The organism is Pseudalkalibacillus sp. Hm43 (assembly GCF_054170705.1).
Window position 1 is genome coordinate 1,835,329 of record NZ_CM135129.1, and the last position, 230,686, is coordinate 2,066,014.

226 protein-coding genes, 16 tRNA genes, 3 rRNA genes, 3 riboswitches and 1 other annotated feature (1 of these 249 cut by a window edge) are annotated in these 230,686 nt (G+C 44.3%); of the genes, 61 read left to right on the forward strand and 184 right to left on the reverse strand.

Features of this window, described 5'->3' with window-relative positions; all coding sequences use genetic code 11:
* The first annotated feature begins 45 nt into the window (after positions 1–45).
* Positions 46–900 (forward strand): archaetidylserine decarboxylase, encoded by an 855-nt coding sequence (gene asd, locus ACXQIQ_RS09725; RefSeq protein ID WP_439298964.1) that lies wholly within the window; start codon positions 46–48, stop codon positions 898–900.
* Between the two features lie 23 nt (positions 901–923).
* Here asd and ACXQIQ_RS09730 read toward each other — a convergent pair whose 3' ends face one another.
* The gene (locus ACXQIQ_RS09730) at positions 924–2,015 is read right to left on the reverse strand and encodes an SDR family oxidoreductase (protein WP_439298963.1); all 1,092 of its coding nucleotides are present in this window, start codon (positions 2,013–2,015) and stop codon (positions 924–926) included.
* A 60-nt stretch (positions 2,016–2,075) separates the two neighbouring features.
* On the opposite strand from ACXQIQ_RS09730, the gene ACXQIQ_RS09735 reads away from it, so the two are divergent.
* Complete coding sequence (locus ACXQIQ_RS09735; protein WP_439298962.1) at positions 2,076–2,999, forward strand: zinc dependent phospholipase C family protein; 924 nt, start codon at positions 2,076–2,078, stop codon at positions 2,997–2,999.
* Between the two features lie 38 nt (positions 3,000–3,037).
* Here ACXQIQ_RS09735 and ACXQIQ_RS09740 read toward each other — a convergent pair whose 3' ends face one another.
* The 5 genes from ACXQIQ_RS09740 to ACXQIQ_RS09760 all read right to left on the reverse strand — a co-directional run bounded on the left by ACXQIQ_RS09740 (position 3,038) and on the right by ACXQIQ_RS09760 (position 11,587).
* Complete coding sequence (locus ACXQIQ_RS09740) at positions 3,038–4,315, reverse strand: MFS transporter (protein WP_439298961.1); 1,278 nt, start codon at positions 4,313–4,315, stop codon at positions 3,038–3,040.
* A gap of 193 nt (positions 4,316–4,508) precedes the next feature.
* A complete protein-coding gene (locus ACXQIQ_RS09745) occupies positions 4,509–6,530 on the reverse strand; it encodes an ABC transporter ATP-binding protein (RefSeq protein ID WP_439298960.1) in 2,022 nt (673 codons plus the stop codon).
* 2 nt (positions 6,531–6,532) lie between these two features.
* Positions 6,533–8,287: an ABC transporter ATP-binding protein gene (locus ACXQIQ_RS09750; RefSeq protein ID WP_439298959.1), complete on the reverse strand. Its 1,755-nt coding sequence runs from the start codon at positions 8,285–8,287 to the stop codon at positions 6,533–6,535.
* 809 nt (positions 8,288–9,096) lie between these two features.
* Positions 9,097–9,858, reverse strand: a complete 762-nt coding sequence (locus ACXQIQ_RS09755) for a DUF2087 domain-containing protein (RefSeq protein ID WP_439298958.1) — start codon at positions 9,856–9,858, stop codon at positions 9,097–9,099.
* A gap of 316 nt (positions 9,859–10,174) precedes the next feature.
* The gene (locus ACXQIQ_RS09760) at positions 10,175–11,587 is read right to left on the reverse strand and encodes a SpoVR family protein (protein ID WP_439298957.1); all 1,413 of its coding nucleotides are present in this window, start codon (positions 11,585–11,587) and stop codon (positions 10,175–10,177) included.
* Between the two features lie 421 nt (positions 11,588–12,008).
* On the opposite strand from ACXQIQ_RS09760, the gene proC reads away from it, so the two are divergent.
* From proC to ACXQIQ_RS09780, 4 genes are all read left to right on the forward strand, one after another.
* Positions 12,009–12,809, forward strand: a complete 801-nt coding sequence (gene proC / locus ACXQIQ_RS09765; RefSeq protein ID WP_458026104.1) for a pyrroline-5-carboxylate reductase — start codon at positions 12,009–12,011, stop codon at positions 12,807–12,809.
* A 185-nt stretch (positions 12,810–12,994) separates the two neighbouring features.
* Complete coding sequence (gene proB, locus ACXQIQ_RS09770) at positions 12,995–14,116, forward strand: glutamate 5-kinase (protein WP_439298955.1); 1,122 nt, start codon at positions 12,995–12,997, stop codon at positions 14,114–14,116.
* A gap of 366 nt (positions 14,117–14,482) precedes the next feature.
* Positions 14,483–15,745: a glutamate-5-semialdehyde dehydrogenase gene (locus ACXQIQ_RS09775; protein ID WP_439298954.1), complete on the forward strand. Its 1,263-nt coding sequence runs from the start codon at positions 14,483–14,485 to the stop codon at positions 15,743–15,745.
* A 220-nt stretch (positions 15,746–15,965) separates the two neighbouring features.
* Positions 15,966–16,430 (forward strand): hypothetical protein, encoded by a 465-nt coding sequence (locus ACXQIQ_RS09780; RefSeq protein ID WP_439298953.1) that lies wholly within the window; start codon positions 15,966–15,968, stop codon positions 16,428–16,430.
* A gap of 171 nt (positions 16,431–16,601) precedes the next feature.
* Here the strand turns inward: ACXQIQ_RS09780 and ACXQIQ_RS09785 are convergent, their stop codons facing one another.
* Entirely contained in the window at positions 16,602–17,099 is a 498-nt protein-coding gene (locus tag ACXQIQ_RS09785; RefSeq protein ID WP_439298952.1) for a GNAT family N-acetyltransferase, read from the reverse strand.
* A 75-nt stretch (positions 17,100–17,174) separates the two neighbouring features.
* Between ACXQIQ_RS09785 and ACXQIQ_RS09790 the strand changes: the two genes are divergently transcribed.
* Positions 17,175–17,753, forward strand: a complete 579-nt coding sequence (locus tag ACXQIQ_RS09790; protein ID WP_439298951.1) for a YitT family protein — start codon at positions 17,175–17,177, stop codon at positions 17,751–17,753.
* Here ACXQIQ_RS09790 and ACXQIQ_RS09795 read toward each other — a convergent pair.
* From ACXQIQ_RS09795 to ACXQIQ_RS09820, 6 genes are all read right to left on the reverse strand, one after another.
* Positions 17,750–18,079, reverse strand: coding sequence for a YnfA family protein (locus ACXQIQ_RS09795; protein WP_439298950.1), 330 nt, complete (start codon positions 18,077–18,079; stop codon positions 17,750–17,752). The two genes, ACXQIQ_RS09790 and ACXQIQ_RS09795, sit on opposite strands and share 4 nt — an antisense overlap.
* 415 nt (positions 18,080–18,494) lie before the next feature.
* Positions 18,495–20,231, reverse strand: a complete 1,737-nt coding sequence (locus tag ACXQIQ_RS09800) for a phospho-sugar mutase (protein ID WP_439298949.1) — start codon at positions 20,229–20,231, stop codon at positions 18,495–18,497.
* A 460-nt stretch (positions 20,232–20,691) separates the two neighbouring features.
* A complete protein-coding gene (locus ACXQIQ_RS09805) occupies positions 20,692–22,239 on the reverse strand; it encodes a GNAT family N-acetyltransferase (RefSeq protein WP_226548518.1) in 1,548 nt (515 codons plus the stop codon).
* 19 nt (positions 22,240–22,258) lie between these two features.
* The gene (locus tag ACXQIQ_RS09810) at positions 22,259–22,666 is read right to left on the reverse strand and encodes a VOC family protein (protein WP_439301902.1); all 408 of its coding nucleotides are present in this window, start codon (positions 22,664–22,666) and stop codon (positions 22,259–22,261) included.
* Positions 22,666–23,328, reverse strand: coding sequence for an HAD family hydrolase (locus ACXQIQ_RS09815; protein ID WP_439298948.1), 663 nt, complete (start codon positions 23,326–23,328; stop codon positions 22,666–22,668). Before ACXQIQ_RS09815 ends, ACXQIQ_RS09810 begins: the two co-directional genes overlap by 1 nt.
* 940 nt (positions 23,329–24,268) lie before the next feature.
* Positions 24,269–24,718: a CBS domain-containing protein gene (locus tag ACXQIQ_RS09820; RefSeq protein WP_439298947.1), complete on the reverse strand. Its 450-nt coding sequence runs from the start codon at positions 24,716–24,718 to the stop codon at positions 24,269–24,271.
* Positions 24,719–24,876: 158 nt separating this feature from the next.
* Between ACXQIQ_RS09820 and ACXQIQ_RS09825 the strand changes: the two genes are divergently transcribed.
* Positions 24,877–25,155: a late competence development ComFB family protein gene (locus tag ACXQIQ_RS09825; RefSeq protein WP_439298946.1), complete on the forward strand. Its 279-nt coding sequence runs from the start codon at positions 24,877–24,879 to the stop codon at positions 25,153–25,155.
* Here the strand turns inward: ACXQIQ_RS09825 and ACXQIQ_RS09830 are convergent.
* The 6 genes from ACXQIQ_RS09830 to ACXQIQ_RS09855 all read right to left on the reverse strand — a co-directional run bounded on the left by ACXQIQ_RS09830 (position 25,146) and on the right by ACXQIQ_RS09855 (position 31,148).
* The gene (locus ACXQIQ_RS09830; protein WP_439298945.1) at positions 25,146–25,988 is read right to left on the reverse strand and encodes a ComEC/Rec2 family competence protein; all 843 of its coding nucleotides are present in this window, start codon (positions 25,986–25,988) and stop codon (positions 25,146–25,148) included. The two genes, ACXQIQ_RS09825 and ACXQIQ_RS09830, sit on opposite strands and share 10 nt — an antisense overlap.
* A 113-nt stretch (positions 25,989–26,101) precedes the next feature.
* Complete coding sequence (gene yhbH, locus ACXQIQ_RS09835; protein WP_439298944.1) at positions 26,102–27,271, reverse strand: sporulation protein YhbH; 1,170 nt, start codon at positions 27,269–27,271, stop codon at positions 26,102–26,104.
* Positions 27,272–27,526: 255 nt separating this feature from the next.
* Positions 27,527–28,060 (reverse strand): hypothetical protein, encoded by a 534-nt coding sequence (locus tag ACXQIQ_RS09840; protein WP_439298943.1) that lies wholly within the window; start codon positions 28,058–28,060, stop codon positions 27,527–27,529.
* A gap of 107 nt (positions 28,061–28,167) precedes the next feature.
* Entirely contained in the window at positions 28,168–28,341 is a 174-nt protein-coding gene (locus ACXQIQ_RS09845; protein WP_439298942.1) for a hypothetical protein, read from the reverse strand.
* Positions 28,342–28,393: 52 nt separating this feature from the next.
* Positions 28,394–28,948 carry a signal peptidase I gene (lepB, locus tag ACXQIQ_RS09850; RefSeq protein WP_439298941.1) on the reverse strand — a complete coding sequence of 185 codons (555 nt, stop codon included), beginning with the start codon at positions 28,946–28,948 and terminating at the stop codon, positions 28,394–28,396.
* A gap of 304 nt (positions 28,949–29,252) precedes the next feature.
* A complete protein-coding gene (locus tag ACXQIQ_RS09855) occupies positions 29,253–31,148 on the reverse strand; it encodes a PrkA family serine protein kinase (RefSeq protein ID WP_439298940.1) in 1,896 nt (631 codons plus the stop codon).
* Between the two features lie 140 nt (positions 31,149–31,288).
* Between ACXQIQ_RS09855 and ACXQIQ_RS09860 the strand changes: the two genes are divergently transcribed.
* The gene (locus ACXQIQ_RS09860) at positions 31,289–33,163 is read left to right on the forward strand and encodes a transglycosylase domain-containing protein (protein WP_439298939.1); all 1,875 of its coding nucleotides are present in this window, start codon (positions 31,289–31,291) and stop codon (positions 33,161–33,163) included.
* A gap of 20 nt (positions 33,164–33,183) precedes the next feature.
* Here the strand turns inward: ACXQIQ_RS09860 and ACXQIQ_RS09865 are convergent, their stop codons facing one another.
* The 6 genes from ACXQIQ_RS09865 to ACXQIQ_RS09890 form a co-directional block, all read right to left on the reverse strand.
* On the reverse strand, positions 33,184–33,750 hold the full coding sequence (locus ACXQIQ_RS09865; protein WP_439298938.1) for a DUF5366 family protein: 567 nt from the start codon (positions 33,748–33,750) through the stop codon (positions 33,184–33,186).
* A gap of 341 nt (positions 33,751–34,091) precedes the next feature.
* The gene (gene trmL, locus ACXQIQ_RS09870) at positions 34,092–34,562 is read right to left on the reverse strand and encodes a tRNA (uridine(34)/cytosine(34)/5-carboxymethylaminomethyluridine(34)-2'-O)-methyltransferase TrmL (RefSeq protein ID WP_439298937.1); all 471 of its coding nucleotides are present in this window, start codon (positions 34,560–34,562) and stop codon (positions 34,092–34,094) included.
* 209 nt (positions 34,563–34,771) lie between these two features.
* Positions 34,772–35,662, reverse strand: coding sequence for an amidase domain-containing protein (locus tag ACXQIQ_RS09875; protein WP_439298936.1), 891 nt, complete (start codon positions 35,660–35,662; stop codon positions 34,772–34,774).
* Positions 35,663–35,903: 241 nt separating this feature from the next.
* Positions 35,904–36,437 (reverse strand): methylated-DNA--[protein]-cysteine S-methyltransferase, encoded by a 534-nt coding sequence (locus ACXQIQ_RS09880; RefSeq protein ID WP_439298935.1) that lies wholly within the window; start codon positions 36,435–36,437, stop codon positions 35,904–35,906.
* Positions 36,438–36,494: 57 nt separating this feature from the next.
* Positions 36,495–37,640, reverse strand: a complete 1,146-nt coding sequence (gene queG / locus ACXQIQ_RS09885; protein WP_439298934.1) for a tRNA epoxyqueuosine(34) reductase QueG — start codon at positions 37,638–37,640, stop codon at positions 36,495–36,497.
* Positions 37,641–37,691: 51 nt separating this feature from the next.
* A complete protein-coding gene (locus tag ACXQIQ_RS09890) occupies positions 37,692–39,398 on the reverse strand; it encodes an ABC-ATPase domain-containing protein (RefSeq protein ID WP_439298933.1) in 1,707 nt (568 codons plus the stop codon).
* A 79-nt stretch (positions 39,399–39,477) separates the two neighbouring features.
* Here ACXQIQ_RS09890 and ACXQIQ_RS09895 point away from each other — a divergent pair, with 79 nt between their 5' ends.
* Positions 39,478–40,143, forward strand: coding sequence for a B3/B4 domain-containing protein (locus ACXQIQ_RS09895; RefSeq protein WP_439298932.1), 666 nt, complete (start codon positions 39,478–39,480; stop codon positions 40,141–40,143).
* Positions 40,144–40,271: 128 nt separating this feature from the next.
* Here the strand turns inward: ACXQIQ_RS09895 and ACXQIQ_RS09900 are convergent, their stop codons facing one another.
* The 22 genes from ACXQIQ_RS09900 to ACXQIQ_RS10005 form a co-directional block, all read right to left on the reverse strand.
* Positions 40,272–40,445 (reverse strand): YqaE/Pmp3 family membrane protein, encoded by a 174-nt coding sequence (locus ACXQIQ_RS09900; RefSeq protein ID WP_226548549.1) that lies wholly within the window; start codon positions 40,443–40,445, stop codon positions 40,272–40,274.
* A 71-nt stretch (positions 40,446–40,516) separates the two neighbouring features.
* Positions 40,517–41,239 (reverse strand): DUF421 domain-containing protein, encoded by a 723-nt coding sequence (locus ACXQIQ_RS09905; protein WP_439298931.1) that lies wholly within the window; start codon positions 41,237–41,239, stop codon positions 40,517–40,519.
* A gap of 156 nt (positions 41,240–41,395) precedes the next feature.
* Positions 41,396–41,480 (reverse strand) — tRNA-Leu (locus ACXQIQ_RS09910).
* Between the two features lie 33 nt (positions 41,481–41,513).
* Positions 41,514–41,602 (reverse strand) — tRNA-Leu (locus tag ACXQIQ_RS09915).
* A gap of 10 nt (positions 41,603–41,612) precedes the next feature.
* Positions 41,613–41,687 (reverse strand) — tRNA-Cys (locus tag ACXQIQ_RS09920).
* Positions 41,688–41,753: 66 nt separating this feature from the next.
* Positions 41,754–41,828, reverse strand: a tRNA-Gly gene (locus tag ACXQIQ_RS09925).
* Positions 41,829–41,834: 6 nt separating this feature from the next.
* Positions 41,835–41,909, reverse strand: a tRNA-Gln gene (locus ACXQIQ_RS09930).
* 6 nt (positions 41,910–41,915) lie between these two features.
* Positions 41,916–41,991 (reverse strand) — tRNA-His (locus ACXQIQ_RS09935).
* Positions 41,992–42,014: 23 nt separating this feature from the next.
* Positions 42,015–42,088: transfer RNA gene (locus ACXQIQ_RS09940), tRNA-Trp, on the reverse strand.
* A 3-nt stretch (positions 42,089–42,091) separates the two neighbouring features.
* Positions 42,092–42,176: transfer RNA gene (locus ACXQIQ_RS09945), tRNA-Tyr, on the reverse strand.
* An 89-nt stretch (positions 42,177–42,265) separates the two neighbouring features.
* Positions 42,266–42,341 (reverse strand) — tRNA-Thr (locus tag ACXQIQ_RS09950).
* Positions 42,342–42,348: 7 nt separating this feature from the next.
* Positions 42,349–42,424 (reverse strand) — tRNA-Phe (locus tag ACXQIQ_RS09955).
* A gap of 4 nt (positions 42,425–42,428) precedes the next feature.
* Positions 42,429–42,504, reverse strand: a tRNA-Asp gene (locus ACXQIQ_RS09960).
* A gap of 163 nt (positions 42,505–42,667) precedes the next feature.
* Positions 42,668–42,744, reverse strand: a tRNA-Met gene (locus ACXQIQ_RS09965).
* 15 nt (positions 42,745–42,759) lie between these two features.
* Positions 42,760–42,835, reverse strand: a tRNA-Val gene (locus ACXQIQ_RS09970).
* 8 nt (positions 42,836–42,843) lie between these two features.
* Positions 42,844–42,918 (reverse strand) — tRNA-Glu (locus ACXQIQ_RS09975).
* 31 nt (positions 42,919–42,949) lie between these two features.
* Positions 42,950–43,042: transfer RNA gene (locus ACXQIQ_RS09980), tRNA-Ser, on the reverse strand.
* A gap of 1 nt (position 43,043) precedes the next feature.
* Positions 43,044–43,118: transfer RNA gene (locus tag ACXQIQ_RS09985), tRNA-Asn, on the reverse strand.
* 13 nt (positions 43,119–43,131) lie between these two features.
* A 5S ribosomal RNA gene (gene rrf / locus ACXQIQ_RS09990) occupies positions 43,132–43,247 on the reverse strand.
* 62 nt (positions 43,248–43,309) lie between these two features.
* Positions 43,310–46,246, reverse strand: a 23S ribosomal RNA gene (locus ACXQIQ_RS09995).
* A gap of 186 nt (positions 46,247–46,432) precedes the next feature.
* Positions 46,433–47,983 (reverse strand): 16S ribosomal RNA (locus tag ACXQIQ_RS10000).
* Together the 16S, 23S and 5S rRNA genes with 16 tRNA genes alongside form the textbook arrangement of a ribosomal RNA operon.
* A gap of 411 nt (positions 47,984–48,394) precedes the next feature.
* Positions 48,395–49,264 (reverse strand): nucleotidyltransferase-like protein, encoded by an 870-nt coding sequence (locus ACXQIQ_RS10005; protein ID WP_439302034.1) that lies wholly within the window; start codon positions 49,262–49,264, stop codon positions 48,395–48,397.
* A 156-nt stretch (positions 49,265–49,420) separates the two neighbouring features.
* Here ACXQIQ_RS10005 and ACXQIQ_RS10010 point away from each other — a divergent pair, with 156 nt between their 5' ends.
* Entirely contained in the window at positions 49,421–49,786 is a 366-nt protein-coding gene (locus ACXQIQ_RS10010) for a YgzB family protein (protein WP_439302035.1), read from the forward strand.
* Between the two features lie 20 nt (positions 49,787–49,806).
* On the opposite strand, the gene perR is transcribed toward ACXQIQ_RS10010, so the two are convergent.
* From perR to ACXQIQ_RS10055, 9 genes are all read right to left on the reverse strand, one after another.
* Positions 49,807–50,244: a peroxide-responsive transcriptional repressor PerR gene (perR, locus tag ACXQIQ_RS10015; protein ID WP_439302257.1), complete on the reverse strand. Its 438-nt coding sequence runs from the start codon at positions 50,242–50,244 to the stop codon at positions 49,807–49,809.
* A gap of 106 nt (positions 50,245–50,350) precedes the next feature.
* Positions 50,351–50,902: a cob(I)yrinic acid a,c-diamide adenosyltransferase gene (locus ACXQIQ_RS10020; RefSeq protein ID WP_439302036.1), complete on the reverse strand. Its 552-nt coding sequence runs from the start codon at positions 50,900–50,902 to the stop codon at positions 50,351–50,353.
* A 2-nt stretch (positions 50,903–50,904) separates the two neighbouring features.
* Positions 50,905–51,855 carry a D-2-hydroxyacid dehydrogenase gene (locus ACXQIQ_RS10025; RefSeq protein WP_439302037.1) on the reverse strand — a complete coding sequence of 317 codons (951 nt, stop codon included), beginning with the start codon at positions 51,853–51,855 and terminating at the stop codon, positions 50,905–50,907.
* A gap of 230 nt (positions 51,856–52,085) precedes the next feature.
* Positions 52,086–52,553, reverse strand: coding sequence for a thioredoxin-dependent thiol peroxidase (bcp, locus tag ACXQIQ_RS10030; protein ID WP_439302038.1), 468 nt, complete (start codon positions 52,551–52,553; stop codon positions 52,086–52,088).
* Positions 52,554–52,650: 97 nt separating this feature from the next.
* Positions 52,651–53,073, reverse strand: a complete 423-nt coding sequence (locus ACXQIQ_RS10035; RefSeq protein WP_439302039.1) for an ion channel — start codon at positions 53,071–53,073, stop codon at positions 52,651–52,653.
* A gap of 96 nt (positions 53,074–53,169) precedes the next feature.
* The gene (locus tag ACXQIQ_RS10040; protein WP_439302040.1) at positions 53,170–54,453 is read right to left on the reverse strand and encodes a hemolysin family protein; all 1,284 of its coding nucleotides are present in this window, start codon (positions 54,451–54,453) and stop codon (positions 53,170–53,172) included.
* A 91-nt stretch (positions 54,454–54,544) separates the two neighbouring features.
* Entirely contained in the window at positions 54,545–55,330 is a 786-nt protein-coding gene (locus ACXQIQ_RS10045) for an ABC transporter permease (protein ID WP_439302041.1), read from the reverse strand.
* A gap of 6 nt (positions 55,331–55,336) precedes the next feature.
* Positions 55,337–56,128 (reverse strand): ABC transporter permease, encoded by a 792-nt coding sequence (locus ACXQIQ_RS10050; protein ID WP_226551708.1) that lies wholly within the window; start codon positions 56,126–56,128, stop codon positions 55,337–55,339.
* Complete coding sequence (locus ACXQIQ_RS10055; RefSeq protein ID WP_439302042.1) at positions 56,121–57,134, reverse strand: ABC transporter ATP-binding protein; 1,014 nt, start codon at positions 57,132–57,134, stop codon at positions 56,121–56,123. Before ACXQIQ_RS10055 ends, ACXQIQ_RS10050 begins: the two co-directional genes overlap by 8 nt.
* A gap of 268 nt (positions 57,135–57,402) precedes the next feature.
* Between ACXQIQ_RS10055 and ACXQIQ_RS10060 the strand changes: the two genes are divergently transcribed.
* Positions 57,403–58,692: a glutamate-1-semialdehyde 2,1-aminomutase gene (locus tag ACXQIQ_RS10060; protein ID WP_439302043.1), complete on the forward strand. Its 1,290-nt coding sequence runs from the start codon at positions 57,403–57,405 to the stop codon at positions 58,690–58,692.
* A gap of 196 nt (positions 58,693–58,888) precedes the next feature.
* Here the strand turns inward: ACXQIQ_RS10060 and ACXQIQ_RS10065 are convergent, their stop codons facing one another.
* Positions 58,889–59,701, reverse strand: coding sequence for a TerC family protein (locus ACXQIQ_RS10065; RefSeq protein ID WP_439302044.1), 813 nt, complete (start codon positions 59,699–59,701; stop codon positions 58,889–58,891).
* Between the two features lie 359 nt (positions 59,702–60,060).
* Between ACXQIQ_RS10065 and ACXQIQ_RS10070 the strand changes: the two genes are divergently transcribed.
* A complete protein-coding gene (locus ACXQIQ_RS10070; protein ID WP_439302045.1) occupies positions 60,061–61,149 on the forward strand; it encodes an FUSC family protein in 1,089 nt (362 codons plus the stop codon).
* Positions 61,150–61,195: 46 nt separating this feature from the next.
* Here ACXQIQ_RS10070 and ACXQIQ_RS10075 read toward each other — a convergent pair whose 3' ends face one another.
* From ACXQIQ_RS10075 to ACXQIQ_RS10115, 9 genes are all read right to left on the reverse strand, one after another.
* Entirely contained in the window at positions 61,196–62,107 is a 912-nt protein-coding gene (locus tag ACXQIQ_RS10075; protein WP_439302046.1) for an ABC transporter permease, read from the reverse strand.
* 47 nt (positions 62,108–62,154) lie between these two features.
* Positions 62,155–63,129, reverse strand: coding sequence for an ABC transporter permease (locus tag ACXQIQ_RS10080; RefSeq protein ID WP_458026106.1), 975 nt, complete (start codon positions 63,127–63,129; stop codon positions 62,155–62,157).
* A 234-nt stretch (positions 63,130–63,363) separates the two neighbouring features.
* A complete protein-coding gene (locus ACXQIQ_RS10085) occupies positions 63,364–64,947 on the reverse strand; it encodes an ABC transporter substrate-binding protein (protein ID WP_439302048.1) in 1,584 nt (527 codons plus the stop codon).
* Between the two features lie 25 nt (positions 64,948–64,972).
* Positions 64,973–65,959 (reverse strand): ABC transporter ATP-binding protein, encoded by a 987-nt coding sequence (locus tag ACXQIQ_RS10090; RefSeq protein WP_439302049.1) that lies wholly within the window; start codon positions 65,957–65,959, stop codon positions 64,973–64,975.
* 14 nt (positions 65,960–65,973) lie between these two features.
* Positions 65,974–66,945, reverse strand: a complete 972-nt coding sequence (locus ACXQIQ_RS10095) for an ABC transporter ATP-binding protein (RefSeq protein WP_439302050.1) — start codon at positions 66,943–66,945, stop codon at positions 65,974–65,976.
* Between the two features lie 273 nt (positions 66,946–67,218).
* Positions 67,219–69,009: an ABC transporter ATP-binding protein gene (locus tag ACXQIQ_RS10100; protein WP_439302051.1), complete on the reverse strand. Its 1,791-nt coding sequence runs from the start codon at positions 69,007–69,009 to the stop codon at positions 67,219–67,221.
* Positions 69,010–69,075: 66 nt separating this feature from the next.
* Positions 69,076–69,603 carry a nucleoside tri-diphosphate phosphatase gene (gene ntdP / locus ACXQIQ_RS10105; RefSeq protein ID WP_439302052.1) on the reverse strand — a complete coding sequence of 176 codons (528 nt, stop codon included), beginning with the start codon at positions 69,601–69,603 and terminating at the stop codon, positions 69,076–69,078.
* An 84-nt stretch (positions 69,604–69,687) separates the two neighbouring features.
* Complete coding sequence (locus ACXQIQ_RS10110; RefSeq protein ID WP_439302053.1) at positions 69,688–70,365, reverse strand: SOS response-associated peptidase; 678 nt, start codon at positions 70,363–70,365, stop codon at positions 69,688–69,690.
* A 280-nt stretch (positions 70,366–70,645) separates the two neighbouring features.
* Entirely contained in the window at positions 70,646–70,876 is a 231-nt protein-coding gene (locus ACXQIQ_RS10115) for a gamma-type small acid-soluble spore protein (RefSeq protein ID WP_439302054.1), read from the reverse strand.
* 177 nt (positions 70,877–71,053) lie between these two features.
* On the opposite strand from ACXQIQ_RS10115, the gene ACXQIQ_RS10120 reads away from it, so the two are divergent.
* On the forward strand, positions 71,054–71,278 hold the full coding sequence (locus tag ACXQIQ_RS10120; RefSeq protein WP_439302055.1) for a hypothetical protein: 225 nt from the start codon (positions 71,054–71,056) through the stop codon (positions 71,276–71,278).
* Positions 71,279–71,490: 212 nt separating this feature from the next.
* On the opposite strand, the gene ACXQIQ_RS10125 is transcribed toward ACXQIQ_RS10120, so the two are convergent.
* Entirely contained in the window at positions 71,491–72,249 is a 759-nt protein-coding gene (locus ACXQIQ_RS10125) for an SDR family NAD(P)-dependent oxidoreductase (RefSeq protein ID WP_439302056.1), read from the reverse strand.
* A 2-nt stretch (positions 72,250–72,251) separates the two neighbouring features.
* On the reverse strand, positions 72,252–73,343 hold the full coding sequence (gene mutY / locus ACXQIQ_RS10130) for an A/G-specific adenine glycosylase (protein WP_439302057.1): 1,092 nt from the start codon (positions 73,341–73,343) through the stop codon (positions 72,252–72,254).
* A 202-nt stretch (positions 73,344–73,545) separates the two neighbouring features.
* Here mutY and ACXQIQ_RS10135 point away from each other — a divergent pair, with 202 nt between their 5' ends.
* Positions 73,546–74,529 (forward strand): metal-dependent hydrolase, encoded by a 984-nt coding sequence (locus ACXQIQ_RS10135; RefSeq protein WP_439302058.1) that lies wholly within the window; start codon positions 73,546–73,548, stop codon positions 74,527–74,529.
* Between the two features lie 195 nt (positions 74,530–74,724).
* On the opposite strand, the gene ACXQIQ_RS10140 is transcribed toward ACXQIQ_RS10135, so the two are convergent.
* On the reverse strand, positions 74,725–74,988 hold the full coding sequence (locus tag ACXQIQ_RS10140; RefSeq protein ID WP_439302059.1) for a YfhJ family protein: 264 nt from the start codon (positions 74,986–74,988) through the stop codon (positions 74,725–74,727).
* A 95-nt stretch (positions 74,989–75,083) separates the two neighbouring features.
* Between ACXQIQ_RS10140 and sspK the strand changes: the two genes are divergently transcribed.
* The gene (sspK, locus tag ACXQIQ_RS10145) at positions 75,084–75,233 is read left to right on the forward strand and encodes a small, acid-soluble spore protein K (protein WP_439302060.1); all 150 of its coding nucleotides are present in this window, start codon (positions 75,084–75,086) and stop codon (positions 75,231–75,233) included.
* A gap of 22 nt (positions 75,234–75,255) precedes the next feature.
* Complete coding sequence (locus ACXQIQ_RS10150; RefSeq protein ID WP_226551677.1) at positions 75,256–75,414, forward strand: YpzG family protein; 159 nt, start codon at positions 75,256–75,258, stop codon at positions 75,412–75,414.
* A gap of 76 nt (positions 75,415–75,490) precedes the next feature.
* Here the strand turns inward: ACXQIQ_RS10150 and ACXQIQ_RS10155 are convergent, their stop codons facing one another.
* The gene (locus ACXQIQ_RS10155) at positions 75,491–75,805 is read right to left on the reverse strand and encodes a YfhH family protein (protein WP_439302061.1); all 315 of its coding nucleotides are present in this window, start codon (positions 75,803–75,805) and stop codon (positions 75,491–75,493) included.
* A gap of 90 nt (positions 75,806–75,895) precedes the next feature.
* Between ACXQIQ_RS10155 and ACXQIQ_RS10160 the strand changes: the two genes are divergently transcribed.
* On the forward strand, positions 75,896–76,567 hold the full coding sequence (locus ACXQIQ_RS10160; RefSeq protein WP_439302062.1) for an SDR family NAD(P)-dependent oxidoreductase: 672 nt from the start codon (positions 75,896–75,898) through the stop codon (positions 76,565–76,567).
* Here ACXQIQ_RS10160 and recX read toward each other — a convergent pair.
* On the reverse strand, positions 76,554–77,369 hold the full coding sequence (gene recX, locus ACXQIQ_RS10165; protein WP_439302063.1) for a recombination regulator RecX: 816 nt from the start codon (positions 77,367–77,369) through the stop codon (positions 76,554–76,556). The two genes, ACXQIQ_RS10160 and recX, sit on opposite strands and share 14 nt — an antisense overlap.
* A 110-nt stretch (positions 77,370–77,479) precedes the next feature.
* On the opposite strand from recX, the gene ACXQIQ_RS10170 reads away from it, so the two are divergent.
* The 4 genes from ACXQIQ_RS10170 to ACXQIQ_RS10185 all read left to right on the forward strand — a co-directional run bounded on the left by ACXQIQ_RS10170 (position 77,480) and on the right by ACXQIQ_RS10185 (position 80,839).
* Complete coding sequence (locus tag ACXQIQ_RS10170; protein ID WP_439302064.1) at positions 77,480–78,388, forward strand: TIGR01777 family oxidoreductase; 909 nt, start codon at positions 77,480–77,482, stop codon at positions 78,386–78,388.
* 76 nt (positions 78,389–78,464) lie between these two features.
* Entirely contained in the window at positions 78,465–79,589 is a 1,125-nt protein-coding gene (locus tag ACXQIQ_RS10175) for an amidohydrolase (RefSeq protein ID WP_439302065.1), read from the forward strand.
* A gap of 284 nt (positions 79,590–79,873) precedes the next feature.
* On the forward strand, positions 79,874–80,434 hold the full coding sequence (locus ACXQIQ_RS10180) for a GNAT family N-acetyltransferase (RefSeq protein ID WP_439302066.1): 561 nt from the start codon (positions 79,874–79,876) through the stop codon (positions 80,432–80,434).
* A 294-nt stretch (positions 80,435–80,728) separates the two neighbouring features.
* Entirely contained in the window at positions 80,729–80,839 is a 111-nt protein-coding gene (locus ACXQIQ_RS10185) for a YfhD family protein (RefSeq protein WP_458026108.1), read from the forward strand.
* Between the two features lie 253 nt (positions 80,840–81,092).
* Here the strand turns inward: ACXQIQ_RS10185 and rlmD (ACXQIQ_RS10190) are convergent, their stop codons facing one another.
* From rlmD (ACXQIQ_RS10190) to ACXQIQ_RS10205, 4 genes are all read right to left on the reverse strand, one after another.
* Entirely contained in the window at positions 81,093–82,472 is a 1,380-nt protein-coding gene (gene rlmD / locus ACXQIQ_RS10190; protein ID WP_439302068.1) for a 23S rRNA (uracil(1939)-C(5))-methyltransferase RlmD, read from the reverse strand.
* A gap of 80 nt (positions 82,473–82,552) precedes the next feature.
* Positions 82,553–83,356: a delta-lactam-biosynthetic de-N-acetylase gene (gene pdaA / locus ACXQIQ_RS10195; RefSeq protein ID WP_439302258.1), complete on the reverse strand. Its 804-nt coding sequence runs from the start codon at positions 83,354–83,356 to the stop codon at positions 82,553–82,555.
* A gap of 275 nt (positions 83,357–83,631) precedes the next feature.
* Complete coding sequence (locus tag ACXQIQ_RS10200) at positions 83,632–85,182, reverse strand: fumarate hydratase (protein ID WP_439302069.1); 1,551 nt, start codon at positions 85,180–85,182, stop codon at positions 83,632–83,634.
* A 151-nt stretch (positions 85,183–85,333) separates the two neighbouring features.
* Positions 85,334–85,522 carry an SE1561 family protein gene (locus tag ACXQIQ_RS10205; protein ID WP_226551664.1) on the reverse strand — a complete coding sequence of 63 codons (189 nt, stop codon included), beginning with the start codon at positions 85,520–85,522 and terminating at the stop codon, positions 85,334–85,336.
* 390 nt (positions 85,523–85,912) lie between these two features.
* On the opposite strand from ACXQIQ_RS10205, the gene ACXQIQ_RS10210 reads away from it, so the two are divergent.
* On the forward strand, positions 85,913–86,254 hold the full coding sequence (locus ACXQIQ_RS10210; protein ID WP_439302070.1) for a winged helix-turn-helix transcriptional regulator: 342 nt from the start codon (positions 85,913–85,915) through the stop codon (positions 86,252–86,254).
* 94 nt (positions 86,255–86,348) lie between these two features.
* On the opposite strand, the gene ACXQIQ_RS10215 is transcribed toward ACXQIQ_RS10210, so the two are convergent.
* From ACXQIQ_RS10215 to ACXQIQ_RS10235, 5 genes are all read right to left on the reverse strand, one after another.
* Positions 86,349–87,149, reverse strand: a complete 801-nt coding sequence (locus ACXQIQ_RS10215) for a YfkD family protein (RefSeq protein ID WP_439302071.1) — start codon at positions 87,147–87,149, stop codon at positions 86,349–86,351.
* Positions 87,150–87,332: 183 nt separating this feature from the next.
* A complete protein-coding gene (locus ACXQIQ_RS10220) occupies positions 87,333–87,935 on the reverse strand; it encodes an abortive infection system antitoxin AbiGi family protein (protein WP_439302072.1) in 603 nt (200 codons plus the stop codon).
* A gap of 57 nt (positions 87,936–87,992) precedes the next feature.
* A complete protein-coding gene (locus ACXQIQ_RS10225; protein WP_439302073.1) occupies positions 87,993–89,348 on the reverse strand; it encodes an MATE family efflux transporter in 1,356 nt (451 codons plus the stop codon).
* Between the two features lie 43 nt (positions 89,349–89,391).
* Positions 89,392–90,003 (reverse strand): YitT family protein, encoded by a 612-nt coding sequence (locus ACXQIQ_RS10230; protein ID WP_439302074.1) that lies wholly within the window; start codon positions 90,001–90,003, stop codon positions 89,392–89,394.
* Positions 89,988–90,374 carry an OsmC family protein gene (locus ACXQIQ_RS10235; protein ID WP_439302075.1) on the reverse strand — a complete coding sequence of 129 codons (387 nt, stop codon included), beginning with the start codon at positions 90,372–90,374 and terminating at the stop codon, positions 89,988–89,990. Before ACXQIQ_RS10235 ends, ACXQIQ_RS10230 begins: the two co-directional genes overlap by 16 nt.
* Before the next feature lie 136 nt (positions 90,375–90,510).
* Here ACXQIQ_RS10235 and ACXQIQ_RS10240 point away from each other — a divergent pair, with 136 nt between their 5' ends.
* The 3 genes from ACXQIQ_RS10240 to ACXQIQ_RS10250 all read left to right on the forward strand — a co-directional run bounded on the left by ACXQIQ_RS10240 (position 90,511) and on the right by ACXQIQ_RS10250 (position 93,023).
* Positions 90,511–91,677: an MFS transporter gene (locus ACXQIQ_RS10240; RefSeq protein ID WP_439302076.1), complete on the forward strand. Its 1,167-nt coding sequence runs from the start codon at positions 90,511–90,513 to the stop codon at positions 91,675–91,677.
* 16 nt (positions 91,678–91,693) lie between these two features.
* Positions 91,694–92,455 (forward strand): alpha/beta hydrolase, encoded by a 762-nt coding sequence (locus ACXQIQ_RS10245; RefSeq protein WP_439302077.1) that lies wholly within the window; start codon positions 91,694–91,696, stop codon positions 92,453–92,455.
* Between the two features lie 127 nt (positions 92,456–92,582).
* A complete protein-coding gene (locus ACXQIQ_RS10250) occupies positions 92,583–93,023 on the forward strand; it encodes a redoxin domain-containing protein (RefSeq protein WP_439302078.1) in 441 nt (146 codons plus the stop codon).
* A gap of 52 nt (positions 93,024–93,075) precedes the next feature.
* Here ACXQIQ_RS10250 and ACXQIQ_RS10255 read toward each other — a convergent pair whose 3' ends face one another.
* The 4 genes from ACXQIQ_RS10255 to ACXQIQ_RS10270 form a co-directional block, all read right to left on the reverse strand.
* Positions 93,076–93,558 (reverse strand): VanZ family protein, encoded by a 483-nt coding sequence (locus ACXQIQ_RS10255; protein ID WP_439302079.1) that lies wholly within the window; start codon positions 93,556–93,558, stop codon positions 93,076–93,078.
* A gap of 473 nt (positions 93,559–94,031) precedes the next feature.
* Positions 94,032–95,675 (reverse strand): acetolactate synthase large subunit, encoded by a 1,644-nt coding sequence (locus ACXQIQ_RS10260; protein ID WP_439302080.1) that lies wholly within the window; start codon positions 95,673–95,675, stop codon positions 94,032–94,034.
* A 317-nt stretch (positions 95,676–95,992) separates the two neighbouring features.
* The gene (locus ACXQIQ_RS10265; protein WP_439302081.1) at positions 95,993–96,826 is read right to left on the reverse strand and encodes a YihY/virulence factor BrkB family protein; all 834 of its coding nucleotides are present in this window, start codon (positions 96,824–96,826) and stop codon (positions 95,993–95,995) included.
* A gap of 38 nt (positions 96,827–96,864) precedes the next feature.
* Entirely contained in the window at positions 96,865–97,332 is a 468-nt protein-coding gene (locus ACXQIQ_RS10270; RefSeq protein WP_439302082.1) for a YtxH domain-containing protein, read from the reverse strand.
* A gap of 160 nt (positions 97,333–97,492) precedes the next feature.
* Between ACXQIQ_RS10270 and ACXQIQ_RS10275 the strand changes: the two genes are divergently transcribed.
* On the forward strand, positions 97,493–97,750 hold the full coding sequence (locus ACXQIQ_RS10275) for a GlsB/YeaQ/YmgE family stress response membrane protein (RefSeq protein WP_439302083.1): 258 nt from the start codon (positions 97,493–97,495) through the stop codon (positions 97,748–97,750).
* Positions 97,751–97,789: 39 nt separating this feature from the next.
* Here the strand turns inward: ACXQIQ_RS10275 and ACXQIQ_RS10280 are convergent, their stop codons facing one another.
* Positions 97,790–98,251 (reverse strand): arsenate reductase/protein-tyrosine-phosphatase family protein, encoded by a 462-nt coding sequence (locus ACXQIQ_RS10280; protein ID WP_439302084.1) that lies wholly within the window; start codon positions 98,249–98,251, stop codon positions 97,790–97,792.
* A gap of 146 nt (positions 98,252–98,397) precedes the next feature.
* Between ACXQIQ_RS10280 and ACXQIQ_RS10285 the strand changes: the two genes are divergently transcribed.
* Positions 98,398–99,759 (forward strand): alanine/glycine:cation symporter family protein, encoded by a 1,362-nt coding sequence (locus ACXQIQ_RS10285; RefSeq protein WP_439302085.1) that lies wholly within the window; start codon positions 98,398–98,400, stop codon positions 99,757–99,759.
* 72 nt (positions 99,760–99,831) lie between these two features.
* On the opposite strand, the gene ACXQIQ_RS10290 is transcribed toward ACXQIQ_RS10285, so the two are convergent.
* The 16 genes from ACXQIQ_RS10290 to ACXQIQ_RS10365 form a co-directional block, all read right to left on the reverse strand.
* Entirely contained in the window at positions 99,832–100,233 is a 402-nt protein-coding gene (locus ACXQIQ_RS10290; RefSeq protein WP_439302086.1) for a secondary thiamine-phosphate synthase enzyme YjbQ, read from the reverse strand.
* A 2-nt stretch (positions 100,234–100,235) separates the two neighbouring features.
* Positions 100,236–101,282, reverse strand: a complete 1,047-nt coding sequence (gene rsgA / locus ACXQIQ_RS10295; protein WP_439302087.1) for a ribosome small subunit-dependent GTPase A — start codon at positions 101,280–101,282, stop codon at positions 100,236–100,238.
* A 288-nt stretch (positions 101,283–101,570) separates the two neighbouring features.
* Positions 101,571–102,488 (reverse strand): type II secretion system F family protein, encoded by a 918-nt coding sequence (locus tag ACXQIQ_RS10300; protein ID WP_439302088.1) that lies wholly within the window; start codon positions 102,486–102,488, stop codon positions 101,571–101,573.
* 4 nt (positions 102,489–102,492) lie between these two features.
* Complete coding sequence (locus ACXQIQ_RS10305; protein ID WP_439302089.1) at positions 102,493–103,452, reverse strand: type II secretion system F family protein; 960 nt, start codon at positions 103,450–103,452, stop codon at positions 102,493–102,495.
* Positions 103,452–104,885 carry a CpaF family protein gene (locus tag ACXQIQ_RS10310; RefSeq protein ID WP_439302090.1) on the reverse strand — a complete coding sequence of 478 codons (1,434 nt, stop codon included), beginning with the start codon at positions 104,883–104,885 and terminating at the stop codon, positions 103,452–103,454. Before ACXQIQ_RS10310 ends, ACXQIQ_RS10305 begins: the two co-directional genes overlap by 1 nt.
* Positions 104,882–105,742: an AAA family ATPase gene (locus ACXQIQ_RS10315; RefSeq protein WP_439302091.1), complete on the reverse strand. Its 861-nt coding sequence runs from the start codon at positions 105,740–105,742 to the stop codon at positions 104,882–104,884. The genes ACXQIQ_RS10310 and ACXQIQ_RS10315 overlap by 4 nt, the downstream gene beginning before the upstream one ends.
* Positions 105,732–106,412 carry a Flp pilus assembly protein CpaB gene (gene cpaB, locus ACXQIQ_RS10320; RefSeq protein ID WP_439302092.1) on the reverse strand — a complete coding sequence of 227 codons (681 nt, stop codon included), beginning with the start codon at positions 106,410–106,412 and terminating at the stop codon, positions 105,732–105,734. Before cpaB ends, ACXQIQ_RS10315 begins: the two co-directional genes overlap by 11 nt.
* A 9-nt stretch (positions 106,413–106,421) precedes the next feature.
* Entirely contained in the window at positions 106,422–107,348 is a 927-nt protein-coding gene (locus ACXQIQ_RS10325; RefSeq protein ID WP_439302093.1) for a pilus assembly protein TadG-related protein, read from the reverse strand.
* Positions 107,349–107,364: 16 nt separating this feature from the next.
* The gene (locus tag ACXQIQ_RS10330; RefSeq protein ID WP_439302094.1) at positions 107,365–107,748 is read right to left on the reverse strand and encodes a TadE/TadG family type IV pilus assembly protein; all 384 of its coding nucleotides are present in this window, start codon (positions 107,746–107,748) and stop codon (positions 107,365–107,367) included.
* Positions 107,745–108,260: an A24 family peptidase gene (locus ACXQIQ_RS10335; RefSeq protein ID WP_439302095.1), complete on the reverse strand. Its 516-nt coding sequence runs from the start codon at positions 108,258–108,260 to the stop codon at positions 107,745–107,747. The genes ACXQIQ_RS10330 and ACXQIQ_RS10335 overlap by 4 nt, the downstream gene beginning before the upstream one ends.
* Positions 108,261–108,336: 76 nt before the next feature.
* A complete protein-coding gene (locus ACXQIQ_RS10340; RefSeq protein ID WP_439302096.1) occupies positions 108,337–108,534 on the reverse strand; it encodes a Flp family type IVb pilin in 198 nt (65 codons plus the stop codon).
* Positions 108,531–108,893, reverse strand: coding sequence for a DUF192 domain-containing protein (locus ACXQIQ_RS10345; protein WP_439302097.1), 363 nt, complete (start codon positions 108,891–108,893; stop codon positions 108,531–108,533). The genes ACXQIQ_RS10340 and ACXQIQ_RS10345 overlap by 4 nt, the downstream gene beginning before the upstream one ends.
* Before the next feature lie 83 nt (positions 108,894–108,976).
* Positions 108,977–109,063, reverse strand: a riboswitch (cyclic di-GMP riboswitch).
* Between the two features lie 466 nt (positions 109,064–109,529).
* On the reverse strand, positions 109,530–110,036 hold the full coding sequence (locus tag ACXQIQ_RS10350; protein WP_439302098.1) for a GNAT family N-acetyltransferase: 507 nt from the start codon (positions 110,034–110,036) through the stop codon (positions 109,530–109,532).
* A gap of 14 nt (positions 110,037–110,050) precedes the next feature.
* On the reverse strand, positions 110,051–110,368 hold the full coding sequence (locus ACXQIQ_RS10355) for a YbjQ family protein (RefSeq protein ID WP_439302099.1): 318 nt from the start codon (positions 110,366–110,368) through the stop codon (positions 110,051–110,053).
* A complete protein-coding gene (locus ACXQIQ_RS10360) occupies positions 110,349–110,552 on the reverse strand; it encodes a hypothetical protein (protein WP_458025457.1) in 204 nt (67 codons plus the stop codon). The genes ACXQIQ_RS10355 and ACXQIQ_RS10360 overlap by 20 nt, the downstream gene beginning before the upstream one ends.
* Before the next feature lies 1 nt (position 110,553).
* The gene (locus tag ACXQIQ_RS10365; RefSeq protein WP_439302100.1) at positions 110,554–111,108 is read right to left on the reverse strand and encodes a nucleotidyltransferase family protein; all 555 of its coding nucleotides are present in this window, start codon (positions 111,106–111,108) and stop codon (positions 110,554–110,556) included.
* 121 nt (positions 111,109–111,229) lie between these two features.
* On the opposite strand from ACXQIQ_RS10365, the gene ACXQIQ_RS10370 reads away from it, so the two are divergent.
* From ACXQIQ_RS10370 to ACXQIQ_RS10385, 4 genes are all read left to right on the forward strand, one after another.
* Positions 111,230–113,008, forward strand: a complete 1,779-nt coding sequence (locus ACXQIQ_RS10370; protein WP_439302101.1) for a metallophosphoesterase family protein — start codon at positions 111,230–111,232, stop codon at positions 113,006–113,008.
* 361 nt (positions 113,009–113,369) lie between these two features.
* Entirely contained in the window at positions 113,370–114,116 is a 747-nt protein-coding gene (locus ACXQIQ_RS10375) for a metal ABC transporter ATP-binding protein (protein ID WP_439302102.1), read from the forward strand.
* Positions 114,113–114,970: a metal ABC transporter permease gene (locus ACXQIQ_RS10380; RefSeq protein ID WP_439302103.1), complete on the forward strand. Its 858-nt coding sequence runs from the start codon at positions 114,113–114,115 to the stop codon at positions 114,968–114,970. Before ACXQIQ_RS10375 ends, ACXQIQ_RS10380 begins: the two co-directional genes overlap by 4 nt.
* Positions 114,971–114,987: 17 nt before the next feature.
* A complete protein-coding gene (locus ACXQIQ_RS10385) occupies positions 114,988–115,941 on the forward strand; it encodes a metal ABC transporter solute-binding protein, Zn/Mn family (protein WP_439302104.1) in 954 nt (317 codons plus the stop codon).
* 57 nt (positions 115,942–115,998) lie between these two features.
* Here ACXQIQ_RS10385 and ACXQIQ_RS10390 read toward each other — a convergent pair whose 3' ends face one another.
* Positions 115,999–116,589, reverse strand: coding sequence for an HD domain-containing protein (locus ACXQIQ_RS10390; RefSeq protein ID WP_439302105.1), 591 nt, complete (start codon positions 116,587–116,589; stop codon positions 115,999–116,001).
* Positions 116,590–116,628: 39 nt separating this feature from the next.
* Positions 116,629–117,099, reverse strand: coding sequence for a redoxin domain-containing protein (locus tag ACXQIQ_RS10395; protein WP_439302106.1), 471 nt, complete (start codon positions 117,097–117,099; stop codon positions 116,629–116,631).
* A gap of 175 nt (positions 117,100–117,274) precedes the next feature.
* On the opposite strand from ACXQIQ_RS10395, the gene ACXQIQ_RS10400 reads away from it, so the two are divergent.
* A complete protein-coding gene (locus tag ACXQIQ_RS10400; protein ID WP_439302107.1) occupies positions 117,275–117,646 on the forward strand; it encodes a cytochrome-c oxidase in 372 nt (123 codons plus the stop codon).
* Between the two features lie 43 nt (positions 117,647–117,689).
* Here ACXQIQ_RS10400 and ACXQIQ_RS10405 read toward each other — a convergent pair whose 3' ends face one another.
* The 7 genes from ACXQIQ_RS10405 to ACXQIQ_RS10435 all read right to left on the reverse strand — a co-directional run bounded on the left by ACXQIQ_RS10405 (position 117,690) and on the right by ACXQIQ_RS10435 (position 127,465).
* Positions 117,690–119,000, reverse strand: coding sequence for a lysine N(6)-hydroxylase/L-ornithine N(5)-oxygenase family protein (locus tag ACXQIQ_RS10405; RefSeq protein ID WP_439302108.1), 1,311 nt, complete (start codon positions 118,998–119,000; stop codon positions 117,690–117,692).
* A 233-nt stretch (positions 119,001–119,233) separates the two neighbouring features.
* Positions 119,234–121,372: a peptidoglycan D,D-transpeptidase FtsI family protein gene (locus ACXQIQ_RS10410; RefSeq protein WP_439302109.1), complete on the reverse strand. Its 2,139-nt coding sequence runs from the start codon at positions 121,370–121,372 to the stop codon at positions 119,234–119,236.
* A gap of 125 nt (positions 121,373–121,497) precedes the next feature.
* The gene (locus ACXQIQ_RS10415; protein ID WP_439302110.1) at positions 121,498–122,634 is read right to left on the reverse strand and encodes a hypothetical protein; all 1,137 of its coding nucleotides are present in this window, start codon (positions 122,632–122,634) and stop codon (positions 121,498–121,500) included.
* A 93-nt stretch (positions 122,635–122,727) separates the two neighbouring features.
* Positions 122,728–123,450, reverse strand: coding sequence for a M15 family metallopeptidase (locus ACXQIQ_RS10420; RefSeq protein WP_439302111.1), 723 nt, complete (start codon positions 123,448–123,450; stop codon positions 122,728–122,730).
* Between the two features lie 429 nt (positions 123,451–123,879).
* Entirely contained in the window at positions 123,880–125,094 is a 1,215-nt protein-coding gene (locus tag ACXQIQ_RS10425; protein ID WP_439302112.1) for a D-alanine--D-alanine ligase family protein, read from the reverse strand.
* A 12-nt stretch (positions 125,095–125,106) separates the two neighbouring features.
* Positions 125,107–126,696 carry a Mur ligase family protein gene (locus ACXQIQ_RS10430; protein WP_439302113.1) on the reverse strand — a complete coding sequence of 530 codons (1,590 nt, stop codon included), beginning with the start codon at positions 126,694–126,696 and terminating at the stop codon, positions 125,107–125,109.
* Positions 126,689–127,465, reverse strand: a complete 777-nt coding sequence (locus ACXQIQ_RS10435) for an alpha/beta fold hydrolase (protein WP_439302114.1) — start codon at positions 127,463–127,465, stop codon at positions 126,689–126,691. The genes ACXQIQ_RS10430 and ACXQIQ_RS10435 overlap by 8 nt, the downstream gene beginning before the upstream one ends.
* Positions 127,466–128,049: 584 nt before the next feature.
* Between ACXQIQ_RS10435 and ACXQIQ_RS10440 the strand changes: the two genes are divergently transcribed.
* Positions 128,050–128,280 (forward strand): hypothetical protein, encoded by a 231-nt coding sequence (locus ACXQIQ_RS10440; RefSeq protein WP_439302115.1) that lies wholly within the window; start codon positions 128,050–128,052, stop codon positions 128,278–128,280.
* On the opposite strand, the gene ACXQIQ_RS10445 is transcribed toward ACXQIQ_RS10440, so the two are convergent.
* From ACXQIQ_RS10445 to ACXQIQ_RS10455, 3 genes are all read right to left on the reverse strand, one after another.
* Complete coding sequence (locus ACXQIQ_RS10445) at positions 128,264–128,551, reverse strand: hypothetical protein (protein WP_439302116.1); 288 nt, start codon at positions 128,549–128,551, stop codon at positions 128,264–128,266. The two genes, ACXQIQ_RS10440 and ACXQIQ_RS10445, sit on opposite strands and share 17 nt — an antisense overlap.
* Positions 128,552–128,569: 18 nt before the next feature.
* Positions 128,570–128,803: a helix-turn-helix transcriptional regulator gene (locus tag ACXQIQ_RS10450; protein ID WP_439302117.1), complete on the reverse strand. Its 234-nt coding sequence runs from the start codon at positions 128,801–128,803 to the stop codon at positions 128,570–128,572.
* 125 nt (positions 128,804–128,928) lie between these two features.
* On the reverse strand, positions 128,929–129,177 hold the full coding sequence (locus tag ACXQIQ_RS10455; RefSeq protein ID WP_439302118.1) for a hypothetical protein: 249 nt from the start codon (positions 129,175–129,177) through the stop codon (positions 128,929–128,931).
* A gap of 115 nt (positions 129,178–129,292) precedes the next feature.
* Between ACXQIQ_RS10455 and ACXQIQ_RS10460 the strand changes: the two genes are divergently transcribed.
* Together ACXQIQ_RS10460 and ACXQIQ_RS10465 are read left to right on the forward strand one after the other, a co-directional pair.
* Positions 129,293–130,204, forward strand: coding sequence for a helix-turn-helix transcriptional regulator (locus tag ACXQIQ_RS10460; RefSeq protein ID WP_439302119.1), 912 nt, complete (start codon positions 129,293–129,295; stop codon positions 130,202–130,204).
* 70 nt (positions 130,205–130,274) lie between these two features.
* Positions 130,275–130,526, forward strand: a complete 252-nt coding sequence (locus tag ACXQIQ_RS10465; protein WP_439302120.1) for a zinc ribbon domain-containing protein — start codon at positions 130,275–130,277, stop codon at positions 130,524–130,526.
* A 327-nt stretch (positions 130,527–130,853) separates the two neighbouring features.
* Here the strand turns inward: ACXQIQ_RS10465 and metG are convergent, their stop codons facing one another.
* The 8 genes from metG to ACXQIQ_RS10505 all read right to left on the reverse strand — a co-directional run bounded on the left by metG (position 130,854) and on the right by ACXQIQ_RS10505 (position 136,644).
* Positions 130,854–132,479, reverse strand: a complete 1,626-nt coding sequence (metG, locus tag ACXQIQ_RS10470; protein ID WP_439302121.1) for a methionine--tRNA ligase — start codon at positions 132,477–132,479, stop codon at positions 130,854–130,856.
* 50 nt (positions 132,480–132,529) lie between these two features.
* Positions 132,530–132,806: a binding site (T-box leader), on the reverse strand.
* A gap of 25 nt (positions 132,807–132,831) precedes the next feature.
* On the reverse strand, positions 132,832–133,077 hold the full coding sequence (locus tag ACXQIQ_RS10475) for a hypothetical protein (RefSeq protein ID WP_439302122.1): 246 nt from the start codon (positions 133,075–133,077) through the stop codon (positions 132,832–132,834).
* 110 nt (positions 133,078–133,187) lie between these two features.
* Positions 133,188–133,976, reverse strand: a complete 789-nt coding sequence (locus tag ACXQIQ_RS10480; RefSeq protein ID WP_439302123.1) for a carbon-nitrogen hydrolase family protein — start codon at positions 133,974–133,976, stop codon at positions 133,188–133,190.
* A 1-nt stretch (position 133,977) separates the two neighbouring features.
* Positions 133,978–134,349 carry a DnaJ family domain-containing protein gene (locus ACXQIQ_RS10485; protein ID WP_439302124.1) on the reverse strand — a complete coding sequence of 124 codons (372 nt, stop codon included), beginning with the start codon at positions 134,347–134,349 and terminating at the stop codon, positions 133,978–133,980.
* A 106-nt stretch (positions 134,350–134,455) separates the two neighbouring features.
* Positions 134,456–134,905: a pyridoxamine 5'-phosphate oxidase family protein gene (locus ACXQIQ_RS10490; RefSeq protein WP_439302125.1), complete on the reverse strand. Its 450-nt coding sequence runs from the start codon at positions 134,903–134,905 to the stop codon at positions 134,456–134,458.
* 47 nt (positions 134,906–134,952) lie between these two features.
* Positions 134,953–135,453 (reverse strand): LURP-one-related/scramblase family protein, encoded by a 501-nt coding sequence (locus tag ACXQIQ_RS10495; RefSeq protein ID WP_439302126.1) that lies wholly within the window; start codon positions 135,451–135,453, stop codon positions 134,953–134,955.
* Between the two features lie 51 nt (positions 135,454–135,504).
* The gene (locus ACXQIQ_RS10500) at positions 135,505–136,218 is read right to left on the reverse strand and encodes a 5-formyltetrahydrofolate cyclo-ligase (RefSeq protein WP_439302127.1); all 714 of its coding nucleotides are present in this window, start codon (positions 136,216–136,218) and stop codon (positions 135,505–135,507) included.
* A 15-nt stretch (positions 136,219–136,233) separates the two neighbouring features.
* The gene (locus ACXQIQ_RS10505) at positions 136,234–136,644 is read right to left on the reverse strand and encodes a hypothetical protein (protein ID WP_439302128.1); all 411 of its coding nucleotides are present in this window, start codon (positions 136,642–136,644) and stop codon (positions 136,234–136,236) included.
* 102 nt (positions 136,645–136,746) lie between these two features.
* Between ACXQIQ_RS10505 and ACXQIQ_RS10510 the strand changes: the two genes are divergently transcribed.
* Together ACXQIQ_RS10510 and rarD are read left to right on the forward strand one after the other, a co-directional pair.
* A complete protein-coding gene (locus ACXQIQ_RS10510; RefSeq protein WP_439302129.1) occupies positions 136,747–137,463 on the forward strand; it encodes a YwaF family protein in 717 nt (238 codons plus the stop codon).
* A gap of 157 nt (positions 137,464–137,620) precedes the next feature.
* Positions 137,621–138,580: an EamA family transporter RarD gene (gene rarD, locus ACXQIQ_RS10515; protein ID WP_439302130.1), complete on the forward strand. Its 960-nt coding sequence runs from the start codon at positions 137,621–137,623 to the stop codon at positions 138,578–138,580.
* Positions 138,581–138,590: 10 nt separating this feature from the next.
* Here rarD and ACXQIQ_RS10520 read toward each other — a convergent pair whose 3' ends face one another.
* The 21 genes from ACXQIQ_RS10520 to ACXQIQ_RS10620 form a co-directional block, all read right to left on the reverse strand.
* Positions 138,591–139,244 (reverse strand): hypothetical protein, encoded by a 654-nt coding sequence (locus ACXQIQ_RS10520; protein WP_439302131.1) that lies wholly within the window; start codon positions 139,242–139,244, stop codon positions 138,591–138,593.
* Positions 139,245–139,356: 112 nt separating this feature from the next.
* A complete protein-coding gene (locus ACXQIQ_RS10525) occupies positions 139,357–140,250 on the reverse strand; it encodes a manganese catalase family protein (protein ID WP_439302132.1) in 894 nt (297 codons plus the stop codon).
* 18 nt (positions 140,251–140,268) lie between these two features.
* A complete protein-coding gene (locus ACXQIQ_RS10530; RefSeq protein WP_439302259.1) occupies positions 140,269–140,472 on the reverse strand; it encodes a YuzF family protein in 204 nt (67 codons plus the stop codon).
* 461 nt (positions 140,473–140,933) lie between these two features.
* A complete protein-coding gene (gene thiE, locus ACXQIQ_RS10535; RefSeq protein ID WP_439302133.1) occupies positions 140,934–141,590 on the reverse strand; it encodes a thiamine phosphate synthase in 657 nt (218 codons plus the stop codon).
* Positions 141,587–142,396, reverse strand: coding sequence for a bifunctional hydroxymethylpyrimidine kinase/phosphomethylpyrimidine kinase (thiD, locus tag ACXQIQ_RS10540; protein ID WP_439302260.1), 810 nt, complete (start codon positions 142,394–142,396; stop codon positions 141,587–141,589). The genes thiE and thiD overlap by 4 nt, the downstream gene beginning before the upstream one ends.
* Before the next feature lie 18 nt (positions 142,397–142,414).
* A complete protein-coding gene (locus tag ACXQIQ_RS10545) occupies positions 142,415–143,434 on the reverse strand; it encodes a thiazole biosynthesis adenylyltransferase ThiF (RefSeq protein ID WP_439302134.1) in 1,020 nt (339 codons plus the stop codon).
* On the reverse strand, positions 143,431–144,198 hold the full coding sequence (locus tag ACXQIQ_RS10550; protein ID WP_439302135.1) for a thiazole synthase: 768 nt from the start codon (positions 144,196–144,198) through the stop codon (positions 143,431–143,433). The genes ACXQIQ_RS10545 and ACXQIQ_RS10550 overlap by 4 nt, the downstream gene beginning before the upstream one ends.
* Positions 144,199–144,200: 2 nt before the next feature.
* Entirely contained in the window at positions 144,201–144,404 is a 204-nt protein-coding gene (thiS, locus tag ACXQIQ_RS10555) for a sulfur carrier protein ThiS (protein ID WP_439302136.1), read from the reverse strand.
* 14 nt (positions 144,405–144,418) lie between these two features.
* The gene (thiO, locus tag ACXQIQ_RS10560; protein ID WP_439302137.1) at positions 144,419–145,543 is read right to left on the reverse strand and encodes a glycine oxidase ThiO; all 1,125 of its coding nucleotides are present in this window, start codon (positions 145,541–145,543) and stop codon (positions 144,419–144,421) included.
* On the reverse strand, positions 145,527–146,153 hold the full coding sequence (gene tenI / locus ACXQIQ_RS10565; protein ID WP_439302138.1) for a thiazole tautomerase TenI: 627 nt from the start codon (positions 146,151–146,153) through the stop codon (positions 145,527–145,529). The genes thiO and tenI overlap by 17 nt, the downstream gene beginning before the upstream one ends.
* A gap of 86 nt (positions 146,154–146,239) precedes the next feature.
* A riboswitch (TPP riboswitch) is annotated at positions 146,240–146,343 on the reverse strand.
* 50 nt (positions 146,344–146,393) lie between these two features.
* Complete coding sequence (locus tag ACXQIQ_RS10570; protein WP_439302139.1) at positions 146,394–147,191, reverse strand: energy-coupling factor transporter transmembrane component T family protein; 798 nt, start codon at positions 147,189–147,191, stop codon at positions 146,394–146,396.
* Positions 147,192–148,619: an ABC transporter ATP-binding protein gene (locus ACXQIQ_RS10575; protein ID WP_439302140.1), complete on the reverse strand. Its 1,428-nt coding sequence runs from the start codon at positions 148,617–148,619 to the stop codon at positions 147,192–147,194. It lies immediately after the preceding gene.
* Complete coding sequence (locus ACXQIQ_RS10580; protein ID WP_439302141.1) at positions 148,612–149,205, reverse strand: ECF transporter S component; 594 nt, start codon at positions 149,203–149,205, stop codon at positions 148,612–148,614. The genes ACXQIQ_RS10575 and ACXQIQ_RS10580 overlap by 8 nt, the downstream gene beginning before the upstream one ends.
* 2 nt (positions 149,206–149,207) lie before the next feature.
* Positions 149,208–149,906: a thiaminase II gene (gene tenA / locus ACXQIQ_RS10585; protein WP_439302142.1), complete on the reverse strand. Its 699-nt coding sequence runs from the start codon at positions 149,904–149,906 to the stop codon at positions 149,208–149,210.
* A 104-nt stretch (positions 149,907–150,010) separates the two neighbouring features.
* Positions 150,011–150,120: riboswitch (TPP riboswitch) on the reverse strand.
* Positions 150,121–150,408: 288 nt separating this feature from the next.
* Positions 150,409–151,041, reverse strand: coding sequence for a response regulator (locus tag ACXQIQ_RS10590; RefSeq protein WP_439302143.1), 633 nt, complete (start codon positions 151,039–151,041; stop codon positions 150,409–150,411).
* Positions 151,034–152,083: a sensor histidine kinase gene (locus tag ACXQIQ_RS10595; RefSeq protein ID WP_439302144.1), complete on the reverse strand. Its 1,050-nt coding sequence runs from the start codon at positions 152,081–152,083 to the stop codon at positions 151,034–151,036. The genes ACXQIQ_RS10590 and ACXQIQ_RS10595 overlap by 8 nt, the downstream gene beginning before the upstream one ends.
* Complete coding sequence (gene liaF, locus ACXQIQ_RS10600; protein ID WP_439302145.1) at positions 152,080–152,811, reverse strand: cell wall-active antibiotics response protein LiaF; 732 nt, start codon at positions 152,809–152,811, stop codon at positions 152,080–152,082. The genes ACXQIQ_RS10595 and liaF overlap by 4 nt, the downstream gene beginning before the upstream one ends.
* A 127-nt stretch (positions 152,812–152,938) precedes the next feature.
* Positions 152,939–153,586 carry a PspA/IM30 family protein gene (locus ACXQIQ_RS10605; protein ID WP_439302146.1) on the reverse strand — a complete coding sequence of 216 codons (648 nt, stop codon included), beginning with the start codon at positions 153,584–153,586 and terminating at the stop codon, positions 152,939–152,941.
* Positions 153,587–153,613: 27 nt separating this feature from the next.
* Positions 153,614–153,964: a lmo0954 family membrane protein gene (locus ACXQIQ_RS10610; protein ID WP_439302147.1), complete on the reverse strand. Its 351-nt coding sequence runs from the start codon at positions 153,962–153,964 to the stop codon at positions 153,614–153,616.
* Between the two features lie 493 nt (positions 153,965–154,457).
* Entirely contained in the window at positions 154,458–155,216 is a 759-nt protein-coding gene (locus ACXQIQ_RS10615) for a C40 family peptidase (RefSeq protein WP_439302148.1), read from the reverse strand.
* 242 nt (positions 155,217–155,458) lie between these two features.
* Positions 155,459–156,535, reverse strand: coding sequence for a nitric oxide synthase oxygenase (locus ACXQIQ_RS10620; RefSeq protein WP_439302261.1), 1,077 nt, complete (start codon positions 156,533–156,535; stop codon positions 155,459–155,461).
* Between the two features lie 170 nt (positions 156,536–156,705).
* Here ACXQIQ_RS10620 and ACXQIQ_RS10625 point away from each other — a divergent pair, with 170 nt between their 5' ends.
* Entirely contained in the window at positions 156,706–157,083 is a 378-nt protein-coding gene (locus tag ACXQIQ_RS10625; protein ID WP_439302149.1) for a nuclear transport factor 2 family protein, read from the forward strand.
* Positions 157,084–157,133: 50 nt separating this feature from the next.
* Positions 157,134–157,340 carry a YwbE family protein gene (locus ACXQIQ_RS10630; RefSeq protein WP_439302150.1) on the forward strand — a complete coding sequence of 69 codons (207 nt, stop codon included), beginning with the start codon at positions 157,134–157,136 and terminating at the stop codon, positions 157,338–157,340.
* A 222-nt stretch (positions 157,341–157,562) separates the two neighbouring features.
* Here the strand turns inward: ACXQIQ_RS10630 and ACXQIQ_RS10635 are convergent, their stop codons facing one another.
* Complete coding sequence (locus ACXQIQ_RS10635; RefSeq protein ID WP_439302151.1) at positions 157,563–158,306, reverse strand: SAM-dependent methyltransferase; 744 nt, start codon at positions 158,304–158,306, stop codon at positions 157,563–157,565.
* An 18-nt stretch (positions 158,307–158,324) separates the two neighbouring features.
* Positions 158,325–159,464 carry a DEAD/DEAH box helicase gene (locus ACXQIQ_RS10640; protein WP_439302152.1) on the reverse strand — a complete coding sequence of 380 codons (1,140 nt, stop codon included), beginning with the start codon at positions 159,462–159,464 and terminating at the stop codon, positions 158,325–158,327.
* Positions 159,465–159,638: 174 nt separating this feature from the next.
* Between ACXQIQ_RS10640 and ACXQIQ_RS10645 the strand changes: the two genes are divergently transcribed.
* The 3 genes from ACXQIQ_RS10645 to ACXQIQ_RS10655 all read left to right on the forward strand — a co-directional run bounded on the left by ACXQIQ_RS10645 (position 159,639) and on the right by ACXQIQ_RS10655 (position 162,528).
* Positions 159,639–160,880, forward strand: coding sequence for a cytochrome P450 (locus ACXQIQ_RS10645; RefSeq protein ID WP_439302153.1), 1,242 nt, complete (start codon positions 159,639–159,641; stop codon positions 160,878–160,880).
* A gap of 53 nt (positions 160,881–160,933) precedes the next feature.
* Positions 160,934–161,857, forward strand: a complete 924-nt coding sequence (locus ACXQIQ_RS10650; protein ID WP_439302154.1) for a ketopantoate reductase family protein — start codon at positions 160,934–160,936, stop codon at positions 161,855–161,857.
* Between the two features lie 92 nt (positions 161,858–161,949).
* Positions 161,950–162,528: an MEDS domain-containing protein gene (locus ACXQIQ_RS10655; RefSeq protein WP_439302155.1), complete on the forward strand. Its 579-nt coding sequence runs from the start codon at positions 161,950–161,952 to the stop codon at positions 162,526–162,528.
* A gap of 116 nt (positions 162,529–162,644) precedes the next feature.
* Here the strand turns inward: ACXQIQ_RS10655 and ACXQIQ_RS10660 are convergent, their stop codons facing one another.
* Entirely contained in the window at positions 162,645–162,776 is a 132-nt protein-coding gene (locus ACXQIQ_RS10660; protein ID WP_318290009.1) for a hypothetical protein, read from the reverse strand.
* A 359-nt stretch (positions 162,777–163,135) separates the two neighbouring features.
* Between ACXQIQ_RS10660 and ACXQIQ_RS10665 the strand changes: the two genes are divergently transcribed.
* Entirely contained in the window at positions 163,136–164,539 is a 1,404-nt protein-coding gene (locus ACXQIQ_RS10665; RefSeq protein WP_439302262.1) for an alanine/glycine:cation symporter family protein, read from the forward strand.
* A 32-nt stretch (positions 164,540–164,571) separates the two neighbouring features.
* Here ACXQIQ_RS10665 and ACXQIQ_RS10670 read toward each other — a convergent pair whose 3' ends face one another.
* The 8 genes from ACXQIQ_RS10670 to ACXQIQ_RS10705 all read right to left on the reverse strand — a co-directional run bounded on the left by ACXQIQ_RS10670 (position 164,572) and on the right by ACXQIQ_RS10705 (position 171,682).
* Positions 164,572–164,739 (reverse strand): hypothetical protein, encoded by a 168-nt coding sequence (locus ACXQIQ_RS10670; RefSeq protein WP_439302156.1) that lies wholly within the window; start codon positions 164,737–164,739, stop codon positions 164,572–164,574.
* 65 nt (positions 164,740–164,804) lie between these two features.
* Complete coding sequence (locus ACXQIQ_RS10675) at positions 164,805–167,096, reverse strand: ATP-dependent DNA helicase (protein WP_439302157.1); 2,292 nt, start codon at positions 167,094–167,096, stop codon at positions 164,805–164,807.
* Positions 167,097–167,388: 292 nt separating this feature from the next.
* Complete coding sequence (locus ACXQIQ_RS10680; RefSeq protein WP_439302158.1) at positions 167,389–167,586, reverse strand: hypothetical protein; 198 nt, start codon at positions 167,584–167,586, stop codon at positions 167,389–167,391.
* Positions 167,587–167,769: 183 nt separating this feature from the next.
* Positions 167,770–168,468 carry a Na-translocating system protein MpsC family protein gene (locus ACXQIQ_RS10685; protein WP_439302159.1) on the reverse strand — a complete coding sequence of 233 codons (699 nt, stop codon included), beginning with the start codon at positions 168,466–168,468 and terminating at the stop codon, positions 167,770–167,772.
* A gap of 115 nt (positions 168,469–168,583) precedes the next feature.
* Positions 168,584–169,861 carry an ATP-binding protein gene (locus ACXQIQ_RS10690; RefSeq protein WP_439302160.1) on the reverse strand — a complete coding sequence of 426 codons (1,278 nt, stop codon included), beginning with the start codon at positions 169,859–169,861 and terminating at the stop codon, positions 168,584–168,586.
* A 93-nt stretch (positions 169,862–169,954) separates the two neighbouring features.
* Positions 169,955–170,851: a lipase family alpha/beta hydrolase gene (locus ACXQIQ_RS10695; RefSeq protein ID WP_458026112.1), complete on the reverse strand. Its 897-nt coding sequence runs from the start codon at positions 170,849–170,851 to the stop codon at positions 169,955–169,957.
* Positions 170,852–171,031: 180 nt separating this feature from the next.
* The gene (locus ACXQIQ_RS10700) at positions 171,032–171,337 is read right to left on the reverse strand and encodes a hypothetical protein (protein ID WP_439302162.1); all 306 of its coding nucleotides are present in this window, start codon (positions 171,335–171,337) and stop codon (positions 171,032–171,034) included.
* A gap of 93 nt (positions 171,338–171,430) precedes the next feature.
* On the reverse strand, positions 171,431–171,682 hold the full coding sequence (locus ACXQIQ_RS10705; protein WP_439302163.1) for a hypothetical protein: 252 nt from the start codon (positions 171,680–171,682) through the stop codon (positions 171,431–171,433).
* 488 nt (positions 171,683–172,170) lie between these two features.
* Here ACXQIQ_RS10705 and ACXQIQ_RS10710 point away from each other — a divergent pair, with 488 nt between their 5' ends.
* The 5 genes from ACXQIQ_RS10710 to ACXQIQ_RS10730 all read left to right on the forward strand — a co-directional run bounded on the left by ACXQIQ_RS10710 (position 172,171) and on the right by ACXQIQ_RS10730 (position 176,964).
* On the forward strand, positions 172,171–172,869 hold the full coding sequence (locus ACXQIQ_RS10710; protein WP_439302164.1) for a DUF1287 domain-containing protein: 699 nt from the start codon (positions 172,171–172,173) through the stop codon (positions 172,867–172,869).
* Between the two features lie 187 nt (positions 172,870–173,056).
* On the forward strand, positions 173,057–173,902 hold the full coding sequence (locus tag ACXQIQ_RS10715) for an ABC transporter ATP-binding protein (protein WP_439302165.1): 846 nt from the start codon (positions 173,057–173,059) through the stop codon (positions 173,900–173,902).
* Positions 173,853–174,779 (forward strand): iron-hydroxamate ABC transporter substrate-binding protein, encoded by a 927-nt coding sequence (locus tag ACXQIQ_RS10720; RefSeq protein ID WP_439302166.1) that lies wholly within the window; start codon positions 173,853–173,855, stop codon positions 174,777–174,779. The genes ACXQIQ_RS10715 and ACXQIQ_RS10720 overlap by 50 nt, the downstream gene beginning before the upstream one ends.
* Before the next feature lie 173 nt (positions 174,780–174,952).
* Complete coding sequence (locus tag ACXQIQ_RS10725) at positions 174,953–175,960, forward strand: FecCD family ABC transporter permease (protein WP_439302167.1); 1,008 nt, start codon at positions 174,953–174,955, stop codon at positions 175,958–175,960.
* Complete coding sequence (locus ACXQIQ_RS10730) at positions 175,957–176,964, forward strand: FecCD family ABC transporter permease (RefSeq protein ID WP_439302168.1); 1,008 nt, start codon at positions 175,957–175,959, stop codon at positions 176,962–176,964. Before ACXQIQ_RS10725 ends, ACXQIQ_RS10730 begins: the two co-directional genes overlap by 4 nt.
* Positions 176,965–177,141: 177 nt before the next feature.
* Here ACXQIQ_RS10730 and ACXQIQ_RS10735 read toward each other — a convergent pair whose 3' ends face one another.
* Together ACXQIQ_RS10735 and ACXQIQ_RS10740 are read right to left on the reverse strand one after the other, a co-directional pair.
* Complete coding sequence (locus tag ACXQIQ_RS10735) at positions 177,142–180,198, reverse strand: efflux RND transporter permease subunit (protein ID WP_439302169.1); 3,057 nt, start codon at positions 180,196–180,198, stop codon at positions 177,142–177,144.
* 190 nt (positions 180,199–180,388) lie between these two features.
* Positions 180,389–181,597, reverse strand: a complete 1,209-nt coding sequence (locus ACXQIQ_RS10740) for a S8 family peptidase (protein WP_439302170.1) — start codon at positions 181,595–181,597, stop codon at positions 180,389–180,391.
* Positions 181,598–182,060: 463 nt separating this feature from the next.
* Between ACXQIQ_RS10740 and ACXQIQ_RS10745 the strand changes: the two genes are divergently transcribed.
* Both ACXQIQ_RS10745 and ACXQIQ_RS10750 read left to right on the forward strand, forming a co-directional pair.
* Entirely contained in the window at positions 182,061–183,593 is a 1,533-nt protein-coding gene (locus ACXQIQ_RS10745) for a flavin monoamine oxidase family protein (RefSeq protein ID WP_439302171.1), read from the forward strand.
* Positions 183,594–183,728: 135 nt separating this feature from the next.
* A complete protein-coding gene (locus ACXQIQ_RS10750; RefSeq protein ID WP_439302172.1) occupies positions 183,729–184,652 on the forward strand; it encodes a zinc-dependent metalloprotease in 924 nt (307 codons plus the stop codon).
* 229 nt (positions 184,653–184,881) lie between these two features.
* On the opposite strand, the gene ACXQIQ_RS10755 is transcribed toward ACXQIQ_RS10750, so the two are convergent.
* Positions 184,882–185,436: a hypothetical protein gene (locus tag ACXQIQ_RS10755; RefSeq protein WP_439302173.1), complete on the reverse strand. Its 555-nt coding sequence runs from the start codon at positions 185,434–185,436 to the stop codon at positions 184,882–184,884.
* 94 nt (positions 185,437–185,530) lie between these two features.
* Positions 185,531–186,334 carry a peptidoglycan-binding protein gene (locus tag ACXQIQ_RS10760; protein WP_439302174.1) on the reverse strand — a complete coding sequence of 268 codons (804 nt, stop codon included), beginning with the start codon at positions 186,332–186,334 and terminating at the stop codon, positions 185,531–185,533.
* Positions 186,335–186,557: 223 nt separating this feature from the next.
* On the opposite strand from ACXQIQ_RS10760, the gene ACXQIQ_RS10765 reads away from it, so the two are divergent.
* The 3 genes from ACXQIQ_RS10765 to ACXQIQ_RS10775 all read left to right on the forward strand — a co-directional run bounded on the left by ACXQIQ_RS10765 (position 186,558) and on the right by ACXQIQ_RS10775 (position 190,169).
* Positions 186,558–187,829: an ATP-grasp domain-containing protein gene (locus tag ACXQIQ_RS10765; RefSeq protein WP_439302175.1), complete on the forward strand. Its 1,272-nt coding sequence runs from the start codon at positions 186,558–186,560 to the stop codon at positions 187,827–187,829.
* A gap of 37 nt (positions 187,830–187,866) precedes the next feature.
* Positions 187,867–189,846: a hypothetical protein gene (locus ACXQIQ_RS10770; RefSeq protein ID WP_439302176.1), complete on the forward strand. Its 1,980-nt coding sequence runs from the start codon at positions 187,867–187,869 to the stop codon at positions 189,844–189,846.
* A gap of 134 nt (positions 189,847–189,980) precedes the next feature.
* Entirely contained in the window at positions 189,981–190,169 is a 189-nt protein-coding gene (locus ACXQIQ_RS10775) for a hypothetical protein (protein ID WP_439302177.1), read from the forward strand.
* A gap of 275 nt (positions 190,170–190,444) precedes the next feature.
* On the opposite strand, the gene ACXQIQ_RS10780 is transcribed toward ACXQIQ_RS10775, so the two are convergent.
* From ACXQIQ_RS10780 to ACXQIQ_RS10805, 6 genes are all read right to left on the reverse strand, one after another.
* The gene (locus ACXQIQ_RS10780; RefSeq protein ID WP_439302178.1) at positions 190,445–191,080 is read right to left on the reverse strand and encodes a YczE/YyaS/YitT family protein; all 636 of its coding nucleotides are present in this window, start codon (positions 191,078–191,080) and stop codon (positions 190,445–190,447) included.
* Between the two features lie 365 nt (positions 191,081–191,445).
* Positions 191,446–192,216 carry a DUF1385 domain-containing protein gene (locus tag ACXQIQ_RS10785; protein WP_439302179.1) on the reverse strand — a complete coding sequence of 257 codons (771 nt, stop codon included), beginning with the start codon at positions 192,214–192,216 and terminating at the stop codon, positions 191,446–191,448.
* 98 nt (positions 192,217–192,314) lie between these two features.
* Positions 192,315–192,836, reverse strand: coding sequence for a dihydrofolate reductase family protein (locus ACXQIQ_RS10790; protein ID WP_439302180.1), 522 nt, complete (start codon positions 192,834–192,836; stop codon positions 192,315–192,317).
* Positions 192,837–192,910: 74 nt separating this feature from the next.
* On the reverse strand, positions 192,911–194,011 hold the full coding sequence (locus ACXQIQ_RS10795; RefSeq protein WP_439302181.1) for a threonine aldolase family protein: 1,101 nt from the start codon (positions 194,009–194,011) through the stop codon (positions 192,911–192,913).
* 15 nt (positions 194,012–194,026) lie between these two features.
* A complete protein-coding gene (locus tag ACXQIQ_RS10800) occupies positions 194,027–194,944 on the reverse strand; it encodes an aldo/keto reductase (RefSeq protein WP_439302182.1) in 918 nt (305 codons plus the stop codon).
* Between the two features lie 343 nt (positions 194,945–195,287).
* A complete protein-coding gene (locus ACXQIQ_RS10805; protein ID WP_439302183.1) occupies positions 195,288–195,755 on the reverse strand; it encodes a hypothetical protein in 468 nt (155 codons plus the stop codon).
* Positions 195,756–195,915: 160 nt separating this feature from the next.
* Between ACXQIQ_RS10805 and ACXQIQ_RS10810 the strand changes: the two genes are divergently transcribed.
* The gene (locus ACXQIQ_RS10810) at positions 195,916–196,350 is read left to right on the forward strand and encodes a CHRD domain-containing protein (protein WP_439302184.1); all 435 of its coding nucleotides are present in this window, start codon (positions 195,916–195,918) and stop codon (positions 196,348–196,350) included.
* Between the two features lie 183 nt (positions 196,351–196,533).
* Here the strand turns inward: ACXQIQ_RS10810 and ACXQIQ_RS10815 are convergent, their stop codons facing one another.
* The 8 genes from ACXQIQ_RS10815 to ACXQIQ_RS10850 all read right to left on the reverse strand — a co-directional run bounded on the left by ACXQIQ_RS10815 (position 196,534) and on the right by ACXQIQ_RS10850 (position 204,514).
* Positions 196,534–197,043: a hypothetical protein gene (locus ACXQIQ_RS10815; protein ID WP_439302185.1), complete on the reverse strand. Its 510-nt coding sequence runs from the start codon at positions 197,041–197,043 to the stop codon at positions 196,534–196,536.
* A gap of 91 nt (positions 197,044–197,134) precedes the next feature.
* Positions 197,135–198,295 (reverse strand): MFS transporter, encoded by a 1,161-nt coding sequence (locus tag ACXQIQ_RS10820; RefSeq protein WP_439302186.1) that lies wholly within the window; start codon positions 198,293–198,295, stop codon positions 197,135–197,137.
* Positions 198,296–198,375: 80 nt separating this feature from the next.
* Entirely contained in the window at positions 198,376–199,011 is a 636-nt protein-coding gene (locus tag ACXQIQ_RS10825) for a hypothetical protein (RefSeq protein WP_439302187.1), read from the reverse strand.
* A 15-nt stretch (positions 199,012–199,026) separates the two neighbouring features.
* Positions 199,027–200,250, reverse strand: coding sequence for a YHYH domain-containing protein (locus ACXQIQ_RS10830; protein ID WP_439302188.1), 1,224 nt, complete (start codon positions 200,248–200,250; stop codon positions 199,027–199,029).
* 160 nt (positions 200,251–200,410) lie between these two features.
* Positions 200,411–201,883: a protein adenylyltransferase SelO gene (locus ACXQIQ_RS10835; protein ID WP_439302189.1), complete on the reverse strand. Its 1,473-nt coding sequence runs from the start codon at positions 201,881–201,883 to the stop codon at positions 200,411–200,413.
* 119 nt (positions 201,884–202,002) lie between these two features.
* Positions 202,003–203,094, reverse strand: coding sequence for an ABC transporter permease (locus tag ACXQIQ_RS10840; protein ID WP_439302190.1), 1,092 nt, complete (start codon positions 203,092–203,094; stop codon positions 202,003–202,005).
* A complete protein-coding gene (locus ACXQIQ_RS10845) occupies positions 203,091–204,017 on the reverse strand; it encodes an ABC transporter ATP-binding protein (RefSeq protein ID WP_439302191.1) in 927 nt (308 codons plus the stop codon). Before ACXQIQ_RS10845 ends, ACXQIQ_RS10840 begins: the two co-directional genes overlap by 4 nt.
* 68 nt (positions 204,018–204,085) lie before the next feature.
* Entirely contained in the window at positions 204,086–204,514 is a 429-nt protein-coding gene (locus ACXQIQ_RS10850) for a DUF6526 family protein (RefSeq protein ID WP_439302192.1), read from the reverse strand.
* Between the two features lie 192 nt (positions 204,515–204,706).
* On the opposite strand from ACXQIQ_RS10850, the gene ACXQIQ_RS10855 reads away from it, so the two are divergent.
* Positions 204,707–206,068 (forward strand): sodium-dependent transporter, encoded by a 1,362-nt coding sequence (locus ACXQIQ_RS10855; protein WP_439302193.1) that lies wholly within the window; start codon positions 204,707–204,709, stop codon positions 206,066–206,068.
* A 45-nt stretch (positions 206,069–206,113) separates the two neighbouring features.
* Here the strand turns inward: ACXQIQ_RS10855 and ACXQIQ_RS10860 are convergent, their stop codons facing one another.
* The 3 genes from ACXQIQ_RS10860 to ACXQIQ_RS10870 form a co-directional block, all read right to left on the reverse strand.
* Complete coding sequence (locus ACXQIQ_RS10860; protein ID WP_439302194.1) at positions 206,114–206,821, reverse strand: YwaF family protein; 708 nt, start codon at positions 206,819–206,821, stop codon at positions 206,114–206,116.
* 120 nt (positions 206,822–206,941) lie between these two features.
* Entirely contained in the window at positions 206,942–207,703 is a 762-nt protein-coding gene (locus ACXQIQ_RS10865) for an ABC transporter permease (protein WP_439302195.1), read from the reverse strand.
* On the reverse strand, positions 207,700–208,620 hold the full coding sequence (locus tag ACXQIQ_RS10870; protein WP_439302196.1) for an ABC transporter ATP-binding protein: 921 nt from the start codon (positions 208,618–208,620) through the stop codon (positions 207,700–207,702). Before ACXQIQ_RS10870 ends, ACXQIQ_RS10865 begins: the two co-directional genes overlap by 4 nt.
* 118 nt (positions 208,621–208,738) lie before the next feature.
* Between ACXQIQ_RS10870 and ACXQIQ_RS10875 the strand changes: the two genes are divergently transcribed.
* Positions 208,739–209,416, forward strand: coding sequence for a DUF4386 domain-containing protein (locus tag ACXQIQ_RS10875; RefSeq protein ID WP_439302197.1), 678 nt, complete (start codon positions 208,739–208,741; stop codon positions 209,414–209,416).
* Here ACXQIQ_RS10875 and ACXQIQ_RS10880 read toward each other — a convergent pair.
* Entirely contained in the window at positions 209,413–209,994 is a 582-nt protein-coding gene (locus ACXQIQ_RS10880) for a Crp/Fnr family transcriptional regulator (protein WP_439302198.1), read from the reverse strand. The genes ACXQIQ_RS10875 and ACXQIQ_RS10880 overlap by 4 nt on opposite strands.
* 123 nt (positions 209,995–210,117) lie before the next feature.
* Here ACXQIQ_RS10880 and ACXQIQ_RS10885 point away from each other — a divergent pair, with 123 nt between their 5' ends.
* The 3 genes from ACXQIQ_RS10885 (at position 210,118) to katG (ending at position 215,075) form a co-directional block, all read left to right on the forward strand.
* Entirely contained in the window at positions 210,118–211,281 is a 1,164-nt protein-coding gene (locus ACXQIQ_RS10885) for a DUF4317 domain-containing protein (protein WP_439302199.1), read from the forward strand.
* 36 nt (positions 211,282–211,317) lie between these two features.
* On the forward strand, positions 211,318–212,595 hold the full coding sequence (locus ACXQIQ_RS10890; RefSeq protein WP_439302200.1) for a hypothetical protein: 1,278 nt from the start codon (positions 211,318–211,320) through the stop codon (positions 212,593–212,595).
* Positions 212,596–212,837: 242 nt separating this feature from the next.
* Positions 212,838–215,075 (forward strand): catalase/peroxidase HPI, encoded by a 2,238-nt coding sequence (gene katG / locus ACXQIQ_RS10895; protein ID WP_439302201.1) that lies wholly within the window; start codon positions 212,838–212,840, stop codon positions 215,073–215,075.
* 118 nt (positions 215,076–215,193) lie between these two features.
* On the opposite strand, the gene ACXQIQ_RS10900 is transcribed toward katG, so the two are convergent.
* The 3 genes from ACXQIQ_RS10900 to rlmD (ACXQIQ_RS10910) all read right to left on the reverse strand — a co-directional run bounded on the left by ACXQIQ_RS10900 (position 215,194) and on the right by rlmD (ACXQIQ_RS10910) (position 220,301).
* Entirely contained in the window at positions 215,194–215,949 is a 756-nt protein-coding gene (locus tag ACXQIQ_RS10900; RefSeq protein WP_439302202.1) for a DUF2290 domain-containing protein, read from the reverse strand.
* On the reverse strand, positions 215,942–218,113 hold the full coding sequence (locus ACXQIQ_RS10905) for a DEAD/DEAH box helicase (RefSeq protein ID WP_439302203.1): 2,172 nt from the start codon (positions 218,111–218,113) through the stop codon (positions 215,942–215,944). Before ACXQIQ_RS10905 ends, ACXQIQ_RS10900 begins: the two co-directional genes overlap by 8 nt.
* 817 nt (positions 218,114–218,930) lie before the next feature.
* The gene (gene rlmD / locus ACXQIQ_RS10910) at positions 218,931–220,301 is read right to left on the reverse strand and encodes a 23S rRNA (uracil(1939)-C(5))-methyltransferase RlmD (RefSeq protein ID WP_439302204.1); all 1,371 of its coding nucleotides are present in this window, start codon (positions 220,299–220,301) and stop codon (positions 218,931–218,933) included.
* Between the two features lie 118 nt (positions 220,302–220,419).
* Here rlmD (ACXQIQ_RS10910) and ACXQIQ_RS10915 point away from each other — a divergent pair, with 118 nt between their 5' ends.
* Positions 220,420–220,599: a hypothetical protein gene (locus ACXQIQ_RS10915; RefSeq protein WP_226551467.1), complete on the forward strand. Its 180-nt coding sequence runs from the start codon at positions 220,420–220,422 to the stop codon at positions 220,597–220,599.
* Between the two features lie 68 nt (positions 220,600–220,667).
* Here the strand turns inward: ACXQIQ_RS10915 and ACXQIQ_RS10920 are convergent, their stop codons facing one another.
* From ACXQIQ_RS10920 to ACXQIQ_RS10945, 6 genes are all read right to left on the reverse strand, one after another.
* A complete protein-coding gene (locus tag ACXQIQ_RS10920) occupies positions 220,668–220,934 on the reverse strand; it encodes a hypothetical protein (protein WP_439302205.1) in 267 nt (88 codons plus the stop codon).
* A gap of 122 nt (positions 220,935–221,056) precedes the next feature.
* On the reverse strand, positions 221,057–221,467 hold the full coding sequence (locus tag ACXQIQ_RS10925; protein WP_439302206.1) for a hypothetical protein: 411 nt from the start codon (positions 221,465–221,467) through the stop codon (positions 221,057–221,059).
* A gap of 106 nt (positions 221,468–221,573) precedes the next feature.
* Entirely contained in the window at positions 221,574–222,158 is a 585-nt protein-coding gene (locus ACXQIQ_RS10930) for a hypothetical protein (protein WP_439302207.1), read from the reverse strand.
* 55 nt (positions 222,159–222,213) lie between these two features.
* Positions 222,214–223,044 carry an imm11 family protein gene (locus ACXQIQ_RS10935; RefSeq protein WP_439302208.1) on the reverse strand — a complete coding sequence of 277 codons (831 nt, stop codon included), beginning with the start codon at positions 223,042–223,044 and terminating at the stop codon, positions 222,214–222,216.
* Positions 223,045–223,122: 78 nt separating this feature from the next.
* Positions 223,123–227,400: a polymorphic toxin-type HINT domain-containing protein gene (locus tag ACXQIQ_RS10940; protein ID WP_439302209.1), complete on the reverse strand. Its 4,278-nt coding sequence runs from the start codon at positions 227,398–227,400 to the stop codon at positions 223,123–223,125.
* Between the two features lie 2 nt (positions 227,401–227,402).
* On the reverse strand, positions 227,403–230,686 hold the 3' portion of the coding sequence (locus tag ACXQIQ_RS10945) for a VWA domain-containing protein (protein WP_439302210.1). Its footprint extends 1,396 nt past the window's final position; only the last 3,284 of its 4,680 coding nucleotides appear in the window; the start codon falls outside the window, past its right edge — the gene reads right to left on this strand; it ends in the stop codon at positions 227,403–227,405.

A 230,686-nucleotide genomic window follows, 5' to 3' on the forward strand; every position in this document is an offset into this window, starting at 1 on the left:
AATAATCACCATCGCTTTATATCTGCATGGATTGGAATGAAGGAAATGAATGTTGTTTTGAAATATGTGTTGAAATCCCTGCCTCATCACGCGATTACGAATCTGGTGGGGACATTTATGAAATCCCGTCTCAGTAAATTTGCGATTCCTCTTTATATACGTTCATATCAGATCGATGTTTCAACAGTTGAGAAGCCTCTTTCTGAATTCGATAGCTTGAATGACTTTTTCAAAAGGAAATTGAAGTCGGATGCACGTCCGATTCATTCACATAAAGATGTATTCGTCAGTCCGGTCGATGGCGTCATCAGCCAGGTCGGTCGAATTGAAGACGGTGAATTGATCCAGGCGAAAGGCGTCTCTTATACGGTCGAGCAGCTGCTTGCTGATCCGTCCAAGGCAGAGATGTTCGAGAACGGTTCTTTCATGACGATCTATTTGAGCCCGAAGGATTATCACCGTATCCACGCACCTGTAGAAGGAACGATAACCGATTACAGCTATATTCCTGGACGGCTTTACCCGGTCAATAAAATCGGTGTCACCTCGATCGAAGGACTTTTCACAAAAAATGAACGCTTGTCCACCTACATGGATACTACTACTGGAAAAGTGGCGATTGTCAAAGTTGGAGCATTGATTGTAGGCAGTGTCCAGGTCGCTTACCAGGAGCAAGTTGAAAGGCTTCATCAAGGAAAACCGTATTCCGCGGTCCTTGAAACGATCCAGTCCGTCCACAAAGGGGATGAGATCGGGCACTTCGAATTCGGTTCCACCGTCATTCTATTATTTGAAGAAAATCAGATTGAAATGGCGGGGAGTGTCGCGGAGGGCTCATCCATCAAAATGGGTGAACCACTCGGCTATACAATGAAAAAGCTTGAACGGAAAGTCGATTAAAGGGTGATGAGATCACCCTTTTTTCATTTTACAAGAACAGCCTTCTCCTTATCATGTCTTGAAGCTTTATAGTATTTCACGATCGCTTCCCCGTATTCTTCAAAAGAAGGACAACGTATTCCTGAGCCATCCAAATCTTCGATCGTATTCGTCGCATCATAAATCGTTTCACAAAGGAAATAATCAAGCGTCTCCCTCTCTACCTGTACCCATCTTCTGAACTGAGGAATCCTCAGCATCCCGCTTACAACGGATGTCGGAAGGACCCAGGAAGGTTTCTTATGAAGGAGATGGCCGACAATCTGTTCATACAGATCTCTTGCGTCACTCGGGCGCGGATCGGTGAGATGATAGACCTTTCCTTCACTCTTATCATAATGCGCAAAATAATAGACGGCTTCCAAAATGTAATCGACGGGAACCAAATAGACCGGCACCTCTCCTCGTCCGATGTACGGAATCGGAAGACGTGCAAACTTATCGAGGAATCGCATGATGAAATAAGGACCGTCAAATTTCACGGTTTCACCTGTCTGAGAATGTCCGACAACGATGCCAGGACGAATGATTGTTGTCGGGACCTTGTCCATTCTTTCCTGAACGAGAACCTCCGCTTGATACTTTGTCGCTTCATAATGATTTTTGAAGCGTTGCCCCTTCACTAGCTCCTCTTCATAAACGATTCCAGTCCTGTCTCCAGATACATAGGCGGTGCTGAAGTAAATGAACCTCTTCAAATTAGGAAGTTGTTCTACGCAATCGATCACCATCCGAGTGCCTGTGACATTCACATTCTGTGCGAGCGTTTTCGGAACTGCGAGATCGTATATGGCAGCAAGGTGGAACACATGCGATACAGAATCCAGCTGCTGCTCCTCCTCCAAACCAAGTCCTTTTTGCGTGATATCTCCTTGTAAAAGAGTGTAGCGCTCCTGTGTCCCCAACATCCGAACGGTTGATTCCGCCTTTTCTATTTGGCTTGGATGGACCAACAGCTTGAACATCGCATCTGGTTCTTTTTCTGAAATGAATTCAACCAGCTTGGTAGCCAGAAAACCAGGGAAGCCTGTCATCAAATAAGTGTTGCGCATCGTCTTCACTCCAATCGTTTTCATTAAACTGGAAATCCTATATAATTTGAACTAACAGACCAAGTCGTGAGAGGTGACTAAGCAATGCCGAATGTATGGACACATATGTTTTTTGGGGAACGATTATTAGAAAAAACCAACATCATAAAGCTGGATGCGGACACGAAACCGTATTTCAATTTTGGTACCCAAGGTCCGGATCCCTTTTTCTATCACAATTTCTGGCCGTGGAAATCGAGTGCTGTTACGGAAGTCGGCGACCGGATCCACCATGAAATGTGCGGGGACTTCCTATTGAAACTGATCGACTTTACGAAAGACCGTTTGGATGATGAGAAACTCGTCGCCTTTACGACCGGCTTCATCACGCATCACATCCTGGACCGGAATGCACATCCGTACATCAATTACCGGTCAGGAACCGAAGGGAATCGACACCAAAAGCTTGAAATCATTATCGATACACTACTTATGAAAAAGTTCAAAAATATCGAAACGTGGAAAACGCCTGTATACAAAGAGTTGTCCATCGGAAAATCATTGCACGAGCCTGTTGAAAGGATGCTTAGAGAAACTGTCGATGCCACCTTCCCGGATCTTCACGCCAAAATGCCTGATGGCTATGTTCAGCAATCGTACCAACATATGCAGACGGCACTTCGGGTTCTATACGATCCGTTCGGTTGGAAAAACAAGCTGTTGAAAGAGCGTGTTCATCCTTTTTCCTATCAGAAAAACATTGCTCCGGCTGATTATTTGAATGAAGAAAGAACGCCATGGTTCCACCCTGCTCAACCCGATGAAAGACACGAAGAAACGTTCTTGGAATTGGTGGAGCAAGCAGAGCGTGAAGGGATCGATATTTTTACAGAGCTGAAATCCTATTGGTTTGAAGATGACATGAACGCTTATGAGTCTCTGAAACAAAAGCTCGGCAATATTTGCTATGACACAGGAAAAGATCTCTCACTGCAACTGGAAAACAGACACTTTGAACCGATTTTATAAGAAAGCCTGAGCGGAGCAACTCCTCCACTCAGGTTTTTTTACATTGTCACCTCATTGTTCAGCTGCGCTTCTTTTTTACCTTTTTCAATATCGACGCGGGAAAGTAGGAAGATTCCGAGCAGGAAGAAAATGATTAACGAGAAGATTCCCATGCGCGTAGATCCTGTCAGTTGACCGACGATCCCGAACACAAATGGTCCAAAAATCGCTGAGAACTTTGCTGATATCCCATAGAATCCGAAAAACTCTGCGTGCTTGTTCTCGGGCACCATGCTTCCGAATATCGAGCGGCTCAACGCCTGTGCCCCGCCTTGAACGAAACCGACCATGATGGCGAGCGCGTAAAAGTGTACGGCCGATGTCATGAAGTATCCGAGCATGACGATGACGACATATGTCCATAGCGCGATGTACAAGGCACGCTTCGCCTGGATCTTTTTCGCTAAAAAACCGAATAGGAAGGCAAACGGGATACCGACGAACTGGGTGATAAGGAGTGCAGCAATCAGATCTGTTGAACCGATTCCGATATCTCTCCCGTAAATGGTCGCCATTTTGATGATGGTCGAAATGCCGTCGTTGAACAACCAGAACGCGACTAAGAAGATCAGCAATTGCTTGAACTGGTTGATCTCCTTGAATGTCGTCTTCAAGCGTTTGAAGCCGATCGTGACATATGATCCTTTCAGGTCAGGTTGCTCGTGCTTGCGTTCCTGGATGTTGCGGAACAGCGGCAGTGAAAAGACGAACCACCAGACACCGACACTGGCGAATGAGAGTTGTGTTGCAATCAGTGAGTTCGGTAGGAAGAACCATGCCGGCTTCATGATCATCGTCAAGTTGAGGAGCAGGAGCAAACCTCCGCCAATGTATCCGAACGCATATCCTCTCGCAGAAATCCGGTCGATCTCCCCTTTTGGCGCAATTTCAGGTAAGAATGCATCGTAAAAGGCATTTCCCCCTGAAAAACCGATCGTACCGAATATGAGGAGAATCGAAGCGAGGATGTAGTCCCCTTCCCCGACAAAAGCGAGCAGGATACTCGCAAGGATCCCCATGTATGCGAAGAATCGTAGAAACTTTTTCTTAGAGTTCGAATGATCCGCGATCGCTCCGAGTATCGGGGCGAGTAGTGCGACAATCAAAACAGCGATGGATTGCGAATATCCCCAGTAAGCTGTTGCCGTCGTCTTATCGATGTTCTTTGCTGCAACATCGTAATAGAACACAGGTAAAACAGCTGCCATGATGGTCGTGGCAAAGGCGGAATTCGCCCAGTCGTACATCGTCCACGAATAGATTTCTTTCTTCTTCATATCGATCCCCCTCTTATCTGCACCAGATTATCGCTTTATATCATTGTATGTCCGATATTTTCCTTACAGTTCTATATTCGCTTCCATTAGGAGGTTCACCTTTTTGATTTTTGTAAAGCTTGGGAACGGTTAAGATGGACTTGAAGCCCATAAAGAAAGGACTGATCCACTAGGATCAGTCCTCCTCTCTCTTTCATACAGCCTGGGATTGTTTCGTTCCTTGCTGCATTTGATACATTTGATAGTATTTGCCTTGTACTTCCATCAGCTCATCGTGCGAGCCTCGCTCAACGATTCGCCCGCGATCGAGCACGAGAATCTGGTCTGCGCTCTTAATTGTAGAAAGTCGATGCGCGATGATGAACGTCGTTCGTCCTTTCTTCAATACATCCAGTGCCTCTTGGATGATCGCTTCCGTCTCAGTGTCGATGTTCGCTGTCGCTTCATCCAGAATCAAGATCGAAGGATTATAAGCCAACGCACGAGCGAATGAAATCAACTGACGCTGTCCAGCTGACAACGTACTTCCTTTTTCAATGACCGGCTCATCATAACCGTTCGGAAGATGCTGGATGAACGGCTCTGCACCGACATCGCGCAACGCTTTTTCAACCGTTTCACGAGAGATGTTCGGATCATCCAGGCTGACGTTCGAAGCAATCGTCCCTGTAAAAAGGAACGGATCCTGCAGCACGATTCCCATGTGCTTACGCAAGTCCTGCCTCGTCATCTTCTGGATGTCCTGCCCGTCAATCATGATTTTACCGTGTTCAATGTCATAGAAACGGAACAGCAGGTTCATGATGGAACTTTTACCTGAACCAGTGTGACCGACAAGCGCGACAGTCTCGCCTTGTTTCGCTTCAAAGGAAATGTTTTTCAACACGTAATCGTCCTCTTTATAGGCGAACGTCACGTCATCAAAGACGACATTTCCGTCATAACGAGGAAGTGTCGTATTGGACACGTCCTCCCCTTCACGATCCAACAAGCGGAACACTCGCTCACCAGAAACAAGTGCTTGCTCTAAGTTTGCGAGCTGCGTCACGATTCCCATGATTGGCTGGAACAAACGGTTCAAGTAATCGACGAATGCATACAGCACACCGACGGAAACAGCAGTTGTCGCCGTGAGGGATGCCCCACCGAAATACCAAATCAAGGTTACGAATGCGATGTTCCGCAGCAACCCGACTAGGTTGTGTGACATCAAGGCATCGAGACTGAGCAATTTGTTCCGATATTGGAAATACTCCTCGTTGATCGTTTCGAACTCTTTCGTCGTCTGCTTCTCTCTTCGGAATGCTTGGATGATCGTCATCCCTTGGATCGATTCGTTGATCATCGCATTCAAATCACTCAGCCGTTGACGGATCAAGTGGTTGTACTTGGACGCATACTTTCGATACATGATGATCCAGACGAACATGATCGGGATGATGACAGAACAGATCATCGCTAGTCGGACGTCCAGGAAGAAGAGCGCCGTCAGGATCCCGAGGATATAGATGATCCCTGTGAAAAATTGCGCCAACACCGTGACGTACAGTTCACGGATCGCTTCAGTATCGTTCGTGATTCTTGAAACGACTTTCCCGGCTGGCAAGTTATCAAAATAATTCACTGGCAATCGTTGAATCTGTCCGAATACATCCGTCCGCATATTTTGGATGATCCGATTGGCAGACTTCTGTAGCAAGTACTTTTGCCAGTAGGTGAAAAATGCAGAAATCACGAGCAACCCTAGGTAAAAGGCACTCAAATAGATGAGCCACTTCACTTCCGGTTGATAGAACGCGAGTAACTGATCGGTCGTCAGTTCGACCGCATCATACTCCGCTTGGTTTTCACCTTTTTCAATGACGATGCTGTCGCCTTCAATCGAGCGGTTCCCATCAAACTCAATCGGTTCGTCAATGAAATAGTAATCTCTTTTTACTTGTAGGATCCGGACTTCCGGGTACTCAGAGGCATCTCCGTCAAAATAAGCTGTACGGATGTAATGGTTCCCTTTGTATTCGACTGTCTCTTCACCTGGACCGTCTACTTGAATCCAAGGTTTTTCGATTCCTAGAATATGATTGTCGATCATTTTCTTTGCGATGAACGGACCGGTCAGCTCAGCTGAAACCGCAATCGTCAACATCGCCAATGCGAAAAAGATCATCTTCTTATATCGTAATGCGTATCGGTATAATCGTTGACCTACGCTCATAATTACACCACACCTTCTGAGAGGCCGTCTTCAAGCTGCTGTCTTTCGTATTGCTCCTTGTACCAGCCTCCGTTTTCCAATAGTTGTTCATGTGTTCCTTCTTCAATCACCTTGCCCTCATCCATGACGAGGATCCAGTCTGCATGCTGGACCGCGGAAAGACGGTGCGTCGTGATGAAGGTCGTTTTACCTGATCGTTCATTCCGGATGCTTTCGATGATTTTCGCTTCCGTTTTCCCATCGACAGCTGACATCGCATCATCCAATAGTAAAATCTCTGGATTGACGAGTAGCGCGCGGGCAATCGAAATCCGTTGCTTCTGACCACCTGACAACGCAACACCCTTCTCACCGACAAGCGTCTTCATGCCTTGCGGTAAGTTTTCAATATCATTTGTGAGTGATGACAGTTCGACCACATCGTTCAGTCGTTTTTGTGACGTATCATTCACGCCGAACGTGATGTTTTCCTTCACTGAACGTGAGAACAGGATTTGTTGTTGAGGAACATATCCCATCCATCCGTGCAATTGCGTCAATGGAATGTCATCGATCGGTGTGCCAGAAACGGTGATCGCACCTTTTCCGAGTGGATATTCACGCAGCAACTGCTTGATGAGCGTCGTCTTCCCGCTTCCCGTCTTTCCGACGATTCCTAGGGTTTGACCCTGTTTTAACGTAAAAGAAACATTCTTCAAGTTGTCGACTTGGGACGTTGGATAACGGAACGTCACGTTGTCGAACTTGACTTCAGTTGCCTTCGCTACCGGCTGAACGTTCTCTTTATCCTTCACATCCGCTTCATAATCAAGCGTATCGTTCACTCGGTCGAGGGACGCATTTCCACGTTGCATGATGTTGATCAATTCTCCGATCGCGAACATCGGCCAGATCAACATCCCAAGATAAACGTTGAAGGAAATCAACTCACCGAGCGTAATCGTCTTATGGAAAACGAGATACGCTCCGTAACCTAATCCAATCATATAGCTGATTCCGACGAGTATTTTGATCGTTGGTTCGAACAATGAATCAATCCGTGCAACAGAAATGTTCTTCTGGTAAACATCATCTGCCAGGTTTTCAAAACGTTTATGGTCTGCTTTCTCCTGAACGTAAGCACGTAGGACGCGGACACCGGAAACCGACTCCAACACCTGGTCATTCAAATCACCGAACGAATCCTGGGCGGTCGTAAAACGTTTATGCATCAGCTTTCCGTAGCGGTTCATGAGGATCGCCATGATTGGCAATGGCAACAATGCCGCTAACGTCAGCTTCCAACTGATCATGAATCCCATGACGAACAGGATCGTGATCAGGAAAAAAGTCGAGTCGATCAATGTCAGAATTCCAAAGCCTGCGGTCATCGAGATGGCCTTAAGATCATTCGTCGCTCTTGCCATCAAGTCACCGGTACGATGCTTTTCATAAAACGTCGGGGTCATTTTCAACAGATGTCCCATGAATTTTGAACGCATCGTCTTTTCAACCAAGAATGCACCCCCAAAGAGCTGATACATCCAGATGTAGTTGATACCGTAATTCGAAACGAGTAGCGCTCCGTATATCCCGACGAATTGCATCAATCTTTCAAAAGTAAGGCTGCCGATCGTCATTTCGTCGATTGCCATTCCGATCAGTTTCGGTGGAATGACCTCCATGACGTTGACGATCTGTAATAAGATGATTGCGATTGTGTATCTTTTCCAATGTTTTTTAAAAAACCAACCTAGTTTGACTAATACTGAAAACATGCTAGATCTCCTCTCCTGCTGTTCGCTTTTGTTTTGGTTTGTCAGCCGCCTTCGATCCGATCGATATGGCGTGCTTTTCTTTGGATTTTTGCATTCATGAGAATGGCTCCTTTCAATTACATGGGTTTTATTTATATGAAGCATTCCGTTTCGTTTCGGATGCTTATATACAAGTGGCACATCATGCTCCCCTTTTTTGTTTCCATAGAAGTTTAATCATTGAGGTTTCACTTTCAGCAACTTCTTTTAGTTTTATTTATTGACTATTTTCTTCATTTGGAAGTAGATTGAAGCGCAAGGTGCGAGACTCCTACGGGACGAGCGGTCAGGTGGAGACTCCTAATGACGCGAAGCGTCAGGAGGCTCACCGCCCGCCCCGTGGAAAGCGAGCAACCTGGAGCGGAAATCAATTCATACAAGAGCAACAATGCATAGGAAAACAGCTTTATTATAAAAAACAAAAAAAGCATGCCACACGTAAGCGGCATACTTCTTCCTTGGATTGAAATTTCTAAAAGAAATATAAAAAGCTCACGCATATAGGTGGCGTGAGCTGAATGTACAAATATCTAAAAATGCAGATAGAGGTGCCTTTATCGGTCCACGCCATGCTTTATGAAGTTGTTTGCAATTGAAACAATGCAATCTTGTTTCACTGAACGTACGATGTAGTTTTGCATGACGCTACCTCCTTTTCATCCTATTTTTATGAATTCCTATTAAAGTTTATACCAACCCTTTCCAAATGGCAATAGACTTTTGTCTATTTTTAAAATTTTTTTACAATTCCATTCAGGTTGGTATTCGCCTTACTTTTTCACCCAATATTCACTACAGTCTTTGCTGCGGTCAAGAAATCCATATTCAATGAGGTATCTTCTAACTGTAACAAAATCATCGATGATCGGTTTGAGCACTTCATTGACTTCCATTTCATTATATTTCCGTTCTGGCTCAAAACGACGAATAATTTGTTGAAGAACGATGATTTTCCGTTTCTCTTTACTCGGAAACTGGGTCAGTGGTCCATCTACGCCCTTGTTAAAATACGTATTCAAAACTTTTTCCCGTTCTTTGGTCGTTATTGCATATCGTTCATCCACTTGAGTTGCCCCCTTATGAATTTGTACGAGATCATCCTTTTGATCGGTATTTGTCTGCTTCAATAACTCCATGATGGCCAGGAACACCTTGGCTTGCTTTTCTTTTTCCTTCAACTTAAATCGGTGGGTCCGGATCGTAGAAGTACTACCTAAATCAAGGTGCTGAGCAATTTCCTTATCGGACTGCCCGTCTTTGAAGCAGGACAGGATTGTACGTTGGACATCCGTCAGCCCCGTGTATTTCTTGTTCATGCTTAATAGGTAGTCGAGCATCGTACCATGTTCATCCGTGATGTGTTGTTCGATCGCCCTTTCCGCTTCCATCAATAGATCATCAGTCCATTTATAGATGAAGCCTTTCTGAAAGCTTTTGCCGCAAACCAGGCATGAGTACTGCTCTCCATTAAATGTGTAGCCTTTTTTCAATTCTTCCGTATTCGCGTCCCAAAATCGGTCTTGGTGTTCCAATCGTAAACCCTCCATTATTCCGTTTGCTCTCTAACAAACACTTTACACTAATGTTTGCATTTTTACAATCGTTTTCTGGTTTTGTTTATAAAAGAACAAACAAAAAGGCTGACCGTTTGTAAAAAAACGGTCAACCTTTGACATTTATCCGGTTCAGTCTGATCACTTCTCCAATTATTCTGTTCAAATGTCGATTTATTCTATCCAAATCCGCAATAATTCTGCCCAATCTTCACATTTATCTGCCCAATTCTCAATTTATTCTACCCAATCTATTATTCCTTCTTCAATGAAACAAAAGAACCGTCCCCAATACTCACAGGTTCCTCTTATGCATACCCTTCCCATCGTAAGTGAAGGCGACTGGTTTGTTCTCTACCATCGTTTCCATGTGGACTGCTCTTCCCCACAGGTCGTATATATAAGGAAGGACTTTCTCAAGATATTTCAAATCCAGCTCGATGTCTTCGAAATGGTGCAGCAAATAAAGTTCCCCATTTTTCAAGTAATCCCCATCGTTTACAGTTATATAAGGAAAGCCTCCGTTCACCCGGCTGCTCACCAGCTGATCGCGCACTTCCTCCCATTGCTTGGTCGTGATTCGATAATCCTTCCCTTGCTTTTGGAATAAGTACAGATCCTCTTTATCGCAAAGATCCTTCGTCAAATAATTACGGATGAAAGAAATATCCGATTCAATTTCCCTTACTTCAAAAATCTTGTCTCTTCCGCTTCCCTTCGTGACCCCTTGCCTTATCAATTCTTCGGATGGATTATCATAACATTCTTCAATATCCTCGAAGATCTTCAATCCTAAGTAATAAGGATTCACTGAAGTTCTGGAAGGTTGCACAACACCCGCGTTCAACTTCGCAAATTCAATGACCTCGTCACTCGTCAGATCCATTTCACGTAAAATGCGCGCATGCCAGTAAGACGCCCAGCCTTCATTCATGATTTTCGTTTCGAGCTGTGGCCAGAAGTACAGCATTTCTTCACGCATCATTGATAGGATATCGCGCTGCCAATCTTCCAGTTCACGGCTGTACTCCTCAATGAACAAAAGGATATCTTTTTCCGGTTGTGGAGGAATCTTACGCCTTGTCGTCGGTTTCGCCTTTTCCCGCTTCTCATCCGTTTGGTCGATCTGCCATAGATCATCATACGGAGTAGCTTTTCTCTCCAGTTCCACTTCTTCATCGTCCCATTTATAGTTCAGCTTTGGCCTCATGATGGAAGGATCGATATGTTCTTGGATTGAAAGAATCGCATCGAGGAAGTGTTCAACTTCTTTCTTCCCATATAACTGTTCATATTGAGCGACCCGTTCTGCAGTCGAAGTCATGCTTTCGACCATATCCCGCCTCGTGTTCGAGAACCGGACATTGTTTTTGAAAAAGTCGCAATGCGCAAGTACGTGCGCGATGATCAATTTGTTCTGGATCAACGTATTGCTGTCCAACAAAAAGGCATAACAAGGATCTGAATTGATGACCAACTCGTAAATCTTGCTCAACCCAAGATCATATTGAAGCTTCATCTTATGAAATTGCTTACCGAAACTCCAATGAGAAAAACGAGTCGGCATCCCATACGCACCGAATGTATAAATGATATCAGCAGGACAGATTTCATATCTCATCTCATAGAAGTCAAGACCGAACCCCTCAGCAATTTCCGTAATTTCATGAATGGCGTTGATCAACTCTTTGTGTTCATCGATGCTCATTCCGGTCCCTCCTTAATCAATCTTCAAAACCCCTTTATTACATCAATGTATGATGGGAATCCCTTTTCATGAGTGGAAAGCCGAAAAGTGCGAGCGTCATTCCCCATACTTGTCTTTGCCTGTCCTTCGCTACCGTTGATATAACGGAATTTTCCGATAACTTAGATAAATAAAAAATCTGTGTTTTTCAGCAAGCGTATACATCCCTGTGCATAGATGAGACTTCCTAAGAAAGGATTTGAGACATATAAAAGTCGATGTAAACGCTTACTTGGGGTTTTTCGTCCTTATTCAACCTATTTGGTATATACTGTTGAATTAATTTGCCTGAATGTTACGATTAAAAACGTTGAAAAAAGGACGGTATATAGGAGTGGTTACTTTGTTAAAACAACGCGTTGCCTTTCTAGGCGCAGGTAATATGGCTGAAGCGATGATCTCTGGAATTGTTGAATCAGGAAAATTAGCTCCAGAACAACTCGTCGTGACCAACCGTAGTAACCAAGAACGTTTAAATGAAATGAAAGTAAAGTATGGAATTGAAGCAATAAAGAAAAGTGAATTAGACTTTAGCGAAATCGATGTATTCATTCTAGCAATGAAACCGAAAGACATTGATGCAGTATTAGAAGACTTGAAAGATCGTCTTCGACCTGAACAAGTGCTCATCTCGGTATTGGCTGGTATTTCAACCTCTTATATGGAAGAAAACCTGAATGAGAGCCAGCAAGTCATCCGAGTGATGCCGAACACATCCAGCATGCTGCGTGAATCCGCAACAGCAATTTCACCTGGTAAGCATGTTTCAATGGATCAAGTCGTCTTTACGAAAGAACTTATGCAATGCATCGGAGAAGCTTACATCATTGAAGAAGAGCAAATGGATATCTTCACAGGAATTGCAGGCAGTGGCCCAGCTTACTTCTACAACTTGATGGAACACATCGAGCAAGCTGGTGTCGAAGGCGGAATGGATCGTGAAATGGCTCGTAAAATCGGTGCCCAAACGATTCTAGGCGCGGCGACAATGATGCTTGAACGGGAAGAAACGCCAACACAGCTTCGTAAGAACGTCACCTCCCCGAACGGAACAACTGCAGCAGGACTAGATGCGCTTGACGAACATGGTGGCGGTGAAGCGATTGCAGAAGCCGTGAAAGGTGCAGCTTCACGTTCAAAAGAACTACGTGAAGAACTTGAAAAAGTATTTGCCGTACGATAGAAAAGCGTAAGCGCTCTGCTTAACTACGAAGGTCACTGGAAGACTGATGAGGAGGCTTTGCCGCCGCAAGAAGTCTGAAGTGAGCCAAGTAGTTGGGCGCTGAGCTAGACATTTCATCTTAGAAAATTAGGAAATCTTTATTTTTAAAAAAACGCTAGATTATAGGAGTGAATGTGACACCTGATATGGATAAAAAACGAATTGTAATCAAAATAGGAAGCAGTTCATTAACAAGCTTACACGGAGAATTGAGTCGTAGAAAAATTGAAAAGCTGGTCGATGAAGTCGTCCGACTGAAAGACGATGGGCATGAAGTATTGCTCGTATCATCCGGAGCCGTTGCAGCGGGCTACCGAAAACTCGGGTTCATTTCCCGACCAGATACGTTGCCAGAAAAACAAGCGGCCGCGTCAATCGGCCAAGGACTTCTGATTGAAACGTACTCGGATCTCTTCATCTCCCACGGATATGTCGGATCTCAAATCTTGATCACCCGTGATGATTTTTCAGATGAAAACCGGTACAACAATGCAAGAAGTACATTGACCGTACTATTAGAACGCGGAATCATCCCGATTGTGAACGAAAATGACACGATCACGATGGATTTCTTGAAGTTCGGAGACAACGATACACTATCTGCAAAAGTTGCAGGACTCGTCAACGCAGATCAGCTCATCATTTTATCCGATATTGACGGATTGTACGACGATGACCCTCGAAAGAATGAAGATGCACAGCTTCTCAATCAGGTTCACGAAATTACTCCTGAAATCGAAGCGGTAGCCGGAGATCCTGGTAGCGCAGTCGGTACAGGTGGTATGAAATCGAAGATTGATGCATTCAAGATTTCACTTGCATCCGGCATTTCATCTTTCTTAGGGAAAGCAAGTACGCCGAATATCGTTTATGATGCTGTCAATCATGAAGCGACTGGAACGTACTTCGAACCGAAGAGTGAAAATGAAAACTTGAACCAGAAGAAGCAATGGATTGCGTTCAATTCTGGACCTGAAGGTGAAGTGACGATCAACGATAAGATCGGTGCATCTATCCAAGAAAACAACAAGAGCCTTTCACCATTAGATGTGCACAGTGTCAGTGGACGCTTCGACAAAGGTGCGGTCATCCGTATCAAAAACATCAGCGGCGAAGACATCGGCCTTGGTGTAATGAATTATTCAGCAAACGAATTGAAACGTCTGATCAATCAAAAAGAAATCAAGCTGCAAGATTTCCAAACAGCGGCTGTCGAAAGTGAAGACCTCGTCTGTCACCTCGATGTAGCCGTACCGGTTGGCGTTTAACAAGATTTTTCATTTAGAGTATAGGCTGTTTTGCAAACTTTGTTGCTCTTGAAAGTCGTTGATTTCCGCTCCAGGATGCTCGCTTTCCGCGGGGCGTGCGGTGAGCCCACTCACTTGCACAGGATGTGCTGGCTTCGACGTTCACCACAGGACGTGGTGGGTCTTAGTCGAAGATCCTTTTAAAAAGTGAATGGTCTCACCTGTCCCGCTGATCCCGCTGGAGTCTCGCACCTTGCTCTCCAAACAACTTGAACAAGGTGATTTTTAAAAATGCCATAAGAGCAACAATCTTATAGAAAAGAGCCAAATTATAAAGTCTCACAACAATCAATGAACGACACTCAATTATATTACTGGAGGGATAGAATGACGTTAACAGTTGAAAAAACGAACGTCGAAGAACAAGCTATTAAAGCAAAGAAAGCTGCAAAAACGTTGTCCATGCTGACAACAGAAGAGAAGAATGAAGCACTGCATACGGTAGCAGATATGCTTGAAAAAGATTACGAAACGATTTTACAAGCGAATGAAAAGGACCTTGAAAAAGGAAAGGAAAAAGGCTATGACGATGCCTTCATGGATCGTTTGGCTCTTTCCAAAGAACGAATCTATGATTTTGCAAAAGGGCTTCGCGAAGTCGCTGACCTTGAAGATCCGACAGGAATCGTTAAATCCGACTGGGATCTTGAAAATGGATTGAACGTACAGCAAGTGACAGTACCACTTGGTGTCATCGGCATGATTTATGAAGCTCGCCCGAACGTAACCGTTGACGCAACAGGACTTGCATTGAAATCCGGTAACGCAATCGTTCTGAAAGGTGGATCTTCTGCCCTTGTTTCAAACCAGACGATTGTCGAGGTCATGCACCGCGGTCTTGAAAAGACGAAGATTCCGAAAGAAGCGGTACAATTCATTGCAAGTACTGATCGTTCTGCAACACAAGAACTGTTCACGATGAAAGAGCACATCGATGTGTTGATTCCACGAGGAGGCGGCTCCCTGATTGCAGCGGTCGTTAACAATGCGACAGTGCCGGTCCTTGAAACCGGTGTCGGAAACTGTCACATCTATATCGACAAAGCGGCAGATGTTGAGAAAGCCATCAACATTGTTATGAACGCGAAAACGGATCGTCCAGCGGTTTGTAACGCCGTAGAGACAGTAATCATTCACAAAGAATGGTTCGAAACGAATAAAGACCAATTGATTGCTGCATTCAAAGAGCACGGAATTACACCTCATGGTGACGAATATGCATTATCTGTCCTACCTGGAGCGATCGAAGCTGGTGAGGAAGATTGGGCGAACGAATATCTTTCCAAGCATATCGCTGTCAAAACAGTAGGCGATGTATCTGAAGCAGTCGAGCACATCGAAACGTATGGTACAAAACACTCTGAAGCGATTGTTACAGAAGACGATACTGCTGCTAAAACATTCTTAGGACTAGTAGATGCAGCTGCTGTATATCACAACGCTTCAACACGTTTCACAGACGGTAGTGCACTCGGTTTCGGTGCTGAAATCGGTATTTCCACTCAGAAGTTACATGCACGTGGACCAATGGGTCTACCAGCACTAACAACAGTGAAATATCAAATGACTGGAACAGGACAAATTCGATAAAAGTTCATTAGAAAGGATCAGCCGAATATGGCTGATCCTTTCTTGTTATGATTTGTTGGTAAATTTTAATTAGTGAATAACTCAATTCTAAATATACTAAAATAATGTACTAATACTCCTTAAAAGCTTTAGTAGTGTAAAGTTCAACTATTAGTATAAGTCACTCGTACAAGCACCCTCCTTTTTAATGAATAAACTATTATAAAAGGAGGTGTTTTTCTTGGATTGTGGATGTTACGGTGTAAGAAAACAAAGTTCTTGTCCTAATCCAGTTCCACCTAATGAGTCACTTGAATGTGCTGCTAAAAGAGAAGAAATTAACACAGCTATATTCTTCACCGATATGGGTGAGCGTATATTCTTTGTCAATCAGTTAGTAAGTTCTGAAGAAGCACAATCATTATGTCCAAGTTTAGATGCTGGTTCACATTTAATTAATCAAGAAGACCTTAATAATCAGGGTATAATAAAAACTCTAAAAAGAGCATTAACAGTAGATGGTACTCCATGTTCAGTAGTGATCTGGGCTTCAATAAATGGTAACCCAAAACTAGTATCCTTATTTGGTAAGAAGTGCATCCGTATAAATGAATGCCTTTCAGTATGTAACGATGTGGACGTTGAAATCTTACGTACACCTTCTGTCAATTGTCCAGCATTTGTCGTATGTGTTGCTCCATTTTAAATAACAAAATGGACTTTTTTTTTGCTTTGATAAAGTGCGCTAGTGAAAGAATCTCACTTTTACTCAACAATTCTATCTATATTTCTCCATGTTATTCCATTTGGTAGTTATCCCAAAACCGACTCCATTTGATTAGTACACGCATGATTTACCAATGAAAGCTACATTCGTCTACTCTAGCTTCAACTGATAGAAATGAATGTCGTGCCATCTTCCGAACTTGTACCCGGCTTCCTTGATGTATCCTGTTTTTACGAAGCCGAACTTCTCATGCAGTTTCACACTGGAAGATTCATCGTTCGCTATGACAGCAATGATGGAATGATGACCTTGTTGACGCGCCTCACGGATCAACTTCGTGAGCAGCATCGAACCTACTCCATTCCCTCGGGCTTTCTTTTTAATATAGACAGAGTCTTCTACTGTATCGGTATAGGCAGGCTTTGGACGGAACTTCGTCAGACAAGCATATCCAAGAATCTCACCGTCATGTTCCGCGACAAAAATCGGATACTTCTCATTAAACTGCCGGAACCACTCTTCTCTTTCTTCCAATGTTTGTTCGTTTAAATCAAAGGTTACTGGAGAGGTACGGACAACCTCATTATAGATGGTTAACATTTCGCCTAAATCACTGATTTTCGCGTTACGTATTCGAACTTTCATCATGATTTCCTTTCTCATATCACAATAGACTTGTACATATGTTGTTATAAAGGTTGCGGTTCACAGGGAGAGGTTTTAATGAAAAAGTGGTTTGCGATTCTGATTGGGAGTATTTTCATAGGCGTCGGGATTAACGGTCTGCTAGCCCCTCATCATCTCCTCGATGGAGGGATGATCGGCATCAGCTTGATTGCGAATTATACGTGGGGATTCCAGCCGGGTCTCGTGATCATTCTGTTGAGTCTCCCGTTATACGGACTAGCCTGGTTCTATCACCGTTCCTATTTTTATAACAGCTTGCATGGGATGCTGATTTCATCCTTTTTCATTGATGCGTTCTCCCCGATCCGGCATTGGTCACATCCGCCGTTATTTCTATGTGCTTTGATTGGTGGTTTTCTAGTCGGTATAGGGATCGGAATCATGCTTCAACAAGAGACAAGTACGGGTGGCACCGATCTACTCGCTCAAATGATTTCGAAGCTGACCAATCTGAATGTCGGGATCATCATCTTCCTTATCGATGGAATCGTCATCATTTGCGGTGGCCTTTTACTAGGGGGCGAATCCTTTCTCTACTCGCTCATCACGATTATTGCGGTCGGTATCACGACCACATTCATCACCTTGACCAAACGGTCTCACCCAGCACTTTAGGGCATTCTTGGTGCCCATAATATGATAGAGACTCCGATCAGACAGACGATTGCACCAATGATGTCATACTGATCCGGGGTCTTTTTATCGACCAACCAACCCCATAACAAGGCTAAAACGATGAAAATTCCTCCATAGGCCGCATATACCCTACCAAACGATGGGAACGATTGAAAGGTCGGAACAATGCCATAAATCATGAGTATGATTGCTCCGATCCCTCCAAACCAGACAGGTCCTCCTTCTCTCAACCATAACCAGAACAAATAGCCGCCTCCAATTTCGGCAAGACCAGCAAGTACGAATAAGATGATGGCTTGTAACATTGAGTGATTCACCTGCTTCCACGTTTAAGTTTATTCATCTAGACATAGAATGGTAATAGAGTTCGTTCATCGACAGAAATTCATTCGTTCAGAGAAAGGAGACAAGGATGGCGATTTTCATACTTTGTCCGCAATGCAAAGGTTCAGGAAAAGTCTCTTCCTTCCTCCCTTTTATCAAAATCAAAAAATGCCCGGCTTGCAAAGGGCACGGAAAAATCAAGTCAAAACGCGATTTGTTTAGGACGACGTGATAGGTAGGTGTTTACCTGGTAGTCAACTTAAGTTTTTTCGTTATCAGTACCAGCTAGACCTTCTATGTGGTACTCAAAACAGCCGTTTCTCGGTTTTCAGTACCAGCTAGCCTTCCATAACATTTTGAAAAAAGGATTGACGCTATGGTCAATCCTTCCTTATTTTATCCTCTGATGTGGTTCACTTTTTCCATTACGTCTTCTTTCAACTTCGCTAGAAGATCCTGGCTCTTTTTCAGTGAATCCGATTGGGTACCGAAATAGAACTTGATCTTCGGCTCGGTTCCGGATGGACGAAGACATACCCATGAACCATCCTCTAGGATATATTTAATGACGTTCGATGGTGGTAGTGTCATTTCCTCAACATCTGTCGACTGGACGTAAAAACGTTCCTTGCTTTGATAATCTTCAATGATGGATACCGGAATGCCTCCGAATTCGGAAGGTGCCTGGGTTCTGAAGGATGACAAAATCTCCTGGATTTCCTCTGCTCCTTTTTTCCCTTTCAAAGTGAGTGATTCAAGACCCTCTTGATAGTATCCGTACTCTTCAAAGATTTCCAGCAATCCTTGATAAAGCGTCTTTCCTTTTGATTTATAATAAGCCGCAACTTCTGCTGCCATCAGACAAGCCTGGACCGCATCCTTATCCCGCACGAAATCTCCGATGAGGTATCCGTAACTTTCCTCATATCCGAACAAGAAAGTGTGCTCGCCCGTTTCTTCGTATTCTTTCATCTTTTCACCGATGAACTTGAATCCAGTCAGCGTATCGACCGTTTTAAGTCCATACTTCGAAGCAATCGTACGACCGATTTCCGAGGTTACGATCGTTTTCAAAACAACACCGTTTTCCGGGAGCTCACCTTGGTTTTGTTTTTCGTTCAACAAATAGTTCAAGATGAGAGCGCCGGTTTGGTTCCCCGTCAGTACGACGTACTCCCCTTCCTCATTCTTCACAGCGATTCCGACTCGGTCCGCATCTGGATCGGTTGCCATCAAAAGATCGGCATTTTCTTTCTCTCCATATTGCATCGCAAGCTCAAATGCAGCATGTTCCTCAGGGTTTGGAGATTTTACAGTTGAAAACTCAGGGTCAGGTAGCTCCTGTTCACTGACAACCGTCACATGCTTGAACCCTAACGCTTCCAAGCCTCGTCTTACAGGTTTGTTCGCCGTTCCATGTAAAGGTGTGAATACGATCTTCAGATCACTCTGCTCCTGAATCAGTTCAGAGTTGACGGAAATGCCGACAAGCTGTTCGACATACGCTCGATCGATTTGCTCTCCGATCATTTTCAATAAGCCCGAAGCCTTCAATTCTTCTTCATCAGCAATCTCAATCTCCAGTTCATTTTCAACCTGATTGACACATTCGATCACTTCATTCGCCGTTTTCGGAGGAAGCTGTCCCCCGTCATCTCCGTATACCTTATAACCATTGTATTCCGGAGGATTATGGCTCGCGGTAATGACGATTCCTGAGAACGCATGTAAATAACGTACTGCGAAGGACAATTCAGGTGTCGGACGCAACTCGTTAAAAACATACGTTTGAATGCCATGACGACCGAGCGTTCTAGCCGCTTCCATCGCAAATTCCGGTGACTTATGACGAGAATCGTAAGCGATGACGACACCGCGGTGTTTCGCTTCCTCACCAAATTGATCTATGTATCGGGCAAGCCCTTCTGAAGCCTTACGGATGGTGTATTTGTTCATCCGGTTCGTTCCAGGTCCGATTTCTCCGCGCATACCACCTGTTCCGAACTCCAAGTTTTTATAGAAGCTGTCTTCCAACTTCTCTTCTTGTTCACGAATGGAATGAAGCTGCTTGCGTAGTTCCTTATCCAGTTGTTCAAATGCATTCCAACGATCATAACTTGTTTTCCAGCTCATGTTTGCCTCCTGTTAATATAGACTCTTCCACACCCTATTGTATAAGAATTCCGGGTAATCCTCCACTATTTCTCATACATTGCCATCAGCAGGTCTTTCGGTACTGAATTCTACAGCATCTTCCCTACTCCTCCATACCTTTCGTAGTTCATGCCTGATCTGCTACCATGCTGTCGAAACCATCTTTTTACAAAATAAGCAACCATAAAATGTCAGTATTCCCCGGAAAATAAAGAAAAGCGGAAGAGCCCGTTCAGCCTTGAAAGTCACTGGAAGTATGACGAGGAGGCTCGAACCAAACATTGTTTGGTCCTGCGTGGGTTGAATCCTGTAAGTAATTCAGTGTGTTGCCGCCACAGGAGGACTGAAGTGGACTGAAAGGATGGGCTCTGTAGCTAGACAATACTTCATCGAATAATGAAAAAAGGCAGGTCGAATGCCTGCCTTTTCCCGTGTAGAATTACTGTTCATCTTGCTTTTTCATGTTCACTTCATAAAGGTCACGTCTTCTGTCACGGAGTTGCATGACACTTCCTGACCTTCTATGTCTTCTTAAAATCTCTAAATCGACATCTCCGACAACCAGCGTTTCTATGTTCGGATTACACTCTCCGACAATTCCGTCGCGCGGGAAAGTGAAATCAGATGGTGTGAAAATACCGGACTGTGCGTATTGGACGTCCATGTTTTCCGTTTGAGGAAGATTTCCGACAGTTCCGGAAAGCACCGTATAAACTTGGTTTTCGATCGCACGAGCTTGAGAACAATATCTCACACGGAGGTATCCTTGACGGTCATCTGTACAGAAAGGTGTGAAGATGATCCGTGCACCTTTATCGGTTACGTAACGCGCAAGCTCAGGGAATTCGATGTCATAACAGATCAGGATCGCAATTTTCCCGCAATCCGTATCGAACACATTCACTTTATCTCCAGGACTGACGCCCCACCACTTCCGCTCGTTTGGTGTGATGTGTAGCTTGTATTGCTTCTCGATCGTCCCATCTCTTCGGAAAAGGTAAGCGATGTTATAGATTTTCCCTTCTTCTTCAACGAAATGGGATCCGCCGATGATATTCACGTTGTATCGGACAGCGAATTCGGTAAACAACTCGATATAGTCTTCCGTATATTGAGTCAGACGGCGAACAGCCTGGCTCGGACTCTTCTCATCAAGATAGCTCATCAATTGCGTCGTGAAAATTTCTGGGAACACGACGAAATCCGATCCATAGTCTGAAGCTACATCCGTATAATATTCGACCTGGTTGGCAAACTCATCAAACGAATGAATCTGTCTCATCATGTACTGGATTGTCGTAATGCGAACCGGGAAAGACGTTTTGAAATGACGTTTGGACGTCGCCCTGTAATCGATGTTGTTCCATTCCATAAGTGTCGCATGAGCATTGGAAGCTTTGTCATCCGGAAGATAATCCGGATTGATCCGCATGAGTGCAAAGCCGTTCATCAACTGGAAGGTCAGCACAGGGTCATAAATATTGTGATGCACCACTTCTTTCACGTATTCACGCGGTGTCATCTGATCGGCATATTTATGGTAGTTTGGAATCCGGCCTCCGATGATGATGCTTTTCAAATTCAGCTTTTCCGCCAACTCTTTTCGAGCTTCGTATAGTCGTCGACCGATTTTCATCCTGCGGAAATCCGGATGGACCATCACTTCAATTCCATAAAGGTTGTACCCTTCTGGATCATGATTCGTAATATAGCCTTCATCCGTAATTTCATCCCATGTATGCTTCTCATCGTATTCGTCGAAGTTGACGATCAGACTGGAGCAAGTCCCAATGATTTTCCCATCGAATTCCACGCAAAATTGGCCTTCCGGAAAAATATCCAGATGGCTCTCCAAATGCGCTCTTTTCCACGGGTCCATATTCGGGAAACAGATTTTCTGCAATTCAAGGATTTCATCAATATCTTTATGTTCTATGTTTCTTAGGAAAATTTTCTTCTCAAATTTTGATTCATCCACTGATGACATGCACTACCATCCTTCCTATTTATCGCCAGTCTTTCATTCTCGTCTGCAAATTTGATGTGTTCAGTTCGAGTTGAATGCCATTCGGATCAAGAAAGTTCACGACAAGACCTCCACCGCGTTCAATCGGTCCCCTGACAATCGGTACCTGGTTTGAATGGAGAGCTTGTACCATGTCGTGGAAACCACTCTCACTGATTGAAAAAGCAAAGTGATCGACTCCGATGGATTCATTGTTGGATTCACTTTCATGATGCCCTTTTTCCAAAAGACAAATCCACGCCGCTCCACTCTCCAAATAGGCATCCGTTTTTCCTAGGTGCACTCTCTTCATATTCAAAATGCCCTCATAAAAATGAAGGGACTCTTTCAAGTCCCGGACATTCAGTGTGATGTGATTGATTCCTGTAATCTGCCTATTCCCGTTCATCACTGTTTTGAAAACTGATCGATCATCTGTTGAAGTTCCATCTCCGCTAATGACTCCAGCTTCAGGTCATACTCCTCAAACGTCAAATGGCGAGTGACCAAGTTCGGGATAACGACTGTGTGAAGGCCTGCACGTTTTGCTGATTTGGCGCCGTTCACAGAGTCCTCGAATGCAATCGCCTCTTCTGGTTTAACTCCTAGCGCTTCTACCGCTAAACGGAACAATGTCGGGTCTGGTTTGACGGTCTCTACATCATCTGAAGTTTTAATCGTCTCGAAATAATGATCAATTCCAAGGTTTTTGATATGCTTCGACACCCACTTGTAGGATGAGCTGGACGCAAGCCCGATTTTCAGACCGAGCTGTTTGGCAGCTTCAAGGTATTCCGTTACGCCAGGAAGAGCTTCACGGTCTTTGATGAGCTCCTGGAAAATGTCCAGCCTTTGCTGCTTGATATGTTCTCGATCGAGTTTCTTCCCGATCTGTTCCTCTAAATACTCATGCGCATCAAAATATGTAGCGTGTGTGCCAATACATTCTCCCCATACTTCAATCGGAAGCTCAGCACCATGTTCCTTATAAATTCGTTGTAAAACGTTGTACTCACACGACTCTGTATCAAGAATCGTCCCATCAAAATCGAACACAACCGCTTTAATCATACCCTCACACCCTTTGCACAGATTCTAATCCCACTATATAAAGAAATCTAGTCGACTGGCAAGTGGAACGAAGCCAGAGACGTAGATGCACTTATACTTGAACTTACACTTTTCCACCACGTCGAGTGAACTTCCTGCTGAAAAGTGATTGTAACCAAGTGAAAAGTAGACTGGCTGATTGGCAAGTGATAGCGTAGCCAGAAGCCTAGTCGCACTTATACTTGTTCCTATACTTTTCAACGACGTCGAATGTTCATCCTGCTGAAAAGTAATCTTTAACAAGTGAAAAGAAAACTTAGTAATTGGCAACTGTAAAGGCAGCCAATTACTTTAGTTGCACTTATACTTGAACTTACACTTTTCCACCACATCGAGTGAACTTCCTGCTGAAAAGTAATTAGAACCAAGTGAAAAGAAATCTAGTCGACTGGCAAGTGGAACGAAGCCAGAGACGTAGATGCACTTATACTTGAACTTACACTTTTCCACCACGTCGAGTGAACTTCCTGCTGAAAAGTGATTGTAACCAAGTGAAAAGTAGACTGGCTGATTGGCAAGTGATAGCGTAGCCAGAAGCCTAGTCGCACTTATCTTGTACCTATACTTTTCAACGACTTCCAGTGTCTTTCCTGCCAAAAAGTCATTAAGCTAAAGCGATTCAGTCTCAGCTCTCCATCCAATCTGAACTTTTCCAATGGAAAAGTTTCATTTTAAGGTAAAATTCTGGCCAATGTATAAGCGGCGGATTATTTCCCATAAAAATATGAGTATTTCCAATAAAAATAAAAAATTATAGATCAGTTTTGCGAATTTCCCATAAAAACCGCCTTATTTCCCATAAAAACAAAAAATTATAGACCAAAACACGAAACACCACACCACCACAACCGCTAAACACCACCATAAAAAAAGCACCTGAGGTCAGGTGCTTTTACTCCGGTTATTGTATTGCGTTTGGATTGGAAGGAGTAGAAATGCTTGAAAGTGCTTGACCAGCGTTGTTCGGGTCGCCGTCCTTTGTTGCAAGGTCACCAAGTGAAACCATTCCGACCATCTGATTGTTTTCTACAACCGGTAAACGGCGGATTTGGTTTTGGGACATCAACTGAGCAGCTTCTTGAGCACTCATATTCGGGTTTCCAGCAACGATGTTGGATGACATACATTGGGATACTTGTGTATTCCCATCCAACCCTTGGGCAGTTGAACGTAACGTAATGTCACGGTCAGTGATGATCCCTCGGACTTGTCCGTTTTCTACTACTGGGATGGCACCTACATTATATTGGCTCATTAACGCAGCCGCTTCCTTCAACGATTGTTGAGGAGAAACTGAAGCCACATTATTGGACATGATGGCACGTAATTGTTGGTTCGTTAAGTTGTTCATTTAAGCACATCCTCCTTTCACCCATAGTGTAGCCTCTACGTAAAAAGATTATTTTTCCTTTATTTTCAACGTTCGACCTATTCCAATTTCTATCAAAATCCTCTACACTTGGAGGTGGCATTTGTACATAAAACTTTTAACACCTAGAGGTGGAAGAATTGGCTAAAGAGTATTTCAACGTCTTGGAAGAAATCATCCCCACGCTCGTTACCGTCATGTTGAACAGCCCCGATTACCAAACGGTATGCCGCTGTCAGAAATGTTCCGTCGACATTATCGCCTTGACGCTCAACAGTGTACCGCCACGATACGTGACTTCAGATGAAAAAAGGGAAATCATCTTCCGTTTATATAATCAGAGCTTCATGCGTACGACCTTGAACAAGCACATCATCAGTGCCATCCATGTCGTTCGTAAAAATCCAAATCACGATTGAGGGAATTCTGTAAAGAACTTTACAGATTTCCCATCGCTTTTGGTGATGATCGTTCCTAGCTTATCGGTTCGGTACACTTGGATTTTATGGGCATTCAATCTCTTCAACACATCTTTGGAAGGATATCCGTACTTGTTCTTCCGACCTACCGAAATGATGGCGTAATCGGGATTCGCTTTTTTGAGCAATGCATGACCCGTGCCAGTATTCGCACCATGATGCGCCACTTTCAGTACATCTACTTTTTCCCCGTCAATTCGAGAAAGCAGTTCATTCTCTGACTTCACCCCTGCATCCGCCATGAGTAAAAAGTTCTTTTTTCCATGATGAAGTTGTAAGACAGCCGAATAGTCGTTCAAGGATTTATAGCGCTTTTTTTCTGGAGGAGCGATGAACTCCATTGTAATATTTCGGGCGAGCTTCACTTTCACGCCTGCTTTCGCAACATACTGATCCACTCCAGAATTGGCGATCGACTGAACGAGGCGTTTGTAGTACGTTGTGTGATACATGATATCCGGCAAATAGACCTTTCCGACATCGAAGGATTGGAAAATATCATCCATGCTGCCGATGTGATCGTGGTGAGGATGTGTCGCGATCAAATAATCAATCCGCTCGATTCCTCGCTTCTGCAGGTACGAGACGACTTTCTTTCCATCGTGCTCATCCCCAGAATCGATGAGCACATGTTTTCCGTTTGAGGTCTCGATATAAATACAGTCTGCCTGACCGACATCGATGACGTGCATTTCGAGGTTCGTTTTCCAAAGCGCTTCTGCAGGCTGTGGAAACAGGACAAGAATACTGATAATAAGGATGAATTGTCGCATTCTGCTTTATGAACCTCCCCTTTCGAATTTTTCTTAGTTTATGTAAGCGCGGGGAGATTATTTTTCCATAAAAATCCCTTCATCCATTGATGATGATGAAGGGTAAATCAGGCTTATGCCAGATCCTTTTCGCCTTTCTTAAAAAAGCTTCTCATCGAATGATACACATCGCGTTTTTCTTTTAAAATGTAGTGATAGAACTTCTCATTTTTGATGTTCTTGTATACACTCATCAGTGTTGAATGTCTGTTGTATGGATTCACTTCACCGTAGCCGAACATGTTCGATACTTCCATGATTTTGTTGACGAGCTTGATACAGCGTGCATTATCACTCGTAAGATTGTCGCCATCAGAAAAGTGGAATGGATAGATATTGTATCGACTTGGTGGATATTTATGGTCGATTAACTCAAGTGCTTTCTTATATGCTGATGAACAGATGGTTCCGCCGCTTTCACCTTTGGAGAAAAAGTCCTCTTCCGATACAACTTTCGCTTCAGTATGATGCGCAATAAATTCAATTTCAACGGTTTCATATTTAGAGCGGAGGAAACGTGTCATCCAGAAGAAAAAGCTTCTTGCCATATACTTTTCCCAGATGCCCATTGATCCTGACGTATCCATCATCGCAAGTACGACGGCTTTCGATTCCGGCTTTTCGATTTGGTTCCACGTCTTGAAACGAAGATCCTCAGGAAAGATTGGGGTTATGCAAGGATCACCTTTCAGAGCATTACGTTTGTAAGCCGTCAAGATGGTCTTCTTCTTGTCGATATTCCCCATCAGACCGGTTTTTCGAATGTCGTTGAACTCGACTTTCTCACGGATGATATTCTCTTGTTCCTTCTGCTGCAGATTCGGCAATTCCAACTCTTTGAAAAGCAATTCCTCAAGCTCTAGCAAGGACACTTCTGCTTCATAATAATCGTCACCCGCTTGATCGCCTGCTTTTTTGCCTTTACCGGCACCTTTCTTACCGCTTGAATTCCCATCGCGTGCAATGACATCACCGACTTGGCTGTCTCCGTCTCCCTGCCCGACGTGTTTTGATTTATCGTAGTTATAACGGATTTTATATTCATCCAGGGAACGAATCGGAATTTTAATTACATCATGACCATTGGATAAAATGATACTTTCCTCACTAATCAGATCAGGTAGATTGTTCTTAAGAGCTTCCTGTACTTTTTCCATGTGGCGCTGTTGGTCTTGATAACCTTTGCGGTGGAGGGACCAGTTCTCCTGTGACACGACGAAGTTTTCTTTTTTGTTGACGGTCATAAATGATTCCCCTCCTTATTTATTTTCCCTGAAAGTGGAAAGCACGTTCACTTTCGGGGATTACTCTATCCTATGCAGTAAATGTTCAGAATTGCTAATAAATTCGAACAAAAACCTGCTTGTCTACAAAGTTCCGCGCTATGCAAGGTTCTTGAATTTAAAAGTGATTTTGAAATGTCCATGAAGTGGGATGATGTAGGACAAAACTGCCTCCGAAAGTAAAAAAACGACCTGTTCGTACAGGTCGTCTCATAATCAGTCCACTCTTATGATGATTTCATTCAGTTTATTCCCATCCGCTATGATGCTGATTTTCCACGTTCCCTCTTTTGGGAATTGAAAGGTGACAGGATAGGCATACGGCACATTCTCACTCGCTTGCTCAGTGAGGATCTTATTTAACGGATCTGCTCCGCCCCATTTACGTGTCGCTTCCAGCTTAAGCTCTTCGTACGGAGCCCAGGTGAGAATTTCTGTTTCGTACTGTTCATCCGCTTGCGGTCTTTCATTCATGACAATACCTACATTTGTTTTACTGCCCGCATATGTAACGGGTTCCGAACCGATGGTAACTGGATACGTCCAGCTTTCTCTCCACTCCGCTTCGTGCAGTCCATTGAAATGGGCTCCGAAGAAATAGGCGGCAACTCCCAATATGACGGCCTGTGCTAATACAAAGCTTTTCTTCGTTTCGAACGCGTGCATCATCTCGGAATGAGGTGCGACAAAATACAGGATGATGAAAATCGCAAACGTGATCAGCATCACAATTCCAAGTACAAGAAACATCGTCTCTCTCCCCTTTCTCTACTAATATGTACGATGGAAGAGAGCAGAAGTTTCGTATTTCAAGGAAAAAGAGGATGACCCATCGGGATCATCCTCTTCATATATGCCTATTCCTTATCGTCTTCTTCTTGCTCATGTTGGACTGGGTCAGGCGTTTTACCGCTTTTCCTGACATCCTCATTCGTCGAGACGTTTTCCATTACTTTGCTGTGTTCTTTCATTTCTTTCTCGTTTCGTACCATCGAACTGTTTTTAGGCTCTTCGCCTTTGTTTTTAGTCATGGTTACCACCTCTTGAAACTATCGTTACCCAAAATCAAGATTTCATAAACCTCTACTGGATGAGTTTGAATTCAGAGACTGGCCAATAACGTAAATTCACTTCTCCGACGATGTTCTCCACTGGCACAAAGCCGATGTGACGGCTGTCGATGCTGTGTAGGCGATTGTCCCCAAGGACGAAAACCGTCCCTTCAGGAACCCGCTCTTTCTTTGTGATATCTTTTAACGTAAAGTCTCCAGTCAATTGCGAGCCTTGCTGCAAGTCTTCACGGAAACGCTCTAAATATGGCTCCTCTACCGGTTTATCATTGATGAATAGTTTATCATTGCGATACTCAATCTTATCACCGGGCAGACCGATGACACGTTTGATGTAGTCTTCTTGTTCATTCGCTCGAAAGACGATTAAATCAAATCGGTTAGGATCAGAAATGTCATAGTTGATTTTATTGACGATTAAACGGTTGCCTTCTTGGATCGTCGGCATCATGGACTCTCCGAATACGACATAATTCGTAAACAGGAAATGACGGACGACAAACGCAATCAGAAGGGCAATGCCGATTGCTTTAATCCATTCCCAAAAACTGTTCTTTGTTTTGGTCATGTATGTTTACACACCCTTTTTTACCTTTGATATCTTTAATCTACCATTTTATACAATTTAATAGCAAGTGCACCAAAGGTTAAACTTGTGTAAAGTTTTTGACAAACCTTACGGCGGTGCCAGGTACGATAATACAAAGCAGGTGTATCAACGGTTTTGATTCGGTACCAGGTACCATTTTTCAATCCTACTCCCCCAACGGCTTACAAATGGTACCTGGTACTGCCGTTCGTCATTCAACCCAAAAAAGGCGCACTGCTGTACGCCTTTTCTCTTTCATCCATTCCTATACTCTTGTCACCATCTAGCGGTTCAGCAAGCTTCCGACATAGCGGAGCAGCTCATTCGCCGAAATGGAATTGTATCCGTGCTCATCAATCAAGCGAGCGATAACTTCGTTTACCTTCTTCAACTGCGACTCATCCGGTGTCTTCGTGGACGTGGTAATCTTTACGACATCCTTCAAATCAGCGAACAGCTTCTTCTGGATCGCTTCACGTAAACGCTCATGAGAGTTGTAATCGAATTTCTTGCCTTTACGAGCATACGCCGAAATACGGATCAAAATCTCTTCACGGAATGCTTTCTTCGCATTCTCTGAAATACCGATCTGTTCTTCAATGGAACGCATGAGCTTTTCGTCTGGATTCATCTCATCACCTGTCAATGGATCGCGTAACTTATTCTTGTTACAATACGCTTCTACGTTGTCGAGATAATTGTCCATAAGTGTTTTGGCAGACTCTTCATAGGAATAGACGAATGCCTTTTGTACTTCTTTCTTCGCAATATCGTCGTACTCTTTACGTGCGACCGATATGAAATTGATATACTTCTCGCGGTCTTCCTTCGAGATCGAAGCATGTTGATCGAGTCCATCCTTCAACGAGCGTAACACATCAAGCGGACTGATGGCTGGTACTTCTTTACGTATGATTGCAGATGATATCCGGTTGATGACATAACGCGGATCGATTCCGCTCATTCCTTCATCATTGAACTCCTTCTTCATTTCCTCGACATCCGCCGTGTTAAAGCCCTCTACATTCTCACCATCATAGAGTCGCATCTTTTTCACAACATCGACACCTTGCTTCGATGACTCCTTCAACCTCGTCAATACAGAGAATATCGCAGCAACACGTAAGGCATGAGGAGCAATATGAATGTCACCGATGTCACTGTCACTGATCATCTTTTCATAAATCTTCTCTTCTTCTGTCACCTTCAGGTTATAAGGAATCGGCATGACGATGATCCGTGAATGCAACGCCTCATTTTTCTTATTCGAAATGAACGACTTGTACTCTGCTTCGTTCGTATGCGCTACAATCAGCTCATCCGCCGAAATCAGTGCAAAGCGGCCCGCCTTGAAATTCCCCTCTTGCGTCAACGACAATAAGTGCCATAAGAACTTCTCATCACACTTCAACATTTCCTGGAACTCCATCATCCCTCGGTTCGCTTTGTTCAACTCACCGTCAAAACGATAGGCACGTGGGTCTGATTCGGAACCGAATTCAGCGATCGTAGAAAAGTCGATGCTACCTGTCAAATCGGCAATATCTTGAGACTTCGGATCGGACGGACTGAACGTCCCGATCCCTGTCCGCTTATCTTCACTGAAGAAGATTCGCTCGACCATCATGTCCTCGATACGGCCATCGAACTCCTGCTCCAAACGCATCATGTTCAGCGGAGACAACGAACCTTCAATACGGATGCCATACTCCTTGTGGAAATCATCGCGCATGTTGTGAGGAATCAAGTGCAATGGATCCTCATGCATCGGACATCCTTTGATGGCATATACTGCGCCTTCGTCTGTCTTGGAGTAAGCTTCCAGTCCCCGCTTCAACATCGTAACGATTGTCGATTTACCTCCACTGACTGGACCCATCAACAGCAAAATACGCTTACGGACATCAAGCCTTTTTGCAGATGGATGGAAATACTCCTCAACAAGCCGCTCTACCGAATCTTCCAGCCCAAAGATCTGATTGGAGAAGAAATTGAACTTCTTCTTTCCATTCATATCTTCAATGCCATGACTTTTAATCATATTATAAACACGAGAATGGGCAGATTGAGCAACTTCAGGACGCTCTCGTAAAATCTCCAAATATTCAGCGAAGGTACCTTCCCAAACCAGTCTTTTTTCTTCTTCACGATGCTGTTGCAATTTACCTAAAATATCCATGAGTACCCCCTCCAAGGAATAATCGTACATGTAATACATCGTATGCCCGGACACCCGGTAACATTCGATTTCTTTTGAACCAGATGGTTTCCAGACATGGTAAACTATAGAAAGACACTCTACTTAAGGACAGGATGTACGTGAGACTTTTCGCAGGATATATCATAACAGCAAGCCTTTTGATGGTGATGTACGCCTTCTCAGATGATGTTTGGGCCGACCTCCAGCAAGTTGAATCACCGACCGATATGATTGAAAATCAGGTCCCGATTGAAACGATCGACCTGACCGAAAGTTCGACCGTCCATGCGCAAGATGGTACGAAAATCGCCACCTTACACGGAACCGAACATCGAAATTACATACCTTTTGAACAACTGCCGATCTCGGTCATTCATGCGTTCGTTGCGGCTGAAGACAATCATTTTTTCGAGCACACCGGAATCGACGGGTCCGCCATCATCCGGGCGATGATTGTGAATGCCCGCTCCCAAACGCCTCAGCAAGGCGGAAGCACGATCACCCAGCAGCTTGCAAGGAACTTATTTTTATCACACGCCAAAACATATAAACGAAAGCTGAATGAAGCCTTCTTCTCTTATCAACTGGAAAATCAGCTGTCAAAAGAGGAAATTTTCGAGCTGTACAGTAACGCCATCTACTTCGGAAACGGCGTGTACGGTATCGAAACCGCCAGCCAGTATTATTTCGGTAAAACCGTACGGGAGTTGTCCCTCGGAGAGATCGCTCTGCTCTGCGGTATTCCGAACAGCCCGAATCACTATGATCCGACGCGGCACCTGGAACCAGCCATGAGCCGTCAGCACTACGTCCTTCAGAAAATGAAGGAAAACCAATTCATCACAGAGGAAGAATGGCAACAAGCGAAAAAGGAAAAAATCACCCTTCAGGTGACAAAGTCTGAGTATCTATACCCAGATTACACGTCCTATGTCCTTCATGAGTTGAAGCAACTCATCCGACACTCTGAGGGTTTTGAGGAAAAATGGCAGCAAGCTAACTTAGACGAGGAAAAGGAGAAAATCGACCGTGAACTTGATCAGTTCGTGTATGATCTCGTGTACAAGCAAGGCGTCAAAATCGAAACGCACCTGAACACGACGCTACAGAAGGAGGCACAAAAGGGGCTGAAGACATTGCCAGCACAAGTGGAAGGCGCTTTCGTCATCCTTGATCATCAGACCCGACAAGTTGCCGCCATGGTGGGCGGAAAAAACATGAAAGCGAATGAATTCAACCGAGCCTATCAAGCCTATCGACAGCCTGGCTCAACGATCAAACCATTGCTCGCTTTTGCCCCCTTTTTGGATGTAACTTCGACACCACTGAATGTACCGATCAACGCCTCGCCCATTTGTAAAGGAGACTACTGTCCTCAAAACTACGGAAACGCAGTTTACGGAAAAGTTTCCATCCGAGAGGCAATCGGAAAATCGATCAACACAGCAGCGGTACGACTGACGGACAGAATCGGTGTGAAGAAAGCATTCAACTACCTGGAGCCTTTTGATTTTCAGGAGGTCTATGAAACCGATCAGAAATTGTCTTCAGTACTCGGTGGTTTTACAAAGGGGGTGAGCCCGCTCGAGATGACGAATGCCTATACGACGTTCAGCAACGGAGGCAACTACCAGCCTTCCCGAGCCATCAAGCGTGTATTGAAGCCAAATGGAGAGTTGCTCTATACATGGGGTGACAAACCGAAGGAAGTGTGGTCCAAAAACACGAACGACAAGATGCGTACGCTATTGAATCATGTGATGACGAGCGGGACTGGAAGACAAGCGTCTATTCCTGCTCCTTATATCGGTGGCAAAACAGGAACGACGAACAACACCAAAGATCTCTGGTTCATCGGAATGACTGACCGTTATACAGCAGGCATCTGGGTCGGAAAAGACAAACCCGCTCCGATCCCTTACGTGCAAAGCCAGGCTCAACACATGAAAGTCTGGAAGCAGATCATGAGAACGACACTACGTCAAAAGGGATGACATCACTGTCATCCCTTTTTTTATCCAGGTAAGATACTAGACATGAACGCTTTATAAACTTGTAGGACCGCATATAAGACGCCTAATGTAAAACAAGCCCAAAACAGCATGTGCATGAAGATCAATCCGAACATCCCTGCCGTCGTCAGAGCAGAGCCCGCCTTATAAACAAAGTAAAAGAAGTAGATGAAAGCTGTCAGCACGAATAGTATCGGTAAGAGAATGGTTGATTTGACCAGTAGAATCGAACAAAGACTGCCGACGAGAAAGATGGAACTGCCTCCTCTGATCTGATTCAACGTCGCCCCTTCCCCTTCTTTTGAAAAGAAAAATAGGGATAACTCAATCAACGTGTCTGAGATCAACTTCAAGGCGGCGAACAACATGAAAAAGAGCAACGTACAGATGAACCAGAGCGCTAATTCGATTTGAACGTTGGAGAACAGCTCTGTCATCCCGCGATAAATCCCTAACCGCTTCAATTGTCCGATGAGATACGCTTCCGTATAATAACCGAAAGACGAACTGAATAAAATGATGGCAAACAACGGGAAATACCCCGTCAAATATGTGTTTTTCCCCAGCATGTAAAACTCCCAGTATGTATTTTATCTAATGTAATCGGTTCCTAGATTGCCATTTGGAAACAAGAAACCATATGATCCCTTTTCATTATTACATTTTTGTCACAGTTTTTCATATACAATTCTGTGTGATTTGCTATAATGGTATGTATGAATGGATATACTATGCTCTAAAGGAGGATGTTATATGAGCTTTGTCCTCATTTTAGGTGTTATTCTTGCCTTTTTAGTAGCTATTTTCACTGCTGGATATAATGATCGTCCAGGTACAAGAAAATAACTGTGGTCTACATACCACAAGAAAACGACTGAAATCCGCAAAGGATTCAGTCGTTTTTTTGTGCCTATTTTAAATGCAGATAGTCCAGCTGTCTCAAAGCCTCGTACACGAGAATCGCAGCTGTGTTGGATAGGTTCAAAGACCGCACATTGTTTGTCATCGGGATACGCAGGCAACGATCTGCATACGCCTCCTTGACTTCGTCCGGAAGACCAGTGGTTTCCTTACCGAAGACGAAGTAGTAATCTTCTTCAGGATTGCTGTAATCAAAGGATGTATGCGGCTTCTTGCCAAACTTGGTCAATAAGAAATACTCGCCTTCCGTCTGTTCGAAAAACTCATCGATCGAGTCATAATAAGTAATGTTCACATGCTCCCAATAATCCAGCCCCGCTCTCTTCAACATCTTGTCATCCGTGGAAAAACCAAGCGGACGAATCAAGTGCAAATGCGTATCGGTCGCTGCACAAGTACGAGCGATATTCCCTGTATTCGCAGGAATTTCAGGCTGATACAAAACGATATGGACTGCCAACTTCATTCACCTCTTTTAAAAACTAAAACCTCATCCATTATAGCATGTCCAAATTGACTTCGCAGTTTCAATAGCAGTACTCATAGCAGTGCCATGCACCGAAATGAACCCGTTGTCTCCCAACGGTTCAAGATCGGTGCCTGGCACCATCTGAACGTCCTTCTCCCCCAACGACTCTTTGAGCGTACCTGGTATGACACAGTTGTTTTTTACCCGTCTACGATGTGAAAGAATTTATATTTGATCTTCGGTGTATAGGCTGTCGAGTCGGTGTAATCCCAATAACGCATGCGGCTGTTATGGGTGTGCGCATTAACGAGTGGCATCCCCATTTCATCCTTCGCAACGACGATCGTATTATGCTGCCAGCGCCCGTCACCATCAAAGTCATAGCAGATGACATCTCCCGGAATAAGCTGTTCCGCTGATCGTACCTCTTGCCCTCTCAAGCCTTGCTTGGACCCGCTCAAATACCATCGTAACGTGTTGGCGACAGCCCAGCTAAAGCTCCAGTTATTACTACGATACCACCAGCCCTTGGACCGGTTCGGGTACCCTCGCATCGGCGCACCACCCGCATGCAAGCACTGAGAAATGAAATTAGTACAATCATTTTCAAATAGCTTGTAAGCCGTATTGTGAGAGTTCCACCACCTCTCCGCATATCTTACTGCTTCCAACCGGTTGTAGCGGTATCGGGGCATCGGAACGATTTCCTCATCCCGCTCGATTGTCGGTAGGTCAGACCGTTCCATACCTTCTTCAATGAGCGATTCATCACGGATGATTTCATCGTCTTTGATCGTCGCTTTTCTTTTTTCCAGACACTCTTCTATATAGAATTTCACGGTTTGCTTAATCAAATAGGAACGCAGAACTAAATAGACGACCTCTTCCCTGTCCCCTTGCTGTGTGCGCTCGATGATCTTCGCTTTAACTTGAGCGTTGACGATGACCGCATTCCGCTCTTTCATGCTTTTCGCCCTTCGAACCAACGCCTCTCCTTCAAGCGTACTGATCCGCTCATCCTTCATGTAGTCCATCGTATAGGAGGCATTATGTTCTTCAATATAGTTCTGCAATGTCGTCAGCCAATCCATCCCCCAACCCCCTCAGTCATTCTCCATTCATGTCTATGGTTGATAAGTGGAAAAAAGAACCCTGTTGTACAGGGTTCTACCGAATTGAGCGGATTAGGTTGTCTTTCTATCCTCAATAATGCTGAAAACTTAAAATGAAGGACAGAAAGAGGTCCTTTCTATGCGTGATATCGCTCAAAAACCAAAATGACGGTACGAAACCAAAAAAGGACCGACCACGCAGGTCAGCCCTCTAAATCAACTAAGAACAAATTCGAGACGGTTGCTGTTCTAAGTTTAACAAGATTTCTTTCTTATCGAGTCCGCCGCCGTACCCGACTAATGATCCGTTGCTTCCAATGACACGATGGCATGGAATGACGATCGGGAGCGGATTCTTGTTATTCGCGTTTCCGATCGCTCTTACCGCTTTCGGTGAGCCGATCATCGTCGCGACATCTTTATAGGAATAGGTTTCACCATATGGTATTTCCCTCAAACCTTCCCACACTTGCTTTTGGAATTCAGATCCATGCAAATCAATCGGAAGATCGAACGACTTGCGCTGCTGAGCGAAATACTCATTGATTTGGGTGATGAAAGACTGAAATGAACTTAAATCATACGTCAGCTCTGCTTTCAGTGCTTGTTTCTTCAACCAAGCATTGATAAGAGGAAGATTTTCCTCTGCCGTCCCAAAATCAATACGGCATAAACCTTTTTCAGTTTTGAGTAACGTAAGGGGACCGACTGGACTGTCCATCTCCCCATATTGCACATATAGTGTCGTCTCCATCTTATCCCTTCTTTAACCCTTTTGCATTATCATACTTAACGTTTTTAGATAAAACCATTACGATTTTACGTGATTATCAAGCATATTCAGGCCTCTATCGATTTCACCTATGACATCTGCGTCTTTTTCTCTCTCTTTCGCCTGTTTAAGCGCTTTTTCAGCTTGACTTCCCTGGATTTTACCTAGTGCCCAGGCTGCCGTCCCACGGATGACTGGACGAGGATCTTCCATCAAGACATGCGTCAATTCCGGCAATGCCGTTTCATCTTTAAAATTGCCCAATGCAATGATTGCATTTCGCTGAATCGGCTTCTTTCCTCTCCATGAACCAGAGACTGGACCGAACTGTTCCTTGAACTCACGATTACTGATCGTCAATAAAGGCTTCAACTTCGGCTTCGCGATTTCAGGATCGGGCTCCATTTCAGGATGATGATGAAAGTCCTTCCCCTTATTTTCAGGGCAGACTTGCTGGCATGTATCGCAGCCGTATAAACGGTTGCCAAGCTTCTCTCGATAACGTTCAGGTAAGAACCCTTTCGTCTGAGTCAAAAACGCAATGCATTTATTGGAGTCCAATTGCCCGCCTGTCACGAGCGCACCTGTCGGACATGCATCCACACATTTGTTGCACGTGCCGCATTGGTCCGTCATTGGCGTATCGGGCGGAAACGGTATCGTGGTGATCAATTCTCCAAGATACACGTAGGAGCCAAACTCAGGTGTAATGGTTGCGCAGTTTTTACCGCTCCAACCAATTCCAGCGCGTTCAGCTACCGCACGGTCGGACAGTTCTCCTGTATCGACCATCGAAACGACCTTCGCATCTGGATCGAGTTCAGCGATGTATTGTTCGAGCTTCTTCATCCGATCTCGCAATACATCATGGTAATCTTTCCCCCAGGAGGCACGGCAGAAGATTCCTCGACGGTCTTCCTTCGTACTTCTTGGTGCGTCCTTCATTTTGGAAGGATAGGCAAGCGCGATAGAGATGATGGAACGCGCTTTAGGTAAAAGCCGCTCCGGTTCCGTCCGCTTTTCAATATCCGACTCCTCAAAACCGGATTGATAGCCGAGGTCTTGCTGCGTCTTCAACCGTTCTTTCAGCTCCACGAACGGATCCGCAGTCGTAAACCCAATTTTATCAATGCCGATTGATTTACTATATGCAACGACTTTTTCTTTTAACTGGGCACCTGTCATCGTTTGACCCCCTTTCTTTAAAAAAGTATTTATTGAACTGGTTTTAAACCGCTATTGTTCAACCTTCAGCGTACGTAAACGGTTCAATGCTGAAGCTAATTCTAACATACGGGGCCGCGCCAAGTCACCAGGGTGCTGGTTAGGAAATTCTGTAAATGATGCTAGTCCGCTTTCATCGAGCTGCCTTTCCACTCGCTCCAGCATATCGGAAACGGTCAGACTACCTAGCCATTTCTTTTTCTCGATAAAATGTAGGATTTCAGCGATCGCTCTCGTCTGACTTGCATCTGTCAGCTGTTCTACATAGTCGATCTTAATATCCGTAGTTCCATACTGGATCGTATGAAGACCTCTCGCTGCAACCTTGGACCGCTTCCCTTTCTGACTATCTAGACTGGATGCTTGAGGCTTCCTCGACTGGATCTCACCGAACCGCTCTCCGCCTTCTCTTTTACGATTCGAGACGGACGTCCTCGCAATTTCCTTCGCTTCATTCGTCACATCGAACGGGCGGTATTGATCCATAAGAATGACCGTATCTGCCACATCGAAATAATCTCCCGAACCACCCATCACAAGCAAAGTGGACACATCATGCTCTTCATATAACTGCCTCACTTTATCAATGAAAGGGGTGATTGGTTCTTTCTCCTTCGATACGAGGTGCTGCATCCTTTCATCACGGATCATGAAGTTGGTCGCGCTCGTATCTTCATCAATTAACAGGGCACGAGCATCTGCTTCGAGCGATTCAACGATGGTTGCCGCCTGGGATGTACTCCCACTCGCATCTTCGGATGTAAAATGGGTCGTCGTTTTACCGAATGGAAGGTTCTGAATGAACGGTGAAATATCGACATTCGTAATCTTTCGGCCGTCTTCTGCACGCACTTTCATCGCCTTCGTATCCGTCAGTACGAACTCGCGCCCATCCCCACTGATATGGTCATAAACGCCACGTTCAATCGCTTCTAACATCGTACTCTTTCCGTGGTAGCCGCCACCGACAATCAATGTGATGCCGTTCTGGATGCCCATCCCTTGAACCGGCTCCTTCCGATGGGGAACTGGAATCGATACTGTCATAGACTCAGGAGCTTCAAACGCCACCACTTCATTCGTTCGGAGCGGACGATCACTAATTCTACTCTCTCGCGGTAAAACCGATCCGTTCGCGATGAACGCAACGAGATTGTTCCCAGCCATGAACTCACGGATGGCATCCTGCTGATCACATAACTCAACAGCATCGACGACTGTTTCTTCTTTTAATGAAAAAATCGAGTCTTTCAAAATTTGAGGAAGAAGAGTCACCAGCATTTTTTCTGCCTGTTTACCCAGTACCTTCCGACCTCTTGCCGGAAGTCCAACAGATAGACAGACGATGACAGAACGGTCTGTCAGCTGGACAGCTGTCCGATCCAGCAATTCTTGAGCGGGACGATCAATCACGATGACGCCACTCTTACCAGATCCGCCGGCCCGATCATCCATCTGACGAATCGCTTTTGCTACACTTCTCGCGATCGTATCTTCCACTCTGATTTTACGTGAAGTCGTCGATTCCCAATCTTCTTGTAAAATCGTCCGCTCTTTCGGAATCTCTAAACGGATCTTAGATGGCGCTGCGAATGGATCACCTTGGACATGATCGATATGAAGAGTGAAACCATCAAAACGATACTTTCCCCGGATGTCTTTATACGCTTTATAACCTTTCCCATCAATTCTTTTCAGAATGGATTGCAATTTGTCCATGATTGTAAGCACTCCTTTTTCAGTTGCAAAATCTATTATGGTACACTTAGTGAAAATACATAATCAGTGAGGTGACATAATGAATTTCACCATTTCAAATCAGCTCAAACAAGCAGTACCAAACTTCAAAGTCGGTATCATCCAATATCATGGTATCACGGTTGCTGAGCCTCCTAAAATGTTAGCTGGCCGCTTGCAGCTTTTCCAGGAATCATTAATGCTCGATGCTGAAGATCAGCCCGTTTCAGAAATCGGTCCGATTCAAGAGTGGCGTCAAATTTTCAAAGCGTTAGGCACGGATCCTTCCAGATACCGCCCATCATCAGAAGCGCTGCTCCGCCGCGTTTATAAAGGCTCACAGCTTGGCTCAGTCCACTCTGCAGTCGATACGAACAATTTCTTTTCCTTACAATATCAAATCCCACTCGGAATTTATGACGCTACCAACATTAAAGGTGATGTCATGGTGGACATAGGCGCAAATGAAGACGCTTATGAGGGCATCAATGGACGGGTGATGGATATGAGTAACAAGATCATCACACGAGATGATGAAGGGGCATTCGGAAGCCCGATCGTCGATTCGAAACGCACAATGGTCACAGAAGATACGACAGATGCCCTGCATGTCGTCTATTTCCAACCTTCACTGTCAGATGAACATGCCAATGATATGCTGCAAGCTATAGAGAAAATGTTCATCCAAGTCCACGGAGGAACAGCCAAGTCCTATATATTCAAGTAGGCCTTGCAAAAATAAAAACGCAACACCCCGTTACCTGTGAACGAAGCACTGCGTTAAACAAGTTTCTATCATTATAAGTCAGAACTGAATGATTTATGTACAAAACCTCCAAGTGGAGGTTTTTTCATTTACGCCATGCTTCCTTTACCAACGGAACGCTTTTGATGGATGACGAAAAACGCGTGGATCACACCCGGTAACCAACCAATCAAAGTCAAAACCAAGTTAATCAATGTTTGTGTTTTACTTCCGGAAAGAAGTACAGCAAGAGGCGGAAGTAAAAGTGCTAATATATACATCATGTCTGAGCTTCCTCCTTTATTTCGTGTAGTATAGTCATACCCCGGTAAAATTAAGCTTAAACGTTCGATGATCAATGGTAGATAGGAGGAGCACTTTTTGCGTCCAATGATTTCTCAGACACATGTAAATTCTTCTTTTCATCAATAGAGGCAAAGAAAACATCCTCATAGTCAGTAATCCCTAGATGACCCAGTTTTGTTTTCAACCATTTTTCATTGACTTGAACGACATTCAGAACCTCACGATACAGCGTACCTTCAACAATCAAAGGATACGCTAGATCGACATGTGGCTTATAAATCTGTAAATCCTCTACGGTTACCGGGGATTTTTCCGGCTTTTTCAACACGGTCAATTGCCCATTCGCTTCTATGATCCCAAGTTTTACACTCGTAATGTCAAAAATGTCTTTCTCCCTTAACATGAGAAGAACATTATCAATCGAGTATTGCATGTTTTTGAGATTTTCAATGATAAATGAACCGTCCTGGATCACCACCGTCGGTTCAAAAGTAACCAGCTTTCCAAACTTCCGATTCATGATCTTCAATTTTGCAACGAGTTTTTGAAGGATTCCAATCAGAATAATAGCGACAATGGTATGAATATGTACGACATCCGGTTCCGCAATATCCGCACCGACTACAGACCCTAATGTAAGTAAAATCAATAAATCGAATACAGGAAGTTCTCCAATGGACCTCTTTCCCATAAACAAGGTCACGACTAAAAGTAAAGGAAGAATGGTTACGACCCTTCCGAATAAGATGAGTAATTCTTTTGCCATCTCCACTATGAATCCCTCCGAACAAGCAAAATCAAAAACCACATATTCCTATGGTCTACAATTCGAAAAGATGTATGTAAAAAAACACACTGTGTGCTTTATGAGACAACAAAAAAAGCCAATACTTTGAGTTAATCAAAGCATTGACTTTAGATTATGTAATGGTACCGGTGGTCGGGGTCGAACCGACACTCCGTGAGGAACACGATTTTGAGTCGTGCGCGTCTGCCAATTCCGCCACACCGGCATGTGTCAATAAAAGAAAGATATTAAATTCATATGGTGCCGAGGGCCGGACTTGAACCGGCACGGTAGTCACCTACCGCAGGATTTTAAGTCCTGTGTGTCTGCCAATTCCACCACCCCGGCTGGGTAGTTATGGAGGCGGCACCCGGATTCGAACCGGGGGATAAGGGTTTTGCAGACCCGTGCCTTACCACTTGGCTATGCCGCCGTACTCTATCTTATGTTTTATATAAAAAATCGAGTACCACTTTCGGCAGTTCATTTAAGAATTTAATGGAGCGGAAGACGGGATTCGAACCCGCGACCCCCACCTTGGCAAGGTGGTGTTCTACCACTGAACTACTTCCGCGAAATTTGGCTGGGCTAGCTGGATTCGAACCAACGCATGACGGAGTCAAAGTCCGTTGCCTTACCGCTTGGCTATAGCCCAACGTAATGGGGCGACTGATGGGAATCGAACCCACGAATGCCGGAACCACAATCCGGTGCGTTAACCACTTCGCCACAATCGCCATTATTATTTTAGTTGTAAAATTGGCAGGGGTAGTAGGAATCGAACCCACACTGGAGGTTTTGGAGACCTCTGTTCTACCGTTAAACTATACCCCTAAATGGTGGAGGGGGACGGATTCGAACCGCCGAACCCTGAGGGAGCGGATTTACAGTCCGCCGCGTTTAGCCACTTCGCTACCCCTCCAAAGAGACAATTAATATTGTAGTACAGATTTCACTCTGTTTCAAGTGTAAAATCAGGAATCATAACCAATCTATTCCTGAAAGAGAAAATGGTGCTGGCCAGAGGACTTGAACCCCCAACCTACTGATTACAAGTCAGTTGCTCTACCAATTGAGCTAGGCCAGCAAACCAATGGTGGCTCGAGACGGAATCGAACCGCCGACACGAGGATTTTCAGTCCTCTGCTCTACCGACTGAGCTATCGAGCCAAGATGGCGGACCCGACCGGATTCGAACCGGCGATCTCCTGCGTGACAGGCAGGCATGTTAACCCCTACACCACGGGTCCATCTTGTAAGAATTTAATTTGGTTGCACCCTTACGGGTACCACGATCTAAAACTAACTATGAAGTAAAATCGACGTAGTAAGTTTTAATTTGGTTGCACCCTTACGGGTACTTCAGATATTCATTGAAAGAATGTCGATTCGACGTTGTTCAATGAATTATTTTGGTTGCGGGGATAGGATTTGAACCTACGACCTTCGGGTTATGAGCCCGACGAGCTACCAGACTGCTCCACCCCGCGACGATATGAATTAAATGGTGGAGGATGACGGGATCGAACCGCCGACCCCCTGCTTGTAAGGCAGGTGCTCTCCCAGCTGAGCTAATCCTCCAATATGAATGGTGACCCCTACGGGATTCGAACCCGTGTTACCGCCGTGAAAGGGCGGTGTCTTAACCACTTGACCAAGGGGCCGATATATAGTTATGTAGTATGAATTTCTTAATGGCGGAGAGCGAGGGATTCGAACCCTCGGTACGGGTTAAAACCGTACACACGATTTCCAATCGTGCTCCTTCGACCTCTCGGACAGCTCTCCGTGGCTCCGCAGGCAGGACTCGAACCTGCGACCGATCGGTTAACAGCCGATAGCTCTACCACTGAGCTACTGCGGATCGATATAGTATAGCCCGGCGACGTTCTACTCTCACAGGGGGAAGCCCCCAATTACCATTGACGCTGAAGAGCTTAACTTCCGTGTTCGGCATGGGAACGGGTGTGACCTCTTCGCTATCGTCACCAGACTATGAAGTTGAAGGAACCATTCCTTCAAAACTAGATAACGGTTCTTGAAAACGTAAGTATTGTGGTTAAGTCCTCGATCGATTAGTATCTGTCAGCTTCACGTGTCACCACGCTTCCACACCAGACCTATCAACCTCATCATCTCTGAGGGATCTTACTCGCTTGACGCGATGGGAAATCTCATCTTGAGGGGGGCTTCATGCTTAGATGCTTTCAGCACTTATCCCGTCCACACGTAGCTACCCAGCGATGCTCCTGGCGGAACAACTGGTACACCAGCGGTGTGTCCATCCCGGTCCTCTCGTACTAAGGACAGCTCCTCTCAAATTTCCTGCGCCCGCGACGGATAGGGACCGAACTGTCTCACGACGTTCTGAACCCAGCTCGCGTACCGCTTTAATGGGCGAACAGCCCAACCCTTGGGACCTACTTCAGCCCCAGGATGCGATGAGCCGACATCGAGGTGCCAAACCTCCCCGTCGATGTGGACTCTTGGGGGAGATAAGCCTGTTATCCCCAGGGTAGCTTTTATCCGTTGAGCGATGGCCCTTCCATGCGGAACCACCGGATCACTAAGCCCGACTTTCGTCCCTGCTCGACTTGTAGGTCTCGCAGTCAAGCTCCCTTGTGCCTTTACACTCTGCGAATGATTTCCAACCATTCTGAGGGAACCTTTGGGCGCCTCCGTTACACTTTAGGAGGCGACCGCCCCAGTCAAACTGCCCACCTGACACTGTCTCCGAACCGGATCACGGTCCTGGGTTAGAATTTCAATACCGTCAGGGTAGTATCCCACCGACGCCTCCACCGAACCTAGCGGTCCGGCTTCTAAGGCTCCTACCTATCCTGTACAAACGATACCAAAATCCAATATCAGGCTACAGTAAAGCTCCATGGGGTCTTTCCGTCCTGTCGCGGGTAACCTGCATCTTCACAGGTACTATAATTTCACCGGGTCTCTCGTTGAGACAGTATCCAAGTCGTTGCACCTTTCGTGCGGGTCGGAACTTACCCGACAAGGAATTTCGCTACCTTAGGACCGTTATAGTTACGGCCGCCGTTTACTGGGGCTTCGATTCAGAGCTTCTCCCGTAAGGGATAACCCCTCCTCTTAACCTTCCAGCACCGGGCAGGTGTCAGCCCCTATACTTCGCCTTACGGCTTCGCAGAGACCTGTGTTTTTGCTAAACAGTCGCTTGGATCTTTTCACTGCGGCTCTCTCGGGCATACACCCTATCAGAGCACCCCTTCTCCCGAAGTTACGGGGTCATTTTGCCGAGTTCCTTAACGAGAGTTCTCCCGAGCATCTTAGGATTCTCTCCTCGCCTACCTGTGTCGGTTTACGGTACGGGCACCTCTTTCCTCGCTAGAGGCTTTTCTTGGCAGTGTAGGATCAGGGACTTCGGTACTTTAGTTCCCTCGCCATCACAGCTCTGCCGTATGGTGGACGGATTTGCCTATCCACCGGCCTTGACTGCTTGGACGCGCATATCCATCAGCGCGCTCTCCCTACCTTCCTGCGTCCCCCCGTTGCTCAAACGGAAAGGAGGTGGTACAGGAATATCAACCTGTTGTCCATCGCCTACGCCTTTCGGCCTCGGCTTAGGTCCCGACTAACCCTGAGCGGACGAGCCTTCCTCAGGAAACCTTGGGCTTTCGATGGAGAAGATTCTCACTTCTCTTTTCGCTACTCATACCGGCATTCTCACTTCAAAGCGCTCCACGAGTCCTTCCGGTCTCGCTTCTCAGCCCTTCGAACGCTCCCCTACCACTGTACCAAAGGTACAATCCATAGCTTCGGTGATACGTTTAGCCCCGGTACATTTTCGGCGCAGAGTCACTCGACCAGTGAGCTATTACGCACTCTTTAAATGGTGGCTGCTTCTAAGCCAACATCCTGGTTGTCTGGGCAACTCCACATCCTTTTCCACTTAACGTATACTTGGGGACCTTAGCTGATGGTCTGGGCTGTTTCCCTCTCGACTACGGATCTTATCACTCGCAGTCTGACTCCCGTGGACAAGTTCCTGGCATTCGGAGTTTGACTGAATTCGGTAATCCTGTGGGGACCCCTAGTCCAATCAGTGCTCTACCTCCAGAACTCTCACCACGAGGCTAGCCCTAAAGCTATTTCGGGGAGAACCAGCTATCTCCGAGTTCGATTGGCATTTCACCCCTACCCACACCTCATCCCCGCACTTTTCAACGTGCGTGGGTTCGGGCCTCCATTCAGTGTTACCTGAACTTCACCCTGGACATGGGTAGATCACTCGGTTTCGGGTCTACGACAACGTACTCCTTCGCCCTATTCAGACTCGCTTTCGCTGCGGCTCCGTCTTCTCAACTTAACCTTGCACGTTATCGTAACTCGCCGGTTCATTCTACAAAAGGCACGCCGTCACCCGTTAATGGGCTCCGACTACTTGTAGGCACACGGTTTCAGGATCTCTTTCACTCCCCTTCCGGGGTGCTTTTCACCTTTCCCTCACGGTACTGGTTCACTATCGGTCACTAGGGAGTATTTAGCCTTGGGAGATGGTCCTCCCAGATTCCGACGGGGTTTCACGTGTCCCGCCGTACTCAGGATCCACTCTGGAGGGAACGACGTTTTGGCTACAGGGCTGTTACCTCTTCTAGCGGGCCTTTCCAGACCGCTTCGCCTACGCCGTTCCTTTCTTACTCCGTATAGAGTGTCCTACAACCCCAAGAGGCAAGCCTCTTGGTTTGGGCTGATTCCGTTTCGCTCGCCGCTACTCAGGAAATCGCGATTGCTTTCTCTTCCTCTGGGTACTAAGATGTTTCAGTTCCCCAGGTCTGCCTTCTCATACCCTATGTATTCAGGTATGGATACTGTCCCATTACGGACAGTGGGTTCCCCCATTCGGAAATCTCCGGATCAAAGCTTACTTACAGCTCCCCGAAGCATATCGGTGTTCGTCCCGTCCTTCGTCGGCTCCTAGTGCCAAGGCATCCACCGTGCGCCCTTCATAACTTAACCACGTTATGAATGAACTTACACTTTACTTACTTTGTCATTAAATGACGTTTCGATGTCTTGTTTTCAAGAATTTTCGTTATCTAGTTTTCAAGGAACAGTGTTTGAAAGAACATAAGCTCTTTCAAAACTAAACAAAAGCCAAAGCGTGTTGCCCCGAAGGGCTTATGTCCTAAAAGAACTCCTTAGAAAGGAGGTGATCCAGCCGCACCTTCCGATACGGCTACCTTGTTACGACTTCACCCCAATCATCTGTCCCACCTTCGGCGGCTGGTTCCAAAAGGTTACCTCACCGACTTCGGGTGTTACAAACTCTCGTGGTGTGACGGGCGGTGTGTACAAGGCCCGGGAACGTATTCACCGCGGCATGCTGATCCGCGATTACTAGCAATTCCGGCTTCATGCAGGCGAGTTGCAGCCTGCAATCCGAACTGAGAATGGCTTTATGGGATTCGCTCAACCTCGCGGTTTTGCTGCCCTTTGTACCATCCATTGTAGCACGTGTGTAGCCCAGGTCATAAGGGGCATGATGATTTGACGTCATCCCCACCTTCCTCCGGTTTGTCACCGGCAGTCACCTTAGAGTGCCCAACTGAATGCTGGCAACTAAGATCAAGGGTTGCGCTCGTTGCGGGACTTAACCCAACATCTCACGACACGAGCTGACGACAACCATGCACCACCTGTCACTTCGTCCCCCGAAGGGGAACCTTCTATCTCTAGAAGTAGCGAAGGATGTCAAGACCTGGTAAGGTTCTTCGCGTTGCTTCGAATTAAACCACATGCTCCACTGCTTGTGCGGGCCCCCGTCAATTCCTTTGAGTTTCAGCCTTGCGGCCGTACTCCCCAGGCGGAGTGCTTAATGTGTTAACGTCAGCACTGAGGGTGGAACCCCCCAACACCTAGCACTCATCGTTTACGGCGTGGACTACCAGGGTATCTAATCCTGTTTGCTCCCCACGCTTTCGCGCCTCAGCGTCAGTTACTGGCCAGAGAGCCGCCTTCGCCACTGGTGTTCCTCCATATATCTACGCATTTCACCGCTACACATGGAATTCCACTCTCCTCTCCAGTACTCAAGTCCCCCAGTTTCCAATGGCCCTCCACGGTTGAGCCGTGGGCTTTCACATCAGACTTAAGAGACCGCCTGCGCGCGCTTTACGCCCAATAATTCCGGACAACGCTTGCCACCTACGTATTACCGCGGCTGCTGGCACGTAGTTAGCCGTGGCTTTCTGGTTAGGTACCGTCAAGGTACCGCCCTATTCGAACGGTACTTGTTCTTCCCTAACAACAGAGCTTTACGACCCGAAGGCCTTCATCGCTCACGCGGCGTTGCTCGGTCAGGCTTTCGCCCATTGCCGAAGATTCCCTACTGCTGCCTCCCGTAGGAGTCTGGGCCGTGTCTCAGTCCCAGTGTGGCCGATCACCCTCTCAGGTCGGCTACGCATCGTCGCCTTGGTGAGCCCTTACCTCACCAACTAGCTAATGCGCCGCGGGCCCATCTGTAAGTGATAGCCGAAGCCATCTTTCAACTTTCCACCATGTGGTGGTCAGTATTATCCGGTATTAGCCCCGGTTTCCCGGAGTTATCCCAGTCTTACAGGCAGGTTGCCCACGTGTTACTCACCCGTCCGCCGCTAATCTCAGGGGAGCAAGCTCCCCATTGATCCGCTCGACTTGCATGTATTAGGCACGCCGCCAGCGTTCGTCCTGAGCCAGGATCAAACTCTCCAATAAAGTGTTTGATTGCTCATTAAATGTAAATCGAAATTGATTCAGGGTTCTTATAAAAAGACCCGTTTCACGCTTGGCTTTTGTTCAGTTTTCAAAGAGCTGTTTCCTTCGATGTCGACCCGCAAAATACGATGTCTTTTATCGAAGAATTTTGTTTGTCGTTGTCTTAACAGCGACTTTTATAGAATATCATCTGCAAGCTCCGCTGTCAACGACTTTTTTTGCTGTTTTCTTTTTTCTTTCGTGGTTTACAAAAGAAATATCCCGCCGCCTTCCGTAGCGACGAGATATAATATACCATGCTTCAAAAAGAAGTGTCAATAACAATTTCGTAATTAATTTAGATGTTTGTCTATAAGTAGTTCACCATTCAATTGGATCACTTAATGGAGAATTCTATCTATAAAGAATGACTTACTTTCTGAACTGATAAGTCCTGTGGTAAATCCCTTTCCCCTTTGTTTCGTTACGAACGACTTGAATGTACTCTTTTTCGATAAGATGCTCAATCATTGCTCCTAGATCGATCTTATAATCTTCCATTTCAGGATGCTGCATCAATTCATAGAAAGACCAAGAATCGACTTTTGTCTGCATGATATCTTTCAGATGACGAGAACCAAGCTCCGTTTTGGATGAGAGAGAAAACTCATTTGCCAGAAGTAACAGTTCAATCCGTTTATGGATCGGTTCATCACTGGACGTCAATTCTTCATATAATTTGTAGATTTCCGGTTCAATCTGTCTCACCTGGTTCCAAACCGTTACCTCTGGATAGAAACCATGTTCAATGACAGATAACCTCGCTAGATGATGTAGGGCATGGATAATATTATTGTAAGCATCAAGGTAATGACCGGCATAATATAGTTCTTTTCCATCTGAAAAACGACGGACAAGCTTTGCGAACTCGATACCGATCTTCTTCTTACGTTCTGCAAGAGGAAAATCGTTGATCCTCTTCTTCAATGCATCTACGAATTCATTTCGATCAAACAATACTTTACCATTGACTACCCAATCCACGACTCTTCGGTGCGAGCCGAGCATCAACCATTCATTGAGCTGCTGGAGGTCGACCACATGAAGGGCTGCCTTTTTATCCTCAAACTCATAATGCTTGACCTGCCATGAGTCTTCTGCTTTTTCCACAATAATGAACAAAATGACATCGAAGTGATCCGTCGAAGGGCTGAACGCTTTGTGCTTCTCGACCAACAATACCCCCAGGGTTTCCTCTCGACTAGCTCTTTCCTGATAGAGCGGTCGTAATATATCTTCCATCTTTTCAATCATCTCCTGTATGAATGTCCGTGTTCTTCACTTTTTACATTATTCCATATGATATCGGTTTTTCCTTTTACAATATGAAAAGTTAAAAGATTGTTCATGATTTCGAAAAATATCTTTGCTATACTGTGTGCAGGAGGAATGTATATTATGGATATCAAATATACAAGTAAAATAAATAAAATCAGGACCTTTGCACTAAGCCTCGTGTTCATCGGAATCGTGATTATGTATGCAGGTCTTTATTTTAAAGCCAGCTTTACTGTTATGACCATCTTCATGTTAATTGGATTTCTTGCAACATTATCGAGCGCTGCCGTATATATATGGATCGGAATGTTATCCACGAAAGCTGTTCAGGTCGAATGCCCGAACTGCAACAAGGTCACAAAAGTGCTTGGTCGTGTAGATGCATGCATGTTCTGCAAACAACCGCTAACGTTGGATCCTAACCTTGATGGTGTGGAATTCGATGAAAAGTATAATCACAAAAAGAAGAGCAAAGAAAAAAGCTGAGGTATGGACCTCAGCTTTTTTTAGTGGACTTTTTGACAATCCGGACAAGTGCCATACACTTCCATCCGGTGATTATTTACTTTAAAACCGGTAACATGTTCCGCAACGTTCTCGACTTCATCCAATCCTGGATAAGAAAAATCGACGATCTTACCACATTCCTCACAGATGACGTGGTAGTGATCGGTTGTTACACAGTCAAACCGGCTGGATGAATCACCATAGGTCAATTCCTTGACGAGTCCAGCGTTTTTGAATACACGCAAATTGTTATAGACGGTCGCAACACTCATATTTGGAAACTTGCTTTCTAATGCTTTATAAATCTCATCTGCCGTTGGATGAGACAACGTTTGAATCAAATACTCTAAAATCGCATGACGTTGGGGCGTTATGCGAACTCCCGCATCTTTCAACGTATCAACCGCTGTCTGTAATCGGCTTTCTTCATGAGTCATCGTCATGCACCTCTCTTCCGAAAGACATTCTTACTTTATAATATTTATAAATAGTGTACACGGTACTTGTGAATGTTGTCAATTAAAACCCTTATGGTGCTTGACTTCACTCTTCTTCATGCAGAATAGGTTCAGTCATACCTGATTGCTGGTTTACATATCTCGCTGCGACGAACAAGAAATCCGACAAGCGGTTCAAATAGGAAAGTACGAGCGGATTGACGTCTTCGATTGCTACGGCTTGACGCTCAGCGCGCCTTGAAACCGTTCGTGCGACATGAAGGGCTGAAGCCGATTGTGAACCTCCAGGCAAGATGAACTGCTTTAATGGCGTAAGTTTATCATCCCAACGGTCAATCGCTTCTTCGAGGAAAGAAATATCCTTTTCTTCGAGCGTCCATCCGACCTTTTTCCCTTTCGGTGTCGCAAGTTCCGCTCCGACATGGAACAGGACCGTTTGGACTCTTAGCAATGTTTTCTCGAAATCGACCTTCCATTCCCGATCATTCTCGTCCAAGTGACTAAGAGCCAGACCGATCATCGAGTTCGCCTCGTCACACGTACCATACGCCTCTACTCTTGCATCGTTTTTAGGGACGCGATCTCCATAAACTAATGACGTTGTGCCTTTGTCGCCTGATTTTGTGTAGATCTTCATTCTTAATACCCCCTATTAACATCGATTTTATTCATATAGTTCCCTTCACCAGTCCGGTACACGCGGAGATTAGAGAGGAATTGTTCAAATGCTCTGTCCTGATATTGAGGTGTAATACCCGAAATATGCGGAGTGACGGTCACATTCTCCATTTCCCATAGGACGCTGTCTTCTGGTAAAGGTTCTTCTTCCATGACATCCAGTACAGCATGAGCGATCTGGTTTTCACGCATCGCTTCAACCAGACCATCCTGGTCGACCGTTGTCCCTCTTCCGATATTGATAAAAACAGCATGCTCTTGCATCTGCTCGAAATGTTCTTTTTTCAAAAGTTGATGCGTTTCCTTCGTCCTTGGTAACACGGAAACGAGGAAATCCACTTCTTGTAACAGGCTGTCAAGCTCAGAGATTTTCATCGTCTCATCGAAATGATCGGCAGGGTTTCCACTTCGGTTTACGCCAATCGTTTTCATGCGGAAAGCTTTTGAGAGCCTTGCAATTTCCGAACCTATCGCACCTGCTCCTAAAACACCAATCGTCTTCCCATGAAGTTCTTCCATCTTAACGCGGCGATTCCACACTTTATCCTTCTGGTTCTCATGAATCAGCGCTAGATTACGGGTAACCTGAAGCATCATCCCAATCGTGTATTCGGCCATCGGTACCTGGTGGATGCCTCTTGCATTTGTAACGAGCATGTTTCGTTCTTTAATCGCCTGGAATGGCATCTTATCGAGACCAGCCGATAGAACATGAATCCATTTCAAGTTGGTCGCTACTTGTATGGATTCGGGTTTTAAATCTTCCCCATACGTCAGGAGGATATCGGCCTCAGGTAAATAAGGAGTCGCTTCCTCAATGTTCTGGCAGAACTGCCACTGGATATCTGGATAGTCCTTCGTCAATTGATCTTTAATTCTAGAACGGATTTTAGCTGAAGATACAATGAACATCGTTGTTCCACCTCTGTTATATATGTAGGATTACAAGTTTATCATTGAAGGATTGAATTCTCAGTTGCCGTTAAAGACTCTTTCGCACCCTGAAAACTGTAATTCTCCATTTTCGGGCATCGCAAGCCTCAAACTCACTGCCATTTCAAGTTTTCTGACGATTTAATCGTATCATAAAGGGGTTCTAAGTAAAAATAAAAACGAGGTTGTAGGAACCCCGTTTTTACCTATTACATATTCTCTTTAATGTAGTTGAGCGCTTCTTCTACGTGATCTTTCACGCGAACCTTGCGCCATTCTTTGACGAGTTCTCCATCTTCATCAATGATGAAGGTCGAACGGACAATGCCCATATACTCTTTCCCGAAATTCTTCTTCAGTTGCCAGACACCGTATTGCTCGGCAACCTCATGATCCTCATCTGCCAGTAGCAAGAATGGCAGATCATGCTTCTCGATGAATTTCTTGTGACGGTCTATCGGGTCAGGGCTGACACCGAGTATCACAGTGTTCTGATCACTGAATTCGCTGTGGTGATCTCTGAAGTCACATGCTTCCGTCGTACAACCTGGCGTCATGTCTTTCGGATAGAAATACAACACGACATTTTTTCCTTTGAAGTCAGAGAGGCTAACCTTCTCTCCATTGTTTGCTTCTAGTGTGAAATTTGGTGCTTTTTCTCCTGTTTTAACAGTCATGTTCGAGAACCCTCCTATACATAATCGATATCCGTGTCCGAAAACTGGACATCTTCCTGCTTTAAGGGTACCCAATCTTCAATTCTGTTACAAGTAATCAGTCCGTATCAACGACTGTTGAAAGGACGAATGCAGCTGGCAGAAGGTAACCGACCAGTGCTTCTATGACAGAGATCCACCTGCCGAGTCCGACTGGGGTGATGTCTCCATAACCGACGGACAATAAGGTGACCGCGCTGAAATAGGAAACCGCTTCAGTCAATTCGGTAAAATCTCCGTTAACCGGTACCCCACCTTCCATCAGGACAGGAACACCCGTGATGATGAGTGTAAAGTAGATCGATCCGAAGCCAAAGATGATGATGGAATAAACGATGAATAAAGCCATCAAGTCTTCAAACGAGATGAACTTCCTAGGTTTTTTATGTGAAGGACGGGGATGTCGAAAGAATGACATGATACTTCTTTGGATGATGAAAAACACGACACAAATGACACCAACAATCATTAATAGATCCATCCAATCCACCTCTCCACAATGTATGCGGAAAGCGGGGAAAAATGGACAGGTTTTTACCGCACGAAAAAACCCCCACTATTGTGGAGGTCCCTTCCCTTAGTCTGCAACTGCAGCGATCCGTTTGATCTGCTGATCGTCCGCTTCTGAAATTTTAAAGCTGACATGCCCGTAAGTGAATTCGTCCCCTTCTATGACTTCGGAAGTTTGGGATAAGATCCAGCCTCCGATCGTATCGAGTTCGGAGTCGTCTATATCCAATCCGAAGAACTCGTTCACATCGGCAATCAACGCTTTTCCATCCAGGATCGCATGTTGATCGTTCACTTTCTTGATTTGTGGTTGCTCTTCAATATCGAATTCGTCTCGGATTTCTCCGACGATTTCTTCTAATATGTCCTCTACCGTTACAAGTCCAGCCGTTCCGCCATACTCATCGATCAAGATCATCATATGGATCCGTTCACGTTGCATCTGGACAAGAAGGTTCTTGATCGGCGTGGTCTCGATCACTTTCGTTACCGGACGGATGAAATCCTCTATCGGTTTGTTTTCATTCTTCAACAATGAATTGAACACTTCTTTAATGTTCACGATTCCGACGATACGATCCTTATCTCCATCCGCTACAGGATAACGGGTATATTTTTCACGGCTCATCACTTCAATGTTTTCTTCCATCTCTTCATCCGTGAACATACAGACCATCTCAGTACGCGGTACCATGATTTCCTTAGCAGTCCGATCATCGAATTCGAAGATCTTATTCACGTAGTGAAGCTCAGATTGATTGATTTCACCACTCTTATAGCTTTCCGATAAAATAATTCGCAATTCCTCTTCCGAGTGGGCCATGTCATGTTCATTTGCTTGGCTGAAGCCGAGCATCCTGATGATCAAACGAGCAGAACCGTTCAAGGACCAAATGAATGGATACATGATTTTCGCAAACCAAATCAGTGGCCTTGCTAAAAGTAAACTGATGGTTTCCGCTTTCTGAATCGCAACTGTCTTTGGTGCCAACTCCCCTAATACGACGTGTAAAAAGGTGATCAAGGAGAACGCTATGATGAACGATAGCGTACTTGCAAGGGTCGGGGAAATTTCGAACTGCTCAAATACAGGATGCAGCAGTTTTTCAACTGTCGGTTCCCCCAACCAACCAAGGCCGAGCGCGGTGATGGTGATTCCGAGCTGACAGGCGGAAAGATACCCGTCCAGATTGTCGAGCACTTTACGAGCGGCTTTCGCCCGCTTGTTTCCTTCTTCAACAAGCTTATCGATCTTTGTGGATCTTACTTTTACAATTGCAAATTCTGCAGCGACGAAAAATGCGGTAGCCGCGATTAATATAGCGACAAGAATGAGATTAATGATTGCCACGGTTCGCCTTCCTCTTAAGAGAAGGCTTCACCTCCGTTATAAGATAATTTACTTCTATGTTCCCTCATAACCCCTAAAACATAACCTCGAATTAACTTCCTGCTCCTCGATACTTCGTCACACCTACATTCCATAGGAAAATCGAAAGGCCGAAGAACAAGATGCCCATGAACGGTGTCAAGAATGCGTAGCCGTACCACTCGGTTTTATCGAGGAAAAAGGCGGCTGGATATACACCGACAAAGGCGAATGGTAAAATCCACGTCAACACATATCGGATCACCTGGTGGTAGATGTCGACGGGATAGCGCCCGAAGTTCCCGATGTTGTACATCATCGGCATGATGGCAGTCCGGCTGTCCGACCAGAAGCTGACAGTTGCGAGACTGATGAAGATCCCTGCATAAACGAGGGCTCCTCCGATGACGAACAGGATGAACAGGATCGGGTCATACCAATCGATCGTCAGCCCAAGGTTGCTTCCGGCATAAAACATGACGACGAGTCCTGTGATGATCCCGAACATCGACTCCAGTTCCATACGCTCAAGGATGACCTGGAACAAACTGTGGATCGGTCTGGTCAGGATGCGATCCAGTTCTCCTTTTACGATATAACGCTCGTTGAAGTCCCAGATGTTGAAGAACGTCGAGAAAAAAGCGAATGGGACCAAAAAGAATCCGTAAATGAAAATGATTTCATCCTTCGTCCAGCCGCTTAACAATTTCGTGTGGCCGAAAACGACCAGGATGAAGATCAGGTTGACCGCCTGGAACAATAGGTCAGAGAGGAGCTCAACGACCATGTCCGAACGATAGGTCAAACGTGTCTTCATATATTGCCCGACATATTGCATGAAAATCGAAATATATCGCATGACAGATCAACCTCCTTGTATGACCATTTGTTTTTTTGCGAGCGTCCATAGGACCTGAATCGGAACAAGGAGAATGAGACACCAAACAAGTTGCATCATGATTGCGTTATACACTTCACTTCCGACAAACCCTTCTGAGAAGATCATACTCGGAACGTACGAAATGTATTGGAACGGAAACCATTCCATTGCCGATTGCGCCCATCCTGGATAGAAGCTGATCGGCAGGATCAATCCGGAAAACAGGTCGATGACGACGCGCTTCGCTCTCATCAGACCATCATTATTAAATAGGAAGAAGGTGATGATGCCTGTCATCAAATTGATCTGCGTATTGATGATGAAGCTGAAAATGATTGATATTCCGAAAAAACCCCATGTGGACAAGTTCGCTGAAAATTCCATCGGAAAAATGAGCGATACGATGAACATCCCAGGAACCGAGAAGAAGAATAACCGGAAGATCCCTTCTCCTAGCGCTGCCATCGTTTTCATATTCAAATAGTGATACGGCCGAATGAGTTCAACCGCTACTTTTCCCTCTTTTATTTCGAGCGCGATTTCACGGTCGATGTTATTGAAGTAAAAAGCACGAGCCATCCACGCAACTGCGATGTATGTAGTCATCTGGATGACGGAAAGTCCTTGAATGTCCTCTTTACCGCCATAGATGGCACTCCATAAAAAGTAATAAGCAGCGATGTTGATGCTATAGATGATGATTCCGCTGTAGTAATTTGTTCGGTAAGCGAGCATCATCAAAAACCGAATCCTGATCATTTCTATATATTTAGCCATGAATAACGCCTTCTTCATAGATGTTTCGGATGATCTCCTCGGTTGACGTTTCAAGGATCTTCAAGTCAAGAATCTGATGGTTGGAGACGACATCCCCGATGACTTGAGAGATGATGTCTTCATCGTTCGTTACGTTCGCAGTCCAAGTATTCGCGTTTTCCCCTGGCTCCCAGACAACCAGTTGTTTGCCTGTAGCGGCGTTCAGCTCTTCTCTCGACTTCGCCGCCTTAAAATGGAATTCGATCTGCTTGCCTTCGCCCCAGCTCGTTTTGAGCTGATTAAGTGCCCCGTCATAAATGATTTTACCTTCATCCAGCATGACGACCCGTTCGCATAACGCTTCAATGTCTGATAGGTCGTGAGTCGTCAACATGATGGTCGTGTTGTATCTTTCATTCAGTTCTTTTAAAAATTCTCGGATTTTCAGTTTGACGAGCACATCGAGACCGATCGTCGGCTCATCTAAAAAGAGCAACGGCGGATTATGAATGAGGGCGGCTGCCAATTCACATCTCATCCGTTGACCGAGTGATAGCTTACGAACCGGCCTGTCCAATAACGGTGCGATGTCGAGTGCTTCAATGACCATCGACATGTGCTCGTTATAATCTTCATCGGATACGTTGTACACTTTTTTGAGCAGGCGGAACGATTCCTGTACCGCAATGTCCCACCATAACTGGGACCGTTGACCGAAGACGACTCCAATCGTTTTCACAAACTTTTCCCTTTCCTTGTGCGGGTTCATCCCATTGATAGTGACTGTTCCATCCGTTGGAGTCAGGATGCCTGTAAGCATTTTGATCGTCGTCGATTTTCCTGCCCCGTTTTCACCGATATAACCGATCATCTCTCCAGGCTTCACATCGAGAGAAATCGAATCGACCGCTCGGTGGATTTTATAATTTCGTGTGAGCAGGTCACGGAAAGCCCCTTTGAGGCCTGATCTGCTCGAATACGATTTGAATTCTTTCGTCAGATTTTCGACATGTATCATCTTATCCATAAGTAAGTTCCCTCCAATTACACCATTAACAGTGTATACAACCCGAGAGTAAAAAGACAACTCAGTTGTTTTCTCTCGTCCATCCCCATATTGAGTAAGGAAGCAAAATGTGGATGAAATAGGATTCTGCGTAATCACCGAAACTTTGCTACAATATTCATTGAAGTGCCAGGCACCGAAAAAGAACTGTTGTTACATAAGGCTTTCAAAACGGTGCCTGGTACCAGCCCCAAAGCTGACTCTTCATTTATAGGGAGGTATTCTTATTATGGATCGAAATCGATCAGTTGAATTATATTCAGATGCACTTGAACATATCGTCGGTGGAGTGAACAGTCCATCGCGTTCCTTTAAAGCTGTTGGCGGAAGCGCTCCTGTTTTCATGGAAAAGGCGCAGGGCGCTTACTTCTGGGATGTCGACGGCAACCAATATATCGATTATCTCGCCGCTTATGGTCCAATTATTACAGGGCACGCACACCCTCATATCACAAAAGCCATCACGAACGCCGCAGAAACGGGTGTCTTATACGGCACACCTACACGACTCGAAAACCAATTTGCCTCTATGTTGAAAGAAGCGATTCCTTCTATGGAAAAAGTCCGTTTCGTCAACTCTGGTACAGAAGCAGTCATGACGACGATTCGTGTCGCTAGAGCTTACACAGGTCGGGATAAGATTATCAAATTCGCAGGATGCTACCACGGACACTCAGACCTTGTCCTCGTTGCGGCTGGATCCGGTCCGTCCACACTTGGAACACCGGACTCTGCAGGTGTACCGAAAAGCATCGCCCAAGAAGTGATTACTGTCCCATTCAATGATGTTGATGCTTTTAAACAAGCGATTGATACGTTCGGAGATGAAGTTGCCGGCATTCTCGTCGAGCCGATCGTCGGGAACTTCGGAATCGTCGAGCCGAAACCCGGTTTCCTGGAAGCGGTAAACGACATTGCTCATGATGCAGGCGCGCTCGTCATTTATGATGAAGTCATCACTGCTTTCCGTTTTATGTATGGCGGTGCTCAGAACCTGCTGAACGTTGAACCGGATATGACGGCACTCGGTAAAATCATCGGTGGCGGTCTTCCAATCGGTGCGTACGGCGGTAAAAAAGACATTATGGAAAAAGTCGCACCACTCGGACCAGCCTATCAAGCAGGAACGATGGCTGGTAATCCAGCTTCCATCTCAGCAGGTATCGCATGCCTCGAAGTCCTTCAACAAGAAGGCGTGTACGAAAAGATGGACCATTTAGGTGAAAAGCTTGAAACCAGCATCCGTCAGTTGGCCGAAAAATACTCCGTACCCCTTTCGCTTAACCGTTTGAAAGGCGCACTGACTCTGTATTTCGGTTCAGACGAAGTTGTCACGAATTATGAGCAAGCGGAACGAAGTGACGGAGAAATGTTTGCTCGTTTCTTCAATCTAATGCTGGATCAGGGCATCAACCTTGCGCCTTCAAAATATGAAGCCTGGTTCCTGACGACTGCTCATACAGAAGAGGACATCGATCAAACAATTCAAGCAGTAGAGCACGCTTTTAAAAACCTTTAACTTATAAGGAGGTTGACCCAACATGATCGGGTCAACCTTTTTCATTGTAATAGAAGTCTGTTTTGTATGGTTTCTGATCAATTCAACGGTTTTTCTGTTCATTTCAGCTTTTATTCTGTTCATTTCACTCCGTATTCTGGTCATTATGGAGGATTATTACATCATCCCTACATTACATTGCATACACAAACCAGATTTACGCACCTGTCTTTGAATCCTGGTTATAAGAAGGCTCCTCTGTTGATTCTACACTTGGCTTCTTTTCCTTCGAAAACACCCATCCACCGACCGCAATCAATATCAAAACGCCATAAAACGTCATTTTCCAGGCTGGTGACTTCGCGAAGCCTTCTTCAATAATCGCAAGTTCCGGGTGAGTCAATGTGTATACGGCCAGCTTCACCCCTACCCAACCCACAATAAGAAAGGCAGCAATTTCAAGCTTCGGACGAGACTCCAGCAATTTCACGAATACGTTTGCAGCAAATCGCATGATGATCAGTCCAATCAATCCACCGAAAAAGATGACCAGGAATTTCCCTCCATCTAGTCCACCAATGTTCGGTAGGTTCGTTTTCGGAAGTGTAACCGCTAGTGCGACCGCCGCTAATATCGAGTCTACTGCAAATGCAATGTCCGCCAACTCGACTTTCAAAACGGTACCCCAAAATCCAGATGCCTTCTTTTTAGCTTTGACCTTACCTTGTTTCCCGACCTTTTTGACCATCACTTTTCTAAAAATGTGGTTAAAGGCGATAAAGAGGAGATAAACGGCTCCAATCGCTTGCACTTGCCAAACGTTTACTAGAAATGAAATGGCGAAGAGTGAGCCGAAACGAAAGACGAACGCTCCTAACAATCCATAAAACAATGCTTTCTTTCGCTGCTCTTCCGGTAAATGTTTTACCATGATTGCTAAGACAAGAGCGTTATCTGCTGCAAGGAGTCCTTCCAATGCAATCAAGACCAAAAGAATCCAACCGTATTCCATGAGCACAGCAACTTCCATCTGTATTTCCTCCTTTTTTTCAGCTCACGTCACTTCACAAAAAAATGACCCTTACCTATTAGGTAAAGGTCATCAGAACATAAATAAAGACCTTTACCAACCGTACGGTAAAGGTCTTGCTAACAACACGATGTGCTGCCACTGGAACCGAGAGCATCAGCTCTGGAATGACGACTCCAATGTAAAAGCTACTCCCCTTTAGGAGCTATATTATTAGACTCATTTTACCCCCTTTTCATAAAATTGTAAATAGGTTTACATCTTCGTGTAGGAATTATTTAAAGTATTGATTTCTAGGAAGATTGGGTGTATAGTACGTTCATCACAAGGCTTATTTTGAGAAAGGGTTTTACGATAACATGAAATTCGGTGCTCGTATCATTAAGACAGGAGTCGCAATTTCACTCGCTTTATATATTACGATGTGGTTGAATCTGGATTCGGCATCCTTCGCTGCAATTGCTGCATTGTTTGCCATCCAACCGACCATCTACCGTTCCTATCAAACCATCATTGAGCAAGTCCAATCCAATTTGATTGGTGCGACACTTGCGATTATCGCCGTTCAGACATTAGGGAATGCACCGATTGTCATCGGACTGATCAGTGTTTTGATCATTGCCATCAACATTAAATTGAAGATAGAATCCACCATTCCGTTAGCGATTGTGACCGTCATCGTGTTGATGGTCAATCCAGGAGACGATTACCTTACATTCGCAATCACACGTTTTTCGGTCATCATGATTGGCGTATTTTGTGCGTTTCTTGTGAATTTGGTCTTTTTACCGCCAAAATATGAAACACGTCTTTACCATAAAAACGTCAAAAACATGGAACAGATCTCTCAGTGGATCCGTCTCGCTACCCGGAATGATGCGGAGCGAAAAATCTTGAAAGATGATCTTGCCAAAATCAACGAAAGTATGATCAAGGCAGATAACTACTATCTCATGTTTAAAGAAGAGAGGAATTATTTCAAAGGTTCGGAGTATACGAAGAATCGGAAACTGGTCCTCTTCCGGAACATGATTACGACGACGAACAAAGCTTTGGCAATCTTGAAAAGTCTAGATCAGCATGATCATAAGATCTACCAGATGCCTGAAACGATTCAAAAACTGATTCAAGGTCAGCTGGATCATCTGACGAACTATCATCAACGGATACTCATGAAATATATCGGGAAAGTCCGCTATCAATCTCCCGAAGAAGTCGTGAACCAACTGGATGAAGATGAGAAAGAGCTGACAGAATACTTCATGGAGCTCTATGATCATAACCAAGTCGAAAGAGAGCAATGGATGAATGTCTTCCCGCTCATCGGGTTGATCATCGATTACAACCACCATCTCGTCCACTTGGATAAATTGATTGAAAGCTTCCATACGTATCATACGGAAGATAACGAGGTAAAAATAACCGACGCTTATGCGCAAGATGAATAGAAAGCAAAAAAGGTCTGCCGTCAGAGGCAGACCTTTTACATTGAAACTAGCTTTTCATTTTCGGATCGAGTGCATCACGGAGACCATCACCCATCAAGTTGAATCCGAGTACGGTCAACATGATGGCGAGACCAGGGAAGATCATTGTCCAAGGTGCATCGGTAATATAGCTCCGTGCATCCGCCAGCATCGTCCCCCATTCTGGTGTCGGTGCTTTTGCACCTAATCCGAGGAATCCGAGTGCAGCAGTTTCAATGATTGCTGTTGCGATCAGCAAAGTCCCTTGAACGATGATCGGTGCGAAACTGTTCGGAAGGATATGCTGGAACAAAATTCTTCGGTCCCTCATTCCGACCGCTTTCGCAGCCATGATATACTCTTCCTCTTTTATACTCAAAACCTTCGATCGAACGAGACGTCCGAAGTTCGGAACGTTGATGATGGCGATGGCGATGAGCGCATTCCTTAGTGAAGGTCCCAGCACCGCGACAATCGCGATTGCCAGTAGAATACTAGGGAAAGCAAGCATGATATCGAACAAACGTGAGATGATCGTATCAACCCATCTGCCATAGTAGCCCGCCAAAATACCGAGCGTCGATCCAATGATGATGGATCCAAGTACGGCAAAGAATCCAACGGTTAATGAGATTCTGGAGCCGTAGATGATCCGACTGAGGACATCGCGTCCAAAGTCATCTGTACCAAACCAATATTCTGAAGAAGGTGCTTCAAGCTTCGCATAATTATCCGATGAAATCTTCTGTTCGTTAATTCCTTCAGGTGCAATGAGTGGAGCAAAGACAGCTAAGAAAATGAAGAAGCTGACGATTCCTAACCCTACCAGCGCCAACTTGTTCTTGCGAAAGCTCTTCCAGGCATCTCTCCATGGCGAAGCAGGCTTTTCTTCTTGCTGCTTTGGCTCTATTGGATTTTCATTTCTTGCAAGTTCCGCCATATTGTTCTCTCTCCTTTTAAACTTCAGCTCTTATAAAACTTCAGCTATTATTGATATTTGATTCTAGGATCGATTGCAGCATATAAGAGATCCACTAGAAGATTGATCGTGACAAAGACCAACGCAATGACAAGAATGCCAGACTGGATGACTGGATAGTCACGGAAACCGATCGCATCATAGATATAACGTCCAATTCCAGGCCAACTGAAGATCGTTTCCGTCAGGATGGCTCCTCCTAGCAAAAGCCCCATTTGTAGACCGATGACAGTCAAAACTGGGATGAAGGCATTTTTCAAGGAGTGCTTGTAAACCACCCAGAACATGCGCAATCCTTTCGCACGTGCCGTACGGATATAATCGGAACGCATGACTTCAAGCATACTTGAACGTGTCATACGAGCGATGATCGCCATTGGAATGGTCGCTAATGCGAGACCAGGTAACGTCAAATGTCTCAAGACCGTTTGCAACTGGTCGAAGCGTCCCTGGATAATCGTATCGATGATGTATAAGTTCGTTATGGAATCGACAGGATTCAAGATACTTTCCCTTCCTGAAGTCGGGAACCATCTGAACTCAACCGCGAACGCCCACTGTTCCATCAATCCTAACCAGAAGATCGGCATGGATACTCCGATAAGAGCAAGTAGCATTGCTACATAGTCGAACCAAGAGTTTTGGAACCACGCACTGATGATTCCTGCGTTCACACCAACCACGACTGCAATGAACATTGCGAATAGAGATAGTTCTAAGGTCGCTGCAAAATAAGGCCATATCTCTTCGCTGATCGGTGCGTGGGTCCGGATCGAGTTACCGAGGTCTCCTGTCAGGAGGTCTTTCATATAGATGACGTATTGGACGTACCATGGTTCGTCAAGACCAAGACTGTCCCGCAATTGAGCGATTGCTTCTTTGGAAGCCTGTTGTCCTAGTATGATTTGAGCTGGATCTCCTGGGATGGCACGGATCAAGAAAAACACAATCAGTGACATACCGATCAGAACCGGGACCAGCATCAAGATTCTTCGTATCGTATAAGCAAACACTTTTCTCTCACCTCTTCAGCATACTGGCTTAATTTCGTTGTTCATAGCTGCTTATACACTGGATAAGCCAATGCTATGCAAACCGGTTTGGGCTTATAGTTGCTGTTTCCCGAACAAGATAAGAAGCAGTTGATCCGGTTCACAGTCAGAATATAAATGCTAAAAGAAAAGGGGAGCGCTATACTCCCCTCTACTTTCAATCCATTACTTTAAAGAAACATTTGTCAACTTATCAGAACCAGTAGGGTGAGGTTGGAAACCTTCAACCGTCTTAAGTCCTGCAAGTGCTGGCTCAGAGTGTACAAGTGGTACCCAAGGAGCATCTTCGTGAATCAATACTTGAGCTTGCTTGTAAAGCTCTGCACGCTTCTCTTTGTCAGGAGTCGATTGTGCTTCGATCAAGATATCATGTACCTTGTCATTTGCATAACGAGAGTAGTTGTTTGAATCGATTGTATCCTTATCAAGCAACGTGTAAAGGAAGTTGTCAGCGTCTCCGTTGTCACCAGTCCATCCTAGCAAGAACATTGGCGCTTCACCTTTTTGTGCTTTTTCGAGGTAAGTACCCCACTCGTAAGATACGATTTCAGCATCTACACCGATTTTTGCAAAGTTCGCTGCGATTGCTTCAGCAGCTTTCTTTCCGTCCGGCATGTATGGACGTGGAACTGGCATTGCCCATAGTTCAGTCTTGAATCCATCTGGATATCCTGCTTCAGCAAGCAATTGCTTCGCTTTTTCAAGATCGAAAGGATATGGATCTACTTCGTCATTGTATCCATCGATTACTGGAGGCATCGGGTTCTTCGCAGGCTCAGCTTGTCCTTCGTAGAACGCTTTGATCAATGCTTCTTTATCGACAGCATGGTTCAATGCTTGACGTACTTTTTTGTCATTGAATGGCTCCATTTGTGTATTGAAACCAAGGTAACCAACATTCATAGATGGGCGGAAGAATGTTTGAAGATCTGCATTATCCTCGATCTCTGCAACATCACTTGGGTTCACGCCATCCATCAAGTGGATTTCACCCGTCTTCAATGCATTCAGACGGTTCGAGTTATCAGGAATTGCACGGAAGATGACTTTATCAAGCTTTGGAAGTCCTTCTTTCCAGTACTCTCCGTTCTTTTCAAGAGTGATGCGGTCGTTACGCTTCCAGTCAACAAACTTGAATGGACCTGTACCAACTGGCTCAGTTTCAATCTTGTCGAATTCACCTGGTGCAGCGATTGAGAACGGTGTCATCGCCAAGTTCTTCAAGAATGGTGCTTGAGGACGGTTAAGTTTGAATTCAACCGTATAATCGTCTTTCGCTTCAACACTTTTGATGACGTGTCCTTCGTCGCCTTTGAATCCACCAAACATGGATGCATAGTAAGCGAACTTACCAGAATCTCCACTTGTCATCCAACGCTCGAAGTTTTTCACAACTGCTTCTGCGTTGAAGTCTTCACCATTGTGGAATTTGACACCTTCACGAAGAGTGAATGTGTAAGTGAGACCATCTTCAGCGATATCCCATTCTTCTGCAAGAGCTGGGTTGACATCCGTATCTTGCTCACCATATTCTACGAGCGTGTCATAAACGTTCTTGATAACTTTGAATGATTCACCATCTGTAACCGTTGCTGGATCTAATCCAACAGAGTCACCGCCACGTCCGAAGATCAATGTTTGTTCTTTAGACTTGTCGCCGTCTCCTCCGTCAGAGTTGGAGTTACATCCTGCAAGAGCTACGGACAACACCATGATTGCGGCTAATGCCCACAGTAAGCTTTTCTTCATTAAGTACTCCCCCTAGATTGAAATTTTATATGGACTTGTCATCCTCATAGAGGTGACAAGCTACATAATGATTTTCTTCGACCTCTTGGAACTTTGGAACAACCTGTTTACATACATCCATCGCTTCTGGACATCTCGTATGGAACGGACAGCCTGATGGCGGGTTGGACGGGCTTGGAACATCACCTTCCAACATAATCCGATCCTTCTTATGATCTACATCCGGTACAGGTACCGCTGATAGAAGCGCTTGTGTATATGGATGCAATGGTTTTTCATATACTTTCTCACTGCCTGCCAACTCGACAATGCGGCCGAGATACATGACGCCGACACGATCACTGATGTGGCGGACGACACCGAGGTCATGGGCAATGAATAGATATGTTAGATCAAATTCACTTTGAAGGTCCTGCAACAAGTTCAACACTTGAGCCTGTACAGAAACATCCAGAGCAGAAACTGGCTCATCGGCAATGATCAACTTCGGCTTAACTGCTAAAGCTCTCGCAATACCGATACGCTGTCTTTGACCTCCACTGAATTGGTGCGGATACCTTTTGGCATGGTAAGCACTCAATCCGACTGTTTCAAGGAGTTCTCTGACTCTTTCCTTCCTCTTCTTCCCGTCTTTTTCAATTTCATGGACGATCATCGGTTCTTCAATGATCTTCTCGACGGTGTGTCTCGGGTTCAGTGAAGCATAAGGATCCTGGAAGACCATCTGAATATCGCGTCTCATCTTGCGCATTTCAGACGCAGACAGTTTCGTCAGCTCTTTCCCGTTGAAATGCACTTCACCTTCTGTCGGTTCAAGTAACCGCAGCAGCATCCGTCCAGTAGTGGACTTTCCGCAACCACTCTCTCCGACAAGACCGAGTGTTTCACCTTCGTTGACGGAGAATGACACTCCGTCGACCGCTTTTACCGATCCGACTTGTTTGCCGAATACTCCACCTGTAATCGGAAAATGCTTCTTAAGTCCTTTTACATCTAATAATGGTTGTGACATACTCTGACCCCTTCCTAGCTGTTATGGAGCCAGCAACGTACCCGGCTTCCATCTTCTTGATTTTCTAGTTCTGGTGTTTCAGCGAAACAGCGGTCAAAAGCGTGTTCACAACGCGGTGCAAATTGGCACCCTTTTTGGATTGAACCTGGTTTCGGTACCGTACCAGGAATGGAGTATAAACGGTCTTTCTTGTCTCGCATGTCAGGTACAGATTGTATCAACCCGACTGTATAAGGGTGTTTCGGTTCTTTGAAAATCGTGCTGACACTCGCTTCTTCAATGACTTTACCGGCATACATGACAACGATCCGTTCACACATTTCAGCGACGACACCGAGGTCATGGGTGATCATGATGATTGAAGTATCCGTTTCTTTATTCAATCGTTTCATCAGGTCAAGGATCTGAGCCTGAATTGTTACGTCGAGCGCAGTCGTAGGCTCGTCCGCAATCAATACTTCCGGTTCACAGACCATCGCCATTGCGATCATGACCCTTTGTCTCATCCCTCCGGAAAGCTGATGAGGATAACTGTTCATCAATTCTTCCGCTCGTGGAAGGCCGACCAGTTTCAAGATCTCGACGGCACGATTCCATGCTTTCTTCTTATCCCATCGATTATGTAACCGAATCGCTTCGATTAGTTGATTTCCGATTCTATAAACGGGATTGAGTGACGTCATCGGTTCTTGGAAGATCATCGCAATGTCATTTCCTCGAATCTGTCTCATCCGCTTATCATTTACTTTTGTTAGGTCTTCCCCTTTGTAAAGGATCTCCCCACCTACGATTTTTCCAGGAGGAGAAGGAACTAGTCCCATTACTGAGAGTGATGTAACACTTTTCCCGCAGCCGGATTCCCCGACGATCCCGAGAACCTCACCACGTTTTACGTGAAAGTCGACATCATTCACAGCAGGTACTTCACCTTCGTCTGTGAAAAAATAGGTCTTTAATCCCTTAACGTCCAGTACTGGAGCATCCATCCGCCCCACCTCTCTTTCTGACTCGATATCCTGGTGTGATAATTTTTACAAAATTGTTACGGTTCTGAACGTTTGTTCATTATTATGCCATCGTTCCATTCTTTTGACAACACGAAATATTTAGAAAGTTTTAAATATACAACTTATGTACTAATACGCTTTCAAGCGCTAAAACTCCTGCTTTCTCCCTAATTTTTACCTGATATTTTCAACTCAAAAAAATATTTTTCGACAAAAAAAGAGGTCGGCTTTTGTCAGCCAACCTCTTCAAAATTATTTTTCATCCAGTGCTTGCACTGTAAACAGATTGTAATAACTTCCTTTTCGCTTCATCAATTCCTCATGAGAACCGACTTCTGAAATCGAACCATTCTCTAATACGACGATCCGGTCTGCGTGCGTGATCGTGGCGAGCCTATGTGCCACAATGAAAGTCGTCCTGTCCTTCGCCAATTTTTCAAGGGATTCCTGGATAAGATGTTCGCTCTCAAGGTCCAGCGCAGACGTTGCTTCATCAAGGACAAGCAACGGTGGATTCTTTAGAAAGACCCGCGCAATTGCCAGTCGCTGCTTCTGTCCTCCAGATAGTTTCACGCCTCGTTCACCGATCTTCGTATCATAGCCTTGTGGGAGTTTCATGATGAAGTCATGGGCATTCGCCGCTCGAGCTGCTGCATGCATATCCTCATCAGATGCGTTAGGGTTCCCCATTTTGATATTCATTCGGACGGATTCGCTGAACAATATGTTGTCCTGCAAAACCATCCCGATTTGATCCCTCAAGGTGCGGACCTGGTACTCACGAATATCCCTTCCGTCAAGCAGAATTCGACCGCTCGTCACATCATAAAACCTCGGGATCAGACTGACGAGGGAAGATTTCCCTCCGCCGCTCATCCCCACAAGCGCAATCGTTTCACCTGACTTCACATCCAAGCGAATATCCTTCAACACCGATTCTTCTTCCTCATCATATTGGAAGGAAACATGGTCGAAGGTAATGTTGCCGTCAACATGCTTCAGCTTCTTCGCACCAGGCTTGTCCTCGATGTCATACGCTTCGTCCATGAAATCGAACACCCTGTCCATCGATGCAATCGCCTGAGTCAATGTCGTCGAGGAATTCACAAGTCTGCGAAGCGGATTATAGAGCCGATCCATGTATGCGACGAACGCGACCATCGATCCGATCGTAATTTTACCTGTAATCGCAAAATAAGCGGCCACACCGATGACGAGCATCGGTGCTACGTCTGTGATCGTGTTGACGACCGAGAAGGTTTTCGCGTTCCATGACGTATGTGAAAGTGCACGATTGAGGAAATGCGTATTCCGGATGTTGAACTGATCCTGTTCGTAATCCTCAAGTGCGAAACTGCGGATGACACTGACACCCTGTACCCGTTCATGAAGATGCCCTTGTACTTCTGCAAGAGCCTGGGACCTTTCCTTAGTGAGACTTCTCAATCGACTGTAAAAATATTTGACCGATAAACCGTAAAACGGGAGTAGCGAAATCGCGACAAGGGTGAGCCAACCATCCATCGTGAACATGATTCCGATCGCGATGAAAATCGTGATCATATCGAGCCATACGTTCATCAAACCGGTCACCACAAAGGATTTCGTCTGTTCCACGTCATGGATGACACGTGAAATGATTTCGCCGACTTTCGTATTCGAGTAATATTTCAGGCTCAGCTTCTGAATATGGCTGAACAAGTAATCCCGGATATCAAACAGCACCTTACTGGCCGTCCATTGGGCATAATATTGCCGGTAGTATTCAATCGGTGGTCTCAATACGATGAACACAAAAAAAGCCCCGCCCAGGACCCAGGATAAGCGGGTGTATTTCTCATCCAAACTGATATCCGCATTAATGACGTCATCAATGACGTATTTCAAAATCAACGGCATCAACAACGGAATTCCGAACTTGAAAATCCCGATGAAGACCGTGAAAATGATCTGTTTCAAATAAGGTCTTACAAAATGGAGATAACGCTTGATACTATCCGTCGTAACCACCTCCTGTTGATGGGTTCTATGTTGTGTATCCATCCATTTTCCATAGTGTAAAAAAAGCTCGACACAAGTCGAACTTTCCATCTTATGAGTGCTTAACTGTTATCGGTGTTCCAAAAACCGTTCATACCAGTTCTCAACGAAATAAGGTTCGAATGGACCTTTCCGTTGATTGATCATCGAACAAAGCTCATCTAAATTCCTTTGTAAGATATCACTGATCTGTTTCGGATAATCCATTTCCTTCTTATGAAGGGCGAATTCATCTTCATCAAGAATCGTGTAGGTCATGTCTGGAAAGACCTTCACATCCAAATCGTAATCGATATATTTCAAAGCTTCACCATCGTATGTAAATGGTGTGCCTAGATTACAGTAATAATGGATTCCTTGCTCCCTTAACATGCCGATGACATTGAACCACTGTTCTGAATTGAAGTAACAGATCGCAGGTTCCCTTGTACGCCATTGTCTCCCATCAGATTCCGTAACGATGATCCGGTCATTTCCGCCGATCACAACAGAAGAAGTTCCTCTAAGTACGATGGTTTCTTCCCATACTCGATGGAGTTGTCCATTATGTTTATAGCTTTGTATTTGAATTGAACTTCCTGTGGTCGGAAAAGACATACGAAACTCCTTCCTTACGCTTTCATCAAAAAAATCCCTCTCCCCATTATATCCTTTCTCATCTGTAATGGAAAAGGATGTGCATTAATTCCTCGAAAGCTCTTCAATACACTCAGGGACTTCATTTCGAGGAGAATTCACAATCGTTGATACATTATACGCCATCATATCTGAGGCTTCAAACGGTTGCATCATATCAACCAAAGCTTCTTGTTCCCCGTCCCATTCCAGCCACTTCGAATAATCGTCTTTCGGTAAAATGACAGGCATGCGGTTATGGATATCTTCCATCAAGTCGTTCGGTTCGGTTGTCAAAATGGTACACGTATGGACCGGATTCCCTTGCTCATCCTTCCATTTTTCCCATAAACCTGCGAATCCGAACGGCTTATCATTTTTCATCTTTATGTATTTAGGCTGTTTTTGTTTGCCTTCTTTTTTCCATTCATAAAAGCCGTCTGCCGGAATGATGCATCTTCGTCTTTTGAAGGCATGCTTGAAGCTCGGTTTCTCAGGAACCGTCTCAGCTCTCGCATTGATCATTTTATAGGCAATGGACGGATCCTTCGCCCAGAAAGGAATCAGACCCCATTTCAGGAATCCTGCGCGACGCTTTCCTTCATTAGAAACGATCGCCACGATATCCTGCGATGGTGCAATGTTATACCGAGGCTGTAAATCGAATCCTGGAGCGAACTCATCGATATCGAACCAATCCATCAGTAAGTCGATTTCCGCTGTCAACGTGAACCTACCGCACATCACAATCCCGCCTTCCATCTCTATTGTAACCGTACCCTACGTTGTTTTAATCATAACATAGAAGAAAAGCGGAAGTACTTGTACAGGATGTACTGACTTCGACGTTCACCAAAGGACGTGGTGGTTTTTAGTCGAAGATTCCTAAAATATTTGAGGGACACTGGAAGACCGACGATGAGGCTGTGATCGCCACAGTAGGTCTGAAGTGGCCAAAAGACTGGGCTCTATCACTTCATCCGAAAAAACACCCCCGACGGCTACGTCGAGAGTGTTTGTGGAGTTACTGTTGCTTGTTTTGTTGTTGCTGTTGTTGTCCCTGCTTAGCGCGCATCGCTTGTTGCGATTGCTGGTTTTGCTGGCGTACTTCTTGAGCATATTCTTGTCCGAATTCTGCTTGGTACTGACCAGCTTGTTGAGCAGGTTGCTGTTGTTGTGCTTGTCGTTGAGCTTGTTGCTGTTGTGCTTGGTTAGCACCAGCTTGTTGTTGTCCTGGCTTTTGTTGTTTTGCCATGAGTCTCACCTCCACATGAGTTAATTTAACCACCGTGGAAGGGTGTTATCCGACAAAATCAGATGTACCATTTACCATACATAATCCATTTTTTGAAGGAAAGATTAAATTCGTTAAGGACAGGGAAAAACAATCATAAGAACATAAAATGCCTTTTCAGCAAGGAGGTTTCAAACCATGTATGTAGGAAGAGATATGACGGAATTAGTGACCCTCTCAACGAATGAATGGACTGATAAAGAACTTGCGTATTTCCACCACGGCTTACAACAGATGACCCAATTTTTGAACACAGAAGGCGTGTCCATGCATAAGGAAATCATCAAGGAAATCGAAGATCGAGGCGGTTTGCACCGTGATGAAGCCGATTGGCAGCACGGAACCCGACCAAATTACGAATAAACTGGAAGAGCTGACTCATATTGTAGTCAGCTCTCTTTATTTGGGTTTTGGATTTTGGCTTATAATTTCTGATTTTGGCTTATAATTTCTGATTTTGGCTTATAATTTCTCATTTTGGATTATAAATCTTGAATTCAGCTCTATAATTTCCGAAAATGGCTTATAAATGATGAAAGGGGCCGATCGAAAACTCGGCCCCTTCCTTATTTCATTTAAAAATTTGAGTAAGCCTGCCCACCATCGACGTTCAATGTGGCGCCGACGACCCAGTTTGCACGTTCAGAGGCAAGAAATGTGACCACGTCCGCGACTTCCTCCGGTTTTCCGAAGCGACCACCTGGAATTTCATCTTCCACGAATTGATTGATCTTCTCCGGGTTTTCATCCAACCTGCGCTGCCAGCTTCCCTTCGGGTGTAAAATGGCACCTGGTGCGACGCCATTCACCCTCACGCCAAAGGCAACTGCTTCTACTGCAAGTGCCTTCGTGAAGCTGATCAACGCTGATTTCGAACTGTTATAAGTCGCTTTTCCGCCTGATTCACGTCCGTAAATACTGGAAATGTTGATGATTGAGCCTCTGCCTTTGCTTTTCATATCCTCAACCGCCATTTTACTGAAGTGGACGGCTGAGTGGAAATTGAGCTCCATCGCCTCCCGGAACTGTTGAACGGTAGTCTCCTCAACGGTGGAACCATTACTGCCACCAGCATTGTTCACCAGGATATCGATGGAACCATGATCCTCGATAAACTTACGAAAAATAGCCTCGCGTGTTTCTTCATCTGTAAGGTCACCCTGATATACAGAAAGATCAGGATATTCTTCCTTCATTTCGTCCAGGTCCTCTTGCCCTCTGGCACAAATTCCGACTGTGACGCCTTCATTTCTTAAACCGAGTGCAATTGACTTCCCGATTCCACGGGACGCACCTGTGACAAGCGCAGTATTACCATGCAGATTCAAGTCCATATTCATTCTCCTTTCAAAAGTGCAGCTACTTTTTGATGCGGAACAGGTAATGGAAAAGATTCCAATTGTTTAAGATCTACGATTTTTCCTTCCTCTAAAGATTGCTTAACCTTAAAAGTCCCTGAGTAAACGGCAATTTTCCATGTTAAGTGCGTGAAAACATGCTGAAAGTCGAGAAGATGCTCGTTTATTTCCACCTGAATGGGGTATCTTTTTTCTAAGTACGTTTTTAATTGATCTCGAACAGAACCATCAGACGAATCAATTTCCACATTCGGAAATTGCCATAAGTTTGCAAGCAGACCTGTTTCAGGTCTTTTCTCAATAATGGTTTCGTTATGTTCATCCCGAAGAAGCGCGACAGCAATCGGGACCGTCTTCTTTTTCAATTTTTTCTTTTTTACAGGAAGTTCTGTTTGCAGCCCTTCCTCAAAGGCTTCACAATGTTCTTGAACTGGGCATAGCATACATGAAGGCTTTTTAGGCGTACAAATGGTTGCACCAAGTTCCATGAGACCCTGATTGAAAAAGGACGGATTCTTCTCGGAAATCAAAATGCGAACCGCTTCTTCAAAAATTTTTCGCGTTTGAGGTTTTGCAATATCATCTTCAATCAAAAGGATTCTCGATAGAACACGCATGACATTACCGTCTACTGCAGGTTCTGGCAGGCCGAAGGCGATGCTCGCAATCGCTCCTGCGGTATAAGGTCCGACACCTTTTAACGATAAAATTTCTTTCGGTCGATTCGGTACGATTCCCTCATACTTATCTCTCACTTCTTTCACAGCCGAGTGGAGGTTACGTGCACGGGAATAATATCCGAGCCCTTCCCACGCTTTCAACACTTTCTCTTCCTCTGCATCTGCAAGTGCATCAACGGTCGGGAATTGTGTCATGAAGCGCTCGAAATAGGGAATGACAGTATCGACTTTCGTTTGTTGCAGCATGATTTCTGAAACCCAGATCTTATAAGGATCACGTTCTTTCCTCCAAGGCATCTCTCGTTGTTCTCTTTCGAACCAGGAGATGAGATCGGATTGGAACGCTTCTATATCAATTGATAATTCACGGTCATATAATGTTACAGTCAAAACAAGTCCTCCATAATCTATAAACTTGGGTTATGTAAAGGAATTTCAAAGATATTTCGCCTACACTATACTATACCAAGTACATGAATTAAAATATATTTATACGCGGCTTTACCCATCGAACGCGCGTAACTTGGACACACTACTAATAGACCGAATCCTGAAAAAGTATAATTGCTATTTGAGGAGGCTTTAACGATTAATGGATACGGGGACACATATTGTCATGGGTATCGCATTAGGTGGAATCGCCACCTTGGATCCAGTCATAGCACAGGATCCGATCACCACACAAACTGTACTGATCGGGACCATCATCGGATCGAATGCTCCCGACTTTGATACGATTTTAAAACTAAGGAATAATGCTGTATACATCCGGAACCATCGTGGAATCACGCACTCCATTCCTGCCGTACTGCTCTGGCCGATTCTGATTGCAGGTAGTCTGGAGCTGTTCATGCCTGCAGCAAATATGCTACACGTATGGATGTGGACATTTTTAGCTGTGTTCCTCCATGTATTCGTCGATATTTTCAATGCTTATGGAACGCAAGCCCTGCATCCTTTTACAAAAAAGTGGATTGCACATGGCATGATCAATATATTCGACCCGTTTATTTTCACTGCCCATATCATCGGATTCGTTCTTTGGTGGCAAGGTTTCCATCCGGGTTACACATTCTTGAGCATATACATCATACTGATCGGCTATTATATTTGGCGGTATATCGATAAGCTGCAAACGATCAAGATGATCAAGAAAGAAGTACCTGATGCGACAAGGGTCATCATCAGCCCTACGATGCGCTGGAGTCAGAAACACGTGGCAGTCATGAGTCCAGGGCAATTCCATGTCATTGAGGTAAAAGGAAATCATCTGACGATTCACGATGTGTATGACCGGAAACCGGTGCCCAACAACCCGATTTTGAACGAAGCTGTAAAAGATTCCAATCTCGCCGCTTTCCTCTCCTTCTCCCCGGTTTACCGTTGGGAAGTGGAAGAAGATGAGGAAGGTTACGAAGTTCGGTTCATCGATCTACGTTATCGTTCGAAAGGTCACTACCCATTTGTCGCAGTCGTCCAGCTGGATGAAGAACTGAATATCATCAGTTCCTATACCGGGTGGGTTTACAGTGAAAAAACGTTGCGTCGCAAGCTTGAAGTTGCGACTACAAATTAAAGCTGAAGGTGCCTGTTAAAGAGAACAGGCACCTTTTATTATGCTATTCATTACCATGAACCGTTTATTTGCACTCTATAGGGATGAATAAGCGTTATTCATTACCATCACCCAAGATTTTGGCTCGCGATAGGGATGAATAGCCGTTTTTCATTACCATCAACCGGATTTTCGATCACTAAAGGGATGAATAGCTCAGTGCTTCGGCCCTTTTTTCAGCAGATGCTGGAATTTCGGGTTTGAGCTGAAGTATTCATGGAGTTTATGTCCGAAGCGGTCGATCCACTCCGCGACGATTCGCTCTGTGACCTCTTGCCCTTTATAGCTTCTTCCAGCACGAGCTCGGGTGGATTCGAAATCTTCCCAAAGTGCTTCCACCCAAGTCCGTGCTTCCTCATAGCTCAACGAAGGATTTTTATCTTGTAATTTGAGTGCTAATGCATGAAATGTTTCTTCCAATGTATTTCCTCTCTTTCCTTGTCAATAATTGCACAACATATCGCTCGGCCGTTCATCTCATAATAAGAGTATCGTTTAGAAAGGAGTGCTTACCGATGCGTAACAAAGCTAAGAACTTCCCTAACCGTATGTCTCCTGACGGCGAAGCCCGTGCAAAGGATGAATATGCGTCTAAACGTGCAAATGGTACGATCCAGACTCACCCTCAAGAACGGATGAGTCGTTCCAACCGGACCGAGGGATAACTTTGTTAGGAGGTGCCGACTCTTGGGCAAAGACAATCGAGATAGACTGCATCCTAACTACGAAGATCCTTTCCAATCGCCTCGTGCGAACCCGAAGCATAGCTTCAACCAAGTAAATGGTGAAACACAACGGAGCTTGCACAACCATGTTTTGAAAGTCGAGACACGGAAACGCTCTTAGTGTTTTCAACCTTAGAAGGTATGTCCTGAAGTCCCTTGAGGACAGCAGGACATCCTTTTATAATGCGAAGTCTTTTTTATAGCTTAACCAGCATTGAAATCGGAAAAGCTTCCATTTCTTCTTGCTCATTACGGTAACCCCATGCAAAAATCCCATTCATGTACGAAATCTTGAAACGGCTGCCTGGGTCCCCTTCTAATTCATACACTTCATCCGGTTTAAAATCAGACGGATTCAATAAGTAACTTTTTGCCATCATGATTTTTCTTTGGTAGACGGCTACCTCGTTTACAATCCCAAGCTGTTCCGCTTTTCTCGCTTTCTCCGTCATTGTCCGAATCTCTTGATGGATTTCGTGCTCGGACATATCACTATATAATCTGCTCATCATACATACCTCCTAGTGTGACTGATGTTTTCTCGAAATGGCGTACAAGTTGTGCTAGCATGGATACGAATCCACGATAAGGAGTGTTACATCATGAAAAATGTTCTGATAACAGGAGCGGGGACAGGATTAGGAAGAAGTCTTGCACTCCAATATGGAAAAGACGGTCATCACGTCTATCTGATCGGACGTCGTGTTGAACCGCTTGAAAAGGTCGCTCAGGAAATCTACACTGCTGGTGGGCAAGCGACGCCTCTATCTTGTGACATCACCAACTACGCAGATGTACAACATCTTTTTACCGATAAACTTAAGGATAACAGTCTAGATCTCATCATCAATAATGCAGGAACCGGGGTTTTCGGACCGTTGAATTCCTATACAGAAGAAGAGATCAATCAAGTCCTCACCACGAACATTAATGGAACCATTCACATGACGCGGGCTGCCCTTCCAAGTCTTATTGAACAAGGAAATGGCCAAATCATGAATATCATTTCGACAGCCGGATTACGTGGCAAGAAGAACGAGTCTGTCTATGTGGCAAGTAAGTTTGCGGTTCGGGGCTTCACAGAAAGCCTCATTAAAGAGCTTGAAGGCACGTCCATCAAAATGACCGCTGTTTACATGGGTGGTATGGATACGCCATTTTGGGATGAGACCGACCATATTAATGACCGGTCACGGTTGAAAAGTGCGGATGACGTCGCCCGGTTGATCATTGAGCAAAATCAAGGACAAGCTGAAATCTTCATTGATCGATAAGCTCTTCATTTTCCTCTAACCATTCATCGATCAGCTCGATTGGGAAACCTTTACGATAGAGGAATTGCTTCATTTTCTGTTTGTATTCCCAGCCTGAAAACTTATCATACTTCCTGTGCGCTTTCCAAGCTTGCAGGTTCAGTGCCTCCCTTTCTTCGTCTTCATCTTTTTCAAGGGAGGCTTTTTCTATTGCTTGCTCCGTTACATTCCACGAATACCCTTTTTGCTGCAGGACTTGAGCGACTTTCTGTTTCAATGCGTTTTCGCTCAGCTTTTTATATTGCTTTGCTTTCTTTTCAACAAGGAGCGTCGCCTCTTCAATCTGTTCTTCTTTAGGGTAAATGTTCATGGCGTCTTCTATGATAGGATCACTGACCCCTTTTTGCTTCAAATCCTGCTTCAACGCTTTCGGACCTTTTTTCGTGGTCGTGATTTTACTCCGGATGAACATTTTCGCAAATTCCAAATCATCCAAGTACCCGAGCTCTTTCAAACGTTCTATGACTGCCTGAATCGTATTCTCTTCGAATTCCTTCTTTTTTAAATACTGCCTGATTTCATCAATCGACCTCATGCGATAGGATAGATAATTCATTGAAAGGTTCAGACCTTTTTGGAATTCATCCTGAAGCTGTAGGGATGCAATTTGCTGATCGGTAATCTCCATGTCATTCCGGATATCAGACTTGATGTATACTTCCTCATCGATGGCAAAACCGAATTCTTCACCATTTCCACGATCTATGAACACGTTAAAACGACTCTTGTTTTTCTTCTGGACTGTGATCTTCGTGATTTTCATAGGATCACCTCCCTTACATTTTAGCATATCCGTGGATTATCTCGATTTAAAAAGGGAAAACATCCTTATAGGAAGAATACTGTAGGTAATGATGCGGAGGAGGAATTGGTATGAAGATCGCCATTTCAGGAGGAACGGGTTTTGTTGGAGAAGCTTTGACAGAACATTTTACAAGTCAGGGCAATCATGTGTTCATTCTCACTCGGAATCCGGATGGGAAACCGCCGAAGGAAAACGTGACCTATGTAAAATGGCTGTCGGAGGACGCAGACTATACAGAACTGGCTGGAGTTGAGGCTTTCATCAACCTGGCAGGTGAAACGATCAACGGCAAATGGACCGATGAAAAGAAAAATCAAATCCTATCCAGCAGAATTCAAGCGACTCGTGAAATGCTGAGAATCATCGAAAAGATGGAACCGAAACCCCACACGCTCATCAACGCTTCCGCCATCGGTTATTACGGTACATCAGAGACTGAGAAATTCGATGAACGGACAACGGAAGCTGGCAATGATTTTTTAGCAAAAGTGACGGAAAAATGGGAAGCTGAAGCTGTAAAAGCGGAGCAGTATGGCGTAAGAGTCGTGCGCACCCGCTTCGGCCTCATTTTAGATAAAGAGGAAGGTGCACTCCCTCGAATGGCACTTCCTTACAAGCTCTACGCCGGTGGCCCGATCGGTTCAGGAGACCAGTGGTATTCATGGATTCATATTGATGACATCGTCTATCTCATTGATTTTGCACTTCATAACGGTTCCGTAACAGGTCCTGTGAATGCAACTTCTCCGCACCCTGTCCAAATGGACGACTTCGGGAGATTGCTCGGCAGGACACTGAATCGTCCACACTGGCTGCCGTTACCCGGTATGGTGTTACGAACCACTTTAGGAGAGATGAGCACCTTGATATTGGACGGACAGAAAGTGTTCCCGCAAGTCGCTCTTGAAAGGGGCTATAAATTCAAGTACCCGACTCTTTCTGCCGCCCTATCCGCTATATATGAAAAAGCAAGATAGCTGCAACCTAAAAGCACTTCCCTTTTAGGTGCCTCAAAGCTATACTTAATTTGAAATATAGAGGAAGAGGTATCAAATGAAAACGTTATTTAAAAATGCAATGTTGTATCCTGTCACATCCGCTTCTTTTAAAGGGGATCTACTCATCGAGGACGGGACAATCACTAATATGGCAAGCGAAATCGTAGCAGACCGAGGAACAAAAGTCATTGATGCATCCGGCATGCACCTTCTGCCAGGATTTATCGATGTTCATACTCACTTAGGCTTATATGATGAAGGGACCGGTTGGGCCGGAAACGATGCGAATGAAACTCATGAACCGCTTACGCCGCATATCCGTGCAATCGACGGTGTCCACCCATTGGATATCGCATTCAACGATGCCATCAAGTTCGGCATTACGACTGCCCATGTCATGCCTGGGAGCGCAAACGTCATCGGCGGACAGACTGCTGTCATCAAGACATACGGTCAAAATATCCAGAAAATGATCATGAAAGAAAAAGCCGGTTTGAAGATCGCGCTCGGTGAGAATCCGAAGCGAATCCACAGCGGCCGTCATAACGATTCCATCACACGTATGGGAATCATGGGGATGCTTCGAGAAGAATTTTACAAAGCACTGAATACCGATAACCCAGAATGCTTGAGAACGGCACCGATTTTATCCGTATTGAAGCGTGAAATGCCGGTTCGAATTCACGCGCACCGTGCGGATGACATCCTTTCAGCGGTTCGATTTGCGGACGAGTTCAACCTGGACTTCCGGATTGAACATTGTACAGAAGGTCATCTGATTGCTGAAGAGCTTGCAGGACGAAACCTCCAAGTCTCCGTCGGTCCGACCATGACGCGTAAATCCAAGATCGAGTTGAAAAATAAAACGTGGCAGACATATAAGGTATTGAACGACCACGGTGTTTCCGTGTCGATCACGACGGATCATCCGTATATTCCGATCCAATATTTGAACGTGTGCGCAGCGATTGCGATACGTGAAGGATTATCGGTTCAACAGGCACTGGAAGGCATTACGATCAACCCAGCGAAAAACTTAGGCATCGCCGATCGCGTCGGAAGTCTTGAAATCGGAAAAGATGCAGATATTACACTTTGGAGCGATCATCCATTCCAGTTCTCTGCGTTACCGACAATGACGATGATCGGTGGTCAAATCGTATATAAAAAGTTCAGTTGATCCGCTCTTTTGAGTGCACAAATTTTCGGTTTTGAACATAGGATATGAGGACGGATTTTTTCGCTAAAAAAATCTTTATTTTGACAAAAATTACTCATTCCCTTTTCAAGATAAATCGATTATGATTAGGTTGAAATTATAAAAAAATATAAACAAGATCTAAGGGAAGGCAATTGGTGCGCCACCAGTACATCTGGTCTTAGTGGGTTCGATTCCCACCCCGAATTAGAAATTTTAATTCGAGGGTAGGAAATCGCTCTACCCTCTTTGGGAGGATGTATATCATGCTAAAGAAACGTGATCTTTCAGATTGTCATGTTCTTTATGAATTAATGGTGGATCCAGCGGTCTTTCCTTTTGTGCGTCATAAAGCAGGTTCAGTGGAAGAGTTCATCTTCTTGACGAAGCAAACGATGGAAGCAGAAGAAAACGGAGAGCTGATCTCCAGAACGATCTTAGACGAGTGGGGCAACCCGATCGGTACTATCAACCTTTTCGATATTGAAGATGGCTGCGGCTTTCTCGGTACTTGGATCGGCAAGCCATTCCACGGCAAAGGCTATAATCAGCCTGCGAAGGAAGCGTTCTTCAATGAACTGTTTTTCGAAAAGGAAATTCAAACGATTTTCATGCGCATTCGTAAAACGAATGTACGCTCTGAGCGCGCAGCATTGAAAATTCCGTATATTTCTTTGGCGAACGAAACGCGCCCGGATATTTATCAACAATTGAATGCAACAGAAGACATTTATAACCTCTTCCAAATTGAGCGTGACAGCTATTACATGCACACAATCCGCGAAATGTCACACACGCCAGCAGAAGAAGTTATCCGAGAAGCTTAAAGATAAAGGTTCTGACTCCGTCGAGTTCAGGCCTTTTTTGTTTTGTCTTTTAGGACTTATCCACTGCTTCCACCCACTTTTATGACTTTATCCAATAATTCTGACTTATTCACATGTGGATGAATGATTTTTACGGCCACTTTTTCACATGATTACCCTTTCTTTCCTCTTATAGTTCCAAGCAGATTGCACATCATAATAAACGAGAGGTCATCCTCTCACTTATCGTCTAAGGAGGGTTCACTCATGGGAAAAGACAATCGTTCGCGCAAACAAGCAAAGAACAAACAAAACATGGCCCCTTCTGATGGCCGTGACGTCGAATTTTCCCAAGAGCTTGCCGACTCTGAGGATCTGCAAGCGCAGGAAAGAGCACGAGCAGCTGATCGTCGCGCACGACGTTAGTAACCTCTGTAAGACTGAACAAGGAGACTTGTCCCTTCCCCGGCAAGTCTCCTTTACATATGTTTGTGGATAAATGTTGATATGTGTATAAGTTATCCACGAGGTTGTGGGTAATGTGGATAAAACCTTGGATAACTTGTGTTTACAATTCCTTAACAAATTAACATTGTGGATAAGCTTGGGGATGAGTGTGCCAGGTACCGTCAAGCAACCCTTGTCAGAGCAGCATTCTTTGACGGTACCTGGCACCACCCTACTTTCTTACTAACGTCGCGACAACTTCCACGTGTGATGTGTGTGGAAACATATCCACAGGCTGGAGTCGCTCCACTTTGAATCCGTGTTTGGATAGATAAGCGATATCCTTCGCCAATGTGGATGGATTACAGGAAACGTACACCATCCGCTTTGGTTGGATGTCCTTAACGGTTTTCAGGAATGTCATGTCACATCCTGTTCGAGGAGGATCAACGACCACCACATCTGGCTTCCATCCTTCCTTCAACCATTTAGGCAATAAGTGTTCGGCTTTTCCTGTCCAATAATGCGCATTTTTGATATTGTGTTGGACTGCGTTCTCTTTTGCGTCAACGATTGAATCCTCAATCACGTCCATACCACGGACTTCTCCCGCTTTTTTCGCGAGCCATAACCCGATCGTACCGACACCGCAATAAGCGTCGACAACTTTTTCTTCTCCCGTAAGCTTGGCGGCACGTCGAACCTCATTGTACAGTTTCACCGTCTGAACCGGATTCAGCTGGAAAAAGGCACGTGCGCTCAGTTCGAAGGAGAGGTCACCGAGCGTTTCCTGAATTGTGTGCTCGCCTTCGAGGTGAATCGTTTCTTCTCCGAAAATAACCGACGTCTTCTTCCCATTCACGTTTTGTAAAATGGAAGTCACTTCAGGCAGTCGTTTTTTGATTTCCGCTAAAAGGAGATCTTTTTTCGGAATCTCACGCTTTGTAGTGATCAACACAAGCTGAACTTTTTCCGTTTCGAAACTGACGCGTGTAACGATCGTACGAATGATGCCTGACCGTTTACGTTCGTTGTAAATCGGTATGCTTAAGTCTTCCAATATGCCCTTCACGGTGTTGGTGATGTTGGTCGTCTGTGGATGTTGGACCATGCAGTTTGTAAGATCAATCAGCTTGTGTGAGCCGATGCCATACAAACCTGCGATGACGCTTGCCCCTTTTTTCGCCACCTGGAACTGACTCTTGTTTCTGTAATACCACGGATCTTCCATCCCGATCGTATCCTTCAACGGAAGATGATGAGCGTTGTATTCGGTGTAACGGTCGAAAGCTTGTCGCACGATGTCTTTCTTTTCACGCAGTTGTGCCTCATACCGTAAATGCTGCAACTGACAGCCCCCGCATTGATCGTATATTGGACATGGTGGTTTTACCCGATCCTCCGATTTCTTCTGAATGGAAACCGTTTCTGCTTCAATCCGGTTCGGTAAGGGCTTAGTCACCTTGGCGATGACGACCTCGCCTGGTAGCGCTCCCGTCACGAATGTCACTTTTTTATTGTAAAAACCGATGCCTTCCCCATTGATGCCAAGCCTTTTAATGGTCAACTTGATTGTATCACCTGGCTTGAGCTGTGGTTCTTTTGTTTTCATGATTACACTCCGTCCTTTTTAAGTCAGGATTCATTATATCACGCTTCAAATAGAAAAAGACAACCTGTATGGCTGTCCTTTTATTGACTCACTTTAGATAAAGGGTTGGGAATTCTTTCGTTTGCTATGAGATCGTCCAGGCTCTTGAACGTGTAGCCCTGTTTTCGCAGGTCGTCAATCACTCTTCCTAAAGCATCTGCATTGTCTTTGGAGACCGAATGCAGGAGCAAAATACAACCCGGATGGATTTGTCTCATGATGTTGTTGTACGCGTAATCCGCTCCCCGCTGTTTATCTGTAAACCAATCGACATAAGCGAGTGACCAGAAGACATTGGTGTAGCCCTCTTTTTCAGAAAGCGCTAAGGTTCTTTCGCTGAACACCCCTCTTGGAGGTCTGAGGTACATCATGTCTTGCCTACCCGTCAACTCTTCGTATTTGTTTTTTACTTTGGACAGTTCTTGTTTTAAGCGGGATTCACTGACAGTTGTAAGATCGGGATGATGCCAGGAGTGATTTCCGACGATATGGCCTTCTTTAACCATCCGTTTGACGAGATCTGCCTGATCATTCAAGTAGTGTCCAGTCACAAAAAAAGCAGCAGGTACCTTTTTATCCTTCAGAACATCCAACACCTGTTTCGTATAACCATTTTCATATCCGTTGTCGAACGTGAGATACAAGTTCTTCTCACTGGTATCCCCGATAAAATAACCATTGTATTGTTTAAGAAGCTCGATATATTCAGCTTCAGTTGTTGCAGGCTGATGATCCTTCCCCCGTTTGAAAGACCAATTGTGTTTTTCATTGGAGTAAGCGTGACCGACCATCGGCACCGATAACACAAAGCTGAAAACAAGCAGATAAATTAAGGTTTTTCTCAACACATTGAATCGACTCCTTCACTTGACCTTAGTATTAGTTTGAAACCTAAGATTTTAACCATACAAGGAATCGATTACCAGTCATTCAGCGAACCACCAGTACCAGGTACCGTTTTGGAACCGTTGATACGACTGAATTTCTTAAGTGTACCTGGCACCGTGTGAAACCTCAACTGCGCAAAGGGGTCTTAATCGGTGCCAGGTACACAAAGAACTCTCAATCAAAAAAACCGGGGAAATTCCCCGGTTTTCTCATCATTCTTATTAATTCTTATTTACTTGAATACTGGATCTTTGAATTGCGCGAGTTTCTCAAGTGATGACTTCTCAACGTCGTGGTGAAGACTGTTTCCGTGGGAGTCCATTGTCACGACTGCCGTGAATCCTTCCACTTGCAGATGCCACATCGCTTCCGGAATACCAAACTCAAGCAAGTCCACGCCATCGACTTTCTTGATACACTCCGCATAGTATTGTGCCGCTCCACCGATTGCGTTCAGGTAAACGCCGCCGTGTTCTTCCAACGCTTTCAACGTTTTCGGTCCCATACCGCCTTTTCCTATTACAGCGCGGATTCCGAACTTTTTCATAATGTCGCCTTGATAAGGCTCCTCACGTATACTCGTCGTTGGTCCTGCTGCTTTTACATGGTATTCGCCATTTGCATCTTTCATCATGACCGGTCCACAGTGATAGATGATTTGACCGTTCAGATCGATCGGTGCATCATTGCTCGTCAAATGCTTATGGATCGCATCTCGACCTGTATGCATCACACCGTTGATTTTCACAACATCACCGACACGGAGCTCACGGATCTGTTCTTCTGTAATCGGTGCTTCCAATACGACTTCACGGACTTCATCCTTCACTTCTTCATCAAGAGAAGCAGCTGCTTTTTCCATCTCTTTTTTGAAGTCGATCTTCTCGCCTTCCTGGTATAACCACTCTGTAATTTCACCCGTATTTGGATCCATTTTGATACCGAGACGGCGATATGCCCAACAGTTGTACGCAACCGACACGAAGAAACTTGCAGGAATACGGTTCATGACGCCGACTTTACAACCGAGAAGCGTCGCCTCTCCACCGAAGCCCATCGTTCCGATTCCGAGCTTGTTCGCATTCTCCATCACATACTCTTCTAGCTTACGGAGGTCTTCATTCGAATTGGTGTCTTCCAATGTGCGGAACAGCTGCTCTTTTGCAAGTTCGTAACCAGAAGTACGGTCGCCACCGATTCCAACTCCGATGACACCTGCACTACATCCTTGTCCCTGTGCTTGGTAGACGGAGTGCATGATACATTTACGGATGCCATCCAGATCACGTCCTGCACGGCCCAAACCTTCCAGTTCAGTCGGCAGACTGTATTGGATGTTCTTGTTCTCACATCCGCCACCCTTCAAAATCAGGCGCGCATCAATATAATCCTCTTCCCATTGCTCGAACTTGATGACCGGTGTTCCTGGTCCAAGGTTATCACCACTGTTCGCTCCAGTTATGGAGTCAACCGAATTCGGTCTAAGCTTTGTATTGTCTGTTGCTTCCTTGATTGCTTCGATGATTGCATCTTTGATCTTCAACTGATTGACACCGATTGGCGTTTTGATTTTAAAAGTCGGTAAACCTGTATCCTGACAGATCGGAGATACATTTTCATCCGCTTTTAAAATATTTTCACTGATCGTATCCAGAGACATTGCGGCTCTTGTGCCTGCATTCTCTTGAGCTTTCGCTTTCGCAATTGCTCGACGGACGTCCTTTGGTAAGTTGGTTGATGTTTCAACGATGAGTTGATACATACTTTCTTTCAGCTTTTCCATTCCCCGATGACCCCTTTATTCGTAAGATTTCACATGATGCTTTCCCTCATCACGTGGTCATATATGTCCAAATTTCTTGTGTAAGCGTAATCAAAACTACATATCTTAAGTTCAGTATAACAAAATCCAGCATTTCATTCGTCAGATTTGTTTACTCGTTCCAATCGTGACGGAATTGCTTGCATTTCAATTCAAGTTCATCCAGCATCGCGATGATTCGATCGATTTCCTCAACGCCAGCTGTTTCTGGATCGATGTTGTCCAACACTTTCAACAACATATCGATACGGTTCTGAATGTAATGCATCTGTGTTGACTTATCATTGATGGAATTACCCATAAAAGCAGTCCCCTTTCTGATTTACGTTAATATCATAACAGATTTTTGCGATCTCATCATTTCTGTGTCTTACAAGGGCCGCAAGAGCTCCTCTTACGGAGTGCAAACTCGTCATTTCTCCGTTTTCAGGGTGCGCAAGAACCTCTTACGGGGTGCGATCTCGCCATTTCTCCGTTTTCGGGGTGCGTAAGAGTCTCTTACGGGGTGCGATCTCGTCATTTCTCCGTTTTCGGGGTGCGCAAGAGCCTCTTACAGGGTGCGATCTAGCCATTTCTCCGTTTCCGGGGTGCGCAAGAGACCCAATCATCTGTATCGCTTTACAAAAGTAAGTTTAAACTTTACACTAAATGTAAGGATTCAATCTCAGAGAAAGATTTGAGGTGAGGATTGATGAAGAACTTTGAAAACATGTGCCCGAAATATGAAGCTGCTATTGAAATCATTGGAAAAAAGTGGACAGGTCTGATCATACGTGTACTGATGTCCGGCCCGAAGCGATTTAAAGATATAAAAAAGCAAATTCCTGATATGAGTGATCGCATGCTTACAGAACGCATGAAAGAGCTTGAATCGGTAGGGATTGTCAAACGTGATGTCTATCCGGAAACGCCGGTACGTATCGAGTACACGTTGACCGACAAAGGTAACTCATTGAAAGAAGTCATCGGTGAGATTCAACGCTGGAGTGACGATTGGATCGATCTTGAACAACAGAATGAACAATCCATGTAACGAGGTGTACCAACTATTGGTGCACCTTTTTATATGATGCAAAAACAAAGAGCTGACTCAATTTGGATCGTCAGCCCTTTCGTAATACTCGAAGTTAGTTCGTCATGTTGAAACGGAAGGTGATGTAATCCTGGACCGGAATCCAAGCACCGATTCCTTGGTGCGTCACGTTTTTCACTTCGATACTTTTCTTGTTCCCTTTCAGGTTGATGTACACCTCACCGTAGGTCACTCTTCCTTTTTCATTGACTGCCGGTACATATCCAGACAGATAACCGACTTTCTTCGGCGGTATATTGTACACATTCTCTTTTTTCGTACCTCTGCCAATCACTGTCGTGAACGATAGCGGTAACTGCGTCTTTTCGGAAGCTTTGATCATCATCATCTTCTGGACGTCATCACTGCTCTCCACTTTCGCAGTCAATCCTCCAGACACTTTCTGTTCGTTTTCTTGTACGAAGCGCAATTGCTGTATAGCTGTTCCACCACGGTTGTTCAGCTGATTCACATTCACTTTGTGGTACTCCCAGTTCACATTCGTTTCAGCCGATTCGTAGTTTAACGGCCATTGACCTAAGTAAATGCTAGCCCGGTAACCGATCGCCGTTTTCGTTGGTGAAATGTGTGATTCATTAAAGAGTCGGATAAGTTCCGGATTTTCGATCTTGATCTTAGTCGTTGAAAACATTTCACGCGTCAACTCGCTCGGTTGTAGATCCGGAAGATCTTGCGTGGCATTCGGATACGTGTTCTCTTTCGAAATCGACACCGTCGAATTCGGAATAGAAACTCTTTCGGATTGTTTTGCTTTCTCTGCTTTTTCTGCTGAAAATGCTTGATCAGGCCATAACAAGAGCCCGAAACAGGCAATCATAATACCCAACTTTCTCATCGGACATGCTCCTTTCATATCTTTATTTTTTTCTAGAAGAGATAAAATCTACATGCCAAATTTTTCATAATGTCAAACAAGCGATTGAATGAAAATCACTTTCCTATAACAGCGCACTCTAGAGCCCTTTAAACAAATGTTTGATTGATAAAATAAAAACTTTGTCGATGCTGATTCAAGGTTTCACGCTTCTTCAATCAAGCGCCACGATAGAACCGAAATGTCTTCAGGAAACCGATGGTCCGTCAAGAAATCATGGACGTGCTTTACAGATTCGTCCGGTACGACAATGGCTGCGACTTCTTCCTTTTTAAAATGAAAGTCACCTACCTTTCGCCACTCTCTTTCCCTGTAAAAGGTATGACCTTCATCAGGATGGAAGTCGGTCAGCTTGATGTAATCCAACAAAGGATGCACGTCACTCAGCAACTCCCCTTGTAGCGAATGTTTGTCAGAGACATAACAGATCGGCAAAAAGATGTCATGGATCGCTTCAGCCTTAAAACCGATAGCAGCCTTCCCATAAAAAACCGCATGCTCGACGAGGTCCTTGAACGGAATGTCTGTCGTGCTGCAAAACGGATTCGTCTTGTAATCTCCGACCTTTTCTTCACTCGTAGCTTCCAGCACTTGCGAATTTAATATCGCTAAAAGAATCTCTACCGATTCTTCAACAGACTTAGGCTTACTCTTTTTCAACAATTCATCCGGACTTAATACACCTGGTGTCGACCCTTTCGGAGAACCGGTGAAATGCCAGTAGATTCTAGAATAATACCGCTGCATAAAAAAACACCCTTCTGCTCGTCTTCCTAACAGAAAGGGTGTACATCTCCGTTCCAATTATGTGCGTTGGTCCGCTTCCTCTTTAAAAATTTCAATCTCACGCCAATTGCCGAACTTATAATAGGCGTACGCGATGATACTGCTGATGATGAAACTGGTTCCTATACCGAAAGCAATCCCTTCTTCACCTAACCATCTGGAGAAGAAATAGGTCAACGGAACACGAAGCACCCAGAATGAGATGAGATTCAGGATGAGTACTTGAACCATCGCCCCTGCCGCCCTGACAATCCCGTTCAGGACGAAATTGATTCCGAGGAAAGGATAGAAGAACGCGACACTTTTCAAATAGGTCGCACCGAATTCTATGGTCTCTTGATCCTGCACAAACAGTCGAATCAAGCTATCCGCGCTTAAATAAGCGATCGTACTGATCGTAAAGGAAACACCAAGAATCAGATAAATTCCGTTCCGCGATATCGCATCCACCCTGTCCCATGAACGAATTCCAATGTTCTGCCCAGCCATACTGTTTACGGCCGATCCTAATGTAAAGGCAGGAAGCATGATGATGCTATCAATCCGCTGCGCAGCTCCAAACCCGGCGACCACGTCGGTGCCGAAATGAGCAACGATACCCATAATCGCTGCTATACCACCGGAAATCGCCATCATCTGCAATCCAGCTGGTACACCGAGCTTGAACAAAGTGACGAAATAAAAGCGAGGCGGAATATACGGAGTCACAAAAGGAACCCCAGCTTTCCAAACCGAGTAGAAGATGCCATACACAAACGCGAATCCTTGCGACACGATCGTTGCATAAGCTGCCCCGACAATCCCCATATCGAACACGCTGATGAATAATGGATCAAGGATCGTGTTCAGTACGACTGCAATGAACACGAATCGAATCGGCGTCTTACTGTCGCCAAGTGCCCTTAACACTGTTCCAATGAAGTTGTAACCGAACAAGAACAAGATTCCGAGGAAATTGACTTGCAAATACGACTTCGCTAAAGGAAAGATATCATCCGGAGTTCCGAGTAATTCCAACAACCAACCGGCTAATACGAAACCGACGAGCCCTAGACTGACAGCTAGAATACCAAGAACGAAGACGAAGGCATTCAACGATTCTTTTAACCCTTGTTCATCGTCTGCCCCTTTTTTCTGGGAAAGGACGGTAAGAGAGGCACTGTTTACACCGATAATGAACGATAATATTGTAAAAATGAGCGTCGCCGAGATGGATATCGCCCCAAGCGAAGCCGACCCTAATAGATTTCCGACCCAGACGCTATCGATAAACTGAAAAGAAGTTTGCAGGATATTCGTCAGAAAGATCGGGACGGAAAAAACGATCATCTGCTTCGGTACCGATCCTTTTGTAAAATCCATCTGCTGTGCCATGCTACTTACCTCCTTTCGCGTTTATTAAAGAAAAGCACCCCAGTTACATTTGGAGTGCCTTACGAAGTTTCACGAATGTGAGCTGTCCGTTATAAACGAAATCCAACACTTTTGTTCCAAGCCATTGTGTGACGATTGCGAACAGGAAAATCCACCAACCGACCACGAACGCTGTGACGACGAAAATCACTGAGTTGATCCAGAACATCATTCGGCCTGGTGACTGTGAGAACCACTTAGCGAACATTTGGGCGAGTATCGCCATACCGCCTGATGAAGCGCCATTACGGAATAAAATACCGACACCAATCCCGAATAGACAAGCACCAAAAACAAGATCCACCCACGGGACCGAGATCGGAGCCGGTAACACCAGACCAATTACGTCGACAGTGAGCGATGTCACCGTTACTGCAAAAATTGTTTTCACAGCTGAGCCGGTGCCTAAAAATTTCACAGCTGCAAACAACAAAGGAACGTTAACGAGCCATAGTGACCAACCGTGTGGAATATTCCAGAAATACTCATTAATGACCGCGATGCCTGCAGCACCACCCGAAGGGATATGATGCGGAAACAAAAACAGCCCCATGCCGAGACCTTGAATGAGTGCGCCGATCGCTAATGCACAAAAAGTCTTTAAAGTTTGACCCATTCGGCTTTTTCCACTACTTCTATGCTGTTTTGGACCGATTGAACCATCGAACAATTTTTACGCGTCAGATGCATCGCCTTTTCAATCTTCCCTTCATCCCACTTCTCAGTTTGAATATGGAATGTGAGCTCGATTTTCTCGACGCGATTCGCTTCTTCTTCATTCCGTACAATTTCAGCTTTTACCGTTATATCTTCGAAAGGGTAGCGCATCTTTTCAAGTACCTTTCTCAATACGCCCCCGCTACAGACAGCGACAGATGAGACTAATAGTTGATAAGGTCTGAATCCATATTGTTCATTCCCTGAAATATCGAGGCTTCCATATTCGAACTCTGTCGTGAAGCCTCCCTCGGTCATTTTAAATTCCAAATCTAACACTCCTCAGAAGAGATCATATGATTGTCTCTGTTATAATGGATGAAGATTTTCGACATAGATCACAATAGTTAGTATTGCGATATCAGATATAGTAAAATGTATCAACTTATGAAAGGAAGTACAAGTTATGCGCTCCGTCCGTTACCGTTTCAACGTCCTGATTGCCGTCGTATTCGTATCAGGGTTTGCACAAGGAATGCTTCTACCTCTCTTGGCGATTTTACTTGAGCAGGCTGGAGTGTCTTCAAGCATCAATGGACTCAGTGCTTCTGCCTTTTATATCGGGATCTTAGTCATCTCCCCTTTCATTGAAAAACCATTACATAAGTACGGATACAAACGGTTGATCGTCACGGGCATCGCCTTAACCGGAGTCTCTTTGCTCATTTTCCCGTTATGGCAAGCGATTTGGTTCTGGTTCATCCTTCGATTGATCATCGGAATCGGGGATCATATTTTTCATTTCGCCACTCAAGTTTGGCTCACATCTATGAGTGTAAAAGGAAAACGTGGACGTAACATCTCTATATATGGGGTATCCTTCGGACTAGGGTTTGGAGTCGGGCCTGTGATGACGAAATTGATTGATATTCATCCCGCTTTGCCATTCGTGGTTGCGACTGTGTTGTGCGGGATTGCGTTGCTCTTACTCATTCGAATCGATCATGCATACCCTGAAAACATTACGACTGCCGATTTTCAAGGAACTTGGCAACGTTACGGTAAAGTTTTCAAAATGTCATGGCCAGGATTGCTCGGGACGTTCGGTTACGGATTTATTGAAACGACCGTTCACAGTAACTTCCCTGTCTATGCAGTCCGGCAAGGTTTAGGAGTGGATGCGGTCTCCATACTGCTCCCTGCTTTTGCTGTAGGTACTCTTATTTTCCAGGTACCATTAGGGTTATTGAGTGACCGTCTGGGGAGGAAACCTATATTGGTCACTTCTCTATTTATTGGAGGAGTCAGTTTCATTCTGATGACCCTGAATTCCTCACTCATCTATTTGACGGTCATGTTCCTGATTGCAGGACTCTTTTTGGGTTCGCTCTTTTCCATGGGGATTACATTCATGGCGGATCTTCTTCCGAAAGAATTGCTTCCGGCAGGCAATATTTTGGCGGGTATCTGTTTCAGCCTCGGCAGTATTTTCGGACCACTGATTGGAGGAGCAGCCATTCAAGTGCTGGAAGAAGGAAGCATCTTTTTTACGATCGGTGGAATGATGCTTGTCCTGTTCCTCACCGTTTCATTCTTCAACCCACGTAAACACCATGAAACAGTGACGGGATAAAGGAGGGGGATCAATTATGTTATCTGTTAGACGAGAAAAAGTTGAAGAAATTCCTTACGTTCACTATCAACTCGAAAATAGACAAGACCAAAATCCTGTTATGATTGTACTCTATCACGGATGGGGTTCCAGCGTTCAGAACATCCGATTTTTAGCCTCTACCCTAGCACGATGGGGCTATCAAGTCATTACACCTGAAATCATCTATCATGATTCAAGGAATGGTTTGGAGCATCCTTTTCAAAAAGAGATCCAAGAACGGTTTTTCTGGGAATCGATCATTCGAAGTGTGGAGGATATCGAGGTTCTTACTAATCATTTATATGAGACATACTCTGAGGAACTTGTTTTATTCGGCAGTTCCATGGGAGGAATGATGACCTCAGGAGCTTTTGTAAAAGACTCCAAGATTAAAGGATTCATCAATATGAACGGGTCCTTTGATTGGATGGCATGCGAGGAGTACTTCCAGAATGTTGGTTTTGAACCATCAACTTTTTTGGAAGAGATTCGATCACTAAATCCTGCTAACTCGTTAGAAAGATTGAATAATCGACCTCTTCTGATGATGAACGGTTCGAAGGATCACGTTATTCCTTCTGACATACAGCATCGCTTTTATAAGACTGCTCTTCCTTACTATACGGATCAAAATAAAATCACTTTCTCACGTTATGAAGGTGTCCAGCACACAACTACGTTAAACATGGTTGAGGAAGCGATCCTCTGGTTGGAGACGCATTTTTCTCCCGTTTCAAAACCTCCTTTCAACGTTTAACGTTTCAAAGGCAAAGGTATACTATATTCGAGACAGAATAATTGACGTAGGGTCTTATAACTTTTAAAATCACCATTAGATAATAATTATTTTAAATAATTCAGTTGATAAAGGAGTCGATCTTGACATGAGATTACGTACAGAAATGCCTGAATTTGAAGGTGCGACAGAATGGTTGAACGGTGAAGTTTCAAAAAGTGATTTGGTCGGAGACAAGCCGACACTCGTTCACTTCTGGTCTGTAAGTTGCCAGCTATGTAAAGATGCTATGCCGAACATCAACCAATTCCGTGATGATTATAAAGACGAATTGAATGTCATTGCTGTACACATGCCTCGTTCTGAAAAAGACTTGGATCTTGATCAAGTGAAAGAAGTGGCTGAAGAACACGGCATCTCACAACCGATTTTCGTCGATAACAAGCATAAGTTGACGGATGCTTATGAGAATCAATATGTACCGGCTTACTATGTATTTGATGCAGAAGGAAAGCTTCGCCATTTCCAAGCTGGTGGAGACGGAATGAAGATGTTGACGAAGCGTGTGAATCGCGTACTCGGCAAATAATGATGAGAATTGTAAAAGACGGAATCCACTCGGGATTCCGTCTTTTTTATGGTCACTTTTTATATTTGAAGTTTCGCTCATACAATCGGTAAAAGAAGGCAAGGATCTTGAAGATGATTAATCCGACCAGCCCTCCCAGGCCATTCAATAAGATGTCATCAATGTCGAAGATCCGGTTCGCATAATTGAATTGCAGCAGCTCAATTAAAGTACTCATACCGAACGAAATGATAAACATTCGTCTGAACGGAGCGAGCTTTCTTGAAATGAGCGGCAGAAGAAAGCCAAGTGGCATGAACAATAGAATGTTTCCGATGACGTTTTTGAAAATCAACCAGTAGTCTCCGCTTCTCCACATCAACCGGATACTGTCAAACAGCACCAGGTTGAATGACTTTCCGTAAACATAATAATTGAAAGTGAACAAAGTAAAATAGATAAGCACAGCAAAATAAGCAAGGAATAGGATGGTTCCGATCCATTTCCACTTTAAGCGTATGCTGTTGCGATGTTGTGGTGCATTCTGTACTTCCATACCGCTGTGCTCCTTTACATAAATGAAGATGGTACCAGGTACGATTTGAGAACCGTTGCTACGCCTGCATCTTGTGATGGTGCCTGGCACCATTACCGAGTTTCAGTGTACCACATGTTAAGGACTTGCTGTACTAGTGTATGATTTCCAGGTCCTGTTTCATGACGGTCCGACATTATAGAAGTAAAAATTGCTTCGAGGAAATGATAAACCGAAATCAGAAATTATAAACCAAAAATCGAGTTTTATAATCCAATTTCAGAAATTATAAGCCAAAATCGAGAATTATAAGCCAAATTCTAAAATTACAATCCAAAATCGGAAATGATAGCTCCGTTTCGGCTTTTTCCAATAAGAGTCCCTTCACTTCCTTCTTCTAAATCACATAGAAAAAAGAGGCATCCCTCTAAATGAGAGAGACACCCCTTTCCATATATATTCGGAAATCCCCTACTTTTGGCGTCCGTCGAATATCATCCGTTGCCGCAGATGATATTTCCGAGTCGTTCGGTCATCCGGATGTTCTCTTTATAATCAATCGGACAATCCACAATGACCGGTTTCTCCATCTTCAACGCTTCCTCCATGATCGGCTTGAATTCTTCTGCTCTCAACACTTTCAGACCTTCTGCGCCAAAGGCTTTCGCTAATTGGACAAGATCCGGGTTTTCAAACGTAATGTTTGCACTTCTGTCGAATTCGTTCATCTGCTTCCATTCAATCAAGCCGTACCGGTTATCGGTCCAAACAACAACGACGATCGGTAAATTCAAACGTACCATCGTTTCAAGCTCTTGAACGGTCATCATGAAGCCTCCGTCACCGGCCACAGCGACAACCTTACGATCCGGCATGGCAAGCTTCGCACCAATCGCTCCTGGCAACGCAATTCCCATGGACGCGAACCCATTGGATATAAGGCACGTATTCGGTTTTACACAATGGAAGTAACGGGCCAGCCACATCTTATGTGCCCCGACATCTGACAAGAGAATATCGTCATCATCCAGCACTTCCCTCAAGTCTGCAACGACCTTTTGTGGTTTCATCGGATAAGACAAGTCCTCGTCGTCTTTACGCAAGTCCTCTAGTAACTTCGAGCGTAATTCTTTAAAATCTGGATTCAATTCTTCTCGCTGTTCCACTTTTTCCGTCAACAAACTCAGGTTGACGCCAATATCCCCGACAAGGCTTGCTTTCATCGGATAGTGGGCATCCACTTCCGTCTCTTGGGTATCGATATGGATGATGGGCTTATCCCCGTTCGGATTCCAAGCAGATGGCGGATATTCCACATAGTCATATCCAACTGTGATGATCAGATCCGCTTTATCGATGCCACATGCTACATGATCTTTATCCTGCAGTCCTGTTGTTTGCAGATTGAGCGGATGCTCCCAGCTGATTGCTCCTTTTCCCATAAAGGTACTTGTAAAAGGCGCATTGATTTTTTCTACGAAGGTCTGCAACGCTTCAGAAGCATGCATGCGCGTAACACCGTTCCCGACCAACACGACCGGTTGCTTCGCCTTATTAATCAATTCAGCAGCTTCTTCCAGAGATGGATCGACTGCTCGGGACAACCGTTCATTAGGCATCGCTTCTAACGGTTTCCCTTCTACTTCAAGTGCGGCGATATCTTCTGGCAGCTCAATATGAACCGCTCCAGGCTTTTCACTCGTCGACAACTGGAACGCTTTACGGACCACTTCCGGCACAATGTCCTTATCCCGAATGGACGTGTTCCATTTTGTTACTGGCTTGAACAAGGAAATGAGATCATAATATTGATGCGATTGCTTATGCTGCCGCTCAAGACCTGCTTGTCCCGTGATTGCGATCAGTGGAGCTTGGTCCATGTTCGCATCAGCCACGCCTGTGACCAGATTCGTCGCTCCAGGTCCTAACGTGGCAAGGCAGACCCCGGGCTTTCCGGTCAGTTTCCCGTATTGTCCAGCCATGAAAGCTGCACCTGTCTCATGTCTCGTTGTAATGAATTCGATATCCGATTCTTTCAGAGCATCAAGAAAATCGATGTTCTCTTCACCAGGTACACCGAAAATGTACTCGACACCCTCGTTTTCAAGACATTTTACCAATAATTCAGATACACGCACGTACATCCCTCCATTTTCATTCCGTTACGATTAGTAGGACTAATATAGTAATACCTTTTCACCATAGGTGCTCAAACGTCGATATGTATAATCAGCCCTTCATAATGAAATGCCACCCGGTTCGGATGGCATATTTGATTAATGAAATTGGTTTTTCTTGTTGGCAGAACTACTCGTCTTATGCTTGCTGTCACTCGTATGCTTTTTATGGTTCTTTACATTATGGTTCTTTTTATTGTTACTCATTGTATAAGCCCCTTTTTTCAGAAGAGTACGTTTAGTTTCTTCTTTACCCTCAGGACTTATGCGGTGTAATGTCAGGTCTTAGTGGTACCTTCTTCTAGGCTTTTGAAAGTCGCGTTCACTTCTCCGCCAATGATCAGCATCAGACCTGACACATAGAACCACAGCATCAGAACGATGACACCACCAAGACTTCCGTAGGTCGCACTATAATCATTCATATTATTTACGTAAAAAGAGAAGGCCAATGATACAAGCTGCCACCCGATTGTCGCTACGACGGCACCTACCCAAACATTCCGCAAGATCAGTTTCTTATTAGGGGCGACCATATAGATGATGGTAATGACAATAGCGATGATGACTGTACTGAGCACCCAACGCAGGATACCCCAGGTTTCTTCAGCATTCGGAATACCGATATAAAAGAACAGATTTCCAATCAGCTCACCGAAGACAGGCAGCGCCATGGCAACGAAGATAATCAAAAGCATTCCTAATGTAAGTAAAATGGCGACCGCTCTCGCAACGATGAAGTTTCGGCTTTCGTCTACATCATAGGCTTTGTTCAATGCCCGGATGACCGCATTCATTCCATTCGATGCTGTCCACAGAGTACCGATGATACCAAGGGACAGGATCGCTCCACCCTGACTCCCGATGACATCCGTATTTTCTTGGATGACATTCATGATCTCCTGAGGCGCATAGCGATCCAGCATAGTATACAATTGACTTTCATCGATGATAGCCGTCACAATCGTAATCGCCACTATTAGAAATGGAAAAAGTGACAGGAGGAAATAATAAGCCAATTGGGCTGATAAGTCTGTCACTTCATCTTCTTTAATTCGTTCAATTAATTCCTTCCAGAAGATTTTCTTAGAAGGTTGTTTAAGTCTCCCCACAGTCACTTTCACCTCTCTCAAGTTTCCTTAAAGATCGCTTACTTATGGTCGTTTTCCTTATAATCCACGTCCGTAATTTCTCTTCCCGCTTCTTTCAGTTTACTGGAGACATCCTTCAGTTCTCCACCTACTTCACGGACACTTGAGTACGTTTCAAGGGAGTTCTCTTTCACTTCTTCAATCTTACCTACGACTTCTTTCACTTCTCGTGATAATTCATTCAATGCTTTGGACGTTGTTTCCATTGTATGCTTGACTGTATTCATGATGACTGCCGGTTCTTCTCGCACTGTCCGATAAAGGGAAGTCGTTTGGTCCTTCAACTTGACGGATCGCTCTTGGACATTTTTGCGTGTATTTTTGTCGATCAAGGCAGCCAGACCGCCTACTACCGCTCCAATCAAGATCCCTTTCCAGAGGAAATTCCCCTCTTTCCGTCTGTGGTCGTCAATATGTGTAGGAGTACGTTGTGCTTGTCTTTCTGGTGTGTGTACAGCTTGCGTCATTTATGATCTCTCCTTTTTCATCTTGTAATAATATTTAATTTCCCCCGTTCTTTGAAAACCCAAACATTTACGATGAATTGTTTATGAATCATTTCCGACGGGTATCACAAAACTAAAATTATTTCCAACAAACATTTTTCAATAAAAGGAGGAATTTATTATGGGATTGATTTGGGCATTAATCATTGGAGGTATCATCGGTTGGTTAGCCGGCCTGATTGTCGGCAGAGACGTGCCAGGTGGAATTATCGGTAATATCATAGCGGGTATCATTGGTGCATGGCTCGGTACCGCTCTCTTAGGTTCCTGGGGACCATCATTAGGTGGCTTTGCTCTTGTCCCAGCCTTGATCGGAGCGATCCTGGTCATCCTGATCATCAGCTTCATCATGAAAAACATGCGAAAAACACGACACTAAGGACGAAAAACCCGATCTCGCTTCTAGCGGATCGGGTTTTTATTGTTTTAACAAGTATCCCAGGAAAGCTTTGCACCCTTTATAGATCAGGTCATAAACACTTTCGATATTGCCTGTCTCGTAAGGATCAGGGATGTCATCTTCCTCCCTAGTCTCCGCTAAGTCCAACAACCTTAATATTTCACCCGTTTCCTCCATACCAGCCATCTGGTGCAAGGTCCCCAATATTTCCGCATCCATCGCTACAAGATAATCGAAGGCTTGCAGATCTTCCTCTGTAACCTGCCGAACAGGTTGACACTTTACTTGGCAGCCCTTCTCCTCCAACAGCTCAACGATTTCATCATCTGGTGATTCACCGATATGCCAATGACCTGTCGCCGCAACTTCGACAAGAAATTCCTCTTGAGAATCTTGTTTTTTAAGCATGCTCTCAAATAGAGATGCAGCCATCGGTGTGCGAGAAATCCCACCTCTCCCTACAAACAATACTTTTTTCATCGAAACCTCTCCCTTCGCTTCATTTTATCATGAACAAAACTTGAGTCATTCTCCTGTTTTTTTTACAAATTTCAACTAAAAGAAAAAGGCATGTTTCAAAATATGGAGAATATTTAAATAGAGATAATATATAGATTGGAGGAATAATGATGCAAGCTTTCGAAGAGTGGTTGGGCACGATCAGTGGTTGGGTCTGGGGACCTTGGTTGCTCATCTTATTGGTTGGTACGGGTATCTTTCTGACGATCCGACTCGGGTTTTTACAGTTTTCATTACTTCCTTATTCTTTAAAATTAGCCTTTACTAAAAAACAGGATAAAAAATCGGAAGGGGACATTTCCCACTTCCAAGCGTTGATGACCGCGCTAGCTGCCACAATCGGTACAGGTAATATCGCAGGTGTTGCAACGGCCGTCTTCATCGGGGGGCCAGGAGCCGTTCTATGGATGTGGCTCAGTGCTTTATTCGGAATGGCGACGAAATATGCCGAAGCCATTCTCGCGGTAAAATATCGCGTCAAGAACAAAAACGGCGAGATGTCTGGTGGACCGATGTACTACCTGGATAAAGGTCTGAACGCCAAGTGGCTCGGTGTAATGTTCGCTTTCTTTGGTGCTTTCGCAGCCTTCGGTATCGGTAATATGGTTCAGTCCAATTCGGTTGCAGATGCTGTTGAGACGACCTTTGCCATTCCTGGGTGGGTAACAGGACTCGTATTGATGGTCTTGACAGGTCTCGTCATTCTTGGCGGTATCAAGAGCATCGGCCGTGTGACAGCCTACCTTGTTCCATTCATGGCGCTCTTCTATGTTGTCGGTGGATTAGTCATCCTCATTATGAACTTCAATCTTGTGCCGGATGCAATTGGATTGATCTTTAGTGATGCATTTACTGGGGAAGCGGTAGCTGGAGGTGCGTTAGGTGCCGTCATCCGTTGGGGTGTTGCACGTGGTGTATTCTCGAACGAAGCTGGTCTCGGTTCGGCACCGATTGCCGCTGCTGCAGCAAAAACCGACTTTCCAGCACGTCAAGCACTCGTATCCATGACACAAGTATTCATCGATACGATCATCGTCTGTTCCATCACTGGAATAACCCTTGTCATGGGTGATATGTATAAGGGTGACCTGAATGGTGCAGCCCTGACGACGGAAACGTTCAGAAGCTTCTTAGGAGAACCAGGTGCGTTGATCGTCACAATCGGTATCATCCTATTCGCATACTCGACGGTTCTAGGATGGTCTTATTATGGTGAAAAATGTTTCTCTTACCTCTTCGGCGACAATTCCGTCAAGTACTATCGCATCCTGTTCGTATTGGCGGTCTTTATCGGTACGACGGTATCCCTCAACGTCGTCTGGACGCTCGCCGATATCTTCAATGGTCTGATGGCGGTACCGAACTTGATCGGACTTCTCGGACTTTCCGGAGTCGTTGTCGCAGAAACGAAACGATTCCTCGAAGCGAAGAAACAAGAACAACAAAAAGACAAATCATTATCCGTTTAATATGGAAAAAGGTGACCTTCAGGGCTCTTATGAGCATCCTGAAAGGTCACCTTTTTTATTGGGTAATATCATTTATCCTTCCATCACTTTTACATAATAATTGCGTGTACGCGGTCCATCGAATTCACAGAAATAGATTCCTTGCCATGTACCAAGGATCAACTCGCCATGTTCGATGATGACAACTTGTGAACTTCCGACAGTACTCGCCTTTAAGTGCGAGGCTGAATTGCCTTCAGCGTGTTTGTATTTCACGTGGTTCCATGGATAGATTTCATCCAACCTCATGAGCATATCATGCTTTACATCTGGATCTGCATTTTCATTGATTGTGATGCCTGCGGTGGTATGCGCACAGTACACATAAGCAACCCCGTTCGGCACACCGCTTTTCTTGATCAATTCTTTCACACTCGAGGTAATATCAATCATTTCATCATGGTCATTGGTTTGGATCGATTGTTTGTATAGCATCGTTACCTCCTCATTTTCGCGATCTTCTTCCACTTTTTCTTTTCCTGCAACTGCGCTTTTTGGTCATTTTTGCGCTCAAGATAGGCAAGCTCTCTTTGCAATTTTTTATAAGATGCAAATCGTTCTTCTGTCAGATCTCCGGCTTGAATCGCCCCGTTCACGGCACAACCCGGTTCATCATCATGCTGACAGTCCCGGAATTTACATGTATCCGCAAGAGCTTCAATATCCTGAAAGCTTTCAGACAGTCCATCATTCGTATTCCACAATTGGAGCTCTCTCATACCTGGTGTATCAATCAACAGTCCACCCTGCGGCAGCAAGAACATTTCACGATGCGTGGTCGTGTGCTTTCCTTTGTCATCTCCTTCACGGATTTCCTTCACCTTCTGAATTTCCTCGCCATACAGGCGGTTCACAAGCGTTGATTTTCCCGCTCCAGAAGATCCAAGTAAAGCAACGGTCTTACCTTCCACAAGATAAGGTGTTAATGCTTCAATTCCCTCACCTGTTTCAGAACTGATGACAAGAATCGGGACACCTAAAGCTACTGTTTCTACTTCATTTACCCGCTCAGCTACATTTTCACACAGGTCGGATTTACTGAGTACGATCACTGGATTCGCACCGCTTTCCCACGCCATCAGAAGATACCGTTCAATTCTTCTGACATTCAAATCTTTATTCATCGCATTGACGAGAAAAACCGTATCAATATTTGTCGCAATGATCTGCTCTTCAGTTGTTGTGCCCGCAATTTTACGGGAAAACTTGCTCGTTCGAGGCAGGAGCGTATGAATGGTGGCACGGTCTTCAGAACCGTGTACCTGACACATGACCCAATCGCCGACAGCTGGATAATGTTCACGGTCAAACGCTTCATAATTCATTTTCCCAGAAATCGCACCTATTACTTCACCTTGTTCTGTCAATAAAGTATACATCCCTTTATGTTCTTGTGAGACACGGGCTGGCTCATAACCTTTTTCAATCCATTGTTTTGCTTGTTCATTTCTTTCTTCATTAAAACCAAGTTGTTGTAAATTCAAATTTGTTTCCTCCAATTTTTAAGTAGAAAGTAAAGAGACCACCGGAAAATAAACCGATGGTCTCTCGTGTAATTTTTAAGAAAATAAAAAACCATAGGCTAGACGCACAGCCCATGGTGAAAAATCTACATCAAAAATTAGAGAACTATTTCACGTTCACCTTAAGGGGCTGTGCTTTATATACAATTAATGAATGAAGAGTGCTATTGAATTTGTACATAAAACATACCTCCTTAAAGTGCTTTCGATTTGATACCATTATATGCTAATGAAAATGAATTGTAAATGTTATTTGCTGAATGCCTCTATCATTTGAATTGCAGCTGGTCCTAAAAGTACAATGAACAAACTCGGGAAGATAAATAATACAAGGGGGAACAACATTTTGACTGGAGCTTTCATCGCTGCTTCCTCTGCCCGTTGCTTCCGTTGATCACGTACTTCTTCGGATTGAACACGTAATACATTGACCATTCCTATACCAAGCTTTTCTGCTTGTAATATACTACTGATGAGGATATTGATTTCATCCACTGTCAGTCGTTCTCTGACCCCACGAAGAGCTTCTCTGCGCGTTTTCCCTAACCGAATTTCTTCAAGGCAACGATGGAACTCGTTAGAAAGAACTCCTTCCTTTTTGGAAACAACCTTACTTAAAGCACCATCAAAACCTAGACCAGCTTCAAGACTAACTGTCAACAGATCCAATATATCAGGTAGCTCTCGTAAAGCCGAATGAGATCGTTCTCGTATTTTACTTTTTAAATAGTATGGGGGAAGAATGATGGCAATTACCATAGCGATAATAACGGAAAGAATGATTCCCCCTAATTCAAATTTCGACATTGCCCCCCATCCGCCAGCTAACAAAGGTATAAATAGAACTAAACCTAGTTGTATAAGCCGATATTCGAATGGTGTCATCCCAAAAGGATTACCTGCTTGAAGTAGTTTCAATTCAAGCTTTGCCTGGTTCTCACTTTTCATTTTTCGCTTGAAACCTTTACGGAGATCCTTATAAATCGGTCCTAATAGACGTAAATATAACGGTTTAGATGTTTCATCGTTCTCATCTAGATAAGGAGGATCTTGTTTATTGATAAAAGTCGATAACCTTCTTTTTACAGGCTCTTTTTTTTCGCTACGAAACACGTAAATAGAATAGATAAACAACGTAACTGCAGCAAAGAAACTGATATACAGCATTTCTCTACACCTCTATTGTGGTTACTTTTTTGACTAATATGAATCCGATGATACCGGATATTAGTCCTGCCCCAAGTAAGACCATCCCTATGAAATTTGTAAATAAAGTTCCAATGTAATCAGGCTCAATTAAATACAGTACAAGCGCTAATATTAATGGAAGTAATCCTATTACAATACCTGAAAGCTTCCCTTGTGCAGTAAGAGTAGTGATTTGACGTTGAATTTTGGTACGGTCTCGAATAGTCTGAACAATCTTATCCAACACGGTCGCCAAGTTCCCTCCTACCTGCCTTTGAATGAGAATAGCCTGTATCATGAGTTCCAAGTCTTCACTAGGCATCCGATCATATAATTCATTCAAGGCATCTTCAAGTGAGCTTCCGTATTGCATCTCCTTTAGAACAAAACCGATTTCACTGCTAATTGGATCCTCAGCTTCTTCAACCACTGTTTGGAGTGCTTGCGGAAAGCTGAACCCTGCTCTCAATGAGCCTACAACCGTTGAAATCATATCCGCTAATCCATCGTTAAATCTTTGAATGCGCTTCTTCTCTTTTTTCTTAACCCACATCATCGGTAGGATATATCCTCCCGCTCCACCAATAATGAGCATTAGCAAGTTACCTGAAATCAAAAAAAGAAATCCAGCACCTAATGCAGTTGAAATCCATCTGAACAATAGAAATTCTTCGGGTTTTAATGGAATACCTGATCTTCTTAATAAATTTTCAAGCTTTCGGGTCTTCCTTTTTGAGACTTTCGAGCGTAAACGTTGTTTTGAAAGTTGAAGTTCCAAGAAAAGATTGAATTTCTTCCGTTCAAGCTTAGATTTGTTATAGCTAGACAAATAATAGTTCATTCGTTTCGTCATGCGCTTATCCGAAAGTAAGGTCATATGCAGGATGGCATAAAAGAATAAAAAAGAAGTAAACGAAGCTAAAAGAACCAAGTAATAATGCATTAGCCCCAATCCTCCTCAGACACGAACACACTTGGAGGAATATCTAATCCTGAACGTTCCAATAAATCATAAAACTTCGGGCGAACACCAGTCGGTACCAGTCGACCTCTAATTTTACCTTCAGCGTCGACCCCTTCTTGTTCATATTCGAATATATCCTGAAGGACAATAACATCTCCTTCAAGACCTTGTACTTCTGTGATTTTAGTGATTTTTCTTGAACCATCTTTTAAACGAGACTGCTGGATAATTAAATCAAGCGCTCCAGAAATTTGTTCACGGATTGCTTTTACAGGAAGCTCAACTCCAGCAAGCAAAACCATTGTCTCTAATCTTGAAATCATATCCCTTGGACTGTTCGAGTGTCCCGTTGCGAGTGAACCATCATGACCTGTATTCATCGCTTGAAGCATATCGAGGGCTTCACCACCACGGACCTCACCAATCACAATACGGTCAGGTCTCATACGCAATGAGTTTCGTACAAGGTCTCGAATTGCGATAGCTCCTTTTCCTTCGATATTCGGTGGACGTGATTCAAGTGAAATGACATGAGGTTGTCCAAGTTGCAATTCTGCAGCGTCCTCAATTGTAACAATTCGTTCATCATCAAAAATAAAAGATGAAAGAACATTCAGTGTGGTCGTCTTCCCTGATCCCGTTCCTCCAGAAACAAAAATATTAAGCCTCGCTTTTACACAAGCTTCAATGAACGTTGCCATCTCACGAGTTAAAGTGCCAAATGAAATTAAATCATCAATTTTGAAAGGATCAGCTGAAAATTTTCGGATTGTAAGTGTTGGTCCATTTAAAGCAAGAGGCGGGATAATAGCATTCACTCGGGATCCATCAGGTAATCGTGCATCAACCATCGGAGAGCTTTCATCAATTCTTCTTCCGAGTGGGGAAACAATTTTTTCAATAATGTTCATCACATGTTCATCATCTCTGAAACGGATGCCCGTCAACATGAGTTTACCTTTACGTTCGATATAAACCATACCAGGACCATTCACCATGACCTCTGTTACTTCTGGATCCAATAATAGCGGATTGATCGGACCAAAACCTGTTAAATCATTTGTGAGCTCCTCGACTACTTTTTTTCGATCGATGGCTCCCCGGAATTGTTCATCTTCCTTTATGATATCAATCGCCATAGCATCTAATTGAGGGATGATAGTTTCTACATCATCGTTACTGTTCATTTCTTCTAAGATTTTTTTATGTAGACGATTCTTAAGTTCTTGGTGTTTATTGAACTTTTGTTGTTCTTTTTCTTGAACCTTATCTTCTTTTACTTGCTTTTTCTGAGGTCTGAAGCTTGAAACAAGATCGTTTTTCTGGACGGTTTGTGTATCCGAATCATCGAGCTGATCGTTATGAACTGACTTTACCTGGTTTTTCGCTTGCACTTTTTGCAATAAACTCATTCTTTCCCCTCCTTATGGTTTGACCTTTGAAAGATTTTTGAAAAGAATGAAGGTGGTTTGGTTTCATAAACTTTTATTTCTCTTCTTGAGGTAATTTGTTCCGCCATTTTCAAAACAGCTTTGGCTATTTCCGTTTTCCCCTGATTTATTACAAAGGGAATGCCGATATTTAAAGATTGAGAAGCAATTTGAAAGTCGTTTGGAATATATTGAAGTTCTCGATTCTCCAAAATATCTGGAACATCAGATGCATTAATAACGCTTTCCATTGTTGACCGATTAACTACAGTTGTAACTTTATCCTTTAAATCAATAGCCTCTAATGTTTCCAGCATTAGCTTTGTGTTTTTAAGAGTTGACATTTCCAAATTCGTTAACATCAAAATCTGGTCAGCCTTTTCAAGTAATGGCAGAGTCTGTTCTTGTAAACCTACACCAGTATCCACAACTACATAATCAAACTGAGTGAGCATGAGATCTAATATTTTATTAACATGGTTTCTGGTCACTAGCTCAGAGTACTCCGGCCGGTCTGGAGCAGCTAGCACCCTAGCACCACTCTCATGTCGGCTGAAATAGCTTTCCAATGTCACTTCATCTAAATCATCAATATCTTCTATAACATCTTTTAATGTAAAAGCAGATTGTAAGTCCATAGCAAGACTTACATCACCGAACATATAATCGCCGTCCAATATTCCGACTCTAATATTCTTTTTACATAATGAAACGGCCAAGTTGACCGTCATCACTGTACGGCCAACTCCACCTTTCGCACTACATACAGCAATCATTTCGCCACGCTTACGTTTTTGGGTTCCAGTAGATTCCACTGTTTCAATCGTATCAGTTGTCATCCGAAGCAGCCTCCTCACCAGATTTGACCCTGCTTCTAAGTGCGAGGTGTAATGGACCTGATTCCGTTGCATTTGCAAGATTTACCGCTTCATTTGGCATTACTTCCAGGGTTACTGAAGTATATTCAACGTATTCTTCGCCCTCCGTTGTTTCTACCATTCGCCTCCCTACTGCTAGTACGGTCACATTTTCGACGACAACCTTTGAAACAAGTTTATCTCCTTCTTTAACCGTATTGATAACGTCCACTTGATCTTCAGGCTCCAACAAATTTGATACGGATTGAGGTAAATTCACCCCAACTGACACAGCCCGAAAACCATCACGAATTTTTCGAGAGACAAACAACTTCTCCTCTTTTGCACTTTGTAGATGGTTTGAAAGCAATGCCTCACCTCGAGCGATATCCGCAGTTGAAAACTGTCCAATCACAGAATCCAACTCCGTAAGTGCATTAGTATGAATTCCTTCTTCAGGTAAAAGTTTTGTCTCTATCATCTCTTTAGTGATGGACACATTCCGTTTGATTTCCTGAGCTGCAACTACAACCTCGACTTTACTCTTATTTGCCACTGTCTGGGCATCGTATTGCTTCATATAATTAAAAAACAGTACTGTAGTAATTAATCCCATTAAAATTGCTAACGTTAAAACAAGTTTTGACCTCAATATGTTCACCTACTCTGTTAGTCTAATTCCATACGCCCCGTTGTTTTCAACTGTTTCATCTACATGACCAGTACCTGTACGTTTGATGAACATCCCTGTGATTTCTGTACTTTTCTTATCCATAGGTTCTTTCACATAAAAGTAAGCAAAACCTGTAACCTTGATTGACTTCATCTGGTTCTGGTCATTATCGTAAGGTTCATAGACAGGGATTAATAAGATCCGCTTACAGTCGCGAGGGTTTGCTCCTGACTTCATCTCTTCTTCCGATACTGAACATGCATTTACAAGCTCGGTAATAACGGATCTAGTTTTTCCAGCTATATTTCCTGTTTGAGTATCTATGATGTCCCCAATAGTAACTGGGTTTTGGTAGCCATTTCTCAAGTTCTCTTCATATGTTTTTGCACCTGTTCCACCTAGTGCAAGTACTCCAAAAACGCCAGATTCATTATCATGAGGTCCTACTTTCAGTTTATACTCTTTATAAAATTCCAAAGGAACAGAGTCATCAATTCCTAGTGGTGCAGCACCCTTTGCTTCAGACATCGCTCTAATAATCGCTGCAGATTGCACGTTGACTGGAACAGTTTCGAACCCAAATAATTTCGAAAAATATAAAGGCACGTCTTTCATAAGGGTTACCCGAACCTCATCTTGTAACTTTATTGATAAAGACTCAAGACTAGACTTTTCAGTATGTTCATCCAACACTTTATGAACGACTTTTTCTACTTCATATTCATCTGTTACAAGTTCTTGTGCTCCTGATAAAGCTGCTGCATTCGCCACTTTCTGTAAGTGGCTTTTTGTCATATAGAGAGAACCACCGTCCATGACCAGTCCCAAAATGGCTATAAGAGCTACCATTGCAAGCCCAACTAAAACAATTGAACTTCCAGTCTCATCTTTTAATAGATTTAATTTATTCTTCATATAAACTACCTCCCAATCACTCTACTCTGATAGTAGAATCCGTTTTTACTAATATGGGTGAAGGCAGTACTTTAGAAATAAGAGGAGTTACATATTCAACAGGGTATTCGAGTGTAACAGTCATATAATCCCCAGATTCACGCATAGTGTCATTCGGTGAGATGTTAACTTGAAGATTCGAAGAGTCCCCAACATGAACATAATCCCTAGCAAACTGTGCAATGGCTGCATCATCCCGACCTAAGCCACCTAGCCTTACACTCTCTTGAGTCGCCAATTGAAGATGCATATATGTATACATGATTCTACCGAAATCAAAGATTCCTATTAATATTATTAATAACACCGGGAGAACCAGTGCCATTTCCACAATAGATTGACCATTTTCCTTTTTAATCATGAAATCCACGCCTTCCCTACAATGCTAAGGATTGCACCACCTGCTATCGCGACCCCATATGGATAGGTGGATTTCAAAGAGTCTTTTGTCATAGCCAATGGAACAGTCAACCCACTTTTCTTTGCGTAGAGCCAATGGAAATAATACTTTAGTCTACTGAATGCTCCTCCATTGAAGATGAGAATACATATGGCTATTACTCCACCCAATAGTGCCATATATATGGACGTATTGAGTACAAATAACGGACCCTTTAACGCCCCGATCAGAGCAAGAAGTTTAACATCCCCTGCACCTATGCCCCCCATAAAATATGGAATCAAAAGAATACCAATTCCAATAAGGAAACCCAGTAGCGATGCCGCTAATCCAGACCAACCATTTAAGATAAGGTGCAAGATAAGTGATAAAATGAGTGCAGGGAAAATCACCTTATTATAAATCAGTCGTTTTCGGATATCGGTAACTACACATATGATCAGTACAATGATTAAAACCATGTTAAATACCATATGAAAACCCCTTGTATTTTTTGAAAAAATGGCCTTACGTAAAAACTACGTAAGACCATTGAAAACTGTATAAGCCTTAACTTCCGCCTGCAGTTCCACCAGTTTCTCTGTTTGTAACCATATCTTTTACATCCGTAAACATTTCAATGATTTCCGTTCTCAGAAGTGCTAATGCTCCAACTGCAGCGACTGCAATCAATCCCAATACTAATCCGTACTCAGTCATACCTTGTCCTTGCTCTTCTACTACTAATCCTTTTAATTTTTCCATCATGATACTCGCTCCTTTAAATTTTGGATTTGTAATGCTTGTCCGGGTTCTACCTTAGTCTTATGAATGGTTCCAGCTGGCAGCTCAATGACGGATGACGTCCCTTTGTGATGTTTTCCGATTGTTCCAGGACGGACGTAACATTCGGCTGCAATGACTTCATTTGATGCATTCAAATACAGTACGTCAATTTCGAACTTCATAAAATACGTATGGATGGAACGGCAGGGTTTGATGTGGACGGCATAACCTTCCTCGAATGAAGAAGTAAACATAAGTCCTTTAAGCCTTTTAATAAATGAGTAAGCAGGAATCATTTTATCTGCAATGATCTTGCCAGTAGAAAGGTTAACCAATTCCATTCCGACACCTCCTTCTCCAACAAAAAATACCCTGCCTTTACCGAAAGGAGGGTACTTCTTAACGTCAAACACCCCTTGGATCTTTCGGTAACTGGCTGGCTTAGTGCAAGTGCACCTTAGCCCCTCTAGCTTTGCGCCGCTGGTTTTCACCAGGTTTGCCTTTATCGAGATTCAGCGTAGTTTGTCGTTGAATCCGATATCTTGTAGTTTCATCTTACGAAAACACCCATTGTTAATCATCAGTCTATATTATTAAATTTTTCAGAATATTTAGTAATTAAATAGTCCTATCTAAAAATTTATATACCTACAATAGTCTGCTAACTCCCCGCAAATCGAGTTTTTACATATCTTGACTTGAGGACTTTATACTTAAAAAAGCCCCATTTACTTCTCTTTTACTTAAAAAATTTCAACATAAAACCGATAAACCGTATTCTTATAAGTACAAAAGTCACCCCCACAAGAGAATCAATTAAGCTTTCGCTTCGGAACAATTAGATGACATAGCCTACTTTTTGGTACAACAGATAGGTAATTTAGGATAGTATGTGGGAAATCACGGTAAAAAGGATGCTTTTTGGAGGGGTAAAATAGAAAGAGACTGAGCCGTTCAATCGGATCAGTCTCACTGGTTCATTTTTTTAAATGGAATTTCATCAACATTTCATCGTAGTAATGCCCTTCGATTTTCAACGAGCGCTCTTCGACACCATACGATTCAAATCCGATCTTCTCGTAAGAGCGGATCGCTGAGCGATTTTCTGTCATCACGGTCAGCATGATCTGTTCAAGGTCCTCGATCTTACTTGCTTCTTCAACTAAATTTTCCAAGAGCTTGAACCCGATACCATTTCTTTGTACATGCTGACTCACATAAACTCCAACAATTTCACCTTTGTGCTTCATTTTCTTTTTTGTATGTTGAAAAAAGGTTCCTATACCGACGAGTTCTTTCCCATAATAGGCACCCACCGTAAATTTGTCACTCATCTCAATATTCTTCTTCACATCTCCAACTGATCGGTTCACTTCTTCTTCATAAGATGATGCGAAGGCTTCAGGATAATTTTTCAACCCTTCTAATCTTAATTGATAATAATCTGCTGCATCTTCTGATCCGAGCTTCCGGAATTCAATCATGGTCGTTCCCCTCTCTACTCGTTAATGTACACCGCCGTTCCGTATGCAACGATCTCGGATGCATTTGACATAACAGATGATGTTTGCAGACGGCAGGCCACAATCGCATTCGCCCCTTTTGCCTTTGCATCTTCCACCATTCGGGAAATGGCAATTTTACGAGCCTGTTCCATCATTTCGTTATATTCTCTGATTTCTCCTCCAACGATTGTTTTCAAACTAGCAAGAATATCTTTTCCGACATGCTTGGCTTGAATGGTACTACCCTTCACAAACCCCTTCAGTTCAATGATTTCTTTCCCAGGAACAGTATCAGTAGTCACTATAATCATTTTGATCTTCCTCCTCTTTCTCTCTTATTCGTTCAATGATTAGTAAAATGAATAACACGAGCATAGCCACTCCATATAAAAGGAAAAGCGTGATGGAAACCCAGAAGTTGATAAACAAAAAAATGATAGCCGCTCCCTGCGAGACAACCGTTAATAGCAAGATTATGGATTTGTATTTAGACATTTCACACCTCGTTCAGAAGACGCATTGTCCGGTCTATGATTTGGTCGGGTAATGGCTGCTCAAGCGCCTTTCTCAAAATAAATGGATGAAGAATCCCGTTTTCTTTCCAATATAATTCGATCAGATTCGCCTTATCACCTTTATTCGGGATTAATTGATATAAGATGAACCAATCTTCTAATGAACTGAGTGGCAATGAGTACCCATCCACTACAACCTGTTTCGTTAAGGACTCATTATTTAGATGAAAACGATAGATTCCCTTCTCATGTTCGATTGCAAAACCTGCCATAAAGTCGATCTCCGTTTCATCCATCAGGTACCTTCGAAAAATTTCCGTCCTGAACGGAGTATAGGACTCAGCCTCTATAGGCGAAGCACTTTCTTCAATCAAGTGCGACGCTTTCTCCACATCATTTATGTCAATCAGTAAATCAATATCCCGTGGTGACTTAATCAAGCCATATTGAGCAAGGACGTTGGAGCCTCCGGCCGCCCAACGAACATTCGACTCGCATAATACTTTAGTAATATAGCTCAATACATACCTTTGCATTACATCCTCCTAGTAAATTATGGTTGAATTTGTTTTGTAATTAAAAATTAACAAGTATTTCACAAAAACTTGCTACGATTATTGTCGAACACAACAAAGAGACAATGAGGAGGATCCAAACGTGAAGCATAAATTCAAAACCATTGCTGCCGTTTTTACAGCAGCTGCACTTATCGTTCCAACCTTGGGGGCTAATGGTGCCATCAATGGACCGTTAGGCACAACAGGTAAACAGGATGGTGGAATCGGCAACTCAACGAACTACCTGGATGATGTTCCAAATATCAAGGTAGACCAGAAAGTCAATGATATCATTTATCCACTGTTCGGAAACCCTGCAATCAAAAAGCAAGGTGAAACTGTCACTGTAAAAATCGATAGTCAAGGTAAGGAAGCTGCTGGCTGGGATGTTAAATTGAAACCAACCAATCATTCTGCATTTACTGAAACATACGATCTTCCTGTTCAGAAGGTTTCAATGGGTGAATCACACTGGAAAAACAGTGAAAAAATTTATGATGTGACTGTCCAAATTCCTGAGAATGTACCTGAAGAGTTGTATGATCTTGAAGTTTCTTATACAGCATCTGGTCAACGCAAAACGGATGAGCAACCGCATTCCGTTAAAGTCGTTAAAGAATACAAGAAAGACTTTGAATTCTTACATCTGACAGATACACACGTTGGTTCTCCACGTAACCTCGGAAACCACGATGACGTATCAACTATAGACCCAGGTCGTTTGAAAGAAGCTGGAATGTGGGATGCGAAGGAAGAAGATCGTTGGCTATACCTTCAAAAAGCCATTAAAGAAGTCAACTTGAAGAATCCTGATTTTGTTGTTGTTACCGGTGACCTTATGTATGGTCAGATGAATCCGCAAGAATATATCTATGAATATGAAGAAACGTATCGCATTCTTCAACAATTGGATGTACCTGTATACCTTGCACCTGGTAATCATGATGCCTACGCGCAAGATGCAACTCTAGCGGACGGCGCAAAATATTGGGAGCAATATTTCGGACCTCAATACTTCTCATTTGATTACGGCCCGTATGCACACTTTATCGCATACAACTCGTTCGACTGGCATAAGTTCGACCGAAGCGGTCACGGAACGGTTTCCGTACCAACTTGGGGTGGACAAATCCGCGAACAACAGCTTGACTGGGTCAAGAAGGACCTAGAAGAAAACGCGAAGACTGCACAACCGGATCAGATTACTGGATTGTTCTCTCACCACAATCCACTATGGCGTGACCGTGATATCTGGCCATCTGATGATCCAGACGTCCAAAAGTATTGGAAGCAATACGACGAGCAGCACAACCCGCAAAATCTTGAAACATTGATCCTTGGAGAAAAGCTCGGTATCCAATATGACCAGCAATGGCATGGTGAAAATGCCCATGAATTGATTGAAATCATGAAACAGAATGATGTGGATATCAGCCTTCATGGCCATACGCACATCGACAATGTTACAGAGCAAGATGGAATCCTTTATACAACAACGACTTCACTTGAACTCAGCGGTAAGCCTTGGGTTGGATTCCGTCCACTAGAAGTGAAGAATGGTGAAATTACGAATTACAATTATGAAGAGCCTGGTGTCTCCGTCCCTGTATATGAAAATGGAAATACTGAAGGCGGCGTGATGGCACTGGAATCTCAATATGAGAAACCGAACGACGGACATGCTACTGAGCAAACCGTTACTGTCTACAACCGCTTGAAAAAGGAAATGACAGTCACGGTGCCGATGTATCTCGTCAAAGGGGAGTACGATGTTTCTGAAGGAACAGTGAAACAAAACGTAGCCTCTGGAGATAAGCAGTACGTTGAGGTTGAAATCACAGTTCCTGCGAAAAGCACAAAAGAAATTACAGTAAAGTGATTTTTAATAAAAAGCACCTGAGCCGCATAGGCTCAGGGCTTTTTATATGGAAATAAGTTGCTCCCCTCAACCTGGTCATAACATGCATAACCACATTCCCCAACGGGTAAAACAGAAGAGATATCTTTGTTTTCTACAATTGAATAGGAAGTGTTGCTGCAAAAGTTACAGTCACTTTTTTGTTGACAAAAATATAAGAATGATTTAAGTTTTGTCTATAGGAAACATTTTTATAACTGGGCATATATTATGACTGTTACTAAAAAGGTCATTTTCTTTTTAAATAAATGTTGCGCATGTACAACTTTTGTTTCTAAGGTGAATGTTGTTAGTTATACGCACAAGAAAGGAGTGAATTAGGATGCCGAATGTGTTGAACGTTAATAATCTGAACGTATCTTACCTCGGAAACGTCGCATTGACGAATATTTCATTTCAAGTTGAACAAGGAAGCCTGGTCGGCATCATCGGTCCGAACGGTGCTGGTAAATCTACATTGATCAAAGCGTTGATGGACCTCATTCCATCGGAAGCCGGTAAAGTGGAAATCTTGGGGAACCCAGTTAAAAAAGTACGGAAAAAAATCGCATATGTCCCCCAACGAAACGACATCGATTGGGATTTCCCGATCCTAGTGATCGATGCTGTTTTGATTGGCACATATCCACACCTCGGCCTATTCAAGCGTCCAAAGAAAAAGCAACGGGAATGGGCATACGAATGCCTGAAGCGTGTAGGCATGGAGGAATACAGCAAGCGCCAGATCGGTGAGCTATCTGGAGGACAACAACAGCGGGTGTTCTTAGCACGTGCACTTGCACAACAAGCGGATATCTTTTTCCTGGATGAACCTTTTGTCGGAGTGGACGTTTCGAGTGAAAACACGATCATCCAAATTCTGAAGGAACTACAGAAGGAAGGAAAAACGATTCTCGTCGTACACCATGACTTGAGCAAAGCGAATGTGTACTTCGATGAGTTGATCCTGCTGAACAAAGAGTTGATTGCAAAAGGTGAAGTTCGCCAAGTGTTGGATTCACAAACCATCCAGAAAGCGTATGGAAATCCTCTTGCATTCATGAATGATATGGGAGTGAATCAAGCATGAACTTCATAGAAGCAATTATTCAGTATGAATTCCTTCAAAAAGCATTGATCACCTCTGTAATGGTCGGAATCATTTGCGGGGTCATCGGATGCTTCATCATTCTCAGAGGAATGGCATTGATGGGAGACGCGATTTCACATGCTGTCCTGCCAGGTGTTGCCATCTCTTACATGCTTGGGATCAACTTCTTTTTCGGCGCCGTATTCACTGGTGTGCTAACGGCTATCGGCATCGGGTTCGTCAGCCAGAACAGCCGATTGAAAAACGATACCGCGATCGGAATACTCTTTACATTCGCGTTTGCGGCCGGAATCATCCTGATTACATTCATGAAGAGTAGTACGGATCTGTATCACATCCTGTTCGGTAACGTACTTGCCGTTCGCCCATCAGACATGTGGGTCACACTCGCAATCGGTATTCTTGTCATTGGAGGCGTCTACTTCTTTTACAAAGAGTTACTTGTCACCTCCTTCGACTCCACGATGGCACAAGCCTATGGATTATCGACTAGAGTCATCCATTACCTGTTGATGACATTGTTGACGATGGTTACGGTCGCTTCCCTGCAAACGGTTGGAATCGTCCTTGTTGTTGCGATGCTCATAACACCAGCAGCAACAGCTTACCTGTTAACCGACCGACTCTGGGTCATGATTTACCTAGCAGCAGGATTCGGAACCGTCGCTTCTGTGATTGGGTTGTATTACAGCTTTACGTATAACCTGCCATCAGGAGCAACAATCGTGCTCACATCAACAATTTTGTTCATCGCTGTGTTCATGTTGTCACCGAAACACGGCTTCATAAGAAAATTTGTAAAATCAAGAAAGAAAGCTTCATACGCAAACTAGAGAGGGGAATAGGAACTATGATGAAAAAAATGTATGCATTATTTGTAGGGGTGTTGATGATCTTCTTGCTTGCTGCTTGTAGCGGTGATGGAGAAGCAGAAGGCGGTAAGAAAGATGGAGAAAAAATTCAAGTCGTCACAACGTACTCCATTCTGTATGATATGGTCAAAAACGTTGGTGGAGATCAAGTCGAAGTACACAGTATGGTCAAAATCGGCTCAAACCCGCACGAATATGATCCACTACCGGAAGACGTCAAAAAGACAGCAGACGCTGACGCAGTCTTCTACAACGGATTGAACCTGGAAGCAGGTAACTCATGGTTTGAAAAATTACTAGGCACAACTGGCAAAGACGGCGAGGATGCACCTGTCTTTCGTCTAAGTGAAGGCGTAGAACCAAAATACTTAACGACGAAAGGTAAAGAGGGTGAAGAGGATCCTCATGCTTGGCTGAATGTTGCGAACGGTATCAAATATGTAGAAAACGTCCGTGACGGACTGATCAAGGTCGACCCGGATAATAAAGAAACGTATGAAAAGAACGCAGAAGAGTATATTGCAAAGCTTGAAAAACTGCATGAAGAAGCGAAAACAAGCTTCAGTGAAATTCCGAAAGAAGATCGTTACCTCATCACAAGTGAAGGTGCTTTCAAATACTTCAGTGATGCTTATGACATCGAGGCCGGTTACATTTGGGAAATCAACGCAGAGAACCAAGGAACACCAGATCAAGTACGACAAGTTGTCGATCTTATCCGTGAAAAAGACATTAAAGTCCTTTTCTTAGAAACGAGTATCGATGCACGTAGCATGGAAACTGTATCACGTGAAACGGGTGTACCAATCGGAGGTAAAGTGTTCACAGACTCTCTCGGAGAACCAGGTGAAGACGGAGACTCCTACATTAAAATGATGGAATGGAACATTAACATCATCAAAGAACAACTTCAAAAACATTCTTCTAAGTAAAATGAGTAAGGGATGAGCCGATGAAATCGGTTCATCCCTTTTCTTATGGTGAGTAACTTAGCGTAAATATCCGTTTTCAACGGCATCCTCGATGACAGCCTGTGCATATTCCCAGAGGTCTTCTGACCCTTCTGCGATCGTTTTGTTTCGGCTTAACACCTGTTCCTTCCGAATATCGTGCTTTTTCCAGGTGAGTCCTTTCGATTGATGATTAAGAAGCATCGGATGAAGGCGGTCAAGTGTCGCAGCGAATCGCGCTTCAGGTGTTTCACGATCCTCGAACTCCCTCCACAAACTGTACATCGCATCGGCTTGATCATCTGGCAAGATAAAGAAAATCCGATTTGCCGCCTCTTCTTCTCTCTCCTGTTTATCTTCATGACCTTTTTCATCATAAGCGAATGTATCACCCGCATCGATTTCTACGAGATCATGAATCAGCAACATTTTAATGACATGAAGAATGTCGATGTTTTTCTCATTCGCATACTCTTCAAGAGTAAGTGCCATCAACGCTAAATGCCAGGAGTGTTCTGCATCATTTTCTTGCCTTGAACCATTTGTAATGTACGTCTGTCTCAGTATGTTCTTCAGCTTGTCGATTTCAAGCAGGAATCCCATCTGTTGCTGCAAACGATTGATATCCATTAGAATCATGTCCCCCTTTGTGAATCATACCCTATCTCATTATACACAAAGGTCTTTACAACATTGGAAAACTTGCATGTACTGCTCTCGATCGTCAGCATCGAACTCCGTGTTTTTGAATCGGATGATTCCTTCCTTATCAATGAGAAATACAGAACGTTCTGCAGTCTGATCCTTTTCATTCAACACACCATAATCTTTAGCAGTCGTTTTGAACCAATCGGATACAAGTGGATATGGCAATGTTCCAAGGCTTGCTGCAAACACATTATGGGCATAGATATGATCTACACTGATCGCCAATACTTCTGTTTCGCTTTCAATAAATGTTTTGAAATCCTCTTTCCAAGAGGTGATTTCCTTTATTCATCCAGGTGTGAAGTCTAGCGGATAGAACGCGACAAGAACATGCTTCTTCCCTCTATAATCGGATAATCGAATCTTCTCTCCTGTCGTAGATGACAAGTGAAAGTCTGGAGCTTCTTGTCCAATCTCAAGTTGTTTTCCCACAAGTTTAACCTCCTTTTACAAACATCTCTTTAAAGTATTTCTTGATACCTTGTCCACTACTCATAAAATATGTAGCTAGACTGCGTCTTGCGCTATGACAAATGTGCTAAAAGTTCTATTTTCAACGTATACATTAGGGAACAAGTCTTGTTTCATCCTAGAAAGGAGAATGTGTATGGGTATTAAACTGATCAAGATTTCAGCTGTCTATTTTGCAATTGGTGCGGTCTTAGGGATGTATATGTCGATGTCTCATACGTTTAATCTGACACCGGTTCATGCGCACATCAACTTACTCGGTTGGACAGCACTCACGTTAGCGGGTATCATTTATCATTTATTCCCAAAAGCATCCGATTCCTCTCTTGCCAAAATCCACTTCTGGGGGCATAATATCGGGCTTCCAGTTATGATGCTTGGTCTGACACTATTCGTTTACGGGCATGAGCAATTCGAACCTGCCATCGCAGTAGGTGCGACGATCACTGTCATCAGCATTCTGATCTTCGTCGTCAATGTTTTGAAGAATGTGAAGGCTGAAGAATAGCGGTCTCAAAATCAAAGGTTGAGCCAAGTAGGCTCAACCTTTTTTATTTGGATTGAAATTGTTGAAAAACGGTATCATGATTCACACGGAAAATCTCTTTGCCACAAATCGTGTTGAGGATCTTTTGATTCCGGTAGACCGACAAACCAAGATTCGTTGCGCCAGCTCCATGGGAGTGCTCCAAGTTGGTTAAAGTGAAGATATGGTTCTCCCGGTCATCTTTAAATTTCAAACGATAATCAAGTGAGACCTTATATCGTTTGTCATCCTCCCATTCGATTTGATCACTGAACTTTTCGATCCAATCGGGTATATGAGGCTTGTATCCGGTAGCAAGAACCACCTTCTCAGAGTGATGGGTGAACGCTTCTCCCTTTTGCCATTGGTTGCACTTCAGCTTATAGCCATCTCCATCATCAGAAGGCTCGATCTTCTTGACCTCTGTAAGAGGTTGAATCGTAACCGGTTTTGTCTCTCCATCAACCGACCGGTGATAGAGGAGGTCATAGATCTGTTTCAGGGTTTCAGGGTCGATGCCTTTTCGGAGTTGCCCGAGCGTTGAAAGGGCATCCTTCCGCTCATCAAATGTGAGCTGATGAAAGTACGCAACATAATCCGGTGAGAAAACTTCCTGTCCCAGCTTCGCGGATTCCAATTGGAGAAATCCAGCTGACCTCGTAAACCACGTCAGTTCATAATCGTATTTGTTTTCATCCACTAACAATTCATAAAAGACTTCCGCCGCGCTCTGACCCGATCCGATGACAGTAATGGATTTCGTTTGTTTCGCTTCCTTTTCATAAAAGCGATACTGACTGGAATGGAATATGTCATCTCCAGAACAACCTTCGATATCCATCGGCACAAGAGGTACACTACCGGTTCCCATGACAATATGTCTTGCATAAAACTTCTCTACCGCCTGTGTTTCCGTATCATGAACGACTACTTTATAAACCGGTTCGTCTTGTTGTATGTAGTCCACTTTAATGACGCGTTTGCCAAACAGACAATTGTCTAATTGATCAGCAACCCACGCCGCATAATTGTTATACTCACGCCTCGGAATATCAAATCGGTTAAAGAAAAAGAACTTATACAGACGGTTGTTTTCATGGAGGTAATTCAGAAAAGAATAAGGACTTTTCGGATTTGCTAATGTTACAAGATCTGCAAGGAATGGAACCTGCAAATCGGTCCCTTGAATCAACATGCCTGGATGCCATTCGAATTTGGACGTCTGATCAAAAAAGAGGGCATCTACGTCTTCCACCTCATCGGTTAGAGCAGCAAGACTTAAATTGAATGGACCAATCCCAACTCCAATAAAGTCATAAATCCTATCCTCGCTCATTAGACCACTTCCTTTGCTATGTTCGACAATTATTTTATTTCCTTAAACAAATGTTTGATTGATTGGGTAAAACCTTGATGTTGCAAGGGGGAGAAATTTAAACAAACGTTTGATTGAGTAACTGAGTTTTTTGTCGAGAAGAATAGTAGGTACTCCTCTTCTCTACTTTCACCTAAAACAAGGTAGTTAAACAACAAAAAGACCGACACCCGATTGGATGCCGATCTCCCCTATTATTGCTCTTCTGTCGTTTCTTCTGTGGTTCCCTCTTCACCTTCGGAAGTTTCTTCTTCAGTACCTTCTTCGCCTTCTGGAACTTCTGGTATAGGACCCTCGTTATAAGCCTTTACGATTTCGTCAACAATTTCAACGTTCACATGTCCGCCGTTAAGACTTGGGACAACAACCGAGAATGCGATTTCTGGGTTATCATATGGTGCATATCCAATGAACGTAAGATTGTAAGCACCAGGACCGACTATCCTTTGTGCAGTCCCTGTTTTGCCTGCAATCATCGTATTTTTCAACTCTCTAGCTGTGCCTCTGGTGCCATGGGTTACGAGGTAAAACCCTTCTTTCACACGATTGATTTCTTCTTCCGAATTATCAATACGGTTAATTACCCTAGTTTCATATTTAGAAACAAGTGGACCGAGATCCTCTTTCCCCGTAGATTGACGTACTTCTTTCAACAGATGCGGTTGTACTCTATATCCACCATTTGCAATTGTTGAAGCGTACTGTGCCATCTGGATTGGGGTATAGGTGTCAAACTGACCAATTGTATAGTTGAACAAATTTCCTGCTTCAGTATCTTCTATATTACCTTCATAGCCCAATGCTTCCTCAGGCAAATCAATCCCTGTTTTTACACCCATTCCAACCGAAGCATAAACATCTCTCAACTTATAAAAGGTATCTTTATACTTTTGTTTTCTATTAACATATGCTGTGTAATATGTGCCGTGATCTACGATATTGAATCCAGCTATACGACCAATTCCAACCCCCATGTATACGTTAGAGGACTGCTCTAATGCTTGTTTATCATTTACTCTTCCTATTCTATTTCCACCGTAAGAATCAAAAGGTTTTCTACCTTTCATTCTTACAGGGTTATCTTTAAGAACAGGTGCATTACCCATTTGATGCATAGCAAGAACAGTTGCACCTTTAACTGTGGATCCCATTTCAAATGCTTTTTGTAGAGTTGCAAAAGAGTCATCCGTGAATTTTCCACCCTTGTATTCCCTACCAACCATTGCAAGAACTTCCCCAGAGTTCGGGTCCATCATCACAACATACGCACTATCTACTGGACCATCACCACGGCTACGTGCAAGAGTAATTTTTTCTTCAAGGATCTTTCCGACTTTCTGTTGTAAGTTCATATCAATTGAGAGTACAAGGTCGTGTCCTCTTGAACCAGGTGATACGACAGGTGCTCCAATGGGTTGACCTGCTTTTGTCGTCGTAAATGTATAGGTCTTATCTTTACCACTCAGAATACCTTCATATTGCTTCTCCAGGTAACTTGTTCCGACTCGATCGTTACGAGCATATCGTCTAAGTAGATAATGGTCCAGCTCTTCAGAAGGGATATCTTTTATATTGCCAAAAAAGAATTCCTTTCCAGCTGGATAGCTACGCTCGGCTGTCGAAGATATTCCGAAACGTCCCTCGAGCTCACCAAGGTGCTCCCCGATGACAGCCATTTCTTTTTCTGTCAGGTCTTTTTTGATGAAGCTGACCTCGAGGTTCGTCGCTTTATCCAACTCCCGTTTGATGGCTAGGATTTCAAGGTTGCGGGTCTTGTCGGTTCCATCCATTTCTTCCCCATAAACCCCTGCATCCTTTAGATCTTCCTCTGTAATCCGATCAAGCACAAGCTTATAAAGGATCTTATCTTTATCCTCATCTTCACCGTATTCTTTGTCTCTTTCCTCTTGCGTAAGCTTTTGCTCATACGCTTCCAGCATGCCGGTTTCTACAATCCAAAAGTCTTCCCGGTCCCGTTCGGTAATTTTATTTAGAGGCATTTCAATCATAGGAGCGATTTTCTCAGCATATTTCATGTGCTCCTCTTGCCCCGTTCCTTGAATCCGAATGTACGTCAAAGCAAAAGAGGGAATGTTGGATACAATCAATCGTCCATTACGGTCAAACATTTTCCCACGCTCGGTTTGGACAGAGGCTTCAATGTTCGTGGTCATTTCAGATTGCGATCTGAAATGCTCCCCATGGACGATTTGGATGAATCCAAGACGGATGATCAACACTGTAAATAGCAAGAAAACAAACAAGAATAGTAGGTTTATCCTTGCTGGCAGAAATCTTTTCCTCTTCCTTTTTTGTTCTTCAATGCTATCCATTAAAATCTCCCCTTTTTTGCTCTAGCTGCTAAAGACCCCTCGTAGAACTTGGTATCTATTCCAATTATTTCATATAAAGGGTACAAAAGAAACTGCTCTTTTGGAGCAGTTTTGAACATTTTTTTTCAATTTTTGAGGATTGCTTCTACTGGTTTGATAGGAGCTCCTTTTTTAACATCGTCCCATACGAACACCACACCTGCACGAGGCAACACCCATTTATCAAGTTCAACCTTAACTGTATCATTAGGCAACGTACTGATGGCTTCTGCATCATCGAAAAAAGGAATAGCAATGACATCTACCTGATCTTGCAAATGTGAAAAGAGGATATCGACTGAATAAGTAGGTTCAGAAATGACTGCAATAAACTTTTTCTGAGATTTCAATTGTGGCATTTGGAACTTGATTTTAAACTTATGTTCACTTCTCTGGTCTTTATGAGGGGCTTTGGGAAGATGAAAATGCAGATAAAATCCTTCAATCTCCTTATCGTTTCGAACGGTATAAGCAATCTCTTCATCGTCCAATTCAAAACGGAAGTTCAACACATCCTTCACAAACATATGCATTTCTTCATTGCTGAAACCCTGGAGAAGATCAATATGATTATCATTCACCCACAAGTTTTCACGGAAAAAGAAATTTTTTCGATCATACAAACCGTCCAATGTCCTTTCCTTATATGAAAAACCTACAGATATGCCGTTGTCTTCCAGATGATCCTGACTCACATTTTTGAAAAAGGATAATTCCTGCTTCACCCAATCATATGCGGCATCATCGATTACAAACCATTCACTTCTCAGCGGAACATGATTTGTGTAGGATATGTAATACTTAAAATTGCGTCTGAAGCTATACTGATTGTTAAGGTAGGGTTCAATCATCGTACTGTATAGCATGTCACCCTCGGTCTTTCCAAGTAACGACTCTGTCGTGTTTTTGATGAACTGTTTTTTCGTATCATCTGAAAATCGACCAATCAGTTCTTGTTTGAAAACGAGCGCTTCTGTAATTCTGTCAGATACTTCTCGGTTATGATATGTCTTCGTGAAATGATCATAGAGGATATTGAATAATACGAGTGGAATCATTACTCCGATTAAAGAATTAATGACAGATATGTATAAAGAGTCCCAGGTGAATGTTTTCATGAAGATGTTTAAGAAGATGGCAATGATTAATAGCAGACACATGGAAATGAAGAATAAAAGACTAATATTTTTGTACGATTTCCGGTATTCATTTTCATCAAACATGGTTGAATCCCCCTACACACATTTCATTCTACATCCTATATTTTACAACTTTTTTCGTTGTTCGGATAGATGGAGATATAGGGGGAGATTTTCTCAAATTTCTAATTTTACTAATCCGTACTTCGCAGCTGGTTCTTTCCGTTGTTTGGCCCACCATTGGTTTCCATGATCGAAATGCCACCACTCTGCTGAGTAATTCGTAAACCCGGAGGTTGTCATGATATGGTGAAGAAGCCTACGGTTCTGAAGGTATGTTTCTTCCTCTTCACTTAACGTTTCTTGCTTCTTCTTTTCTTCGTAATATCTCGTGTATGCATGTTCACCAAAATCATCGAAGTCCGTTCCCATCGGTAAAACTGAACCATTGTTGTCAACAATCGTGATGTCAACAGATCCTCCAGTGAAGTGAGGAGATGGCGCTTTTTCATCATCTGTTGGATAAGAGACGAATTGACGGGCGCCTTCATGAAGACGTTCCTCTGACCATTCTGGATAATCATTTGTCAACTTATCCAAATAAGAATCGTAAAGCTGTTTCTGAACCGAAAACGGTCGCCATCCGTCCCAAACCATCAGCTTGAATCCATTTGGAAGTTTACGTGCTGCTTCTACCAGTTGGATCGCCACCTCTCGACGGACGTAACAATCATTCAATGCACCTGGAATCCCTAGCTCATGATACTTAGGATTTACAATCAATAAGCCATGTTCGATACTTTGGATCGACACCAATTCTTCTTTGTTCTCATGAATCGGTACCTGTCTCCAATCCTCAATCGGATGGACATGCGGTAATGGGTAATCGTTTCGGTTCATCAGAAAGCCTCCATTCTTTTAATCTAAAAACTAAGATGATGTACAATCAGTACAGTATTCGAGGTTTGCCAAAGGAATCTGTTCGTGAAACCAGATAATGGTACTCTGATTTAAATCATCACTTATGAGTGACGTTCTTAAAAACTTCCATACGTAGCAGGCAAAATCCTTTTTTGGCCGAAAAGCGCAAGCCCCTTGTCTAGCACATGGATGTGCTGACTTCGACGTTATCACAGGAAGTGATGTGTTTAGTCGAAGATTCCCTTTCATTGGAAGTCCAACGAGGAGGCTGTTGCCGCCGCAGTAGGACTGAAGTGAACCAAGAGTCTTGGCGCTGAGCTAGACACCACACCATCGCATCCAAACATTTATACCTTCTTTTCTACTAAAAAAAGGGAGTGACCATACAGTGGTCCTCCCTTTCATAATTTATGAATTGGATCCTAATTTGCTTTTCGAACCGCCTTTAGCGCCACCGCTATGCATCGCGAATAGGTTCGTATCGACAGAGAACGTCAGAGATTCCCGTTCACGCTCACGCTTCAACGCAACTTGAATCATATCAGACGTCAATTCTTTGAACGACTTTCCAGTCGGTTCCCATAGGTAAAAGGAAAGCGATCCAGGAATCGTATTGATCTCATTGACGAATACTTGCTCAGTATTTTTATCAATCAAGAAGTCGATTCGAGACACACCTGCGCAACCGAGGGTTTGGAATGTGTCTTTCGCCAGCTTCTGCACTTCTGCTGTCTTTTCATCAGACATCTCAGCAGGGATCTTACGGTTCGTGCTTTCCATTCCTTTGGATGAACCGCCGCCTTTTGAACTTCCTCCGCTTTGGTACTTATCCTGATAAGTGAGGATATCTGTGCTGCTCAACACTTCTTCACATACGGAACTTTCCGCTTCTTCATAGTCACCGAGTACGGAACAGTTGACCTCTTTCAAGTTGGTCACCATTTTCTCGACGACGATTTTTTTCGCGAATTCAGTTGCAAGCTCAACAGCTTCCTCTAGCTCTTCACGGTTTGTCGCTTTACTGATTCCGACACTGGAACCGAGATTCGCAGGTTTGACGATGACTGGATAATTCAGTTCACTCTCGATTTTCTCGATAAGTGCATCTTGATCGTTCAACCAGTTTGAGGAATAGAACCAATGGTAGTCAAGGATTGGCAATCCAGAGTCACGCAGGATTTGCTTCATCATGACCTTATCCATCCCGACTGCGGATGAGAATACGTCACATCCGACATACGGAAGGCCATGCAATTCGAAATAACCTTGTAAAATGCCATCTTCCCCATAGGTTCCGTGAATGACCGGGAAAGCAACGTCGATCTCAGAGATGAGCTTTTTACCGAACATACCTGTTGTGTGACGGTGGATGACCGGACGGCCTTGGTCGTTGGTCGTGATGATGATCCGCTCGCACTGCTTGAGCAGGCTATCTATGTTCTTATAATTCTCGATTTCTAATAAAGCTTCACCGGTATACCAGTTTTTATTTTTAGCAATATAGATCGGAATCGGTTCGTACTGGTCCCGATCGATTGCATTGATTGCTTGTAAGGCTGATATGACAGATACTTCGTGTTCTACAGATACGCCTCCAAAAAAGACGCCAACTTTTACCTTCATCTATTCCAACCCCTATTCGTTAAATGTATCTGGAAGGTCGTTTTCTATGAGTACAATCGTGTTTTCTTTCGCGATTTCATTCATTTTCGCAATCGCATCATCCAGATTTTGCGCCACATAATATTGACTCTCTGGATATTGTTCTTCCTTCAACCCATCTTGCAATGGTACCGTCTGCTTTTTACCGACAAGGATGACGAAATCACAGACACCTGCAGCATGCTGACCGAGCTTCTTGTTCAAGTTATACTCTTCTTCACCCAGCTCGATCATTCCTGGTGTAATGAGGACTTTATAGCCTTCCATTTGTCCAAGGACTTCGAGTGCCATTTTCGATCCGACCGGGTTCGAGTTGAACGCATCGTCGATGATCGTGATGTTCGCTGAATGTTTCTTGATTTCCATACGGTGCTCGACCGGCTGGATCTTTTTCGATGCAACAGAAATCTTCTTATCTGGCACGCCTAGTTCAGAAGCAGCTGCTACCGCTGATAGGATGTTGTAGACGTTATGTTCGCCAAGAAGCTTCGTCTGAATTTCAATTCGGGTCCCGTCCTTTTTCACAACGTCAAAGGAAGTACCTTTATTCGATACTCGGATGTTCTCCGCCTTATAATCGAGGTCATCCGCATAGATTCCGTAAAAGACGATACGCGCGTTGCTTTTCGGGCCTCTAGACATGATGTTTTGATCATCTTTATTCAAGAAACCGACGCCATCATCCGGGAGGCTGTCGATCAACTCGTATTTCGTCTTCTTAATGTTATCAAGTGTTTTGAACGTTTCTAAATGCTGTTCCCCGATCGCCGTCAGAATTCCGTACTTTTGGTGAACGAGGTCACAGATTTCCTGGATGTCATTCTCCTGCTTCGCACCCATCTCCGCTATGAAAAATCGGTGGAACGGACGAAGCATGTTCCGGACCGTGATCGTCACACCTAGCTTCGTATTATAGCTTTCAGGAGTCATCAACGTATTGGCATGGGAAGAAAGAATCGTATGCAGGATGTGCTTTACGCTCGTTTTCCCGTAGCTTCCAGTAATCCCGATGACTTCTGTGTTTTTGGACTCGTTGATGATGCGTTCCGCGTCATCGAAATAGCCTTGAGCGATCTTTTTCTCAATCGGCATGTTGATGGTGTTCGCTAGTAAAATTACATAATAGGAAACAATCGTCAGCACCACATATGTGAGCAACAGTGGGACGAGTGCTACGTTATAAATCAGTTCGAAATAGAAGCTCAAGCCTGCGATCAATGCGACGACAATCGCTGTCGTGACCATAAGCCTTTTGACACGGGCTGTAACGACCAGCTTCTTCTTCTCTTTTCCGGTCTCTCGAGTAAGATATAAGACCAAATAAAGGGCAATAAACAATAGAATCGCAACGTTATCCAAAAAGTTCACGAATGCAATTAGTGCAGTGATGATCGGAATGAAGTCACGCTTTTTGAAGACTTTCTTGCGGTTTTCCTTCATCCATCTCAAAAACCGCTCATTGCGATACGAGTTCTGTTGCAACATATGGATGGCTCTTCTCAACCTTGACCAAGTGTACAGGGCCCAGAAAATGACCCCGATCATAAATAAAAGACTAAGCATCTTTCCACTCCTTATCTTTTTCAAGGAAGTTATCGATAATAACGAGGAATTCGTTCAATTTTTCTAAGTATGAATAGTGTCCGACGCCTTTCAGTACGACAAGTCCCGCATTCGGGATCGCTTTTTCCATGATCCTTGCGTCTTCCACTGGGGTTGCTGTATCGTTTTCACCCCAGATGAGCAGTGTCGGAGCCTGGATGTCTGGCATGAACCGTTGCAAGTCTTCGTTCACGACCTTGACCATCGTCTGTTGCATGACACCAGACGCATTCTTGTAGTCAGCAGAACCGACCTTGCCTTTCACTTTCGTCAGGATTTCTTCTTTATGTTTTTTCAAGCCTGGCAGGTCCAGGACTTTCTTGAGTGTTTTGTAAGTATACACCTTATAGTAGTATTTCATTGATCGCTTCGGCTTAACACCCGCTGCATCCACCAGAATGATCTTATGGACAGGATGGTGCGCTGCATAACGAATGGACACTCTTCCGCCAAAAGAATGTCCAACGAGGATTGGATCTTCGATGTTCAACTGAGTGATGAACTCGCGCAGCATGTTCGTGTACGCTTCTACATCCCATGCTTCCGGTGGCTCCTGGCTTTCTCCGAACCCAGGAAAGTCGATGGAATACACTTTGAAATGCTTCTCGAGGTTATTGTGAACAGGCTCAAAACTTTTCAGGCTCGTGCCCCAACCGTGCAGGAGTAAAATGCTTCTCCCTTCGCCTGATACACGGTAGTTGACGTTAACTCCCCTGATCTCTATATTCATCTATAAAAACGCTCCTTAAAAAATCATCTACTGTTAATCATATACTTTATTTATATTATCATACCTGATGCTTTCTAGGACATCTACTGACGCGATTTTTCGCCTCTATCCCAATATATTTCAATAGCCTAAAATCGGTACAATAAAACCACTTCGTTCAATTCATTCTATACTGTTCGTAATGAGCGGCTGTTTTAAGGAGTTCTTTTGGGGTATTTCTGTTGGATTGGGGGGCCGGGAGTGCTATCTTGCCGTGGTAACAGCGTTTCTTCTGTTTTTGGGAAGGATAACTGCTCTATCCTTCCCGAAATCAGCTCTCTTTTCGTTTTGGGGAAGGTTAACTGCTCTATCCTTCCCGAAATCAACGCTCCTTTCGTTTTAGGGAAGGATAACTGCTCTATCCTTCCCGAAATCAGCGCTCTTTCCGTTTTGGGGAAGGATAACTGCTCTATCCTTCCCGAAATCAGCGATCTTTCCATTTTGGGGAAGGATTGACCAGCTGAACTCCATTTTATCTTAGGTAATTAACATTTTTGCAGGAGCAAGCTATAATAATAACAACCACAAATTAAGGAGTGATTGAAATGGGTAGAAGTAACGCTTATAAAAAGCGGCGGAAGCTCGAGCGTGAAGGTCGCCGTAATCCAGCGAAAAATCGTAGTGATTATGCATTCATGGATCTTCAAACCAGAACAACGAAAACGAAGAAAGACAAATTGTTTCAGCACAAACATAAAGGCCGATTATCTGACCGGAACTTCGATCATGATAACGGCCTTTTTATTTTACCTTTATACCTTAGAATTGTTTTTTAAATCTAAAGATTAAGAAAGCGTGAACCGTGGCCAATAGTCCATATACGATGGCCAAGACTTGAATCAGTTGTTCCACTGATAATGAAATCATCGCTTCTACAATAACTGTTGCCACAAAACCAACGGTGACAAGGATATATGTATAGATACTTGCTTTCCCCATTATGAGTTGCCCTCTTTCGTCTTTCCCTTCTGTTGCAACAAAGCTCCCAACATAGAAAACAGAGAAAGCTAACATAATCGTCGTAATTGTACTAAGAATAGAAATCATATTTACCCCCTGATAGATTTAAGCATTCTCATCTTCTTGATCTTGGTGGTAAGTGAATAGTTCTGTGATGTCAGTGTCAAGAACACGAGCAAGTTCAAACGCTAAGATTAGTGATGGATTGTAGCGGTTCGCTTCCAATGAAGAAATGGTTTGTCTACTTACCCCAACCTTCTTGGCCAGATCCCCTTGAGACCATTTCCGTTCAGCACGAAAAACATGTAACCGATTTTCAAGACTGCCTTTCTTTTTCATATTCACCCCTCATTTCTTAACTTAAGCTTATTGTAATGTATTTTTACCTAAATGTCAAAAATATATTACATTTAGTAAAAAATATTTTACCTTTAAATGCAAAATTAAAACAGCCTTAGGCTGCTTTAACTGTTTCCATTCGTACTAGAGGAATGACTTGACCACAAAGAGACTGCTAGAATGAAGATTGCAATCACCATGACGATTGCTGAGTATCGTGTAATGTTGAAGAAGAAATCACTATAAGAAACAATCTCTGTGACATAATCATTCGGTCCTTCCTCATACCTGTGTTCTCTTGGAAAAAAGATGAGAAAACCTATAAACGAGATGATAAAACTATAGATCCCCGTTTTTACCAACAACTTCTCCATTTCGAAACGTCTCCCCCTTGTACACTGCTAATCTGAATATATCTCATTTTCAATATTATGGAAACGGTAACTTTTGATACAATGTGTGTAGTTGAACATTCGGAGTGTGGTTTTTATGAAAACAGAACGCTTACTCGCCATTGTCATCAAACTCTTGAACAGGAAAAAGATGACGGCTAAAGAACTGGCGGATTATTTTGAAGTTTCCGTTCGAACGATTCAAAGGGATATGGAAGCAATTGAACTTGCAGGAATCCCGGTTGTTTCGGAAAAAGGGCTGAATGGCGGTTATTCCATATTAGAAAACTATAAAATTCATAATAGCTACTTCAACGACGTCGAGCACCAACTTCTCATGACGGCATTGGATGGAGTCTATAAAACCTATGACGACAAAAACTTGAAGAACATCATCGAGAAACTCTCTTCCATTAAAATGCACCAATCGGCCCCTGAAAGCCAATCTCTTATTCTTGATTTCAGTGATTGGGGACCAGAATCTAAAAGGCAAGAAAAAGTGAGATCAATTCAAAAAGCCATTGATACCCAGAAGGTTGTGCAATTTAGATATATAGATATTAACGGCAATTCCTCCACACGCGTGGTAGAACCGGTCTCCCTCATTTTGAAAGTTAATAAGTGGTATTTATACGCTTTCTGTACTCTTCGAGAGGATTATCGCTTGTTCAAAATCGGAAGAATGGATGACGTTCAGATTACAGAAAAGAGGATCGATCCAAGCAGAGAAGTCCCACCGTTCGACTTTACACATGATGATAGGGAAAGAGTACGCCTACGGCTTAAATTCCAAAAACAAGCCTTAAATCAGTTGGAAGATTATTTCGAACTTGATGGTCTGGAATTTCATGAAGATGGATGCATCTATGTCACGGAGTATTTTCCTGAAGATGAATGGGTTTATGGCATGATTCTACACTTTGGAAACCAGGTGGAAGTGCTTGAACCAGAGCATATCCGATCCATCATCAAAGAGCGCGCTGAAAAAATTTTAGAAAAGTATATATAATTACGACATAATGGTGTCGTATTACCCTCTTTATAATGAGCTTAGATCTTATTAATAGGAGGAATTATAAATGAATCAACCAGTATGCCAGAGTTGTGCAATGCCAATGGAAGAAGAAAAGATGTTGGGAACAAACCAGGACGGCTCTAAGAATGAAGAATACTGCGTGTATTGCTATGAAAATGGAGCATTTACTTCGAATGTCACCATGAATGAAATGGTCAATATTTGCGTGCCTCACCTAGTGGAAGAAGGCATGAAGGAAGCCGAAGCTCGTAAAACGATGGAAGACATTTTACCTAAGCTGAAGAGATGGGCCTAATCATGAAAAAGCGGAACCTTCATCATGGAGGTTCCGCCTTTCTTTATGCGCTCTCTTCGTTTTTGCTATCGCTTTTACGATTTTCTATTTTCTCTTGATAGAAATAGAGCGAAACACAAGTAACCACAATCAACATAACAATTCCGGAGTATCTCGTTATTTGATAGAGTGGCTCTTGGTAACCTCGGCCAAGTGGTAAAGGAAAAGCAGCCATGAGAATGAAGAAACAAATAATAAAGCTATAAATGCCAGACTTCACAATGATCTTTTCGATTTTATTCTCCTCCTTTTACATACGGTAAAATGTCTTGAAACCTTCAACCTACCTCAGCTCCCTAACTTGCTTTTCTCCTCCTCAATCCTCTTAATATCAATTCTCTCAAACAGGGGTGATACCTTTTTCAAATGCTTTTGATTAATTTCATTATATGTCCATCCGTTGTGCTTCAAATCCAGAACATCCCTGATTTCTGCTGTTGAGAACGGCAAGAATGGTGATAACAACGTAGAGAGGTTCGCAATGATCTGTACACACGTATTCATCGTCACTTTACAGTTTTCAGGGTCTTCTTTGTATTGAATCCATGGCTGGCGTTCGTCAAAATACTTATTACTCGTTCGGACCAATTCAAATATCGTCTCCAACGCTTTTTTGAATTGTCCCTTTTCAATTAGTTCTCCAACTGTGGCATATACCTTCTTTACCTCTGAGAGAATGTGCTCTTCTGGCTTCGCATCCGGTATCTTACCTTCAAAAGACTTTTCAATGAATTTCAAAGTCCGGTTCACGAAGTTTCCATAAGCCCCGAGCAATTCACTGTTATGACTGTAGATGAACTCACGCCATGAAAAGTCCGCATCCCGTTGTTCAGGACCATTGATGGTCAAGAAATAACGGATGGAATCCGGGTGATCATTCTCCAAAAGATCCGGCACCCAAACAGCCCAATTGCGACTTGTTGAGAGCTTTCTCTTTTCAACAGTTAGATATTCACTGGATATGATATGATCTGGAAGTTGTAAACCACCCAATCCAGACAAAATCGCTGGCCAAATGATCGAGTGGAACGGAATGTTGTCCTTGCCATGAACGTAGTAGGCTTTTGTTTCTTCCTTCCAGAAGTCCTGCCAATCCCGATTTTGATCAGCTGCCCACTTTTTACTTGCTGTTAAATAACCACTTACAGCTTCAATCCACACATAGATTTTCTTAGCCTCAAAACCTTCAACCGGAACCGGTACTCCCAGCTCAATGTCTCGGGTTGCCGCTCTGTCCCGCAACCCTTCTGACAGATATCGCTGTGTAAGATGGTACGCATTTGTCCGCCACCGATCTTCCTTTTCAGCCTCAGACAAGTACCTTTCAAGTTCAGATTGAAAATTCTTCAACGCAAAATAATAATGCTCCGTTTCTTTTACCACAGGCGTGTTGCCGCAAAGCTTACAGACTGGATCAACCAAATCCACCGGGTCAAGGATTGTAGAGCAGTTATCGCATTGATCGCCTCGCGCGTTGCTACCACACACAGGACAAACGCCTTCCACATAACGGTCAGGCAAAAATTGCTGATCTGTTTCACAATAGCTCTGAGCCACCGTTTTGACGTAGCAATGACCTTTTTCGACTAAGGTTGTAAAAATCTCCTGCACCTCTTGATGGTGAAAAGGATGATCCGTGCGGAAGTAATGGTCATAAGTAAAGCCAAGTTCGTTGAAGCATTTCAGGAATTCATTGTGATAACGATCGGTAATGACTTGCGGCTCAACCCCTTCCTGTTTTGCTCTTATCGCGATCGGCGTACCGTTACAGTCACTTCCAGAAACATAAAGGACTTCTTCCCCTTTCAACCGGTAGTATCTGGCTAAAATATCACCCGGTAACAAACTCGCAAGATGACCTAAATGGAGCGAACCATTCGCATATGGCCAAGCTCCTCCAATAAATACACTCATTCTAATTCCTCCTTATATAAACTAAAAAATCCTCGTCCTCAGACGTTTAGTCTAAGGACGAGGATCAACTCGTGGTACCACCTTAATTCGCTGAACGTTCACACGATCAGCCTCATGAAGTACGAAGTGATGCAATCATTGCACACTCTTATACTCTGACATTGTTAACGGATGCCAACTCCCGTCACACATTACTAATGATTAGAATCACGTTCAAAGTGAAGTTCAGAGGCCATTTTCGGTCAAAAGGTCGTTCGCTTCTTTTCAGCATACAGAAGCTCTCTGTCAGAACACCTGGAGACTTACTTTCCTCGTCATAACTTTTGCAAAAGGTTTATAGAGTTATTATAGTCTAACACATACATTTCTGACATGGAATTTCATCAAAGGTCGGTTGGGTTGAATTCCAATACTGGACCCAGTAATAGCTGCCGTTCGTTCCCTTGTTCGTGATGACTTTTTGTACAAAGCTTTCTTCTTTCATCCAATTGCACCTCACCGAGTGCACCTTATTCGAATCATGATCCAAGACAATAAAGTACCCCGTGCCTTGTCGCTTGATGTGTTGGAAATCATTTAAGTGTTTGACAAGCCTCATTCTCGTCACCACCTAACAATGGATTTACAAGCTATTACCCACTAGTATTCCCTATTCATGTCGAAATTCCTTTATTTTTATTGTAAAACATAAGTATTTTCTTAAGTTTATTATACATTTAGTCGATTTATTTCTTTTATTTGAAGGAGATCTGTCCGAGTCTGATCAATATACCAGTTGGACACAGTTGATAAATCCACTTTTACACGCTTCATGATCGTTTCTTCAGAGACGATTTCTTCTAATACAGAGCCTTTTGGCGAGATCGCGATGGTAGGACATCCTTGTTTCGGATGTGCGACGTTTGAACCGAAGATGTATCTTTGATTTTCAGCAGCTCGACTGATCAAGTGACTTTTCCAAACTGGAAGATGATCTTCAGAAATCACGTTTGTGAGATATATCATACATTGCGCGCCTCTCATGCTCAGTAACTTCCACTGCTCTGGAAAACGAATTTCCCTGCATAATTGGATGCCGAAACGAACGATGCCCTCATTCGTTTTCATTTCAAATACAGGTAATCGGTCACCAGCAGTAAACGTCCCTCTTTCATGGATTGCGAGATTCACTTTGTGGTAAGCTTCCCTATTTCCTTGTGGGGATAAGTAGATCCCAGCATTGTACCACTTGCCCTCTTCATATAAGCAGCTTCCGAATATGAGGTGGATTTTTTTCTTTTTTACATATTCAGAAAGTTGGTTGATACACGCTTGTAATTCATGTACATCTAGATTCTCTAAAAAACCTAAATCATCATCATATCCGGACAGTGCTCCTTCTGGTAAAACGAGCACTTCATCTTCGTCCAACTGATCCATCAGTTTTACAATATGATTCAGATTCGCTTTCATGTCAAAGCTTAAAGGAAATTGTCCGATCCATACGGTAAGATTCATCTTAATACAACTTTCTGTAAATTTTGTTTTGATATTGACTGAAGGCTGATGATTGGTTGATTTTCCGCTTTTCCATGAGGTTGTTGAAACGGATGATCTTTTCATTCAAACGTTTGTTTAACTCTGCCCGCTCTTTTTCATCTTTACAACATGCAATCAGTTCTTCGAGTGTGACCATTTCCTTTTTCAATTGGACTTCAGGGGGGACAAATCCTGAATTCTTCAAGATTTTATAGCCGATGCGCAATTCATCCGGTACGCCCGCTAGATCGTCTTTCGGTAACGGTTTACCTTTACCAGGTAAATTGTCGAAATCCCCTTTTCGGAGTGCCGCACGAATTTTCTCTTCTGCAATGCCAGCCGAAAAATCCATATCATCACCTCATTCGAATGGTTATGTTCATTTTACCAGAAAATGACTCCTGATTTGTGACAGAAAATAAAAAAGTGCTGAACCTGAATGGCTCAACACCTACTTCCTATACTTCTAATACTTGTGGGGTTTTCGATCCGCTGTTCATCAGTCGGAACAGGGTCGGCTTGATCTCGAGCACGATATAGTCCGGGTCGTTCGGTCCGTCGAACCATCTTTCCATGCTATCTGACCAAAGTTTATCTTTAATAGCCGAATCATCTCGGATTTCAGCTGTCCCTTCGATCTCCACATACGCATCGCCAAGGCCATCTCCATTATACCCAAGCAAGATGTGTACGTTCGGATTATCGTCGATTTCTTCGGTTTTATGTGTGTCTTTATCGGTCGGTGTATACAGCGTCAAGCCTTCGTTATAAAACGTCATGTAGCGTGAGTGTGGCTTGTCGTTTTTTACAGTCGCAAGTGTACCGAATTTACTGTCTTCCAATACATTGAGCACTTTTTCTTTGAGATCTTTCTCTGTCACGTTAACATCAGCTCCTTTTATGAACATCCGTTAGTAATATACCTTTCCGGAGCTGAAATTAAACAAGGTTACAATTAGGTAGCGGCAGCCGCATTCGATTTGATGATCATCGTAATGCCCATCACCATGGCTATGAGTTCTTCATTGGAGAGATTATTTGACCGGTTCGTACGCTTGTAAGCATCTGATTGGAAAATCCCGCTTGTTTTTACAAAGTGGGCAACTTCTTGTTCGTTTACGTCTAACACGCTGTATTCTTTAGAGAAACTTTCTGAAATGATCGTGTAAATTCCTCGCCCGTATGCTTCGTACTCATATTTTTTTGTAAAAAACGTAAACCGCTGACGCAGCAATCCAATTTCAGTATTAGTTGCATCACTTATGGTCCATTTGCCAGAAAAAAAGCGGAAGCGCCCTTCCGTAAATAAATTCCCGGAAAGATCCATTACGCGGAGGCTTGAGGAAAACGAACTTTTTAGATCAAGCTTTCCAATTTCATTCTGATTTTCATCATAAATACTTGTTAGTCCAGCAGAAAAAAAGTTGTCCGAAAAATATAGGGTACTCGTTTCCATCCTTCTCACCTCTTACCTATTTTACGGATCACTCTGATAATAGTTTCAAATCTAAGAATGAGTCAGCTTATAGATTTCCTCGAGCACCGGCATTTCTTCTCGTTGTTCATCTGTCACTTGATCCCAGAGGATTCCGGTCGGTTTTTCATAGTCGTTTTCAGTTCGGATCAGTTCCTTCTCTGTCGCAATGTAATCGACAGTCAAGTCATAGGCGTCGCGTGGCAAGTCATCGTCTACAAGCTGGGTTGAGTGGATCGACGTAATGACAGCTACCTCCGGATTCCCGAGCTCTCGAATGATCGCATATTCCCGATCAGCATAGCCTTCTCCTTTTCCAAGCCGTCGTCCGTCTCGATGGATAGCGACAGAGCCGACTACGATCAGATCGATTGGCGGCATTTCTGATAATGGGATGACTTTTCCATAGGAGTTGATATGACTGAGGCTTGCGGCTTTCTTCTCTTCGCCGTCCGGGACCCACTCCGGTTTTACCATAATAAAGCCATCTTTCAGCCTTGGAGTCGGAACGAGCAACGTCTTTCCGTCGATTAAAATCTGTTTGCGAAGCGGAATCTGAGGAGAATCTGGATTCACCTTGATAACGTTTGCGTCTTTATAAATATCCATCGCTGTGATGAAGGCTGCTGCTTTTTCAGCCCCTTTAAAGTTCGGGATGCGTCCTTTCAATGGAAAAGGGAATCGGCCGACTTTCTCTTCGGTCATCCGCTCCCATACACTTTCTCTGATTTCTTGTTTTGAACTCACTGTAAAACCTCCTTCTTACGGTCGATAGCCAAATCCGAGACCGAAAATCATTGCAAAGTATAAGAACAAGACGAGTACGATGAGCAAGGTGATGATACTGAGAAGTCTTGACCAGAATCCCTTCCCATAATAGAACCATTTGTAAAAGATGTATGTAACGAGCGCTGCGGTCGGTATGAAATAAAAGTACGATAACTGTTCGACCCATTCTGTATTCTTATCCCAGTAGATGTCCGGCACAGGCGTTGTGTGGTATTGATCTTTGATCGCTTCTCTTCCCCAGATGAAGACCACCGACAGTATGATATAATACGCGGAAATGATTCCTTTTGCATAAATGTTGAAGATCTTCAATGCGAGTACCGGCACCAAGATCAGCACGAGCAAAAGATAGATGGCTGTATACTCCCCTAAAAACCAAAGCACAAAATCCCCCCTTGAAAATTCTCTTTACCTTTATTGAAAAATATGGAAACATTATATCAAACATTGTTCTCGAAAGCATGTCGGATACAGAGGAGCATAAGGATGAACGACCTATTCCACCCGGAACGTTATAAAGATTTCACATTGTTTTCAACCGAACATCTCTTGATGATCGGGTTGCTGTTTGTCGTCGGACTTGTGTTGGTGTTTTCGAGGGACGCCATTCGTAAGCGCCCGACGGTACAGCAGTATATTCGTTGGGGGTTTTTCACCATTCTCCTTGTCGGCAATGTCGGTTATCAGGCATGGAGTATTTGGCATGCGGTTTGGGATGCACGCATCAACCTTCCATTCCAGCTTTGCTCGATCAGTTCGCTGGTGGTGCTATTTTTCCTACTGAAACCGACAGAATCCCGGTTTCAGATCGTCTATTTCATCGCCTTGATTCCGCCATCTTTAGCCGTTTTGACGCCCGATTTGTTGTATGGAAGTCCGCATTATCGCTTTTTTCAATTCTTTATTTTTCACATTACGCTTGTGGCGACCGTCCTCTATTATTTGATCGTTGACAAATATGAGCCGAGGTTCGTTTCAGTGTTGAAGGCTTTCGTTTTTATCAATATCCTGGCGGTCCCACTCGGATTCTTGAACAACTACCTCGGTTCGAATTATTTGTTCCTCGAAGGACCTCCGGCAGCCGATACGTTGCTAAGCTTGTTTGGAAGTGGATACTGGTATTTGATTAATCTGGAGATCGTGATGCTGCTCACGTTTTTCCTGACCTATCTCCCTTTCTACTTGAAGCGGAAATTCCTTTGACCAACTGAAGACTTTCCGATTGTCTTTTAAGCGAATTGGGACTAAAATTGAAATAATTCCGTGCCAGGCACCGAATATAAACCCTTGATATATCAGCGTTTATAAACGGTGCCTGGTACACGTATGGCATTTTCATCAAGAATCGAGGTCCTGAAAGATGACGGAGAATCAAAGAAAAGAGCAGGTTGCCGGGGTGGCGGCTGGCGCTGGGGCTTACATACTGTGGGGGTTCTTACCGCTCTATTGGAAGCTGATCAACCATGTGCCTTCTGAAGAAATCCTTGCCCACCGGATGATCTGGTCTTTCGTTTTCATGCTGATTGTCTTGATGTTTTTACGTCGGATCAAAAAGTTCGTCACTGAACTGAAAGAACTGATCGCAAACAAGAAAAAGCTGGTCGGCTTACTTTTCGCAGCTATCTTCATTACAATCAACTGGTACACATATATCTGGGCGGTGAACAACAACCACGTCGTTGAAGCGAGCCTCGGTTATTACATTAATCCGCTCGTGAGTGTGTTGTTAGGGATCGTTTTCCTTAAGGAACGTCTGTCGTTCTGGCAAATCATTTCGTTCACCTTTGCGGCAATCGGGGTATCGATTCTGACGTTCAACTTTGGGTCCATCCCGTGGGTTGCAATTTCGCTCGCGGTGAGCTTCGGACTATACGGACTCTTGAAAAAGTTGACTGCGCTCGGTGCTTTGACCGGTCTGACGATCGAGACGATGTTCATCACTCCAGTCGCCTTGCTGTACGTCAGCTTCTTAGTAAATGACGGTACGAATTCATTCGTTTTGTCGGAACCCATGACTGCTTCGCTTTTATTCGGGGCAGGGGTCGCAACAGCGATTCCTTTGCTGTTGTTTGCGACCGGGGCAAACCGAGTGTCTCTGTCCATGATCGGATTTTTGCAATACATCGCGCCGACAATCATGCTCGTTCTCGGGATATTCCTATATAACGAAACATTCTCCCAGATACACATGATTTCATTCATCTTCATCTGGATTGCGTTGGCGATCTTCACATTGTCCAACACACGTTTGCTCGCCCGATTCGAGCCGAGGATGACGAAAGAGAAAAGCTATAAAAAACCGGACACCCACGCAGGGTGATCCGGTTTTGTTATTGCCGATCGAAATCTGTTGTTAAAAATTCTGCTCGAAACAGATAAAAGTGATCGTAATCGGCGATGGCTTCCTTTAACTCTTCCTCCTCTAATGAGAGCAAGTCTGCACGAACCTCTAATGAGTCTCCGGCTGTTTCAATCAGGAATGCCAGGTTCACCGGTTGGTCTTTCTGGACTTCCATCTTTTGATCCTGTTGGCCCCACGAGCTCGAGCTTGGGGACTTTGCACTTTCTATATACTGTTCTGCTCTTGAGTATCCATTCTCATCTGAATAAGTGAAGTACACTCGTTTCAGGTTCTGATTTGCTTGTTCCACTGAAGGATTCGCAATCGTAAAGGCAATCCGTTTATTCTTCACTTCCTGCGTGATGCCAGCACCGAATTCACCTTCATTATCTACTTTTACACCTGACTTATAGTGCTCGACGAATAAGTTCATGCGCTTGATAGGCTGTTTGTTCAAATCAACATCGAACACAAAAACCATATCTCCACCGATAGCATTCAATAAATTCTTATTTTCATCACTCAACTGAGCTGGTTGTATCGTAATGTTCTTTTTAGATGTTACGACTTCTTTTACAGGTGAACAAGACGCTAAGATGGATATCACAAATAGGATTACGATGATATGTATGAACCGCTTCAATCTGACTCCCCCTTATCTTCTATTATGATAACAGATATTGGTAAATGGATGGGTCTATTCATATCCGATAAAAACGAAAAAACAGTAGGATTGCACCTACTGTTTTCCTATTTTACAAATCACGAAGCAGTCTTTTCATGATCTGTTCGTAGTGGTCTTTCGTGATGCCTGGTGCGAACTCTTCTGGAAGTCCATTAAGGTCCGGGATCTTCGCGCCTTGTGGAGCGCCTTCTACAACTCGGAGCGGTTGCCCGTTTTCCGGATTCGTTCCTTTCCAGATCTGTCGGATGCCTTGATATTCCCCCGCATCACTCCATGTGTAAAGGACATTTGCCAACCCGCGTTCTTCAAATTTTCTTGCGTAGTCGAATTTCGTATTAGAAAGGTTCGGGACCGGAAGCATCTTCGTCAAATCCGTTCCTGTCGCGATATATATGGCTTTTGCATAAGCGAGGATATGTGTCCCTCCTCGGACAAGTAAGTATCCGATCATTTCTCTTGCAGTCGGATGATCGGTCATCTCGTAAACACGCATCTTATGGGTACGCGCTCCTACCTCCAGGAAAAAGTTATGAATCAAGTCGACGACCAGGTTCCCACTATTAAACACGTAATCTCCCCGCCAGGAGTTCCCCATCGCATCTGCGCCGAGAGCTGTTTGGGCAGTTGCGATAAACTGATCGGCGTTGCGGGCATCGAGCCCATTTTGAAGCGGTGTCAGGTCAGGTGGTGCCGGGAATGAACTTCCTTTTGTCAGTAGATTGATAGAGGTCGAAACGAGTTCAACATGACCGAACTCTTCCGCAGTAATGCTTGCGACTAGATCGTAGAACGGTTTCAGCTTCTTTTTCTCCCGGAAATTGAACGACTGGAACATGTAATTGTTGAGCGTCGACATTTCCCCAAACCGTCCACCGAGCAAGGCTTGAACAGCTGCCGCTGCGTTCGCATCGCCATGTTCCGGAATAGGGAGCTCAATCAACTGCTGGTTGATTCGTTTAAACATGGTCGGCCTCCCCTTGTGTTAGTTTGGAAAAACCCAAACAATCTGCTGAATGCGGACGAAGAACATGGAACTGTTGATCTGAAGGACAATATGGTCCGGCTGCACATCGCAAAGCTTCCCTCTGAGGGAACCTCTCGTCGTTTCCACCGTCAACATCTTCCCGATCACCGTCTGAAGTGTCTGGTATACATAAGGATCCACTAAACTGAAAAGCTGAGGCATCCGTTCATCCACTCTGCACCTCTCCTTTCGCATAAAAATCCCACTATACTAGCGTACGCATCGGGAGGGTTGTCATAGTCTTGCAGAATGGGGCGTACTCTCAGATTGGTGCGTACCAGGTACCGTTCTGAAGTGCGCGTGTAGCAAGGGGTTTGGAACGGTGCCAGGCACTGTCACGAGTTGGTACCTGGCACTGACTCCTTTGGTTTTAGAAAAAAGCTTCGAGGTTTTAGAAAAATGCGTCGGAGTTTTAGAAAAATGGTGCGCTGTTTTAGAAAAAAGCGACTCCGTCTTGTAAAAACAGCGCTCGGTCTTAGAAATCGGGACTTTACTCCTAGCCCCCAACCACTTCTAATAAAGAAGCTGCCGGACCCGGCAGCTTTCATTATGGATAAAAAAAGAACTGCAACCGATGGTTCCCCGTCGGCACAGTTCTTTCTAGGAGTTTACTCATGAATGCTTTATTGTATGTTTGGTACAAGTTTGTTTAGAACTACACAAAATTGTTTTGCCGCATCAAGAGGTGATTCAGCTCCGCTGATGCCTGATATGACAGCAACTCCGTCTGCTCCTGCTTCCATCACTTCATGAGCGTTGCTCGCCTGGATGCCACCGATTCCAACGAGCGGTACCTCATGACCTGCTTCACGAATTGATTGAATGACCACAGGTCCTCGAACCTCTTCGATGTCGTCTTTCGTTTTCGTCATGAACATCGGACCGACGCCGATATAGTCTGCGCCAGCACGGACCGCGGCTTCCGCTTCCTCTACGTTATGCGTGGAAACGCCCAAAAGCTTGTCTCCGATCAGCCGGCGCACTTCTTCAACCGAACCATCTTCCTGACCGATATGAACACCGTCGGCATCCACGTCCAGTGCCAGCTCCACATCATCGTTTACGATGAACGGAACACCACTCGCGTGACAGATCGCCTTCAAATCAAGCGCAAGCTCACGTTTTGCATCACCAGCCAAGCATCCATTCCCTTTTTCTCGGAATTGAAAGAAGGTGACACCCCCGTCAATGGCTTCCTTCAACACGTTACGAGGATCACGCCCATTACAATTCGCGCTCCCCATTACAAAATACAGTCGCAAAGCTTCCTTCAGGTTCATTGAATCGAGACTCCACTCATCCGGAACGCCCAATGGTTCGTCGGTCCGTGACCCGCACCGATCTGTAGCTGTTCATCAATCGCTGCGGAGATAAATTTCTTCGCCACACGGATTGCATCATGGACCGTTCGCCCTTTTGCTAGTTCCGCTGTAATCGCCGCTGCGAACGTACAACCCGTTCCGTGCGTGTTTTTCGTAGGCTTCCGGATGCTCTTGAATTCGTGGAACGCTTCTCCATCGTACAAGAGGTCGATCACATGCTTGTCATCCGTTGAGTGCCCGCCTTTAATGACGACATTCACTGCGCCCATCGCTTTCAATTTTTCCGCTGCCACTTTCCGGTCTTCCATCGTTTCAATCGTGATTCCGGTCAACGCTTCCGCTTCAGGAATGTTCGGCGTCACCACATAGGCAAGCGGCATCAATTTCGTCTTCACCGCTTCTACCGCTTCCTCTTTTAAAAGGGAAGCACCACCTTTCGCGATCATGACGGGATCGACCACGAGCTTCATCCAAGAATTCTTCTCCACGACCTCAGCGACTTTCTCGATGATTTCACTGCTGAACAGCATGCCGGTCTTGATCGCATCGGGCTGTAAGTCTGTCGCAATAGAGTACAATTGCTCTCCAACTGCCTCCACCGTCATCGGATAGACGGCTTGGACACCGAGCGTGTTTTGCGCAGTGACCGCCGTAATGACGGACATTCCGTACACTTCGAGCTCTTGAAACGTTTTCAAATCCGCCTGGATTCCGGCCCCGCCACCGCTATCTGAGCCGGCGATCGTCAATGCTTTACTAATCATCATGAACCTCCACCTCTGTTAGCCTAAATATCGATGGTACAACGACTTCGCTTCCGCTATGTCCTTCGTTCCGTGAATGAGTGCGCGTCCATCTTTAAACAACACGATCCGTTGCTCTCCTTTTGAAAAAGAGAGGAGAAACGGGTTTTGCTCAATCGTGCCACCTTGCGCAGACAGCCTTTCTGCCACTTCATCCAGATTCCGCTCCTGACGTTCCGGCGGTCGGATCTGTACAGAGTCCCGTCCGCACAACACAGCGGTTTTCGTTTGATTTTCATAAGACAAGTGAGGATACGTCGGTTCTGCTCCGCAAGATAAGCAGTTGTCCTTTTTCGCCTTCGACACGTTGATGGCCGTCTGCTGATTGCTCCATAGATCGAATGAGACTAACTTCTTCCGTAAAGCGTCCCAATCCTCCACTAAAATTTTCAGCGCTTCTGCCGTCTGATAGGCGACGACCATTTGCACAGTCGGACTGATGATACCCGCCGTGTCGCACGTCAAACCGCCAAGCGGCACACTTTCCAACAAGCAGTTCAGGCAAGGAGTCTCCCCAGGTATGACGGTAAAACTGATACCATAACTGCTCACACAAGCGCCGTAAATCCATGGAACTTCGTATTTCTGAGAAATGTCGTTGATCATCATTCGTGTGTCAAAATTGTCTGTGGCATCAAGAATCAAGTCCACGCCATCCACGAGCTGCTCCAATTCCTGAGGTGTCGCATCTAAAATGTGCGCTTCAATCTCCACATCCGAATTGATTTCGCTCAACCGATTTTGCGCCGCCACAGCCTTCGGAATGCGTGCATCCGCATCTTTTTCCGTATACAATTGTTGGCGCTGGAGATTGCTCCACTCGACATAGTCCCGGTCGACAATCGTCAGTTTCCCTACACCTGCTCGTACAAGCGCTTCCGCGTTCCCAGTACCGAGCGCTCCAGCCCCGATGATGAGTACGTGCTTCTGTTTGATCTTTTGTTGTCCTTCTTCCCCTATCGGTGTGAATAGGGTTTGTCGTGAATAACGGTCGCTCAACCTATGCTCATTCCTTCCATAGGGCTGCTCGCTGTTGCGTAACGCTTCTTCGGGATCCGACCTGCTTCATAACCGAGACGACCTGCCTCAATCGACAATTTCATCGCTTCGGCCATTTTCACTGGATCTTCTGCTGCAGAAACGGCCGTATTCAACAACACACCGTCTGCACCAAGTTCCATCGCTAATGCGGCGTCAGATGGTGAACCGATACCAGCATCGACGATCACAGGTACATTCGATTGCTCGATGATAAACCTCAAGTTAAGCGGGTTGATGATCCCTTGCCCTGATCCGATTGGAGATGCACCTGGCATGATCGCATGTGCGCCAAGCTCTTCTAGCTTTCTAGCCAGGACGACATCATCGGACGTATAAGGCAGAACCGTGAATCCTTCCTTCAACAGCTCTTCGGTCGCTTTCAAAGTTTCGACCGGATCCGGCAACAACGTCTTGTCACAGCCAATGACTTCTACTTTCACCATATCACAAAGTCCGGAAGCTTTTGCGAGTTTCGCGTGACGGACGGCTTCTTCGGCTGTTTTCGCACCGGCTGTATTCGGCAGCAATGAATATCTTTCCAAATCCAGCTTTTCTAAAAAGTTCGGCTGACTCGGCTCGAATATGTTCATACGCCGAACCGTGAACGTCAAAATCTCTGTACCTGACACTTCCACTGCCTGTTTTTGTACATCGAAATTCGGGTACTTCCCTGTCCCTAATAACAATCTTGAGTTAAATGTAAAATCACCAATTTTCAACATGATCAACCGCCTCCTACGAATTGTACGATTTCAATTTTATCTCCATCCTGCACTTTCGTTTCCGGATGGCTCTGTTTTTCCAAAATGTCTTCATTATGCTCAATCATAACGACGCGTTCTCCGAGCTGGAAATGCTCGATCAAGTCGGACACGTGTTCAATGGAGTCCGGTACAGTGACCGACTCTCCGTTAATGTGTAGCAACATGTGTATCACTCCCTTTATACGTTGAGGGTTGTTCTATCAATTTGAAAAGCCGATGCCCATTCAGGTTTCATCGCAATTCCTTCTATAACATCTGCCATAATCGCTCCCGTGATCGCGGAAAGCAAGATGCCGTCACGGTAATGGCCGGTTGCGATATAGAGACCTTTTTCAGTCGGATGTGCTCCGAGATATGGGAGGCTATCCCCCGTTTGTGGACGAATGCCTGCCCAGGATCTCTCCCATTCGGCATCTTTCAACTCAGGTAAAATCGCTTTCGCTCGCTCCATCAAAGTGGAGATTCCTTCGATTGTTACAGCCTCATCAAAAGTACCTGCCTTTTCCGTTGCCCCTACAATCAGGCGGTTGCCTGGTTTTGGCACAATGTAGCATCCGTTTGCCGAAATCGTCCCTTTAACAAGTCGACGTTTACTCTTCACCGAGAAGACTTCTCCTTTTACTGGATAGGTATCGATTGTGACGCCTGCTCCACTCAATAACTTTCCACTCCAAGCCCCACCAGCGACGATGACATGTTCGGCACGATACTCACCAAACATGGTCTCCACTCCTACAATACGGTTCTGCTCCTTAACAAATATGTGTACTTCTGTGTGTTCAAGGATTTGCGCACCCAACGCAACTGCAGATGTTGCATAAGCTGTCGTCAGTGAAGATGCCGTCACTTGACCGTCATTCGGAATGAACATCGCGCCGAAATTCGTCAAGTTGAGCGCTGGCTCTAAGAGTCGAAGTTCCGACGGGGGAATCCATTCTGCTTCTTCTCCCATGTCCTTCTGAGCTTGAACCAGTCTTTTGAACTCCACCGCTTCTTCCTCAGATGTCGCCACCTTATAAAAGCCGTTCTGCTGCAGCTCAATATCCATTCCACTCAGTTCTTTCAATTCTTCTGCAAGCTCTGGGAACATCGCTCTACTTGCTTTGGCGAGTTGGAAAAACGGTGTGTCCTTTTCAATTCCAGCTTGAGCACCTAGCATGCCCGCTGCTGCGCTCGATGCTTTCGCTGCGATTTGCCCGCGTTCAAGCACAAGTACTTTTTTACCACGTTTCGATAAGTTGTACGCAATGGAACTTCCAATTACACCAGCTCCAACAATAATCGCATCATAATGTGTTTGCATGCTGCACCTCCTCGATCCGTTTCCGATACTTTTTCACTTCGGCTACTGGATCTTCAGCCTGTAGAATGCCTGACATGACCGCAACGCCACTCACTCCCGCCTCGATGACTTCCCCGACGTTATCAGGCGAGATTCCGCCGATGGCAATGACGGGAATCGTCACCTGGTTAATCAGTTGTTTTAACTGGGAAACTCCTCTCGGATAAAGATCCGGCTTCGAGGTCGTCGCAAAAATATGCCCGAAAAGGACGTAATCAGCGCCTTGCTGCTCAGCCACAAGCGCTTCTTCTATGCTGTGCACGGATTTTCCAACCAGCATATTCGGGAACGTTCGCTTAACTTCTGGAACGCCTAGGCTGTGAAAGGCTAGCTGAACACCTCTCGTTTCCAAGACTGCCGCCACATCCACTCGATCATTGATAATAAGCTTCTCAGTTGGCACTCCTTTTTCAACAAGAAGACTTACGCATTCAGCGATTTCACCTGCAGTTCTCGCCTTTTCCCGGATATGGATGAAGTCGACGTAGACATGGATAGAACTTGCAATCTCTGAAAATGTCTCTAACGTCTGCGTTCCTGTGGAAACGACATGAATCGTTGGGTTAACCATGCGCCTCCCACCTTTCTTTTTTAAATAACAAAAAGGACCACCCTTAAGCGTAAAGAGTGGTCCTCATATAGTAGTAATCCTATTATATACGGTATCGGCCACTTCCCTACGCTGGTACCAACCAGATCAGGTTCAAAGGGTCTGGAAGTTCGTCTTCCATCTCAGTCATTCGACTCCCCTAGTGAAACTATTGCCAATATTCAGTTGTTTCTTCTACTGTAACACCCAACTCTCAGAAACTCAACTTTCATATCGAACATCCCCGACTGGGAATAGCGGCCACAACTCGGCAGAATAGTAAGATAAGAGAATAAGAGCAACGAACGAAAGGATGAACAATCCATCTGTTTTGGAATAGCCAATTTGATAATAAAAAGTACGCTTTGTTGCATCGGAAAACCGCTTCGCTTCCATTGCGACCGCTATCCGGTGCGCCCGGCGGATACTTTGGGAAAGCAGCGGAATCGAGTACGATTTCAGTTTGAAAAAGAACGAACGGATACCCCGTTGTTGTTGGACACCCCGTACTCTCATCGCATTCCGGATCGTGAAGAATTCCTCAATCATGATGGGGATTAAGCGCATCCCCGCCATGAAACTATACGCGTATTTCGGCTTCAGCTTCGCTTGCTGCATCAAAGAGTAAAACAGGTTGACCGGGCGAGTGGTGAGCGTGAAGGTAAGCCCAAGCGTCGCGAAAATGAGTGCCCTGAACCCGAGGTGAATCCCTCTGTAAAAGCTTTCTTCCGTAATGTGAATGAGCCCGAACTTGAACCAGGTCGTTTCCCCTTTTCCAAAGAAAATCATCGAGGTCGCCGTCGAGACAAACACGAGGATGAACGGAATCATCAGCAGTGCGAGCCGCTTTTTTGGATGACCGGAAAAAAACCAGAACAAGAGGAATGCCCCGGACGTCAGGTAGATCAACCAGTTCAGCTGGTGAACAAACAGAACAAAAAGAAACATACCGACCATGAAGAAGAGCTTCAAGGTCGGATTGATTTTATGCAACCACGTTTCGTTGTATTGGAATTCCATTTACAAACACTCCATTACAGGTTCTCGTTCTTGGGTGTGAACGAGCCGATCTTCTGTTAACAAGCCGTTTTCGATTGTCCAAATTCGAGTCGCGAAATGCTCCACGACCTGTTCATCATGCGTGACCATAAGGATGGTCGAGCCTTCCTTCTGGTAGTCTCGCAACATCTCAAGGAGCGCAAATGTATTTTTCGAGTCTTGACCGAATGTCGGTTCATCCAGCAACAGGATTGGCTGATTCCGAACGATTGAAGCCGCTACCGACAACCGACGCTTTTGTCCCATTGAAAGCTGGTACGGATGATGTTTTCGGAACGAAGTGAGGTGGAAACGCTCGAGCAGTTCGTCCACCATCGCACCCACTTCCTGTTGGGGTCGTTTTTCTACCCGCAAACCATACGCGATCTCTTCATAAACCGAATTCGTCACAAACTGGAACTCAGGATTTTGGAAAACGAACGTAAGATCCTTCGGAAGCTTTTTGACGGGCTTACCGTAAAGCTCGTACGCCCCCGATGTTTTGATGAATTGCATGAGCGCGTGTAGTAGCGTCGATTTGCCTGCTCCGTTGTCACCTGTTACCGCAATCCATTCACCTTTGTAGACCGTCGCTTGGGGCACATGGATTTTAGACTCTTTTTGCCTTAACCCTTTGAACTCCTCGAGTCGAATGATAGGTTCGGTTGAAGCGACGACCTTCTTGGGTGGCTCATAATCCTTCCAAACACCTGGGTACCAAATGCCTTGTGTGTGCATCGTTTCTTGATATTGCGACAGGACGTGTTGCTTCGGACCATCGGCAATGATTTCCCCTTCTCCGTTAAAAAGGACGATCCGATTGATCAGGTCGATGACGTGCTCCAGCTTGTGCTCGACGATGATGAGCGTCTTGTCTTGGCTGATTGCTTTTACCGTATTCCAGATGTCTTCTGTCCCTTGCGGATCGAGCAACGCCGTCGGTTCATCCAGAAACAGCACTTCCGGTTCAAGTGCTAATACCGATGCAATCGCGAGGCGCTGTTTCATCCCGCCTGACAACGTATGGATATTCGTATGGATGTTGTCGAGCTCAAGACCCACGGCTTCTAAAAGCTGACGAATCCGTGGACGCATTTCCTCTCGAGGGATGCTCTGATTTTCCAATACGAAGGCGATCTCTTCATCCACATACGGCATGCAAAATTGAGCGTCCGGGTCCTGGAAGATATAGCCCCAGGACGCCGGTTTCTCAATCGATTCTGCTTTCATTGGCACTTCGACAGATTGTGGTATGATGCCGGATAACACTTGCAAGAGCGTCGACTTTCCGCATCCCGAAGGACCGAGGAGCAGAACCTTCTCCCCTTTTTCAATGTGAAGGGAAAGGTCCTTGAACAGCAATCCGCTGTCTCCAGGGAATTTCAAGCGGAGTTTTTCAACGTTAAGCATGTTCGCGTTCGTCTAGTGCGTCGTAATCCTCTTGGGCAGCTGGTCGGACAAGGCTCGTTACCCCGGTTTTTTCAAGCGCTTTTACAAGTAGATAAGCAGCCACACCCGCAATCAGGATCGATCCGATGATCCGAAATCCGAGGAAAAGCGACAGGTTCCAGAGCGCGAGATCCTCGATATAGCCTTTGTAGAAATCCATGATGATGGAGCCGATCGCAGAACCGATAGCTGCAAGACTGACTACCCCTACGTCAAAGCGCTTGTAGCGGAACGCCATGAATACGAGCTCCGCGAAAAGTCCTTGCACGACACCGAAGAGGAGCACTTCTAGACCCCACTCAGAGCCGACGAGGAATTCCCCGGATGCAGCGGCCACCTCTGCTAGGAAAGCGACGCCCGCCTTACGGATGATCAGGAATGCGACGGTCGCAGCCATGAACCACATCCCGTAGATGAGCTGATCGACGTGGAGTCCGAACGGTTTGACGAAATAGTAGAGCGGTCCCCATAGTTTGTATACGATTCCGAACACGATGGCGATGACGATCGTGACGAGGATATCGGTTAATTTCAGTCCTTTGTTCATGTTCATTCTCCTTTTCCAAGTGGTACAGTCTTGTTCATCGAGATCGGCCACTCTTCAAGCGTGTATGCCATATTCCAGAACTCGTATTCATACTGGCTACTAATCAGGAAATGTTCCTTCATTCGTTCGCGATCAGCTTCTGTCACCGTTTCAGCAATCTGATCAAGTCGGTCGATCTGCTCTTTCACGAGCGTTTCGAACCAGTCTCCGCCGTACGCCTCGATCCATTCTTGATAGATAGGCTCTTCCGGCTTGAACCCCTTCATCTGTTGACCGATTTCGTAGTATAGCCAATAACACGGTAAAATCGCAGCGATGATGTCACCGAGATGTCCGTTGTAAGCGGCGCGATACATGTGGGATGTGTACGCATATGCGGTCGGTGAAGGCTTGAAATTCTGGCGTTCTTCCTCTGTGATGCCGAGCTGTTTCGAGAAATTTTCATGAAGCGAGAGTTCCGCTTCGTAAGTCCCTTGCGCGTGGGCAGCCATACTTGCAGTCGTCACCATGTCGTGTGATTTCGCAGCACCGAGCGCTTGCACTTTAGCAAAGTGCGACAGATAATACGCGTCTTGCAGAACGTAATAACGGAAATTCTCGAGCGGAAGTGAGCCACCTGCGATGCCAGTTACGAATGGATGATTGAAGCTCGCCTCCCAGATCGGGTCTGCTTCTTTTCTCAGAAACTGTGAAAATTTCATTAGATCAATCCTCTCCTTTTCCAGACGACCCACTATCACCAATAAAAAAACCACTTTCCATAACGGAAAGTGGTCGTATGTTTCGGCACATAGTCGGTATATGTAACTTCCAACCACCACTTCCCTACGCTGGTATCAACCAGATCAGGTTCCAAGGGTCTTAAAGCTACACTCTAATCTCAGCCTTTATGAGAAGGCACCCCTAGTGGATCGTCTATTGAATTATATTTCGATGTAATCGTACCACTATTCTTCAGATTGTCAACTTGAAAATCGAGCAGGTGACTTTTTCTAGTAAAAGATGACTATAATTTTTCTTTAAAAATGAAATGTTGGAACATTTTCTACCTACTTGATTTTCGTTTGAACTTGGGGAACTTTCCTCTAATTTGTGGAACTTTTGCTCTGACTTGTGGAACTTTCACTTCAACTTGGGGAAGTCAGCACTTTTTTACTACACGCGCCCCAACAAAAAAGACCTGCCCGAATTCTCGGACAGATCTTATTTCACGAGCGAATTTTTAAAAGCATAGATGACAGCCTGCGTGCGATCCTGCACTTCGAGCTTGTCGAGGATGTTGCTGACGTGGGTTTTCACCGTCTTTAACGCGATGATGAGTTCATCGGCGATTTCCTGGTTCGTTTTCCCTTCCGTCATGAGCAGCAGAATTTCCCGCTCGCGGTTCGTCAGCTCTTCGTGAGGAGGCCGTGCGTTACCGCGCCGCATCTTCGTCATCATTTTCCCAGTGACCTCAGGCTCCAACACCATCTCACCGTTAAAAGTCGCACGAACAGCATTGGCGATTTCGCTCGCCTTCGACGTCTTCAGCATGTAGCTCGTCGCACCGCTCTCGAGCGCTGGATACACTTTTTCATCGTCCAAAAAGCTTGTCACGATGATGATTTTCGCTTCTGGCCACTGGGCGATGATACGTTTCGTCGCCTCAATCCCGTCCATTTCTTTCATGACCAAGTCCATCAGGATAACATCAGGTCGTAAATCCAGCACGAGATCGACAGCCTCTCCACCATCGCTCGCTTCCCCTACGACTTCAATATCCGGCTGATTCGACAAATAAGACGATACGCCGATCCGCACCATTTCATGATCATCTGCAAACACGACTTTAATCATCGTTTTCCTCCTCCTCTCGAATGACTGGAATCCGCACTTCGAGGCGTGTCCCTTTGCCCGGCACACTGACGATCTTCATCGTTCCGCCAAGCTCCAACGCCCGTTCATGCATGTTTTGCAATCCGTATGATCCAGTTTTACTCGATTCAACGTCAAATCCGACACCATCATCGACCACGCGCAGCAAAACGGTTCCTTCCCGCTCAAGGCAGAGCACTTCCAACGTGGTTGCCTTCGCATGACGGAGTGTATTCGACACCGATTCCTGTAGAATCCGGAACAAGTGGTCTTCCACACCTTTTTTCAGCTGAATGGATTCGACTTTCCATTCGATTTCTAGCGGGACTTTCTGTGCCAGTTCCATGAGCAGTTCCTGGATGCCCTCTTCGAGTGTTTTACCTTTAAGCGCGACCGGCCGTAAATGTAAAAGCAATGCCCGCATCTCAAGCTGGGACTGATGAATCATCTCTTCAACGAGGTTTAATTGCTTTCGTTCCCCGTCTGTTTTCGCAGCACCTGATTCGTTGACAGCAGACATCAACATCGAGGCGGCGAAAAGCTGCTGGCTGACGGAATCGTGCAGCTCACGGGCCAACCGGTTCCGCTCCTCACTGACGACTTTCTGGATCCGTTTTTCTTGGTCCTCCGCACGCTCATTGGCAAGTTTTTGAGAAAGCTTCGTCTGTTCCGACACGTGCTGTTGCACTTTCTCTACCTGTTTCCACATCAGCTCGATTTCCTGCGTTTTTGAGACGGATGGCTGCTCCTCGACAGGTCGTCCTTGGCCCAATTGTGTCAACGCGGCCGTCATTCCTTCGAGCTGCTTACGCCAATACATCCCTGAAGTGAGTCCAAACGCAACGCCGACTAGAATGCTGACTCCAGGTGCAAACAAGATGAATGGCAGATCGAGGATTTTCTTTTTCCATAACAAGGACCAGCTCGGCAACGGATAGGCGAGTAAAAACACGCTCAACAACAAGATGAAAACTGTAGTCGCAAGCGCAATGCCCCAGACAATTTGGCGATGCACGATAGTCATGTCCGCTTCACCTCGAGATCTCCGACGATCATGGAGGTGACGATTTTCACCTTCTGTTGGGCTTGATCGTAGCTTTCAGACTGGAAAGAGACGGTCTGGTTCAGCATTTTCGGCTCATGATGCTCGAAGATTTTGCCGGTACCCGCAATGACAGAATGCGTCGCACTCACGTCCATTTCATACGGCACTAAAATTTTCACATTGCCGATGAAGCCTCGGATGACGATGACCGATTCGCCCTTCGGCAGGACGGTGTTGCTCAGGTCGATGATCGTATCTCCGATGCCGCATTGGATGTTCACGTCGTGCCATTCATATGCGTGATCAGGCGTCGATTGCCGCCCGAACAGCATATTTTTCATAAAAGGAGTGCGCTTGATCGTCGGTCCATCGCTTGCAACCGTCGGATTATCCTGGATTGTCGGCTCGATGTAAGACGGCGCTTGCTTGGACTGCGCAAACCGAAGCACCGCATAAATCAATATGGCAAAAAGTAAAAACTTGATGGCAAGCGTGTTCAGGAGCGTGACGAAAAATCCGATGATACCGCCCCAGAACAGCAGCTTACCGAAGGAAGACCGATACTTTTTCCGACCGATGTAAATCGCACCAGCTGCGATCGCTAAAAGGATGATGGCATCCGGTCCTTGAAATGAAAGTTCAAGCAACAGCAAAACTACGCCGATGATGATCAGCCAGCTGATGTGATCTGTTTTTGTCTGCGTCATTGTATAGTCCCCCTCCCGATGCACGTTCATTTCTATATGGACACTTTTCTTTTTTAGAAAAGTTTCTGCTCTATTTTGAAGAAGGCGTAGCAGTACCACGCCTTCCTTTTAGCATACCATTATTCGTTTAGACCGTAGTAGGATTTTCCTGATTTTTCATCTCTTTTTCAAGCTGGGCGATCCGCGCGTCAATCGTGTGGCGGTGATAGCCTGTGTTCACTTGATGCTCGAGGCGATCAAGGTAGCGCTCCATTTCGTCGAAACGTGAGAACGATTTGTTCGTGAACTGGTTCGATGCCATCACTTTGTCCATTTTATGGTGCGCGCGCGTCATGTTCTCGCGGCCCATCAGCTCCATGCGCTTGATGTACATATCCTTCAGCTTGTGCTTCATTTCCTCGTATTTCTGTTCGAGATCGTCTAGCTGCTTTTCAGCCTGCTCTTTGGATGTCTTGAGGCGAGCAGATCGCGCGCTGTATTGCTCGTATTCTTGCTGAGCGAATTTGTGCAGCTCTTCCTCTCCTGCTTTTGAAGCGATCTCCGCTTGATACTTCCGCTTTTCTGTCAGTTCTGCCGCTTTTTCATATTCGCGGGTGAATTCTTCGCTGAGCAGATATTGTCGTTCAACGAGCTTCCGGACTTTCTCGACTTCCTTTTCACATTCGCGCAAATATTGGTTCAGGAGCGCAATTGGATTCTTTCGCTCTTTATCGTCGAGCATTTCGTGGAAATCCGCTTCGATTGTATTTTTGATACGGTTAAAAAGTTTCGCCATCTTTCATTCTCTCCTTTTTGAGATTAGTTAGTTACGGTTCAATTCGGCCCATTCGCGTTCAAAGTTCGTGAACGGATCGTCGTCTTTCGGTTCAACTGGTGTGCTGTCGTCCTTTTTCCATTCCTTGTACACGATATATAAGATGTACAGGGCAGCGATTCCTAGGATGGCAGGTACATTGGATGCTGCGACGCTTAGTGCAATGAATCCTACCACTGCCCAAAGCACTTTCTTGGATGTCTGATCAGTCTTGGTGAACTGCTTGACGGAGTAGTAGAGGACGACCAAGCTGATCGCGAGTCCGATGATCGGACCGAGATTCGCGATTGCGATGATCGCAGCGATTGCTCCTAGGATGAAGAGTCCTAACTTTTTCATCGATTTTGTTCCCTCCTTCTTTTCTTGTTTCTATCGTACCTTGGTTGCGGTTTTCCTATAAGGAGCCTCAGCTTTAACTTTCACTAAGACCTGAGACGTAGAGGGGAGTAAGTGAAAAGCTGTTCAGTACCAGGCACCATTCCGGAAGCCTTGTGTCACAAGGGATGAGGAATGGTGCCTGGCACCGTTTTGAATGCGTTGGGTGGCAAGGAGTTTGATTCGGTGCCTGGTACCTTCTTCTGCTCTTTTATTAAAAGTCGGGGGTGTTTTAGAAAATCTAGGCAGGGTTTTAGAAAAACGACTAGAGGTTTTAGAAATAAAGGGGTTCGTTTTACAAAAATCGCCCTTAGTTTTATAAATCGGGTACTTTTACTACAGAAAGCCGCTCACCTCACTCCACCTGAAATTCATATCACACAAAAAACACCCGCCACATGTTGTGACGGGTGTTTTTTAGTTTGGGGGATTATATGGGTTGTTTTCACTGTCAGTTTTATTTAAACGACTTCACACCAAGATAGTGCTCTTGCCAATAATCAATGGTCAGGTCGCTGACTTCGACACCATCTGAGCCGGCGTGAATCATCTTGTTATCGCCGATGTAAATTCCGCTGTGAGAAGCGCCTTCCGTGTCATATGTTCCTTCGAAGAAAACAACATCTCCGACTTCTGGCGTTTCAACCGTTTCACCATCGTATTTCCACATATCGCTTTCTTTGCGGTGAAGATCGACTCCGACTTCACCAAACACGTACTGGATGAAGCCACTGCTATCAAAGCCGTCTGGTGTTGTGCCTCCCCAGACATACGGCGTTCCAATCAAACTTTCTGCAATCTCCACTACTTCTGATTCCGATGCTTGATCATCCTCACTCGGTTGGAGGTCCACGGAATTCGTCGTTTCCGATAGTGCTTCAAGTGTTTTAGGACCCGCGATGCCGTCAGTCGTCAGACCACTCTCCGCCTGAAAATCCTTCACCGCTTGCTCTGTGATCGGTCCGAAAATGCCATCGAGGTTATATGTATAATAACCCAGCTTTTCCAACTCCGTTTGCAGCGTTTCTACTTCTTGACCACGATCTCCTTTTTCAAGCAAATCCACTGTTGGTTGACTAGTAGATTCACCTTCTTCAACAGGCTTCGAATCCGCATTCGCGAACACCCCGTCACTCATGACTGGTGAAAGCGCCAGTGACGTTACCAAAGCCGTTGAAATCACATACTTTCGTGCAGACACTCTTGATGTAAACATTCCATTCCTCCTCAGTGAACTTTGTTTCACAATCGTGCTGAACCTGCTTGAAAAAACCTTGTCTTTCAAGCATGCATCCAGTCTATCAAACAAGTTCTGTAATGAGGTTGCACCCGTGTTAAGGGGGCTTGATATTCTTTTTACACCGCAAAAACCCTACCTCTGCAAGCAAAAATCGCACTCAGCAATCTTTTTCACACATAAAAAATACCCACCACAACGTGTGATGGGTTCGTATTTTGTCATATATATGGTTTTTCCTGATAAAAATAGATCGGTTTGACAGTTCGGTTCTTATACGGTTTATGGAAAATATGGGTCGTGGCTGGAGACATCGGCGGAATGAGCCACACCCAATTGCCAGTCACATCTCTCCCACTCGACTCTTCCTTCTCTTCGAACTTTTTGAATTGCTGCGCGGCGGTATGGTGATCGACGATGCTCACCCCATCGGCTTTGTAAGAATGGAGCACCGCGACATTCAGCTCCACCAACGCCCGATCCTTCCAGAGCGTCGCATTCGTACTCCGGTCCAGATCCAGAATTGACGCCACTTTTGGCAGCAGATCATAGCGATCCTGATCGGCTAAGTTCCGCGCTCCGATCTCCGTCCCCATGTACCAACCGTTGAATGGCGCAGCCACATACTCGATCCCGCCGATTTCAAGCTTCATGTCAGAAATCATCGGCACCCCGTACCACTTCACATTCAGATCTTCAAATGCCTCATAGTGCGGATGGCGGATCGGCACTTCTAGCACCTTGTCATGAGGAATGTCGAACCACACCGGATCTTCACCGCACACCTGAATGACATGGGGCAACACATCGAAATGGGTCCCTTTTCCCTTCCAACCGAGTTCCTGACATTTTTTCGTAAAATCAATCGACGCCGGGTCTCCGACAAATCCATACTCCGTTTCATATCCTGCATATCTAATCAGCTGGTGGTTCCATATCCGCACCGGGTCTTCTCCATTTTTACGAGGCTTAAAAATAGTGATCGTCGAGCGGATCTTCCCGCCGTTCGTCGCATAATCGATGTGCCTCAGAAGCGCATCGCGCACCTCTTCTGCTGACTCCGCTTCCCGTTCATCAAGCACTTTCAAGCTCTCCCAGAACAACCGCCCGATACACTTGTTGCTGTTGCGCCAAGCGACACGCGCGCCGTACTCGATCTCTTCAAATGTATGTTCATAATGCCCGGTCTCCTCAATCTCCTGCAGCACTTCATCCTTGCGCTCGTGGATTTCGTGCTCTGGTTTACCGAGCTCTGTATAACAATTCATGATGAATTCCATTGCTTCATGTTTCAAAATATCGCTCAAGTTGTACCCTCCAATGAAGCTGGGGCTAAACTCCCAGTCCGTCATTGTTTCAGTATAGCACGAACAGGTACCTTTCATCCTAGCGAGTGCTTGCCGTGTCAATTCGTTACAGGAATCAACTTCTCTCTGTAGAAAACAACTTTTAAGGAGGCGATGGTAAAATGAATGCAATCCATGAGGTGATCGAGCAATATTTTGAAAGCTGGAATAGAGCATTTGAAAGCAAGAATGGCGAGGAAATCCGCACGTATTTTTCCGATAGTTTCGTCGGGTATTGGGGGAATTCCGAGGTCGAGCAGCCGATGGTGTATGACCGTGATTACGACCTCGAAACGGTCCTGGGCCAGTATGGGGAGGCACGGAAAAGCTTCGAACCGTTCTCCATCACCGAACGGAAAACGGATGAAGAATACCTGGTGATGGGTACAGAAATCAATGTAGTCAACGGTGTTCCGCACCCAGCGAAGTGCATGTTCGTCTGGCAAAAAGAGAACGGATCGTTGAAATTGCGGCGCGAATTCATCGAACTGGAGAGATAGGTGGTATACTAAGCAAAGGCAAGTGACTACATATCTTTTGAGGTGTAAAAATGAACGGACAAAATCGTAAGGACATATCAGCTGGCTTAGAGGTTGATATCGTATTGAAAAAAGACCAACGAACAGGGAAACGGACACGCGGAGTCGTCAAAGATATCCTCACGAACTCCAGTTTCCACCCGCATGGCATCAAAGTGAGGCTTCAAGACGGCCAAGTCGGCCGAGTTCAGGAGATTATCTCTGGAAAAAGCGATTGATCAGAACGAAATCGGCATCGATTTCGGCCATTTGAAGGCTTGTTTTAGAAAAAATGGGGTGAGTTTTGCAAAAAACGGGACTGGTTTTGCAAAACTTCCGTATTGTTTTAGAAATTCCGCTCGCGGTTTTAGAAAATCGTACCCCCGTTTTAGAATTCGGGTCTTTTTTCCTAGAGCCCACTATCAGTAGAGGGACTGTCTTCACGACAGTCCCTCCTCATCTTACTTTTTATAAAACAGATAGAGCCCGAAGCCGAGCGTGTCCCGGCCCCAGCGCAAGTAAGTGTTGCGCCACTTGCGGATCCGATCGCTCATCCATCCGACGTCCGAGTCGTCCGGATGCTCGACGCAATATTTTTCCACCGACGATGAATAGAGCCATTCATAATGATCCCATTCATCTTCGTTGGTGACGGCTGCCCACATTGGAATCAGCCCGAGCTCTTCACCGACCCGGATGTTCTCCGCATGGGTGTGAAGCTCCTCCTCTTTCGCTCCGAGCGCTTCTAGGTACTCTGCCTCAGGCTGCTGCTTCCAGTATCCTTCACCAACCAACAGATAGCCTCCTGATTTTACCGAACCACTCATCGCTTCCAACGTAGCTCGATAATCTCCGATCGCATGCGTCGCTCCGAGACAGATTGCAGCATCGAAAGTCTCCTCATACTGCGTCATCACTTGCTTCGCATCTTCATTCACGATTTCTAATCGGCCGGTGTCGATCCGAGGAAATGCATTGTCCCGAGCCTCGTCAATGAACGCTTCCTCAATTTCTATCGCTGTTCCGAACAACTCATAGCGCTCGATCAAATCGATCAACACGCCACATTTTCCGGCACCGATATCGAGTACGCGCGCATCTTTACGGAACGGAATCTTATCGAGCACACCCATCAATTTGTCATGGCTGATCGGGTTACAGATCTGATGATTTTCGTGCGCAATGACGGAAAACTTGTTCCCCACAAGCATGCCCCCTCTTCTCTAGTGATCGTCTACCATTTCTCCTGCGTAAAATTTCTTTTTCTCAAGGCGCAAATCGAGTTTGTTCGCGATGCGTTTCAACGTCTTCTCCTCGGCTGGTGTCACAAGCGATACGACGGTTCCACTCGCTCCCGCTCGTCCGGTTCGACCTGCGCGGTGTAGATATTGATTTTCGTCTTCTGAAATGTCGACCTGAACGACATGAGTCAGCCCTTTAATGTCGAGACCACGCGCAGCAACATCCGTTGCCAGCAGCAAGTTCGACTTGCCTTCCCGGAATTGCTTCAACGCGGTTTGCCGCTCCGTTTTTTTCATCTCACTGTGTAAAAGGTCGGCCGGAACACGGTTGTAATCGAGTTTTTCTGTAATCACGGAGAGTTCACCAATCTCGTTCCCAAAGGCAAGACCTTTCACACCTTTCAAACGGGACAGCTTCTCCAGGTTTTTGATTTTATCGCGACGGTCGCTCACCACATAAACATGCTGAACGTTTGTGTTTTTTCGCGGCTTACGGTCCACTTTCAACACTTTCGGTTCGACCATGAAGCTGCGTCCGATTTCCTCTGTTTTCTCCGGCATTGTCGCGGAAAAGAGTAGCACCTGGCGTTCAGCAAGCGTCGACTTGATGATCGATTCGATCGTCCCGATATGCTCAGGGACGAGCAATTGGTCCCCTTCATCTAAAACGATCGTTTTCACTTCATGCATCTTCAGCTTTTTCGACTTAATCAATTCTTCGACACGTCCAGGCGTCCCGAGAATGACTTGCGGGCTCTTCTTTTTCAGCTTTTCGATCTGCCGTTTGACGTTCGCCCCGCCGATGAGGGATGCGCCGGAAATGCCACTGCCTTCCGCCCACTTCTGCACCTCTTCGAAAATCTGCATGACGAGTTCTCGTGATGACGCCATGATCAAGGCTTGGGGGTCCTTCGATTTCGGATCCACTTTTTCTAAAATCGGCAGCAAATACGCGAGGGTTTTACCCGTACCGGTCGGGGATTCTGCGATCACATCCGTCCCTTCCAGGATAGCCGGAATCGCTTCATTCTGGATTGCGGTCGGTTGTTCGAACTGGGATTTCTCCCATGCTTTTTGTAAAAATGGCTGAGTGATGTTCAGCGTTTCTAACGTGCTTGTCATATTTATATCTCCTTTAATGAAGGGTTCATCCAATTTCTATTGTCGTCCGTTACGGAAACTTACATACAAAACACTTCCCTACTAGCCTACACCATGTCCTACTCCATGAATAGTGGCGAACCGGCAAAGTCCTCAAAATCCCGACAAGGAATTTTTTCCCAACAGTCGAATACAGTGATAAACCCAACTTTCAAGGAGGATATGATGACCAACGATACAGCTTTACTACAGGAAAAGTTCAGAGACAACCCTTACGCATATTTCGATCAGTTCCGGAACAATCCGATTGAAACCGTCGATTTTCTGGGTTTCCGCACCAATGTTGCAACCGGCTATCAAGAAATTGAAGCGATCCTGAAGGACCCTCGGTTCATTAGAGAATGGCGTAAAGTCGCTCCCCCTGAACAAGTCGTCGAGCCGCCAAAACGAGTGCAACCCGTCGTTTACCTGATGAACAACATGATGCTGTTCCGTGATGCTCCGGACCACACCCGGTTAAGAAGTCTCGTCAACAAAGCGTTCACGCCACGGATGGTCGAACGGCTTCGCCCGCAGATCGAAGAAATGGCGGATGACCTCATTGAACGAATGAAGCAGAACGATGAGCATGAGCTGATTAGGGACTTTTCCTATTATCTACCTGTTGTCGTAATCGCCGAACTGATCGGCGTTCCGCGTGAAGACCGCGAGTACTTCCGGAAATGGGCAGACGCGTTCGTCCGGTTCATTGATTTCAATGCCGATTATGAGGGGATGGAATTGGTCGCGGACGATATCCGTGATTCCGCCGAATACTTCCGCTCGCTCATTCAGAAGCGTCGAGTCGATCCCCGTGAAGACTTGATCAGCGGGTTAATTCAGGCGGAAGAAGCTGGCGATTCGTTGAACGAAGACGAAATGGTCGCGACGTGCCTCCTGCTCATGATTGCCGGACATGAAACGACCGTGAACTTGATTTCGAACGGATTTTACCTATTGATGAAGCACCCTGAGCAGCTCGCTTTGTTAAAAGCAGACCCTTCCCTAGTCCCGAATGCTGTTGAAGAAACGCTCAGGTATGAGCCACCGGTCCTCTTCACTTCGCGCATCGCCTCGGATGACATGGAGATGTTCGGCAAAGAGCTGAAGAAATCACAGGAAGTCATGGTTTTGCTTGGCGCAGCCAACCGCGACCCTCGGGTGTTCGAAGAGCCAAACACCTTCGATATCACGCGTAAAAACATCAAGCATCTCTCCTTCGCATCAGGCCCGCACTTCTGCCTGGGCGCACCGCTCGCGCGACTTGAAGGGCAGATAGCATTGGTGAAGCTGGTCACCCGCCTGCAGAACCCGACGCTTTTACAAGAACCGGAGTGGCGGGACAACATTATCTTCCGTGGGTTCAAGACCTTGCACATCAACGCAGGTGTGATCTAAGTTTTCAATGTAAACAAGAGTGGGTACACAGTTAGTAAAAGGAGGGAAAGGATATGAATATCGTCGTACTAGGCGCTGGTGCCATCGGTGCTTATTTCGGAGGAAGATGTCAGGAAGCCGGTCATTCTGTGCAGTATTTGGTCCGCTCCAACCGCGCTGATCAGTTAAGGAAGAACGGCTTAAAGCTATACAGTAAATGTGGAGATTACGAGGTTGAAGACTTACAGATTGCTGAAGACCCGGAGGATATCCACCATGTCGATGTGGTCATCCTCGCTGTGAAAGGTTATCACCTGAATGAAGAATTGATGTCGAACCTGAAGGTATTGGTACGTAAAGGTGCGGCCATCCTCCCGCTATTGAACGGTATTGAACATATCTCTTACCTACAAGATGAACTAGGCGAAGAAAACGTCATTGGCGGTTTATGCTATATCATTTCAACTCTGGATGACAACGGACACGTCGTCCATTCAAGTAATCAGCACGACTTGATCTTCGGTCCTCTTCATCCGTCACAAACGGAACTGTGCAAGGAGCTTGAGGACCTGTTCGACCACGCCAACATGGCTGGTGTATTGAGCAGCAACATCCTGCTCGGTCTATGGAACAAATACATGATCATCACAGCCTTTTCCGGCGTGACGACCGCAGGTGATGTGAATCTCGGTACGCTCCGGGATACGTCGAAAACGATGAAGCTTACTGAAGAAGTGCTGCATGAAGTCAAGCTGCTCGCCATTGCGAACGGCATCAACCTGACGGAAGATCATATTGAAAAAGCGAAAGTGTTACTGAGCGGTTTTCCAGATGAAGCGACATCCTCCATGCACCAAGACAAAAGGAAAGGCATGCAGATCGAGGCGGATCACTTGCTTGGTGGTGCATTGCGTATGGCTGAAAAAGAAGGCTTGAAACTGCCTCACATCGAAACGCTCTACGCACTTCTGAAACCGTACGAATTGGAAATGAAATAACAATTACTTGATGTTTGAAAGTATTTTTAGTGAATTAAAGGATTTTCAAGGTTTCCCCCGAAGTAACTTAGTAAAGGGATTAGGTTAAAGGGGTGATTCACTTGAAAATTATTATGAACGAACTTTTCCGTGAGGAGAAAAGTATCCATGTACTTTATGCGTATCATGGCATGGAAAATTACATCAACATGGTTGTGAAGTTTACCCAGGACGGCATTCGAGATGGAGATTATGTCATACTGATTGAAAATGATCCTCTCTTCCGGAGGATTAAAAAAGTGTTAGAATCAAAACTGACGCAAGAGGAAATGAAATATGTTCACTGGGAGAATAGTTTTGACTTCTATTTCTCGAGCGGCAGCTATCATCCTCCGGCAATCTTGGAATACTTCAATAATATGATTCAACCCTATTTACAGACTCAATCAACATTCCGGACGTGGGCACATGTCGAATGGGCTTCCATGGAAGAACCTCTTCATATCATTGAAGATTTGGAAAGACCAGTAGATGAAGCAGTAAGGCAAATTTCGTTTCCGTTGATTTGTGCTTATCAGGGAGAGCGTATGCCTGATTACCTTAAGAAGATTTTGATGGAAACACACCCATATATTTTGATGGAAGATGACTTCGTCACTTCCGAACAATATAAGAGAACCGTTGAAAAGTAGGAACCTTCTCATGCATGAGAAGGTTTTTCCTTTATTGATTTCACACAAAAAAGCTGTCCCGGAAGAACGATCGCTCTACATCGTTCAGTCCATGGGACAGCTTCTTTATTTCTGTATTATGTTTGCGGCTTTTCCTTTTTCCGTTTCTCTGTGTACTCTTTGGCGAGTTTGACCGTCTTCGAAATGACCTTCTGAACATCAATACCTTTTTTGCGCAGGTTCTCGATATGAATGTCTGTACTTGTCATGCCTCTCAAACACTCCAATCAAAATTTTTAGAAAATTTTCGGCCGTTCAGTTCAAGTCTCCACTTCATGTATACCCTAATTCTGTGTGCTTAACCCTGCTTTTTGATGTTTCATCCAATCTTTACGTTTTTAACTTAAAAAGGTTTCAACATTTTTTATCCATTTCAATTTTATCACAATTGCCTAGCATCTGTGTTTGTCCTTTTCATGGCACTTCTTGCGTGTTGTACACATTTTTCGTACCAATGGACTATTTTGTGGGTCCGTATTTATTCGACTTTTCAACTAGGAGGTTTTTGGGTATGGAATAAAAAGACATTATAGAGATAAAGTTTGAAGGGAGTAAAGTCGTGGATATTATATCTTGGATTGAAACATGGGTAGCCAACGCATCGAACTTTTTATGGACTTATCTTCTTGCATTTTTACTGATTGGAACAGGGATTTTCCTGACCATCAGATTGCGGTTTTTCCAGTTCCGTTTTTTCGGACATGTCCTGAAAAACACAATCGGACAAATCTTCAGAAAGGACAAGCACGAAGGGACGATCACTCCGTTCCAGGCATTCACTTCAGCACTCGCCTCGACCGCTGGTGCGACGAATATCGTCGGGGTTCCTATCGCGATTGCACTCGGTGGACCTGGTGCGCTCTTCTGGATGTGGCTCGTCGCCCTGATCGGGATGGCCACAAAGTATTCCGAAATCATGCTTGGGGTCAAATACCGTGAAAAGAACAAAAAGGGGACTTGGGTCGGAGGACCACAGTATTATATTAAGAAAGCTCTAGGCTGGGATAAAGTCGCCATCGGTTTTGCCTTTTTCCTCATGATTGAAGCGATTCCGAGCTTGATGGTCCAATCCAACTCCATCACCACCCAGGTGGAAGGCGCATTCGGTTGGAGAACCGAAATCACAGGCGCAATCATGTGTGTGCTCGTCGCACTCGTCGTGTTCGGAGGTATCCAACGGATTGCAAAAGTGACCGACAAAATGGTGCCATTCATGGTACTTACATACTTAGCTGTCGCATTGACGGTCATCTTTGCAAATGTTGGTGAGCTTCCAAGCGTGTTCGGCCTCATTTTCACGCACGCGTTCACACCGATTTCAGCAGCAGGCGGTTTTGCCGGAGCAGGTTTTGCCCAAGCACTCCGTTGGGGGATTGCACGTGGCCTATACTCCAACGAAGCCGGGCTTGGTACCGCACCAATCACCCACGCTGCCGCACAAACCGACCACCCTGCGCGCCAAGGACTTTGGGGCATTTTCAGCGTATTCGTCGATACGATCGTCATCTGTACAATCTCTGGTTTCGCCGTGCTCGTCACCGGAACGTGGACCGAAGTGAAACCCGAGAATGCCTCGAACATGATTGGAACAGCATTCGGGACATTGATGGGAGACTCTCTCGGTGGAAGCTTCATCGCTATCTTCCTCTTGTTCTTCGTCATCACGACCGTTGGCGTGCTCATCTACTTTGGTGAAAAACAAGCCGAGTACCTCTTCGGCTACAAGTTTTCCAAAATCATGAGGATCGTCTACATCGGTGCGATCTATGTCGGCGCAATCGGCGGATTGCAGTTCGTCTGGCAGTTCCTTGACCTGTTGCTTGCCTTCGTCCTCGTCTTCAATGTCATTCCGCTCCTCTTCCTGCATAAGGAAATCCGAGCAATGACCGATGACTACATCAATCGTTATTATTACAAGAAAAAAGGCAAACCTTCCGTCCAGTTGTTCTCCGATCAAGATGTAAGTCAATAAGTAAGAGCCTGCTCCGTGCAGGCTCTTTTTCATTACCACTGTTCCTTATTCGAATTCTGCTCCTCTAACAACTCGAGGATCTGTTCGTTCTGTTCCGTCTGTTCAGCGAGCAGTTCTTTAATCTCCTTCATCATCACGAGCATCGAGTAGGCGAAGTACACAGCACCACCCACAATCAGGATTTGAAAGATGTTCAGCATCCATCGCTCCCCCTTCACGCAACCCTTTTACCTATATAGTTTGCCATGGATCGCGAAAACCCTGCCTAACGGATGACTTTATAATCCATCCACTCACTCGGTAAAAGTTTCTGATACTTCGGCGTGAGGAAGCGATCGTCGACGAGCACGATCGTGCCGAAGTCTTCTTCTGTTCGGATGAGCCGGCCACCCGCCTGCAGGACCTTGTTCATCCCTGGAAAAACGTACGCATAATCATAGCCGTTCTTCCCACTTTTCGTGAAGTAGTCTTTGATGATGTTCCGCTCTTCGTTCAATTGAGGCAATCCGACACCGACTACGACGACGCCATTCAACCGGTCCCCTTTCAAGTCAATGCCCTCCGAAAAGATCCCGCCCATGACGGCAAATCCTACGAGCGTTTCCGTCTGCCCTTCGTCAAACTTTGCGAGGAACGCTTCCCGCTCTTCTTCTGTCATTCCCGTGTTTTGAATGAGCAACTCAGACGGTAAATCCGCCTCTTCTGCGGACTCCACCACGAGGTTCATATACGCATACGACGGGAAAAAGATCAGGTAATTCCCGGGTCGCGTTTTGATCAAGTTCTTCAGCATCGACAAAATCGGCTCGACGGATTTGTCCCGATCCCGATACCGGGTCGACAACGGCTGAATGAACACCTCCGCATTCTCTTTTGCAAAAGGAGATGGAATCGAAACAGCATAGTCGTCCTCTTTCGCCCCGAGCATGTCCTTGAAATAACCGAGCGGAGAAAGAGTCGCAGAAAAATACACCTTCGAGCGATAGCCTTTTCCGAACTGTTGCAGCAAATGCGAAGGATCGAGACAGAACAACTTCACCTTCACTTCGCTTTTTTCGTATTCGACATACGTCACATAACGTTCATCATACAGCTCTGTGATACGGACGAAATTTTTTGCGGTAAAATAAGCGTCTAGAAGCTGCTCCTGTTCCTCGCCCGTTTTTTGCTCAAGCAATTCCTTTTCCGCTTCTGTCACAAACGAATCGAGCATGACGACGAAGTCTTCAGGCAGTTCCTCCGCCACGCTGAACCGTGCGTCTCCACACTGCTTTTTCATGGCGAGCAGCTCATCATTGATCGCTTTCGCAGTTTGATAGATTCCCGGATTGGCAGACTTGAACGACCGCTTCAATTGTAAAAAGTCCGACTTGAAGAGCTCTGCTGAAAACATGCCCCGCGCCCGATCGACGAGATTATGCGCTTCGTCGACAAGCAATGCGGTCTGCTTTTTCTGTTCCTCCGCCAACCGTTTCAACGACACCCGAGGATCGAAGATATAATTGTAATCGCCAATCATTGCATCGGCCGTATAGGCGAGATCGAGCGAAAACTCGAATGGACAAAGCTTGTGTTTGTGCGCGTACACCTCGATTGTCTGTCTGTCCATGAGTGTCTCGTTCTCAAGGATATCTAGGATCCCATCATTGAGTCGATCATAATAACCGTGCGCAAATTCACAATAATCCTTCTGACAGATCGTCTTCTCTTTGAAGCACACTTTGTCTTTTGCGGTAATCGTAACAGAGCTCAGCTCGAGGCCTTTTTCCTTCATCAGACGGAGTGTGTCTTCCGCTGCTGTACGGGTGATCGTTTTCGCCGTCAGGTAAAACATCCGCTCCAGGTGCCCTTCCCCAATCGCTTTAATCGCTGGGAATAGCGTCGAAATCGTCTTCCCCGTCCCGGTCGGTGCATTCGCAAACAGGTCAGTTTGATCCGAGATCGCTTTATAGACCGTACCCGCGAATTTTCGCTGCCCGGCGCGGTATGTGGCGAAAGGAAATTCAAGCTGTTTAATGCTCGCATTCCGCTTCTCTTTTTTCTCGAGTAGGAGTGATGCATACGGTGCAAACTGCTCGATGACATCCATGAGGAATGCCTGAAGTTCTTCGAACGTACACTCCTGGACGAACTGTTTCTTCTCTTCTGTTTCCACATGGACGTAGGTAAGCTGCACGCTAATCGATTCGAGGTCATGATCGAGGGCATACATGTACGCATAGCATTTCGCCTGTGCCCAGTGGACAGGATTGGTGTCCTCCTCAATCCCCGACAGATCCCCTCGTGTCGATTTGATTTCATCAATCGTCACTTTTCCATCAGCGTGTAACAAACCGTCACAACGACCTTCGATAATGAATTGAATATCGCGATATTCAATTTCCGTTTTGAGAAAGACTTCTTTTTCGTCCGTCTCCTGGTAGGTTTTTTGTATTTTCTGGTGGGCGATCGTTCCATCTGTCATCGTACTCGCAGATCGGAATCGATTATCAATGCTCCCACTCCGAAACACATACTCTACCAGTGGCCTGACTGACATGCGGATTTGTTTGATCATGCTTTAGCTCCTTACCGAACGACTTCCAATTATCTCTAGTTTACCTGAAAACAAACGTTCGTCCAAATGTTCATTTTTCATAGTAGAAAGGTACCGAATTCCACAAGTTGAGCTAAAAGTTCCACAAGACAAGGCAGAACTTCCACAAGTCGACTCGAAAGTTCCCCAAGTCGACACAAAAGTTCCCCAAGTAACCTAAATGTGATCGACTCAACTTGCTGATTTTGGAGAAAAACTTGCGAAAACATAAAAAAACCAAGTGCATGGCCCCTTTACACGCACTTGGTTTCCGTTATTTCAATGGAAGAGATGGACCGTCATAACAATATTGACAGCGTTTATACCCTTCGTGTATCAAAAACTCGATGTTTTTATCCAATTTCTCACCGGTCCGTTTGTTCAACGGGATCTGAGGGAGATCGCATTTGTCTCCAACAAACGCACTGCGGTGAATCCTTTTATGTTTATGGTCAATTAAATACTTTGCCATAATATCCCCCTTTTCAATTGTGTTGTATTTACCAATGCCTGACCTCATTCATCCGTAGGTTTCTTTTCACAAAACCACTCCTTTCAAGGTCTGATTTCTAAAAAAAACCAAATAAAAAAAGCCGAGAAGTATCAAACCTTCTCCGGCTTATGTCTAGCTCTATTGTCCAGCTCATTTCCACCGCTAATTATTCGGTTTCATTATGAAAATTGTAAAACTTTGATCTTTCTTGAAGTCCCAATCTATGAAGTAATCTTCAATATCGCATTCAATTTTTGAAGAAATTCGTTCAACATTAAGCATCCGCTTCTCGATTTTACCTTTCGACAAGCGTAAAACTTCTTGATGACCATCGTGGATCAGCTGCTTTTCAATTTCAACGAGGAGTCCTTCCCTTACAACAATCAACGTCCTGTCGTTTACTCTTAATGAAAAGATCTTCTCCGGTCTTTTCTCCACTTTTTCACTCATCAGGATTATTTCATCATGAACCGTATCCTGCCCAGAATAAGGCGCATACGTTGCATCCCTTGAAAATGGTCCGACGCCTAAAAATACGCCTGACTGATTTTCGAGTGACCAGTCGTAGTACAGTCGTTGCACATCAATATCGGTGACCGTTTTGATATAGGACTTGATCTCATCACTGATCTTATCCATTACGAATTCGCGGGTCTTTTTCAACGTTTTCTCATGATTCCCGCTGTACAGGACCCTTTCCGTTGCGGACATCAAATCTTTCACATAAATCGTCACGAACGGATCCGAAATTGATACATAAACAGACCCCGGTCCTTTACCGAAGTGATCGCGCAACACCTTTCCGACAAAGCTTGAAATATCCGATTGTTTCGTTTTCAAATCTGAAGACGGAAGCGTCATTTCCTCCATCCTTTCTCTAGTGTAAAGGCTATGTACGATTTTGAAAAGTGGTTCAGCCTTTTTCGAATACTTTTTACTATAAATAACATACCCATATTCCATCCATTGAAAACAATTATTTTACAGATAATGGAACGTTTTCTGAAGGCTTGATCGTCGGTAGAAAGACCGTAACCACTGTACCGACATTCGGTGAGCTCTCATAATTGACCTTACCGTCCATCGACTGGATGATCCGCAGCGAAACGGTCGTACCGAGACCCGTCCCTTTATCTTTCGTCGTGTAAAACAATGTGCCAATCCGATCAAGCTGCTCCTTATTCATCCCTTTTCCAGTGTCTTTGACAGTCAGTTTCGCATAAGTCGAATGCTCGGTCAACTTGATGGATACTGACCCACCATCACCCGTTGCTTCTATGGCATTTTTGACGAAATTGACGATCGCCTGCTTCAGCTGGTTGCGATCCGTCTTAATGACACACCGCGTATCCAGATCGACCTCAAGCTGAACCCCTTGCTTCAAGGCCAGTGGTTCCATTAGAAAGAGCACCTCATAAACGACATCCGACAACTGACATTCTTCAATCTTCTTGAATTCAGGCTTCGCGAAGTTCAGATAGTCGTTGATGATGGCCTCAGCTCGTCCCAATTCACTTAAAACGAGGGGAATATATTGCATGCTTTCCCCTTTATTCTCCTTTTTCATCAGCTGCAGGAATCCTTTTACCACCGTCAAAGGATTACGGACCTCGTGTGCGATGGATGCAGCCAATTCTCCCAACGTATTCAATTTTTCAGAGCGTTGGATTTCTGCCTTCATCAATTTACGCTCGATGACCATCTCATACAATAATGCTGCAAATCCGATCCCAATGATCTGGATCGCGCCGAACAAGAAAATATTGACCCAGATTTCCTGATTCGTACTGAAACCGACGGTGAAGAGATAGGAAACGAGAATACAGAACATGACAACCGCGGGCCAGGCTCCTACAATGAGTGCCATCTGGACCCTCTTTTTCGGTTTGTATTGCATGAATTTCCTTGAAAAAAGAAACGGAACGAAAGCAGCCGCCGTACCGCTGATATAACCGAATACGAGCGCATCTCCACCTAAAATCGTCCGGGTAACAAGGATGGTGATGAAAACGATCGTCCCCGCTACCGGACCACCATACAAACAAGCGAGCACGAGTGGGACATACCTGAAATCCCAAAAAAGACCATAGCTATAATAAGCGAACACCATACATAGACATGCTGCAATACCATGCAAAATTCCATAAATATAGGGCAATTGCCGATCGTTGTGACGTTTTTCGAACAAGACACCATAAATCAAAACAGGAGCGAGGAAAATCAACACATGAAGCAGAAGCTTCTCAGCAAGCATGGGTAAACCTCCAAAACATAATTAGTACATTCAGTATTAAATACGACAATTGTAATGATTTTCCTTTCTGAAAAACCAGGAAAATTATCCTCTTTATTGACGAAGTTTGCTACGTAGAATCGATTCACTTTTATAGAGGGTTTCAATGTGTGTCCCGTTCAAGGTGTGTTGATCTCCATCTAGGAGAAATACGCTATCCATCGCGGCATCACCGTCTCCGAGATTCGTATAAGCCGCACCGGTCACTTTTCCGTCGGACCATTGGATGATTGATTGGGATGGGACCACTTCTAGGTAACGGATCGTCTCCTCGTCCGTCCCTGCAATCAGCGTGACATTGATGTTCCGTTCCTGAATGATGTCCCGCTCAGCATTCAATTGATCGAGCCATGGATTTTGCGCTTTCATGTCTGGATAATCGACAAACATCCTCGAACATCCTTTTTCGTTCATGATCAAATAGTTTCCATAATCCCCACACGGCATGATGTCCTGAAGCCCTTTGAAATGATTATGGATCACTTCGATCTTGTTCGACTTATACCGCTTACTGAGATAGGCGAGGTACATCTTCATATAAAAATGGACGAAATTGAATTGGGTCGGTGCATTGAGAGGCAGCTCCCCTCCCGTCCAATAGCTGTAATTCGGCGGGGATCCCGCATTCGGTGTACATAGGATGATCAGCTGATCGACGTCGTCCTTGTATTCCTTCCCCTGTACGTACGCTCTCGTCACAAGTCCGCCCATGCTATGTGAGATGAGGTTCACCTTGTCTGAACCCGTCACCTGTTTTGCCTGTTCAATCGTCTTTTTCAAATAATGGCTCGCCGAATGCTCGATTCGCTGACTCCAATCGTAAAAACAAACGAATAAATTGTGGTTCCTCCGATATCCCATCGTTTCGAGCATCAAGACGAACGGCTCATAAACCATTCCCGCCAAACCGAAGCCCCAACTCCCTGTTCCGGGGATGATCACATCACTCATAGAACCGAACAATCCTGGCACAAACACGACAGGTGTCTTTTTGAGAGAAAGGTGATTCACATTCAACCTCCTATGAAAAAGTCTTATGTAAAAAGGTATGCCGAATATGTCGGGGAAACGACGTTTAATCTAAAAAAGACTGGCTGAAATCATGCCAGTCCTCGTCCTTTAGAAATGATCCTAAAAATCGTCTTCTGCAAAATAGAAGTCTTCTCTCGTCATCATTTCACCTGCAACATCGTTCCCGTTGCCGTTTCCATTTCCGTTGCCGTTTCCGTTGCCATTTCGTCTTCTACCTGCTGCTGCCGCTGCCGCCGCTGCTGCTGCTGCTGAACCTCTACCAGCTGCTGCCGCTGCTGAAGCTGCTGCTGCTGCGCCACCACCTGCTGCTGCCGCCGCTGCCGCTGCTGCTGCCGCACCTCTTCGTCTATTGTTATTGTTGTTCATCATTTCTCCAGCAACCATACCGTTATTTCGATAACACATACAATCACCTCCTTGCTCTATTATTATATTGAGGTGATGATTAATAGAAACGGCGCTTGTCCAAATCTATTAAAAATGGATGATTTACTAGATTTACGCACGCGGTGCGGCAGTAAGGGTTCTCACGTTCAAGGCGTATTCAGGTCTCATTTCTTGTCTGCCGATTTCGGCCGAAGCTCTTGCTTCTGCATCCGGTCCGATTCCTATGGAAACGGCTGCTGTAATGTCTTCCTCACTCGCGGATCCAGCTGCTACATCCGATCCTTGTTCGATCGAATCCATCGCTGATTCAACAGCCCTATCAATCACTGCTCTCACTTGTTCTCTACGACTCCCAAGACTCATGTTCTTAAGCCTCCTTCATCTATACCAATTACTACTAGTATATTGAGGAGAAGAGGCGAAGGAACGGCAAAAATACTAGTTTAATAGAATTTTTGCTAGACTCTAGTGGAATTTTGGTAGGGAGAGATGTTATCCTGCTCGAAATCTTTTTTTCCTCTCATTTGGAGGAGGATAAGTCCTCTATCCTGCCCGAAATCTCTCCCTCCTCTCATTTGGGGAAGGATAAGCCCTCTATCCTGCCCGAAATCTCTCCCTCCTCTCATTTGGGGAAGGATAAGCCCTTTATCCTGCCCGAAATCTCTCCCTCCTCTCATTTGGGGAAGGATAAGTCCTCTATCCTGCCCGAAATCTCTCCCTCCTCTCATTTGGGGAAGGATAAGCCCTCTATCCTGCTTAAAAATACGATCCATCCCTCATTTTGGGTACGCTATTCCGACCACCATCTAGTATAATAGTAAAAAATGGATATCGGAGTGTGACGTAATCCAATGAAATGGCTGAGGAAATTCACTATAACAATAGTAGTCCTGATTGGCTGCCTTGCCGCTATCACATTGCTTTTCCGTGATGGCATCATTCTGGATTCATTAGGGATCCACCTGGAAAACCCGTTTGCCCAAACGGTCGAAGTGCCACCCCTCTACTCAACGGTCGATAAAAACGAAAACGGCACACCAGATCCAATTGATGTCGTGAATGCGGCACGAATAGAAGTGGATCAGCGGACAACTTACGAGAGTAACTACTATGCGGGCGGTTATCCCCCAGACGATGAAGGGGTTTGTACGGATGTCGTTTGGAGAGGACTGTTCGGTGCAGATATTTCGTTGAAAGATCTGATGGACCAAGACATCGCAGCCAACACCCAACTTTATCCACGTGTGAACGGAAAACCAGACCCGAACATCGACTTCCGCCGTGTCCCCAATCAAAACGTGTACTTCAAGCGGCACGCGCAATCGTTGACGACCGAAGTCATCCCTGGGGACGTAGAGAACCTGAAGCAATGGCAACCTGGTGATATCGTCGTTTTCCTAGACGGATTCCATCATGTCGCGCTCATCTCCGATAAACGAGCGAAAGATGGGACGCCTTATGTCATCCACAACAACCAGCCATTTGCGGCGGAAGTAAAGCTCACTTCCTTCAGGACACCCATTGCGGCGCATTACAGATGGAACTTCTAAACTTGTAAAAGCGAACAAAAGGCAGCTCAACAATCCTGTTGAGTCTGCCTTTTTTATCTGAATTAACTGATTATCATTCTCAATATATGGTTGACACTCGTAATCTATCGGTTTATAGTTAACAAGGTAACGATAGTGATAATCATTATCAACGGTATTTCATTTTTATTAAAACGGAGGTTTCGGCATGGTTCGCTTACATACAAAGGATCTGAACATCGGATACGGTGAGCATCATATCGTCAAAGATCTCAGTGTTGAAATTCCGGATCAGAAGATCACAACCATCATCGGGCCCAACGGTTGTGGAAAATCAACGCTTTTGAAAGCGATCACCCGGATCATTCCCCACCAATCCGGTACGGTTCTACTAGATGGAGAACAGATTTCCAAGCAGAATACGAAGCACCTCGCCAAAAAGATGGCGATTTTGCCTCAAACACCTGAAAGTGCCAGCGGCTTAACGGTCGCCGAGCTCGTCTCTTATGGTCGTTTTCCTTATCAAAAAGGCTTTGGTCGCCTGACGAAAAAGGATTACGAAATGATTGACTGGGCGCTGGAAGCCACCGGGACGATGGAGTATAAATACCGTTCAGTCGACGCCCTTTCCGGCGGACAACGTCAGCGTGTCTGGATTGCGATGGCTCTTGCTCAGGAAACGGAAATCATCTTCCTAGATGAACCGACTACCTATCTCGATATGGCGCATCAGCTTGAAGTACTTGAACTACTCCAAGAGTTGAATGCCAGTGAAAACCGGACCATCATCATGGTCTTGCATGACTTGAACCAAGCCGCACGGTTCGCGGATTACATCATCGCTTTGAAAAATGGTGAAATCGTGAAAGCTGGTGGTTACGAAGAGGTCATCACGCATGATGTCCTGAAGGAAGTTTTTCATATCGATGCGGAAATCGGCCGTGATCCTCGCACCCAAAAACCGATGTGCATCACCTACAATTTACTAAAAGGAGAAAACATACATGAAAAAGCTATTCATCCCGTTCGCACTCTTGCTGCTTCTCATCATTAGTGCCTGCAGCTCTGCATCCTCTGAAAATGGAGAAAACACATCCAAAGAAAACGATGAAAAGAAATCCGGAACGATTACATACGAATCAGAAAACGGTCCTGTAGAGGTGCCGGCAGACCCACAACGCGTCATCGTCCTCTCATCTTTCGCTGGTAATGTCATGGCATTGGATGTCAATCTTGTCGGTGTAGATTCTTGGTCTAAAATGAATCCACGATATGAGGAACTGAAAGATGTAGAAGAAGTTTCCGATGAGAACTTGGAAAAGATCATCGAATTGGATCCTGATCTCATTATTGGTCTCTCTACAATCAAAAACGTCGACAAACTTCAGGAAATTGCGCCAACTGTCACTTACACTTACGGTAAAGTGGATTACCTTGAGCAACATATTGAAATCGGTAAACTATTGAACAAAGAAGAAGAAGCAAAAGCATGGGTTGAAGATTTCGAAAAACGCGCAGCAGCAGCTGGTGAAGAAATCAGAGCAGAAATCGGTGAGGATGCGACCGTTTCTGTCGTCGAAAACTTCGACAAGCAGCTTTACGTATTCGGGGACAACTGGGGACGAGGTACGGAAATCCTTTATCAAGAAATGAACTTGAAAATGCCTGAAAAGGTAAAAGAAAAAGCGCTTGAGCCTGGATACTTTGCATTATCAACTGAAGTCCTTCCTGAATATGCAGGAGACTACATGATCATCAGCAAAAACCCGGATACAGACAACTCTTTCCAAGAGACGGAAACGTATAAGAACATCCCAGCGGTCAAAAACGATCAAGTTTTCGAAGTGAATGCGAAAGAATTCTACTTCAACGACCCGATTACATTGGACTTCCAATTGAACTTCTTTAAAAAAGCGTTTCTTGGCAACTAATACATGATGAATAATGAAGGGTGACCTGAAGGCGATACTGCCCTTTCAAGGTCACCTCTTTCATTTAAGTTTGATGGAATTAGTTGATTCCCGCAGGAGTCTCGTGAATTTGACTTCATCAACTCTTCTAAAAAATTGAATTTAAAAAACTATTGAAGAAAGATGCGATACATATGAATGATCAACCGAAGCGTTTTTCACTTGTTCTCAAGTTCATAATCGGCTTATTCGTCTTGATTGGTTCCTTTTTGATCGCGATGATTCTCGGTGCTGCTGACACGACCGTGAAAGAGGTATGGCTCTCCCTCACCTCTCGCGTCACAACTGACACCATCGTCATGCTCCAGGAGATCCGTCTTCCGCGAGAAATTGCAGCGATTTTCGTAGGCGCAGCGCTTTCTGTTTCCGGCGCAATCATGCAAGGACTCACAAGAAACCCACTCGCAGACCCAGGATTGCTTGGACTTACAGCTGGTGCGAATGCTGCGTTGGCGGTAACACTCGCCTTCATCCCGGCAGCCAATTACTTCGGCATCATGATTGCTTGTTTTGTCGGTGCTGGAGTCGGGGCACTCATGGTCTTCGGAATCGGTATGATGAAAAAAGGCGGCTTCTCTCCACTCCGGATTGTTCTTGCCGGCGCTGCTGTATCCGCTTTTCTGTACGCGTTTTCAGAAGGCATCGGCATCTATTTTAAGATCTCCAAAGATGTTTCCATGTGGACAGCTGGCGGCATCATCGGTACGACTTGGAGTCAGCTTCAGATAATCGTTCCATTCATCGTGGGTGGTATCGTAATTGCTCTGGCGCTTTCTCGGCAATTGACGATCCTAAGCTTGAACGAAGAGGTCGCTGTCGGCCTCGGACAGAAAATCACCCAGATCAAAGCGATCCTATTTGTCGTCATTATATTACTCGCAGGCGCTTCAGTTGCATTGGTCGGAAACCTGGCCTTCATCGGTTTGATGGTGCCTCACATCGTGAGAGCGATCGTCGGTACCGATTACCGAGCGATTTTACCAATGTCGGCTGTCCTAGGGGCCTCGTTCATGCTTATTGCTGATACATTAGGAAGGACAATCAATGCGCCGTATGAAACGCCGGTTGCAGCTATCATCGCGATCATGGGTCTTCCTTTCTTCCTGATTATCGTACGTAAAGGAGGTAAGGCATTCTCATGATTCATCCTTCCATCATTCGAAAACAACGGGTGACCATCACGTTATTGTTCGTGCTGATTGCTGTCACATTCGTCTTCGGAACCGGAATGGGCTATGCCTCCCTTTCTTATGATCGTCTCCTTCCAACGCTTCTCGGTCAAGGAACATTCAAGGAGGAATTCGTGCTCTTTTCCATCCGTCTGCCCCGTATTCTTATTACGATTTTAGCCGGAATGGCACTAGCTGTATCCGGAGCTATCCTGCAGGGCATAACGAGAAACGACCTCGCTGACCCAGGAATTATCGGAATCAACTCAGGCGCTGGTGTCGCCATCGCCTTATTCTTCTTGTACTTTCCGATTGACGAAGGCTCGTTTATCTACTTGCTTCCGGTCGTAGCCTTTATCGGAGCGTTAGTGACAGCGATCTTGATCTATCTGTTTTCTTATCAAAAAAATACTGGGCTACAGCCGGTGAGACTCGTTCTGATCGGTGTCGGTTTTTCGATGGCCTTCTCAGGTGTGATGATCGTACTCATCTCCTCTGCAGAACGGTCGAAGGTCGATTTTATCGCAAAATGGATCGCCGGAAACGTATGGGGGACGGATTGGCCATTCATCCTTGCGCTACTTCCGTGGCTTCTTGTGCTCATTCCATTCACCTTATATAAAGCAAACCGACTGAATCTGTTAGGGATGAATGAGCCCGTCGCGATCGGAGTCGGCGTTTCCATTGAAAAAGAACGCATCACCTTGTTGTTGACCGCGGTCGCACTTGCAGCTGCTGCCGTCTCTGTCACTGGCGGCATCGCGTTCATCGGTCTGATGGCACCGCACATCGCCAAAGCGATCGTCGGTCCACGGAATCAGATGTTCATCCCCGTCGCTATCCTCATCGGGGGCTGGCTCTTGCTTCTAGCTGACACGATCGGACGCAATGTGTTTGAACCGACAGGTATTCCAGCAGGGATCATGGTCGCTCTGATCGGAGCGCCATACTTCATGTACTTGTTATTGAAAAAGTAAAGAAAACTCGACTCAGCCAAGCCTTTTGGCGATGGCTGAGCGTTAGTTGTACTTATACTTTATCCGTAAACTTCTTAACAACGTCGCTTATCGTCTTGCTAAAAAGTTCTTCTCTTTAAATGTGTAAGAAAAGAAAAGCTGGTCGAAACCAAATTCGACCAGCTTTCCTTATGTCTATTAACTCGCTTGTTCAGTCAATTCATCTTGCTTTTTCGCCTTTTTCTTTCTTCTGAAGATTTTCTTGAATCCTCTACCGAAGTCTGCGAACAGCATGTAAACCGCTGGAATCAACACGAGCGTGATCATCGTCGCAAACAATAAGCCCGAGATAACGACGATCGCTAACGGTGCCTGGTAGTTTCCAGATGCTCCGGATGCAAGTGCTAACGGTAGCATCGCTCCTGCTGTCGTCAGCGTCGTCATGAAGATCGGACGCATACGGTTTTTACCGGCTTCAACAAGGGCTCCAGCTGAATCCAATCCTTCGTTTCGAAGCTGTTTCGTACGGTCGATCAACAAGATCGCGTTATTCAGTACAATACCAATCAGCATGATGATCCCCATACCGGACATCGTGCTCAATTCACTTTGCGTGATGAACAACCCTATGATGACACCGACAACCGTCATCGGAATGACCGACATGACGACGAGTGGATGCACAAGGCTGTTGAACTGGATCGCCATTACGACATAAACGAGGAAGATTGCGATGAACAGGATCATCAGCATTTCCTGGATCAGTTCTTGTTGTTGCTCCAGATCACCCGCAGTCGATACGGTATAACCTGCCGGCGCATTATATGAATCGATCACTTTTTGCACGTCACGGTTGATGGAACCGAGGTCACGTCCCTCGATGTCCGCAGAAATCGTGATGTACCGCTCCCCATCTTCATGTGAGATCTGGTTCGGAACTTCGGATTGCTCAAGTTCTACGTATTTGGATAGCTCCACCATGCCATTCGGAGTTGGAATTTCGAGATCCAGCAAATCGTTCTTCGTTGTCAGCTTCTCATTGACACCAATCACGATCGGCATTTTCTCTCCATCTGTCGTCATTTCTCCGACTGGCATCGTCATCGAAAGCTGTTCGATCGATTGCTTGATTTGTTGTGGTGTCAGACCATCTTTTTCAATCGCATCTTCTTTCAATACGATTTGTTGTTCAATCGACTGACGTTCATTCGTACTTGCAACGCCTACGATTCCGTCGATTTCGTTCAATTCATTGGTCAAGTCATTGGAAATTGCTTTAAGCTCCCCGAAGTCTTCCCCTTTTACATTGATTTGTACAGGCGACCCACCGCCCGCTGACATCATGCCGCTGACACTTTTTACAGGGAGGTCTTCCGTCAATGTACGGAGTTCACTCATGATATCTTCGTTCACGACATCTTGCTCTCTCGTGATGTCGTCTCCTTTAGTCATGTTGATCAGGATGAAGAAGAAGTTTCCATTATCAATGACATAATGACTTTCAACATCTTTTACGTTTTCCAACCGTTCGCTTGTCGCATTCACGATTTTCTCACGATCATCCAGCGAGATACCTGGCTCCATGTTCACCATCACTTCGGAATATCGGTTGTACATGTCCGGCATGATCGTCATTGGAATCTTCGTCACTAAGAACAACGAACTGACGAGTATAACGAAGAACAAGCCGAGCATCGCGAAACGGTTCCGTTTCTTTCTTCCCATCCATGCAACGGTTTTCCCATATCCACGCACAAGGAAGTTCTCTTTCTTGCCGATTTTGGATTTCTTTAATCGTAAAAAGTTCTCAGAAAGCGTCGGGATGAGCGTGAACGCAATCAACACGGAGCTGATCAGCGTCACCGCAATGACGACCGACAGGATAATCATGAACTTGCCGACTTCTCCACCCATTAATCCGACTGGCAGGAACACGACAATTGTTGTCAGCATCGATGCGAAGACAGCTGTCGCCACCTCGCGCGTTCCCTCAAGTACGGCCTGCACATTCGCGTATCCTTGTTCTTTTTTACGATAAATGGACTCCAGTATGACGATGGACGAGTCGACCATCATCCCGATTCCAAGTCCAAGAGCGATCAAGCTCAGCATGTTGAAGCTGTAATCCAACAACCACATCGATAAAAACGTAAGCAAGACCGATGTCGGAATGGATAGTCCGATGATGATGGTCGCTCTCAAGTTGCGTAAGAAAATAAGCAAAATCGCAAGTGCAACAATCGCCCCGATGAGGATGTTGTCTGTCACCCCGCTGATTGCATCTTCCACATAGTCAGCTTGAGCAACGACTTCATTCAGCTCAAAGCCTTTAACAAGATTTTCGCTGCGGATCTCTTGCACTTCCGCACGGATCGCTTCCGCCATCTCGATTTGAGTCGCATCGGAAACACGGCCAATCTGTACAAATAGGAATTCATTCGTTCCTTCTTTCCAGACCGAAGTTGTGGTTTCAGCAGCCTGCATCTTGATGTCTGCGAACGTATCAAGCGTTTCCACCCCTTGAGCGGTCGGAACACGCAAGTCTTTCAGATCGTCGATATTGGAAAAAGACGTATCCCAACGAAGCGTCGGTTCATTCTCTTCTTCTGAAAGCGTACCGAGCGTCGCTTCTGCATTTTCATTTTGAATCAACCCGATGATTTGTGCCGGGTCCAACTGGTATTCTAGTAATTTTTCACGGTCGAGTTCAATGAGTACTTCGTTTTTCTCAAGACCCATGAAGTCCACTTCGCGCACTTCAGGCAATGCTTCAAGACGTGGCTTCAGCACGTCTTCCGCAAATGCCGTCATATCTGCCATCGAACCATCCGACAGGTCCATGTAAAATTCAAACGACTGGTTCGTCGACATTTGATATGTAAAAACATCTTCGACTCCAGGTAATTCCGATTTCATTCCTTTGACAGCCGCTTCGACTTCCTTGTAGACGTCATCCCCACTGCCACTTTCAAAAGTTAGATTCATACTCACGCGGCCGATATTCGTTTCGGAGTTGACATCCTCCACCCCATCGATACCGGATAACCTTTGCTCAATTGGATTGGTGATGACTCGCTCGACTTCAGCAGCATTCATTTCACCTGCCATCACGTCGATGAATGCCCCATCAAAATCGATCGGCGGCATCAATTCCTTATCTAGTTTCATCGTTGCGAAGGTTCCTGTAATCAAGACGAATACGAATAACAATCCGACAATGATCTTTCGTTTCAAAAACAACTGCAACAACCTCATCTGATTTCCCCCAAACCTTTTTCAAATTTTTCCATAACCCATTTTCATTGTAATACTTTGGTATTATCCCAACAACCTTAAGTAGTATATTTAAGGGAAAATTAAGATATTCTTTACAAACAAAAAAGTGGCTGAAAGTACAGGAAGTTCCTGCACCCAGCCACTTTTACAAATTGAAAAGGTTGTTAGATTAGTAGTTTACTGCATCGTAAGAGTTGATGCGTCCGTGCTTGAAGTACGTACCAGTGCCGCTTGTCGCGTCTGCAGTGTTTTCGATTGCAGCACGGATCTGTGAAGCACTACGGCCTTGTGCAGCTAGCAATCCTGCTAGTCCTGCAACGTGAGGAGATGCCATTGACGTACCAGACATGTACACATAACGGTTGCTTGGATATGTAGAAGCGATATCCACACCCGGTGCTGCAACGTCTACCCATGAAGCTCCCCAGTTAGAGAAAGATGCAAGTTGATCGTTGCTATCGACAGCAGCAACAGCAATTGCATTCGTGTAAGATGCTGGTTCGAACGTCGTGCTTACGCCATCGTTACCAGCAGCCGCTACGACTACAACGCCTTTGTTCCATGCATAATCAACTGCATTCTTCAAGGTTGTCGTGTTACAGTCACAGCCGAGTGATAGGTTGATGACTTCTGCTCCTGCATCAGCCGCATACTCAATACCATCAGCAATGTCCGCTAGCGAACCACTACCTTGAGCATTCAATACACGAACCGCAAGAATATATGTGTTCGGAGCCATACCTGCGATACCACGAGCGTTGTTCGTTTCAGCAGCAGCTGTACCAGCTACGTGCGTTCCATGACCATTCAAGTCCATCGGATACCAGTCATTATCAACAAAGTCATATCCTCGGATTGTTTTACCATCCAAGTCAGGGTGGTTATAATCGACTCCTGAATCCAGGATCGCGATCTCTTGGTTACTGCTTCCCTTTGTAATATCCCAAGCTAAGTTCGTATCAGTCGTCTTCAACCCGTATTGATATCCACTATAGTAGGTATCATTTGGTGTCCAAGTGGATTGGAACGTATAGTTCGGCTCCGCATACTCGACATTCGGGTTCTTGGAGAGCGCTTTGACAGCAGCTTCCACATTTCCGACTTTCAATACTTTGAACTTCGATTTGACAGCATCATCATCTGCCATTTCTTTTGCTCCTAATGATTTCAGAGCGTTGGATTTGAGTGAGTTGCCAACTCCATCTTTGAATTTGACGATGACTTCACCTTTTACATAGTTCTCTTTGACATCAGAGACATCGAGTGTTGAGACTTTTTTTGGTGCTTCCAGCTGATCGGTGGTTGCAGCCTCACCTACCATTGGAAAAAGTGCCATAGACGCAGCGAGTGACAGTGTAGCTAGTTTTTTGAACTTCATACTATACCTATTCCTCCCTCAAAAAGATTACTTAACCAATTCAGCCATTTTGAGGGAATTCCTGCGTATTGGGTATTGGGAAACTAAAAGTAAAACACGGGGTCAAAAGTCTGATTCGACAAGCCTGTTTTCCCAACCTTGAAAACGTATCTTTCACGTGCTGGATAACTTATACTGGAGGGTTAGGGTTTTGTCTGAATATTCAATTTTTTATTGTGTTATTTCTATAAAATTCTACATGAGGATTGATCTTGTAAGAGTTCGTGACACGAGGTTGTGACAGAAACCGTCAGGAGAGCGACTATAGTCCTCTTTCCAATTTCGACACGGTACCAGGTACAGACAAAGGTTTTTTAGTGTAAAAAATCTCTACAACCTACTATTGGAAACCTCCCCCATCTGGCATATCCTCCTATTCTTTCTAATACTTTGGTTATAGTGAACAAATATGAGGAGGGGTGACATGAGAAGGTATCCTTATGCTCGTAACCCTAAAGGTCCTTACAGACGGCGTGGGGTTCCAATCCGCCCGTTGAAGTATCCGGAAGATATGCTTGCCATCATCCAGGATGGACTTCCTAAAACCGACAACCCACAGGAAGTGATCATCATTGGGGCTGGAATGGCAGGTTTGGTTTCAGGATACTTGCTGAAAATGGCCGGACATGACGTGACCATTTTAGAAGGGAACGATCGGGTCGGTGGACGAGTTTATACATTGCGAGAACCTTTCACTCCAGAAAATTACTTGGACATGGGTGCGATGCGGATCCCTGTCAACCACTACCTCGTCAATGAGTACGTCAACAAATTCAACATCCCTTACAATGAGTTCATCAACGCGACCGAGAATGATGTGATCTATGCCAATGGGGTCAGAACGACACGCAAAGAATATAACCGAAATCCGGATGTGTTGAAGTTTCCGGTCGAACCCGAAGAAAAAGGAAAAACAGCTTCTGAATTGTTGATGAGTGCTGTCCAACCTTTTCTTACCCTCTATAACAACAGCAGCCCTGAACAGAAGAAAATTCTCATGAAGAACTTTGATCGGTATTCGATTGAGAATTATTTGAGGTTCAATCCGATTGGCCCTTCTCTTTCTCCTGAAGCCATCCGTATGGTCAAAGTTTTACTCGGAATAGAAGGCTTTGCCGAACTTTCCTTTACGAACATCCTCTTCGATGTCGTCAATACCGTTTTTAACGAAGAGCTACAGTTTTATGAAATGACCGGCGGAAATGATCAACTCCCCTTGGCTTTCTTTGAAGAATTAAAGCCAAACATCAAATTCAATGAAAAAGTCAATAAAATCACCTCGAAACCTGATGAGGTCATCGTTCAGGCTAAAAATACAATCACCGGACAAAAGACGGATTACACGGGTGATGCGCTAATCGTTGCCATCCCGTTCTCGGTCTTTCAATTTATTGAAGTGGAACCATTTGAAACCTTCTCTTTTGAAAAATGGAAAGCGATCCGCGAGTTGCCTTATGTGGCTGCTGTCAAAATCGGTATTGAATTCAAACGTAAATTCTGGGAAGAGGAAGGATTGGGCGGTGCGAATGTGCTCACGGACTTTCCGAACCGTTTTACGTATACACCGAGTCCAGGAGTCGAAAAACAAACCGGCGTCGTCCTTGCCAGTTACAGCTGGGGGGATAATGCGAAGCTTTGGAACGCCCTGTCCGAGGAGGAGCGAATCCAGCAAGCACTCGAAGATTTGGCGAAGATCCATGGCGATCAGATCTATGAAGATTTCCTGAACGGTGCTTCCTTCAGCTGGAGTCAGAACCCGTTCTCGGCTGGATGCTTCACGCTTTTCAAACCGAATCAGGCTGCGACATTTCCTGAATACATCCGACGTCCGGAAGGCCGGATTCATTTTGCGGGAGAACACGCATCCGACTTCCAAGGCTGGATCGAGGGCGCTGTCCAATCCGGTGTGAGAGCGGCACATGAGGTGAATGCACGTTCCAGATTTTCTCCTATATAAAGCATTCTTTAAGAAAAAGAGGTCTTTCCTCATAGACATAATTCGGGATAAATCGACCCTTAGACCCCCGAGAACTAGGTGACAAGTGTGCTAGATTAGTAGACGCACGAATCAAAAACCTAGGGGGTAAAAGGAATGAAAGGTAAAAAATTTGCAGCATTGACTCTCGCACTATCTCTCACTCTAGCACCAGGATTCACCAGTGCAGAAGGTCATCACGACCATCAAGATCACCATGAACCAACAATGGTAGACTCTCAAGGAAATGAAGTGAGCATCGGTACTCTACCGAAGGCGAAAACAAAAGGGAAAGAAAACTTCGACCAACCAGCTGAAGTTGAAGAAACGACAGTTGCAGAAGTTTTAGATGAAAATAAGAACAAAATCGGTGAAAAGAAATTCGAAAAGAACAGCGATAAAGTGAACAAAAAAGAAAAGAAAAATAAGAAAGAGAAACACAACTCTGAAGGCGAACTCTGCATCCTCTTCTGCGGTGGCGGCGGTGACCCTGGAGACGGTGACGGAGATACTGACCCAGGCGCAGCTCGTGTCGTAACGGTATTCGTTGCAGTTGATGAAGAATATCGCGCAGCGCACAGCGACTGGCAAACACGCACACAAAACATCGTTGAAAATGCAGACAACGGCTTCCAACGGGACCACAACATCGATTTCCAAGTGAAAGCATTCGGTCAATGGTCTTCTCAAGGACGCAACGCTTCTGAGATTTTACAAGACTTAGACCGTGATTGGAACGGTACAGGACATGATTTCCTAGTCGGATTCACTCGTGACTCCAACTTCAACGCAGGTGGAATCGCGTACGTATACAATTCTTCCCCTTACGGAAGCGCAGTATCGGTCAACCTTGATCAAGGTACAACGAACACTTGGCACGCAGCACAACACGAATTCTCTCACAACTACGGTCTTGGACACGATCCTCAAGGTAGCGGCATCAAGTGCATCATGAACTATGACTACTCTTACAGCGTCGACTACTGGGATCAAGACCACGACAATGAAATCCAAGCCCACAAAGCCTGGTACGGAAACTAAGTTCTATATTTGGAAAAAAGAGCGACCTTTTGCGGGTCGCTCTTCCTTATTGTGTTTTGTTTGAGGGATCTAGGTAGATCTTACTGTTTTCAAAGACTGGTGCTGATTTTTCTAAAATGCACCGGTTTTTTTCTAAGACTGAGTGCTATTTTTCTAAAACACGTTACTGTTTTTCTAAGATAAAGTGGTTTTTTTCTAAAACAAGGAGCGCATCCACTATTGAATCGCTCTAAAATAGATCTTCCAGCTCCAATTCTTCGTCATTCTGATCAAACAGTTTCATTTCGTACACATCGTTCCCTGTTTTCGCCGCTTTTTCTTCCATACTAGGCTCTTTTTCATACCAAACGAAGAAATTTTCCCCGGCTACATCAATCTCGAAGACTTCATCATAAAAGGTGAACTCGATATGATCGAGTTTTCCACTCAAATTTTCACCAAATAAGACCGTGTACATCCCTTTATTGGTTTCAACCGATTGATGGGCAACTGTCGTGTTTTCCACGAATGTTCCATAGTACTCGTACCTGTTCAACAGCGGAGTTTTTTGGAACATGGAGAGCTGGATGCGGGACTTCCCTTCAATCGTCCGGATGAACACAAGGTAACGATCGGTTCCTTCTATATGTACAGTTTCAATATGCTCCCCTTGCTCAGCTACCCCACCTGGTCCATTCAATTCTTCTGCAAATGTCTCTATGTCCGTAATCGGATATAAACCATTATAAATGTATACAATCGTCGAAACGACAATCGCAATAAAGATTACCTTTTTATTTTTCATGAACCCTCCCCCTCTATTTCCATTATATAGAAGGAGGATTAAATAAGTAATAGAAACTCCCACAACCTCATAACAGCTGTGGGAGTCCCATCTATTATTCTACGATTGTCACTTTGACGCTTTTGCGTCCCCATTGCATCGCTTTGTCATGGTTCGCAATGAATACATCGATTTCTTTTCCATTCACACCGCCACCGATGTCAGCAGCGATTGCACGTCCATAGCCTTCAACATCAACGATTGATCCCAATGGAATGACGCTCGGATCCACCGCAATCACTTTTGCGTCCGAATATTTTTTCAGATTGATGCCCATTTTCGTCGTACCTGAACAGCCTTCACAATTCGCTGTATATGCTGTACTTTCTACTGTAAAAGATTGACCTGCTTCGACGGAACGTTTAGAAGCTTTGCTGTCCAACGCGCTTCTCGTGTTAGGACCAGCGATTCCATCCGCCTTCAATCCTTGAGAACGCTGGAAGCTTTTAATCGCGTCCACTGTTCCATTTCCATAGATTCCATCTACACTTGAGCCGTAGTGCCCTACTCGTTTCAATTGGCTCTGAATATGTATGACTTGCTTTCCGATGTCACCATAACGCAATACTTGAATCGCATGGTTCGTGTTCGGACCTGCAACTCCGTCTTGCTTCAAGTTACGGGAAGCTTGGAAATCCTTCACCGCTTCTTCTGTTATCGGACCATAATATCCTGTTGACGTATGGTAAGGGAATACACCCTTTGTCATCAAGTAATCTTGTAATTCCACAACATCTTGACCACGATCGCCTTCACTCAATGTACGATCGCCCAGTGCTGCTGATGCGAAGGATGGTGTAGCGATCAGCACAACAGTTGCGACAAATACCATCATCAACGCTTTCATTTTATGATTCATCTTTATTCCTCCCCTAAGTATGACTCTTTGGAAAGGTTTCGGGAGGAAGTGACGTTATTCGTGGATAACGTTTGAAATCACAACGTTTTAACCACTATTCGACCATATAATGGTTTTTGTACTAGGACTCGCACTAGTTCTCATTTGAATTTTCTGAAAAATGCTGTGATAATAGAAACGATGAGTAGTTTTTTCCTTAAACTACTAAAATTGTAAAGGAGAGATGACAGTGGAATTGGAACAAATGGATCTTCCAGGTACAATGCGAGAAGATGGACAAGACGAAACAAAACCTTATTTGACGGCCTTGATCGGTTGGAGTTTACCGGCAATCGAAGCATGCACCAAATTGGAGAAGCCTTTTGTTGTCGTTGGACCGCCTGATTTCGAGCATTTTGCCGAAAAGAATGACATCCGTTTCATCGGGTGGGATTTCGACCGACTGAACGAGGGATCGGACAAGCTTTTCAAACAGTTGAAAGCACTTGGGGCTGAAGTAGCTGTTCCTCTCTATGAAGAATGTGTCGAATGGGCAGGAGCGCTTAACTCCCGCTTCCGAAACGAGCCCCGCGTATTCAACCGCTCTCTTTTACTACGTGACAAAGGGATGATGAAGCGAAAGGCACAGATCGCAGGCATCAAAGTCGGTGTGTTTGAAGAAGCGCATACGAAGGACGACGTCAGACGCTTCCTGAAGCGCGTGAACGAAGCGCTCTTGAAAGTCGAAGGCGACAAGAACGACCCGATTCATGTAAAACCGCTTGATAAAGCTGGATCCGTCGGTCACCGTGCGATCGATGACCCTGAAGAAATCGATGCTTTGAGCGAAAATGATTTCCCGCTATTAATGGAAAGCCATCTAGATGGACAGGAATTTTCATGTGAAGTGTTCGTCCATAAAGGTGAAATCCAATTCTTGAATATTACGGAATACGTCAAACTTGGCTATTCCAATTTTGTACCCGCCTCTCCATCCTTAGAGGAGAAACGACCACAAATCCGTCAAGCGATTGAACAATTGATCAATGCGTTCGAAATCGAATACGGTGTCATCCACCCAGAATATTTCATCACCTCAGACGGTACACTCCACTTCGGTGAAGTCGCAGCCCGCGTTCCAGGCGGACATATCTTCGACTTGATCGAACGTGCACACGGCTTCAACGCTTACCAGGCCCAAATCCTTTGCAGTGATCCAAACACGACCCAAGAAGAATTACGCGACTTTTTCCCAGGAGAAAATGAAGCAGAAGGCTTTGCAGGCTGCTTGATGGTGCACCCTCACCGCCCATACATCCAAGGACTCGACGTACCGGACGAACTTGAAGACCACCCGTACTTTGAAAAACACGACATGTTCACACCTGACCAAGGGAAGGTATCCGAGCGCATCGGCTTCGGAAACCATTATGGAACGATCTTCTTCTATGGAGAGGATAGCGAAAATATGCGCGAACTACTCCAGAAATATGAAAAGTACGATTTCTACGTCTAATCTTAAGCGGATTTTTAAATGATAAAGGAGTTGGATTATGACTTCAGAATTGACGGAGAAAAAAGTAGAACGTTTCACAGAAGCCCTGAATGAATTAGAGAAAGCTGCTACATTCGCAAAATCGATGTATCAAACCGACGTCTATCAGGAAGCCGGACGGATGATGGAAAGTTTGGATGGGATGAAGTCCCTCTTCAATTACGCGAACCGGTTTGATGAAGCCGGCGTGTTCAGCGGCGGTCCATGGGAGGATGCGTCGAAACTACAGCCACCTCTCGTCAGTGGTTCGTTAAAAACGAAAGGGCTCGCTTCCATCATTGAAGTGATGAGCGACATGCGGATGCTAGCGATCGCAAAAGGCAACGCCGATCACCCGTCCGTCACGAAGGAATCTGCGGAGGAATTTTTGAATGAAGTGATGGCGTTGAACCTGGACTTGCTGTTCCCGAACGGATCGGAAGAAGCACGGATTGAACAGAAGGAAAACGCAGAGCAGTATGACCGCGCTCAACGATTTTTCGAATTCCTGTTCACCCAGCTTTCGTCGGCATCGTTGTCGAAAACGCTGCTCGTTGAGATCAACCAGCTGACCGCACAACGACCGATTATGGTAAAACGAATCAAATCGATGATCCGCACGGCGAAAAAATTGCTTGAGTCGGAAGGTCCGGAAAACCAACCGGAAGATCTGCAAGACTATATCGAGGCTGTCGAAGGACCAACCCAATATAGTAAAAAGTTCCCGAATGTAAATACCTATCGTAGTGAGCTGAAAAACGTCATGATTGATGAGCTCGTCGAGGAAGCGCGCGCGTTTGCCAAGTCGATGCAGAATACGGGAATCGTGGCACCTCAGCACGCGATTTTATTGCGCCGATTGAATAAAAACAAGCCTGAATTGCTCTCTGAAGCTTTGATGCTGACAGACAAAGGAAAAGCGAATTTAGAGGAGCATATTGAACTTGTAAGTCAGTTGATTAAGGTCGCAATTTATCCGGCGACCGCTCAAACAATTTACGGGTTATCGAAGATGCTTGACCGAGGGGTCTTGTCGTCTACGCCTGTCGCACCAGGCTTGCGTCGCTTGGTGGAAATCGATATCCGGCCTGAAGTGCGCAAGGAGCTTTTCAACGCGTATGAATACCGAAGTGGATTGACGGCGAACTCGATTCTCGTCGCTGGTGTCATCAGTGTACTCGGTCAACCGCTCGGTGTCGGGCAAGGTTTGAATCCGACGTGTCAGTCGGCACGCGGTATCAGTCTTTGGGCACAGCACGCACCGGGATACTTGCTTGAGTTGATCCCTCGTGCGGCCCGTGACGGTGACATTGATTTGACGTTCGAGGGTACTGCCATTCACTCGAAGGATCTAAAAGGCGGACTTGCGCCGGAACTCCATAAAGAGCTCGATCCTGTATCGCTCGTGTTGGTTCCTCATCTCGATCGCATCTACAACGAGATGATGACGCGTGTCGCTCTACGAGGTGAAGATGGACACAAATGGGTGAACCCTGAGTTCTATGGCAACTGGGTTCAACGAGGATTCAGTACGGTCATTGAGCCGATTACTGGAACCATCACAGATTTCCAAGGATATGTACGGTTGTTCTATGCAACCCATCACCCGGATTACAACGATGATTATGAATTGATTTATCCGAATCCGGTCGGGATCTTCATTACGAATGTGCACGGAAAGCTGCTCGGTTTCCATGCGGTGTCGATCCTTCGGATTGCCCGAGTGGAGTCCGGCGATTACCGGATCTATTTTTACAATCCAAACAATGACGGATCGCAAAACTGGGGACAAGGCATCGAGCCTACTGTGAACGGAAACGGTGAGCTGGAAGGTGAATCCTCTCTCCCATTCCATGAATTCGTATCCCGCTTATATGCGTTCCATTACAACCCTTACGAGCAAGGGGATGCATTCGCGGTTGAGGATGACATCGTCGACCGTATCGAATCTCTGGCAAAAGGAAGCTGGGGAGAAGAGTATACATGGGTCACACTGTAAAATAATGAAGGACTGTCCATCTGAGTGGACAGTCCTGTTTTTCTTATTACGCGCCGCCAATGCCGTTATTGAATTCTACAAACCCTACATCACGGCAGTCGAAGGTTAAGATGTTATTTGTTGGAACGGTGTAATTGCTTCCTGTCACACAACACGTCTTCGGATTGAAGCATAAGAAGATGATTGTTCGCGCCGTACCATTAATGGTAACCGTAACCCTTGTCCCAGGTGTCAGCCTTTTGAACGTATCACAAGCGCAACCTGTACACTTTCTGCAACTGTTGGTACTAGAAGGGAGAAGAGAATTAGTAGAGTTATTTTGAGAACATGAGCACGAATAAGACTGAGAACATGAAGAGCAACCCATATTCGTATTCCCTCCTTTCTATAAGGGAATATTATATTCTATTAAACTCTCTTACAAAATGCTTAGACCCTCTACTAGATTTCCAAAATAAATTACTAGATTTGGTAAGAAAGAGCTACGGTGCCAGGTACGACAACTCTCCCCTTGTGTCCCACCGGTTGGACGGAGGTGCCAGGCACCATCTTATATCGGAACTGCCGCAAGGGAAGTGAGATGGTGCCTGGCACTTCATTAACTCGCCTTCTCCGTCGTTCGTGCTGGACCTGATAAGATGTGCACCCATTTCGTTGTCAGGTGATAAGCAAATTGGAAGATTGGACTTTGGATAAACGTGTAGATGAACGTAAAAATGAAGACGGGTCCTCCAAGCAACCAACCAATCACGAGTACGATACTTTCCGTTCCGATGCGCACTCTGCTGATGGATGTACCGAGTTTATCCGAGATCGACAGCATGAAACCGTCTCGAGGTCCTGCTCCAATTCGAGCTGCCGAGTACATGCCACCACCGATTCCCATCAAAACGACACCTAGCATCAACACCGCGATATCAGAGAATAGACCTGAAGATGCCGGTGTCCACTCGAGAAAAAGGAACAGATCCACTAGCGAACCGACCGCCAATGCGTTCAGAAACGTTCCAATATTGATGTAGCTTTTATCTAAAAAGAAGGAAACGACCACGAGGAGTAGCCCGACTAGCACGGCCCAAGTCCCGATCGTTAACCCGAACTTTTCATAGAGCGCGATGTTGAGAACGTCCCATGGATGTATGCCTAAGTGTTGTACTTTAATCGCCACCGCAATCCCGTAACTGAACACGATCAAGCCGATCACGAAGAATGGAATTTGCACGCGAAGCTTCATACGCTGCCCTTCTTTCGGTGTGAAATCATTTCATTCTATCTTATAAGAAGCTGGCGGAAAGTTCCATGAAAAAGTCAGTCGAAATCGGTCTATCCTGCTCCAAAATGGAATGGTAGCTGATTTCAGAAGGATAGACGCTCTATCCTGCTCCAAATCCGGGATGACTGCCGATTTCGGGAAGGATATAGAGCCTATCCTGCCCCAAAATGACTTGATCACTGATTTCGGGAAGGATAACATCCAAAGCTGTACGAAAAAGACGATACTTCGCAAAGTATCGTCTTCTGTCTTACTTACTTTTTCACCTTATCTAAATTAGCGCTAAAAAACCCCTTCAACACTGTGTCTATATAGTTGATTTTATCTCAGTTCAAAACAACCCGCTCATACGATGCGAGCGCCACTTCAACGTGTTCTTCTTCAGGCTGAGACGTGAACAGCACATATTGCGCAGCGAAACCGATTTTGTAGATGGGCTTCAGGAGTTTGTTTACTTTTTTATTACGTAAAATGAACACTTCATACCCAAGCATGAAGGCGAGGACCGTTGCTGCCAAGCTGTTCATCATCAAAGCGAGCACCGAGTAGAACATGAAGATGAACACGACCAGGTTCGTCCCGCACTTCGCGTGAATCCTGGAATACTTCATCACATTTTCCACTGAAAGGTCCTTCGATTGGGCATACGCATTGTCCACCATATGCTCCGCCCCATGGTACTTACCTAAGGCAGTCGTTTTGACGAGCAAAGCAAATAACAGCATGAAGCCACCGAACGTGACGATATGGTGCGTCTTCTCAGGAAAAATCGCCAACACATCGCCAAAAACGGCGTCCATGTTCATACTACTGGCACCTTCCAGTTTGCCCCCCGTCATCTTCGCTAAAAGCAACACCAACATAGCAGTCACGTACATTTTCCAGTTCATGATTGCAGCCTTCACGATCATCCAAGCGCCACGGATGAACGGAATCTTTTCCAGCTTTTCTTTGAACTTCAGCAAGCGATTCGGTACGATCTTTTCTTCTTTCACAACGATTTCACCGTTCCGATTCCGTTTCGCTCGGACTTTCTTGTCGTTTCCGAAGTACAACACCGAATTCATGCCAGCCATTCCACCGTGTATGCGACCCATTCAACCCCTCCTTTGCATCAACGTTTCCATAAGCATAACTCTAGTTTAACACAATTTTCTGACTTCTTTTACTAAAAAAGACTCCAAATCGGAGTCTTTTATTTGAGCTCGTAATGCATTTCCGCAAACTGCTTGTATTGACGCACGTCCTTCAAGTGCAGGCGGGTATCATAATCCCCTGCTTTGAACAAAGGAAGACCATGACCAATAAGCGCTGGTGCAATCTGTACGGTGAATTCGTCGATCAATTTCGCTTCAAGAAGCGGTTGCATCACCTCACCGCCACCAACGACCCAAATGTTTTTACCCTCTTTCTCTTTCAATGCTTTCGTGAATTCCACAATGTCCTCGTTGATGAAAGTGACGTTTTCGTTCGACCCGCTCAGCGTTCGTGAAAAAACGTAACAATCTTCCTCCTTGTACGGGAACTCATCTGGTACATATTCACTGATCTGCTCATACGTTTTCCGACCCATGATGACCGTCCCGATCGTCTTAAAGAAATCCTCGTAACCGACTTCCTCTTCACCTTCCGTTCCAAACAACCAGTCCAGCGAATGATTTTCCCGTGCCAGGTACCCATCCAACGTAATCGCACCGTAAAATACTAGCTTCCTCATGTGGAACCCTCCCGTTTTTTCAGACTCTTCTACTAGTTTATACTAATCTACTATTTTGAAAAAGAGCGGACCCTTTAGGATCCACTCTTGGTTGAAAGCCGTTCATTCAGTAGGTTGAAAGTGTACTCAAGCTTGTCTTTTGGGACTTCGTGATAACTGTCTCCTACGCTGATTTCGAAATAACAAGACGTCTCGCTCGTCGGCCTTGTGTAGCTCGTCAGCCCGACACCGGTTGTTTCATAGATTTCTGAAAGGAGTTCCTCAAGCTTGTCCTGCGGCATGTCGATATGCACGTGGAACATGTTGGAGACCGGCTGTTCAGGTCTCGTCGAAACTGCGTCACACTGGTTGAACAGCGCCGCGAGCTCTTTCGCCTCTCCATAGTACTGCCCCATTTTACCAACGCGCTCATCAAAGTAATGGTCCGCCGACAGAATGTAAGGATACAAGCTGATCAGATCACCGCCGTGGCGTCTTTTCCAAACCTTTGACCCGCTGATAAAATCTCGACCGCCTGCGAGGATCGCTCCCGCTACACCACCGATCCCTTTGTAAAAGGAAACATATACGCTATCGAACAGCGCGCATACTTCCTCCGCTGTTTTTCCATAGTAAGGGAGAATTTCTAGCAATCTAGCCCCGTCAAGGTGAAGCTTGATGCCTTTTTCACGACAGTATTCCGAAATGGCCACCAGCGTTTCGTACTCTGGCAATTGCCCGCCGATTTCGCGTTGCGGCAGCTCTAATAGCAAGCAGGCGATTTCCTCGTCCAGTGCGATGACATCTTCCAGTGTAATGACCCTTGTTTTATCCGCCAACAAGATCGGTTCAATATGGTGGAGCTCTTTCAAGCCATCCTCTTCATGAATCTCGAGGTGACATAATGGATGGTACGCGACTTTCTTCACGTCTTTCTGATCGCACCAGATACGGAGCGCAATTTGCTGCGCCATCGTCCCGCTCGGAAAAAACACCGCATCTTCCTTGCCAAGATAAGTCGCCATCTTTTCCTGAAAGTCCTCAATGATTTTCCCTTTTCCATACATGTCGCTCGCTTGCTCGCCATCCACTTCTGCCAGTGCATCCTTCAACACTTGAATGTTCCGCTCACCATGACCACTGATTCGATCGTTCGTCTGCTTGAATGCATGTACCATTCGATTTTTCTCAGCCATTCGACATACTCCTTTTTACGGTAGATTGTTGCCAGCTGCGAGGTACAGGTCGTACCATTCTTGTCGTGTCAGTTTAATGTGTGATGCCTTCGCGATGTCAGAGAGACGCTTTGGATTCATCGACCCGACGACCGGTTGGATGTTCGCTGGGTGACGCAGAATCCACGCAATCGCAATCGCTGAATCTGTCACATCGTATTTTTCAGCGAGCTCTTGAAGCTTCGCATTCACTTCAGGGAAATCAGGGTTCCCGACAAATACGCCTTCGATCATGCCGTATTGGAACGGAGACCACGCTTGGATTGTCATGTTGTTCAGGCGGCTGTACTCGAGCATGCCACCGTCACGCATCACGGAAAAATCGTTCTGCATGTTCACGTTGATACCCGCGTCGAGCATCGGCGTATGCATGAGGCTGAACTGCATCTGATTGAGGATCAGGTCTTGTCCGAGGCACTTCTTCAACAGCTCGATCTGCATCGGATTATGGTTGCTCACACCGAAATGACGGACTTTACCGCTCTCTTTTAACGTTGTAAAAGCTTCCGCTACCTCTTCTGGCTCCATGAGCGCATCCGGCCGATGAAGCGCCAGGATGTCTACGTAATCCGTGTTGAGACGTTTCAAGCTCTCTTCCACCGAACCGATGATGTGCTCTTTCGAGAAATCATAAAATCCGTTGCGGATGCCGCACTTCGTCTGGATGACCATCTTCTCACGAAGAGAAGAATTCATGTCGATCGCCGCCGCGAAAGCCTCTTCGGACTTCCCTTGTCCGTAAATATCAGCGTGGTCGAACAGGTTGACCCCTTCTTCCAACGCGTTTTCAATCACATATGTAGCGTCCTTCGTTTCAAGAGCGTGCATGCGCATGCAACCGAGCGCAATCTCTCCAACCTCCAAACCACTATTCCCAAGCTGAATCTTCTTCAAGGTAACACCTCATTTACATTTTGTTCTATTATCGTATCACGAAGTTGTAATCCGCACCTGATTCGAGGTCCTGAATATAGAAAAACCTGACCGCAGAAGAATAATCCTGCGGTCAGGTTTTTTGATTATAAGCCGAATTCGCGAATTATAATCCAAAAATGAGATTTATAATCCAAAATCGAGATTTACAATCCAAATTTCAAAATTATAATCCAGATTTGAGATTTATAATCCTAACCTGAGGATTATAAACTCATTTATAAAGAACCCACTAAATAAACAGTGCCAGGTACCGATCAGCAACCGTTGATACGACTGCATTCTGAATCGGTACCTGGCACCGCTACTCTTTCAACAGTTGGTCAACGCGGTTTTGCATCGACAGAATCACAGTCCGTTTATACCGTGCCCCGAGGTACAACACCCGGATTTGCTGAAAACGCGACAACTCTTTGAACCTTGGCTCTTGCTTTAAAAATTTCCGCACTATCGACCAGCTCTTTGGCACGAGAGGATAGTCATCCTGATGAGGCTCCTTCCAAAAACGCATCAGCCAGCCGCGCAAACCCCCAGCATCCTCCTGATCCACTAAACAGGGCGCATACACATGCTTCGTGAACTTGCTCAAATAATCAAACCGCTCCAACCCGCTCACTAAAATGTAGTTGTCGTCCTTCCGGTTCTCCTTCACCACCAACAGGTACATGCAATCCCACACGATTCCCTGTAACTTCTTCAGCCGCTCTGACATCTTCACCGTTACCCCGGGTTTGATCTTGCTCAACGGAATATACTGGACCGTGAATTTCATCCGTACCCTCTCCTCCGCCCTTCATTCCCCTAACAGCAGTATATGAACTGTCTGGGCGTTTGTGCACAAAGGACAAATCAGCCAAGACCTGTACTTCTATCTATACCAAAAGACGAGCCCTTGAATACACTACTATAGTCTCTCTTAAGGAGGTGATTGAATGTACAAGTTCTTTGCTGCCAATTTGAGCGGGAGAGAGGAAGTCCCTCCGGTCGTGACCGACGCCAACGGTATTGCCAAATTTGCTGCCTCTAAATGCAGAACCCGCATTAAGTTCGAATTGCAAGTCAACGATATCCGTAACTTCGTCCAAGCCCACATCCACTTCGGGGCACGTGGTGAAAACGGACCTGTCCTTGCTTTCTTGTTCGGAGCTGACCTTGCGACACTTGCCGAACAAAACGGCATTACAACGCGAAAAGGTACTGTAAGAGGCACCATTACGAACGATGACATCGAACCGAATACTGTCGGTGTAAAAACGGTGGAAGACCTGCTTCGTCTCATGGAGCGGAAATTGACATACGTAAACGTTCACACCGAGCAAAACCTAGGCGGAGAAATCCGCGGGCAGATTAAACCCGTTCTACTATAGTTCCATTTTTTAAAGAAAACTTGGTAAAGCCAAGGCTTTTGTCGAAGGCTGCGCCATAGTTGCACTTATACTGAAGAAAGTATTTATACTTTCTTTAAGTGAAAAAGTGGACGAGTTATGATTGAATACAAAACAGCAAACCACCCAAAAACACCTCCCAGCAAACGGCCAGGAGGTGTCTTTTTAGATTTCATCCAATCGATCAAGCGAATCTATCACATGGTCGACGAGATTCGGAATGTCCTCAATTTGATCTTCGTTGATTTTTCGATTGAATTTAATTTCAATCTTATTCATCATCTCATTCTGCCCGTATACATAAGACAGTGTTTGGACCGGTGGCTGACCCTGGTCCCATATTTCGTCCAAAGCTTCTTGGATCTGCGCGCATTGTTCTTCCACAGAATCAATCTCCTTGTAAAAACGAACCGTGAGCTGACACCCTGGGTCTTCTCCTTTTACCTCTAAAATCTCAGTTGCCAAATCCTTGAGTGATGCGTCCAGAACAATCTCCGCCTTCACCTCAGGAGAATCTGCGAGCACGAACTGAAGCACGAACGACCTAGACATCGTCGCCATCTCCATAAGGTCCTCCCGGTTGGTCACCGTCACTTCCTCTGCGAGGTTATCGAGATCATACACGTAATTCTCAATGGATACTTTTAAGTTATCAAAAATGGTTGGATCAAACATATGAGGTTCCTCGCGATCTATGTAGTTACTAACTCTTATTATACAGTGTTACATCTTACTATTCTGCAGTTGCTCCCCTTATCCCTTCTGTTCACTTATGTAAAACCGGTTTAGGACTAACCTTAAGCATCTGCATGCCGATCACCGTGATGGAAAGACCGATGACGACGAAGGTGAGAAAGTATGGAGAAATCATGTCTCTGAACGTTCCGGCGACAAGCGAACTCGTAATCATGCCGAGTGAAAAAACAGCGGACAGAATGCCGAATGCGGTTCCGTGCTTGCTCTTATCGGTGTTCTCTGTGAGTAAGGTTGTGACTGCTGGAAACAGCACGCCGAGCCCCGCCCCAATAAGGAACAACGTCTGATTGAAAGAAATCGGCACGAGTGGCATGACCATTTGATAAAAGGAAAAACCTAACACGAGCATGCCGAACATCGTCCGGATTGAAGCCGATATGCGATTGATCCACGTCATGCATACGACCACCAGCGTCCCTAATCCGATGATGCTGAACAGCCTCCCTCCATGACTCATCGAGATCCCCTCTTCTACCATTAAAAAAGGCAGCTCATACATGAGCGTTCCGTGCACATACATTAACGTGAAGCTGACAAAATAGACCGCCACCAACTGTTGGCTTAGCTTAAACCTGCCGCCACTCGCCACCTTTTCCCGGTGGACTACTATCGGATTAAACTCCTTTATGAAAAAGAGCGCATAAACTGCCGTCAACAAGAGGGCGGATCCGATGACGAAGTACGAACCACGAAAGTCCACGTGCTCCACCAGATGTCCCCCAATTAATGGCGCTAAAATGTTCGCAATTGTAATGAGCAGACCGTTGAACGCCATGTTCTTCCCCTGTTCATGGCTGTTCCTCGCATAACCAGATAAAAGCGCAAAACACGCAGGTGTCATAAATGCAAGCACAAAACCGTTGAACAACCTCAGCACCAACAAGCCGTCAGGACCGGTTACGAACCCATGCCCCGCCATTAAAAGTCCTGATATAAAAAGAGGTACCACAATGAAGTGTTTCTTGCCGATTGCATCAATGAGCGGTCCAGCAATCAAGTTGCCGCACAAGTTCGCGAACGAAGACACACTCATTAAAATGCTCACAAAAAAGGTCGTCGCCCCAAGCGCCACCGCATAAGGAGTAAAGATCGGAAACTGTATATGTAAACTCAACGACATGAAGAACAAAACCAAGTAGATCGCAAAAATGCCCCTCCGCCTCTCACCCATACAAACACCCCCACCTAAAGTGTATGAGGTGGGGGTGGGAAAGAGACATGCATTCCATAATATATATAAATATCTATGCTTTAACTATATTGATTTGAAAGATTCAATACTAAGTCACCAAATCGTTTTAGTTGCTTTTGATCAAATATTTCATCGAACTCTAATTTCTTCACACCATACTGGATTTTAAAACCTCGTTCAAGAACTCCATCTTTAAACCATTTCACATCTTTAATTGTTTGATATCTGAACTTTTGCTGATAATCACTATGGTCCGCAACAAACCAAACCCTTTTATTCGTTGCGATCAAGTAACCTTTCATTTCCTTCTTACTGGATTTATCGAACTCACAGTGGATAAACGATAGTCCTTTTTCATCCTTTTCGAATATTGTGTTTAAAATATTTAAGAAACGGGCTTTATTACGTTTAACTTCATTGAACTCATAGTCCGTATATTCTAATTGATGGACGTCGACTAACTTATAAAGAATGGAAAGGACTTCCTTTTCTTCTCTAGCTTTGCGCTCCTCTTGTTCTTTTAGAGTTTGTTCTCGCTTGGCCTGAGCTTCGGCTTTTTTCTTTGCTTTTTCCTCTTCTTTTTCCGCACGATATGTTTCTACTTTTTCTTTAATCACATTTTGGTCGCTTTTTTTGGTTAACATCTTAACAAATGTGTCTTCAACTTTATAACAAACCTTTTGATAAATCCCCATAATCGTCACCTCTCATCAGGCAATCATTTTTTTTGCTACATAAAATCTACGTCCAAGCCATCCTGTAATCAGTGCAACAAAACCGAGAGCCGTTTGAGTGTTCTCTTTTTGTTGTTGATCTTGATACTCTTCTGCTCCAATTTCATAATAATGATTAAAAATTTTCTTAGAAGCGATATATTTTTCAGGAATTTCAAGTACTTTACCAGATTGGCCCATGTTGTATGCTAGACTCTGGATTTCCTTCACTTCAGTATTTGAATTAAATCCTTCCTTGTACCATTCAACGTATTTATCTTTTTTGAGATTAGGCTTTTTGAAATTGACATATTTAAAAGCGTCTTGATAACCCTTGTCAAAATATCTTTGCTTTAGTTTCTTTTGACCCTCTTCAAACCCTTTACTGTATGATTTTAAGAAATTTTCTTCAAGACCGTTCAATTCTTCTTGAATATCATCTTTTCCATTCTTGAAACCCATCGCATAGTATTCTTTCTCTTTTTCTTTGATTCTTTCATTTAATGCTTTGTTAAATCCAGATTCATATGATGATTTTAAACTTACATTCTTATTGTATTTTCCTGGTAATTCGAGCTTGTCGGTTTTCTGCCCTAATGCGTAACCCTCTTTCTCTGCTTGTTCCTTTTCGGCATTAATTTTACTCTTTCCCTCTTCATAACCTTTTTTATATGCAGATCTATAGCCTTCTATATATGCATCAGAACCTTTAACAGGTGTTGAATTACTCTCTTTTTCTGAGTACCCATCACTCAGACCTCTTTTATATCCTTCAGTTTCACCATTTGCTTTATCTTTTGCTGCATTTTGTTTTGCGATTTGTTCGGGACTCCCATTAATTTTAGATGTGTCATATCCACTTGGTGCTTCACACGGTATCCCATCATCTACAGTATTACCCCATCCATCTAAGTTCTCCGGATCATATGTTTTGGAATAGCCTTTAGCATTCCAGTACTTTACCACTTCTTCATAACTTGAGAAGTCAGAACAATCTTTGTCTGCTGATTGGTTACTAGATGAACCCGTTGACGAACCTCCCGAAGAACTACCTCCACCTCCATTATGGTAATGATAACCGCTACACAGTCCTTTAGCCTTAGATTTCTCAGAACAGTTATGACCACCACTACTGTCAGTTCTACCAGAATGAGCAGATACCAAATCAACGTTTGAAACAGATAGTAAAAGAATGATAAATAATAACGATAATTTCTTCATGTTGCATCCCTTTCCATAATTTTCTTTTATTTTAATATAATATATATTGTATTGGTAGACTTTTTTCCATAAAAAAACAGCCCCAATAATTTTTAAGAGACTGTTCTAAATATGAATGAATTTATATACTTAACTTACATAAAATACCGTTACTCTCATATTATGTTCCACAATAAGTAACGAAAGGTTGATCCGTTTCTGGAAGTTTACAATACTCCTGCTGATCATTTTCGTGGGAATACGGATTAGAAAGAGCATCGAGAAGTTCCATCATTACTCCAAAATCACTCTGTTCTGTTGCTGCTTTTAAAGCTTCTTCCACTCTGTGATTTCTCGGAATAACTGCTGGGTTGTTGTCTTTCATCAATTGTTGAGAGTCCTCATTCGATTGCTCTTGGCGTTCAAGTCTCTCCTGCCAGCGTTTTTTCCACTCTTCGTACTCTGAGCTCTTCAACAAATCTTCGGTTCCTTCATATTCCTTATCAAAAGTCAGGGCTAGGAATGTGTTGGTGTAGTCGGCTTTGTTTTCTTGCATGAGTTTAAGCAAGTCTTCAAATAGTTTTTCGTCTTCTTTTTCTTCGTTAAAGAGCCCGAGTTTTTTGCGCATGCCGTTTAGCCAGTGAGCATAGTAGAAGTCGGCGAAATATCCAAGTTCTTTTTCAGCTAGTTTGATCGCTTCCTTCTGGTCTTCGTGAATGAGTGGCAGTAGCGTTTCTGCAAATCGAGCAAGATTCCACGCTCCGATGGCTGGTTGGTTACGATATGCATAGCGTCCTTGCGTGTCGATCGAACTGAAGACTGTTGCTGGGTCGAATGTATCCATGAACGCGCATGGCCCGTAGTCGATCGTTTCACCGCTGAGTGCCATATTATCTGTATTCATGACACCATGAATGAAACCGACGAGCTGCCATTTGGCGATCAACTCCGCTTGTCGCTTCATTACTTCCTTCAACAAGGTTAGATAACGCTCTGGACCTTCCTCTTTTATATACGAGTAATGGCGATCAATCGTATACTCTGCGAGTTCTTTCAATTCATCTAAATCATCGCCTTTTCCGGCTACATATTGGAACGTTCCGACACGAATGTGGCTAGATGCGACACGAGTCAATATCGCTCCTGGCAATGCGGTTTCTCGATAGATTGGTTCACCAGTAGTCACCACTGCTAAGCTGCGTGTTGTCGGGATTCCGAGACCATGCATCGCTTCACTGATAATGTACTCACGTAGCATCGGTCCGAGGGCTGCTCGTCCATCTCCTCCACGAGAGTAAGGTGTGCGACCAGATCCTTTGAGTTGGATATCGAATCGTTTTCCGTCCGGTGTAATATGCTCACCAATCATCATCGCTCGTCCATCGCCTAACATGGTGAAGTTTCCGAATTGGTGTCCAGCATACGCTTGCGCCAGAGGCAGTGCAGCTTCTGGGACACTGTTTCCTGCGAACACCTCAATTCCTTCTTCACCTTGGAGTGCTTTTTTATCTAATCCGAGTTGTTCTGCTAATTTTCCATTAAAGATAATCAGTTTCGGGTCTTGTACTGGGTTCGGTTCAATCTTGGAGTAGAAGGATTCGGGCAGTTGTGCGTAACTGTTGTCAAAGTTCCATCCTGCGTTTGTCACTTCCATCTCTCCTTTCCATTAATCAATCATATTTATGAGAACGTCTTTAGTGTTACTTTTTACCGTTTTCATATACTCTAACACATTTAAAAAACTGAGTTGAATCGCTCAACTCAGTTTTCGTCTTATTCCCATTTAAAAACATAACTTGCGAGTGCGAATCCGCCTATGAGCCATGCACCTAGGATCAGCGTTTCGGTTCCTAACTGCATGATGGATGTTCCGATGTTCATCGTTTCGCGTAACGCTGAGCTTAAATGCGCAATCGGTAAAACCTTTACGATCGGCTGGATCCAGTCAGGCATGTTGCTGATCGGGAAGAACACGCCACCGAGGAACAGCATCGGGAAGGATGCGAATCCTGCAATCGGTCCTGCACTTTCCGGGTTTTTCGCAATACCAGCTATAATGAAGCCGATCGCCATAAAGGCGAGTGTCCCCAACGCAATGAAAAAGATCAACGCGAGCCAGGAACCGACGACATTGATGTTAAAAATGAGGTCGGCAATCAACACGACGAGCAATGCCTGTGTTCCGTTCAATGCTAAACGCGCTGTAATTTGTGCGGCGATGAACGTCGATGCTTTCAAGCGTGTCCCTTGCATACGTCGCAAAATCCCGCGTTCACGCCATGCGGAAATTTGCCCTGCTACCCCGTTCATGTTGTTGCTCATGATCATCATCGCGACAATCCCTGGTACCAGGAAGTCGATGTAACGGATGTTGAGCGCTTCGATTCCGACTTTCTCTACCGTTACGACTGGCTGATAGTCGACCAGCTGTTTGCTGTATTGATCGATGATGCCGTTCACGACCGTCAGTCCAAGCTCAGCAGTCGTTAAATTTTTCTCATTATAATAGACCGGAAGTGAGAAGGCGTCATTCCCGTCCTCCAAACTCGTTTCATATCCTTCAGGAATCTCAATCAGTAGCTGGATGTCACCATTTTCAACGGCATCCTTTCCTGCTTCTACTTTTTCATAAGAATCGGTTTGAATCCCTTCGTTCTTGTAAAATAAATCTCTCAACTCTTTGGATGCTTCGGTATCATCCAGATCGACCATCCCGACGTTCAAAGATAGCGAATTGCCACCACCGACAAAGGAGCCGAGGGCGAGCATCAGTATGACAGGGAAGAGTAAGGTGAAGAACAACACTTGCTTGTTCCGCGCAAAGATCCGGAGTTGTGCTACGGTTAACTGCCAATATGCTCTCATGATTCTCGTAAACTCCTCCCTGTCATATGGATGAACACATCCTCAAGTGTGGCGGTGCGCGTTTGGAGATCTTCAATGTGCAAATCGTGTTCAGCCGATACTTGAATGAGCGAAGTGAGCGCAAGCTGTAGATTATCCGTAAACAGTTGCACGAAAGTGTCTTTAATCGACACTTCCTCTACCCCGTCCATCTCCATGAACCATTCCTTCTCAGGCGGATTGGACAGACGGAATTCGACTGTGCTTGTCGCCTCCAACTTTTTCACGAGATTCGTTGGCGTGTCGAGCGCAATCAACTCGCCTTGATCCATGATCCCGATCCGGTCACAGAGCACATGGGCTTCATCCATATAATGTGTTGATAAAAGAACCGTTTTTCCACGTTCCTTCAATCGGAGCACAATATCCCATAACGTTCTCCTCGCCTGTGGATCGAGTCCCGTCGTCGGCTCATCCAGGAACACGATCTCAGGATCATGGATGAGCGCGAGCGCAATCGCGAGCCGCTGCTTCTGTCCTCCAGAAAGCCCCTTGATGCGGTCCTTCCTTTTTTCCGTTAAAAGCATATCATCCACCAACTGATCGAGGTCCACATTCTTCGGGTAGAAGCTCGCATACAGATGCAAGATTTCTTCCACTTTTAAAAGTTCAAATAAAGAAGTCGATTGGAGCTGGACGCCGATGACCTCTTTCACTTGATTCACTTGTTTTCGGACGTCAAAGCCTGCAAGTGCTGCCGTCCCTTCATCCGGTTTACGGAGACCGACGAGCATTTCAATCGTCGTCGTCTTACCTGCACCATTCGGTCCAAGCAGACCGAAAATCTCACCTTTCTTTACCTGGAACTCCACACCGTTCACGGCGGTAAAGGTGCCGTAGCGTTTCACCAACCCTTTTACATCCACCATCGTTTCCGTACTCATAACCTGCCCCCTTATGTATGAAAAAAGAAACAGCCCGATTATGAGCTGTTCTTGAGGTTCTTCTTCAATTATACGCGATGATGGTCTGCCCGCCAATTTTGTATCGCCTTTTTAATATCATCTGGCTTAAGATTTTCAGCCTTCGCGCGTTCCGCCAAATCCAGGTATTCTTCATCTGATGCGAACCGGAGTGCAATCACCTGGGCAGTCGTGAGCTCAGGATCTAATAGATTGCCAGTCAGGCGGTAATGTCGGAAGTTTTCCTCGGCCCGGATGACCCGGTCCTGAACTTTTAACGCATATAACCGGACAATGGACCCAACTAAAAGAAGTGTGAGCAGCATGAATAGGACAACCAGGCTAAGAAGCCACTGATCGACGATGTTCTGGATGATGAAGGTGACCGATAAAATAAGCGTGATAAGTGCAAGAACCGTAAGTGCCTTATGGAACTTCGGATCGATTTTGCGGTGGTTTTGATAGTTTTGTTCTGACAAGAATATGACCTCCTCTATTATGTAAGCCATCTAAAGTATATCGTTTCTACCGCAGGAATAGAACGATAAATGCCTTTCCTACGGTACAGCCAAAAATATTTTTTGTAAAAATGAGAAAATTATGTCATTTTTTTAGCTCGTTCATGTATTATAAATAGTAGAAATCTACTAATTTACAAGGGGGTTGTTTAAATGAGTCAAGGGTTGGAGCAACAAGCCCGTGAACAGTGGAAGACGCGTACTGGCTTTATGCTAGCTTCGATGGGTTCCGCAATCGGGTTGGGGAACATTTGGAAGTTTCCGTACATTACGGGTGAAAATGGGGGAGCCGCATTTATTATCGTTTATTTGATCTGTATCGCCCTCATCGGTATTCCGATCATGCTTGCGGAATTTGCAGTCGGTCGAAATACACAAAAGGATGCCGTCGGTTCATTCAGAGAATTGACACCAGGTAAGCCATGGTTTATCACCGGTATTTTTGGAGTAGCAGCTGCATTTCTCATTCTTTCATTCTATGGAGTTGTAGCAGGTTGGGCATTATCGTATACGACTAAAGCAATGAGTGGGGATCTCCTCGCTATCCCTGCTGATCAAATGGGTGACGCTTTCGGTGGGTTCATCGGAAACGCTCTCAGTCCGATTCTTTGGCAGACCTTATTCATGGCCATCGTCATTATCGTTGTTGTAAGAGGTATTAAGGAAGGTATTGAGAAATGGAATAAAATCTTGATGCCGACACTAGCAGTCCTTTTGGTTATATTGGTTATCCGAGCTGTAACGTTACCAGGTGCAGGTGAAGGAGTTTCCTTCCTACTATCACCTGATTTCTCAGCACTGAATGCAAATGCAATTCTGGTTGCTTTAGGTCACGCGTTCTTCTCCCTCAGCTTAGGGATGGGTACGATGATTACGTACGGTAGTTATGTACCGAAGAACGTGAACCTTCCTACTGCAGCAACTGGTGTCAGCTTAGCAGATACAGGTTTTGCATTGTTGGCAGGTTTGGCAATCTTCCCAGCGGTCTTCGCGTTCGGCATGGATCCAGGTGCAGGACCGGGATTGATTTTCGTCACACTTCCGGCTGTTTTTGAAATGATGCCATTCGGTCAATTCTTCTCAGTCCTATTCTTCTTATTGATTTCAATGGCAGCGTTAACCTCTGCTATTTCAATCCTTGAAGTACCGGTTGCGTACTTCATGCGTAAGTTCGAATGGACTCGTAAAAAGGCAACTTGGATTATCGGTACAATCATCTTCTTGTTCGGAATTCCATCTTCCCTTTCTCTTGGAGCTTGGGGTGGATTCACAATCTTCGGTCTAGGCTTCTTCGATGCCGTTGACTATCTTGCATCCAACATCCTTCTCCCACTCGGTGGATTGTTGACTGCACTATTCGTAGGATGGGCACTTGGCAAGCAGAAGTCCCTTGAAATCGGTGGGCTCAGCGAAGCAAGTGTGTGGGGCAAACTTTGGATCCTTTCCTTACGATTTGTCGCACCAGTATTGATTCTACTTGTTATGGCTTCCGTTTTAGGATTCCTAACGTTTTAATTGGGGACGGTTCTCTTGCTTCAACAGCAGGAGAACCGTTTTTTATTATGCCTTTCTCTTCTCCCTCCTCATCAGCATCTCCATCGGAAGGTACGTGATAAAGAAGACAATGACCGCTGCGAATTCAAGATTGATGTAGTATAGAACTCCGGATCCGAAAAAGGACAATATCGTTTCAGATTCGGTCGGGTTGGCTAAGTAAAAGAAGTTGGTGTCCAACAGAAGATTAAGGAAGAAGATCGGAACAGCGATGGCATTGATAAGAACGAATCCGGTCCAGATCGCTTTCCTCGGAACTCGATAACCCTCGTATACGATGAAGTATAAGACCGTCCACGTAATCGCTGCATGATGGAGAAAGTATTTAAGAAAGCGGAAATGAGGAAATTGATAAAACACTTCAGGAGTCAGGATGCTTAAGAACGGCGGAATCAGCCCTGTGAAAAACAAGAAATAGAACGCTTTTTTACTTGGTCTCAAGAAGATATATAGGGCGATGAAAGTACTGATGGAACAGAGGTGTAATGGAAGACTCGCATAATCCCATTGACCAGTTGCGACAACCCAGATTTGGCCGGACACTTCGCTCAACACCAATACCGTGAATAACGTCCATTTGATTTTGGACTTGTGGGGCTTGAGGTGCTTCCTGAATACGATCATGAAAAAGGATACAGCCAAGAACATCAATAGTACGGTGATATGCGGAACGGAGAACAGCTCGAACGTACGCATTTCGGTAACCGAAAACATGATGCCACCCCTATCCTTTTTATGAAGTTGTTACGATTAGTTTATTCGGCCCGGATAGGGTTTAAGAACAGACGCAAAAAAGACGGCCCTTCTGCAAAATGAGCAAAAGAACCGTCCCCTTCACACATCCCTTTTTGTAAAAACAAGTGCGGATAGAACATAGAAGAAAATCATATGAATGAGGATGTTCAAGATTGAAAAGTTCATCGTCATCCCGTAAAACATCGGTTCACCGTAAAAGTATTGTGAAAGATTCGTGTTTGCAAATAGGACGTATTTGAACTGTACAACCTGAAAGTGATTCATGACCGCTAGCAATATTTTGATCGACATGAGAAAGAAAATGGAAAAAGCGACCGAAAACAAACTGCTTCTGGACACAACAGAAAGCATCAATGTAAAGGTAGCAATGATGATCATTTCAAGCGTGCCGAAGAGCGTTTTCAATATGATCTTCATCAATAGCCCATCATCAATGTCCATTAATGTTGGGAAAAAGAATAGGAGCCCAAAGGACAAAGCGAACAGCAGGTGGATCGTCACAACATAGAAGACCGAACTCACGACCGTGATGTATTTCGCGTGCAGGATCTTCAATCGGCTAACAGGCCTTGTCAGCAGCATTTTTACCGTACCTTGTGAGAATTCACTCGAAACGATATCTCCCGCAATGATTACGATTAGAAAGTTAAGCATAAAAATTAAATAGGTGCTCACATGCAGGTACTGCCAAAACGTAAAATCTGTATTGGAATAGATGAACTTCATCCCGACCGCTACGAAAAAGTTCAGGAAAAACAACAGTCCTAATAGCACGGAAGTTCTTCGGCGTTTATATTGTTTGATATGTTCGTTCAGAACCAGCGGGTTAAAGTATGTCATCGTTTTCTCCTTAATCGGGATAAAAAAGCATCCTCGAGCGTCGCTTGAACTCTCTCAATTCCAATGATGTCGATCTCGTACTCTACTAACAACCGATTCATACGAGCCACCTCATGTTCCGTACCCTGTATGTAAAAGCCATCTACCACAACTTCAACCACCTTTTGAAAGAGTGGATCCGTTCTGGGAAACTGATCAAACTTGTCCATGTCCAATAATCTGAAAAAATACCTTTGTTCTTCCGATGGCGTAGAACGTACATCATCTAGAATGCCTTCTGAAACAATCTGCCCCTGGTCAACGATGATGACCCGATCACAGATCATCTCGATTTCCGCTAATAAATGACTGGAAATGAGAATGGAAACCCCTTCGCTTTTCAGTCTTTTTAAATAATTTCGGAGGTCTTGAATGCCTTCCGGATCGAGTCCGTTTGTCGGTTCATCCAACAATAAAATAGAAGGTCTGCTGAGAAACGCCTGGGCTAACCCAAGTCTCTGTCTCATACCCAGTGAGTAAGATTCGACCTTGTCGTGTATGTATTCTTCCATTTCAAGCAGGTCAATCGCTTCTTCCAATCTATTCTTTGAGGCATCAGGTACAAGCCGTACATATTGCATCAAATTATCGTATCCGGATAGATAGTCATAAAAATCAGGATTTTCAATGAGTGCTCCCATGTGGGAAATTGCCTTTTCAAAGTCCTTTTGGATTGAGTGTCCCTCGACGGTGATACTACCAGCCGTCGGTTTTAACAAGCCGACCAGTAATTTTAACAGCGTTGTTTTCCCTGATCCATTCGGTCCGAGCAGCCCTTTGATTTCTCCCTGATTCAAACGGAACGACATATCATCAATGATCGTCGCGTCCCCGATTTTCTTCGTCAAGTTCGTGACCTCTAAAACTGTATCCTGCATCCACATCTTCCTTCCTCAAACACATCACTATAAACTGTTTTATGAAATCTTGATTTAAGTCAATGAACACTTTCAAGAACCGTATTAAGATGAAATTAACTTAAAGGGGGTTTTGAAAATGAAAGAAAACAAACCTGTTAAAGCACCGTTGATTGCTGGATTGTCCTTAATTTTGATGGCAATTGCAGCAATTTTCTCATATGGGTATGTCCATTCATCATTGGTGATTAACGGCGACCCAGCCACAACATTGACGAACATCCAGAAATCCATCTCGTTATTTACCTTCGGAATACTTGGATGGGTTGTAATCATCATTCTAGACATCATCGTATCCTGGGCTTTTTATGTACTCTTGAAGCCTGTCCACCGAGCTTACTCACTCTTAGCCGCTTGGCTTCGCTTGATTTATACAGCCATTCTAGCGACTGCTGTTTCGCATTTAGTCATCGCTCGAAACATCATCCATGAATCATCAGACTCACTGCAAACTCAAGTCATGACTCACATCCAAGCTTTTGAGTCCATCTGGTCTATGGGATTGATCGTGTTTGGACTTCATCTATTCGTTGTCGGTTACGTTGCCCTTAAATCCAGTCAGATACCGAAAATACTCAGCTACCTTTTAGTAGCAGCTGGCATCAGCTATACAGCCGTCCATCTGTTACACAGCTTCTACCCTCAATTGGAAAGCACCACAAATCTGCTGGAAGCCATATTAAGCTTTCCGATGTTTGTCGGTGAGCTAGGTTTTGGCATATGGCTCCTCGTCAAAGGCAAAAAACTAATAGATTAATCTACTTTCTCTGCTCTCTTTTTTATCCGGCTTAATGATTCAGGGGTGATTCCCAAATAACTCGCTAACTGATGCTGCGGCACTCTCTTAATGAGATCAGGTTTCTTTTCCTTTAGCGCTTTATACCGTTCTTCCGGTTTAGAGGCGACGAATGTAGTGAATTCATCGTGCATCTCCCCCATATTTGCTTCCACCATTTTACGGATCATGCTTTCGAGGACGGGATGTGTGTCAAACATATCCTGTTCAATCGATAAGTCTCCAACGACCAACACACAGTCTTCCAGACAGCTTAAGGAATATTTCGAGGCTTTCTCCAAACTGTACTCGTTGAAAATCGTTACACTTTCCTGCTCCGTAAAAAAATTGAACGTATGCTCTTTCCCATTTTCATCAACAGCGTACTGCCGCACACAACCTTTTAATACGAAAAAACATTTTGTAGGGACGTCACCTTGATGGACTAAGATGGTGCCCTTCTTAAACGTTTCAACAGGTACATCCGCTGCAATTTTTTCTAATTCAGCCTTATCAAGATCGACGAACTTTTTCATATAGTCAATAAGGATCTCCTTCACGACCTTCCCCCTCTCGCAAACTCTTAACTTTAGTATATCAAGGAATCTCTTCATCTTATTACCCCTATGTTAAAATAGAAGAATCGTTTTATAGAAAATCAGCAGCATAGGAGTGTACGCTCGATGAACAAGAAAGACATCGCCGGGTTGCGCAGGCAACTGAAAGTGGACAATGACTTACTCAAAATTTCAGACATTTTTAACGTATATATCATGAAAGAAACGACTGACATTTATCACTATCAAAGTCAGCCGTTCGAAATGCTCGATCGTGACCAACAGGAGCTGTTCATCAAGAACTTCAAGAAACTCCTCACTGGTCAGTTGAACGAAAAGTTGTTTGAACTGAAATTCAAACGCGAATCGGAAAGCCAGCTCATTTTACATAAAGGGTTGTTGAGCAACGGTGTTGAGGATTGGATGAACCAAATGCTTCTCATGACGGAAAAAATGCTCAAAGACAATCCGTATGAAAAAGATGTGGTCATCACGTTCATTAAGGCAGAATATCTGAAGCCGATGAAAAAGCGGAATGACGAGGCGGAAGAAAGTGAACGGGACTCGGTGTACTCCCACCCCTTCATCCTTTGCAGCATCAACAACACACAAGAGTCCAAAAAAGAGTTAGTGTTCGACTATGTGGAAAAAGAATTCAAGTACAACATTGATGTCGACTCGGTCATCGACCTCGACACCCCGATGACCGGATTCCTGTTCCCTTGCTTCTCAGGTGGAGCATCTGACGTAAACCACGTTCTTTACTCGTCGAAAAAAGCGAATGAACCGGATCATAGATTCATAGATGAAGTGTTGAACAGTGAACATACGATTACAGCGAAAGAAGACAAAGAAGTCTTTGAGGAAGTGATGCGGGATGTCATGGGCGACCAGCTTAACCCCTCTACCCTCGCGAATGTCTACCGTGAGATCAACACGATGGTTGAGGAAAACGAAGAAGACGAAGAACCTAAGCTCGATTACAAGAACGTCGAGCGCGTCTTTAAACAAAGCGGTGGCGAACAAGTCGACTCGGAAAAAGTGAAAGCCGCTTTTGAGAGAATAACCGATAACGAATCCTACGAGCTGAAAGCAAGCAGCGTCGTACCGAAATACAAATCAAAGTCGATCAAGATCCAAACGAAAGTAGCCAACATCTCGATCAGCCCACAAGACCTAGAGTTTGTGAGACAGGTCAATTACAAAGGAAAACGATGCATCATGATTGAAATAGAAGAAGATGCGGAGATTGAAGGGTTTAAGATGTTACCTGAAGCGTTTGGGGAGTAAGTTACCATTATAACCTACAAAAAGGAACGATTATTTATGGATACTAATGAATATTTACAAAACGTACTTTTTTACCTTTCAAAAGCTAAAACACCTTTAGAAATTTTAACTGCATGGAAACTATTCGGTGACCAATCCGATGAGTACTGCGCCGTTATGGCATTAAATGAATTTGAAACAGATGTCTTCCCGCCTAATTTGGTTAAACAAGTTACCGAAGACAATGATCTCTTAAATTATTTTGAATCCCAAAATTTATATTTTACTGATGACGAAATATTTAAAAGTATGTTTAGCAATAATACAGGAATTGTAAATATTGAAATTGATTATTCAATAATGTTTGATACAAATTATGCTAGTTATATTGACAAATTTGTTCAAAATAAAATTGATAGCCTCACCAAAAATAATATATATTCAACAATTGATATGTTAATTAGGGAAGACTTTCAATATGATTATTGGCTATATATATTTGAAAACATAAATCCATGGGAGAATATTGATATACACAATATTAAATCCCAACAAAGAGATCTGTACAATAATCTAGTAAGTCTTGAATTGTTTAAAAGCATATCGACTGATGAGTATATAGAAAACAATAAAATTGAGTATAAAATAACATGTGCTCAAGCTTATATGAGAGTAGATGATTTATTAACAAACACCTATCTAAGTAAAGAGGGCCTACAGTTATTAAAACAAATACATTTTTACTATAAACAACTTGTTCTATTTTTAATTGGTGTTTACAAAATCAAATTTAGTAGTAATAAAAATGCCAATAATAAAATAAAAGAATTATTTACCTACTCTAATGATGTAGTCGGTGCTTACCTCGGGAGAGAAATGATTGTTGCTCACAAGTTTTATCAAGATATAAATAAAGTAAAAATATTGAATAAAATTAATAAAGGAAAAGGGGTAAATAGTTCAAAGATATTAAACAAAATTAAAAACATTGCTAGAGATTTTACAATACCTAGAATTATGGAGCTTTTTATTTCCAATAATATTGGAGAAGGAAAATATTTTATTCCCTTTTGTTTGTCACATGATACCGACTTTAAGGAATTATTTAATTTATATCCTATAAAAGGAATTGTTTATAATAATAAAAGTAATTTTTTCATGCCCCTTACAGAAGAAACTAATATTGAGTATTTTGATAAGCATAAATTAGAATTTAATAAATTTTTTACTGTAGAAAATACATTAAAGAGAAAAGCTGTAATTGAGTATAACAGAAAGAATATAGATAAAGTTATACAGATTGAGTTTAATAACTTAATTAATTTATTGGATTAACTCCAATGTTTGTATATGCATTTTTACAGATGCATAAGGAAAGGAAGGTCTATTAATGACCTACCTTTCCTATTTTAATTTCTTGTAAAATTTAACTCTATCATTTTATTTTTCTGAAAATTTTTACTATAATAAGAGATAAATAAAAAGCATTTTTCTTTTCAAATGATTCCTTCTTTAGTATTATTATAATGTAAGATTGATAATAATTATCATTTTAATAAATGAGAGGAGCATGCTAAATGGATAAGAATGAAATGCATGACAGTAAAGCTGGGGCTGGTCAGTGCCCATTCACAGGTAAGTCGAAGGAAGAAAGTGCCGTCACCACTACTAAGGTTGGTACAAAGAACAAAGATTGGTGGCCAAACCAACTGAACTTGAACATTCTTCGTCAACATGACACGAAGACGAACCCATTAGGTGAAGACTTCGATTATGCAGAAGAGTTCCAGAAGCTCGATTATGACGCGCTCAAGCAAGATCTTCATAACTTGATGACAGATAGCCAGGACTGGTGGCCTGCGGACTATGGACACTATGGTCCCCTCTTCATCCGTATGTCTTGGCACGCAGCTGGTACATATCGTACAGGCGATGGGCGTGGCGGTGGCTCCACGGGACAGCAACGATTTGCACCACTTAATAGCTGGCCAGATAACGCGAACCTGGATAAGGCGCGCAGATTACTATGGCCGATCAAACAAAAATACGGAAACAAGATTTCTTGGGCGGACTTGCTTGTGCTAGCAGGTAATGTCGCGCTTGATGACATGGGATTAAAAACGTTTGGTTTCGGTGGTGGACGCGAAGACGTATGGCATCCGGAAGAAGACGTGTATTGGGGTAATGAAACGGAATGGCTCGGTGACAACCGTTACTCAGGTGACCGCGAGCTAGAAAGTCCGCTTGCTGCCGTTCAGATGGGTCTCATCTATGTGAACCCAGAAGGACCAAACGGAAATCCGGACCCAGTTGCAAGTGGACGCGATATCCGCGAAACGTTTGCTCGTATGGGTATGAATGACGAAGAAACCGTAGCACTCATTGCCGGTGGTCACACATTCGGTAAAGCGCATGGTGCTGGTGATGCGGAAGCGCATGTTGGAGCAGATCCAGAAGCTGCGGATATCGAAGATCAAGGCTTCGGCTGGAAGAGCACGTACGGCAGTGGTAAAGGCCGCGACACGATTACAAGTGGTGTTGAAGGTGCATGGACAGCGAAACCGACAGAATGGGATAACGGATACTACGACTTGCTATTCGGTTACGAATGGGAGTTGACGAAGAGTCCTGCAGGTGCACACCAATGGAAACCTGTTAACCCGAAAGAGGAAGATCTCGCACCAGATGCGGAAGATTCATCTGTAAAAGTTGAGACGTTCATGACGACAGCCGATATGGCGTTGCGCATGTTCCCTGATTATGAAAAAATCTCTCGTCGATTCCATGAAAATCCGGATGAATTCGCTGATGCCTTCGCTCGCGCATGGTTCAAGCTCCTTCACCGTGACATGGGACCTAAGTCAAGATATCTCGGACCAGAAGTACCGAAAGAAGATTTGATCTGGCAAGATCCGATTCCAGAAGTGGATTATGAATTGTCCGATGCTGAAGTTGAAGAACTGAAAGCGAAGATTCTAGATTCTGGACTATCCGTCAGTGAGCTCGTGAAAACTGCCTGGGCTTCTGCAAGCACGTATCGTGGTTCAGATATGCGTGGTGGTGCCAACGGGGCACGTATCCGTCTAGCTCCTCAGAAGGATTGGGAAGTGAACGAACCTGAGCATCTTTCTAAAGTGCTTTCTGTTTACGAAGAAATCCAAGGGCAGCTTGATAAAAAAGTAAGCCTTGCTGATTTGATCGTTCTCGGTGGTAGCGCAGCAATTGAAAAAGCTGCAGCAGATGCAGGCGTTAACGTAACCGTTCCATTTGCAGCTGGACGTGGCGATGCGACTGAAGAGCAAACTGATGTAGAAAGTTTTGAAGTTTTAGAGCCGATGGCAGACGGATTCCGTAACTATGAGAAGAAGGAATACACGTTGAGTCCAGAGGAACTGTTAGTGGACAAGTCTCAGTTGCTCGGTCTGACGCCACCAGAAATGACCGTCTTAATTGGTGGTATGCGTGTGCTCGGTACTAACTACAAAGGTACAGAACAAGGCGTATTCACAGACCGTGTCGGTACACTTTCAAACGACTTCTTCGTGAACCTGTTGGATATGAACATTGAGTGGAAGCCAGCAGGGTTCAACCATTACGAAGGACGCGATCGCAAAACAGGCGAAGTTAAACGTACAGCAACACGCGTTGACCTCGTATTCGGATCAAACTCCGAACTACGCGCCCTCGCCGAAGTCTACGCACAAGATGACAACAAAGAAAAGTTCGTACGTGATTTCGTAAAAGCATGGACCAAGGTTATGAACGCAGATCGGTTTGATTTGAAGGCTAAGAAGTCTTCTGAGATGTATGCGTAAAGGATAATAAAAGATGAAAAGCACCTTACCTCATGCCTTTTAGGTATCTTGGTAAGGTGCTGCTTTGTTACTGAATTGCTAGAAGAACGTGACATCATTTTCACATTAAGCAAACCAGTTATATAATTTGTATTTTATAACCAGACTTTTCAACCTCTGTCAAAACTTCATCAAACTCTGTTAGTTGGATATATTCTTGAGATTTATCCATCCTCTTTCTTAAGTAAACAGGTAAATCCCTTAAGTCATCTTTATGCAGCTTTTTCCAATCTTCAATATAAGAACTAAATAAAACCAAATCAATAAAATCAGATAATAAAGGCAATTTATCAGTAGCTAGCCTAAAATTGTTATTTAATCCAATGTGAATGTGACATCTTGGATGAGTTAATGCAGTATAATCTTTTGGATTGTTAGAGTAATCTATTCTTATATAATTTGAATGGTAGGTAAAATCTTTTTCTATATCCACCTTTAACTCATTCCAAAATTGTACCTGTTCTTCTTCAGGTATATCTAATTTCATCATATCCAGAATTTCTACTTCATATAAACCTGGGTTAGGATAGTAATTTAAATTTGCTTTACTTACTATTTGTCGTTTGCTGGAAGGATGTTGTTCAAATTCATAATTAATCTGAATAAAGCTATGATCCTGAAATAGGAACAAATACTCATTGTTATTGTAAAATTTCAAAAAATTTTCAACATAAGATTTTGTTTTATCAATCTTAGGACCATCTAGACGACTGGATATTTTATTTACAGTACAGGATTTATCAGAGAAATAAGGGTTTATAATAAGTTTGTGAGAGATTAAATTACTTATAGTACTCTTTATATCATCTCTTATAACTTCATAAACATCAGTCATCTTTTTTCCCTTTAAACAATTCTGATTTAAGTTTTGCCAATACGTCTTCATCCAAAAACATTTTTAAGGAAGATATATCCCCATTTTCTAAGAGCTCATTAATTAGTTCTGCTTGACCCTGCAATTTTTCTGCTTTCTTTGAATCCATTGTTAACAGGTTTAAATCATTTATCGATTCATACTGTTCTTTACTAGGAAACTTAAAATTAAATTCTCCTCGATATATATCATCTTTCATTTTTTCAAACTCTCGGTTAAATTCCTTAGCTTGCTCTCCATTTCCAGATATAAATAACCATCCCTTTGAACGAGTCATAGATATAAATAGCATATTTCTTAATATACGCTTTCTATAAAATGTATTAACTTCATAGGCTTGTTCACATCCAATAATCACCACTACAGGGACCTCATTACCTTTTGCTCGTCTAACAGTTGTTAACGTAACACTGTCTTCTCTGAAGAAGTCTTTAGCACCATCTATAATACCCGGAATAATACTTTCAATTTCACTTAAATATAAACTACCCTGTAGATCTAATAATCTTGTTTTAGCTCTATTGTACATATCAACTACCATAATATCTTCAGGTCTTACTTTTTCTTCATATATCAATATTTTTATTTGTTCAGCAACGTTTGTTATTTCATCTTTATAATTTTCAAAGACATTTACATTTAAAATAGGATACTTTTGGTATTCTGCATCTGGACGGTTTGGACTATTATCCTTTGGTCTAACAACCTTTACATCTGAGTCATAATCGAGTGATCCTTCAACCTTAAATCCTAAAGCTTTCCATGTGTTTGGATCGTTAATCATTTGTATAATTCCGTCATTTGAATATAAACCAAAACCAAAAGCTACCGCAGACATTAGTACGTCTTTATGATTTCTATAAGATTTGTTTAATATATAATCATTCTCTTCAATTAAAGGAACTTTCTCATCACCATTTTTATCAAGACCAAAGAGTTCAGCTGAATCTGGAATTTTAACTTCATTAGTTGTTTGTAAGTCATCATATGCCCAAATTATATTTTTTGGTTTTTTTGTCACTTTTTCTACTAATTTAAAAAAGCTAAGAGGCATATCCTGAGCTTCATCAATTAAAACTTGATCATATTCTTCTTTTAGGTCAAACTCTAATAACCTTTTACAGGCTTCATCAAACTTTTCTTTATACATTAATAAATCTCGAACCGTCAGTGCCTTAATACCATTTGATTGACAAATATTATAATAAAATCCAGCGCCTGTAGTTTTTCCACCCCATGCATGAACAATCTGTAAATTTTCTGGGTTAAGTCTTTCACCTGTAAGTTTGCCATAATATTTATTAATTAGGTCCGTTACTTGCTTATATAAACTATGGGTAGAAAAAACATAAGCGATTTTAGCATCTGGATCTTTTCGATGGAGTCTAGCAGCTTTGATTGAAAGAATTACGGTTTTTCCACTTCCAGCTAACCCTCTAATTCTTTGTGCTCCATCTGTTATTGTCATACTCGCATCTAACTGTTCTTCATCAAATAGATTTATCTGTTGATTATTATAAGCTATGGCGTCCCTCAAATTTTTAATTGGTGTATCAACAAAATAGTTTGTTTCTTTATTTAATATATTTGACTTTTGAAAGACTCCTTTTACTTTTTTCCAGCTTTCATCATCAATTTCAATAACTTTTAACTCTTCCTGCAACTTAAATGATCGATACTCAGAAAACAAAATTTTCGTTCTACTACGTTTTATGTCCATTTTAACTTTTTCTTCCGAAACAAATGGAAAAATTGCAAAGCTGTGTATAGGGATATCATCAAAAATTTCGTTTGATGGCATCTCTATATCATTTTTTAGCTTATAACAATAGTCTTCAAAATCTAATAGTTCATTTTTCTTTTTATAGTCATTAACTATCCAGTATTTATCATTAATTTCTGTTAAAGTTTCATGGCTATACGGATAAGCCTTTACAATTAAAATGCCATAATTTTTTGTGATAATGGTAAATGTAGGTAAAGTGTTTGATGGTGTCCAATAGTCAGGTTCTTGGTAATACGCAGTTGCTTCTAATTCCCTAAGTTCCTCTTTTAAATAATGTTCAAGTTGTTGTCCTAAATGATCATTACTAAAAGCTTTTCGATCATAAATTTTAATTTCCAATTCAGCACTCTCCTCTTGCAACGTTAATTAATATTGCAAAAAATCTCTTACCACTTAAAGCTCTTGTTATGGATTGTTTAGAAAAGTTATGGAATTTTCCCAATTTGTTTTTTCCATTTCTTGTAACAGAAAGATGCTTAGTAAATATCTATGACTGTTTCATAGGTTTTCTCTCATGATATTAATTCCTTAAGCCTCCATATATTAAAACCAGATTATTCATTTGGTCTTTCGGTCAATTTTTTTATTTTATAGAAAATAGTAACGATATATTATCAATATATCTTCCATTTATCCATAAGTAATCAAATATATCTTTACCAAAATTCAAATATTCCACTTAGGATAAACGGTTTAGTTATGAAAGACTGATATATGAATAACTTTGAGATATGGATGTTTTGCTTTGAGAGGGAGACCATGCACTTCGTAGAGTAATAATAAGGGGTTTGAAAGAAGATTCCTTTAGGGCTGCGGGTAGCATAACCATATGCCCAATGTCAGGAGAATTGCCTTAACAACAAAATTATCAAGTACTACTTTGACTTTTTTAATAATGAGTTTAGACATATTATACATTCCCCCTTTAAGGATTTGAACCTTGGAAAAGTTAGTTATAAACAATGTTACTACAAAATCGATAAGCGTAAATACTAATACTAACAATTCCCCCGCATTCCTAAAGGAACCTTTATTAAATAAATAATATACTTCTCTAAACAAAATTACAATGACTATCGTTCTATAAATCATCCTTTTAAAAATGATTACATCTATAATCACCCTTTAATTTGAGTACTTTCTCCTCTACCCCCATCTATACTGTAATCAATGCAACACACTCCACATGCGTAGTATGTGGAAACATATCAACAGGTTGAACTTTTTCTGTTTTATATCCGCCTTCTTCTAGGATGGCGAGGTCACGGGCGAGTGTAGCTGGGTTGCAGGAAACGTAGACGACGCGATTTGGTTTCATGTCAAGAATCGTGTTGAGCAGGGATTCGTCGCAGCCTTTTCTTGGTGGATCGACGACGATCATGTCGGCTTTAATCCCTTTTTCATACCAGGCTGGAATGACGGCTTCCGCTTCTCCTACTTCAAACTCTACGTTTTGCATTCCGTTCAGTTCTGCGTTCCGTTTTGCATCTTCAATCGCTTCTGGAACGATTTCAACGCCGTATACTTTGTTCGCTTTTTGCGCGAGGAACAGTGAGATCGTACCTATTCCACAATAAGCGTCGATGACCGTTTCGTTCCCTTCCAACTGTGCGTACTCGAGTGCTTTGTCATAGAGTACTTTCGTTTGCGTTGGGTTCACTTGGTAGAAGGAACGGGCTGAAATCGCGAATTGGATGTCTCCGATCGTGTCGTAGATGTACTCGTCTCCCCAAAGGACTTCGGTTTTGTCTCCGAAGATGACGTTCGTTTTCTTAGGGTTGATGTTTTGTACGATCGACTTCACATTAGGGATCTGATCAATGATGTCTGCCACAATGTTCTTCTTGTTCGGCAGTTCTTTTCCTTTCGTTACGAGTACGACCATGATTTGTCCGGTGTTTTGACCGTACTTTGCGACGACGTGACGGAGCGTTCCTTTATGGGAACGTTCGTCATATGCCCGGATGCCATAGTGGTTGGCGATCTCTTTTACCGTCTGGACGACAAGGTCGTTCGCTTCCTGCTGGATGAGGCATTCCTTCATGTCGATGATGCGGTGGCTTCCTTTTTGATAGAAACCAGTGATCAGTCCGCCTTCTTCCTCGCCGACCGGGACTTGCGCTTTGTTACGGTAGCGCCAAGGGTCGTCCATGCCTAAGACCGGCAGTACATTCACGTCCTTCAGCTTCCCGATCCGTTCCATGACGTCCTGGACTTGTTTGCGCTTGTATTCAAGCTGCCCTTCATACGTAAGATGCTGGAGCTGGCAGCCACCACATTGCTTGTAAATCGGACATGGCGGTGTCGTGCGGTGCTCGCTTTCCTTCGTCACTTCCAGCAGCTTTCCGAATCCGAAGCCTTTCTTCGTCTTGATGACCTTCACTTTCGCTTCTTCCCCTGGTAAGCCTCTTGGTACGAAAAGGGTATAGCCGTCGACCTTCGCTACACCTGCGCCATCATGGGACAGGTCCTGGAACGTGACGTTCACGATATCGTTTTTTTGGACGGGTAAATCTTTTTTGGACATTTCTTTTCCTTCTTCCGCTCGTAAAATTCTTATCTGATTGTAGCACAAGAAGTACATCGTAAACAAAAGGAGATATTCGGGCATACTGGAGTGTAACCAAACATGTGAGGTGAAGTATATGCAATTCATTACGGTTCCGTTGTTGATGGCGCTCGGGGGCTTTCTGTATGGACTGGCTCAAGGTGGTCTTCCAACAGCGATCAGCTATGCGCTAGGATTTTTCATCGGCGGATTCATGTATCGGGTGTTACGCCATTTGCTCGTAAATAATCTCAAAAACATCAGCCCTAAGCGATAATCGCTCAGGGCTGTTTTTACCTTTACAATGTTTCACACTTTAGAAGAGAACTGATTTTCTCTACCCATTCACCTTGTTTTATAAACAGAGTGATAGTAACTGTGGATTTTTTCTACGCTTGAAACAATATCATTAGGTAAATCATATTCTCCAACATACCTGACAATCCCTAATGTTGTAACCTTCTTATTAAGGGTTTCCTCCTGGACAGCAATTCTGAGCTTTTCTAATAACTCCAACATCGTGGTTAAGATGGGATCCCCCGAAGGATTGTGCTTTAGTATTGTTTTTTCACAGTCATCGATGAGTTTAATAAACGATGGATCACCTTTCATACATGCCTCCATTTCTATTTAACCTTCCCGGCATAATAATTCTTACCTTCTTCCGTAATCAAACAGCACTTGTTATTCTTCAAATCGAGGCATTAGCAACATACTATTTCCTGAAATAAGACTTACTTAAATCCCCATAAAGGTGTCTTCTTTTCATATATGTTCTCTACATCATGAATGGGGACAACTTTTTCAAACCACCCTGGTTCAATCTTTATAAATCCCAGTTTCTCTGCAGCTAAGCCATTCTCAACATGATGAATCTTATATTGATCACCAAATTGTTCTAATATGGTTATTGGTAATCTTTTATAAGTTCCTTTTGTGTTGATTGAGTAGGCTGTTTCAATTTCACTAAAAGATACTCTTTTTACATATCTATTGGGTGACACTTCTATAAAATCATTCTTCTGGTCAACAGCTTCATAAGAAATTAATATCATTATCTTTGCGTCATTATAGTCAGAATTCGCCTTATCGGCCTCATACTCCTTGCTATTGTATATAGCGTACCTTCCATTTTTAACATCCATTAAACCACCTCATTTCTAACAACCTCAGGAGTTTAAAAGAAGGAAGCACAATATAATGCTCCCTTAGCTGAATAACCTATGAATTCTTTAATCGCGCTCTTCGGAATCAAACATAAGCTCTCCATCTATCGAACAATTGATAAAGAGATGCTTTATCTGAATTTCCTTTCATAGCTTTAAGTAACATATTATAGATCAGGTTCCGTGCATTAAGGGTTTTCTTTGCTTTGAACCCCAATAAAACAGGTGAATTCACATGCGCAAGCGACTTCGGTTCTGAAACAAACCCCCAATGGATGCTGTTAAAATTGTGTGTAAATACCTCAGAAAAATAAATTGAAATATCCATAGCTAAAATAAGAGTACCGGTAGTTGGCTTATAAATATTTTCTTTAACATCATTTTTTAACCATTCAGGTACTTTTTCCATTTCCCTTTCTAATTCTTCTGAAGTCTTTTGGTTGGGTTCTATTTGCGATAGATACCACTCCCATAAAGGGATTAAGGACTGCGGAGAATAATCTAAGATGTCTTTATTATTGCTATTAGTGAGTGAGTATGCATCTTTCAAAAGATCCATTCTTTCCTGTATATTTCCCACATACCAATCGAAATGCCTTTGAGCTTCCTGTTTTGTCATTTCCTTAAACGGTATCACTTTAAAAGGTGGATCCATTAAAGGGTACTTCAAATTTAGTCCTCCTAAAGGAAACACTGTAAAAAGTGGTTTCCTTAGATGCAATCATCTATAGTTTATTAGAAGTATTCACTGTTCTCCACTTCATCTCTAAAAAGATAGGTGGGTAATAGATGGGGTTCATCCATTTATAGTCACCATCTTCTTGAAGATGACCGATCTGTGTTTGTTTTTCATCTCCTAGACGCATAGCCCATTCCAAACTCTCACTTACAACAACTTTACTTTGTTGTTCTACTAAATTTGTTGCTTCTTCAAAACTATAAATCTCTTGAGAGGTATCCATTGTTGGAACTGGCTTGGCAACCACATCTTCTTTCTCACTCTTCTCGGAATCCCAGACTTCTATAAAATCAAAACCCTTTAGACCAGATTCTAGAACTCGCTCTCTGAAAAGGTCAGATACAAAAACCTTTGTACTGAAGATTATTTTTTTCTCGTGATCAACAATTTTGAAGATATTTTCTTCTTTTATTACATCTTTTTGAAAGGCATATTTGGTGTACTCCATAATTTTCCCATTTCTAAATCTCTCTACTTCTGAATGCCTTTCATCAATACAATCTAGGACATTAATAACATTGATGGCATAATACTCTCTCTCCCCACTCTCTGTGAGTAAAGGCAGTAATTCCACATTTTCGTTTAATAATTCATTCAACACTCGGACAGCTTTTTCACTGAAAACAGGGTGTATAGAGAGTCCATCAGGAAAGTCACTTTCTACTCCATCTTTATACCTTTCAACTTGAATTGGAGTCCAATTTTGTTTCATCGGTTCCCCACGAAAATTATCACGAAAAATATCGCTAGCTTCCTCGTTTGAAAACGAAAGTACTTCATAATCACCAAATTCAACTGTTAACATCCATACTTTCACAGAACCCCTCACCTTCGAAATGATGCATCCTCTTTTGTTTGAAATAAATAAACAAAAGAGGATGTCAATTAATTATAATTAATAGCTGTGTAGTAGAATCTTAGAGGTTAAAAGTTCTTTTCTGATGACTTGTAATGTATCCTCAATTGCATCAGCAATTTCCTGTTCATTTCCTCCTAAGTTCCTATTTACTGTTTCTATTATTCTTTCATTTACATACTTGTAATAGCTTCTTAAATGATTTCCATTATGAGTAGCTATAAACATTCCGCCATCCCAATCCGGGTCGAAGTATTTCGAATAACCTGGAATGTTTGGAAGCCAAACGCCATTAGTAGCAGAATTTATCTTAATATTATATTTCGCTAAAAGATCTCTGGCTTCCTTTGTATATTTTGATCCAACTGGCACAATATGATGTGCTTGCCAGCTTTTGTCTCCGATTTTTTCTGGTTGTTTAATTCCCGCCTCCAGCAAGTTTTTACCAAGTCTTTGAGATGGTGTTCCAGAGGTAGTGTCGTCAACCGTTTTTCCAATAACATTATCTTTGTAGAAATATGGATCGATACAGTTTTCGTTATGGACAAGTATACCTAGGTCCGACACATAATACGTGTGGAATCCATCTACAGTAAAGTTATAGACAGTTGCTGGTTCTTCAATTTGATGGATTTGGTTGATCGGTAGGTATTTTCCGGTATGGGTCTCAATCCGATCTCCTACTTGTAGGTCACTGGTTTCCACCCACCCTTTACCGTCAATCCAGAATGGATGATCGGATGTCGTGGTAATGGTTTCATCAGCAATTTTCAGCTTATACGTTTCATCAACCTGATTTTCAAACAACCGGGTAACAGGTTTATGTGCAACTTCTCCTGTATCCGTATTCTTTGCTAGAACCAAATCACCAATTTCAATGTCTTCAATCGACTTCGTACCATCGTCTGTCATAATCTTGGTTCCTGCTGTGAAACAGTTACAAGCTACTTTCCACATCTGAAGGTAGTTATCCAGATCTTCAGAAGTCTTAATTCCAATAGCTTCAATGTGTGACGGTTTGAATCCTAAATCTGACAGCTTCGCCAGTTCATCCAACGTAAACCCTTGGTTTAACGCTTTCACAAAAGCGTTTGATTCAATACCGTTGTTGATCCAATGAGTCGCATAATTCTCCGGCATGATGTTATGGTCGGCTAGTCGGACCGCATCATCTAATGGGATGCCTTCATCGAGGATCTTTGTAATCTGGCTTCCTGTCAGCCCTCTGTCTGTCAGCTTTTGAAGATCGGAAAGTCCGTCTGTTCCGTATTCTTTCCCAGCACGCTCAATCAGTTCTTTGCTGACATTCGAATTCTGCAGCTTTTTAATTAGAGTATCTGCAGTGGAAAGGCTGTCTGTACCAGATTTTTCTACAACTTCTAGAACGAAGTCCTCTGAAAACTCGTTTGCAAGACGGTCGGCGATCTGTTTATTGGCAATCCTCTGAGACACCTTCTGATAAAGCTCTGTGACTGCTTTGTTCAGACCAGGGAATATTTTAGCTAGTACACTGCCCCCGATGGCCCCGGCAATACTCAGAATCGCTTCAGTGATGATCGCATCACCGGCCGACGAATCCCCATTGATGTAATACGCATACATATTGTTAAGCAGTTCGACCATGAAATAGATGGTCAGCGCTGCGAGTGCCACACCGAGTATACCGCCTAGAATTGTGCCTGAAGCGATGAGTGAGGCTGCTGATATGATCATGATGAAGTTATCGATCAAAGCGACTAACGCAGCGATGTCGACAGCAAGGCTTGTTGATCCACCTGCGGTTCCGCCACTGATCATATAACCGGCAGCTCCTGAATCTGGATCCATGACGATGAATCCTGTTCCACTCCAGTCATAGTACTGGATGTTCTCTTCAGGAATCGTGACAATCCGTCCCTGATTAACGGCATTGGAAATATCATTTTTGATTGTATTGCTTACTTTTAATTTCGGTAAGACTTCCGAAATGTTTTGCTTTGTCACCGTATGAATCGGTATCCCTCTGTTGTTCGCTTCCTCCAACACCTTAATGGTGGATACAGAAGGAATACCGAGGAATTGCTCATAAATGCCGTGTTCCATTGCCGATTCAATTGAGCCCTGGGCAAGCATAAAGGATAATTCATCCTGCTTTTCCCCTTTTTCACTCACGACCGAAACGACATTCCGGTCTACATCGATATACATGCCACCAGGAGCCACTCGAGCAGGACTCATGAACAGATAGCCGACATTCAAGTCATACCCTGTCATCGCTTCTGTCAGAAGTCGATTGGAGGATACTTCATATTGCTCAGCGATCAATTGTCTTGTTGTATCCAGCTGTCCGAAATACGTTTTCACGACTCCGTTCAGGATCTCTCCGATGGCTTCGTCTGTGTACATCGTCTCAGCTGTCACATTTTCTTTCAGTTGCTCAAGATTCGCTTCTACCTGTTCAAGTTCTGAAGCAGCGATTTTACCGTAGTTCAATCCTACTGCGTAAAATGCCCCTGCTTTTACCGGGTTCTTCACTTTTTCTGAAACCATTCCCGGTGCCTTGAATTCCATGACGAACTCTTGCGTATACGCCATCCCGACAGGCTTACCTGTAGCGACGTCTTTCCCATCCATTTTAAGGACAGGTGTTACCTTAATCATATAGACTGGGGTGTTAAAAATCCCGCCATATTCAGCGATGATTTGTTCATCTTCCTCTGTAGCAGGTACCCATGATAAGGTGATTCTCTTTCCGTACAAGTCAGCTGCACGTGCTTCATAGGAGAAGTCATATTCTCCAGGGAAATTGAATCCGAACGGATTTGCTCCACCGATGCTGAACTTCACGGATTCACTCATATCAGAGGAGACGGCGCTGTATTCATCCTGGATTGCAATTGTTTTGTACGGGAGCGTCAGAGGAAGGATGCCGAGCTTCTCTTCCTTGATTTCCCATCCACCGATCACTTCTTCCATGCTGGCTTCTTCCAGACCGTTCTCTTTGATGTAATCTTCAAGTTTTTCTGTTGCACCATTGATTTGTGTTTGGATGGCATTCATATCCACATTTGTAACGGTATTCAAGTCACCTGACTCTTCACCGCTGTTCTGTGTGATATCAAGCAATGCGTCTTTATCCAGTCCGGTAATCTCTTCAACATTGATTCCTTCTTGATACATGTTTTGCTTGAAACTTGGATCAAGTGGAACCCAGACCTTCTCACCTGTTCGATCACCTGCACCTCGGTAATCCTCATAAGGTACATATGCTTCGACCCAAGTATGTTCCATTCTTACGGCAGTGATTTTCCCTTGATCAATGACGGTTGCCATTGGAATACCGAGCGATGCGAGTGTTTCAACTGCATGCTTCGGATTTTCTACCCCCACCCAGCTCGTCACTTTTTCCATTGGGACTTCGACCGTACCGCTAACATAACGTGCCGGGATTTCTTTATAACGTAATAAAGAAATCAGCATCGACGCCTGGTCTACATCGTTCCCGCTCAATTGCTGCAACGTACCTGTGGCACCTTTTCGGGAACCGTAATAAGGCTCGAATTTCACATTGTTTCTGACAAATTCATAGATTTCCAATGCTGAATCCAGTGAATCTGCTGTTTCACGGATGTCTTCCGTGAAGGTTGTTTCCGTCGTTTCAGCTAGGTCTTCCTTGGCTGGCGCTTCGCCTTCAATGGAAGCAGCAGTTAGACTCGCTCCTTCAAGAGACGGCTCTTTTGCCTCAAGATTTACATCCCTGTTCGGAAGTGTATTCCCGATTGGAAATTCTGGGGCTTCTGGCGCCATCAGCTCTTTGATATCTGCTAGCTGAGCCCTGATTGCTTCTACATCCGTTTCCTGCAAATTCTTAAAGTCAGAGCCCTTCTTGTCAATTAACGTTTCCAAACCTGTCATAAGCTGATCCAGCTCGGCCATCTTCTCATTTAGCTCTGCTTCATATTCGGATAAACGTTCAATCGCTTTTTTGTGGTTTTTGACTTTGTCTTTGTGCTTGTTAAATTCTTGATCGATATCATTGCTGGACGTTTTAATCAACTTTTTCGCGTCTCTGATAAGGGATTTTAAAGTTTTAAGATCCTTTTTATCGAGTTGCTCGTCCATGTCTTCATAGTACTTGGAAAGCTCTTCTGCAAATTCCTCCAGCTCCGTCTTCGGAAGCTCTTTTCCCTTATCGAATCCTGCACCTAGTTGCAGAACCTTATCCTTCGACTTAAGGGTTTCTGCTACATAATGGGTAGGAAACCCGAACGAAAAGGAGACAGTGAACAATAACAGGATTGTGATATGTTTCATCCATCTTTTATATGATTTCTTCATGGTTACTCTCTACCTCCCATATACCATTGGGCTTGGAAAAGGCTCATCACATTCTCCAGGCTCCAACGCATTTGATCCTGGTCTGCCTTTTGCAATCCTTTGATGATTTCAGCAATGGCATTTTCCAGCTCAGTTACGGAGGTAGGTGGGTTGGATTCATACTGTTTTAACTGCTCCGCTAATGTTTTCAGAACACCCTTTGATTTAGAGCTTTCAATGTTTTGGATAGCAGTTTGAAGTAGTGTCTGTGCACTATCTTCCACTTGAATGAAAATCTCCTCATTTTGAAGGGCATGATAGTCACCTTGCTCCCAATAACCGTTTTCTGTGATGAATGAATACGTTCCAGCTTCAGAAGGCGTCGAAATCATATATCGCAGAACGGCTTCTTCATCCTGTTCCAATGTCTTTCTCCAAATCAAAGTGTCATTTTGTAACGTAAAATCAATCGGATCGATTACAGTAACCCCAGCTGGAATTTGCTCCGTAATCTTGGCGTCGATTGGTCCCGTCAGCGCCTTTACGCTCACTTCTATCAATTGCCCGTCACCTGGTGCAGGAGTGGATCTTTTCGGAGTTACTTTTTCGACGATCTTACCGACTAATGTTTCAGGTGCGATGCCTTCAAGCTGACGTACATCCAAACCAATATGGACAGCAGTACCCTTTCCATATTCATTGGCGATGACGACAGGTTTTGAGTTTCCATCGTTCAGTTCAGCCCACACTTCAGCAGTCGTCAAATCGTACCGTTGCCCTTTGCCTGTATACGTTCCTTTCATGTCTGCATATAGATTGGAAGTAACTGCTTTTCCGTTCGCATTAAAGCTTCCGTTCAGCTTTGCTCCAAATACATCTGAGACCTTCAAATCAGCCAGGTTGGCATTATTTGTGACGATCAACTGATGACCGTTATGGACCTTTGCTAACAGCTCTTGATCGGATAGACCAGTCAATGGCTGTTGAATATCTGTAATCAAGTACACGTTGTATTTGCTTGAACGAAGCTCTTTGATGAAATCATCTTTATTGGATACGACCTTCGAATAATCCGCTTTTTCTTTCAAGAGTGGCTGGATCCAACTGTTTTCATCTGCATTCTCTGTCCAAACAAGGATACGTGAGCCTTCTTTGATTTGTTTTTCAACATGAATCGGACTTCGTACTGTAAAGGAATTGCTTCCGATCGGTATGAGCTGTCCGTTTTCAAGCTGTGTACGCAGAACGACAAGATAGCTCCCTAACGGTAATCCGGCAGTCTCGTACGAATAGGCTCCTGAGTGCTTGCCACTCACATCTAGGCTGACTTTTTCATCGAATGTATGAATGACTTCTTCTGTGATTGGATCAACGATCAATACTTCTGCATTTATATTTTCAATCTTGCTGTTGCCGTCATTTTCAAGCGAATACGTGATCTCAGCTTGCTGACCGATGATAAGGTTTGATTTTTCAATCTCTATCTGTCCGATCAATCCTCGTCCGGTTGATGCCGAAGAGAGAATTTCAAACGTTATCTCATTAGATGTCTGGAATTCCGATCCATCCCAAACCTCTGTCTTGACTGTATAGACGCCTGGCACTGCCTGTCCGTTATCCCAAGAAAATGATCGGTCTAACGTTTGTTGTGCATTGATGAACGGGATCTGCTGTTCCTTTTCAAACAGGATTTCTTGATCAGCGTTCACAATGGTAGTCCGGACGATGAAATCATCGAAATTTTTGTTGATCGATTCATTATGGAGGCGATTGGTTATGATTACATCTTCTCCAGATGGATATTCAGCTTTATCCGTTGTAGTTGTTACCTTTAATCCTCCGAAAGGAACAATAGAAAATTGTGTCGTCGTTTCACTGACAATGATTCCTTCATCTTTCAACGTCACCTTGACCCCGTAATTTCCTGTATAAGTCGTTCCTGTATTCCAGGTCATTTCATAGGTAGAGGTTCCTTTTGCTTCAAGAGCATCGATGGCATACATACCAGCATGTTCAACAAAAGACCCGTCCTCATCGACAATGTCGACTGTTGCAGTCAATTGTCTTTCTTCTTCGGTATTGTTTTGGACTTCTATACCGATTTGAATATCTTCATTCGCGGTGTAGGTCGTTTGATCAAGTTGTATGGTCGTCTCTAAAGAATCCGTCACGCTGACTTGAAGATTCTCTAACGGTATATTCTTCTGCTCACCGCTTGAGTCCGTATAATCCAGATGTGTATTCTTCGTCACATCAACGGTTTCACCCGGTACAAATGATTGGCCATTCATAGCTAGTGAAATCTGTTCGATTTGGTTCATGACAATGAGGCTGTAATCCCATTCAACCGTCGTCGTTCCATTTTCGTTGTCCAAGACTCTGGTCGGTACTGGACTGGATTCTGCTGAATCAATCGAAATAGAACTTGGCAGAGTGGTGGACAGGGTCACATTTTTCCCTGCCAGGTTGAAGATTTCTCCCCCTATTTCATCCATCATTTGTTCCAGTTCTTCTGGAGTCGGGCTATAACGATAGGTTCCTCCTGTCGCAGTTGCGATCGTCTCCATGAGATATTGATCGACTCCTGAACCCAGGCCGATTGTATGGATGGTAATCCCTGCTTCTGCGGCTCTTTCTGCTTCTCTTATTGCGTAATAACGCGACGATTCTCCGTCTGAAAGCAGAACGATGACTTTTTCACGATCAGGGTTGCTTTCATCATTGTAAAGACTTCTTGCCTTGCTTATACCGGAATGGATCGATGTTCCGCCGGAAGCATAGGCACGATTGATTGCTGTCTTTAACAATTCCTTATCTGACGTGAAATTCTGAATTAAGGACGCCCAATAATTAAAGAAGATGACAGCGCCACGATCTTCAGATTGAATCAATTCCACCATCTTTTTTGCAGCTTTCTTTGTTTGTGTAACAGATCCAGACATACTTCCAGATACGTCCATTACAAATGTCATATCTATAGGTGTACGTTCTGGCTGATCAGGTGAGCCAAGTCCTTTAAGTATGTAAGATGCGGTGATGTTGTCAGAACCAGGTGTCACAAATTTTTTATCCAAGAATTGTTCCGCTTCCACTCTTGTTGGCGGTGGTGGTGGCTGGACTTCGAATTCCTTTGTCGTTTCTACGATAAGCTGGTCTTTTTCATAGATGAATGTCTTGATGGTATATTTGGCAGCTTCCTCTACGTTTGGCTGGAACACCAGCATGTTCGTATTTACGATTGGCTTATCCACTTTGCAGATGATGTTCTTCTCTTCTGAAGCAATCAGCTCACCTGCTGGATCATAAA

Excerpts from the sequence above, each read along its gene's own strand:
- asd (WP_439298964.1), top strand. The coding sequence starts at position 46 with ATGAATGTTGTTTTGAAATATGTGTTGAAATCCCTGCCTCATCACGCG.
- ACXQIQ_RS09730 (WP_439298963.1), bottom strand. The coding sequence starts at position 2,015 with ATGAAAACGATTGGAGTGAAGACGATGCGCAACACTTATTTGATGACA.
- ACXQIQ_RS09735 (WP_439298962.1), top strand. The coding sequence starts at position 2,076 with ATGCCGAATGTATGGACACATATGTTTTTTGGGGAACGATTATTAGAA.
- ACXQIQ_RS09740 (WP_439298961.1), bottom strand. The coding sequence starts at position 4,315 with ATGAAGAAGAAAGAAATCTATTCGTGGACGATGTACGACTGGGCGAAT.
- ACXQIQ_RS09745 (WP_439298960.1), bottom strand. The coding sequence starts at position 6,530 with ATGAGCGTAGGTCAACGATTATACCGATACGCATTACGATATAAGAAG.
- ACXQIQ_RS09750 (WP_439298959.1), bottom strand. The coding sequence starts at position 8,287 with ATGTTTTCAGTATTAGTCAAACTAGGTTGGTTTTTTAAAAAACATTGG.
- ACXQIQ_RS09760 (WP_439298957.1), bottom strand. The coding sequence starts at position 11,587 with ATGAGCATCGATGAACACAAAGAGTTGATCAACGCCATTCATGAAATT.
- proC (WP_458026104.1), top strand. The coding sequence starts at position 12,009 with ATGGCTGAAGCGATGATCTCTGGAATTGTTGAATCAGGAAAATTAGCT.
- proB (WP_439298955.1), top strand. The coding sequence starts at position 12,995 with ATGGATAAAAAACGAATTGTAATCAAAATAGGAAGCAGTTCATTAACA.
- ACXQIQ_RS09775 (WP_439298954.1), top strand. The coding sequence starts at position 14,483 with ATGACGTTAACAGTTGAAAAAACGAACGTCGAAGAACAAGCTATTAAA.
- ACXQIQ_RS09785 (WP_439298952.1), bottom strand. The coding sequence starts at position 17,099 with ATGATGAAAGTTCGAATACGTAACGCGAAAATCAGTGATTTAGGCGAA.
- ACXQIQ_RS09790 (WP_439298951.1), top strand. The coding sequence starts at position 17,175 with ATGAAAAAGTGGTTTGCGATTCTGATTGGGAGTATTTTCATAGGCGTC.
- ACXQIQ_RS09795 (WP_439298950.1), bottom strand. The coding sequence starts at position 18,079 with ATGTTACAAGCCATCATCTTATTCGTACTTGCTGGTCTTGCCGAAATT.
- ACXQIQ_RS09800 (WP_439298949.1), bottom strand. The coding sequence starts at position 20,231 with ATGAGCTGGAAAACAAGTTATGATCGTTGGAATGCATTTGAACAACTG.
- ACXQIQ_RS09805 (WP_226548518.1), bottom strand. The coding sequence starts at position 22,239 with ATGTCATCAGTGGATGAATCAAAATTTGAGAAGAAAATTTTCCTAAGA.
- ACXQIQ_RS09810 (WP_439301902.1), bottom strand. The coding sequence starts at position 22,666 with ATGAACGGGAATAGGCAGATTACAGGAATCAATCACATCACACTGAAT.
- ACXQIQ_RS09815 (WP_439298948.1), bottom strand. The coding sequence starts at position 23,328 with ATGATTAAAGCGGTTGTGTTCGATTTTGATGGGACGATTCTTGATACA.
- ACXQIQ_RS09820 (WP_439298947.1), bottom strand. The coding sequence starts at position 24,718 with ATGAACAACTTAACGAACCAACAATTACGTGCCATCATGTCCAATAAT.
- ACXQIQ_RS09830 (WP_439298945.1), bottom strand. The coding sequence starts at position 25,988 with ATGCGACAATTCATCCTTATTATCAGTATTCTTGTCCTGTTTCCACAG.
- yhbH (WP_439298944.1), bottom strand. The coding sequence starts at position 27,271 with ATGACCGTCAACAAAAAAGAAAACTTCGTCGTGTCACAGGAGAACTGG.
- ACXQIQ_RS09840 (WP_439298943.1), bottom strand. The coding sequence starts at position 28,060 with ATGTTTCTTGTACTTGGAATTGTGATGCTGATCACGTTTGCGATTTTC.
- ACXQIQ_RS09845 (WP_439298942.1), bottom strand. The coding sequence starts at position 28,341 with ATGACTAAAAACAAAGGCGAAGAGCCTAAAAACAGTTCGATGGTACGA.
- lepB (WP_439298941.1), bottom strand. The coding sequence starts at position 28,948 with ATGACCAAAACAAAGAACAGTTTTTGGGAATGGATTAAAGCAATCGGC.
- ACXQIQ_RS09855 (WP_439298940.1), bottom strand. The coding sequence starts at position 31,148 with ATGGATATTTTAGGTAAATTGCAACAGCATCGTGAAGAAGAAAAAAGA.
- ACXQIQ_RS09865 (WP_439298938.1), bottom strand. The coding sequence starts at position 33,750 with ATGCTGGGGAAAAACACATATTTGACGGGGTATTTCCCGTTGTTTGCC.
- ACXQIQ_RS09875 (WP_439298936.1), bottom strand. The coding sequence starts at position 35,662 with ATGGATTGGCTGACGACATTGCAGAACTATATTGAAGAACATAATGCC.
- ACXQIQ_RS09880 (WP_439298935.1), bottom strand. The coding sequence starts at position 36,437 with ATGGAGACGACACTATATGTGCAATATGGGGAGATGGACAGTCCAGTC.
- queG (WP_439298934.1), bottom strand. The coding sequence starts at position 37,640 with ATGACAGGTGCCCAGTTAAAAGAAAAAGTCGTTGCATATAGTAAATCA.
- ACXQIQ_RS09890 (WP_439298933.1), bottom strand. The coding sequence starts at position 39,398 with ATGGACAAATTGCAATCCATTCTGAAAAGAATTGATGGGAAAGGTTAT.
- ACXQIQ_RS09895 (WP_439298932.1), top strand. The coding sequence starts at position 39,478 with ATGAATTTCACCATTTCAAATCAGCTCAAACAAGCAGTACCAAACTTC.
- ACXQIQ_RS09900 (WP_226548549.1), bottom strand. The coding sequence starts at position 40,445 with ATGATGTATATATTAGCACTTTTACTTCCGCCTCTTGCTGTACTTCTT.
- ACXQIQ_RS10005 (WP_439302034.1), bottom strand. The coding sequence starts at position 49,264 with ATGGAAGATATATTACGACCGCTCTATCAGGAAAGAGCTAGTCGAGAG.
- ACXQIQ_RS10010 (WP_439302035.1), top strand. The coding sequence starts at position 49,421 with ATGGATATCAAATATACAAGTAAAATAAATAAAATCAGGACCTTTGCA.
- perR (WP_439302257.1), bottom strand. The coding sequence starts at position 50,244 with ATGACTCATGAAGAAAGCCGATTACAGACAGCGGTTGATACGTTGAAA.
- ACXQIQ_RS10020 (WP_439302036.1), bottom strand. The coding sequence starts at position 50,902 with ATGAAGATCTACACAAAATCAGGCGACAAAGGCACAACGTCATTAGTT.
- ACXQIQ_RS10025 (WP_439302037.1), bottom strand. The coding sequence starts at position 51,855 with ATGTTCATTGTATCTTCAGCTAAAATCCGTTCTAGAATTAAAGATCAA.
- bcp (WP_439302038.1), bottom strand. The coding sequence starts at position 52,553 with ATGACTGTTAAAACAGGAGAAAAAGCACCAAATTTCACACTAGAAGCA.
- ACXQIQ_RS10035 (WP_439302039.1), bottom strand. The coding sequence starts at position 53,073 with ATGGATCTATTAATGATTGTTGGTGTCATTTGTGTCGTGTTTTTCATC.
- ACXQIQ_RS10045 (WP_439302041.1), bottom strand. The coding sequence starts at position 55,330 with ATGCGATATATTTCGATTTTCATGCAATATGTCGGGCAATATATGAAG.
- ACXQIQ_RS10050 (WP_226551708.1), bottom strand. The coding sequence starts at position 56,128 with ATGGCTAAATATATAGAAATGATCAGGATTCGGTTTTTGATGATGCTC.
- ACXQIQ_RS10055 (WP_439302042.1), bottom strand. The coding sequence starts at position 57,134 with ATGGATAAGATGATACATGTCGAAAATCTGACGAAAGAATTCAAATCG.
- ACXQIQ_RS10060 (WP_439302043.1), top strand. The coding sequence starts at position 57,403 with ATGGATCGAAATCGATCAGTTGAATTATATTCAGATGCACTTGAACAT.
- ACXQIQ_RS10065 (WP_439302044.1), bottom strand. The coding sequence starts at position 59,701 with ATGGAAGTTGCTGTGCTCATGGAATACGGTTGGATTCTTTTGGTCTTG.
- ACXQIQ_RS10070 (WP_439302045.1), top strand. The coding sequence starts at position 60,061 with ATGAAATTCGGTGCTCGTATCATTAAGACAGGAGTCGCAATTTCACTC.
- ACXQIQ_RS10075 (WP_439302046.1), bottom strand. The coding sequence starts at position 62,107 with ATGGCGGAACTTGCAAGAAATGAAAATCCAATAGAGCCAAAGCAGCAA.
- ACXQIQ_RS10080 (WP_458026106.1), bottom strand. The coding sequence starts at position 63,129 with ATGCTGGTCCCGGTTCTGATCGGTATGTCACTGATTGTGTTTTTCTTG.
- ACXQIQ_RS10085 (WP_439302048.1), bottom strand. The coding sequence starts at position 64,947 with ATGAAGAAAAGCTTACTGTGGGCATTAGCCGCAATCATGGTGTTGTCC.
- ACXQIQ_RS10090 (WP_439302049.1), bottom strand. The coding sequence starts at position 65,959 with ATGTCACAACCATTATTAGATGTAAAAGGACTTAAGAAGCATTTTCCG.
- ACXQIQ_RS10095 (WP_439302050.1), bottom strand. The coding sequence starts at position 66,945 with ATGGATGCTCCAGTACTGGACGTTAAGGGATTAAAGACCTATTTTTTC.
- ACXQIQ_RS10100 (WP_439302051.1), bottom strand. The coding sequence starts at position 69,009 with ATGGATACACAACATAGAACCCATCAACAGGAGGTGGTTACGACGGAT.
- ntdP (WP_439302052.1), bottom strand. The coding sequence starts at position 69,603 with ATGTCTTTTCCGACCACAGGAAGTTCAATTCAAATACAAAGCTATAAA.
- ACXQIQ_RS10110 (WP_439302053.1), bottom strand. The coding sequence starts at position 70,365 with ATGTGCGGTAGGTTCACGTTGACAGCGGAAATCGACTTACTGATGGAT.
- ACXQIQ_RS10115 (WP_439302054.1), bottom strand. The coding sequence starts at position 70,876 with ATGGCAAAACAACAAAAGCCAGGACAACAACAAGCTGGTGCTAACCAA.
- ACXQIQ_RS10120 (WP_439302055.1), top strand. The coding sequence starts at position 71,054 with ATGTATGTAGGAAGAGATATGACGGAATTAGTGACCCTCTCAACGAAT.
- ACXQIQ_RS10125 (WP_439302056.1), bottom strand. The coding sequence starts at position 72,249 with ATGGACTTGAATCTGCATGGTAATACTGCGCTTGTCACAGGTGCGTCC.
- ACXQIQ_RS10135 (WP_439302058.1), top strand. The coding sequence starts at position 73,546 with ATGGATACGGGGACACATATTGTCATGGGTATCGCATTAGGTGGAATC.
- sspK (WP_439302060.1), top strand. The coding sequence starts at position 75,084 with ATGCGTAACAAAGCTAAGAACTTCCCTAACCGTATGTCTCCTGACGGC.
- ACXQIQ_RS10155 (WP_439302061.1), bottom strand. The coding sequence starts at position 75,805 with ATGATGAGCAGATTATATAGTGATATGTCCGAGCACGAAATCCATCAA.
- ACXQIQ_RS10160 (WP_439302062.1), top strand. The coding sequence starts at position 75,896 with ATGAAAAATGTTCTGATAACAGGAGCGGGGACAGGATTAGGAAGAAGT.
- recX (WP_439302063.1), bottom strand. The coding sequence starts at position 77,369 with ATGAAAATCACGAAGATCACAGTCCAGAAGAAAAACAAGAGTCGTTTT.
- ACXQIQ_RS10170 (WP_439302064.1), top strand. The coding sequence starts at position 77,480 with ATGAAGATCGCCATTTCAGGAGGAACGGGTTTTGTTGGAGAAGCTTTG.
- ACXQIQ_RS10175 (WP_439302065.1), top strand. The coding sequence starts at position 78,465 with ATGAAAACGTTATTTAAAAATGCAATGTTGTATCCTGTCACATCCGCT.
- ACXQIQ_RS10180 (WP_439302066.1), top strand. The coding sequence starts at position 79,874 with ATGCTAAAGAAACGTGATCTTTCAGATTGTCATGTTCTTTATGAATTA.
- ACXQIQ_RS10185 (WP_458026108.1), top strand. The coding sequence starts at position 80,729 with ATGGCCCCTTCTGATGGCCGTGACGTCGAATTTTCCCAAGAGCTTGCC.
- rlmD (WP_439302068.1), bottom strand. The coding sequence starts at position 82,472 with ATGAAAACAAAAGAACCACAGCTCAAGCCAGGTGATACAATCAAGTTG.
- ACXQIQ_RS10200 (WP_439302069.1), bottom strand. The coding sequence starts at position 85,182 with ATGGAAAAGCTGAAAGAAAGTATGTATCAACTCATCGTTGAAACATCA.
- ACXQIQ_RS10205 (WP_226551664.1), bottom strand. The coding sequence starts at position 85,522 with ATGGGTAATTCCATCAATGATAAGTCAACACAGATGCATTACATTCAG.
- ACXQIQ_RS10210 (WP_439302070.1), top strand. The coding sequence starts at position 85,913 with ATGAAGAACTTTGAAAACATGTGCCCGAAATATGAAGCTGCTATTGAA.
- ACXQIQ_RS10215 (WP_439302071.1), bottom strand. The coding sequence starts at position 87,149 with ATGAGAAAGTTGGGTATTATGATTGCCTGTTTCGGGCTCTTGTTATGG.
- ACXQIQ_RS10220 (WP_439302072.1), bottom strand. The coding sequence starts at position 87,935 with ATGCAGCGGTATTATTCTAGAATCTACTGGCATTTCACCGGTTCTCCG.
- ACXQIQ_RS10225 (WP_439302073.1), bottom strand. The coding sequence starts at position 89,348 with ATGGCACAGCAGATGGATTTTACAAAAGGATCGGTACCGAAGCAGATG.
- ACXQIQ_RS10230 (WP_439302074.1), bottom strand. The coding sequence starts at position 90,003 with ATGGGTCAAACTTTAAAGACTTTTTGTGCATTAGCGATCGGCGCACTC.
- ACXQIQ_RS10240 (WP_439302076.1), top strand. The coding sequence starts at position 90,511 with ATGCGCTCCGTCCGTTACCGTTTCAACGTCCTGATTGCCGTCGTATTC.
- ACXQIQ_RS10245 (WP_439302077.1), top strand. The coding sequence starts at position 91,694 with ATGTTATCTGTTAGACGAGAAAAAGTTGAAGAAATTCCTTACGTTCAC.
- ACXQIQ_RS10250 (WP_439302078.1), top strand. The coding sequence starts at position 92,583 with ATGAGATTACGTACAGAAATGCCTGAATTTGAAGGTGCGACAGAATGG.
- ACXQIQ_RS10255 (WP_439302079.1), bottom strand. The coding sequence starts at position 93,558 with ATGGAAGTACAGAATGCACCACAACATCGCAACAGCATACGCTTAAAG.
- ACXQIQ_RS10270 (WP_439302082.1), bottom strand. The coding sequence starts at position 97,332 with ATGACGCAAGCTGTACACACACCAGAAAGACAAGCACAACGTACTCCT.
- ACXQIQ_RS10275 (WP_439302083.1), top strand. The coding sequence starts at position 97,493 with ATGGGATTGATTTGGGCATTAATCATTGGAGGTATCATCGGTTGGTTA.
- ACXQIQ_RS10280 (WP_439302084.1), bottom strand. The coding sequence starts at position 98,251 with ATGAAAAAAGTATTGTTTGTAGGGAGAGGTGGGATTTCTCGCACACCG.
- ACXQIQ_RS10285 (WP_439302085.1), top strand. The coding sequence starts at position 98,398 with ATGATGCAAGCTTTCGAAGAGTGGTTGGGCACGATCAGTGGTTGGGTC.
- ACXQIQ_RS10290 (WP_439302086.1), bottom strand. The coding sequence starts at position 100,233 with ATGCTATACAAACAATCGATCCAAACCAATGACCATGATGAAATGATT.
- ACXQIQ_RS10300 (WP_439302088.1), bottom strand. The coding sequence starts at position 102,488 with ATGCTGTATATCAGTTTCTTTGCTGCAGTTACGTTGTTTATCTATTCT.
- ACXQIQ_RS10305 (WP_439302089.1), bottom strand. The coding sequence starts at position 103,452 with ATGCATTATTACTTGGTTCTTTTAGCTTCGTTTACTTCTTTTTTATTC.
- ACXQIQ_RS10310 (WP_439302090.1), bottom strand. The coding sequence starts at position 104,885 with ATGAGTTTATTGCAAAAAGTGCAAGCGAAAAACCAGGTAAAGTCAGTT.
- ACXQIQ_RS10315 (WP_439302091.1), bottom strand. The coding sequence starts at position 105,742 with ATGACAACTGATACGATTGAAACAGTGGAATCTACTGGAACCCAAAAA.
- ACXQIQ_RS10325 (WP_439302093.1), bottom strand. The coding sequence starts at position 107,348 with ATGAAGAATAAATTAAATCTATTAAAAGATGAGACTGGAAGTTCAATT.
- ACXQIQ_RS10330 (WP_439302094.1), bottom strand. The coding sequence starts at position 107,748 with ATGATTAAAAAGGAAAATGGTCAATCTATTGTGGAAATGGCACTGGTT.
- ACXQIQ_RS10335 (WP_439302095.1), bottom strand. The coding sequence starts at position 108,260 with ATGGTATTTAACATGGTTTTAATCATTGTACTGATCATATGTGTAGTT.
- ACXQIQ_RS10340 (WP_439302096.1), bottom strand. The coding sequence starts at position 108,534 with ATGATGGAAAAATTAAAAGGATTAGTAGTAGAAGAGCAAGGACAAGGT.
- ACXQIQ_RS10345 (WP_439302097.1), bottom strand. The coding sequence starts at position 108,893 with ATGGAATTGGTTAACCTTTCTACTGGCAAGATCATTGCAGATAAAATG.
- ACXQIQ_RS10350 (WP_439302098.1), bottom strand. The coding sequence starts at position 110,036 with ATGATTGAATTCCGGAAGCTCGGATCAGAAGATGCAGCAGATTATTAT.
- ACXQIQ_RS10355 (WP_439302099.1), bottom strand. The coding sequence starts at position 110,368 with ATGATTATAGTGACTACTGATACTGTTCCTGGGAAAGAAATCATTGAA.
- ACXQIQ_RS10360 (WP_458025457.1), bottom strand. The coding sequence starts at position 110,552 with ATGTCTAAATACAAATCCATAATCTTGCTATTAACGGTTGTCTCGCAG.
- ACXQIQ_RS10365 (WP_439302100.1), bottom strand. The coding sequence starts at position 111,108 with ATGCAAAGGTATGTATTGAGCTATATTACTAAAGTATTATGCGAGTCG.
- ACXQIQ_RS10375 (WP_439302102.1), top strand. The coding sequence starts at position 113,370 with ATGCCGAATGTGTTGAACGTTAATAATCTGAACGTATCTTACCTCGGA.
- ACXQIQ_RS10380 (WP_439302103.1), top strand. The coding sequence starts at position 114,113 with ATGAACTTCATAGAAGCAATTATTCAGTATGAATTCCTTCAAAAAGCA.
- ACXQIQ_RS10385 (WP_439302104.1), top strand. The coding sequence starts at position 114,988 with ATGATGAAAAAAATGTATGCATTATTTGTAGGGGTGTTGATGATCTTC.
- ACXQIQ_RS10390 (WP_439302105.1), bottom strand. The coding sequence starts at position 116,589 with ATGGATATCAATCGTTTGCAGCAACAGATGGGATTCCTGCTTGAAATC.
- ACXQIQ_RS10400 (WP_439302107.1), top strand. The coding sequence starts at position 117,275 with ATGGGTATTAAACTGATCAAGATTTCAGCTGTCTATTTTGCAATTGGT.
- ACXQIQ_RS10405 (WP_439302108.1), bottom strand. The coding sequence starts at position 119,000 with ATGAGCGAGGATAGGATTTATGACTTTATTGGAGTTGGGATTGGTCCA.
- ACXQIQ_RS10410 (WP_439302109.1), bottom strand. The coding sequence starts at position 121,372 with ATGGATAGCATTGAAGAACAAAAAAGGAAGAGGAAAAGATTTCTGCCA.
- ACXQIQ_RS10415 (WP_439302110.1), bottom strand. The coding sequence starts at position 122,634 with ATGTTTGATGAAAATGAATACCGGAAATCGTACAAAAATATTAGTCTT.
- ACXQIQ_RS10420 (WP_439302111.1), bottom strand. The coding sequence starts at position 123,450 with ATGAACCGAAACGATTACCCATTACCGCATGTCCATCCGATTGAGGAT.
- ACXQIQ_RS10425 (WP_439302112.1), bottom strand. The coding sequence starts at position 125,094 with ATGAAGGTAAAAGTTGGCGTCTTTTTTGGAGGCGTATCTGTAGAACAC.
- ACXQIQ_RS10430 (WP_439302113.1), bottom strand. The coding sequence starts at position 126,696 with ATGCTTAGTCTTTTATTTATGATCGGGGTCATTTTCTGGGCCCTGTAC.
- ACXQIQ_RS10435 (WP_439302114.1), bottom strand. The coding sequence starts at position 127,465 with ATGAATATAGAGATCAGGGGAGTTAACGTCAACTACCGTGTATCAGGC.
- ACXQIQ_RS10440 (WP_439302115.1), top strand. The coding sequence starts at position 128,050 with ATGGGTAGAAGTAACGCTTATAAAAAGCGGCGGAAGCTCGAGCGTGAA.
- ACXQIQ_RS10445 (WP_439302116.1), bottom strand. The coding sequence starts at position 128,551 with ATGATTTCTATTCTTAGTACAATTACGACGATTATGTTAGCTTTCTCT.
- ACXQIQ_RS10450 (WP_439302117.1), bottom strand. The coding sequence starts at position 128,803 with ATGAAAAAGAAAGGCAGTCTTGAAAATCGGTTACATGTTTTTCGTGCT.
- ACXQIQ_RS10455 (WP_439302118.1), bottom strand. The coding sequence starts at position 129,177 with ATGGAGAAGTTGTTGGTAAAAACGGGGATCTATAGTTTTATCATCTCG.
- ACXQIQ_RS10460 (WP_439302119.1), top strand. The coding sequence starts at position 129,293 with ATGAAAACAGAACGCTTACTCGCCATTGTCATCAAACTCTTGAACAGG.
- ACXQIQ_RS10465 (WP_439302120.1), top strand. The coding sequence starts at position 130,275 with ATGAATCAACCAGTATGCCAGAGTTGTGCAATGCCAATGGAAGAAGAA.
- metG (WP_439302121.1), bottom strand. The coding sequence starts at position 132,479 with ATGAGTGTATTTATTGGAGGAGCTTGGCCATATGCGAATGGTTCGCTC.
- ACXQIQ_RS10475 (WP_439302122.1), bottom strand. The coding sequence starts at position 133,077 with ATGAGGCTTGTCAAACACTTAAATGATTTCCAACACATCAAGCGACAA.
- ACXQIQ_RS10480 (WP_439302123.1), bottom strand. The coding sequence starts at position 133,976 with ATGAATCTTACCGTATGGATCGGACAATTTCCTTTAAGCTTTGACATG.
- ACXQIQ_RS10485 (WP_439302124.1), bottom strand. The coding sequence starts at position 134,349 with ATGGATTTTTCGGCTGGCATTGCAGAAGAGAAAATTCGTGCGGCACTC.
- ACXQIQ_RS10490 (WP_439302125.1), bottom strand. The coding sequence starts at position 134,905 with ATGTTCATAAAAGGAGCTGATGTTAACGTGACAGAGAAAGATCTCAAA.
- ACXQIQ_RS10495 (WP_439302126.1), bottom strand. The coding sequence starts at position 135,453 with ATGGAAACGAGTACCCTATATTTTTCGGACAACTTTTTTTCTGCTGGA.
- ACXQIQ_RS10510 (WP_439302129.1), top strand. The coding sequence starts at position 136,747 with ATGAACGACCTATTCCACCCGGAACGTTATAAAGATTTCACATTGTTT.
- rarD (WP_439302130.1), top strand. The coding sequence starts at position 137,621 with ATGACGGAGAATCAAAGAAAAGAGCAGGTTGCCGGGGTGGCGGCTGGC.
- ACXQIQ_RS10525 (WP_439302132.1), bottom strand. The coding sequence starts at position 140,250 with ATGTTTAAACGAATCAACCAGCAGTTGATTGAGCTCCCTATTCCGGAA.
- ACXQIQ_RS10530 (WP_439302259.1), bottom strand. The coding sequence starts at position 140,472 with ATGCCTCAGCTTTTCAGTTTAGTGGATCCTTATGTATACCAGACACTT.
- thiE (WP_439302133.1), bottom strand. The coding sequence starts at position 141,590 with ATGAACCTGAAGGAAGCTTTGCGACTGTATTTTGTAATGGGGAGCGCG.
- thiD (WP_439302260.1), bottom strand. The coding sequence starts at position 142,396 with ATGATTAGTAAAGCATTGACGATCGCCGGCTCAGATAGCGGTGGCGGG.
- ACXQIQ_RS10550 (WP_439302135.1), bottom strand. The coding sequence starts at position 144,198 with ATGTTGAAAATTGGTGATTTTACATTTAACTCAAGATTGTTATTAGGG.
- thiS (WP_439302136.1), bottom strand. The coding sequence starts at position 144,404 with ATGTTGCTACACATTAACGGAGAGTCGGTCACTGTACCGGACTCCATT.
- thiO (WP_439302137.1), bottom strand. The coding sequence starts at position 145,543 with ATGCAAACACATTATGATGCGATTATTGTTGGAGCTGGTGTAATTGGA.
- tenI (WP_439302138.1), bottom strand. The coding sequence starts at position 146,153 with ATGGTTAACCCAACGATTCATGTCGTTTCCACAGGAACGCAGACGTTA.
- ACXQIQ_RS10570 (WP_439302139.1), bottom strand. The coding sequence starts at position 147,191 with ATGGAATTCCAATACAACGAAACGTGGTTGCATAAAATCAATCCGACC.
- ACXQIQ_RS10575 (WP_439302140.1), bottom strand. The coding sequence starts at position 148,619 with ATGCTTAACGTTGAAAAACTCCGCTTGAAATTCCCTGGAGACAGCGGA.
- ACXQIQ_RS10580 (WP_439302141.1), bottom strand. The coding sequence starts at position 149,205 with ATGAACAAAGGACTGAAATTAACCGATATCCTCGTCACGATCGTCATC.
- tenA (WP_439302142.1), bottom strand. The coding sequence starts at position 149,906 with ATGAAATTTTCACAGTTTCTGAGAAAAGAAGCAGACCCGATCTGGGAG.
- ACXQIQ_RS10590 (WP_439302143.1), bottom strand. The coding sequence starts at position 151,041 with ATGATTAAAGTCGTGTTTGCAGATGATCATGAAATGGTGCGGATCGGC.
- ACXQIQ_RS10595 (WP_439302144.1), bottom strand. The coding sequence starts at position 152,083 with ATGACTATCGTGCATCGCCAAATTGTCTGGGGCATTGCGCTTGCGACT.
- liaF (WP_439302145.1), bottom strand. The coding sequence starts at position 152,811 with ATGACGCAGACAAAAACAGATCACATCAGCTGGCTGATCATCATCGGC.
- ACXQIQ_RS10605 (WP_439302146.1), bottom strand. The coding sequence starts at position 153,586 with ATGGCGAAACTTTTTAACCGTATCAAAAATACAATCGAAGCGGATTTC.
- ACXQIQ_RS10610 (WP_439302147.1), bottom strand. The coding sequence starts at position 153,964 with ATGAAAAAGTTAGGACTCTTCATCCTAGGAGCAATCGCTGCGATCATC.
- ACXQIQ_RS10615 (WP_439302148.1), bottom strand. The coding sequence starts at position 155,216 with ATGTTTACATCAAGAGTGTCTGCACGAAAGTATGTGATTTCAACGGCT.
- ACXQIQ_RS10625 (WP_439302149.1), top strand. The coding sequence starts at position 156,706 with ATGAATGCAATCCATGAGGTGATCGAGCAATATTTTGAAAGCTGGAAT.
- ACXQIQ_RS10630 (WP_439302150.1), top strand. The coding sequence starts at position 157,134 with ATGAACGGACAAAATCGTAAGGACATATCAGCTGGCTTAGAGGTTGAT.
- ACXQIQ_RS10640 (WP_439302152.1), bottom strand. The coding sequence starts at position 159,464 with ATGACAAGCACGTTAGAAACGCTGAACATCACTCAGCCATTTTTACAA.
- ACXQIQ_RS10650 (WP_439302154.1), top strand. The coding sequence starts at position 160,934 with ATGAATATCGTCGTACTAGGCGCTGGTGCCATCGGTGCTTATTTCGGA.
- ACXQIQ_RS10660 (WP_318290009.1), bottom strand. The coding sequence starts at position 162,776 with ATGACAAGTACAGACATTCATATCGAGAACCTGCGCAAAAAAGGTATT.
- ACXQIQ_RS10670 (WP_439302156.1), bottom strand. The coding sequence starts at position 164,739 with ATGCTGAACATCTTTCAAATCCTGATTGTGGGTGGTGCTGTGTACTTC.
- ACXQIQ_RS10675 (WP_439302157.1), bottom strand. The coding sequence starts at position 167,096 with ATGATCAAACAAATCCGCATGTCAGTCAGGCCACTGGTAGAGTATGTG.
- ACXQIQ_RS10680 (WP_439302158.1), bottom strand. The coding sequence starts at position 167,586 with ATGGCAAAGTATTTAATTGACCATAAACATAAAAGGATTCACCGCAGT.
- ACXQIQ_RS10685 (WP_439302159.1), bottom strand. The coding sequence starts at position 168,468 with ATGACGCTTCCGTCTTCAGATTTGAAAACGAAACAATCGGATATTTCA.
- ACXQIQ_RS10690 (WP_439302160.1), bottom strand. The coding sequence starts at position 169,861 with ATGCTTGCTGAGAAGCTTCTGCTTCATGTGTTGATTTTCCTCGCTCCT.
- ACXQIQ_RS10695 (WP_458026112.1), bottom strand. The coding sequence starts at position 170,851 with ATGAGTGATGTGATCATCCCCGGAACAGGGAGTTGGGGCTTCGGTTTG.
- ACXQIQ_RS10700 (WP_439302162.1), bottom strand. The coding sequence starts at position 171,337 with ATGTGTTATCGAAATAACGGTATGGTTGCTGGAGAAATGATGAACAAC.
- ACXQIQ_RS10705 (WP_439302163.1), bottom strand. The coding sequence starts at position 171,682 with ATGAGTCTTGGGAGTCGTAGAGAACAAGTGAGAGCAGTGATTGATAGG.
- ACXQIQ_RS10710 (WP_439302164.1), top strand. The coding sequence starts at position 172,171 with ATGAAATGGCTGAGGAAATTCACTATAACAATAGTAGTCCTGATTGGC.
- ACXQIQ_RS10715 (WP_439302165.1), top strand. The coding sequence starts at position 173,057 with ATGGTTCGCTTACATACAAAGGATCTGAACATCGGATACGGTGAGCAT.
- ACXQIQ_RS10720 (WP_439302166.1), top strand. The coding sequence starts at position 173,853 with ATGAAAAAGCTATTCATCCCGTTCGCACTCTTGCTGCTTCTCATCATT.
- ACXQIQ_RS10725 (WP_439302167.1), top strand. The coding sequence starts at position 174,953 with ATGAATGATCAACCGAAGCGTTTTTCACTTGTTCTCAAGTTCATAATC.
- ACXQIQ_RS10730 (WP_439302168.1), top strand. The coding sequence starts at position 175,957 with ATGATTCATCCTTCCATCATTCGAAAACAACGGGTGACCATCACGTTA.
- ACXQIQ_RS10735 (WP_439302169.1), bottom strand. The coding sequence starts at position 180,198 with ATGAGGTTGTTGCAGTTGTTTTTGAAACGAAAGATCATTGTCGGATTG.
- ACXQIQ_RS10740 (WP_439302170.1), bottom strand. The coding sequence starts at position 181,597 with ATGAAGTTCAAAAAACTAGCTACACTGTCACTCGCTGCGTCTATGGCA.
- ACXQIQ_RS10745 (WP_439302171.1), top strand. The coding sequence starts at position 182,061 with ATGAGAAGGTATCCTTATGCTCGTAACCCTAAAGGTCCTTACAGACGG.
- ACXQIQ_RS10750 (WP_439302172.1), top strand. The coding sequence starts at position 183,729 with ATGAAAGGTAAAAAATTTGCAGCATTGACTCTCGCACTATCTCTCACT.
- ACXQIQ_RS10755 (WP_439302173.1), bottom strand. The coding sequence starts at position 185,436 with ATGAAAAATAAAAAGGTAATCTTTATTGCGATTGTCGTTTCGACGATT.
- ACXQIQ_RS10760 (WP_439302174.1), bottom strand. The coding sequence starts at position 186,334 with ATGAATCATAAAATGAAAGCGTTGATGATGGTATTTGTCGCAACTGTT.
- ACXQIQ_RS10765 (WP_439302175.1), top strand. The coding sequence starts at position 186,558 with ATGACAGTGGAATTGGAACAAATGGATCTTCCAGGTACAATGCGAGAA.
- ACXQIQ_RS10770 (WP_439302176.1), top strand. The coding sequence starts at position 187,867 with ATGACTTCAGAATTGACGGAGAAAAAAGTAGAACGTTTCACAGAAGCC.
- ACXQIQ_RS10780 (WP_439302178.1), bottom strand. The coding sequence starts at position 191,080 with ATGAAGCTTCGCGTGCAAATTCCATTCTTCGTGATCGGCTTGATCGTG.
- ACXQIQ_RS10785 (WP_439302179.1), bottom strand. The coding sequence starts at position 192,216 with ATGGGTCGCATACACGGTGGAATGGCTGGCATGAATTCGGTGTTGTAC.
- ACXQIQ_RS10790 (WP_439302180.1), bottom strand. The coding sequence starts at position 192,836 with ATGAGGAAGCTAGTATTTTACGGTGCGATTACGTTGGATGGGTACCTG.
- ACXQIQ_RS10795 (WP_439302181.1), bottom strand. The coding sequence starts at position 194,011 with ATGGCTGAGAAAAATCGAATGGTACATGCATTCAAGCAGACGAACGAT.
- ACXQIQ_RS10805 (WP_439302183.1), bottom strand. The coding sequence starts at position 195,755 with ATGAAATTCACGGTCCAGTATATTCCGTTGAGCAAGATCAAACCCGGG.
- ACXQIQ_RS10810 (WP_439302184.1), top strand. The coding sequence starts at position 195,916 with ATGTACAAGTTCTTTGCTGCCAATTTGAGCGGGAGAGAGGAAGTCCCT.
- ACXQIQ_RS10815 (WP_439302185.1), bottom strand. The coding sequence starts at position 197,043 with ATGTTTGATCCAACCATTTTTGATAACTTAAAAGTATCCATTGAGAAT.
- ACXQIQ_RS10820 (WP_439302186.1), bottom strand. The coding sequence starts at position 198,295 with ATGGGTGAGAGGCGGAGGGGCATTTTTGCGATCTACTTGGTTTTGTTC.
- ACXQIQ_RS10825 (WP_439302187.1), bottom strand. The coding sequence starts at position 199,011 with ATGGGGATTTATCAAAAGGTTTGTTATAAAGTTGAAGACACATTTGTT.
- ACXQIQ_RS10830 (WP_439302188.1), bottom strand. The coding sequence starts at position 200,250 with ATGAAGAAATTATCGTTATTATTTATCATTCTTTTACTATCTGTTTCA.
- ACXQIQ_RS10835 (WP_439302189.1), bottom strand. The coding sequence starts at position 201,883 with ATGGAAGTGACAAACGCAGGATGGAACTTTGACAACAGTTACGCACAA.
- ACXQIQ_RS10840 (WP_439302190.1), bottom strand. The coding sequence starts at position 203,094 with ATGAGAGCATATTGGCAGTTAACCGTAGCACAACTCCGGATCTTTGCG.
- ACXQIQ_RS10845 (WP_439302191.1), bottom strand. The coding sequence starts at position 204,017 with ATGAGTACGGAAACGATGGTGGATGTAAAAGGGTTGGTGAAACGCTAC.
- ACXQIQ_RS10855 (WP_439302193.1), top strand. The coding sequence starts at position 204,707 with ATGAGTCAAGGGTTGGAGCAACAAGCCCGTGAACAGTGGAAGACGCGT.
- ACXQIQ_RS10860 (WP_439302194.1), bottom strand. The coding sequence starts at position 206,821 with ATGTTTTCGGTTACCGAAATGCGTACGTTCGAGCTGTTCTCCGTTCCG.
- ACXQIQ_RS10865 (WP_439302195.1), bottom strand. The coding sequence starts at position 207,703 with ATGACATACTTTAACCCGCTGGTTCTGAACGAACATATCAAACAATAT.
- ACXQIQ_RS10870 (WP_439302196.1), bottom strand. The coding sequence starts at position 208,620 with ATGCAGGATACAGTTTTAGAGGTCACGAACTTGACGAAGAAAATCGGG.
- ACXQIQ_RS10875 (WP_439302197.1), top strand. The coding sequence starts at position 208,739 with ATGAAAGAAAACAAACCTGTTAAAGCACCGTTGATTGCTGGATTGTCC.
- ACXQIQ_RS10885 (WP_439302199.1), top strand. The coding sequence starts at position 210,118 with ATGAACAAGAAAGACATCGCCGGGTTGCGCAGGCAACTGAAAGTGGAC.
- ACXQIQ_RS10890 (WP_439302200.1), top strand. The coding sequence starts at position 211,318 with ATGGATACTAATGAATATTTACAAAACGTACTTTTTTACCTTTCAAAA.
- katG (WP_439302201.1), top strand. The coding sequence starts at position 212,838 with ATGGATAAGAATGAAATGCATGACAGTAAAGCTGGGGCTGGTCAGTGC.
- ACXQIQ_RS10900 (WP_439302202.1), bottom strand. The coding sequence starts at position 215,949 with ATGACTGATGTTTATGAAGTTATAAGAGATGATATAAAGAGTACTATA.
- rlmD (WP_439302204.1), bottom strand. The coding sequence starts at position 220,301 with ATGTCCAAAAAAGATTTACCCGTCCAAAAAAACGATATCGTGAACGTC.
- ACXQIQ_RS10915 (WP_226551467.1), top strand. The coding sequence starts at position 220,420 with ATGCAATTCATTACGGTTCCGTTGTTGATGGCGCTCGGGGGCTTTCTG.
- ACXQIQ_RS10920 (WP_439302205.1), bottom strand. The coding sequence starts at position 220,934 with ATGAAAGGTGATCCATCGTTTATTAAACTCATCGATGACTGTGAAAAA.
- ACXQIQ_RS10925 (WP_439302206.1), bottom strand. The coding sequence starts at position 221,467 with ATGGATGTTAAAAATGGAAGGTACGCTATATACAATAGCAAGGAGTAT.
- ACXQIQ_RS10940 (WP_439302209.1), bottom strand. The coding sequence starts at position 227,400 with ATGAAGAAATCATATAAAAGATGGATGAAACATATCACAATCCTGTTA.